We start from the raw sequence: 230686 nt of genomic DNA, 5'->3' as shown, positions 1-230686 counted from the left end.
GATCGTCGCGAACACGCTGGCACTGGCCGAGCGCGACAGCTGGGACGGGCACATCGTCAGCGGCGTCCCCTCGGTACTGAGCGAACTCGTCCCCCACCTCGGCAAAGCGCCCGACATCCGCACGGTCGTCCTCGCCGGCGACGTGCTCCCGGGCCGGCTGGTGCGCCAGCTGCGCGAGGCCCTGCCCGACGCCCGCATCATCAACTCCTACGGCCAGAGCGAGAGCTTCTACGCCACCACCTTCTCCCTCGCACCGTCCAAGGAGTGGTCCGACAGCGACGTCGCCCCCATCGGCACCCCGCTGGGCAACATGCGCGCCTACGTCCTCGGCCCGGGCCTCGCCCCGGTGCCCCAGGGCGTCATCGGCGAGCTGTACGTCGTCGGCACCTGCCTGGGCCGCGGCTACCACGGCCGCGCCGCCCTGACCGCCGAACGCTACGTGGCCAACCCCTACGGCCGGGCCGGCGAACGGATGTACCGCACCGGCGACCTCGCCCGTTGGAACGCCCAGGGACAGCTGGAGTGCGTGGGCCGCGGCGACGGCCAGGTCAAGGTGCGCGGCTTCCGCATCGAGACCGCCGAGGTCGAGGCGGCGATCACCCAGCACCCCGGGATCAGCGAGGCGGTGGTCATCAGCCGGGAGGTGCCCGCGGGCGGCAAACGGCTCGTCGCCTACGTGGTGCACACCGGTGAGGGAGCCGTCGGCGACGACGGCGCCGGCGGCATCGGCGACGTGGACGTCCTCGCCGGAGCCTCCTCCGCCGAGCTGCGCAAGTTCGTCGCCGCACGGCTGCCCGACTACATGGTCCCGGCCGCCTTCGTGGCCCTGGGCCGCCTCCCGCTGGGTGCGACCGGAAAACTGGACCGCTCGGCCCTGCCCGAACCGGAGTTCCTCGGCGAGGCCTACCGCGCGCCCCGCACCGAGGCCGAGACCATCATCACCGCCGCCTACGCGGACGTCCTGGGCGTGGAACGCGTCGGCGCCGACGACGACTTCTTCGCGGTCGGAGGCGACAGCCTCCGCTCCATCCAGGTGGTGGCCAGGGCCAGGGCCCGCGGCCTGGAGCTGTCCACCCGGGAGATCTTCGAGTGCCGCACCGCGGCCCGCCTCGCCGAGGTCGCCTCCGCCCGCCAGGGACAAACACCCGTCCTGGAGGAGGACGAGGAAGGCGGCATCGGCCCGATGCCGCTGCAGCCGGTGGCCCGGCACGTGTTCGAACACGGCGGCGGCACGGACCGGTTCGCCATGTCGATGGTCCTCGAACTGCCCGCGGGCATCGACGCGGACGGCCTCACCGCGACCCTGGACGCCGTCCTTAACCGGCACGACCTGCTGCGCGCCCACCTGGTGCGCGGCGACGAGCCCACCCTCGTCGCCCGCCCGGCGGGCACCGTGCGGGCCGCGGACCTCATCCGCCGGGTCGACTGCCAGGGCCGCTGGGAGGAGCCGTCCGCGCTGGCCGCGGCCAAGGCGGAACTGCACGACGCGGTCGGCCGCCTGGACCCGCAGGCCGGAACCATGGCCGACTTCGTCTGGTTCGCCGCCGCATCGGGCCGGGGCAGGCTGCTGGTGGTCCTGCACCACCTGGTGGTGGACGGCGTCTCCTGGCGCATCCTCATGTCGGACTTCGCCGAGGCATGGCAGCAGGTCCGCACCGGCACCGCACCCGAACTGCCCCCGGTCGGCACCTCCGCCCGCCGCTGGGCGGCCGCCCTGGCCGACGAGGCCCTCTCCGAGCGGCGGGAAGCGGAACTGCCGTACTGGCGCGACCTCCTCGAATCCCCCAACCCCCCACTGGGCACCCGGGCGTTCGACCCGGCACTCGACGTGTGGTCCACCGTCGAGACCGTGCGGGTCCAGCTGCCCGCCGACGTCACCGACGCCGTCCTGACCACCCTGCCCGCCGCGTTCAAGGGCACCGGCACCGACGTACTGCTCGCCGCCCTCGCCCTGGCCCTCGACCACTGGCGCACCACGGACGGCCCGACACTGGTCCGTCTCGAAGGACACGGCCGCGAGGAGGACGCCGTCCCCGGCGCCGACCTCTCCCGCACCGTCGGCTGGTTCACCACCATGTACCCCGCCCGCGTCGACGTGACGGCGGTGGACCTGGACGACGTGCTGGCCGGCGGCCCCGCCGCCGCCACGGCGATCAAACGGGTCAAGGAGCAGCTGCGCGAGGTCCCCGGCAAGGGCCTGGGCTACGGACTGCTGCGCCACCTCAACCCCGAGACCGCCGAACAGCTCGCCGGCCTCCCGGTCCCGCAGATCGGGTTCAACTACCTCGGCCGGATCTCCGACACCGACGTGCCCGAACACCTGCGCACCGACGGGTGGGGACCGGCGTCCTGGTCCGCCGAACTGATCGCGCAGCCCGACCCGGACCTGCCCGCCCTGTCCGCCCTGGAGGTCAACTCCGTCGCCACGGACACCGCCGAGGGCACCCGACTGCAGGCCGCCTTCATGTTCCCCACCGGAGTGCTCTCCCGCGAACGGACCGCCGAACTGGCCGAACTGTGGGTCAAGGTGCTGCACGGCATGGCCGCCTACGCCGCCACCGGCGACATCGGCGGACTCACCCCCGCCGACGCCCCGCTGGTCACCGTCGGCCAGCGCGACATCGAGACCTGGGAGGAGCGCTACGGCCGGCTGGCCCAGGTGTGGCCGCAGGCCCCGGGACAGTCCGGTATCCAGTTCCAGGCCGCGCTCGCCGACGGCGCCTTCGATGTCTACCACATGCAGTTCGTGCTGCACCTGTCCGGACACGTCGACCCCGACCGCATGCGCGCCGCCGGACAGGCACTGCTCGAGCGCTACCCCAACCTGCGCTCCGCGTTCCTGACCACCGCCGACGGCGAGCCGGTGCAGGTCGTGGCCGAGCACGTCGACCTGCCCTGGCAGCACCTGGACCTGACCGGATACAGCGAGGCCGAGCAGAACGCGGCACTGGACGCGGCGCTGGCCGCCGACCGCGCGAACCAACTCGACCCCACCCGGCCGCCGTTGCTGCGCCTGGCCCTGCTCACCTGCGGGCCGCAGCGGGCCAAGGTCGTCCTCACCGCCCACCACACCCTGTTCGACGGCTGGTCCTCACCGCTGGTGATCACGGACCTGGTGAGGCTGTACGCCGGGACCACCGCCCTCGCCCCGGTCCGCTCCTACGGCGACTACCTGGCCTGGCTGACCCGGCAGGACAAGGACGCCTCCGCCGCCCGGTGGAAGGCCGAACTCGACGGATTCGACGAGCCGACCCACGTCGCCGCGGGCCTCACCTCCCAGGGCCAGGCATCCTCCCTGGGACGCGTCGAGGTGCCGCTGTCCATCGACAAGGGCCGCGAACTGGCCCGGCGCGCCGCACAGCTCGGCGTCACGCTCAACACGCTGCTGCAGGGCGCGTGGGCGGTGCTGATCTCGAAACTGACCGGACAGCACGACGTGGTGTTCGGCGCCGCCGTCAACGGCCGCCCCGCCGACCTGACCGGCAGCGACGAGATGGTCGGCCTGTTCATCAACTCCCTGCCGACCAGGGCCCTGTGCCGGCCCGAAGCCGGCCTCGGCGAGGTCATCACCGACCTGCAGAACCGGCAGATCACCCTGCTCGACCACCACTACTACGGCCTGGCCGACATCCAGCGCGGCACCGGCCTGCCCTCCCTGTTCGACACGATCGTGGTGTTCGAGAACTACCCGGTGGACCGCGAGGGCATCGTCGACGCGAACACCTCCGCGGGCTTCACGATCGACGCCATCCGCCCGTTCGCGGGCTCCCACTACCCCCTCACCCTCAACTCCTCCGACCCCTACCTGCGCCTGTCCCTCGACTACCAGAAGAACCTCTACGACCACCAGGCGGCCGAGGCCATCGCCGCCCGACTCGTCCGCGTCCTGGAGCAGGTCCTCCAGGACCCCACGGTGCCGGTCGCCGCCGTGGAGGTCCTGGGGGAGGAGGAACGCGACCGGCTGGTGCGGCAGATCAACGACACCGCGCACCCGCTCACCCCCGACACCCTGCCCGGCGCGTTCGAGGCCCAGGCCGCCCGCACCCCCGACCGCCTCGCGGTCATCGGCGAGCACGAGCGGCTGACCTACACCGAGTTCAACAAGCGCGCCAACCAGCTCGCGCACTGGCTCATCGAACAGGGCGCGGGCCCCGAAAAACTGGTCGCGGTGAAGATCCCCCGCTCGGTGGACCTGATGGTGGCGATCTACGCCGTGGTCAAGGCCGGCGCCGCCTACGTGCCCATCGACACCGAACTGCCCGAGGACCGGGTGCGGCACGTCCTGGCCGGCGCCCGGCCGCTGCTGGTGCTCGACCAGAGCCTCCCGGACGTCTCCGGCCACCCGCAGAGCGACCCCGAGCGCACCCTGTCGCCGGACAACGCCGCCTACGCCATCTTCACCTCCGGCTCCACCGGCGGCCCCAAGGGCGTGCCGGTGGCACACCGGGCGATCATGAACCGGCTCCAGTGGGGACTCGCGCACTTCGACGTCACGCCCGAGGACCGGGTGCTGCTGAGCACGACGGCCAGCTTCGACGTGTCGGTGCCGGAACTGTTCGCGCCCCTTCAGGCCGGCGCCGCGGTCGTCATCGCCCGCCCCGACGGCCGCCGCGACCCCGCCTACCTGGCGGAACTGATACGGCGCGAACAGGTCACCGGCGCCGACTTCGTGCCCTCCCTGCTGGAGGCGTTCGTCGCCGAACCCTCGGCCAAGGACTGCACCAGCCTGCGCTGGATCGAGGTCGCCGGCGAGGCGTTCCCGCCCGCGCTGGCCGACCGGTTCACCCAGCTGCTGCCGAACTGCACCGCCAACAACCTCTACGGGCCCACCGAGGCGGCCGTCGAGGTCACCGCCCACCAGTACGTGCCCGGCGCGGACCGCCTGCCGATCGGCACACCGGTGTGGAACACCCAGGTGTACGTCCTGGACGCGGCCCTGCGCCCGGTCCCGGCCGGGGTCACCGGAGAGCTGTACCTCGCCGGCGACCAGCTCGCCCGGGGCTACCTCGGACAGATGGGACTGACCGCGGACCGCTTCGTGGCCTGCCCCTTCGGAGCACCCGGCAGCCGCATGTACCGCACCGGGGACGTCGTGCGCTGGAGCGGGGACGGCCAGGTGGAGTACATCGGCCGCTCCGACTTCCAGGTCAAGATCCGCGGCTTCCGCATCGAGCTCGGCGAGATCGAACAGGCCCTCGCCGCGCACCCCGACGTCGACAGCGCGGTGGCCCTGGTGCGCGAGGACCGCCCCGGCGACCAGCGCCTGGTCGCCTACCTCGTGCCGGCCGCCACCACGGACCCGGCCGGCCTGGACCTCGCCGCCCTGACCGGCCTGGCCCGCGAACGGCTGCCGGAGTACATGGTCCCCACCGCGCTCGTGCCGCTCGCCGAACTCCCCAAGACACCCAGCGGGAAACTCGACCGGGGCGCCCTGCCCGCACCCGACCGCGCCGAGACCGCCACCGGACGAGGACCGCGCAACCACAACGAGGAAGTCCTGTGCCGGCTGTTCGCCGAACTCCTCGGAGCGGACGAGGTCGGTGTCGACGTCGACTTCTTCGACAACGGCGGGCATTCGCTGCTGGCCACCCGGCTGGTCGGCCGCATCCGCAACGAACTCGGCGTCGACGTGAAGGTCACGACCGTGTTCCGCAGCCCCACCGTCGCCGAACTGGCGGCCCGGATCGAGAAGTCGGCCAAGTCGAACCGCCTCCAGCTGCGACAGATGAACGTTTAGGAGTAGCACGATGATCCCGTTGTCCTTCGCCCAGCGCAGGCTGTGGTTCCTCCACCGTCTGCAGGGGCCGTCCGCGACGTACAACATCCCGTTCGTGCTGCGCCTGGACGGGCCGCTGGACACCAAGGCCCTGGCCGCGGCGGTGACCGACGTCGCCACCCGGCACGAGAGCCTGCGCACCCTGCTCGTCGAGAGGCCGGACGGCACCCCGGAGCAGCGCATCCTGGACCCCCAGGAGGCCGACCTCGCCTTCCGGGTGGTCGACGTGGCCGCGGACGCGGTGGACGAGGCGATGCGCCGCTTCGTGGGCGAAGGCTTCGAACTGGACACGGACCTGCCGCTGCGCACCCGCGTCTTCCGCCTCTCCGCGCACGAGCACGTGCTGGTGTTCGTCTTCCACCACGTCGCCGCGGACGGCGCGTCGATGGCCCCGTTCCTGCGCGACCTGCTGGCCGCCTACGCCGCCCGCGGGCGCGGCCAGGCCCCCGACTGGCAGCCGCTCACGGTGCAGTACAAGGACTACACCGTGTGGCAGCGGCAGATGCTGGGCGACGAGGACGACCCCGACAGCGTCGCCTTCGAGCAACTCGACTACTGGCGCCGCGAGCTGTCCGCAGTGCCGCAGCCGGTGCAGCTGCCGCTGGACCGCCCGCGGCCCACCTCGGCCGGCCACCGCGGCGGCCATGTCGACCTCGAACTCGAACCCGACGTGGTCACCGGGATCGGCCGCCTGGCCGCCGAGCACGGCGCCACCGCGCCGATGGTCGCCCAGGCCGCGCTCGCGGTGCTGCTGCACCACCTCGGCGCCGGCAACGACCTCACCATCGGCAGCCCCATCGAAGGGCGCCCCGACGAGCAGCTGGAAGACCTGATCGGGTTCTTCGCCAACACCTGGGTGCTGCGCGTCGACCTCTCCCGCAACCCGTCGTTCGGCGATCTGCTGGACCAGGTCCGCGACCGGGCGCTGGGCGCCTACGACAACCAGGACGTCCCCTTCGAGCACCTGGTGGAACTCCTCGACCCGGAGCGCACCACCGCCTACCAGCCCCTGTTCCAGGTGATGCTGGCCTGGCAGTTCGCCTGGTCCCCCCTCGAGGTGCCCGGCCTCAAGGTCACCCCCGTCCCGCTGGGCACCGACACCGCCAAGTTCGACCTGTTCTTCAACATCGTCCCCGACCCCTCGGGCCGCGCCTACGGGCGCCTGGAGTACGCGACGGAACTGTTCGACCACGCCACCGCCCAGAGTCTGGTCGACCGCTACGTCCGCGTGCTGCGCCAGGTCGTCGCCGACCCCGGCACCCGCCTGGGCCGGGTGGAGATCCTCACCACGGCCGAACAGGACCGGCTGACCCGGCTGAACGACACCACGGCGCCCGTGCCGGACACGACGATGGCCGACCTGGTCGCCGCCCAGGCGGCACGGACACCGGACGCGACCGCGGTGGTCTGCGGGCCGGCGCAACTGTCCTACCGCGAACTGGAGACCCGCGCCGGCCGGCTGGCCGCCGTGCTGCGCGAACACGGCGTCGGGCCGGACGTCCTGGTCGCCGTGGCACTGCCCCGCTCCGCGGACCTGGCCGTAGCCCTCCTCGCCGTCCTCAAGGCCGGCGGCGCCTACCTGCCCGTCGACCCGAACTACCCGGCCGCGCGCGTCGACCTGCTGCTCACCACCGCCGATCCGGCCCTGGTGATCAGCGACCACGCGACGGCGCCCACCGTCGCCAACGCCGCACGGCGCGTCCTGCACCTCGACGACCTGAGCCTGGACGGGCCCGCCGTCCAGGCACCGGACGCCGGCACCGGCCCGGACCACCTCGCCTACGTGATGTTCACGTCCGGCTCGACCGGCACCCCCAAGGGCGTCGCCGTCACCCACGCCGCCGTGGTCAACGGCGTACGGGACCTGGCCCGGCGCACCCACGTCGAGGCCGGCTCACGGATGCTCGCCGCGACCTCGGTGAACTTCGACGTCTCCGTGTTCGAGATCTTCACCGCGCTGACCTGCGGCGCGAGCGTCGAGATCGTCCGCGACGTCCTCGAACTCGCCGAACGCGACGCCTGGTCGGGCACCACCATCAGCGCCGTGCCGACCGTGTTCGCCGCACTGCTCGATCAGGTCGCCACCGACGGCGGCCCCGGACTGCGCCTCGACGTCGAAACCGTGATCTTCGCCGGTGAGGCGCTCTCCGCGGACATGGTCCGCACGGTGCGCCGGATCCTGCCCGGCACCCGCGTCATCAACGCCTACGGCCAGACCGAGAGCTTCTACGCCTCCACCCACACCGTCCCGCGGCAGGGGAGCGACACCGGCGCGATACCGGTCGGCACACCACTGGCCAACATGCGCGCCCACGTCCTGGGACCCGAACTGGCCCCGGCCCCGCCGGGCGTGATCGGCGAACTGTACGTCGCCGGCCCGGTCGCCCGCGGCTACCACCACAACAGTGCCGCCACCGCGGAACGCTTCGTGGCCTGCCCCTTCGGCCCGCCCGGCACGCGGATGTACCGCACCGGCGACCTGGCCCGGTGGGACGCCGAGGGCCGGCTCAGGTACGCCGGACGCGCCGACGACCAGGTCAAGGTGAACGGCATCCGCGTCGAACCCACCGAGATCGAGACCGTCCTGGCCCAGCACCCCGCCGTCGCCCGGGCCGTCGTCACCGTGTGCGAGGACCCCTCCGGCACCAAGCGGCTCGTCGGCTACGTGGCCCGAGCCGGTGCCACAGGCGGCGACGCGGACATCAACGCCGGTGTCTCGGTGGCCGATCTGCGCCGGTTCGCGGCCAAGCGGCTGCCCGACTACATGGTGCCCGCCCAGCTGATGGTCCTGGAGAGGCTGCCGCTGACCGCCAACGGCAAACTGGACCGGGCAGCCCTGCCCGAGCCGCAGTTCACCGGCACCCAGTACCGCGCGCCGCGCACCGAGGCCGAGCGGGTGCTGGCCGAGGTCTACGCCGACGTCCTGGGCGCCGGGCAGGTGGGCGTCGACGACGACTTCTTCACCGGCGGCGGCGACAGCATCCGCTCCATCCAGGTCGTGGCACGCGCCAAGACCCGCGGCGTCGTCGTCACCACACGGGAGATCTTCGAGCACCGCACCGTCGCCCGGCTCGCCGAGCTGGTCGAGGGCCGGGCCGACGAGGAGCGCGTGACCCTGGCCGAGCTGCCGGGCGGCGGCGTGGGCTGGGCCCCGCTGCCGCCGACCGCGGCCCACGTCCTCGCCCTGGGCGGCCCCGTCGGCCGGTTCTGCATGTCCGCGCTGCTGACCCTGCCCGAGGACATCGACCAGGCCGGCCTCACCGCGACCCTGCAGGCCCTCCTGGACCGGCACGACGTGCTGCGCTCCCACCTGGACCGGGCCGAGAAGGGCCTGCGCATGCGCGAGGCGGGCACCGTGGACGCCGCCACGCTGGTGCGCGAGGTCCCCTACGACGCCGCCACCGTGCAGGCCGAACTGGACGCGGCCGCCGGCCGCCTGGACCCGGACGCCGGCGTGATGGCCCAGTTCGTGCGGTTCACCTGCGCCACCGGGGCCGACCGGCTGCTGATCGTGCTGCACCACCTGGTCGTCGACGGGGTGTCCTGGCGGATCCTGCTGCCCGACCTGGTGGCCGCCTGGCAGCAGGTCAAGGGCGGCCTCGAACCCCTGCCGGCACCCGCGGGCACCTCACTGCGGCGCTGGACGCACGCGCTCGCCGAGCAGGCCGCCACCGCCGGGCGCATCGCCGAACTGCCGCTGTGGCAGGACGTCCTCGCCGGTGACGAACCGGTCCTGGGCGCCCGCCCGCTGGACCCCGCACGCGATGTCACCTCCACCGTCGACACCGTCCGCGTCCAGCTGCCGGCCGATGTCACCGCCACCCTCCTCGACACCGTGCCCGCCCTCTTCCGCGGCGGCGTCGACGACGGCCTGCTCACCGGCCTCGCCCTGGCCCTGGCCCGCTGGCGCCGCACCCGCGGCGTGCCCGCCACCCCGGCCCTCGTCCGGCTCGAGGGCCACGGCCGCGAGGACCACCTCGTACCCGGCGCCGACCTGTCCGCCACCGTCGGCTGGTTCACCGCCATGTACCCGGTCGCCCTGGACGTGACCGGCATCGACCTGGCCGACGCGTTCGCCGGCGGCCCCGCCGCCGGCCGGGCCGTCAAGGCCGTCAAGGAACAGCTGCGGGCCGTCCCCGACCACGGCATGGGATACGGCCTGCTGCGCCACCTCAACGCGAAGACCGCGCCCGCGCTGGCCCGCCTGCGCCGCCCGCAGATCGGCTTCAACTACCTCGGCAAGGCCTCCGGCGCGGACATCCCCGAGGAACTGCGGGGCCTGGGCTGGGCACCCGACACCACCCACCGCGACCTGATCGCCGCACCGGACGCGGACATGCCGGTCCTGTCCGCGCTGGAGATCAACGCGGTGGCCACCGACACCGGCGACGGCGACGAACTGACCGCCTACTTCGGCTTCCCCACCGGCGTCCTGTCCCGCGAGGACGTCACCGAACTGGCCGCACTGTGGACCCAGGCGCTGACCGCGCTGGCCCGCCACGCCACCACCCCCGACGCGGGCGGCCTCACCCCCGGCGACGCACCCCTGGTCACGGTGGGCCAGGCGGAGATCGACGCCTGGGAGGCCCGCTTCGGCAGGCTCGCCAGGATCTGGCCGGCGACCCCCGCCCAGTCCGGGATCCTCTTCCAGGCCAAGCTCGCCGGGGCGTCGTTCGACCCGTACCACATCCAGCTGGTGTTCCACCTGTCCGGCAGGGTCGACCCGCAGCGGATGCACCGCGCAGGGCAGGCACTCCTGGACCGCCACCCCGTCCTGCGCGCCGCGTTCGTCGACCGGGCCGACGGCGACCTCGTCCAGGTGATCCCGGAGTCGGTGACGCTGCCCTGGCGACACCTCGACCTGACCGCCCTCGACCAGCCGCAACGCGACGAGACGTTCGAGCGGTTCCTCACCGAGGACCAGAAGGCCTACTTCGACGCGGACACCCCGCCGCTGATGCGCCTGGCCCTGGCCGTCCTCGACCCCGACCGGCCCGAACTCGTCCTGACCGCCCACCACGCCCTCTACGACGGCTGGTCCACACCGCTGCTGATGCAGGACCTGCTGCTGCTCTACGCCGCCGACGGCGACGCCTCCGCACTGCCCGCCACCCGCGACTACGGCGACTTCCTGTCCTGGCTCACCCGCCAGGACCCCGAAGAGGCGGCGCGGGCGTGGGCGGGCGAACTCGACGGGCTCGGCGAGCCGGCCCTGCTCGCCCCCGACTCCGCCGACACGGACGACGGCGTCCGCGACCAGGTCGAGGTCGCACTGCCCGTCGAGGAGGCACACGAACTCGTACGCCGCTCCTCCGAGCTGGGCATCACCGTCAACACCCTGGTGCAGGGCGCCTGGGCGCTGCTGCTGGGCCAGCTCACCGGCCGCCAGGACGTGGTGTTCGGCGCGACCGTCTCCGGGCGCCCGCCCGCGGTGACGGACGTGGAGTCGATGGTCGGCATGTTCATCAACACCCTTCCCGTACGGGTGACCCACGCGCCCGGCGACACCGTCGGCGAGGTCCTGGACCGCCTCCAGCGCCGCCAGGCCGGCCTGGCGGAGCACCACCACCACGGGCTCGCGGAGATCCAGAAGTCCGCCGGAGTACGGTCCCTGTTCGACACGCTGGTCGTCTTCGAGTCCTACCCGGTCGACCGGGAGGGCCTGGAGGACGCCAGCGACGCCGCGGACGGGATCACCTTCACCGGCCTGCGCCCGTCCGCCGGCAACCACTACGCGCTGTGCCTGACGGCGGCGGCCGACCCGCATCTGCAGCTCGTCATCCAGTACGCGCCGGGCGTCTTCGACCGGGACACGGTGGAGACGTACGCGGCCCGCCTGGTGCGCTTCTTGCGGCAGCTGGCGGCCGACCCCGCGCTGAGGATCGCGCAGATCGACGCGCTCCAGGAGGGCGAACGCGAGCGGATGCTGGCCCCCTTCGACGACGAAGCCGCCCGCGCCCGCCACGTCACGCTCACCGAACTGGTCGAGGCGCAGACGGCCCGGATCCCGGACAAGGTCGCCGTGGCCGCCCGGGGCGAGTCGCTGACGTACGCCCAGCTGGACGCCCGCGCCGAGGCGCTCGCGGCCGAACTGGCTCGGCACGGAGTGGGCCCGGAGACCGTGGTCGGCGTGGTCCTGCCGCGCACCGTGAACATGGTCGTGGCCCTGCTGGGCGTGCTCAAGGCGGGCGGCGCGTATCTGCCCGTCGACCCCGCCTACGCCGCCGCCCGGCTCCCGCACGTCCTGCCCACCGCCCGGCCCCACCTGGTCCTGACCGACACCGGCACCCGCGACCTCGTCCCCGCCACCGACATCCCCGTCCTCCTCCTCGACGACATCGACCTCTTGGCCCCGCCCGCGGACGCCCCGCGGGCCGGGGCGCGGCCGAAGGCCGGTCCGGACAGCCTCGCCTACGTCATCTACACCTCCGGCTCCACCGGCGTGCCCAAGGGCGTGGGCGTCACCCAGTCCACCGTCGTCAACGCCGTGGACACGATGGTCGCGCAGGCCGGGGCCGAGGCCGGACGGCGCATCCTGGTCGCCGCCTCCTTCGGCTTCGACGTCGCCACCTTCGAGACCTTCGCCGCCCTCACCCGGGGCGGCACCGCCGAGATCGTGCGCGACGTGCTGGAACTGGCCGAACGCGACAGCTGGGACGTCGACGTCATCTGCTCGGTGCCCTCCGCCTTCGCCGAGCTCGTCGACCAGCTCGCCGACCGCATCGACCCCACGGCACTGAACATCTCCGGGGAGGTGCTGACCCCGGTCCTGGCGGAGCGGGTGCGCACCCGCTGGCCCAAGGCCCGCGTCATCAACAGCTACGGCCCCAGCGAGACGTTCTACGCCACCGGCTTCCTCCTGGACCCCGACGAGCCGTACACGCAGGGTGTGCCCATCGGGCGTCCCTTCCCCGGCGTACGGGCCTACATCCTCAGTCCCGGACTTGGCCTGCTGCCCGCGGGCACCCCGGGCGAGCTGTACCTGGCGGGCGCCGGCCGCGGCTACCACCGCCAGGCGGCCCTGACCGCGGACCGCTTCGTCCCCGACCCCTACGGGCCCGCCGGCTCGCGGATGTACCGCACCGGCGACCTGGCCCGCTTCACCCCGGGCGGCGAGCTGCAGCACCTGGGCCGCATCGACACCCAGGTCAAGATCCGCGGCTACCGGGTGGAACCCGCCGAGGTCGAGGCCGCCCTGACCACCCATCCGCGCATCGCCCAGGTCGCCGTCGTGACCCAGCAGCCCGGCGACACCACCCCCTACCTGGCCGCCTACCTCGTCCCCGTGGACGGCGCGAGCGTGCCGGACGCGGCCGAGATCCAGGAGCATCTGGCCGACCGGCTGCCCGAGTACATGGTGCCCGCCGCCTACGTGCCGCTGGAGAGGCTGCCCCTGTCGCCCAACGGCAAGCTCGACCTCAAGGCCCTGCCCGCACCCGACCTCACCTCCCACACCCCCTTCAGGGCGCCCACCACCCCGCGCGAGGAGGCGCTGGCCAGGCTGTTCGCCGAGGTGCTCGGACTGGAGAAGGTCGGTGTCGACGACGGCTTCTTCGAACTCGGCGGGCACTCCCTGCTCGCCACCCGGCTGATCACCCGGGCCCGCTCAGAGATCGGGATGGAGATACCCATCCGGAAGATCTTCGACCTGCCGACGGTCGCGGCGCTCGCCGCATGGTCGGAGGAATCGGCCGTACCCCTTCGCCCCGCTCTGCGCAGGATGATCCCAGAGGAGTAGAACCCGTGATTCCGCTTTCGTTTGCACAGCGCCGCATGTGGCTCACGCACCAGCTGGAGGGCGGGGCGGAGACCTACAACATCTCCCCGGCCTTCCGGCTGAAGGGGCCACTGGACGAGACCGCCCTCGTCGCGGCGATCCAGGACGTGGTCGCCCGCCACGAGACGCTGCGCACCACCTACGTGCTGGACGACAACGACGAACCCCACCAGCGGATCCTGCCCGCGGCCCAGGCACCGGTGGAGGTGCCGGTCATCGAGGTGGCACCCGACGGCCTGGACGCCGCGGTCGACGCGTTCATCGCGCACCGCTTCGACCTGATGGCCGACATCCCCTTCCAGGTGCGCCTGTTCCGCTGCTCGCCCGAGGAACACGTCCTGGTCCTGCTCATCCACCACATCGCCTCCGACGGCGTCTCCGGCGGCCCCCTGGCCCGCGACCTGACCACCGCCTACACCGCCCGCCTGGCCGGCCGGGCACCCCGGTACGAGCCCCTGGCCGTGACCTACAAGGACTACGCGCTGTGGCAGCGCGAACTCCTCGGCGACGTCGCCGACCCCGGCTCACTGGCCGCGGCCCAGGCCAACCACTGGCGCAAGGAACTGGCCGGAGTGCCCCAGCCGCTCAGCCTGCCGCTGGACCGCCCGCGGCCCGCCACCCGGGACTCCAAGGGCGACTCGTTCCCGCTCGTGGTGCGGCCGCAGGCCGCGGCCAAACTGCAGAAGCTCGCCGACGAGCGCGGCATGACCATGTCGATGGTCGTCCAGGCCGCGCTCGGCGTGCTGCTGGGCAAGCTCAGCGGCGGCGAGGACGTCACCATCGGCAACCCGATCGCCGGACGCACCGACGAGGGCCTGGCCGATCTGGTCGGCCTGTTCGTCAACACCCAGGTGCTGCGCGTCGACCTCTCGGGCAACCCCTCCTTCACCGACCTGCTCCCACAGGTGCGCGACAAGGCGCTGGCCGCCTACGAGCACCAGGACGTCCCCTTCGAGACCCTGGTCGAACTGCTCAACCCCGAGCGCTCCACCTCCTACCAGCCCCTGTTCCAGGTGATGTTCGCCTGGCAGAGCTTCGAGAAGGCCGACTTCGAACTGCCCGGACTCAAGGTCGAGTTCGAGCAGTACCTCACCAACACCTCCCTGGCCGACCTGTTCTTCAGCCTGGCCTACGACACCACCGGCGCACTGCGCGGCGACCTCATGTACGCCACCCAGCTCTTCGACCGCGACACCGCCGAGGCCCTCGCCGACCGGTTCGTGCGGGTCCTCGAGCAGGTGGCCGCCGCGCCCGGGGCGCCGCTCAGCTCGATCGAGGTGCTGGGCGAGGACGAACGCGACCGCCTGGTACGGCAGGTCAACGACACCGTCCACCCGGTGACCGGTACCACCCTGCCCGACGCGTTCGAGGCCCAGGTCGCCCGCACTCCCGACCGTGTCGCGGTGATCGGCGAGCACGAGAGCCTGACCTACGCCGAGTTCAACCGGCGCGCCAACCAGCTCGCGCACTGGCTCATCGAACAGGGCGCCGGCCCCGAACAACTCGTCGCCGTGAAGATCCCGCGCTCGGTGGACCTGCTCGTCGCCGTGTACGGGGTGGTCAAGGCCGGCGCCGCCTACGTGCCGCTGGACACCGAACTGCCCGCCGAACGCGTACGCCACGTCCTGGCGAGCGCCAAGCCACTGCTGCTGCTCGAAGACACCCTGCCGGACGTGTCGGGGTATCCCGAGACGGACCCCGTGCGGGACCTGTCGCCGGACAACGCCGCCTACGTCATCTTCACCTCCGGCTCCACCGGCGGCCCCAAGGGCGTGCCCGTGGCGCACCGTTCGATCACGAACCGGATCGAGTGGGGCCTGGAACACTTCCGGGTCACGGTCGAGGACCGGATGCTGATGAGCACCTCGGCCAGCTTCGACGCCTCGGTGCCGGAGATGTTCTCCAACCTGCAGATGGGCGCATCCGTCGTCGTGGCCAGCGCCGAGGGCCGCCGCGACCCCGCCTACCTCGCCGAACTGATCCAGCGCGAACAGGTGACCGCCGCGTTCTTCGTGCCCTCCCTGCTCTCCGCGTTCGTCACCGAACCCGCCGCCGCCCACTGCACCAGCCTGCGCTGGATCGAGGTCGCCGCCGAAGCCTTCCCGCCCGCCCTCGCCAACCGCTTCACCGACCTGCTCCCCGGCTGCACCGCCAACAACCTCTACGGCCCCACCGAGGCCACCGTCGAGATCACCGGCTGGCAGCACGTCCCCGGCGCCGACCGCGTCCCGATCGGCACCCCCATCTGGAACAACCAGGTCTACATCCTGGACGCGGCCCTGCGCCCCGTCGCCCCCGGCGTCGCCGGCGAGCTCTACCTCGCCGGGACCTGCCTGGCCCGCGGCTACCTCGGCCAGAGCGCCCTGACCTCCGAGCGGTTCGTGGCCTGCCCCTTCGGACCGGCCGGCGCACGCATGTACCGCTCCGGGGACCTGGTGAAGTGGAACAAGGACGGCCAGGTCGAATACCTGGGCCGCACCGACTCCCAGGTCAAGGTCCGCGGCTTCCGCATCGAACTCGGCGAGATCGACCACGTCCTGAGCGGACACCCCTTCGTCGCACAGGCCGCCGTCGTGGTCCGCGAGGACCAGAAGGGCGACCAGCGCCTGGTCGCCTACATCGAACCCGACCCCGACGCCGCCGTCGCCGACACCACCGCCCAGGTCGAGGAATGGCGCCAGATCCACGACGACGCCCACGCCGACTTCGCGGACGAGGCCTGGGGCGAGGACTTCCAGCCCTGGAAGAACGTCTACGGCGGCGAGCCGATCCCCGCGGAACAACTGAGCCAGTGGCAGGACGCCGCGGCCGCCCACATCCTGCGCTACGCGCCACGCCGGGTCCTGGAGATCGGCGCCGGCTCCGGCCTGCTCCTCGCCAGGATCGCCGGCGAGGTCGACGCGTACTGGGGCACCGACCTCTGTGCCGCCGCGATCGACCGGCTCCGCCACCAGGCCGAGGCGGCCGGCCACGGCGACCGCGTCCACCTCCGCGTCCAGGCCGCCGACGACCTCTCCCAGCTGCCCCAGGGCAGCTTCGACACCGTCGTCCTCGACTCCGTCATCCAGTACTTCCCGAGCGCCGAATACCTTGACCAGGTACTCACCCAGGCCCTCGGCCTGCTCGCACCCGGCGGCCGGATCATCGTCGGCGACATCCGCAACGCCGCCACCCAGCGGATCCTGGCGACGGCGGAGCAGCGCGCCCAACAGCCCTACGCCTCCCACGAGGAGATCCGGGCGGCGGTGGAACAGGCACTGCTCGCCGAGCGGGAACTGCTCGTCGCCCCCGAATGGTTCGCCGAGTGGGCGGCGCGGCACGCCGTCGGCGCCGACATCCGGCTCAAGGCCGGGCAGGCGCACAACGCGCTGACCCGCCACCGCTACGAGGCCGTCCTGCACAAGGAGAGGGCCGACGCCCTCGACCTGACCGGTGTGCCCGCGCTGGTGTGGGGCGGCGAGGTGTCCGGCCTGGACGGACTGGCCGCACAGGTGGAGCGGGCGGGCGGCCCGCTGCGGGTGACCGGCATACCCAACGCGCGACTGGTGGAGGAGGCAGCCGCGGCCACCTTCGCCGGTGTCGTCGCCGAGGACGCCCCCACCGGCAGGCCGCTCGACCCCGAGGACCTGGCCGCCTGGGCGCGCCGGCAGGGCCTGGACGCCGTGCTCACCTGGTCGGGCGAGGCCGTCCACAGCTTCGACGCGGTGCTGCTGCCCCGGCCGCGGACCGTCACCGGAGGGTTCGTGCCCAGCGCGGTGGCCGGAGGCATCCGCGCCAACGCACCCGCGCTGGCCAAGGCGATCGGCCCGCTGCTGGCCGAACTGCCCGCCTACCTGGGCGCGCGGCTGCCGGACTACATGGTCCCGGCCGCGATGGTGCCGCTGTCACGGCTTCCGCTGAACCCGGCCGGCAAGATCGACCGGGGGGCGCTGCCCGCGGAGCACACCACCACCGTGAGCAAGGGCGAGCCGCGCAACTCCCACGAGCAGGACCTGTGCTCCTTCTTCAGCGAACTGCTCAAACTGGAACGGGTCGGCATCGACGACGACTTCTTCGCCCTCGGCGGGCACTCCCTGCTCGCCACCCGCCTCAGCGCCCGCATCCGCAAGCGGTTCGGCGTCGACATGCCCCTGCGGACGATCATCCAGTACCCGACCGTGGCCGAACTCGCGGCGCTGCTGCTCATCGGCGGCATCCCCGGCGACCACGACGACTCCTTCAACGTCGTGCTGCCGCTGAACCGGGACCCCGGCACGGGCAAGGAGCCGGTGTGGTTCTTCCACGGCGGCGGCGGCCTGGGCTGGGCGTTCTTCACCTTCGCGCCCCACGTGCCCGACCGGCCGGCCTACTCCCTGCAGTCCCGCGGCTCCAACGGCAAGGAACCGATGGCCGATTCGGTGCAGGAGATGGTCGAGGACTACCTGGACCAGATCCTCGCCGTCCAGCAGGAAGGCCCCTACTACCTGATCGGCTGGTCCTTCGGCGGTCCCATCGCGCACGCCGTCGCCGAGGCGATGGACCGGCGCGGCCTCGAGGTCGGCCTCATCGCCGTCCTGGACTCCCAGCCGGCCAACTCCGCCACGAACAACGGCTTCCGCGAGGTCGCCGGCCGGACCAAGGAGCTCTACCGCGCCGATATCGAGGAAGTCTTCGGCAAGTTCATGAACACCGTCAACATGGACGCCTTCCTCGACACCATGTCGCAGGTGGGCGCCAACAACCTGCAGAAGATGGGCGTCTTCGAGTCGCCGGTCTACCGCGGCGACGTGCTCTATTTCAACGCCAGGCTGGACAAGGTCGACGGAGTGACCTCCTACGGCCCCGACTGGCGGCCGCACGTCCTTGGAACCATCGAGGAGTACGACGTGGACGCCACCCACCACGACCTGCACATGCCCAAGCCCGCGGGCCAGATCATGCGGGTCATCGCCCGCAAGCTGGCCGAGCGGTGACCGGAAAGAACCGACCCGGTGACGAGCGAGAGGAGTTGGTCGGGGTGACAGGACCCGGCATGTCAGAACGACCGGGGGAGCGGACCACGCTGCTGTGCGTGCCGTTCGCCGGAGCGGGCCCCTCCTTCTTCCACCCGTGGCAGGACCTGGCCGCCGACCGGTGGCGGGTGACCTCGGTCGAACTGCCCGGCAGGGAGCGGCGAATCCTGGACGAGCCGTACCGCAACGTCGTCGAGGCGGCCAAGAACGAGATCGACGCCGTCGTCGCCGACCTCGGCGAGGGCAGCCGGGCCGTGCTGTTCGGGCACAGCCTGGGCGCGGTCCTCGCCTACGAGCTGGTGCACCTGCTCGGCGCCCGCGGCGTGCACGTCGAACGGCTGGTCGTCAGTGGCTCGCCGGGGCCCTGGACACAGCGCGAGCGCCGCGCGGCAGGCCTCCAGGGCGAGGAGTTCCTCGCCCGGATCGAGGAGTTCGCCGGGTTCCGGCACGAGGCCCTGGACCACCCCGAGATGCGGGAGCTGATCCTGCCCACCCTCCAGGCCGACTGCGAGATGCACGAGGCCTACGTCCCCAGCACCGACGCCCCCGTGCCGGTGCCGATCACCTCGCTGCGCGGCGGCCACGACGGCCTGGTCACCGCCGAGGAGGGCCGCCAGTGGCGCGACGCCACCACGGCCGCGTTCCGCTACGCCGAGTTCCCGGGCGACCACATGTACCTGGTCGACCAGGGCCGGGAGATCCTGGACGTGATCGAGGCGGAGTGCGCCCGGGACCGCTGACGCGGTGACGGCATCGACCCGGCCCGGCCTGCGGCCACGGTGTGCACGAAGGGCGTCCGCTCCGGCGGGCGCCCTTCGCACGTCCGCGCCCGCCCGGATTCCGCTTCCGGGACGGGAACCCGTGCCGTCGAGGAGGACTCCAGGGCCGTGAAAGGGGTGTGACAGGGCCTTGTCGGCCCCCGGCCCGACAGTGGAGGCATGAAGAGTTCCGCTATCGCAGTTTCAGGGCTGCGCAAGGCATATGGCGACAAGGTCGTGCTCGACGGCATCGACCTCGAAGTCGCCGCGGGATCGGTTTTCTCCCTGCTCGGTCCCAACGGAGCGGGCAAGACGACCACGGTGAACGTCCTCACGACGCTGCTCACCGCCGACGCCGGAACGGTGCACGTCGCCGGGCACGACGTGGCGACCGCGACCAAGGAGGTACGCGCCGCCATCGGCGTGACCGGCCAGTTCGCCGCAGTGGACGACCTGCTGTCGGGCCGCGAGAACCTGCAACTGATGGCGGACCTCAAGCGCGTGCGCTCCGGCGGCCAGGTGGTCGACCGGCTGCTGGAGCGGTTCGACCTGGGGGAGTCGGCGGACAAGCTGGCGTCGGCCTACTCCGGCGGTATGCGCCGCAAGCTGGACCTGGCGATGACCCTGGTCGGCAGCCCGCAGATCATCTTCCTCGACGAGCCGACCACGGGTCTCGACCCGCGCAGCCGGCGCACCCTGTGGGGGATCGTCCGCGAGCTGGTGGCCGAGGGCACCACCATCTTCCTCACCACCCAGTACCTCGAGGAGGCCGACCAGCTCGCCGACCGGATCGCGGTCCTCAACCAGGGCCGCCTGGTCGCCCAGGGCACGGCCGACGAACTCAAGCGCCAGATCCCCGGCACCCACGTACGGCTCCGGTTCGCCGACGTCTTCCAGCTCGACGCCGCCGCGGGGATCTTCGCCGACTCCACGCGGGACGAGGAGGAGCTGATCCTGCGGGTGCCCAGCGACGGCCAGTCGAGGTCGCTGCGGGCCCTGCTGGACCGCCTGGACGAACACACCCTCAACGCACAGGAATTCTCCGTGCACACCCCGGACCTCGACGACGTCTTCCTCGCCCTGACCGAGCACACCGGCCAGGACAGCGAGAACGCCGAGGACACGAGCCAGAAGAAGGAGGCGATCGCGCGATGAGCACGGTCGCGACGGCGTTCGCCGACTCGAGCATCATGTTGCGCCGCAACGTGAAGCACACCCTGCGCAACCCCACCACGATGTTCAACGCGGTCCTGTTCCCGATCGTCATCATGCTGATGTTCGTCAAGGTGTTCGGCGGCGCCTTCAGCGTCGGCGAGCACTACATCGACTACGCGACACCGGGCCTGCTCGTGATGGCCGTCAGCTACGGCCTCGGGGCCACCGCGACGGCCGTGAACGACGACATGACCAAGGGCATCATCAACCGGTTCAAGACCATGGACGTCTCCCGCGGAGCCATGCTCACCGGACACGTCGTCGTCACCACGGTGCGCTGCCTGGTGGCCTGCGCCGCCATCGTCGGCGTGGCCTTCGCCATGGGGTTCGACCCCGAGGCGAGCGCTCTGGACTGGCTCGGCGTGCTCGGCCTGTTCGTGCTCCTGGCCGTCGGCGCCAGCTGGCTCACCGTCGCCATGGGCCTGGCCGCGAAGACCACCGAGTCGGCCGGCCTGGCCACCGTGCCGCTGATCATGCTGCCGTTCCTCAGCAGCGCGTTCGTGCCCGCGGACACGATGGGCGCCGGCGTGAAGCAGTTCGCCGAGTACCAGCCCTTCACTCCGATCATCGAGACGCTGCGCGGACTGCTGGCCGGCCATGTGTCGAACGGCGACGCGATCGCCGCCGTCGCCTGGTGCGTCGGCTTCGCCGTCCTCGGCTACGTGTGGGCGCTGTCCACGTTCAAGAAGCGCGCCTGACCCCCACCGGCCGGCGCCCACCGGCTGGCCCCCACCCCGAGCCGCCCCGGCGCACCCACGTCACCGGGGCGGCTTCGCGCTGCCGCACCTCCGTACCCGCGGGGCTTGCCGCCCCGCCTACGATCGTGGGTGCTTCAACTCAGACGGCGGCCCATGGACGGGTGAGGTTGAGATGACCGCACAAGCACTGGCGCTCCTGCGCGCGGCCGGAGCGGAAAGGATCGAACACCCCGGCGGGACACTGCTGGCGCACCTGGAGCGAGTCGGTGCCCTTCTCGCCTCGTGGGGTGCTCGCCCGGCGCTTGCGTCGGCCGGGCTGTGTCACGCGTTCTACGGCACCGACGGCTTCCCGGTCGCGCTCCTGGATCTGGGGCACCGGGCGGAACTGGTCGAGGCGATCGGCGCCGAGGCCGAAGCACTCGTCTACTTCTACGCCTCCTGCGACCGCGCCTCCTCCTACCGGGGACTGACCGACGTCCGGGGCGCGTTCGTGGACCGGTTCACCGGCACCCGGATGCACCCGGGTCCCGACGCGCGTCGGGACTTCGCCGAACTCACCGCCGCCAACGAGCTCGACATCGCCGCGATCAGCCCCGATGTCCGCATGCGTCACGGGGCGGACCTGCTCGAACTCTTCACCCGATGGCGGCCGCTGCTGTCCGAGCAGGCCTGGGCACACTGCCGCGACGTGCTGGACGGAGCCGGCCGCCGACCGCCCGGCACCTGCAACCCCGGGGACATGCGCAGGAATTGAGCATGGCGCAGCCGCTGCTCTCTCCGATCGTGCGAGCCCTCTTCCCAGGATCCTTCGACCCGGTCACTCAAGGGCACCAGGACGTACTCCGGCGCGCTGCCCTCCTGTTCGACGAGGTCGTCGTGTGCGTGATGTCCAATGCGAACAAGACCGGCCGTTTCCCCGTCGAGGAACGGCTGGACCGGCTCCGCGCGGCAGCAGCGGAGTTGAGCAGCGTCACGGTCGACTCCCATACCGGCGGCCTGCTGGTCGACTACTGCCGCCGGGCCGCAATCGACGTCGTCGTCCGCGGAGTCCGCGGCGTCCGCGACCTGGACCACGAAATGCCGATGGCCCGCATGAACCGCGAACTGGCCGGAGTCGAGACGTTCTTCATCGCTGCGGACCCAGCCCTGGCCCACATCTCCTCCACCCTCGTCACCGCGACGGGCCGCAAGGACCCGGTCTGAGCATCACGGCTTCCGGGGTCAGGCGCTCTGCGGCTCCAGCAGCCGGCCGGACCGTGTGTGCCGGGCGCCGGGCACGTGCCGGGCGCGCTGGTCCCGGACGAGTTCGCCCAGCCGCTCGACGCCCAGGGCGATCTGCTCGGGGGTGAGCACGCTGAAGGAGAGCCGGGCCTGGTGGAACCCGGACGTGCCGCCGTAGAAGTGGTCCATGGGCGTCCACAGGACGCCGAACCGGGAGGCCGAGTACTCGAGCATGGCGTCGTCCGCCCGGAACGGCAGCGTGAGGACGACGAACATGCCGCCCTCGGGTGTGTTCCACGAGACGTCCTGCCCGGTGCCCGGCACCGGGGCGAAGACGGAGTGCAGACTCTCCAGCATGGTCGCGAGGTTGCGGCGGTAGACCTCGGCCTCGCGGGCGGTGGCACGCTTGAGACTGCAGCCGTTCTGCAGGAGGTATCCGCCGATCACCGCCTGCGCGACGGTCGAGGTGTTGAGGGTGACCATGCTCTTCAGCTTGGCGAGATGGTCGGCGAGCAGCACCGGCTCCTCGTGCGAGGCACCCGTCGCCGTCACGGGCTGGTCGGCGATGACGTAGCCGACGCGGGCACCGGCGAAGGCGGACTTCGCGAACGACCCGAGGTGGACCACCTGGTGCCGCTCGTCCAGGGCCTTGAGCGTGGGCAGCGGGGAACCGGCCGCGCGGAAGAGGGAGTAGGGGTTGTCCTCGATGACCAGGATCTCCTCCCGCCCCGCCAGTTCCAGCAGGGCGATCCGGTCCGCCAGACACATGCTCGCGCCACTGGGGTTGGCGAAGTCGGGGACGACGTAACAGGCACGCGGCCGCAGGCCCTCGCGCCGCGCCGCCCGTATCTGCCGCTCCAGGTCCTCCAGGTCGATGCCCCCCTCGTGTTCCCGTACGGAACGCAGCGGCGCGCCGGCCACCCGGGCCGCGCCGATGAACCCGACGTAGTTGGGGGTGGCCGCCAGGACGACGTCGCGCGTGTCCCGGACGAGCGTGCGCAGCAGCAGCACCATCGCCTCCTGGCAGCCGGTGGTCACCACGATGCTCTCCGGGTCGACCCTCAGGTTCTCGTCGACCTCCAGCTGGCGCGCTATGAGTTCGTGGATGAGCCCTTTCGTGCGCCCGTACTGGAAGAACGTGCGCCGCACCTGCTCCGCGGACAGGCCTTTGTCGACCTCCAGATGATTTTGGAACGTCCTGAGGTGACGGGAGAGGTCGTCGACGTCGTAGAAGCCCTCGAACGGGCGGCCCGCGGAGAACGACACCGCTTCCGGATACCTTCCGGCGAGCTCGTTGAGCAGCGTCATGGAAGTGAGCGCGGGATCGTCGACCGACGCGTGCAGGTCGGTGACACTCAGCCGGATCGGCCCTGCTTGTCTGGACATAGTCACGTCATCCTCGTCCGCCGGACAATCCAGCCCTGAGCTGGTGTCGGTTGAATGCCGCCTCGTCGGGGTTCTCAAGAACATATGTGGCTTCCCTCGAACCGTGAAAGACGATGACTGGAGGAACGGTCGACTCCCGCTGTTCCGCCGTTTCGGAAAAGCGATTTCCGTGCACCCTGTCCCGTCAGCGGGACAGAGCGGATCGGGATCCGGACCGGCCGGGCGCGCAATACCGGAAACGCGGGTGTGCTATCGGCAAAGCCCTGAGTTCCTCGAGACGTTGACACCCTCTTGGGCGGCCGAGAGAGTAGGGAACTGCTGGGCGAACCGCGAGAAGGCCCGGGGACCGCCGCCGCGACCGGCCGGCGTCACCCGGTGAAATCGCCGGGCTGCGAACCGGGTCGCGGGCCGTCCGCCCGGCCGATGAGCGGCCGCATATCAGGGCGATGCCGCGTCGACCCTCCCATTCGACCACCTGCACACGGTCCGCGCCGAATCGACGGAGCCCGCGGACGGTACGCCGAGGCGGCTTTCCGCATTCTCCCGCGCGGCAAGCGGTACCTGACACCCGAGAAGGAGTTGACGCATGACCACACTTGACGAAGGCGTACTGGAGAAGGCAGCCAAGGAATACGCCGAGCAGGGCTTCTCCATCATCCGCAATGTCATTCCCCGGGAGCTCCTCGAGGAGGCGGCCGCCCACGTCGACTGGCTCACCCGGAAGTACCCGGATCTGCGCCCCGAGCACTTCCACCACCCGCTGATCCGCAACGACGCCTTCTGGGCACGTCTGGTCTCCGACCCCCGTCTGGTCGACATCGCGGAGTTCTTCCTCGGCCCCGACCTGGGGTGCTTCACCGCCCACTACATCTGCAAGCCCCCCTACAACGGGCAGCCCGTGCTGTGGCACCAGGACGGCGCGTACTGGACGCTGAGCCCGATGGAGGCGCTGACGGTGTGGCTGGCCGTCGACGAGAGCAGCACGGAGAACGGCTGCCTGCGGATGATCCCCGGCAGCCACGAACTGCCGCTGCACAAGCCGTCGTCGCGCACGGACACGGACAACATGCTGTACTCCGCCTCCGACGAGGACATCGTCCAGGAGTGGATCGACAAGCGCGGTGTCGTGGACATCGAGCTCCAGCCGGGCGACGTCTCCGTCCACCACCCCCACCTGCTGCACTACTCGGAGGCGAACACCTCCGCCAAGCGGCGGTGCGGTCTGGACATCGGCTACATCGCGACGACCACGCGCATCCACAGCGAGGGGATCTACCTCGACCCGCTGCTGGTGCGCGGAACCGACGCGGCCGGCCTGAACAACTACCGTCCGTTCCCCACCTACCAGGAGGGCGAGACGATCCCCTTCGCCGGCCAGGAGGACTGGAACGACAAGGTGGCCAAGCTCAACGCGGCGCTGCCCGCGCGTACCCGGGACCTGCCCGAGGAGAGCCCCATCGAGACGACCCGGCACATGATCGAGCGGCTGCGCGCGGGCACCACGAAGGGGTGATCCATCCGGTCGCACGGGCCGATGGTGCGCCGCCCCCGTGCGGCGGACCGTCGGCCGGCCGCCGGCACGCAACAGGGGCCTGCGGGGCGCCGTCCCATCGACGGGACGATGCCCCCAGGCCCCTGCGGTGTGCCGGCGGCCGACCCGACGGGTGCGTCACGCCGGGGGAGGGCCGGACCGCCGCGGCCGACGGCGGGCCGGGTCCCGGGGCGCTGCCCCGGCCCCCGGCCCGCCGTCGGCCGCGGCGCGCTCTCACCAGTCGAACGCCTCGCCGTCGCCCCGCTTCTCGATGCAGTACGTGCGGAAGGCCTGGGCCCTGGCGACGATGTCCTCGTCGCCGGTGCGCCGCGCGGCCTCCACGTACCAGTCGAAGGCCGCGGTGGCGTGCGCGTGCCGCTCGAAGTGCAGCTCGGCGAACGGGCGGAAGCTTGGCCGCATGGTCTCGAGTGTCAGGCCGGCGGCGGAGGCGATGAGTTCCTCGATCTCGGCCTCGGTCGGCTCGGGGCGCTCGACGACGCGGATCGGCTCGGTCGCGGGGACGGCGCCGCGGATCGCGACGGGCTCCTCGGCGTCCGCGAAGTCGAGGCAGAGCGAGAGCCGGGCGGTGCCGGACGTGCTGCGCGCGGAGTGCGGGTCGGTCGAGTGGATCTTCCACACCTCGCCACGGCGGATGTGGTAGACGATGTCGTTCTCGGAGTGCAGCGCCTCCTCGCTGGTGCGCAGCGGAATCTGCACCCGCGTGCCCGGCTTCGCCCACTCCAGGAAGTCCACGTGCGGGGCGATGATCCCCTCACGCAGGGCGAAGACACGCACCCACTGCAGCCGGTCCAGGGGGAAGTGCCCGGCCACCAGGGACATGATGTTCGGCAGCTTCTTTCCCAGCTCGGTCAGGGAAAGGCTGCCTTCGTGGGGGCGGAAAGCGACGTCGGAATCGGCGCCGCTGCCGTTGGCCAGCACATGGGACGACCATGACCCGAAGGTGAAGGTGTCGTATTCGCCGCCGTACTCGTGCTCGTCCACGATGGACAATTCCGGGCCCAGGTCGTACGCATCGATGGGCAGTACCGCGAGCCGTTCCGATTTCAGCAAGGAAATCCCCTCCAGCACATGATTGTTTGACGCGCCCGGAAACCGCTGGGCGTTCCGCCCGATCGTCACCATAATTCTTCCGAGTTGTACAAGGCAACGACGCTGTGGCGCACGGGACTTGAGCCGTCCTGCCGGTCCGGCCGGCGCCCGTCCCATGTTCCGGGCAGTCCGGCAGCGGCACTGTTCCGTCCTGTCGGCAGGACACCAGACGCCTGCCGGGTTGTCCGCACTGTCATCCCTTGCCTGGCGTTTCTCCGGCCATCTACCGTGGCAGCGCGGTGACTTCGGGCACGCCTGTCGCACAGGCGATCCATCACTTTCGGGTCTGTCGGGTCGCTGCGTCGACCTTCCGGCAGCGGCATGGACGGGCATTCCCGTTCGACAGAGGAAGGAAATTGCTGGAAATGGAATCTTCGCCGAAGGTGATCAACCAGCGGGACGGACAGGACGGGACGCCAGAAACCGAGGCCGCGTCCAGCGGGGTGCCGGAATCGCTCGTGAGGGAAGTCTCGGCACTGTGGGCGGCACACTTCGGCGACCGTGAAGTCGGCCCCGAGGACGACTTCTTCGTGCTCGGCGGGAATTCGCTCACCGGAATCAAAATCATCGAGCAGGTGGCGCGGGACTACGGCGTCCAGCTGTCCGTGCGCGACTTCTACCTGGCACAGACCCCCACCCGGGTCGCCGAACTGATCGAGCAGGGGAGGACCAGGACGTGAGGCTGACGCCCGGTCCCGCACGCGACGTCGACCTCGACACCCTCGACCTGTTCGACCTGGACCTGTACACAACGGGCGATCCGCACCCGGTCTGGGACGTGATGCGGGCGAAGGCACCGCTGCACCACCAAGTCCTGCCCGACGGGCGGGAGTTCTGGTCGGTGACCCGCCACGAGGACGTCTGCCGCGTGCTCGGCGACCACCGCGAGTTCACCTCCGAACGCGGCACCACACCCACCCACGTCGGGATCGACGACCCCGCGGCGGGCAGGCTGCTGACCTCCACCGACCCGCCCCGGCACACCGAGGTCCGCCGGCCCCTCGGCTCCAAGCTCACCGCCCGGGCGGTGAAGTCCTGGGAGGACTCGATCCGCGGGACGATCCGGCGCTTCCTCCAGCCGGCCCTCGACGGTGACACCTTCGACCTCGCCGAAGCGGCGCTGCTCCTCCCCGCGATGGTCACCGGCCCGCTCCTCGGCATCCCCGCCAAGGACTGGGAGGAACTCGTCCAGCTCACCGCGATGGTGACCGCTCCCTCGGACCCGCACTTCATGGTCGGCCACGAGGCCGCCACGCTGGCCATCTCCCACCACGAACTGGTCAACTACGTCACCGAGTGGGTCAAGCGGCGCCGCGCGGCCGGCGGCGAGGACGACACCCTGCTCGCCCACCTCATGAGCGTCAGCGCGGGCGGCGCACCGCTGAGCGACGAGGAGATCGCCCTCGACGGCTACAGCATCCTGCTGGGCGCCAACGTCACCACACCGCACACCGTCTCGGGCACCGTGCAGGCCCTCATCGAGCGGCCCGAGCAGTTCGAGAAGGCGCAGGCGGACCCGACGCTGATCCCGAACCTGGTCGAGGAAGGGCTGCGCTGGACATCGGCCGCCTGCAACTTCATGCGCTACGCGGTGGACGACATCCCCATCGCGGGCGGCACGATCCCGGCCCGCGCGGCGGTCGTCGCGTGGATCGGCTCGGCCAACCGCGACGCGTCCCTGTTCCCCGACCCGCACACCTTCGACATCACCCGCCCCAACGCCAAACGCCACGTCGCGTTCGGGTTCGGACCGCACTTCTGCATCGGCGCACCGCTGGCCCGGCTGACCCTGCGGATCTTCTTCGAGGAGCTGCTGCAGCGGTGCGGACCGATCGAGCTCGCCGGCGAACCGCAGCACCTGCGGTCGTACTTCATCGCCGGGATGACCCACCTCCCCGTCGTCGCGCAGAAACGAAAGACGCCATGACAACCGGCTCCGCCGTCGCCCTGTCGCCGTGGTTCGTCCGGCCGCCCACCGACCACCCGGCCCGGCTCTTCTGCTTCCCCTTCTCCGGATCGGGCGCCTCCGCCTTCAGCGCCTGGCCGGCCGCGCTCGAGGACATCGAGGTCTGCCCGGTGCAGTTCCCCGGCCGCGAGAACCGGCTCGGCCACCCCCACTACGGCACCTACGAGAACCTCGCCGCCGGCCTGATCGAACCCCTGACACCGCTGCTCGACCGGCCGTTCGCGTTCTTCGCGCACTGCGCGGGCGCACTGCCCGCCTACGAGACCGTGCTCAGGCTCGCCGAAGCCCAACTGCCCACACCGGACTGCCTGTTCGTCTCCGGCCAGCCGGCCCCGCACGACGCCTCACGCGACCGGATGCTCACCATGACCGAGTCCGAACTGCGCGACGAGGTCGAGGCGTTCGTCCGCGGCCGGGGCATCGAGCCGCGCCCCGACATGCTCGACCTGGGCCTCATGGTCCTGGCGCGCGACCACGCCGCCGCCAAGAAATACCGGCGCGAGACGCCCACCACGGTGGACTGCCCCATCGTCGTCGTGCACTGGCGCGACGACCAGGACATGACCCTGGCCGATCTCCAGGGCTGGCGCCGCTACGCCGACTCCGTCGAGTTCCGGGTGGTCGGCGGCGGCCACTACGACTTCATGAACGCGCCGGACGAGCTGTCGAAGCTGCTGACCCGTTGGCTGTGAGCGCCGTGCAGCCGCTCGTGGCCGTGAGCGCCCCGGCGCCGCGCGTGCCCGCCGTACACCGAAGGAACCGGAAGGAACACTCATGAGTGGCGCAGCCACCGATATTGCCGTGATCGGGATGTCGTGCCGCTTCCCCGGTGTGCACGGCGTGGACCAGTTCTGGGACCTGCTGCACCAGGGACGGTCGACCATCGGCACCTTCCCCGCGCAGCGGGCCGCCGACGCACAGTCCACCTACCGGTCCCACCCGGACGCCGCCACCTTGGACTCGGGCTCGTTCCTCGAGACCGTCGACGGCTTCGACGCCGCCTTCTTCGACATCTCGCCCGGGGAAGCCGCAGCCATGGACCCCGTGCAGCGGCTGGGCCTCGAACTCGCCTGGGAGGCCGTCGAGGACGCCCGCCTCCCGGCCGCGGCCCTGGCCGGCCGCGAGGTCGACGTCGTGGTCGGCGCCGGGCCCTCCGGCTACGAACTGCTGCGCAAGCTGTCCGGCAGCGACAGGGACGACCGCTACGCCGCGCTCGGCTCCAGCGGCGCGCTGATCGCCAACCGGATCTCGCACCTGTTCGACGTCCGCGGCATGAGCCTGTGCGCGGACTCGGGCCAGTCCTCCTCCCTGGTGTCGCTGGCGCTGACCTGCGAGCGGATCGGCGGCGGCGCGGTGGACATGGCGATCGCCGGAGGCGTGCACCTGATCGTCGACCCCGAGGCCGGAGCAGGCCTGGCGAACCTGGGCGCGCTCTCGCCCGACGGCCGCTGCTTCCCCTTCGACGCACGGGCCAACGGCTTCACCCGCGGCGAGGGCGGCGCGTTCGTCGTCCTGAAACGGCTCGACCTCGCCGTCGCCGACGGCGACCCCATCCACGCGGTGGTGCGCGGCTGGGGCGTGAACAGCGGCGGCGCCTCCTCCCGGATACCGGACCCCAGCCCCGCCGGGCAGGCCTCGGCCGTGCTGTCCGCCGTGCGCCGCGCGGGCGTCGCGTTCGAGGACGTCGACTACGTCGAGGCCCACGGCACCGGTACCCGGCTCGGCGACCCGGCCGAACTGTCGGGCCTGCGGGAGGTGTTCCGCGCGAGCGGCCGCAGCCGCCGGCTCGCCGTCGGCTCGGTGAAGGCCAACGTCGGCCACCTGGAGCCGGCCGCGGGCATCGTCGGCTTCGTGAAGGCCGCGCTGTGCGTGGAGCGCGCCCACCTGGTCCCCACCCCGAACTTCACCACCCCCAACCCCGCCGTCCCCGGCTTCCACGACGACTTCGAGGTGCTGCGCGCCGCGCGGCCCTGGCCGGGCGAACCCGGCCGGCCGCGCCGGGCAGGGGTGTCCTCGATCGGCATGGGCGGCACCAACGCCCACGTCATCCTCGAACAGGCCCCCGCCCCTCGGGCCGGACAGCCCGCCGCCGGCGGGAACGGGACCGCGGCGATCGTCACCGAGACGGTGCCCTGGGTGCTGTCGGCCCGCTCGGAGCAGGCCCTGCGGCAGCAGGCCGCGCGGCTGCACGACCTCGTGAGCGCCGACGCGTCGCTGCCGGCGGCCCGGATCGGGCACTCCCTGATCGCGACCCGGTCGCTCTTCGAGCACCGCGCCGTCGTCCTGGCCGACGACCGCGACGAGGCCCTGGCCGGCCTCGACCTGGTGGCGGCCGGCAGCGCCGGGACCCGGGCCGTGCGCGGCACCGCCGGCCTGCCCGCGGGCCCGGTCGTGTTCGTCTTCCCCGGCCAGGGCTCGCAGTGGCTGGGCATGGGCCGGCAGCTCTACGCCGAGTCCGAGGTGTTCGCCCGCTCCATCGACGCCTGCGCCGCGGCGCTGGAGCCGTGGCTCGACTGGTCCCTGCTGGACCTGGTCACCGAGACGGAGTCGGCACCGTCACTGGAGCGCGGGGACGCCGTCGTCCAGCCCGCACTCTTCGCGATGATGGTCTCCCTCGCCGCACTGTGGCGCTCCCTGGGAGTGACCCCCGACGTGGTGGTGGGGCACTCGCAGGGAGAGATCGCCGCGGCCTGCGCGGCCGGCGCGCTCTCCCTGAAGGACGCGGCGCGCGTCGTCGCCCTGCGCAGCCAGGCACTGACCGCGCTGGCCGGCCTGGGCGGCCTGCACGCCGTCGCCGCACCCCTGGCCCGGGTCGAGGAGCGGGTGCGGCGATGGCCCGGGCGGCTGTCGGTGGCCGCCGTCAACGGACCGGCCTCCGTGGTGATCGCCGGAGACCTCCCGGCCCTTGAGGAGTTCACCGCGCAGGCCACCGAGGACGGCGTCCGGGTCCGCCCCATCAAGGTCAAGTACGCCTCCCACTCCCACCACGTCGAACGCATCCGCGACCAGGTCCTCGAGGCCGCCGCCGGGATCACCCCGCAGGAGACGGAGGTGGAGTTCCACTCCACCGTCACCGCCGCACCCCTCGACACCCGCAGGCTCGACGCCTCGTACTGGTACGACAACCTGCGCTCGACCGTGCGCTTCGGCGAGGTCGTCGAGAACCTGATGCGCGAACGCGGCGGCGTGTACGTGGAGATCAGCCCGCACCCCGTGCTCCAGGTGGCGATGGAGGAGGCCGCCGACGCACTGGCCGCCCCGCCCCCGGTGGTGGGCACTCTCAGCAGGCACGACGGGAGCGCGGCCAAGGTCCTGGCGTCGCTGGCCGAACTGCACGTGCGCGGCGTGCCGGTGGACTGGACGGCGGTGTTCGCCCCCGGCAGGCCGCACCGGATCGGCCTGCCGGCCTACCCCTTCCAGCGCCGGCGCCACTGGCTGACCGCCTCCGACGGCACCGACACCCCCGCCGCACCGGCGGACAGCCGGGGCACACGCCCGGCGGGCCCGGACTCGCCGTCGGCTGCCCGCGCCCTCGTGTGCGCCCAGACGGCCCACCTCCTCGCCGCCAAGGGCGTGGAGCTGACGCCCGCCGATCTCGAGGCGCGGGCGGCAGAGACCTTCAAGGCCCTGGGCTTCGACTCCTCGATGGCGGTGGAGCTGCGCAACCGGCTCAACGCGGCGGCCGCGGTGCGGCTCCCGGCCACCGCCGCGTTCAGCCACCCCACCCCGCAAGCGCTCGCCGACCACCTCTTCTCCCTCCTGGAGCCGCCGGCCCCCGAGGCCGCGGAGCCGGTGGCCGCCCGGCCGGTGGAGGAACAAGCCCCGGACGGCCGCAGTGACGACGATCTCTACGCCCTGATCGACCGCGGATACCTGTAGCCGCACCCGTTCTTCCAATCAACCGTTGAGGGAGGCCCCTGGTGGAGGAAGTCGACAAACTCCGCTCCTACTTGCGACGTGCCGTCGGTGACGCGCAGGAACTGCGCGAGCGGGTGCGCGAGCTGGAGGAGTCCGCGCGCGAGCCCATCGCCGTCGTGGGTGTGGGGTGTCGCTTCCCGGGCGGGGTGACCTCCCCCGAGGAACTGTGGGGAGTCGTCTCCGGCGAAGTGGACGCCATGGGCGACTTCCCCCAGGACCGCGGCTGGGACCTGGAGGCCCTCTACGACCCCGACCCCCAGGCGCACGGCAGGACGTACACCCGCACCGGCGGCTTCCTGCCCCGACTCGCGGACTTCGACGCGGAGTTCTTCGGCATCAGCCCGCGCGAGGCGCTGGCGATGGACCCCCAGCAGCGGCTGATGCTGGAGACCTCGTGGGAGGCCCTGGAGCGGGCGGGCATCGACCCGGCGGCGCTGCGGGGCTCGGCGACCGGCGTGTTCACCGGCCTCTACGGCGTCGACTACGGCCCCAGGATCGGCGGCGGCGCGGCCGGCGAGGTGGAGGGCTTCCAGATCACCGGCACCTACCTCAGCGTGGCCTCGGGCCGCGTGGCCTACGTGCTGGGCCTCCAGGGCCCGGCGGTGTCGACCGACACCGCCTGCTCCGCCTCGCTCGTCGCCGTCCACCAGGCCGTACGGTCCCTGCGCTCGGGGGAGTGCACGCTGGCGCTGGCCGGCGGGGTCTCGACGCTGCCGACCCCGGGGATGTTCGTGGAACTCGCCCGGCAGCGGGGCCTGTCGGCGGACGGCCGGTGCAAGGCGTTCGCCGACGCGGCCGACGGCACCGGCTTCTCCGAGGGCGCGGGCGTCCTGGTCCTGGAGCGGCTCTGCGACGCGCGCCGCAACGGCCGCCGGATCTGGGCGGTGATCCGCGGCTCGGCGATCAACCAGGACGGCGCGTCCAACGGCCTGACCGCACCGAACACACTGGCCCAGCGGCGGGTCATCCGGGCCGCCCTGGCCGATGCCGGGCTGTCGTCCGGCGACGTGGACGCGGTGGAGGCGCACGGCACCGGCACCCGGCTCGGCGACCCCATGGAGGCAGAAGCCCTGCTGGCCACCTACGGCCAGGACCGTGACGCCCGACAGCCTTTGTGGCTGGGGTCGTTGAAGTCGAACATCGGACACACCCAGGCGGCCGCCGGCATCGGCGGCACCATCAAGATGATCATGGCGATGCGGCACGGGCTGCTGCCCCGGACGCTGCACGTGGACCGCCCCTCGACACACGTCGACTGGTCGCAGGGCGCGGTGGAGCTGCTGACCGAGGCCCGGGAATGGACCACGGCAAAGGACCGGCCCCGGCGCGCGGGCATCTCGTCCTTCGGCATCAGCGGCACCAACGCCCACCTGATCCTCGAACAGGCCCCCACCGAAGCCGAGTTGCCCCCGACTCCGGCAGATGACGCCGCACGGCCCGCCACCGGCGCGCCGCAGGCGGTGCCGTGGGTGCTGTCGGCGCGGTCGGAGCAGGCGCTGCGCGCGCAGGCGGCGCGGCTGCGCGACAGCGTCGCCGCGGACGCCGGCGCGACGGCCGCGGGCGTGGGACAGGCGCTGGTGACGACCCGGTCGCTGTTCGAGCACCGCCAGGTCGTCATCGGCGCCGGCCGGGACGAACTCCTCGCCCGCCTCGCCGCCGTCGCCGCGGGGGAGGAGCCCGCCTGCGGCGCGGTGTCCGCGGTGGCGAGGCCGGTCGGCAAGACGGTCTTCGTCTTCCCCGGCCAGGGCGCCCAGTGGATCGCGATGGGCCGCGAACTCATGGAGACCTCCCCGGTCTTCGCCGACGAACTGCGCGCCTGCGCCAAGGCGCTGGAGCCATGGGTGTCCTGGTCACTGATCGACACCGTGTGCGGCGGACCGGACTCGGCGGACCTGGAGGACATCGACGTCGTCCAGCCGGTGCTCTTCGCGGTGATGGTCGCGCTCGCGCAGGTGTGGCGCTCGCTGGGGGTGAGCCCCGACGTGGTCATCGGCCACTCCCAGGGCGAGATCGCCGCCGCCCATGTCGCCGGCGCCCTGACCCTGCAGGACGCCGCCAAGATCGTCGCCCTGCGCTCCCGCCTCCTGGCCACCGTCACCGGACAGGGCAGCATGGCCGGCATCCTGCTGCCCCAGGAGCGCGTGCACGAACTCCTCGCGGGCCAGGAGTCCCGCATCGGCATCGCCGCCGTGAACGGACCGAGCTCCACGACGGTCTCCGGCGAGAGCGAGGCGGTCGAGAAACTGGTCGCCGCCTGCCAGGCCGACGGCGTCCGCGCCCGGCTGATCAAGTCCAGCGTCCCCGGCCACTCACCGCTCATGGACCGCTTCGACGGCCGCCTCCAGCAGGAACTGGGCACCGTCACCCCCAGGACCACACCGGTGGCGATCTACTCCACCGTCACCGGCGACCTCATCGACCCCCTCCGGCTCGACACCGGCTACTGGTACCAGAACCTGCGCCGACCGGTGCAGTTCGCCACCGCCATGGGCCGCCTGGTCGAGCGGGAACGCAACAGCGCCGTCATCGAACTCAGCCCGCACCCGCTGCTCGTGATGACCATTCAGGAGATGTTCGACACCACCCCCGGCGCCACCGGGTTCGTGGTGGGCTCGCTGCGCCGCGACGAGGGCGGCCTCGCCCGGCTCTACCGGTCGGCCGCCGAAGCCTTCGTCCTTGGCCTCGCCGTGTCGTGGGAGACGGCCTTCGACGGCGCGGACGGCCCGGGGACCGAACTGCCCACGTACGCCTTCCAGCGCCGGCGCTACTGGCTGAACACCCCCGCCGAGACCACCGCCGCGAGCACCTGCGACCACCCGCTGCTCGACGCCGTGATCGACCTGCCCGACGACACCGGCCGCGGGGCAGTGGCGGGCAGCGGACGCCTGTCACTGGAGCGCCACCCCTGGCTCGCCGACCACCTCGTCCACGGCGCCGTCCTGGTGCCCTGGGCCGCACTGGCGGAACTGGCCGTGTGGGCGGCGCACCGCACGGGCCGCGACACCGTCGACGAACTCACCCTGCACACCCCGCTGGTGCTCTCCCGCACGGCCGAACGCGAGATCCGCGTCGTCGTCGACGGCAAGGGCGCCATCGGCGTGCACTCACGCGCCGACGGCGAGAACACGTGGACCCGCAACGCCACCGGGACCCTCGGATCCGGCACCGCACCCGCCCAGGAGAGCCTCACCGCATGGCCGCCCCCGGGCGCGACCGCCGTCCCCTTCGACGACGCATACACCAGGCTGGCCGCCCTCGGCTTCGGCCCCCTGCTGCGCGGCACCCGCGCGGTGTGGCGCACGGGCGACACCCTGTTCGCCGAGGTCGAACTGCCCGCGGCCGACGGCGCGGAGCAGGGCCGCTTCCGCATCCACCCGGCACTGCTGACCGCCGCGCTGCTCCCGGCCGGCCTGGACCCCTTCACCGACACCTCCCGGCCCGAGGGCCGACTGCCCTTCCACTGCACCGGACTGCGCCTCGACGCCGGCCGGCCCGCCACCCTGCGCGTGCGGCTCTCCCCCGCGGGGGAGAACACGCTGTCCGTGACCCTCGCGGACGGCAGCGGGACACCGCTCGGCTCCGTCGCCTCGCTGAGCCTGCGCCCGGTGGACGCCGAGGAGCTGACCGCGCTGAGCTTCGACCACCAGGACGCGCTGTTCCAGGTGGACTGGGCCCCCCTCGCCGTTCCCCCCGGGCAGCCGGCGGACCGGTACCCGGTGCTGGGAGCCGCCCCCGGCACGCAGGCAACGGACGGGCCCGCCTTCACCGGCCCCGCCGAACTCGCCGCGTCCGGCGCGGAGATACCCCCCCTCGTCATCGCCCGCCTCGACGATGACGGCACCGCCGGCGGAGACACCCCCGCCCTGGCCGAACAGCGCCTGCACCGGGTACTGCGCTGGACCAAGGACTGGCTCGCCGACGAACGGTTCTCCGCCTCCCGCCTGGTCCTCGTGACACAAGACGCCTTCCACGACGACCACGTCGCCCACCCCGATCCCGCGGCGGCCGCCGTCTGGGGCTTCGTACGCACCGCGCAGACCGAGAACCCGCAGCGCTTCACGCTCGTGGACACCGACGGCCGGCCCGAGTCCTTCGCCCTGGTGGCGGCGGCCGCCGCCACCGGCGAAGCCCAGCTCAAGATCCGGGCCGGCCACGCGAGCACCCCCCACCTGGCCCACGCGGCCCCCGCACCCCGCGACGCAGCACCACGAGCGGCTCCGCTCGGCTCCGGTACGGTGCTGATCACCGGCGGCACCAGCGGCCTCGGCGCGATCCTGGCCCGGCACCTGGTCGAGCGGCACGGCGTGCGCCGGCTGGTGCTGACCAGCAGGCGCGGCCCGGCGGCCCCCGCGGCGGCGGCCCTGAGCGAGGAACTGACCGCGGCCGGCGCCCACGTCCAGATCGCGGCCTGCGACGTCACCAGCCGCGACGCCGTCGCCGAACTGATCGCCGCCGTGCCCACCGAGCACCCGCTGACGGCGGTGATCCACTGCGCCGGCGTCCTGGACGACGGCGTCGTCCAGACCCTGACCGAGGACCGCCTCGATGCGGTCCTCGCGCCGAAGGTGCGCGGCGCCTGGCACCTGCACGAACTGACCGAGCACCTGGACCTGTCCGCGTTCGTGCTGTTCTCCTCGATCGCCGGCGTGCTCGGCACACCCGGACAGGCCAACTACGCGGCGGCCAACGCCTTCCTCGACGGCCTCGCCGAGGCCCGCCGCAGCCGCGAACTGGCCGCCGGCGCACTGTGCTGGGGCTTCTGGGCCGAACGCAGCGACATGAGCGCCGACATCAGCGAAGCCGACGTCCGGCGCCTGCAGCGCCGCGGCGTGCGCCCGCTGTCCTCGCAGGAGGGACTCGCGCTCTTCGACGCAGCCCTGGCGGCCGACGCACCGGTACTCGTGCCGGCACTGCTGAACCTGCAGGCGAGCGGCAGCGCGCAGACGGCCTCCCCGCTGCTGCGCACCCTCGCCCGGACCTCCACCGGACCCGGCGGATCCGCGGGCCCGGAGACCACCGACGTGCCCCTCGAACAGCAACTGAGGTCGCTGCCGGCAGACGAGGCACAGACCCTCCTGCTGGACGCCGTACGGACGCAGACCGCGCTCGTCCTCGGTCACGCCGACACCGGGCGGGTCGCTCCCGCGGTGACGTTCAAGACGCTGGGGATCGATTCGCTCACGGCACTGGAGCTGCGCAACAAGCTGGCGGCGGTGACCGGCCTGAAGCTGCCCGCCACCCTCGTGTTCGACCACCCGACCCCCACCGCCGTCGCCCACTTCCTGGGCACACGCATCACCCCGGACCCCGGCGCCGGGCAGCAGTCCCCGGCCGATCACCTGGCCCAGGAGATCGAGCACCTGGGCGCCCGGCTCGAGGACGCGTTCCGCACGCTCGCGGAGCAGGACCGGGCCACGATTTCCACTCTGCTCGGCGAGCTGCAGGGCCGAGTCCGTTCGATGGCGGGCGACGACGGGTCACCGCTCGCCATCGTCGACCAGATCGGTGCGGCCTCGGCGGGAGAACTCCTCGCGCTGCTGGACAAAGAGCTCGGCTAGGGGAAAGCGATGACAAACGACAACAACGCCGAGGTTCTCGACTACCTCAAACGGACGTCGATCGAGCTGATCGAGACGCGCAGGCGCCTTCAGGAGCTGACGGACGCCGCCGCCGAACCCATCGCGATCGTGGGCGTCGCCTGCCGCTACCCGGGCGGGGTGGCGTCCCCCGAGGAACTGTGGGAGCTGGTGCGACAGGGCGCGGACGTCGTGGACGACTTCCCCGACGACCGCAACTGGGACCTGGAGAACTTCTACGACCCGGACCCGGACCACCCCGGCACCTGCTACACCCGCAAGGGCGGATTCCTCCACGACGCCGGTGACTTCGACGCCGACTTCTTCGGGATCAACCCGCGCGAGGCCCTGTCCGCCGACCCGCAGCAGCGCCTGCTGCTGGAAGCATCGTGGGAGTGCGTGGAGCGGGCCGGCATCGACCCCGAGTCCCTGCGCGGCAGCGACACCGGAGTGTTCGCCGGACTCGCCTACTTCGGCTACGGCAACCACTTCGCCACCCCGGAAGCCATCTCGGGCTACGCGCAGCTCGGTTCCCTGCTGAGCGTGGCGTCCGGGCGGGTGTCGTACGCGCTGGGCCTGGAGGGCCCGGCCATCTCCACGGACACCGCGTGCTCGTCCTCGCTGGTCGCGGTGCACCAGGCGGTGCAGTCGCTGCGGCAGGGCGAGTGCACACTGGCCCTGGCCGGCGGGGTCACCGTCGTCGGGATGCCTCAGGTGTTCCGGGAGATGTCCAGGCAGCGGGGCCTGTCGGTGGACGGCCGGTGCAAGGCGTTCGCGGACGCGGCGGACGGCACCGGCTTCTCCGAGGGCGTCGGCATGCTCGCCCTGGAGCGGCTCTGCGACGCGCGCCGCAACGGGCACCGGATCTGGGCGGTGATCCGCGGCTCGGCCATCAACCAGGACGGTGCGTCCAACGGCCTGACCGCGCCCAGCGGTCCCGCGCAGCAGCGCGTCATCCGGGCCGCGCTGGCCAACGCCCGGCTCCAGGCCGGCGACATCGACGCGATCGAGGCGCACGGCACCGGCACCACGCTCGGCGACCCCATCGAGGCGGGCGCCCTGCTCGCCACCTACGGCCAGGACCGCGATGCCCAGGACCCGCTGTGGCTGGGGTCGCTGAAGTCGAACATCGGGCACACCCAGGCCGCCGCCGGCGTCGGCGGCATCATCAAGATGATCATGGCGATGCGGCACGGGCTGCTGCCCCGGACGCTGCACGTCGACCGCCCCTCGACACACATCGACTGGTCGGCCGGAGCCGTGGAGCTGCTGACCGAGGCCCGCCGGTGGACCACGGCGGACGGCCGGCCCCGGCGGGCGGGCGTCTCCGCGTTCGGGGCCAGCGGCACCAACGCGCACGTGATCCTGGAGCAGGCGCCCGAGGAGGAAGAGGACGACCAGGACCCCCTGCCCCACTGCACGAGCGACCCGGTGCCCTGGGTGCTGTCGGCGCGCTCCGAGCAGGCCCTGCGCGAACAGGCCGCGCGGCTGCGCGACTTCGCCGCCGCCGACGCGGACCTGGACCTCCTGGACGCCGGCTGGTCGCTGGTGTCGAGCCGCACCCGCTTCGAGCACCGCGCGGTGGTCCTCGGCCACGACCGGGACGAACTGCTGAGCGCGCTCGACGCACTGAGCCAGGGCAAGGACTCGGCCGCCCTCGTGCGCGGCACGGCCGGCGAACCCGGCAGCCCGGTCTACCTGTTCCCCGGACAGGGCTCCCCGTGGGCAGGCACCGCAAGGCAGCTGTACGACACCTACCCCGCCTTCGCGCAGAGCCTCGACGAGATCTGCGCGCGCTTCGACGCTCACCTGCCCTACCAGCTCAAACCCGTACTGCTGGCCGACGAGCCCGCCGGCCGCGAACGCACGGACATCGCCCAGCCCGCCCTGTTCACCCTCCAGGTCAGCCTCTACCGGCTCCTGGCCCGGTACGCCCCGCGGCCCGCCCGGCTCATCGGCCACTCCGTCGGCGAGATCGCCGCCGCCCATGTCTCCGGCGTCCTCGACCTGGACACCGCGACCCGGCTCGTCGCCGCCCGCGGACGCACCATGCAGACCGTCACCGAACCCGGCGCCATGCTCGCCGTCCGCGCCTCACCCACACGTGAACACCCTCCTGGACGCCTACGACCGCGTCGGCGTCGCCGCGGTCAACGGCCCCGAGTCCGTGGTCGTCTCCGGCCTGCGCGAGCAGGTCCACGCCCTGCGCGACCGGCTCGCCGCCGACGGCGTCTCGGCGAAACTCCTCCCGGTCGACCACGCCTTCCACTCCCCGCTGATGGACCCGGTCCTCGACGAGTTCGCGGCGGCGCTCGGCGAACTCCTCCCCGGCGAGATGACGATCCCCATCGTCTCCACCCGGCTGGGCCGCGAGGCCACGCTCCAGGAACTGACGTCCGCCCGCTACTGGGTCGACCACGTCCGCGACCCCGTGCGCTTCTGGGACGCGGTGCAGTGCGCCCGCGCCGCCGGCGCGGGCGCCTTCGTGGAGGTGGGACCGGGAGCGACGCTCACGAGCATCACCAAGGAGGCCCTCGCCGGCGAGGGCGTGCACGACGTACTGGTCGTACCGGCGTCGCGGCGCGACCGCACCGCCCCGCAGGCACTGCTCGGCGCACTGGCCCACCTGCACGTCGCCGGTGCCCCGGTGGACTTCGGCGCCCTGTTCGGCCCGCGCCGCAGGGTGGACCTGCCGACCTACGCCTTCCAACGGCAGCGCTACTGGCTGGACTTCCTCGCCGGAACGCAGACCACCGACGTCACCTCCGCTGGCCTCCTGGCCCCCGGACACCCCCTGCTCGGCGCCGTGGTGGAGCACCCCGGCACCGGCGAGAGGGTCTTCACCGACCTGTGGTCCCAGCGCACCCACGGCTGGCTGGGCGACCACACCGTGTTCGGCGCCGTCGTCGTCCCCGCGACGGCCTACCTGGACCTGGCACTGTCGGCCGGCGGCCACGTCGGATGCGGCACCGTCGAGGAACTCACCCTGGCCGTCCCCCTGATCCTGCCCGACTCCGGCGACGTGCGCATACGCGTCGTCCTCGGCGCGGCCGACGACAGCGGACGCCGCTCCCTGGACGTGTACGCGCAACCCGGCCAGGACACCCCGGACCAAGGCGGCTGGACCCGCCACGCGAGCGGGAACCTGGCACCGGGCACCGCACCCGCGGCCACGGCGCAGCTCACCGCATGGCCACCGGCCGGGGCCAGGCAGCTCGACATCAGCAACCTCTACGACCGGTTCACGGACGCGGGATTCGACTACGGCCCCCTGTTCCGCGGCCTGCGGGAGGTCTGGCGGCACGGCGAGGACCTCTACGCCCTCGCCACCCTCCCCGACACCGCCGACCCCACGGCCGGCGGCGCCTTCGCCCTGCACCCGGCCCTGCTCGACACCGTCCTGCACGCGTCCGTCGCCGGCGGCGTCATCGAGGTCACCGGCGAACAGGGCCGCATGCCCTTCGCCTGGTCAGGCGTGGACCTGACCGGGCCCTGCACACCGACCGTCAGGGTCCGCCTGTCCCCGGCCGGCGAGGACACCGTGTCGCTGGCGATCGCCGACGAGCACGGCCGCCCGGTCGCCTCCGTCGCGGCACTGGCCTTCCGCCCCGCCAACGCCGGACAGGTCCGCTCCGCACCCGGCGGACAGGAACGGCCGCTGTACGAACTGCGGTGGCGCCCGCTCAAGGACAGCAGGCGCGAGACCCACCAAGAACGATGGGCCCTCCTGGGCACACCCGGCGCTCTCGCCGCCCGGCTCACCGGCACGAGCGAGCGCCGTCCCGCCTTCCACGCGTCGGTGGACGAGGTCCTCGCCGGGGAGGCACCCCGCCACGTCGTCCTGGCCCTGGACGACGTCCTCACCCACGGCCCCGGACTGCTCGACACCGTCGCCGACGCGAACAAGCGGGTCCTGGAACAGGTCCAGCGCTTCCTCGGCGAACAAGCCCTCGCCGCCTCCACCCTGGTGGTCCTCACCCGCCTGGCCCTGGACACCCAAAACGGCGAGCGCCTCGAAAGCCTGCCCGGCGCGTCCGTATGGGGCCTGATCCGCTCCGCCCTCACCGAACACCCCGGCAGATTCCGGCTGGTGGACATCGACGACGCGGACACCTCCTGGGCCCGCCTGCCCGACGTACTCGCCCTGGACGAGGACCAACTGGCCCTGCGCGAGGGGACCTTGCTGATCCCGCGGCTGGCAGCGGCCGAGCCCGCCGGCCACCGCATCGAACCCGCGCCGGCCGGAGCCCACCGTCTGGGCATCGAGACCAGGGGCACGCTGGAGAACCTGACCTGGATCCCCTGCCCCGAGGCGGAAGCACCCCTGGCACAGGGCCAGGTCCGCATCGCCGTGAAGGCCGCCGGCCTCAACTTCCGCGACGTCACCATCGCCCTGGGCCTGGTGGACCGCACCGCCATCGACGCCGGACTCGGCAGCGAGGGCGCCGGCACCGTCCTCGAAGTCGCCGACGACGTCACCGAGTTCACGCCCGGCGACCGCGTGACGGGCATCTTCGGCGGGGCCTTCGGCCGCACCGCCGTGGCCGACCACCGCATGCTCGCGCCCGTCCCCGACGGCTGGAGCTTCGCCCAGGCCGCATCCGTGCCGTGCACCTTCCTCACCGCCTACCACGGCCTCTTCCGCGTGGCGAACCTCCAGAAGGGACAGCGCGTCCTCATCCACGCCGCGGCCGGCGGCGTCGGCATGGCCGCCGTCCAGCTGGCCCGCCACGCAGGCGCCGAGATCTACGCCACCGCCGCCCCCGCCAAATGGCCCGCCCTGCGCGCCCTCGGAGTGGACGAGAGCCACCTGGCATCCTCCCGCGACCTGGACTTCGCCGAGAAGTTCCACCGCACCTCCGGCGGCCGCGGCGTGGACGTCGTCCTCAACTCCCTCGCCCACACCTTCGTCGACGCCTCACTGACCCTGCTCCCGCACGGCGGGCACTTCGTCGAGATGGGCAAGACCGACATCCGCGACCCCCGGCAGATCACGGCCGCCCACCCCGGAGTCGACTACCGGCCCTTCGACCTCTACGAGACGGGCCCCGAGGCGATCCAGGAGATGTTCCGGACCGTCCTGGACCTGTTCGCCGACGGGCACATAGACCTGCCCCCGCTCTCCCTGCGCGACATCCACGACGCACGCCAGGTGTTCCGCGAGATGAGCCAGGGCCGCCACATCGGCAAACTGGTCCTGGAAGTGGGCGACGGCCTCGGCGGCGGCACCGTGCTGCTCACCGGCGGCACCGGGGGAGTGGGCTCGCTCCTGGCCCGCCACCTCGTCGCCGAACACGGCGTACGGAGCCTGCTCCTGGCCAGCCGCAGCGGCCCCGCCGCCGACGGCGTCGCCGAACTGGTCGCCGACCTCGAAGGCGCCGGAGCGGCCGTACAGGTCGCGGCCCTGGACATCGCGGACCGGACCGCCGTCGCGGACCTGCTCACGCGCCTGCCCGGCCGCTACCCGCTGACCGCGGTCGTGCACGCGGCGGGAGCCCTCGCCGACGGCACCGTCGAGTCACTGACCGCACAGAGCGTCGATGACGTGCTGCGCGCCAAGGCCGGCGGCGCGATCAACCTCGACGAGCTGACCCGCGAGCACCCCCTGTCGGCGTTCATCGCGTTCTCCGCCCTCGCGGGCACGCTCGGCAACGCGGGACAGGCCAACTACGCCGCCGCCAACGCCTTCCTGGACGGCCTCGCGGCCCGGCGCAAGGCCTCCGGCCTGCCCGGCACCTCACTGGCCTGGGGCTGGTGGGAGCACAGCAGCGGCATGACCGGCGAGCTCGACGCCGCCGACCTCGCCCGGCTGCGCCGCACCGGCATCACCGCCATGCCGACCCCCGAGGCCCTGGCCCTGTTCGACACGGCCCGCGCCGACGGCAAGCCGGCCCTCGTCCCGGCCCACCTGGACCTCCCCGTACTGCGCGGCAAGAACGCCGAGGAGGTACCGCCGCTGCTGCGCGACCTCGTCGAGAACGGTCGCCCGCGCCGCACCAGGACCGGCACCGGCACCAGCCAGGAGAGCGGCCCGGCCCACCTGCCCGCCCGGCTGGCCGGCCTGCCGGGCGACCAGGCACGGGCAACGGTCCTGGAATGGGTCCGCGAACAGGTCGCCGTCGTCTTCGGACACACCTCCGGCGCGAGCGTCGACGTCGACGAGGCCTTCACCCGGCTCGGCTCCGACTCCCTGATCGCCGTCGAACTCTGCAACCGCCTGAACGCCTCCACCGGTCTTCGACTGCCGTCCACCATCGTCTTCAGCTACCCGACACCACGCGAACTGAGCGACCACATCAGCGACCTGCTGCGCCCGCCGGCGGACACCGGCATCCCCGAGGCCACCGAAGACGCGGCGATCCGGGAAGTGCTGCGGACCGTCTCCATCGACAGCCTGCGCAGCGCGGGCGTCCTCGACCTGGTCCTGGCCTGCGCCGAGACCCCCGGCGCGGGCGGCGCCGCCCTGGCCGCGGACGAGAGCACCGGCACGGACGAACTGTCGGACCTGGATCTCGAAGCACTGGTCGACCTGGCCCTGGATGACAAGAGGTGAATGGCATGACCGACTCCGCGGAACGCACGGCGGACGGCGCGGACCGGGTCCAGCGGGCACTGCGCACGCTCCTGGAGGAACGCGACCGCCTCCGGCAGGAGAACGACGCCCTCAAGGCCGGCCGCGGCGAGCCGATCGCCGTGGTGGCCATGGCCTGCCGCTACCCGGGAGGCGTCTCGACACCGGAGGAACTGTGGGACGTGGTCCGCGAGGGCCGCGACGTCATCGGCGACTTCCCGCAGGACCGCGGGTGGCGCGACGTGTACGACCCGGACCCCGACGCCACCGGCCACGCCTACACCGACCAGGGAGGGTTCCTGGACGACGTCGCCGGCTGGGACGCCGACTTCTTCGGCACCAGCCCGCGTGAGGCGCTGGCCGTCGACCCGCACCACCGCCTGCTGCTGGAGACCTCCTGGGAGGCCTTCGAACGGGCCGGCATCGTCCCCGCCGACATCCGCGGCTCCGAGGTCGGCGTCTTCTCCGGGGTCAGCTCCTCCGAGTACGGATGGCGCTTCCTGGAGGGCGGCCAGAAGGACCTGGAGGGCTACCTGCTGTACGGCAGCGCCCTGAGCGTCGCCTCCGGCCGCGTCGCCTACGAGCTCGGCCTGACCGGGCCCGCGGTGTCGGTGGACACGGCGTGCTCCTCCTCGCTGGTGGCCCTCCACATGGCGGTGCAGTCCCTGCGCTCGGGGGAGTGCTCCCTGGCGCTGGCCGGCGGGGCGCTGGTGATGGCGACGCCCGCGATGTTCGTGGAGTTCTCCCGGCAGGCCGCCCTCTCGCCCGACGGCCGCTGCAAGGCCTTCGCGGACGGCGCCGACGGGACCGGCTGGGCCGAGGGCGTGGGCGTGCTGCTCCTGGAGCGGCTGTCCGACGCCCGGCGCAACAACCACCCGGTGCTGGCCGTCGTGCGCGGCAGCGCGGTCAACCAGGACGGCGCCAGCAACGGCCTGACCGCCCCCAACGGCCGCGCCCAGGAGAAGGTGATGCGCAAGGCCCTGGCGAACGCGGGCGTCACCCCCGCCGAGGTGGACCTCGTCGAGGCCCACGGCACCGGAACCGTGCTCGGCGACCCCATCGAGGCCGGCGCGCTGCTGGCCACCTACGGCCGGGGCCGCGACCAGGACAGGCCGCTGTGGCTGGGCTCCCTGAAGTCGAACCTGGGGCACGCCCAGGCCGCCGCCGGGGTCGGCGGGGTCATCAAGACCGTGATGGCCCTGCGCCACGGCCACCTGCCCAAGACCCTGCACGTGAGTGAACCCTCGCACCACGTGGACTGGTCCGCCGGCGCGGTTCGGATCCTCACCGAGGGACGCGCGTGGACGAAGACGGACGGTCCGCGCCGGGCCGGGGTGTCCTCGTTCGGCGTCAGCGGCACCAACGCGCACATCGTCCTGGAGCAGGCCCCGCCCCAGGACCAGGACCAGGAGCAGGAGCGGCACGACGGGCGAGGCGCGGACGCGGGTGTCGTCGGCGGCCTGGTGCCGTGGACGGTGTCGGCCAAGACCGCCAAGGCCCTGCGGCAGCAGGCGGCCAAGCTGCGCGACTTCGCCGCCGCCGACCCCGGCCTGGACCTCGCCGGCGCCGGCTGGTCGCTGGCATCGGGCCGCTCACGGTTCGAGCACCGCGCGGTGGTGCTGGGCCGCACCAAGGACGAACTCCTCGGCGCGCTGACGGCGCTGAGCGAGGACACGGAGTCCGCCGCGGTGGTCCGCGGCACGGCCGGGGACCTCGGCGGCGTCGCCTTCATGTTCCCCGGGCAGGGCTCCCAGTGGGCCGGCATGGGACGGGAGCTGTACGCCGCCTTCCCGGTCTTCGCGCGGAGCCTGGACGCCTGCGCGGCCGCACTGGCCGAGTGGACCGACTGGTCGCTGCTCGACGTCATCCGAGGCGTTCAGGGCGCGCCGGGCCTGGACCGGGTGGACGTGGTGCAGCCGGCCCTGTTCTCGGTGATGGTGTCCATGGCCGCCCTGTGGCGGTCCTGGGGCGTCCAGCCGTCCGCGGTGGTGGGCCACAGCCAGGGCGAGATCGCCGCCGCCCATGTGTGCGGCGCGCTGTCCCTGCGGGACGCCACCAAGATCGTGGCACTGCGCAGCAAGGCCCTGGTGGAGCTGATCGGACACGGCGGGATGGCGTTCGTCGCGGAGTCCGAAGCGGTGGTGCAGCAGCACCTGGCGCCGTGGAGCGAGCGGATCAGTGTCGCCGTGGTCAACGGACCCCGCGCGGTCGTCGTGTCCGGGGAACCGGACGCGCTCGACGAATTCATCGAGAAGATGAAGGCCGACGGCTGCCAGGCCCAGCGCATCAAGGTCGATTACGCCTCGCATTCGCACCAGGTGACCCGGGTACGGGACGAGGTGATCGGCGCGCTGTCCGACGTGAGCCCGAAATCGTCGGAACTGCCTTTCTATTCGACCCTGTACGGCGAAATCATCGACACCGCGCGGCTGGACGCCGACTATTGGTACAACAACCTGCGCGAGAAGGTCCGCTTCGAATCGTCCGTACGGCAGCTGGCCGCGGACGGGTTCCGGGTGTTCGTCGAGATGAGCCCGCACCCCGTGCTGACCGTCCCCGTGCAGGAGATGACCGAGGACCTGGACGACGCGCTGGTGCTGTCGTCGTCGCGGCGCGGCCGGGGCGAGGTGGAGGCCGTCCTCTCCTCGCTGGCCGCGCTCCACGTCCGGGGCGGGAGCGTGGACTGGTCCGCCCTGTTCGCCACCCGCCGAAGGGTCGATCTGCCGACCTACGCCTTCCAGCGGCAGCGGTACTGGCTGAGCTCCTCGCCCGCCTCGGCCGTGGTGGCAGAGGCCTCCCCGCAGGAGCCGCCGCAGGTGGCCGACGACCGGCAGGTTCCGCTGCCGGAGCGGATCGTGGCGCTCGTCCCCGACGACGCGCAGGCCCTCGTCCTGGACCATGTCCTGGAGCGGGTCGCCGTCGTGCTGGGGCATCCCTCCGGCGAATCGGTCGATCCCGACGGGGAGTTCACGAAGATCGGCTTCGACTCGATGCTGTCGGCGGACCTGAGCAAACGCCTGACTGCCTCGACCGGCCTGAAACTGCGGCCGAACGTGGTGCTGCGCCACCCCTCCCCGCGGCTGATCGCCCGGCACATCGTGTCCTCGCTGGCCAAGTCGGCCGGCTGAACCGACCGTGCTCGGGGCGCGCTTGCACCCGCTCCGGGACGCAGGCGCGCCCTGCGGAAAATGTCCCGCCAGGGGAATGCCCCGCCGGTGGAATGTCCCGCCGGCGGGACACCGCAAGCCCGTGAACGGCTTGTCCCGCCCCCGTACCAAGTTGTCTTGACCGGCTGATTCACCTTCCGTGAAGGTGGGGTGATCTGCGAATTCCTCCGATTCCCGGACCTGTTCTCCAAGGGGTTGATCCGTGTGCGTGCATTCGCTGCTTCGTCCGCGCATAAAGGACTGTGGCTGGCGGAGGAAATGTCTGCCGACACGCTGAACCATGCGCTGACCATGTGGGACGTGGACGGTGAACTGGACGCGGCCGTCATGGAGTCCGCGTTCCTGCACGTGCTGGACGAGGCCGAGGTCCTGCGCGTCACCTTCGCCGACGACGGCGACGGGCTGCGCCTGACACCGCGCGAACTGGGGGACTGGCGGCCCTTCCTCCTGGACCTGTCCGCCGAGGCCGACCCCGAGCAGGCGGCGCGCGACGCACTGGCCGACCTGATCCGCAAACCGTTCGACCTCGCACGGGACCTGCTGTTCCGGATGGGCGTCATCACCCTCGCACCGGCCCGCTCGCTCGTGGTGATCGCCTACCACCACCTCGTCTCGGACGGGTTCGGCACCGGCGGCCTGCTCTCCAAGCGTCTCGCCGAGGTCTACACGGCCCTGTCACGCGGCGAGCAGGTCCCCGCTCCGCCGCACCCCTGGGACGCCGAGTCGTTCGCGGCCGAGGCGGCCGGCTACCTCGCCTCGAAAGAGTTCACCGAGGACAGCGGGTTCTGGCGCGACTACCTCGCCGACGCGCCCGCCCCCGCACAGATCCCGCGCGTCACCCTGTCCGAGCCCGCGCGCGCCGCGCTCGCCGAACCGATGAGCAGCGCCGACCGCTGGGGCGAACTGACCGAGCCCATCGGCATGGTCAGCCGCACCCTGACCGTCCCGCGCGCCGAGGCCGACGCGTGGACCGAGGCGGCGAAATCCATGGGCGTGTGGACGTCCACGATGCTGACCACCGCCGCAGCCGTGTTCTTCCGCCACCGCTGCGACCGCCCCGAGTTCCTGCTCTCCCTCGCCGTCGGCAACCGGACCGGCGTCGCGAGCAGGACACCCGGCCTCGCGGTGAACGTCGTCCCCGTACGCGTGAAGGTCCCCCTGAACGCGACCTTCACCGACCTCGCCGACGCGATCGTCGACGAGACGTACGAGATCTCCGGCCACACCGCCTGCCACTACTCGGACATCCAGCGCGCGAGCCGGACCGCCCTGAGCGACCGCGGCAGCTTCGGCGCCGTCATGAACGTCGTCGAGTTCGTCGAGCAGCTCCGCTTCGGCGACCACCTGGCGCGCTACCTCGGCGGAACCACCGGCTCCTTCGACGAACTGTCGATCGGCGTCTACACCGACGGCAGCGCCGACAGCGACCTGTTCATCCGCCTCGACGCCCCCGCACGCCTCTACCACCGCGCCGAACTGCGCTTCATCGGCGAAGAGCTGATCGCCCACATCCGCGCCGTGGTGGCCGACGGGGAACAGAGCGTCGGCGCGCTGGACGCGCTCACCGGCGCCGGGCGGGAGCGGGTGCTGACGGCACCGAACGACACGCACGCACCCCTTCCCGCACTCACCGTTCCTCAGCTGTTCGCCCGCCAGGTGACATCGGCCCCCGACGCCGTCGCGCTGATCAGCGGCGACCTCACCCTCTCCTACCGGGAACTCGACGAGCGCTCCGGCCGCCTGGCCGACGCCCTGCGCGGCCACGGCGTCGGCCCCGACACGGTCGTGGCGGTGGCACTGGAGAGGTCGGTGGACCTGGCCGTCGCCCTGCTCGGCGTGGCCAAGGCCGGCGGAGCCTACCTGCCCCTCGACCCGGCACCGCCCGCGGCACAGGCCAAGCTCGTGGCCGGCGACGCCGCCGCACACGCCCTGCTCACCGACGCGGCGACCGCCCAGGCACTCTCCGCCGGCCTGCGGATCCCCGCGCTCGTCCTCACCGACCTCACCGGCACCGCCACCACCGAGGCCGCACCGGCCGCCCCGCTCCCGCACCCGGACAACCTCCTGGCCGTGACACCCGCCTCGTCCACGGCCGGCGCCGCCGCGGTCGGCATCACCCACCGCAACATGGCGCGCTTCGCCCTGGACCGCACCTGGCGCGACACCGCCCGCGCCGCCGTGCTGTGGCACACCCCGGCGACCTCCGACACCCTCGCCCTCGAACTGTGGGCACCCCTGCTGAACGGCGGCCGCGTGATCGTCGCTCCCCCCGGGGAACCCGGCACCGACGCACTCACCCAGGCGCCCACGGCCCACGGCATCCCCGCCGTGTGGCTGCCCGCCGACCGGTTCGCGCAGATCGCGGCCCACGACCCCGCCTCCCTGGCCGGGCTGCGCGAGGTGTTCACCGGCGGCGACCGCGTCCCCGCGGCCGCACTGCGCCGCGTCCGCCAGGCCTGCCCCGACCTGACCGTCGTGACCGGCCACGGCCCCACGGAAGCCACCGTGTTCGCCGCGGCCGACCGCCTGACCGCCCACGAACCACAGCACCGCGCGGGCACCCTCGGCCGCCCGGCCGACAACACCGCCCTCTACGTCCTGGGCCCGGGCCTGGCGCCCGTCCCCGCCGGCGTCACCGGCGAGCTGTACGTGGCCGGGTCCGGTGTGGCACGCGGATACCTCGGACGGACCGCACGCACCGCGGAACGCTTCGTGCCCTGCCCGTTCGGTCCGGCCGGCGCACGCATGTACCGCACCGGCGACCGGGTGCGCTGGGGCGCCGACGGCCGGATCGAGCACGTGGCCGACGCGGGCACCCAGGCCGGCGTACGCGGTCTCGGCGTCGAGCCGGCCGAGGTCGAGGAGGCGCTGGCCGAGCATCCCGCCCTCGCCCGCGCGGTCGTCGCCGTCAAGCAGGACAGCACCGGGCAGCAGCGCCTGGTGGCCTATGTCGTCCCGGCAAACGGATCGGCCGTCCCGGCGGGCGACGAACTGCGCCGCTTCGCCGCGGGACGACTCCCGGAGTCCGTCGTCCCGGCACTGTTCACCGTGCTGGAACGCCTGCCGCTGACGGCGGGCGGCAGGCTCGACCGGGCCGCACTGCCCGAGCCCGAGACCGAGCCCGACACCTACCGCGCACCGCGCAACGACACCGAACGGATCCTGGCCAAGGCGTTCGCCGAGGTCCTCGAAGTGGACCGGATCGGCATCGACGAGGACTTCTTCGACCTCGGCGGCAACTCGCTGCGCGCGATCCGGCTGGTCGGCCTGATCCGGGCCGAGCTGAAGCAGGAGGTGTCCATCCGCCGCCTGTTCGCGGCACGCACCATCACCGGCCTGTCGGACATGTGGAAGGACCTCGGCCAGTCCAGCAGGCCGAGTCTGCGCAGGCGGACGAAGGAGGGCGCGGTCCTCTGAGACCGCGCGGCCCGGTCAGCAGCGGTTCGGCACGGCAAAGGCGAAGGAAGCCATGGATTCTTTGACACAGGCCCTGCTGTCCGGGGCCGGCCCGGACGAACTCGGGCGACACGAACTCCCCTCCCACTACGAGGCGGCGCACCTCCTGGCCGCGGACCTCGGCATGTTCGACGGCGTGGCGGACAACGACGTCCGCAAGTCGCTGCACGTCGGGCAGGTCCCCATGCCGGACATCGCGCCGGACGAGGTGGTCGTCGCCGTCATGGCGAGCTCCATCAACTACAACACCGTGTGGTCGGCGACGTTCGAGCCGGTCCCCACGTTCGAGTTCCTCAAGCGCGGCGCCCGCCAGGGCGGCTGGGCCGCCCGGCACGACCTGCCCTACCACCAGGTCGGCTCGGACGCCTCCGGCGTCGTCGTACGCGTCGGGGCCGGGGTACGGCACTGGAAGCCGGGCGACCACGTCGTCGTCAGCTGCGTCCAGGTCGACGAGCAGGAACCGGCGACACACGCCGACGCCATGCTCGGGGCGGGGCAGAAGATCTGGGGCTACGAGACGAACTTCGGCGGCCTCGCCCACTACTCGGTGGTCCGCGCCAGCCAGCTCCTGCCCAAGCCGGCACACCTGACCTGGGAGGAGTCGGCGGGCGTCCTGCTGACCGCGGCGACCTCCTACCGGATGCTGGTCGGCGACAACGGCGCACGGATCAAACAGGGCGACATCGTCCTCGTCTGGGGCGCCACCGGCGGTCTCGGCGCGTTCGCGGTGCAGATGGTCAAGAACGCCGGCGGTATCGCCATCGGCGTCGTCGGCTCCGAACAAAAAGCCGAGGTGCTGCGCCGCCTGGGCTGCGACGTGGTGATCAACCGCAACGACATCGGCATGGGCGGCGACGACGCGCTCACCCCCGAGCGGACCATCGAGCTGGGCAAACGCCTCGGACGGGAGATCCGCCGGCAGGTCGGCGAGGACCCGCACGTCGTGTTCGACCACGTCGGAAGGGCGACGTTCGGGATCTCGGTGTTCGTCGTGCGCAAGGGCGGAACCGTCGTCACCTGCGGCTCCAGCACCGGCTACGACCACCACTTCGACAACCGCTACCTCTGGATGAACCTCAAGAAGATCGTGGGCAGTCACGCCGCGAACCTCCAGGAGCAGGCGGAGTGCAACCGGCTCTTCCAGCTCGGGCACCTCTCACCCGTCCTGTCCGAGGTCTTCCCACTGGCGGACGTCGGCGAGGCCGCCCGGCTGGTCCAGAACAACCGGCACACCGGAAAGGTCGGCGTCCTGTGCCTCGCCCCGGAGGAAGGGCTCGGCGTCACCGACCCCGCACTGCGCGAGAAGATCGGCACCCAGCGCCTCAACCCGCTGCGCCGCCCCGGCGCGCCCGATCCCCAAGAGGCGTCCTGACATGGGCATCGGCATACTCTCCACCGGCTCCTACCTGCCCAAGCACGAGGTCGGCAACGAAGAGGTCGCCGAGCGCGTCGGCGTCAGCGCGGAGTGGATCGAGCGCAAGACGCAGATCAAGTCCCGGCGCTACGCCGCCGAACACGAGGCGACCTCCGACCTGGCGGTCAAGGCCGCCGGACGCGCGCTGGAGCAGGCCGGGCTGGGCCCGGAGCAGATCGACCACATCATCGTCTCCACCTCCACCGGCGACTTCCCGCAGCCGCCCACCTCCTACCTGGTGCAGCACGGCCTGGGCGCCTACGGCGCGGCCTGCCTCGACATCAACGTCGTGTGCAGCGGCTTCGTCTACGCCCTGGCGCTGGCCCACAGCCTGGTGACCGTGAACCCGGCCGCCCGGGTACTGGTGATCGGCGCGGACGTCTACTCCCGGATCCTGGACTTCACCGACCGCCGCACGGCCATCCTGTTCGCCGACGGCGCCGGCGCCGCGGTCGTCGGCGCGGTCCCCGACCCGTACGGGATCATCGCCACCGATCTGTCCAGCCGCGGCGACGCCCACCATCTGATCCGCGTCGAGGCCGGCGGCAGCCGCAGACCGGCGTCCGCAGCGACCGTCGCCGAGGGCGGCCACTACTTCAAGATGGACGGCCGCGGGGTACGGGACTTCGTCGCCGAACACGTCCCGCCCGCCCTCCTCGCCCTCACCCGCAGGGCCGGCGTCGACATCGGCGCGGTCGACCACTTCGTACCGCACCAGGCCAACGGCGTGATGCTCGGCGAGGTCGTCGAGCGCACCGGACTGGGCGCCGCACAGACCCACCGCACGCTGATCCGGTACGGCAACGTCGGCAGCGCCTCCGTCCCCGTCGCCCTCGACGAGGCGAGCCGCACCGGCGCGCTCAAGCAGGGGGACCTGGTCCTGCTCGCCGGATTCGGCGGCGGCATGTCGATCGGAGCGACACTTCTGAACTGGGGGACCCCCGCATGACCACGTCCACACACAGCGCCACCACCGCCATCGAGCGGGTGGGTGTCGCCGGCAGCGGCATCATGGGCACCGGCATCGCCGAACTGTGCGCCAAGAACGGCCTGAACGTGAAAGTCGCGGTGTTCTCCGAGGCATCCCTGCAGACGGCGCCGCAGCGGCTGGCCGCATCACTGGAGCGCGGCGTGGCCAAGGGCAAACTGACCGCGCGGGAACGCGACGCGGCCCTGGGCCGGGTGTCCTTCACCCGCGACCTCGCCGACCTCGCGGACCGCCAGCTGGTCATCGAGGCGGTCAAGGAGGACGAGCAGGTCAAACGGGACCTGTTCGCCACCCTCGACAAGACCGTCGAGGACCCGGACGCCATCCTGGCGACCAACACCTCCTCCCTCCCCGTCGTCCGGCTCGCCGCCGCGACCCGCCGCCCCGGCCAGGTCCTGGGCATCCACTTCTTCAACCCGGTGCCCGCACTGCCCCTCGTCGAGCTCGTCCCCTCCGTCCTGACGCACCAGACGGTCAGCGAACGCGCCCTGGCCTTCGTCCGCGACACCCTCGGCAAGAAACCGATCGCCTCCCCGGACCGGGCGGGCTTCCTCGTCAACGCCCTGCTGTTCCCCTACCTGCTGTCCGCGATCCGCATGGTCGAGTCGGGACTGGCGAGCGCCGAGGTCGTCGACCAGGGCATGGTCCAGGGCTGCGCGCATCCGATGGGCCCGCTGCGCCTGGCCGACCTCATCGGCCTGGACACCACCGTCTCCATCGCCCAGGCCATGTACGAGGAGTTCAAGGAGCCCCTGTACGCGCCGCCGCCGCTGCTGCTGCGCATGGTCGAGGGCGGCCTGCTGGGCAAGAAGTCCGGCCAGGGCTTTCACACTTATGCCTGAGCGGGCCTCTTCGATCTTCCGTTCATGACCGGCGGACAGGCCCTAGAGTGGTGCGCGGGCCGTGACTGGCGCTGAGGTGGAGCACCACCGGGGAGCGGTCTGACGAATCGGTCGATGCCGTGCGCCTGGGCGAGTGGTCAGCGACGCCTGGAGGCGACCATGTCCCAGACCCAGACAGCCCGACTCATGGACGGCACCGGCCTTGCCCGGCGCATCGTCGAGGAGACATCGGGCAGGGCGGCAGAGCTTGCGCGGCGCGTGGGCGTGACGCCCTGCCTGGCAACGGTGCTGGTGGGTGAGGATCCGGCTTCGGTGACGTACGTCCGCATGAAGCGGGCCCGCTGCGCGAAGGCGGGTATCGAGTCCCGGCTCGTCGCTCTGCCGGCCACCACGACGACCGCCGAGCTGGTGGAGACCCTCCGCTCCCTCTCGCAGGACACCGGCGTGCACGGCATCCTGCTGCAGCACCCTGTGGGCCCGCACATCGACGAGCGGGCGGCGTTCGAGGCCATCGCGCCGCAGAAGGACGTCGACGGGGTCACGATGAGCTCGTTCGGGGCGATGAGCTTCGGACTGCCTGGTTTCGCATCGTGCACCCCGGGCGGGATCATGCGGCTCCTGGACGAGTACGACGTCGAGCTCGCGGGCCGGCATGCCGTTGTCGTGGGCCGCAGCGCGATCCTCGGCAAGCCCGTCGGAATGCTCCTGCTCGCCCGGGACGCCACCGTCACCTACTGCCACTCCCGTACGACCGATCTGGCCGCGGCCGTGCGGGAAGCGGACGTTGTCGTGGCGGCCGTGGGACGGCCCCGGCTCATCCGCGGCGAGGACGTCAAGCCGGGGGCCGTCGTGATCGACGCCGGATACAACCCCGGCAACGTCGGTGACGTCGACTTCGACACGGCCCGCACGCGTGCCCGCCTGATCACGCCGGTTCCCGGTGGGGTCGGGCCCATGACCATCGCCGTCCTGCTGGCGCAGACGGTCGACGCGGCATCCGACCAGCTCACCCGCTGAGCGCGCCACGGCCAGGAGGCGAAGCGCGGATCGACCCGCGCTCCGCCTCCTGGCCGTGGCACCCGTGCGATGCCGCCCCTTCAGGAAGCGGCGGCCCGCGTGAGAAGGCCCTCGGTGACGGCGGCGGCGACCTGGCCGAGCTGGTCGAAGAGGTAGAAGTGCCCGCCGGGGAACACCTCCACCGTGAAGTCGCCGGTGGTGTGCTCCCGCCAGGTGTGGGCGTCCTCGACCGTCGCGATCGGGTCGCTGTCCCCGATCAGGGCGGTCACCGGGGCCGTGAGCGGCCCGCCGACGGGCCCGCGATAGGTGCCCAGGACGCGGTAGTCGGCCCGCAGCGCCGGCAGCACCAGCTCCAGGATGTCGGGGTCCTCCAGCATCGACTGGTCGGTGCCGCCCAGCCGGCGCACCTCGGCCAGCATGTCGGCGTCGTCGTAGAGGTCGTAGGCACTGTCGCGCAGGTCGGGACCGCCCCGGCCGGAGAAGAACACCCGCTGCGGGGCGGGCAGTTGACGCCGGGCCAGCAGCCGGGCCGTCTCGAACGCCACCAGCGCTCCCATGCTGTGCCCGAACAGGGCGTACGGCCGCCCGTCCGAGACCAGTTCACGGGCCAGCTCCTCCGTCACCGCCTCCGCGAGCGGCGCGAGAGCCGTGAACGGCTCCTCGCGGTAGCGGTCCTGGCGGCCCGGGTACTGCACGGACACCACGTCGACGTCCGGGTGCAGCGTGCGCGCCAGGTCCTTGAACGCCGTCGCGGAGCCCCCCGCGTGCGGGAAGCACACGAGCCGCGGTCCCTTTGAGGCAGTCGTGGTGAAGCGTCGCAACCACGTGCTGTTCACTGTCGGTGTGTTCCCTTCGTAGGGTCGTCACGGCCGGGCCCCGCCGGTGGGCGGACCGGCCGGCCGTTCGTTTCGGGCACGGGCCGCTCAGCCCTGAAGGGCCGGGCCGAACCAGGCTTCGAGGGCGGCCCGCAGCGCGGCGGCATCGGGCGGGGTGCCGGCCGCCACCGCCCAGGCGACATGGCCGTCGGGGCGGACAAGGAGCGCGTCCGGTGCGGGGATCTCGCCGAGGGCCGGGACGATCCAGTGCTCGTCCTCGCTGCGCGCCTCGACCACGTCCACGCGGTCGGCCCAGCCCCGGGCGGCCGCGGCCGCCCCGGGGCTGCCGGCCAGGTCGAGCAGGACCGGGCGGGCGGCGTGCAGCAGCTCGTGGACCCGGGTGGCGCCGTCGGACGCCTTCAGATCGGCGTCCGGGACCCGGCGCCCCACCAGCGGGTGGTCGCCGTCGACGGGATAGCGGATGTCCAGCGCCGTCAGCAGATGACGCAGGTACTGGTTGACCTCGTCGAAGACCATCAGGGAGCCGAACACCTCACGCAACGCGTCCGTCTGCGGTCCGGGGCGCACCAGCGCCGACTGCGCCCGGGTGTTGTGCAGCACCCGCTCCCCGACCGGGTGCCGCTCGGCGTGGTAGGTGTCCAGCAGGCTCTCCGGCGCCCGGCCGCGCACCACCGCGGCGAGCTTCCAGCCGAGGTTGACCGCGTCCTGCACGCCCATGTTCAGCCCCTGCCCGCCGGCCGGGAAGTGGATGTGCGCCGCGTCGCCCGCGAGCAGCACCCGCCCCGTGCGGTACCGGTCGGCCTGCCGCGCCGCGTCGTTGAACCGGGAGACCCACCGGGGGTTGCGCATGCCGAAGTCGGTGCCCGCCACCCTGACCAGGGACTCCCGCAGCCGCTCGAACGTCACCTCCTCGTCGCGGTCCGCGCCCCGGTCGAACTCCGAGGTGATCACCCGGTGCCAGCCCGGCTCGAACGCGATCGCCGAGTAGTCGCCGCCCGCGGTGCGCCGCACCCAGACGTAGTCCTCGCCCAGACCGGGCAGCTCGACGTCGCCGATCAGCGCCGTCATCGTCGCCTCGGTGCCGGGGAAGCCGATGCCCGCCAGCCTGCGCACCGTGCTGCGCCCGCCGTCGCAGCCCACCAGGTAGCGGGCGCGCAGCGTCACGGGCACATCCCGCTCCCCGCCGACCTCGACGCTCACACCGCCCTCGTCCTGGCGAAGCCCGCTCACCTCGCATCCGCGGCGCACCCGCACACCGAGCTGCACGGCCCACTCCTCCAGGAGCCGCTCGATGGCGGACTGCAGGATCATCAGCGGGTAGGGGTGGCGCGACTCCGACTCGTCGAAGTCGAGGTAGAGGCCGGAGAAGTGGCCCACCGGCTGCAGCTGTCCCTCCGCCAGGAAGCGTTCCAGGACGCCGCGCTGGTCGAGGATCTCCAGGGTGCGGGAGTGGATCCCGCCGGCCCGTGACTCGCCCGAGCGCTGCGCGAGCCGCTCGACCACGATCACGTCGGCGCCCGCCAGCCGCAGTTCGCAGGCGAGCATCAGGCCCGTGGGCCCGGCGCCCGCGATCACCACATCCGTGTCCGTGCCGGTGTGTCCCACGTGTGCCCCCTCTTTCCGCTGCGCCTGTCACGGCATTGGATGACCTCCACGCTCACGCACGCGACGCAGCGGTTCAAGACAACCCGGCGCCGGCAGGCGGCTGTTCGCGGGCGGGCTTGCCACGTCCCGCCGGCCGGCCCTCGTGTCCCGCCGGCGGGACACGAGACGGTGCGCGAAGACGGCAGGCTCCGCCGGAGCGTTCTCCGGCGGAGCCAGGTGGTGAAGCGGCGGAGCCAGGGGTGAAGCGGGGGAGCGGTGCCGAAGGCGTACCGGTACCGGGCCGGTGTGTCAGGCGGCGTCCAGAGCGGCGGTGATCTTGCCGGCGGTCGCGGTGAGGGTGGGGCCGGGCTCGCCCTTGGAGGTGCGGGCGGACGCTTCGACGGCGACGAGGACGGTGCTGCGGAAGTTGTCGGCCTCCTCGGGGGCCTGCTTCTTCAGCAGCTGCACGGCGGCGGTCAGGGCGGGCAGGACGCGGTCGGCGATCTCGGCCGCGGACTTGCCGCTCAGGTCCCCGACCGGGGACTTCTCCGCCAGCACGTGGCCGACCAGACCGGTGCCGGTGGTCAGGGCGATGCTGCCCTGGGTGGCCACCTTGTGCGGGGAGTCGGCGCCGGCGGCCGCGGCCATCAGCGTCACGGCGCCGTAGGCGGCGGTGCGCAGGGTCAGCTTGTCCTGGTCGCTGAGGGTGACGGACATGGTGGGGGGCTCCTTCGTGTCGTACGCCGTGCCCGGCGTCGCTCCGTTTCCGTGGCTCCACTGTGGCACATGTATGGCATCACTGTGAGCCATTAATGGCGCCGATATGCGCCATGAGATGACCTGCGCTCATGAAGCCACAGCTCACACGGCATGACCGCGCATGACCGCAGACGCCAAGACGACCGAATCCCGACGACGCCACCGCCGGAACCGAGCGCTTCGGCCACACCGACCGCTTCGGCCGCACCGGCCTCTTCCGGCGGCGGACGGGCAGGAAGCCCGCCGGCGTCCTCGGGGGATGGTGGGGACACCGGCGGGCCCTTCGGTGCTCCAAGAAGGCTCTTGACCGTCCGCATCGGAGCTCACGACCTTGAGCGTCGCACGCCGCACTCGACACGGCCTCGAGCGCCGCTGGAGCGCCCGGCGTGTCCGTAGCGATCGTCGTCCGGCGCTCCAACCGGCTTCAAGTGATCTGACGGACGCTGGCGTTCGGCCCATCAGACGGATGGCTGATCACGACGGCCGGAAGGAATTCGATGACCGCCCTGGACGGCACACCGGTCGGGCTGCGGCGCGGCACGGTCGCCGAACTCGAGGCCGTACGCGCCGACATGCGCCGAGGACCCAGCGACAAAGCCACCGAGACACAGCACGCCAAGGGCAAGCTCACCGCCCGCGAGCGCCTCCAACTCCTCTTCGACGACGGCCGGTTCACCGAAGTCGAAGGACTGCGCAGACACCGGGCCGGCGGCTTCGGCCTGGAGGACAAGCGCCCCTGGACCGACGGCGTCGTCACCGCCTGGGGCCGGGTCTTCGGCCGGGTCGTCTTCGCCTACGCCCACGACTTCCGCATCTTCGGAGGCTCCCTCGGCGAGGCCCACGCCGAGAAGATCCACAAGATCATGGACATGGCCGCCACCGCGGGCGCCCCGATCGTGGGACTGTGCGACGGCGCCGGAGCACGCATCCAGGAAGGGGTGACCGCGCTCGCCGGCTACGGCGGCATCTTCCAGCGCAACGTCCGCAACTCCGGTGTCATCCCGCAGATCAGCGTGATGATGGGCCCCTGCGCGGGCGGCGCGGCCTACTCCCCGGCCCTGACCGACTTCGTGTTCATGGTGCGCGGCACCTCGCAGATGTTCATCACCGGACCCGACGTCGTACAGACCGTCACCGGCGAACGGATCAGCCACGACGAACTCGGCGGCGCCGACGCCCACACCACCCTCTCCGGAGTCGCCCACTTCGCCTACGACGACGAGGAGAGCTGCCTCGCCGACGTCCGCTACCTGCTCTCCTTCCTGCCCGCCAACAACCGTGAACAGCCACCGTCCGAGCCCGGCGCCGACCGGCCCGACCGGCTCACCCCCGCCCTGCGCGACCTGGTGCCCTCCGACGAGAAACGCGCCTACGACATGCGCGAGGTCATCGAGGAGTTCGTCGACGACGGCGACTTCTTCGAGGTGCACGAGGCATGGGCACCCAACGTCGTGTGCGCCCTGGCCCGGCTGGACGGCCAAGTCGCCGGCATCGTCGCCAACCAGCCCGCGGCCCTCGCCGGAGTCCTCGACATCAAGGGCAGCGAGAAAGCGGCCCGCTTCGTGCAGATGTGCGACTCCTTCAACATCCCGCTCGTGACGCTGGTCGACGTGCCCGGCTTCCTGCCCGGCGTCGGCCAGGAACACGGCGGCATCATCCGGCACGGCGCGAAACTCCTCTACGCCTACTGCAACGCGACCGTCCCCCGCGTCCAGGTGATCCTGCGCAAGGCCTACGGCGGCGCCTACATCGTCATGGACTCCCGCTCCATCGGCTCGGACCTCTCACTGGCGTGGCCCGGCAACGAGATCGCGGTGATGGGCGCGGAGGGCGCCGCCAACATCGTCTTCCGGCGCGAGATCGCTGCCGCGGACGACCCCGAGGCCGCCCGCGGACAGCACATCAAGGAGTACCGGGAACAGCTCATGCACCCCTACTACGCCGCCGAACGCGGCCTGGTTGACGATGTCATCGACCCCGCGGAGACCCGCGCCAGACTCATCGACGCACTCGCCGTGCTGCGCACCAAGTACGTGGCACAGCCCTCCCGCAAACACGGCAACCAGCCCCAATGACACACCGGGCCGGCCGGCCCGCCTCGTCACCCTTCAGTCAGGCGGCCCCTGCCGAAGTCCCTGCCGAAGCCCACGGCGCAGCAGCCGCAGCCGATGCCGGGAACAGCGCCGCACCAGCTCGGCGATCGCAACGCAGGCCCCGGCTTTCCCGCCCGCGACGGACGCGACGACGGACACGACGAGGGACGCGACGACGGGCTCCGGGGCGACGGCACGAGGGGACATGACTCTCCGGACGGTTGCCGCCCGCCGCCTCAGGGGCGGGCGGCACCACGGGTGTCGGGGGCCACGATGGACGGCCGTGAACGAGAAACGCTCGAAGAGCGGCAGAGAAGCCTTGACCCCGACGCGCACCGCCCTCCTGCCGGCCCGCCTCTGTGCCCATCCTCGACCGGGAAGCGAGCGCGAGGGGCCATAGATGGACGGTGCAGCCGGTCATCCCGGTGGACCGAGATCCCGAACAGGAGATGGTCGGCATGAGTATCAGCGCGAGCGAACGCACCGGGAACACCACCGGTGGACTCGACGATCTCTTCCACGTCTTCGACACGACGCTGCGCGACGGCGCGCAGCGCGAGGGCATCAACCTCACCGTGGCGGACAAGCTGGCCATCGCGCGGCACCTGGACGACTTCGGGGTGGGCTTCATCGAGGGCGGCTGGCCCGGCGCCAACCCCCGCGACACCGAGTTCTTCGCCCGCGCGCAGAGCGAACTCGACCTGCGGCACGCGCAGCTCGTGGCCTTCGGGGCGACCCGCAGGGCCGGCGCCAAGGCGAGCGAGGACCTCCAGGTCAAGGCACTCCTGGCCTCCGGCGCCCCGGTGATCACGCTGGTGGCCAAGGCGCACGACCGGCATGTGGAGCTGGCGCTGCGCACCACGCTGGAGGAGAACCTGGAGATGGTCCGCGACACCGTCTCCCACCTGGTCGCACAGGGACGGCGAGTGTTCGTGGACTGCGAGCACTTCTTCGACGGCTACCGGGCGAACCCCGCCTACGCGAAGTCCGTCGTCCGGGCCGCGCACGAGGCCGGCGCCGACGTGGTGGTGCTGTGCGACACCAACGGCGGCATGCTCCCCGCCCAGGTCCAGGCGATCGTGCAGACGGTCCTGGCGGACACCGGCGCCCGGCTGGGCATCCACGCCCAGGACGACACCGGCTGCGCGGTCGCCAACACGCTGGCCGCCGTCGACGCGGGCGCCACCCACGTCCAGTGCACCGCCAACGGCTACGGCGAGCGGGTCGGCAACGCCAACCTCTTCCCCGTCGTCGCCGCGCTGGAGCTCAAGTACGCCATGAAGGTCCTGCCCGCGGGCAAGCTCCGCGAGACCACCCGCATCTCCCACGCCATCGCCGAGGTCGTCAACCTCACCCCCTCCACCCACCAGCCCTACGTCGGGGTCTCCGCCTTCGCCCACAAGGCCGGCCTGCACGCCTCCGCCATCAAGGTCGACCCCGACCTCTACCAGCACATCGACCCCGAGCAGGTCGGCAACACCATGCGGATGCTGGTCTCCGACATGGCCGGCCGCGCCTCCATCGAGCTCAAGGGCAAGGAGCTCGGCGTCGACCTCGGCGGCGACCGCGAACTGGTCGGCCGGGTCGTGGAGCGGGTCAAGGAACGCGAACTCAAGGGCTACACCTACGAAGCAGCCGACGCGAGCTTCGAACTCCTGCTGCGCGAGGAGGTCGAGGGCAGACCGCTGCGCTACTTCCAGGTCGAGTCCTGGCGGGCCATCCTGGAGGACCGCCCCGACGGCAGCCACGTCAACGAGGTCACGGTCAAGCTGTGGGCCAAGGGCGAGCGCATCGTCGCCGCCGCCGAGGGCAACGGCCCGGTCAACGCCCTGGACCGCGCCCTGCGCGTCGGCCTGGAACAGATCTACCCGCAGCTCGCCCGCCTCGGGGTGGTCGACTACAAAGGCCGCATCCTGGAGGCCAGACACGGCACCGAGTCCACGACCCGCGTCCTGATCTCCACGTCCGACGGCACGGGGGAGTGGTCCACGGTCGGCGTGGCGGACAACGTCATCGCCGCGTCCTGGCAGGCACTGGAGGACGCGTACACCTACGGCCTGCTGCGAGCGGGCGTCGAACCCGTCGACTGAGAAACTGTGTCACCCCTTTCGCCCACCCCGGCCTGCGACACCAGCGTCACCCGGTCGCCCCCCAGCCGGACGAGGAAGCCGGCGCCTGCAGACGGCTGAGCCCTCGGCAATCCGGGGGACGGGCGTAGGCGTGACGGCAATGCCGGCAGGGCAGCCGGCCCGCGCTAGCCGGGTCCGCCTGGCAGGCCCCGCGCTTCGTGGGTGCGCTTTGCGAGCCAGCCCGCCATCGCCCGCACGCCGACGCCGATGGCGCGCTCGTCCGGAAAGAAGTCCGGGTAGTGCGGATAGCTCGCTGTAATGGGTGTGCCAGGGGTATGGACACCGAGGAAGGTGTACGTACCGGGGAGCCGGTCCAGGAAGAGGGCGAAGTCCTCGCCGCTGAAGGGCGGGAAGGCGGCCCAGAGCTCGATGACCTTGTCCTGGCCGGCGGTGCGGCGCAGGTGGCGGGCGAGCAGGCGGGCGTCGCGTTCCGGGCAGACCATGGCCGGGAACGGCTCAGCGGGGAAGCGCACCCCGGCCCCCGCATAGGGCATGGCCGCTCGCCGAATGCTTTCGCGCACCTCCGCATATCGCTCCTGGGGCCAGCAGCGATAGGACACGCTCACCTTGGCCTCCTGCGCCGAGGCCCGGAGGGCTACGAACCGGGCCAGCGGCCCGTCGGGCATCTGGGCGGCAGCGATGATCCGCTCCAGGTCCGCCGGGGTCCGTGGCAGAGCCACGGTTGCGAGCGCGCCGATATCGACAGCCAGGCGCCGCGCGGCATCGAGTGCGTCCGGCCCGCAGAGGGTCACTTCCGCCTTGTCCTGGCCCGGCATCCCATAGCCCGGAGTCACGGCGAACCGGCCGACCGGGAACGGCCCGCAGTGCAGCGCATGGATTTCCTCGACGCCCTCGCGCTCCAGCACACCTGAGTCGATCAGCGCGCGGGCTCCGGACAGCGTCTCCTCGGCAGGCTGGAAGAGGAAAACCACCGTTCCGCTCAATTGCTGACGCAGCCGCGCCAGGACCCGCGCGACGCCGATACCCACCGTGGTGTGGACGTCGTGTCCGCAGAGATGGGCCGGCGCGGGACCTCCTCCGACGATGTCCTGGGGCGGAACCGCGTCCATGTCCGCCCGGTAGGCAACGGTCCGGCCCGCACGCGAGCCCCGCAGGACCCCGACGACTCCGTGGCCGCCCACTCCGGTGGCGACGTCCAGCCCCGCCGCCCGCAGCTCCCGGGCCACCACAGCGGCCGTGCGCTGTTCGTGCCCCGGTGCCTCAGGGTGCCGATGGAAGTCCCGCCGCAGCTGAATCAGCACGCGGTCCAGACGCGCCGCCTCGGCGGCCACCGCCGCCTGCTTCACCGGCCCTCTCCATCCACCCGCGACGGCCTTCCCCCTGCCTCCCCACACCATTCCCGCACCGGCTGCCGCTGTGCCGGCCAATAACGCGCGGCGCGCGAGAGCGTGCTCTACGGGACGATCCACTGCTGCCCCCTTTGACTCAAGTCGTCTTCTGGGACACACGATCGCCGCGCACCGATGCCATTGCCCATCCGGTGGGCCACCCCTTGGCGGTGGGGATAACCACACCGAGGGACATCGCCGCGATGAGGCCGATGCTCCTCGGACGATGCGCCCCCGCGCCCCCGCGCCCTTCGCGGAGTGATCCGGCAGCGGGCGGACGGCGGGGCGACAGCCCGCCGCCCCGCCCGCCCGGGAGCGAAAGCGGTTCAGGAGTCCAGGCGCCGCCCCGCGAGCCAGGTGACGATCTTCGGGTCGTGGTGGTCGAAGAACAGCGAGGCGCCGGTGTCGAGCGTGGCGATCCGTGCCATCTGCTCGTCGGTGAGCCGGAAGTCGAAGACGTCGAAGTTCTCCGCCATGCGCTCGGCGCGCACCGACTTGGGGATGGCGGCGACGCCGCGCTGGGTCAGCCAGCGCAGCACGACCTGCGCGGCCGACTTGCCGTACTCCTTGCCGATTCCGGTCAGCAGCGGGTTGGTGAACAGGTCGTTGCGGCCCTCGGCGAAACCGCCCCAGGACTGGATCTGCACCCCGTGCTCGCGCATCAGGTCCTGGTAGTCGGCGCGCTGGAAGAACGGGTGGGTCTCGACCTGGTTGACCGCGGGCACGATCTCGTTGTTGACGATCAGGTCGAGCAGCCGGTCGGGGTAGAAGTTGGCGACACCGATCGCCTTGGCGCCGCCCTCGCGATTCAGGGCTTCCATGGCCCGCCACTGGCCGTAGACGTCGCCGAAGGGCTGGTGCATCAGGTACAGGTCGAGGTGGTCGAGGCCCAGCCTGTTCAGCGACGTCTCGAACGCGCGGCGGGTGTTGTCCTCGGCCGGGGCGTCCTGGACCCACAGCTTGGTGGTGACGAACAGGTCCTGGCGGGCGATGCCACTGGACTTGACGGCACGGCCGACGGCTTCCTCGTTGCCGTAGGCGGCGGCGGTGTCCAGCAGGCGGTAGCCGGCCGCGAGGGCGTCGAAGACGGCGCGCTCGGTGTCCTCGGCGGGGATCTGGTAGACGCCGAAACCCAGGAGCGGCATCGTGACGCCGTTGTTCAAGGTCACGTCCTGCATGAGTGGTGTCCTTCGCGGTGCGGGGAGGGGAGTGGGGGTCAGGGGCGTACGAGGGCCTTGAGCACCCGGCGGTCGGCCATGGCCCGGTAGGCGTCCGGCGTCCGGTCGAGGCTGAAGGTCTGGTCGAAGACGCGGCCGGGGGTGATCGTGCCGTCCAGGACGTCGGGCAGCAGCTGCCCGATGTAGGCGCGGGCGGGGCTGGCACCGCCGGTCAGGGTGATGTTGCGCATGAACTCCACCGGTCCGATCGGCCCCTGCTCGTACTGCGGCACACCGAGACGGCTGATGGTGCCGCCGTCCAGGACCGCACCGAGCGCGGTGTCCAGGGCCTGACGGGTGCCGACGGCCTCGATCACCTTGTCCACGCCGCCGGTCAGCTCACGGATGCGGGCGATGCCCTCCTCGCCGCGCTCGGCGACGACGTCGGTGGCGCCGAAGTCGCGGCCCAGGCCGGTACGCGCCGTGTGGCGGCCGGCGAGCACGATCCGCTCGGCGCCGAGCCGCCTGGCGGCGATCACCGCGCACAGGCCGACCGCGCCGTCCCCGACGACCAGCACCGCATCACCGCGGCCGACACCGGCGGTGACCGCGCCGTGGTGGCCGGTGGTCATCACGTCCGACAGTGCCAGCAAAGAGGGCAGCAGCGCGGAGTCGGCGGCCACCGGCAGCCTCACCAGGGTGCCGTCCGCGTACGGGACGCGGACGGCTTCGCCCTGGCCCCCGTCGACGCCGTCGAAGCCGTACCGGCCGCCGTTGCGGCACGAGATGTGCAGGCCCTTGGCGCAGTAGTCGCAGGTGTTGTCGCTGTAGGTGAACGGGGCGACGACCAGGTCCCCCGCCTTCAGGCCGGTGACGTCCGCGCCGGTCTCCTCGACGACGCCGAGGAACTCGTGCCCCATGGGGCGTCCGGTGCCGGTGGCGGGCATCGACCGGTAGGGCCACAGGTCGCTGCCGCACACGCACGCGGCCACCGTGCGGACCACCGCGTCGCTGGGGTTCACGATCTTCGGGTCGGGCCGGTCCTCGACGCGGACGTCTCCGGCTCCGTACATCACTGCTGCGCGCATGAGGGGTGCTGCTCCAAACGGGGGTCGTGCCCAGGGGCGCGGACGGTCAGCGTCCGAACATCCGCGCCCGGGTCTCGGTGTGGTGGGTGTCGCCGGCGGCGGGCGGCAGGCCGCCGATCCGGCCGGGCTGCTCGCCGGTCGGTGTGATGGCGCCGGCGGAGGTGTTCTCCTCGACGCCGGGCCAGGCGCTTGGTGAACCTCCGGGTCACGCAGCTTGCTGTGGCCCATCTCGCCCTCTTCGCGTCGTGGCGTCGCCCGGCACCCCCACGCTCACCCGGCCCGGCAGGACCTGCCCCGCGGTGGCCGGCGCGAGGGGCCGGCGTCCTGCCCCTTCACCTTCGCCCCGATCACGCCGGTGTGGCAGGGCGGGCTCTTCGGGGGTAACGACAGGGCCCCCCTGCCGCCCGTACGGCGGGTACCGAGCGGGTGAGACTGGAGACATGGCATCCGAGAGCGCGCACAGCGAGGGCGCCGAGCTGGGCCGCTACCTGCGCGCCCGCCGCACCCAGACCAGCCCCGCACACGTCGGCCTCACCGTCGGCACCGGCATCCGCCGCACCCCCGGCCTGCGCCGCGAGGAACTGGCCACCCTCGCCGGCATCAGCATCGACTACTACGTACGCCTTGAGCGCGGCAAGGAGACCCGCCCCAGCCCCGCCGTCCTCGACTCCCTCGCCCGCGCCCTGCACATGGACGACCAGGAACACCAGCACCTGCGCGAGCTCGCCGCCCGGGCCGCCCGCTACGCCCCCGAACCCCCGCCCGCCCCCAGCCGCACCGTGCGCCCCCACCTCAAGCTGCTGCTCGAATCCCTGCGCCCCAACCCGGCCTACGTCATCAGCCGCAGCATGGACCTGCTCGCCTGGAACCCCGGCGGCCTCGCCCTCTACCCGGGCCTGGACGACTGGCCCGCCAAGCACCGCAACCTCGCCCGCTACCTGTTCCTGCACCCGGTGGCCCGCGGCCTCTTTCCCGACTGGGACCGGCAGATCACCGCCTGCGTCGCCCGCCTGCGCGCGATCGCCGGCACCGCCCCCGACGCCCCCGACCTGACCAACCTCGTCGGCGAACTCCTCCTCAAGAGCCCCGACTTCGCCGGCCTGTGGGAACGCTACGAGGTGACCGGACGCAAACCCGCCCACAAGACGTTCCGGCACCCCCAGGTCGGCACGCTCACCCTCACCTTCCAGTCCCTGCACGTGGAAGGCACCCCCGGCCAGCGCATCGGCGTCTACACCGCCGAACCCGGCAGCCCCGACCACGACGCCCTGCTCCTGCTCGACATGACCGCGCCGCAGCCGGCGGATCGCCTCGCACACTCCCCGGACACCACCGGCCGGCGACCGTAAGCCGTCACCCGCACACGACCCGCGCCCCCGCGGCATCTCTCAGCGGCTGTCTCGCGGGCCGGGAGACCCGGTCGGCCCCCGCAGGGCGGCGGTCCGGCGGGTACCGGCCGGCAGTGTTCCCGCGGGAGCCGGCTGCCTGCGCCGGGCGAGAGACTCCTCGGCGGCCTCGCGGGGGTGACGGCGCTGCCAGTACGGATTGTCGTGCGGCAGCTTGCTCGACACCCGCCCGTACATGCCGAACGTCAGGATCACCAGCCCCATGACGAAGCTGAAGACGACGTTCGTCATGCCGAAATCGAGGAGGTTGGCGGGCCGGTCGAGGATGAAGATGTGGACGAATCCGCTGAGCAGGAACAGGGTTCCCACCGTCATGTTGAGCGTGGAGGCGACGTTCCCGCCGATGACGCCGCCGGTGATCAGGGCCAGGCCGACCAGCACGGAGATCAGGCTGAGGGCGCCGTTGGTCGACATGCCCGCGATGCTCTGCCCGGCGGTGTCGAAGGGACTGAGCGCGTCGGCGAAGCCGAGAACGCCGAAGACGAGCAGGACCACGCCGCAGAAGGCGGCGCCCCATCGGTACACGGCGCCCAGTTGATGGTCGACGGGCAGTTCGTCCTGGAGCTTCATCGCTCGTCCCTTCGCATACCGGTACGGGCAGGGAGCCCGCGACAGCGGCCCCTTTTCCAACGTTTCACCCCCTTGTTCCACCGAAAGACGCCGGACGGTTGCACCCCCTGCCCGCAGTGACGGGATCAGCCCGTCGAGCCCCCGCCGGAGCCGAAGTGACTGCCCACCGCTTGCGGCATCCGGCGGGCCACCCCATCCCCCAGGCGCTCGAACTCCCCGCGCAGGAACGGAGAGGCCAGCCGGGCCAGGCCGTGGAAGTCGATACGCGCCCGATAGGTGAGAAGGGTGGCGCCGTTCTCCTCGCGGAAGGTCAGGTCGTCCGTGGAGGTGGCGGTGCGATTGCGTCCGACGAAGGTCAGGCGCAGGTCCTCGAGCCGAACCAGTCGGTAGCGGAGTTCGGTGCGCCGTCCGCGGAACGTCGAGACGTTGAGCCATTCGGCGCCCTTGGCGACGGGGGCGCCGGCTCTGGCCGGACGGCAGCTCACCGTGCCCGGGTCCCATTCCTGCGCGTGTGAGAAGTCGGCCAGGTAGGCCACCACGTCCGGCAGAGGGTGGTGCAGGGTGAGCGTGCGTTCGACTTCGACCATGGAACGTGCCTTTCACGGAGCCGCAGCGGCTGACGTCAGGAATGCGGGGGACCCACCCGGATTCCCGATGGGAACGCGGAGCGGATGCAGCGGATGGGTCGCGCGACGCAGCGGCGGGCTTTTCCGGGGGCGGTTGGACAGCGATACGCCGCTCGACGAAGGGGTGCGTCCGGCTTCATGCATCGTCAGCGCACCGCAGGCACCTCTGGGGGCGAACCTGACCGTCGGCACGGCGGCGCCCTCAACCGGCAGTGGCGCGTTCGCGTGTCACGGCGCGTCCCGCTCCGCCGGCGCGAAGGCGTGCTTTCGCGCGAGTGTGATCACGGTCAGGCTGAGGGCTCCGAGCCCTGCCGCGGCGACGGCGTCGGCGGTGACGCCGACCCGCTGCAGGAGCAGGCCGCCGATGACGCCGCCGAGTGCCATGGCCGCGTTCCACAAGGTCACGAGGATGGCCTGCGCGGTGTCGGCGACGGCCGGACCGCGCCGTATCCCGGCATGACCGGCCGCGGTCTGAAGGAGCGTGGGCGCGGCGCCCCATCCCAGCCCCCACACGACGGCCGCGACCCAGACGACGGCCTGCGCCGTGGTGGCGGCGAAGGCGGCCGTGGCGAGGGTGAACAGCGTCGCGGCGGTCAGCGCGAGCCCGCGAGGACGACGGTCGATGTGGCGGCCGGTGTACCAGATGCCGGCCAGGCAGGCGATGCCGAAGGCCAGCAGGATCGCGTCCGCCGCGGTGCCGAGGCCGGCATGCCACAGGTACGGCGCGATGTACGCGTAGATGACGGTGTGGCCGAGGACGAAGGTCACGACGACGACCATGACGGCACCGACCCCGGGGACCCGGAGCGTCTGCCGGGTGGTCGGCTTCGGCCTGTCGGCTGTGGTCGCCGCCTGGCTGATGGCGGGAACGCTGAACGTGATCCACCCGAGGACGGCGAGAGTGAGCACCGAGACGGCGGCGAAGGACACGCGCCATCCGATCTGCTGCCCGATCAGCGTCCCGGCGGGAACACCCAGCGACAGCGCCAGGGGGATCCCGGTCATCGCGATCGCGATGGCCCGCCCTTCCTGGCCGGGAGGCGCGATGCGCCGCGCGTATCCGGCGAGGAGTGCCCACGCGAGTCCGGCGGCGACGCCGGCGAGGAACCGTGAGAGGAGCAGGACCGCGTAGCCGGGCGCGGCGGCGGTGAGCGTGTTCGCGACCAGGAAGACGGCCATGGCGCCCAGCAGCAACGGCTTGCGCCGGATTCCCGCCGTGGCGGCGGCCAGCGGTATGGCGGTGAGGGCGGTACCGGTGGCGTACACGGTGACGCTCTGGCCCGCCGCACCGGAGCTGACGCCGAGAGCGGAGGACATCTGCGGGAGGACGCCCGCCGGGAGGGTCTCGGTCAGGCTGGTGATGAACACCGCGGTGCCCAGTGCCAGCAGCGCGGACCAGGGCAGGACATCACGTCTTGTCGCGGAGACTGTTGTGGTCGTCATGCACCGATCGTGAAACCCTCACACTCATGTGATGGTCAAGCCCGGACCCGGGCGGCTAGTCTCCGGCGTGTGCGGATCGGTGAACTGTCCCGTGTGACGGGGGTGTCCCGGCGCCTGCTGCGCTATTACGAGGAGCAGGGCCTGATCGTGCCGGACCGGTCGACCAACGGATACCGTGACTACGACGAGCGGTACGCGGACCGGGTGAAGCAGATACGCGGGCTGCTGGCCGCAGGATTGTCGACCCGGCTCATCAAGCAGATCCTGCCGTGCCTGGACAAGCCCAGATCCATCCACTTCCCGGACGCGACCCCGGAGATGCTGGCGCTGCTGACCTCGGAGCGGGACAAGCTCACCGACCGGATCGAGGTGCTCACCCGCAACCGGAACGCGATGACCGAGTACCTGGCCGAGGTGGAACGCCACCGCGCCCCGGCCGCACCCGGTCAGATGGGCAGCGCCTGATCAGCTGCGCGGCGCCTGATCAACCGTGCTGTGCCTGAAAGAGTGCTTTGTCCTGGCGATGGTGTTTGGTTCGAAGTCAGGTGTCGCGCCGGTTCGGGGTGGATTCACGGGCGAGGCGTCTGCTTATGACGTCGGTCATCGCGAGGCGCATCAGGCTCACTTCGCGGGTTCGCGGAGGGTGCGGCCGGTCAGTCCAGCCGCGGTCTGGGTGAGGTGCCGGGTCAGTACCTCGGCCGCGGTGTCGGCGTCGCGGGCCAGCGCCGCCTCCTCCAGCCGGCGGTGCTCGCCGGCGTGGTCCCGGTCGGGGACGCGGTGCGCCGACCAGCGGCGAGCCAGTTCGCTGGCGGTCCACGTCCGGTCGAAGGTCTCCAGCAGGACGGGGTTGCCGCAGCCCTCCAGCAGGGTGCGGTGGAAGACCCGGTGGGCTTCGGACCATGCGCCGCTGTAGTACTCGCCCTCCTCCGGCTCGTACGCCGGGGTGCGGGCCAGGCGGTGGTGGGCGGCTCGTACGCGGGACTCCCAGTCGACGTCGCCGCGCTCGATGGACATGCGCAGCACCACCGGTTCGATGGTCCGGCGGGCCTCCGCGATCTCCTGCCAGCGGCGGTCGGAGCAGTCCGGGACGGCGAAGCCGCGGTTGGGCAGCCGGTCGGCGAGGCCCTCGCCGACCAGTCGCACGAGCGCCTCGCGCACGACGGCCAGGCTCACGCCCTGTTCCTTGGCGAGGTCCTGCGGTTTGAGGGCGTCACGGGGGGCGTAGGCGCCGCGCATGATCGCGTCCCGCAGGTGTGCGTAGACCTGCTCGGAGAGCATCTGCTTCCCCGGTGAGGTCGAGGTGTGGGCCGTCTGAGTCATGCCTCCAGCATAGATGATCCAGTGAATAATCGATTATTAGTGTTATGGTCGATCCAGCGGCCGGTGAAAGGCGGTGGCGGTGCCTCTACACGACGCCGTGGGCCCCGCCGGCCGCATCACCGCCACCCACGGCACGGCCTGAAAGGAACGACGCGATGAGCGCCAACGACCCCTTCGCCCGCCTCCCCGAGGCGGCCTCCTTCACCGTCACCAGCACCACCGTCACCGACGGCGCCGCATGGTCACCCGAGCAGCACTCCTCCGGCGTCCCCGGCGGGAAGGACGTCTCCCCCCAACTGTCCTGGAGCGGCGCCCCGGAAGGCACCAAGAGCTACGCCGTCACCGTCTACGACCCCGACGCCCCCACCGGGTCAGGGTTCTGGCACTGGGCGGTCGCCGACGTCCCCGCCACCGTCACCGAGCTGCCCGAGGGCGCCGGCGACGACGCCGGCTCGGGCCTGCCCGAGGGCGCCTTCCAACTGCCCAACGACGCCCGTGCGGCCCGCTTCATCGGCGCCGCCCCGCCGGCCGGGCACGGCCCGCACCGCTACTTCACCGTGGTGCACGCCCTCGACGTAGCCTCCATCGGCGTCCCGGCCGAGACCACCCCCGCCGTCCTCGGCTTCACCATGGCCGGCCACATCCTCGGCCGCGCGGTCCTGACCGCCACTGCCGAAACCCCCGCCTGACGAACAGCATGTCCCCACTCATCGACACCACTCAGATGTATCTCCGCACGATCCTGGAGCTCGAGGAAGAAAGTGTGGTCCCCCTGCGCGCCCGCATCGCCGAGCGCCTGGACCAGAGCGGCCCCACCGTCAGCCAGACCGTCGCCCGCATGGAGCGCAAGGGTCTGCTGCACGTCGCCGACGACCGGCACCTGGAGCTGACCGGGGAGGGCCGGCGGATCGCCACGCGCGTGATGCGCAAGCACCGGCTCGCGGAGTGCCTGCTCGTCGACATGATCGGGCTGGAGTGGGAGCGGGCCCACGCCGAAGCCTGTCGCTGGGAGCACGTGATGAGCGAGGCCGTCGAACGCCGCGTCTTTGAGCTGCTGCGGCACCCGACCAAGTCGCCCTACGGCAACCCGATCCCGGGCCTGGAGGAACTCGGCGGGAAGAGCACCGTGGATCCGTTCCCCGGCGAGAGCATGGTCAGCCTCAGCGACCTTGAGCCCGGTCCGAACGGCACGAGCGCGACCGTACGGTGCATCAGGGAGCTGATCCAGACCAACCCTCGGCTGATGTACACCCTGCGGCACGCCGGGGTGCAGCCCGGCGTGGTCGTGAGCGTGACGTCCTCGCCCGGCGGCGTGATGGTCGGCAGCGACGGGGAGACTGCGGAACTCCCCACGCAGGCCGCCGCGCATGTCTTCGTGGCCAAGCGCTGAGCCCAGCCGGGCGCCGGCCAGGCCGTAAGGCCCTTGCGCGCAAGCGGACGGCCCTCGACCACGATCGTGGTCCAGGGCCGTCCACCTGATTCAGCGGAACGCGTGCACGAGCCTGCTCCGCACGTGACGGCTGGCCAGTTCTCCCAGGACTGCCGGGACCTCGTCGGGGGCGAGAGCGTTCTGGACAGCAAATGCACTCACAAGCAGGACCCGTGATCACTCGACGCACCGGGTTGGAAAGCACCCACTGAGGCAGGTTCCTCACCGGACGAGCTCCCGGACGATCCTGTCGCCGTCGTCCGAGAGCACCGCGGGGCGCAGCCGGACCCCGCGCAGGCCGAACTGTTCGCGCCAGCGGGCGAGTTCCCGGCCGAGGTGGTCCGTGGTTCCGACGAACACGTGCGTGTCCGGTGCCCAGGCGAAACCGGCGGCTTCGTCCAGCCGGGCCAGCCTGGCCTTCGCGTGCTCGTCGGTGTCGCCCAGGACCACCGCCACGTCCGCGTACACCTCGGTTTCGCCGGCGTCCGGCGTCAGCCTCTCGATCTCCCGGAACGCCGTCAGGAGCGAGGAGACAGGGTGCTCCTGAGAGGGAGTCACGAAGACCCGGTCCGCGACGGCGGCGGCGAGCCGGTACGGCTCCAGGGCATGGTGGGCGAGCACCGCGACCTTCGGGGTGCTCAGCGCCGGGACGGTCAGCGGGCCGGCCGCCGGGTACCTTTCCGTCCCGGTGAGCCGCAGCGGGGCGACCATGTCCCGGTGCAGGAACGTGTCCCCGGAGCCCAGGCTCTCGGCGGGAAACGTCCGCCACAGCTCGCGCACCGTTCGCACGTAGTCCTCGGCGTCACGAAACAGATCCCGGAGCCGGCGCGCGATGCGGGTCGGGACGTACACGTCCTCGGGCCGCAGCCGGGGCGTCGCCGAGCCCCCGACCACCGCGGCATCGCGCGCGTCGGCGGAGACCTGCGGCCGCCACGTCACCCGGCCCGGCCCGATGGCCGCCAAGGACGCCATCTGGGCGGCGACGTGGAACGGGTTGGTGTGCGTCACGTTGCGCGAGACCACCACCTCGCCGATGTCCGTCGTCGCCAGCAGGAGTGCCGCGGTGACGACGGGATCGAGTCTGCCGCGCACCCGGTCACGGGCCTGGTCGGCGGTGCCGAACCGGTCGGTCTGCAGGCTCAGGCCGTCCTCGAGCGTGACGAAGTCGATGCCGCCCGACGCGGCCGCGCGCCCCCAGTCCGTCCAGTAGCCGCCGCTGAAGACCTCTTCGGCATCCGTCACCGACGAGAGAAGCCACGAGGCGGGGTGCCAGCCCGTGCCCTCCAGGGCCAGGCCGAGCCGAAACGATCCGGGGCCCGTCGAGTCCCTGTCCAAGTCCCTCTCCATGACTCGATTGCACAACCATCACACCGATGCGAAGGTCAACCCTCGACACCTGCTGACCCGCACCACCGCGGCTGACGATCGTGGGATGTTCCACCTCGTTTCCTTGCAGAGTGCCCCAGCCTTCAGGCCGGGGGTGAATCGCCTCACGGCGGCGGGTCGGTCAGTCCGGTCGCTTCTGCTGCGCGATGTAGTCCTTGACCACTTGCAGCGGGGCTCCACCGCATGAGCCGGCGAAGTATGAGGGCGACCAGAAACGGCCGTGCATGACGGCGCGGTTCACCCGCCCCGTGTACTCGGCGCGCAGCCGCCGGGAGCTGACGCCCTTGAGGGAGTTCACCAGGCCGGACAGAGCGACCTTCGGCGGATAGTGCACGAGCAGGTGTACGTGGTCGGTTTCGCCGTTGAACTCCTTCAGTTCCGCGCCGAAGTCCTCGCAGACTTTACGCATGGCTTCCTCGCAGGTGCGGAGCATTGCGTCGTCCATGACCTTCCGCCGGTATCTGGTGACGAACACCAAATGGGCGTGCAGGTTGTAGACGACTGTTCGACCCCGGCGGATATCAGGATCAGGTTCCCATCGCGGTGACATAGACCAACGGTAGGGTTCGGTCATGCAGCTCCGGTACAACTTCCGCATCAGCCCGACGCCAGGTCAGCGCACCGCGCTGGCCCAGGCGTTCGGCTGTGTGCGGGTGGTGTACAACGACGCCCTGCGAATCCGCGAGGACGCCCGCAAGGCCGGACTACCGTTCGTGACCTCGGCCGAACTGTCCAAGCGGCTCACCGCCTCGAAGAAGACCGAGCCCCGGGCCTGGCTCGGCGAGGTGTCCTCGGTGGTCCTCCAGCAGTCCCTCCGGGACCTGGATATCGCGTACAAGAACTTCTTCGACGGCCTCAAGGGCAAGCGCCCTCGCATGGGCGCACCCCGCTTCAAGTCCAGGCGCGACAACCGGCAGACGATCCGCTTCACCGCCAACGCCGGCTGGAAGATCACACCAGGTGGCCGTCTGCGCCTGCCCAAGATCGGCGACATCCCGGTCACATGGTCCCGGTCTCTGCCCTCCACGCCGTCCACGGTGACCGTGACCAAGGACGCGGCGGGCCGGTACTTCGCGAGCTTCGTCGTGGAGACCGACCCGGCCGCCGACCTGGACCGCATGCCGACGACCGCCGACGAGGTGGGCATCGACCTCGGCCTCACCCACTTCGCGGTCCTCTCCGACGGCCGGAAGGTGAGCGCGCCGAAGTTCTTCCGCCGCGCCGAGCGCAAGCTGAGGAAGGCGCAGCAGAACCTCGCCCGCAAAACGAAGGGCTCGAACAACCGCAGGAAAGCCGTCGTCAAGATCGCCCGCGCTCACGCGCACGCGGCGAACGCACGCAGGGACTTCCACCACAAGCTGTCCACGACGATCGTCCGCGAGAACCAAGCGGTGTACGTCGAGGACCTCGCGGTGAAGGGTCTCGCCCGCACGCGCCTGGCCAAGTCGGTGCACGACGCCGGATGGTCGGCGTTCGTGAGCATGCTGGAGTACAAGACGGCACGGTACGGGCGGGTCTTCGCCCGCGTGGACCGGTTCTTCCCGTCCTCCCGGCTCTGCTCCGCCTGCGGCTTCAAGGACGGCCCCAAGCCGCTGAACGTCCGCGAGTGGACGTGCCAGGGCTGCGGGACCGTCCACGACCGCGACGTGAACGCCGCGATCAACATCAAGACCGAAGGACGCAAGGTCGCCGCCGGACAGGCGGAGACCGTAAACGGCCGTGGAGCGCAGGTAAGCCCGGGATCCGTCCCGGCACCGCGCGATGAAGCAGCAACCCGCCGAGACGGTCAGCCGACCGCAGTAGGAATCCTGGCCCTTTAGGACCGGGAGGATGTCAATTCAGGTGCCGGTCCAGGAACCGGCACCCGTCCTCCAGCTCGAACCACGGGGTGCCGGTGTGCCCGCCCAGATTGGCGTGCAGCGTCTTCTCCTTGCTGCCGAAGGCGTCGAACAGGTCCAGGGCCCGCTGCCGGGGATTGCCCTGGTCGTCCCACTGCAGCAGGAACAGCAGCGGAATGGTGACCTGCCGGGCCTCCTCGCGCTGGGCGCGGGGCACGTACCCCCCGGCGAAGAAGCCCGCGGCCGCGATGCGCGGCTCGGCCACCGCGAGGCGGATCCCGAGGGCGGTCCACCCCCCGGAGTAGCCGACCGGGCCGCCGATCTCGGGCAGCTCAAGAAGGGCGTCCAGAGTGGTCCGCCATTCCGGGACCGCGTTTTCGACCAGCGGGCCGATGAAGGACTCGAAGATCTCGTCGACCGGCTCGCCGGCCTGCATCGCCCGCCGGAGGTCGGCACGGGCCTGCTCGGCGGCGGCGGAACGGGGACGGTCACCGCACCCGACGGCGTCGATGGTGGCCACCGCGTAGCCGCGCGCCGCGGTGTACCGGGCCCGGGCCACCAGCCGGGGTTCCGCCTTGGGCAGGCCGTTGTTGTGGGCCATCAGGACCAGCGGGGCCGGAACGGCGGACTCAGGTGTCCACAGGGTGCCGGGGATGTCGCCGAGGGTGAATTCGCGCTCGAGGACGCCGTCGTCGAGGCGCTGTTCGGAAATGAAGTGCACGGTCGTGCCTTTCGGGAGGGCTCAAAGCGGCGCTCCCGGACGACCTATCGCCCGACCGTGGCCCCGGAGGGGAGCACCCATGTCGATACTGCGTTCACGGGTACCACCTCCTCGTTCTCTCGCACGGCCTCCCGGAGAGTAGCAACGGTCGCCGTGGTTCGCCAACGGGATTTTGTCGAGGCTCCGTGGCCGGATGCCGTCGCCGCGCGGACACGACAAGCACGGCGGGTCCGGGCAAAGGGGCCAGGGCCGGTCCGCCGGCTGCCGGCGCCGGGCGGCGGCCCCGTACTCGCGGCGGACGGAACCGGCACCCGGGGGAGTATCCGGTATGCGAACGCACGTGACCGAATACCACTCTTGACGGTGAGTCAGTCCCACCTTCACCATCCAGGCACCCCATTCACCGTGGAATCCCCGGACACCTCACGCACCCCTCGTGAGAACTCCGCCGGGATTTCCTGGAATTCGGAGCCCCCCACATGAAGCTCTCCATTCCTGGGCGTGCCTCGGCGACCGCTGTCGTCTCGGCCGCCGTGCTGCTCACCGGCGGTTCCATAGCCGGGGCGGCCCCCGCCCCCACGGCAGCGGCCGCCGCGCCCGACCTCCCCGTGGCCAACGTCAAGGCCCACCTCACCCAGCTCCAGTCCATCGCCACCGCCAACGGCGGCAACCGCGCGCACGGCCGCACCGGCTACAAGGCCTCCCTCGACTACGTCAAGGCCAAGCTGGACGCGGCTGGGTTCACCACGACCGTCCAGCAGTTCACCTCCAGCGGCAGCACCGGCTACAACCTGATCGCCGACTGGCCCGGCGGCGACACCGGCAAGGTCGTCATGGCCGGCTCCCACCTGGACAGCGTGACCGCGGGCCCCGGCATCAACGACAACGGCTCCGGTTCGGCGGCCGTGCTGGAGACGGCACTCGCCGTGGCCCGGGCCGGCTACCAGCCCACCAAGCACCTCCGGTTCGCCTGGTGGGGCGCGGAGGAACTGGGCATGGTGGGTTCGCGCTACTACGTCAACAGCCTCACCACCGCGAACCGTTCGAAGATCAGCGGCTACCTGAACTTCGACATGATCGGCTCGCCGAACCCGGGCTACTTCGTCTACGACGACGACGCGACCATCGAGAAGACCTTCAAGACGTACTTCACCGGGATCGGCGTCGCCACGGAGATCGAGACCGAGGGCGACGGACGCTCGGACCACGCGCCCTTCAAGAACGCGGGCATCCCTGTCGGCGGCCTGTTCAGCGGCGCCGACTACATCAAGACCTCCGCCCAGGCCGCCAAGTGGGGCGGCACCGCGGGCAAGGCCTTCGACGCCTGCTACCACTCCTCGTGCGACAAGTCGTCGAACATCAACGACACGGCGCTGGACCGGAACGCGGACGCGCTCGCGTACGCGGTGTGGGGGCTGTCGGCCTAGACCCGCTGTGACCGCAGGTCATCCGTGCGGGGGCCGACGGCCCCCGCACGGATGACCTGCGAGCGTTGTCCCGCGAGCGCGGGCAGAGGCCGCCGGCCCCTGCCCGCGCTCTGCCGGCTCGCGCGGCAGTGCCCAGCCACGGCCCCGGACTTCGGCGGGCACGGGTGACGGGCGACAGTACGATCAACGCCGCGGCCCCCCGCACGGGCATGAGCCGCTCCCCGCACGGCGGTGCGGCTCCCCGCACAGCCCGACAGGCGGCCACCGGACGGAAGGCGACAAGTTCGTGAAGGCCCTGCGACTGCTGACCATGAACACCCTCTTCACCGGCGATGTCCCGGCCCGGCTGCGCGCCCTCGGCGCGGCACTCGACCGTTCCGACTACGACATCGTCTGCCTGCAGGAGGTCATGTTCCGCCGCAACGCCCGGCTGATCCGCCGTGCCGCTCCCGCGTACCGGCACGTCGCCTGCTCGGGCACGGTCCTGCTCAAGGGTGGCCTGGTGCTGCTGTCCCGGTGGCCGATCAGCCGATGGCGGTTCGTGCCGTACCCGATGACGGGCCCGGTGCGCGGCGAATTCTTCATGCGCAAGGGCGCCCTGCTGGCGTCCGTCACCACCCCGGACGGCGAACTGGTGGTCGTGAACACCCACCTGTCGGCCAACCGCGACGACGACTGGTCCCCCGCGAACCGCTACACGCGGATCGCGGCTGCCGAACTGGCCCGGCTCACCGAGCTGATCGCGACCGTCGGCCCGTCCCTGCCCGTCGCCGTGGTCGGTGACCTGAACGTCCCGCGCGACGCGGCGCCACTCGCCGACTTCGTCGCCGCAGCGGGGCTGCGCGACATCCTCGCCGGCGACACGCGTCCGACCTATCGGCCCACACCTCGATGGCCGTCGCCGCCGGCCCTGGACCACGTACTGGTCCGCGCCGCGGCCGGGGAGACACTGACCGGCGACGCCGACCTCGTGTTCCAGGACAAGGCGACACTGGCCGACGGCCGCCAGGCCTACCTGTCCGACCACTACGGCGTGCGGGCACAGCTGATCCGCTCGAAGTGACATGGGGGCGGAAAACGGCAGGACGCCGCACTGAACCGACGATCCCGCGCGCACGTAGAGAAAACACGTAGAGGAAAACACGTAGAGGAAAAAGGGGACGGGTTCTCGCACAAGCCCGGCCCCTCATGCCACCCGGGTACGCACCCGACCGATCCAAGGAGTACGCACCCATGAGCGCCCCACGCCTGAGCGACCGGCTGTCGAGCCACCAGCCTCTCGTCCTCGGTCTGTTCCGTATCGTCCTCGGCCTGCTCTTCGCCAGCGAGGGCGCTGCCACGCTCTTCGGGATACTGGGGCGGGAAAGCAGCCCCGTGGGCGATTGGCCGTTCTGGTACGCCGGGGTCATCGAACTGCTCTGCGGTGTTCTCGTACTCCTGGGAGCCGCGACGCGCAGCGCCGCGTTCCTCAGCTCGGGGGCCATGGCCTTCGCCTACTTCACCGAGCACCAGAAGGACGGCCTCTTCCCCCTGCAGAACGGCGGCCTGTCGCCCGTGCTGTTCTGCTGGGCGTTCCTGCTCCTGGTCTTCTTCGGACCCGGCGCCCTGTCCCTGTCCGCTCTGGCCCAGCGCAAGGGAACCGTCCGGGACACAGCCGGCCTCGACGCGGTCTGAGCGGCCCGGCGGGCCGGTGACGGAAAGCGGCCCTCGCACCGATCGCGGGGGGCACCGGCCTTCGCCGCGAGAAGGTCGCCCTGCTCGCGGGCATGAGCTTGGACGAAGGGCGGCTGCTCGTCCTCAGGTTGACATCCTCCCCCTCTTAAAAGAGGGGGATTCCAACCCGGCTGGGTTGGGGTTCACGGACGCTCGACCGCTGTTCGGGCGGTGTCGTCCCTCCGGCACCGGCTGAGCGCCGGGGGCGGGGGATCCCGCCCTGTCCTGCCGCGACGTTGACTGCTGCGTTGGTGTCGGCGTTGCAGGTGAAGCCGCAGGAGGAGCAGACGAACTCGGCTTGGCTCTTGCGCGAGTTCTTGTCGATCCAACCGCAGGCACTGCAGCGCAGACTGGTGTAGGGGGCGGGGACGTCTTCGACCCGGCCGGGTGCCTTGTGCCCGGTGCGCTGTCGGAGCAGGCCCCAGCCCTGGGCCAGGATCGCCCGGTTCAGGCCGGCCTTCTGCCTGACCTGCTTGCCGGGCTGCTCGGCGGTTCCCCTGGCCGAGCGGGTCATGTTCTTGATGTTCAGCTTCTCGAACCGCACCAGGCCATAGGTGCGGGCCAGCATCGTGCTGGTCTTCTCGCACCAGTCCTTGCGCCGGTCGGCTTCACGCGCTTTGAGCCTGGCCGCCTTGGCGTACTCGGCACTCTTGTGCTCGCTTGCCTTCGGGGCGCGAGCGGCACGCCGCTGGTGTTTACGGACCTGCGCACGTTCCTTCACCGTGAGCTGCGGACAGTTCAGCTTCCGCCCATCGGAGAGGGCGGCGGTGATGTTCACGCCCCGGTCGATACCGATGACCTCGCCCGTGCCGGGCGCTTCGACCGGTGCGGGGATGACCGCGAAGGCGATGTGCCACCGGCCGTTGCGCAAGGTGACGCGGAACGTCTTCGCGGCGGGCAGTGCGGTCCGGGTGAGGCGGAAGCGGACCCAGCCGCAGCCGGGCACCTTGACCCGAGCCCACCGGCGGTTCAGTTTCTGTACGACGACCGAGCGGGCCATGACCTGCTTGCCGGTCTTCGCGTTCAGCTTCGGTGAACCGTCCGCCTCGAACTCCGGGACGCGGTCGGTGCCGATGACCCGGAAGCCCTCGTGCACGAACTTCTTGCGCCAGGTCGGCTCACCGAACCCGGACGTAAAGCGGGCGTTCCTGGCCTGGGCGAAGTCCTTCAGGGCCTGCTGCTGAACGTCCGCGTTCCCGGCCGCCAGCCACTCATTGTCGCGCCGGGCCTCGGTGAGTTGTCGGCACTGCTCGGCAAAACCGGGCGCGGCTCTGCGCCACCTGCGCCAGTGCGCATGCTGTTCGACCGCCAGGTTCCACACGTACCGGGCATGCGCACAGTGCAGCAACATCTGCCGCTCCTGCGCGCACGTGGGGTACATACGGAACTTCACTATGCCGCCACGGTAATAGCGTAATAACGCGATAACAGCGGAATGCTCACATTCACGCCTCGCATCCCTAAAGAACTCCACGCCCGGCTCACCGCTCAGCTCAACCGGTCGCCGACCGGCGGCCCCTCGACGCCGAGATCCCGCACCCGCTCGAGATCGCCCTCGACACCGTCAAAGCGACGAGGAATCGCCCTGACGGCGATTCCTCTGCCCCTGCCCTGCTCCGCAGGGGCTCGCATTCACCCCCGGCCTGAAGGCCGGGGCACCCTGCAAGGAAACGAGGTGGCAGACGATGTCACCGCAACGGCGTTGTCCCGACGTGCTGATGCTGTCGCGTGCCACGGGCCGCGAAGGTGGGGCAGGCGTGTTCCCCGGACGCTGCTGCAAGCCGACGGCGCCGACCCTCACGCGAACTCGGCCTGTTCGGCGGGCGTCACCAGGGCTGCCGGGTCGACATGCGGGAGGTTCGGCTCCAACTCCCGGGCGAGCCCTACGTCGGTGGCACCAGACGGCCCGCAAGAAGACTTCCGCTGACGAGGGCTCTGGTCCTATCGTCTGAGCCCGTGATCAGAAACGGCGTTCCGCTGCCCCCGACGGTCTATCCGCTCGCCAAGAGACGTGTGTGGGCCATGCTGGCCGGCTCTCTGGTCTTCGTCGCTCTGGGCGTTGGTTTCCTGGTCGCCCACAGCACCATGAAGATGACCGTGGCGGGGGCGCTGGCCGTGCCCTTCTTCGGTTTCTGCTCGGTGGTCATCATCCAGCGCCTGCTCCGCGGCCGACCGGAGCTGGTGCTGGACGACGCGGGAGTGGACCACGTGAGGCTGGGCCGGTTCGGCTGGGACGAGATAGCCGCCGTGCGGATACGCGAGCAGCGGGTACGTAACACCTCGCAGTGGTTCATCGAGTTGGTGCTGCACGATCCGGACGCCTATCTGGCTCGAGCACCCAAGCTCGTCCGCAGCACCGCGTCCATGAACGCACGCCTCGGCTTCGGCCCCGCCAACATGGCCACCAACACCTTGCCGGTGCCGCCCGAGGCGGTCTTGGACGCGATGCGGCGTCACCGCCCCGGACTCGCGGTACAGCACTGAGCGCACCCGCCGGCACACCGCCGCCCGCGGACCGGATGGCATCAGCGGCAGGACCCGGTCCGCCCGCAACCCGCACATCAAGACCACCGCGAAGGTCGCCGGCAACCACGACGCGATCCCACCCGCCCCGCGCACACGACCGTGACTGCGACCGCGACCACGGTCCGCACCACCACCGCACCAGCCGACCCGGTGGCACTCTGCCGCAGGTTTCCGCAGGTCTGGAGCCCGGCGCGTCGCACTGCTATTATTGATCTTGAGCTGAACGGCGGAAGTCGCACCGGTCGGTGATGCGTTGGTGGTCCAAGGAAAGACGCCCCGCTTCCTGCGGGGAAATGCAGGTGCAAGGCCTGCCCGGCGCTCTGTGAAGACCCTGTCCCGCGTTGTCCGGGACAGGGTCTTTTTCGATGCCAGAGCCACAGCCGGGCCGGCCGAAGAGACAGAACCCGGACCGACGGCCACGGCGGTTGCCGCCAGGTCGGCAGCCGATCCAGCCCTGCCGGCCACCGGCCACCCACCGCTCCGACCGGACCGCCCGCCGCGTTCGCATGCTCAACCGGTTCCGCCTCGTGCGCATGCCCGGGAACGGCGGTACGCATCGGTCGATCAGCGCGCGGGGCCCGGCAACCGCCCTCGTCTCCGTGCTGGCAGCAGCCCCCAGTCGCTGGCAGGAGACCACACCCCCGAGCTCGTCAGGGATTCATGTGGCGGCGACTTCGGAGTCGCGTCACTCACCCCTGGCATGATCGACAGAGTCAGTTCCGATGTCAGGCAGGAGCCGCCGATGGACGTGACCGGGCCGGCGCATGCCGCGCGAGTTTCCGCTTACGCGACCGTGGGAGCACGGCTGTCCCTGCTCAGCGACCGTCGGCTCGAGGACGCGGTGGCTGCCGCGCGAAGTCTCGGCTCCGGCATCGGCGGTAGGTCGGCGGAGATGGAAGTCGAGGGGATACGCGTCTTCGTCAAGCGGGTCCCGCTGACGGACCTCGAACTGCAGCCGGAGAACGCAAGGTCGACCGCCAACGTGTTCGGGCTTCCTCTCTTCTACCAGTACGGGGCGGGGTCGGCGGGGTTCGGTGCCTGGCGTGAGCTGGCCGCGCACCTCATGACGACGGGCTGGGCACTGAAGAACGAGTACGCCGGTTTCCCGCTGCTGCATCACTGGCGTGTTCTGCCCGACCGTCCCCCGGCCGGCTTCGTCGACGAGCTCGGGGGCGTTGAAGGAGCCGTAGCGCGTTGGGAGGGCTCGCCGGCCGTGCGCCGTCGGCTGGAAGCCATCGGAAGGTCCTCCTTCAGCCTGGTCCTCTTCCTGGAACATGTGCCACAGACGCTCGCCGAGTGGCTCGGCAAGAACCGTGATGCGGCCCTGTCCGAGCCGGCAGGCGAGTCGCCCTACCGGTGGGTCGAGAACGCGCTGCTGCAGGGGACGGAGTTCATGAGCGCGCGCGGACTGGTCCACTTCGACACGCACTTCGCCAATCTGCTCACGGACGGCCGACGGGTGTACTTCGCGGACTTCGGGCTCGCGGTGAGCCGCGACTTCGAACTCTCGGCCGAGGAGCGGGCCTTCCTCGCCGATCACCTCGTGTACGACCGCTCCTACGCACCGAACCACCTGCTTCGCCACCACCTGCCGGACGACGTGCGTGGTGACACCGAACACGGGACCTTCCTGCGCGAATGGGTCGATGGCCATCGGCCCGACGGCGTCCCGGCCGACATCGGCGCGATCATCGACCGTCACGCCTCGCACGCGATCGTCCTGGACGACTTTCATCATCGACTGCTCACGCAGAGCAAGCACACTCCCTTCCCCGCGGCCGCAGTCCGGCGGGCCCTGGCCGACGCGTCAAGGCCAGGGGAATGAGAGCCTGTTGCTCAGCGGAGAGCGGAGCGGGTGACGGCCTGGACTCGGCTCGGGTGGAGAACGGCCGGGCGCCGGCCCGTGATCGCGATCCGGCGGCATGTGCGGGAGACTGCGGGGTGTCTGCTTCCCGATCGTTTGCGGCCTCCGACGAGATACGTGCGTATCTCGCCGATCAGTTGAATCTCGCCCTGCGCCGTCCCGGAATGTTCGGGACGGATTCGGAACCGGCCTTGCGCATGCTGATGGATCACTTGCTGATCGTGGAGTGCCTGCCCGAGGCTTTGGCCGAGCAGCAGCACGTCCGGGACGAGCGCGGCGCACGGTCCCTGCCGAAAGGCCGGCAGGAACGGGCGCCCGGTGCCCGGGAGGATCCGGCGGCCTCAGCGGGCCCGGGCGGCATCGGCCCGGTGCCCGGTGGCCGTGGCCGGCACCGACGCCGGCAGGAACGCCGCCGAGGCGATGACCGCCGCCGTGTGCAGCCCGCCGGGCAGCCACCGCACCACGCCGGCCCCCGGGAAGCACTCCCACCGGCCCGGGCAGAGGAGAACACCGACGTGGCGATCCGGTGAGTGCCGTGCCCGCCGCGGTCACAGCGTGCGGGTCAGCACCTGCGGCCGCCCCGCAGCTCCAGCCGCTCTCCCGAAAAGCGCTCGCGGAAGCCGCGGTCGTGCGAGACGGCGACCACCGCTCCCGGATACGCCGTGAGCGCCGCCTGAATGTCCTCGACCAGGTCGAGCGCGACGTGATTGGTCGGCTCGTCGAGCACGAGAAGGTCCACGGGGCGCGTCACCAGCCGGGCGATCTGCAGCCGCCGCCGCTGGCCTGCGGACAGCTCCGCCACCGGGACGTCCAGGTCCTGCTCGCGGAACAGCCCCAGCGCCAGCAGCCTTTCGGCGTACTCCTGCGGCAGCCCGGGCTGCCCGGCCGCGAAGGCGGCGAGCAGTGGGAGCCGTGTGGAGCGCGCGGGCAGTTCCTGGGCCAGGTACCCGATCCGTCCTGGACGGCACACCGTGCCCGCGTCCGGTTCCAGGTCGCCCGCCAGGACGCGCAGCAGCGTCGTTTTGCCCGCTCCGTTCTCGCCCGTGACCAGCAGCCGCTGCCCGGGCGTGATCGTCAGCGTCCCCTTCAGACGGAGCCGCTCGCCGACGCGTATCTCGTCGAGCTCGACGAGCCGGTGGCCGACGCGAAGTGTGCCGCCCACCGCCGGCAGGGCCGCCGTGAACCGCAGCGGCTGGGGTGGCGCCGCCACCGGGTTGCGCTGCAGGTGAGCCAGCCGTTCCCGAACAGAACGCACTTGTCCGCCGAGTTTCGCTTCGTGCGAGCGACGGTGCTTGCCGAAGCCCTGCCTCGGATCCTTGCCGGTGACGGCCAGCCGCCTGCCCGAGGCTTCGAGTAATTCCTCGGTACGGGCCAGCTCATCGGCCCATTGCGCGTACTCCTGCTCCGCACGGCGCCGGGCGGCCGCCTTCGCGGCGCGGTATCCGAAGAGGCCGTCGCCGTACCGGCGCACCGTGCGGGCATCGCGGTCGACCTCGAGGATCGTGGTGGCGATGTTCTCCAGGAAGCCGTGGTCGTGGGTGACTGCGACGACGGTGCCGCGGTGCGCGCGCAGATGCTCCTCCAGCCAGCGCACGGCCGCCGCGTCGAGGTGGTTGGTCGGCTCGTCGAGGAGCAGTAGCTCGGGGGAGGCCGCCAGCACACAGGAGAGCGTGAGCCGCGACTGCTCGCCGCCCGAGAGCGAGCCGAGCACCCGCTCCCGGGTGATGCCGGCGAGCCCGAGCCCGTGCATGGCGGCATCCACGCGGGCGTTTGCCTCGTATCCGCCGCGCTCCTCGTATGCGATCAACAGCTCGCCGTACGCGGTGAGTTCGTCCTTCGACGCCTGGCCGAGCCGCCCCTCCGCCTCGCGCAGCCGGCTCTCCATGGCGCGCAGTTCGGCCAGCGCGAGATCGACCACGTCCTGCACCGTGCGGTCCAAGTCCAGGTCGAGGGTCTGGGCGAGGTGACCGGTGTCGCCGCTGAAACGGACAGTGATCTCCCCGGCGTCCGGCACCTCGGCCGCGGCCAGCAGCCGCAGCAGGGTGGACTTGCCGGAGCCGTTCTCACCGATGACAGCGGCCTTCTCGCCCGGGCGGACGGTGAAGCACACCTGATCGAGGACGGTCCGGGTGCCGTAGGACTTGGTGACGTCCTTGACGGACAGCTGCGCCACGGAGGCGGGCACAGCGGTATGGGCGCGTTCGCGCATGAGACTTTCCCTGGGAATGCGAAGGGTCCGCGGGCAGCAGAAACGGCGGTGTCAGCCGTGCCCGGACTCAGAGAAAGTAGAAAAAGCGCATATGGGTACCGTACAGGACGATCCGTGCCCCCCTCAAGGAGATTGCCTGCCAGTGAGTCACCGGCCCATGGTGGCCGAGCCGGCTCGACCGCCTCCTGGACGACGCTCCTGTCGCAGCCCCTGTCCGGGAGTTGCCCAGGACAGGGGCGGGCGGTCGACCTCTGCCGTGCGGCACGTTGTGGTGGACTGCTGATGGACCGGCTCGCCAGGGCCTGACGCCCCGCCCCGCCCCGCTGGGCTGGGCGGGGCGTTTGCCAGAGCATGCCCATGGCCGCGGCGATCGCGCGAGCGTGCCGGGGTGGCAGCCGCCCGCGGACGGGGTCAGTGCCAGTTGCTGATCCGCACGTCGTGCGGGTGCGGTGCACCGGTGCCCGTCTCCACCAGGGATTTCAGGCTCATCAGGAACAGTGCCCACTTGGTGGTGCAGTGGTTCATGAACTCCACCTGCTCGCGCCACCCTTCGTGCGCGAACAGGATGATCGTCCACTCGCCTTCCTGTTTGAGGTCGAAGGTCACCGTGGTGCCGACCCACTCCTCGGGACCGCTGACGACCTCCCACCGCACCCGGGTGTCCGGCTGCAGTTCGAGGACCTTCATGTCGAAGCCGCCGACGTCGCCGAAGCGGAACTGCAGCACGTCGTCGCCGCTGCCCTCGGTGTCGGTCGTCCACCATGCGGCCAGACCCTCGACCGTGGTGAGTGCCTGATAGACCGTCTCCCGGGCCGCCGTGGTGCCGACCCGGTGCAGGATGTCCGCCATCTCGATCTCCTCACTTCTTCGCGTTCTCGGCTTGCTACTTCTTCTCGTTCTTGGCTCGTTGGATCGCCTCGGCGATGTTCTTGACGCGCTGCAGCCGGGCGTCCCACAGCGCGCCCACCGCCTGCAACTGGGCCACGGCGCGCGCCAGTTGTGCCTCGTCGACGTGGTAGCGCCGCTCCCGGCCGGCCGCCGTGGACCGGACGAGTCCGGCCCGGTCGAGCACGGTCAGATGCTTGGTCACGGCCTGCCTGGTGACGGGCAGACGGGCGCTGAGGGTCGTCGCGGTGCCGTGCCCCTCGGCCAGCAGCAGGTCGATCATGCGGCGCCGTGTCGGGTCGCCGATCGCCGACCACAGACCGTCGTCGACGCCGGTGTTCATCGCGCGCCCGCCGCCTGCTTGGCGGCCGCCGCCAGGCGGGGCAGATAGAAGTCCCAGCCCTGCCGGTGGTCGTTGTAGTGCGCCTCGAGCACGGCGGCCTCCCAGCCGCGTTCGCGGTACCCGCTCTCGCGGAAGCGGAGTGTGGTCCCCTCGCCGGCCGGGACGAGTACGAAGGTCACCAGCAGCGAGTTGCCGGGGGCCGCGGTCTCCCCTTCCTCGTAGGTCCACCGGAACGACAGTGTGCGCGGCGGATCGGACTCGACGACCGTGAACGGCACGGACTTGCGGACGCCGCTGCCCTCGTCCGTCCATGTGAGACTGCCCGGCCTGCCGGGGACCGCCTCGAAGTCGGTCTCCGCGCTCCACCAGTCCCGGATGTGCTCGGGCTCGGTGAGCACGTCGAACACCACCTGGGGCGGGGCGTCGACGTACAGCTCGCGCTCGATGCTCCCGTACTCCATGTCCGCAGCCACCTTTCGCAACCTTAGGTTGCACATCACGATAGGCGACGCCGGCGCCTTACGCAACCGAAGGTTGCTCATTGGTTCGTCGCAGCACTTGTACGGGCCTACGCCGACGGGGCCAGGGCCGGCACGCGTTCCAGCAGGCGTACAACGTCGCCTTCGGATGGGGGCGACGGGTTCTGAGCACCAAGGCCAAGCCAGAGGGGGCGGTTCGACGAGCGATGTCGACCCGGTGGGGAGCGGTCCGCAGTACGCCGATGAGCTGGCTGCCGACGTTGTGTGGGAAATCGGCGGCTGCCTGCTGCCTGCTGCCTGCTTCCTCGACCGGAGCGAGCGGCTGGTGCTCACCCATCAGACAGCGAGGAGAGCGCCACGGCTTCGGCACGCGCTGAAGCAGTAGCCACGTTGGCTCTCAGCTCGGAGTGGAGCCGGGGGCCGTCCGGGGCCGGGTGCACCAGTGGCTCGGCCACCGCGCGTAACTGGGGGCGGCGACGGCGGTGGCGTCGTCCTCGAGGCCCAGGCGGACCGCGTCCGGGACTGCAGTCCACGACGATGGGCCCGGGGACAGGGCGGCGACCAGGGGAATAGGGCCGGCCCGGGATGATCTGGGGAGGGGCTGCGGGAGCGGCCGTGGACGTGGCAGAACAGCCGCTCCAAAGGGCAGGCCGCATCACTGCGCAACCACGGGGATACGTCCACGATCCGCCCGGCTGCAGCATGGCGGCGCCGGTTTCCGGCGCCGCCACGCTGCAGGCGTCAGCCCGCCCCTATCCGCTTGTCTCCCGCACCGCGAACTACCGACACCACCACGCCCACGTCAGGATGCCCAGCAAAATCACCCTGAGGAGCCGGGACCGGTGACACCCGCGCAGGCTCAGAAGTCGTCCGCGCCGTTGCGGAGTTCGGGAGTCCAGTAGCCGGTGAGGGCCTTCGCCGGGTCGACGGCGATGCCCTCGCTGCCGGGCGCGGCGACGGTGATGACCGTGGAGTCGCCCTCCAGCATGACGGCGAACGCCGACACGGGTTCGTTGTTCTCGTCGACCCCGCCGTCCGACAGCTTCACCAGGGCGTAGGCCGGGGCACCGGCCGTCAGCACGACCGGTGCGGCCGGCTTGCTCTTGGCGACGGCCGCAACGTCCTGCTTGTGGCTCTCCACGAACTGGATGTGCGGGAAGCCCGTCAGCCGGCAGGAGTGCCGGGTGGTGTTCTTCGCGGTCAGGACGATATGGGTGTAGGGCGGACCGTCCTGCCTGGCGGCGGTGACGCGTACGTCTGCTGCCGTGCACACCGGCGTGGAGGCGGCCGCCTGCTTGCCGGTCGTGCCGGAAGAACCCGCGGAGGTGTCGGTGGAGCCCGCCGATGCCTTCGATCCCGCCGATCCTGCCGAGCCGGTCGCATCCGTCGCGTCGGACGTGCCGGTGGCCGCCGGGGACGACGCCGCCGGGGCCGAAGGGGTCGCCGCGGATGACGACTTGGTGCCCGATCCGTCCTGGCAGGCGGTGAGGGACAGGGCCAGAGCCGTGCCCGTGACGGCGAGCAGCATGGAGCGGTGACGCGAGGCGTTCATGAAAGGTTCCCCCGTGAGTGGTGCGGGGCCGCGGCTCGGTGCCGTCGGCCGGTGTCGGTCGGTCTGCCGGTTCTTCTCGATGGTCAGTTGCCCTTGCCCGGCCGGTAGTCGGAGGGCAGGGTGTGGACGAACTCGCGCGGATCGGCGTGTGCGGCCTCCAGCAGTTCCGGGACGCTGTGATAGCCCAGCGCGTACAGGTTCCGGCCCGGGTCCCAGGTGTTGTAGGCGTACATCGCGTTGCGCTTGATCGTCATGTGGGAGCCGGGGATGGTCAGCACGTAGGCCGCGCCGTCCGCACGGTCCTGCTGGGGACGTTCGTAGGCGTAGACGTGGTTGAAGCGCACGTCGGAGATCGTGCCGTCGTTCATCAGGCGGTAGGCCACGTCGCTGCCCGCCTTGTGCGTCTCGGTGTGCTCGAGCCAGCCGGCGGTGAACTTGTGCGAGGCTCCGGGATACTGAGCGGCGAGCGCCCTGACCTTCGCTTCGATCCGGTCGACCAGCCGGTTGTAGGCGGAGGTGCTGGAGAACCCGTCGTCCACCACCTTGAAGTTGATGACCTTGTCCACGCCCAGCGCCTTCGCGGAGGCCATGAACTCGGCGGTCCGGGCGGCGACGACCTTGGTGGTCCCGTCGGTCGGCCAGGACAGGTTGTGCCGGCCGCCCGCGGCGCACGGATGCGGGCTGGACCACTGGGTCAGGGGGCACGGGTCGGTGTTCATGCGCACGGCCAGATCGGGATTGCGGCCGTCGCTCACCAGGACGAGGTAGACGGGCCGGCCCGCCGCCTTGTGTTCCAGGATCGACCCGGCCAGGCCGATCGCGTCGTCGTCCTGGTGCGGGGCGTAGAAGATGGCGGGCTTGGCGGCGGCCGACGCCGTGGGAGCACGGCCCGCCTGGTACGCCACAGCGGCCGCGGTCAGCGCGCCGGCGGTCAGGACGCTCCGCCTGGACAACCCTGCGGTGCGCCCATCGCTGCTGTTCATGTTGAGAGGTCCCCGTTCGGTCTGCTGCATGTGTGCGACGCTCTGTCGAGAGGCGGGTGGTCGGCGCCGCTCCCGCACCGGCTCCGTCCCCGGCGACCGTCCGCCGAGGGGGGCGTCGACCGGAGTGCGTATGCCTGGAGGGCGTCCCGCGTCTGTCTTCAGTCGATCATCTGAGGTGCTCCATGCCCAGGCGGTTCTCCCGGCAGAAGCACCGTCGGCCCTACTTCTGCCGGGGGCTCGCATCCGAAGGAGTTGCGATGACCGGGGACGTCGGCGGTGCGCGACGGTACGCCTTCCACGGGGCGCCTCGGGCAGCAGCAGCGGAACCTTCGGGTCGGTTCCCGGCTGAGCCAGGAGGCGCCGGCGTATGCGGCCGGGTGAGTGTCAGGGCGCCGGCCGGCACGGAATGCGGGCGCACCCGGGGGTGCCCCTAGATGAATGAGTCCAAGGGCTCGTAGCCGTAGGCCGCCGGCGAGTGGTGTCGCATGTCGCTGCCATCGCCCGCCCAGCACGTGCAAGGCGTGCCCGTTTCATTTTGGAGCTCAGCGGAGACGCGACGCATGCTTCAGCGACTCGGTGGACGTCTGGGTCGGGGCCCGGCTGGGGGATGGCCTTGAGTCTCCAGCGACTGGAGACAGCAGAGTGGGGGACATGGACGTTACGACCCTCTACTCGATCGGGGAGCTTTCCCGGCGGACCGGCTTGTCTGTGAGGACCATCCGGTTCTACGCCGATTCGGGGGTGGTAGCGCCGACCACCCGTAGTCCCGCCGGTTACCGGCTCTACGACCTCGACGCAATGCTTCGTCTGGAACTCCTGCGCACACTGCGCGAGTTGGGCATGGACCTGGCTACGATTCAACGGGTACTGGACCGTGAGCTCTCGGTGGCGGAAGTCGCCGCGGCGCACGCCGACGCCTTGGACGTCCAGATCCGGATGCTGCGACTGCGTCGGAGCGTTCTGCGAGTCGTGGCCAGCCGCGGGTCCAGTCCCGAGGAGACCAAGCTCATGCACAGGCTCACGCAGTTGTCCGGCGAGGAACGCCGACGTTTGATCGACGATTTCGTGGATGGCACCTTCGGCACAGTGGATGCCGACCCGGCCGCGGTGGCCATGGTTCGCGCTGCCACTCCCGACCTCCCCGATGATCCGACCGGCGAGCAGGTCGCCGCGTGGGTGGAGCTCGCCGAGCTGGTCGGCGACGAGGATTTCCGTGCCCGGATGCGCCGGACGGCCGTACGTCAGGCGGCCGGGCGCCCGCTCGACATCGAATGCGATGCCGGCGAGGAACTGATGGAGTTCACCCGTCAGAAGGTGGCCGAGGCCATGGAATCGAGCATCGACCCGCTCGGCGACAGGGGCGCACCCATCATCGACGACCTCGTGCACCGCTTCGCCGAGGTGTTCGCGCGCACCCCTGACGCGGAATTCCGGGACTGGATGGCCCAGCAGTTCGAAGAGGCGCACGATCCCCGGGTAGACCGATACTGGCGGCTGGTGTGGATCGTCAACGGCTGGCAGGTGGTACCGAGCCTGATCCCGGTGTACCCCTGGCTCACCCAGGCCCTGCGAAATAACCGTGATGCATAGTCACCGCAGTGGGCACGCCCCGGATCCCTGAATGAGTCCAGAGGATCGCCTGCGTACATGAGACGAGGGCGTCCAACGTCGATGTGTGACTAACGGCCTGGATACCCTCGCAACGGCACTCTATGCCCGGATTGACGACGAGTTGAAGGCTTCACCGTGGCTGGCGCCGCGGCGGCCTGCCGTCGGAATCACGGCCACGCTCAGTGACGCCGAGCTGATCACGCTCGCGGTCATGTCGGCGCTGCTCGGATACACCTCTGAGCGGCGCTGGCTTCGCCGCGTCGGGCGGGACTTCGGCCATCTGTTTCCCTACGTGCCGCAGCAGTCCGGCTACAACAAGCGGCTGCGCGCCGCGTTCTCACTGCTCACCAGCATGATCCGGATCGTGGCCCGCGATACCTCACTGTGGAGCGACGATGTGTGGCTGGTCGACTCCACACCGGTCGGCTGCGGTTGCTCCCGTGAGACGGCCAAACGCTCGGACCTGGCAGGCTGGGCCCAGTACGGCTACTGCGCATCACACTCGCGATACTTCTGGGGGCTGCGTCTGCACCTGGTGTGCACGCTCGGCGGACTGCCGGTCCTGTTCGCACTCACCGGGGCCAAGGCGGACGAGCGCGAAACGCTGCGCGACATGCTCGATACCGCGCCAGACGTCCTCGCCGTTCACCCCGGGCAGACGATCATCGGGGACAAGAACTACTTCGGCCGCGAGTTCGAGCACGGCCTTGCCGAGCGTCACCTGAAGTTGCTGCGGCCAGCCCGCAAGGGGGAAGCCGAGCCGGCCGGGTCACACCTGTTCAAACCGCTGCGGCAGGTCATCGAGTCGATCAATCAGACCTTCAAGGGGCAGCTCAACCTGGAACGACACGGCGGCAAGAGCCCTGCAGGGGTGTCAGCCCGGGTCTTGTGCCGGATCCTCGCACTCACAGCGGCGATCTGGCACAACGACCAAACTGGACAGCCCATCAAGCGATCACTCACGGCCTACGATCACTGACCGCAACGACACCCCTTGGACTCATTCATCTAGGCCATCGGACGGTCCTGGCAGGGGTATTTGGGATGTGGTCGGTCAGCTGCGGTTCGGACCTGCGTCGAGTCGGCGTGAGGCAGCTCTGACAGGATGACCCAATGTTCGATTTCGGCCTCGTGGGCTACCAGCCGATGTGGTTGAACCATCGCAGTGACGTTGTGCGGGAGCACGCGCAGCGCCTGCGCGGTCTTGCCGGCCGGACTCTGACGAGAGTCTGGATGGTCTGGGACCTTCAGGATGACGAGTGGTTCTGTGACTGCCCGGTCCTGTTCGACTTCGAGGGAGAGCAGGTCGAGATCAATCATGACAAGTTCGACGATCTCTCCCTCACATGGAACACGATCGACCCCGGTCGTCCGGTTCGGTGGCCCGGCTTCGACCTGCGGTGGCGTGCCGAGCCTCTTCCCGGACTGCGCGCTCTGCGGGGCCAGTCCCTCGAAGGGGTCGAACTGCTCGAGTGGACAGGCAGGGATCTGGCTCAGGGAAACATCGACGTCAGCTTCGTCTTCGGGACGAGCCGGGTGACCGTCTTCAACGCTCTGGACGAGAACGGGCTGAGCTTCGACCTGCCTGACGGGCGTCAAAGGTCCCACCCGCTCTACTGATGCCACGGGAAGTTCAGCAGTCCGTTGAGGACCTGCTGGTGTACCCGGTGCCGGCCGGGCGGCCGGGCTACGTGTGAGGGCCCGAGACCGGACAGCGGCTGCGCGAGCGGACCCGCTCCCTGTCGGGGGCGGGTCGCCCTGGGTGGCGTCCACATCCGTGACGGCCGTCAACTTGAACGCTGGGCTTATGGAGACGTGCTCGGTGATCCGGGATTTTGCCGCGGTTCGGGCAACAGTCGCCTGAAGGCGGCCGATTCGGAAAATTGGCCGCCGATTCCGGATGCCTTTCTCCCGTCGGGGTGAAGCTCGGAATAACCCGTTCCCATTCTGCGGAATTCGGTGCGGCGAGGGGACTCGAGCCGGTAACTGGAGTCCCCTCTTCCACCCGCGTGATGCACTGCCGCGCCCGGGAAGGGAAGGGCGGTGATTTCGAGTGCGGGGGTTCCGCTTGTTCAGCTCACCATCATCGGGCCCCCGCAGCAAGATCTTCCGGCGTTCGGAATCGTTCCGAACGGTGAAGGTACAGGTCACGGGCGTATCGGGCGGTCTTGAGTCTGCTTCGGGCGGCTGTGGTGCGGCTGGCTTCGGGGAGCGGCGTGATGGATTTCCGGGCTGGCGGGAGGCCGTCCGAATACTGGTGAAGGGGTTCTGAATCGAGCGGAAAACGGAAGTGGCGGCTCGTTGGATGTCGGCAAATGCTTCGGAAGTTTCCGGTCATGATCAGAGGGTTGCCCTGTCTGGATTACAGCAGTGAAACTCGTTGAGCGATCACCCCGTCACGGCCGGTAACCGGATGGGGTGGCGAATCGCTGCGGCGGGACCCCGCCGTGCCCGGGAAGGGGAGGACGACCATGTCGGTAGGTATTACGCGGTGGCAGAGCCAGCAGGTGACGTCACCGGATCATGTTCTGTGCGAGGCGTCGCTGACGTTCCGCCACCGGATCACCATTTTCTCGGTGATCTTCGTGGTGGTGGTCGTGCTCGTGTACAGCGGGCACTCCGTCAGTGACGCCCTGGGGCTGGTCATGGCGGTTGGAGCGGCGGCCGCGCAGGTCGGTCTGTGGCTGAGCGGGCAGAGCCAGACCGCCGGCTCCGCCCGGGGGGCGTGATGACGCAGCCACCGAACGGGCAGGACGGCAACGACAACTGGCCTCGTCTGGAGGACGTCGGGACGCAGAAGGAGTTCCGCGAGGCGCTGAACAAGCTGCGCGAGAGGAAGAACCTCACCTACAAGCAAGTGGCGGAAGCCAGTGACGACGGCTCCGGCAGGAAGCTGACCACGACCACGATCCACACGGCGCTGGCCAAGGACGCACTGCCCACCAGGGACTTCGTGATCAAGTTTCTGTGCGGTTGTGGCCTGCGCAGTGAGGCGGAACAGAATCCCTGGCTCAGGCGCTGGGAGGTGCTGCGGGACAAGCCGACGCCCGTAGAGCCGGACCTGTCTGACGACCCGGCTCCAGCCCAGGTGCCGCAAGCTGTCAAGCCCACGGACGCAGGAGCGACAGCGACAAAGGACGAGCTGAAAGACGCGGTGCCACCCGATGGCGAAAAGCCCTCGCCGCCCAAGAAGCCTGAAGAGCGCTGGAGGCCTTCGGCCAGGCTCTTGAAGCTGCTCGCGGCCGTGACAGTCTGCGCGGTGGTGGCTGCTCTCACCGGCTGGGGATGGCATTACAAGACGGTGGACGACGAACGGCACCGGCACGAGAAGCAGGTGCAGGAACAAGAACGGAAGTTCAGGGAGAAGCACTGCGGCACCCTCAACCCGAGCCTGGTCACCGGGACCGACGGGGAGTGCACGGGCATCACCGACGGCAGTGACGGCGCAGCGGTCTTCGGAGACGACCTGAAGCCGGTGATGACCGCCATCGGGGCCGAGAACCGCGACGTGATCAAGGGCGGCGACTACGTGACGGTCGCGTTCCTGGCACCGCTGGCCTCAAAGAGTGCGAACAGCCTGACCTTCGGTCAGTACGTCGCCGAACTCGAGGGCGCCTACACCGCCATCGAGGAGCAGAACGACAAGAACAGCCGCCCCAAGATCCGGCTGGCCGTGGCCAACATGGGCAGCAGCGAAAAACAATGGGCCCAAACGGTCGGCCGGCTCATCGCCATGAAGAAGGACAGCCGCCTGGTGGCGGTCGCCGGCCTGGGGCTCAGCCAAGAGGAATCGGTACTGGCCGCCCGGGCTCTGAGCAAGGCATCTCTGCCCATGGTCGGTGACCTGATCACCGCCGACGGCTTCGACTCCACCGGCGAAGTCGACGGCAAGGGAGCGATCAACGGACTGGCCCGCGTCGCCCTGCCCAACTGGGACCAGCTCACCGCCATCAGCGAGGAACTCGGCCCCATCCGGCGCACCGCAGCCCTGGTCAGGACGGGCCTGACGCCCAACGGGAGCAAGGACCTCTACACCGAATCCCTCAACCACGGCTTCCGCGGCATCGAAGGTCTCGAGAAACACCTCGACGAAGCTTCCGATTTCCACTTCGACCCCCGCGGCGGCCCCGGCACCAGCATGTCCAGCATCAGCGAGGACCTCTGCCACACCGGCAAGAAGATCGACACCGTCTACTACGCCGGCCGCGTCAAGTACCTGCCCGACTTCCTCGACGCCCTGGCCGGCAGAAGCTGCCACACCCAGCCCATCACCGTCATCACCGGATCCGACACGGCAGGCTTCGACCCCAGGACGAAATCTCTCCACGTCAGCGACGCGCCGATCACGGTCCTGTACGCGTCCTTCCGCAGCGCGGCGCAACTCCGCGGCCCGGCCAACCCCGCCCGCAACCTCTACGAGGCCTTCGCACGCGACTTCACCGCACGCCACCACGGACAGCAATTCGATGCGGACCACCTCACCGACACCTACTGGTCCCTCGTCGCCCACGACGCCGTCCTCACCGCCGCGACCGCCCTGCACCGAGCCGCAGCAAACGGCGACAGCCCGACCAGCCTGCCCAACCGCTACGCCGTCGGGAACGAACTCTTCGCCCTGCGCAACGACGCCGTAGCCGGCGCAACCGGTCACTTCGGCATCGACAAGAACGGAAACCGCACCGACACCAGCAGCGTCGTCACCGTCCACCAACTCGGCCGCCCTCTGCCCACGGCAACCCAGAACAACAGCTAGATCGCACTTGATCCCATGGTGGGGGCAGACCGACCCAGGTCTGCCCCCACCGTCGTGCCCCGGCAACTGCTCCACGGAACCCGGCACCCGCCGGCCGGGGCCGAGTTCGTGAGCCGCCCCCTGCCGGCCCGCGTAAGGGGGGCGGGACAGCTACGGGTTACCGAACCGAGGCAGTCGTCGGCGGTGCACGATGCGGGCCGCTGAACGGGGTGACGGTCAGAGTCGCGTGCACCGTCTTGCCGCCGAGCGCGGGAACTGTCGTGATCCTTCCTCCGAGGCCCTCGATGAGGGGGAGCCCGAATCCACCGTGCTCGCCCGGAGTGCTGGACGTCTCCGGCAGCGTCTCGCCGTGGTCGGCGACGGCGACGTCCAGACGGCTTCCGTGCAACGTGAGCTTGAGGGTGCAGGGCTCGCGTGTGTGCCGGATGGCATTGGTGACCAGTTCGGAGACGATGAGCACCACATTGCACATGCGCGAAGCCGGAGCCACGTACGCGGCCAGCCATCGGGCGGTGATCTGCCGCGCCACCTGCGGGGTGCGTAGCCCGTAGGGCAGGGCGACGGTCAGCTGATGGTCGGCAACGGGGCTGGGGCTGCGGGTTGGATCAGTTAGGGGTGCCGGAGCCGCTGTGGTGACGGGCATGGCCGGTGCCTCCTCTCCGGAGGGGCGTGTTGTGGCTCTGTCAGTGATCCGGAGCCGTAGCCGTCCTGGATGGCGCGAGAAACGACGCTGTTGGGCCAGAGCGGCTGAAAGCAGCCCGGGCCGCCACTGTGCAGGGCACATCGGTTCCCGCGAGGACCGCCGTGCACTTCGACGATCACGTCAAAACTGCCATGCACTTAGAGGAACCGCCGCACCCTCCGGTGCCCGTCAGCGCGAGGCGGCCGCCCGCAACGCCCACTCGTGTGCCGCCGCGGTACGAAGAGCCGTCTCCAGGTGACGGACCTCGTCCGACAGAGGATCATCACTGCCGAAGACACGGTCGGCGAGCCCGGTGAGCGTGTCACCGTCGTCGGATGTCGGGGTGAACAGCACGCTGTACAGCGCGTCGCAGCTCTCGGGCTGGGCCTCGTCCGCCCCTACACCGGTCCAGACATCCGCGCACCGAAGCTGCAGCAGCGTGATGAACGACCGCAGGACCTCCCACTGGACGTCCGGGTCCGCGCTGGCGTGCAACCGTGCCCGCAGGTCGGCATACAACTGCGGCAGGCCCAGGCCCAGCACGCGTGTACCCGCGTACGTCCACAGCGCCGATCCGGTGCCGGAGCCGCAGGCCTCCCAGCGGGCGTCCCACAGCAGACGAGCAAAAGCGGCGCGCGCCTGGCCGCCGTGCAGGGAGATCCCCAGGATCAGACCGCCGTTGCAGTCGACCGAGGCGTGGTTCTCGCCCCACGTGACGAGCCGCTCCAGCCACGCCGGGTCATCGGTCTTCGGGGCGAGGACGGGCAGGAACTCGGGGAACAGCGCGGCCCCTTCGTACTTCTCCAGCGACTCGGCGATTACGCCCCGCAGCTCCTCGCACGGCAGATGCAGCAGGCCAAGGCACGCGTCCTTCGACACGTCGTACGAGCCGTCGACGTGCTCCCACAGCAGGGACGTGGCCGAGGCGTACCCCAGACGGCCCACGGCGTGAAGCACGCCGGACGGCACACTCTCACGCAGCCGGCCCCCGACGACCGTCGCCTCCAGCAGGCGCGCGGCCAGCCGCCGGTCGCCGTGACGGGCAAAGACCGGCACCAGCGCACTGTGCGCGGCGGGCGCCGACAAAAACAGCGGCAGGAGCGCCTCCGCATCGGCTGAGCCGCCGTGCCGGAGCACGGCCTCGGCGGCCATGGACTCCCACTGCCACGCCACCCCCGGGGCGTCATCGCTGGCGCATCGGTCGAGTATGGCCTGCGTGGCCGGGAACAGCGTCAACGTGGCAACCGCCTCTGTGTGAACAACACCGCCGCACATCATGGCCGAGGCCGTTCACGCGATGCCACGCAGTTTCCGCACCTTGCCGACTTGGCTCGCCCGCCTTGCTGCTTCCGACGCCGAAGCCGGACGAAACCCCGGGCGCTGGGCACCGCGCCGATCGGCATCCAGGGCAAGTTGACATCCTCCCCCTCTTAAAAGAGGGGGATTCCAACCCGGCTGGGTTGAGGTTCACGGACGCTCGACCGCTGTTCGGGCGGTGTCGTCCCTCCGGCACCGGCTGAGCGCCGGGGGCGGGGGATCCCGCCCTGTCCTGCCGCGACGTTGACTGCTGCGTTGGTGTCGGCGTTGCAGGTGAAACCGCAGGAGGAGCAGACGAACTCGGCTTGGCTCTTGCGCGAGTTCTTGTCGATCCAACCGCAGGCACTGCAGCGCAGACTGGTGTAGGGGGCGGGGACGTCCTCGACCCGGCCCGGGGCCTTGTGCCCGGTGCGCCGGCGGAGCAGGCCCCAGCCCTGGGCCAGGATGACCCGGTTCAGCCCGGCCTTCTGCCTGACCTGCTTGCCGGGCTGCTCGGCGGTTCCCCTGGCCGAGCGGGTCATGTTCTTGATGTTCAGCTTCTCGAACCGCACCAGGCCATAGGTACGGGCCAGCATCGTGCTGGTCTTCTCGCACCAGTCCTTGCGCCGGTCGGCCTCACGCGCTTTGAGCCTGGCCACCTTGGCGTACTCGGCACTCTTGTGCTCGCTTGCCTTCGGGGCGCGAGCGGCGCGCCGCTGGTGTTTACGGACCTGCGCTCGTTCCTTCACGGTGAGCTGCGGGCAGTTCAGCTTCCGCCCATCGGAGAGGGCGGCCGTAATATTCACGCCCCGGTCGATACCGATGACCTCGCCCGTGCCAGGCGCGGCGACCGGTGCGGGGATGACCGCGAAGGCGATGTGCCACCGGCCGTTGCGGTAGGTGACGCGGAACGTCTTCGCGGCGGGCAGTGCGGTCCGGGTGAGGCGGAAGCGGACCCAGCCGCAGCCGGGCACCTTGACCCGAGCCCACCGGCGGTTGAGCCTGTGCACCACCACGGAACGGGCCATGACCTGCCTGCCGGTCTTCGCGTTCAGCTTCGGCGAACCGTCCTCGGTCAGCTCCGGGACGCGGTCGGTGCCGATGACACGAAAGCCCTCATGCACGAACTTCTTGCGCCAGGTCGGCTCACCGAACCCGGACGTGAAGCGGGCGTTCCTGGCCTGGGCGAAGTCCTTCAGCTTGTTCTTTATCTACCAAGATCTTCCAGGTTTGCCGATGGCCTTGAGAGTCTCGGGACGTTTGGCGGTTTTGCCGACGTCGTAGCGGGTGGCGGGCCGCCGGTTCTTCGAGCCGGGAGGGCGTCCGGGTCCGGTTCCGGTTGGTTGAGGAACATGGGCGGGGCAGTGCAGGTGTGCGCGGATGTTCCTGAACCCCCGGCGGACCCGGGCTGGGGTGAGGTGTTCGGGCTTGGCCGGTTTTTCCCAGGGCCGGCGGAGTTCGATGGCGAGAGGTCGGGCGAGGCGGAGCTGGGTGTGGGCGACGACCAGGAGCCAGGTCCAGCGGTCCGCGGCTTGGGGAGTACGGACCTTCGGGGTGGTCCATCCGAGTGTCTGCTTTCCGAACCTGAAGGTGTGCTCCAGATCGAATCTCCTGAGGAACACCTGCCACCACAGGTCCACGTCCTCCGGGACGGCGCCGGTCTTCGAGGACCACAACCACACCGGCGGAGCCTGGCGGTCCTTGGATAGGTGCTCGACCTTGAGGCGGACCAAGGTGCCCTCAACGACGGGGAGTTCACCGTCGTGCTCCAGCCAGGCCGAACGGTGAGTCAGCCGTGGGTGGACCCGATCCCAGGCCTGGGCCTCTGCCTTGCCGTAGTTGATGGTGTCGGTGGCCGTCACGACGGCCGGTTCGGGCCAGGTCTCGGGCTGGGTGAAGCGGAACTCGGGCCCGTGCTTGGGCGGGCGCCCGCCCCTCGGGGCATAGACACGGGGCGGTTTCGGCAGGCGCATCACCCGGTCACTGCGGATCCGGCCGACCAGCTCGACGGGCAGGTCCCGCAGCACCCAGGCCAGACGGGTGACGTCGTAGCCGGCGTCCATGACGATCGTGATGTCCGGGTCTCCGGTCTGCCACTGGCCTGCCGCGACGAGCCGCTCGACCACGGCTTTCAACTGGGCGGCGGTGACTGCGGTCGCATCATCGGCGGGGCCGAGCCGGACCACGTCCAGGATCGCGGTCCATGACGTGGCCCCGGGTTCCAGGACGGCGACGAAGGAGTACGGCCAGCCCGGGATGAACTGTGACGCCGACTTCGCCCGCCCATAGACGTGACAGAACAGCCTGTCCGCCGAGCATGGCGCATCCGACCGCAGCCAGGGCGACACATCAACCGCCAGCACCAGACGCCTCGCTTCGAACCGGGGCAACCGCAGCCCGGCCAGCACAGTTCGCAGCCGCTCAACATCGATGCGGCCGCGGTTGAGGGCTCCGTACATCGCTCCGTGCCCACGGCGATGCTCGGGCACCAGCGTCAGGTCCACCGGCGAGACAACCGGCCCATCGACACACAGCACCGCGTCGGTCAGTTCGAACAGTTCATCGCCCCGCGCGGTCAAACACTCGTAGAAGTCGGCCCGGAAGCATGACGCTTCCACGAACGCTTCCCGCCGGACACGGCGATGCAGCACACTCATGACAACAGCCTTCGGTTGATCCCGTATCTCTGTGACGGAGCACAGGATCAAGCGAAGGCTGTTGTCATGTCTGGCAAATGCCCAGGTGAACAGCCTAGTTCGAGGCGCATTTCGACACCGCTAGATAAAGAACAAGTTCAGCGCCTGTTGCTGAACGTCCGCGTTCCCACTGCCGAGCCACTCGTTGTCGCGCCGGGCCTCGGTGAGCTGACGGCACTGCTCGGCAAAACCGGGCGCCGACCTACGCCACCTGCGCCAATGCGCATGCTGCTCGACCGCCAGGTTCCACACGTACCGGGCATGCGCACAGTGCAGCAACATCTGCCGCTCCTGCGCGCACGTGGGGTACATACGGAACTTCGCCACGCCGTCACTGTAACGGCGCAATAACGCCATAACAGCGGAATGCTCACATTCACGCTCCGCATTCCCGAAGAACCCCACACCCGGCCCACCGCTCAGCTCAACCGGTCGCCGACCGGCCGCCCCTCGACGCCGAGATCCTGCACCCGCTCGAGATCGCCCTCGACACCGTCAAAGCGACGACGAATCGCCCTGACGGCGATTCCTCTGCCCATGCCCTGCTCCGCAGGGGCTCGCATTCACCCCCGGCCCGAAGACCGGGGCACCCTGCAAGGAGACGAGGTGGCAGATAGAGACAGCTGAACGCCGACGGCCCTGTTCGTCGCGAACGTCCGTCACCTCTGGGGCGTGACGCGCGCCACAGGAACTTCGGGCGAGCCACGGAGAGTACCGAGTGTGAGTCAAAAAGAACCAGCGGAGTCCATGCGCACACGCATACGGGCGGGGGACCGGGCGGCGTTCGCCGAGCTCTACGACCAGTACGCGCGGGCGGTCTACAACCAAGCCCTGCGGCTGACCGGCAACTGGTCACAGGCCGAGGAGGTCATGTCCGAGACGTTCCTTGCCGCCTGGCGCGGCCGGGAGCGGGTCGAGCCGGAGGGCGAATCGCTGGGGCCCTGGCTGCTCGGTATCGCCACCCACAAGGCGCGCAACGCCAACCGGAGCCTGCGCCGGCGGCTCGCCTTCCTCGCGCGCAGCCCGCAGCCGCGTCCCGTGGAGGACTTCGCGGAGGAGACGGCGGGGAGGATCGACGACGCCCGCCGGCTCGCGCTGGTCCACCAGGCGCTGGGCCGGCTGCGCCGCCAGGAGCGTGAGGTGTTCGCGCTGTGCGTGTCGGCCGGGCTCGACTACCGGCAGGCCGCGCAGACGCTCGGTGTCCCCGTCGGCACCGTACGGTCGAGGCTCTCGCGAGCCCGGGCCCGGCTCGCCCGGCTCAGTTCCGGGCAGGACAGCGCGAGGACGGAACCCCCCGGCCCCCGTGGAGAGATGGAGAGTGAGGCCGCGTTCGCGGCCCTGTTCCTGCAGGAGGAGACCCGATGAACGCCGACGGTCGACGGACCGAGGACGCGCTGGAGTTGCTGTCCGCGCCAGCCGAATGGGACCTCCCGCCGGAGCGGCACCTCCACTACAAGGACGTCCTGATGCAGCAGATCGACCAAGACCTCGGCCACACTCCCGCCGCCGCTCCCGTTCCCGCCGCGGTCCCGTCCCCGCGCCGCCGGCTGACGCGTCCGGCCATCCTGGTGCCCCTCGCCTCGGCGGTGCTGGCCGGAGCGCTGGTCCTCACCCTCAGCGGCACAGGCGGCCCCGTCCCCGCGCCGACGGACCGGGCAGCCACCGGCAGCGCCCGCGCCCAGAGCGCCTCGCTCACCCTGAACCGGATCGCCGTCGCCGCCATGGCCAGTGACGCCACGCGGGTCAGGGACGACCAGTTCGTGTACGTCAGGAGCCTGACCGTGTCGAACAAGGGAACGTTCGAAGGGCCCGTGGAACTCGGCGCCCCGCACACGGTGGAGACATGGACCTCGCAGGACCCCCGGCCCCTCAAGACCACCGGCTGGATACGCGAGTCCGGCAAGGACGCCGTGATGCCCGACGAGACGATCCCCATCGAGTCCACCGACGCTGTCCCGGCAGGCATCGACCACCCCACCTACACCTGGCTGTCCTCGCTGCCGACAGACCCCGACGCCCTGCTCACCCGGCTGCGCCGCGACGTCCGCGTGTCCGACGGAGAGTCCAGGGAACAGGCCGTCTTCTCCCTGATCGGCGACCTGCTGAGCCAGACGCTCATGCCACCGCGGAACACCGCCGCGCTGTACAAGGCGGCCGCGAGGATACCGGGCGTCGAGCAGATCCCGGACGCCGTCGACGTGGCCGGGCGGCACGGGATCGCCATCACACGCGAGGACGCCTCCTCCGCCACGCGTGACGAATGGATCTTCGACAAGCGCAGTCTCGCGTTCCTCGGCGCGCGCGGCTTCATCACCCACGACCAGCAGAAGGGCATCACGACCGACACGCTGATGGGCAGCACAGCCGTGCTGCGGCGCGCCGTCGTCGACCGGCACGGCGAGGAGTCCGCGGGGGCCGACAGCTGATCAACAGGGGGCGAACTTGCGGGCCCTGCCGGCCCCCGAGTTCGCCCCCGGCTTGCCGGGGTTCGCGAGGGGCGAGCAGGCCGCCGGCCGGTTTGCCGGGATGCTCGTGCAGTCTTGCCTGGCTTCGCTCGGGAAAACGGGGTCAGGCGCAATTCCGCGAGGACGCCTGTCGGGAAGGCGAGGGATCAGACTCGCTTCCACGGCCCGGCAGTTGCCCCGGAGCGGCCTCTTGCCGGTGGGGAGCACGCCGTCTCTCAGCCGCACCTCGGCGGTGACGTGGATTACAAGGCGGTCTGTTCCCACTCCCAGGGCCTGGCGTGGATCTCCTGCAGCAACTCGGCGAAGGTATCGCCGTCGAAGAGCAGGCCGTTGTACTCCGTCGGGATCCGCCTGTCGTTGATCACGGCGGTGGGCGTCCCCGGCCCGTCGGGATCCTTTGCACCCCCGGCCCGCTCGTACGCCTTCTCGGAGGCGGTGACGAAGGAGCGGTATTTCATGCTCTTGACGGCCGCGTTGAACTCCGGGCCGCGCAACCCCTCTACCTGACCGGCCAGTTCCAGTAGACGGGCATCGGTGTACCCGTCGACGCTCTCCTCGGGCTGGTTGGCGTAGAGCACTTCGTGGTACTCCGCGAATTTGCCCTCCTCCAGTGCGGCCCGCAGTGCGTTGACCGCCTTCTTCGAGCCGCTGCCGCCGAGCCGGTCGTCCAGGAAGGAGGCCAGGGTGTACTCGGTGACTGTCCGGCGGTCGAGCGTCGCTTCCCGCAGCTGCGGGGAACCGCCGGTGGTTTCGAACTCCTCACAGACCGGGCAGCGCGGATCCTCGTACAGGTGCACGGTCACCTTCGCGTCCGGATCGCCCACCAGGATGGTGGTGCCGTCCTTTGCGAGCTTCTCCGGCAGCTTCTCCGCGCTCTCGAACGCGGGTTTGTCTTCGGCCCATCGGTGCCCGCACCCTGTCAGTGTCAGCACTGTGGCCGCGCACAGCACAGCCCACCGCCCCCCACGCACCATGCGCCATCCCCTCCCCGAAGATCAGCGCGACCTTAGATCATCTGTGCGACATGCGCACAGTTCATTTCGTCCGGGGGACCGCGTTGAGGCGTGTCTCTCGCCGAGCGGTCCCTGGGCAGGACCGCGTTCGTGGTGCCGGCTTGTGCGCGTCCGGTGCTGCGACCGCACAGCTTCGCCGGGTTGCGTCCAGGCCACCCGGTGACTCGCAGCCTGGAGGGCCACTCCCGAGGCGGCATCGAGCGATAAGTTGCGACACGAAGAGAGGTCTTCTTGGGCGGCGGCCAAGTTCGATGACCGGTGAGGAGGCTCCAGCGTGAGCGACATCGTGGTCCAGAAGATCGTCCGGCCTGAGCGCGCAGTATCGGGCTCGTGGCTGGAGGTGATCGCCTCGAATCTCGATTACCACCGGGCGACCTTCCTGTGGAAGTGCGAGGGCCTCTCGGATGAACAGCTGCGGCTGCGTCCTGTGCGGTCGTCGGCGTTGAGCCTGCTGGGGCTCATGCGCCATCTGCAGGGGGTTGAGCGTGCCTGGTTCCAGCGGACGTTGGCCGGCACGTCGCCGCGCTTCTTTCCCTATCGGACCTACGTCACCGCTGATGGCGGCGAGTGGTACGACGAGTCGGACGCTACGCCGGCCAGGGACGTCTACGAGGACTACCTCAAGGCGTGCGAGGAGTCGCGGCAGATATTCGCGAAGGTGACCGCCGACATCGCGCGCATCGTGCCGAACCCTGAATTCGGAGACACCGATGTGCGGTTCGTCCTTGAGCACGTGATCGAGGAGTACGCCCGCCACGTCGGCCATGCGGATCTCCTCCGTGAGGGCATCGACGGCGCCACCGGCGAGTAGCCGACCGCCCAGCGGATGCGGGCGCGTTCCTTAGCGCTCGGCGGCCGGCAGGTCCGCGGCCGAGGGACACCTGGCACTACGTCATCCTCACCCATGGACGCCAGACCCCCGCCGAAGCCCAGCGCGCTCCGCGGACCGGCTTGGTCCCGGACCGCCTGCAACAGCCGAACATCCAGACGGACACGCAGGCAGGTGCCGCTACTTCGACAGCTGTTCCGTCAGGTCCTTGACGAGACGCCAGTCGCCACCCTCCCGCTCGAAGACGAACCGGTGGTCACCCATATAAGGCGGAGTCGCCTCCAGCCCACCGCCATGCGTGTCGGACAGATACGGAGTGGTGGTCTCAGTGACGTCCACCGTGAATTGCGCGCCCTTCCTCTCCACCTCGGTCACCTGGGCTCGGGCGTCGGCCTGGTTCCAGACCTTGCCCCGGGGCGGGGCGTACTTCCGCCAGAAGGCATCGGGCGCATCCGCGCTCCGCTGGAAGACCTCCTCGGCGGCCTGCTCGAGAGACTTCCGCTCGGCGGCCGCGGCTTGGTGCTTCACCACCAGCCCGCCGGGCACCGCCACGAGAATCACCGCAGCGGCGGCCGGCCCCACCCTGTACTTCTTCCGCACCTTGCCCCCAGCTCAAGACGCATCGACATATCGATGCGACGATCTGCCGGAGACTAACAACGATCAAACCCCCGCTTCGACGAATCCGCAGGCAGAAGGCTTGATCGCGCATGCGTGGACCGGACGGACGGGGCCCTGCCGGCTTCGCCGGTGCCATGATCTACCCTTCGCTCACTGGCCACACACGCCCCACAGTTCCCGCACATCTCCGGGCGCGTCGGCATTCTCATTCGTTCCGGGGAGTTCGAACCAGCCGTGCGTATGCGCACCCTCACGGCCGCCACCACACTGGCGGTCCTTTTCAGTTCGGCGGTCCTCACCGCCACGCCCGCGACCGCGGACACCACCGCGAGCCTGCCGGTGAAGCAGCCCGTCGACATCGTGGTGGACGGCGTCCACCAGCGGGTCTTCGTCAGCGACCCGAGCAACGGCAAGATCGTCGTCACCGACTACGCGGGGACGGTGGTCCGTCAGCTGACGAACCTGCCGGGCGTCGTGGGCCTGGAACTGTCCGCCGACTCCGGCACGCTGTATGCGGCCGTGCGGGACGCCGGCGCGATCGTCGCGTTCGACACCGCGACCGGCACCGAGACCGCCCGCTACACGGTGGGCGACAGCCCGCTGAGCGTCGCCCTGGCGGGCGGCAAACTGTGGTTCGGCTACGGCGCGTCCGGCGAGGGCAACATCGGCTCGGTCGACTTCTCCGGCGAGCAGCCCGTGGTCACCCTCGCCCAGGAGGGCGTCCTCTGGTACTTCGCCCCGATGCTGGACGCCGCACCCGGCTCCAGCACCCTGATCGCGGGCGCGATCGGGCAGAGCCCGGTGAGCCTGGCGTCCTATGACGTCTCCTCGGGCACGCTCACCCGCACCGCGTACACCAGCGGCACCGGCAGCAGCCTCGGGGACCTCCAGGTCACCCCGGACGGCCAGGACGTCGTCGTGGCCAGCGGCGCGCCCTACCGCCACCAGGTGTTCCGGACGTCCGACCTCACCGCGGACGGCTCCTACGCCAGCGACGCCTACCCCAACGCGGTCGCCATCGCCCCGGACGGCGCGGTCGCGGCAGGCATCTCCGGGGCGCACGAGCCCGACGTGTACGTTTACCGGCCGGGCGGCACCGCATCCGTCCGGGAGTACGACTTCCCGGACACCGACCCCAGCGTCACCGGCGCCGACGAACTCGCCGCCGCGGGCCTGGCCTGGGCGCCGGACGGCTCCCGGCTGTTCGCGGTGACCTCCAACGACTCCGGGGTGTACTCCCTGCGGGTCCTGGAGGCGCCCACCACGCCGACCACCTCGATCACCGTGGACGCCCCGGCCACCGCGACCCGCGCCAAGCAGCTCACCGTCAAGGGCAAGGTCTCCTCCAAGGTCGCGCTGCCCGCCGGCATCAAGCTGACGGCGACCCGCACCGACCTGGAGTCGCCGAGCGGCAAGGCGCTGACCCCGGTGACCGTCAAGGCGGACGGCACCTACTCCTTCGCGGACACCCCGCCCGCGGGCGGCAAGGTCACGTACACGCTGAAGTACGCGGGCGACACCGGCCACACTTCCGGCCACACCTCCGACACCGTCGAGGTCTCGCGCGCCACGACGGCCCTGACGCTGAACAACAACGGCAAGGTCTACGCGTACGGCGCCGACGCGACGTTCACCGCGCACCTCGGCACCACGTACAAGAACCGCAAGGTGGAGATCTGGGCCGACCCGTTCGGCTCGGACAAGCCGAACACGCTGGTGAAGTCCGGCACGGTCAACTCCAGCGGGAACCTGTCCGCCGTGCTGGACCTGAAGCGGGACACCAAGGTCACGGCGAAGTTCCTGGGCGACGCCCGCTACGCGCCCAAGACGGTGACCAGCACGGTCGGTGCCCAGGTCAAGGTGTCGACGTCGGTGAGCGGCCACTACAAGACGTCATACACGTGGGGCCACACCTACTACTACTTCAAGAAGACCAAGAACCCGCTGTTCACCAACACGATGACGGCCTACCCGGGCCGCAAGCAGCGCCTCCAGTTCCAGATCTACTACAACGGCACCTGGTACGACAACGGTTCGAAGTACTTCACGCTGAGCTCCGCGGGCGTGTCCAAGGTGGAGCTGACCGGCGCGCACGACACGGGCTGGCGCACGCGCGTCCGCTCCTCGTACGTCAACTCCTCGTCGGGCGACACCGTGAACTCGACGACGTACGGCGCGTGGAAGTACTTCACCTTCACGAGCTGAGCGGAATGCGGCGCGAGCCGCAGCGTCTGCAACCGGCCAGATGCCGGCGCACATGACCCAGGGCACCCCGGTGCCCCGGTGTGCCCTGGTGTCCATGCCCGCAGTCCGGCGGGCGCGGGTGCCGGGGTCCGGTGGGATGATCACCAACGTGTGCCTCTGCTCGGTCGACACGCACGGCCGCCGCGGGGTCGTCTTCCGGTCCATGGACGTCTCGCGGCTCGTGCCGGTGCTCCTGGGACACCTCGGCTTCCGGCTCCCGTACCGGTTGGTCCCGCGGAGCCGCATCGTCGTCAGAGGTCGGCCGACCGTCCCGGAGCCGGCAGAGCCGGAGTATTTCCTCTCGGCCCGCTAGGCGTGCACAACGCCTTCTCCGGAACCGAAGGAGCCCTGACCCCGGCCGGACCACGGGCGCCTCGGGGTGGGGGAGAGGCTTCCGGACCGTCAGGAGCAGGCGTAGCTGAACGTCGCCTCCGCCTCGGCCGGCCCGGGCTGGTGCACGATCCGCAGGCGGGCCGTTCCTCGGAAGCTGCCGGGGCCGCGGACCGTCCAGCGCAGGTGCACGGTGACTCTGCGCTCGCCCCGGCGGGCCGTGCGGACCAGCTCGCCGGAGTCGTGGCCGTCGCTGCGCAGCCAGTGGTAGGTCACCGGGCCGCCACGGCCGTTTGTGGTCACGACGCCGACCAGATCGGCGGTCTGTCCGCAGTGCAACCGCCCGACGGGCGCCCGGACTTCGACGGCGGTGACCGTCGGAGCGGGGGAGGGGCGCAGCAGCAGCCACAGGAGGACGGCCGCGGCGGTCAGGAAGGCCGTCGTGGCGATCCAGGCCCGCCGTCTGCGACGGCGGGGGCGACGGTCAGGCGGTACGGGCGCGGTACGCCACTGGGCGCGCAGGACGTCCTGGTCCTCCAGGGGGATGCCGGGGCCGAAGCGCAGGAGGATCTCGCCGTCGTCTTCGCCTTCGCCGGTCGGGGGTGGCGTCGTTGCCTCGGCGGGTGCTGCTGCCAGGGGCCCGGCGGGTGTCGCTGTGGGGGTTCCGGCGGGGGTGCGGTTGCGTTTGCCGAGGAGGGTGGCCTGGTCGTCAGAGGCGGCGGTGGAGCGGGGCTGATGCGGGGCCGAGCGGGTGCGGCCGGGCAGAGTGAGCCGCTCGTCCGGCACGGTGTGCCTGGACCTGTCCCCTTCCAGGACCATGCTCTGGGCCCCGGGGCCCATATCTTCGGCACTCGTGCTTCCGGCACCTGCGTCCCGGGCATCCGCACCTCCGGACCTTGCGCTCTTGGACTCCGCGCCCTCGGACCCCGCGGCTTCAAGGCCGACAACGTCGGAACCGGCGGCTCGGGAACCGGCGACGTCGGAACCGGGGACTTCGCTTCCCCCCTCCCAGGGGCGCACGCGCTGGACGCCCACCCCCGTCCCATCCGCCGCCGTCGCTGCCGCGGTGCCCCCCGAAGCCGCCGCGGCCACCGCCGCACGCAGCTCCGTACGCCGCAGAAAACCCTCCGGAAGCGCCGCGCGCCCGGCGACCAGTGCCGCCCGGGCCGCCGCAAGCCCCTCGGAACCGGCGGCGGCGCAACAGCGCGCGAACACAGCGGCCGCGGGGGTGCCGGGAGCCACCCACGCCTCGCCGAGGGTGCGGGCCAGACCTGCCCAGGCCGCGACGTCCGCCGCACGGCGCGCGGAATCCGCCACGCCGCCCAGCGTGTCGCCCAGCACGGTGCCCAGCGCGGCCTCGGCGAGCAGGGCGACGCCGTCCGGGGCAAGGACGACGGTGTCCGCGTCCAGCGTCCCGTGGACGAGACCGGCCGCATGCAGGGCGAGCAGAGTCTGCGCGGTCTCGTTCAGGACACTGGCCGCGCTGCCCGCGTCGGGGCCCGCCCCGCCGGTCAGCAGGTCCGCAAGGGTGGGAGCCGGTGGCCGGGCGGTGATCAGCCACACCTCCCCGGACTCCGCGACGAGGTCGACCGTGCCGAGCACCCCGGGCAACCGGAGCCTGCCCACAGCGAGTACGGCCGCCGCGAGCCGCTCGCGCGTGCCCTGCGGCGCGAGCAGGGCACGGTCGATACGCAGCGCGCCGAGCACCGGCCCACCGGACTCGACCGGGAGCAGCGCGTGCCAGGTGCCGTGGCGGGCGTCGCGCGACCAGCCCGACAGGGTCCGCCCGGCGACGGTGGTGGCTGTCGTCATCTCGATCCGTTCTCGTTCTCGCCCGGTACGGCGCTCAGCACGGCGGCGCGTCCAGGGTGGCCGTCTGCGGTCCGTTCGCGGCCGCCGGAGTGCTGGTGAGCGTGACCGTCCAGGTGCCCCGGCACGGGTGGTTGGCGAAGTCGGCCACGAAGGTCACGGGGTAGTGCGTGCTGCCGGACAGCTCCTGGGTCTGATGGCCGTAGGGATCGGCGGGCGTGTCCACGTAGTAGTCGGCCGTGACGCTCACGGGCCCGGTGCCCATCGTGTCGACGGTGACGGCGGCGACCAGCGTGCCGGGGGTCTGCCCCCGCTGCCAGGAGCCGATGCTGATCGTGACCGTGCCAGGTGCGGGAGCGGCCGGGCTCGCGGCCGTCGGCGTGGGGGACTTCGCCGGCGGGGCGGCGCTCACCGTGGGGGCGGGGGAGAGCGCCGGGCTGCCCGAGGGGGTGGTGGTCGGGGTGGTGTCGGCCGTGGGGGAGGCGCCGGTCGCGGACACGGACGGTGAAGAGGCTTTCAGAGTGGGCGAGTTGACGCCCGAGGGAACCGAACTGGCCACCGTCGTCGACGTGTCGTGCGGACGGGCCGCCACGGACGTCACCCCGCCCGCCACGAACGCCAGCGCGGCCGCCCCGACGGCGGCCTTCCATCCGCTCCGCTTCACCCGGCCGAGCAGCGTCAGGGCCTGAGCCGGAGCTTCGAGGCTCGCCGTCGCGGTGAACGGGAACAACAGGGCCAGCAGCGCGGTGAGTTCGGCGAGCCGGCGGCGCCCGCGCTCCTCCCAGCCGGCGCCGTACCCCTCGACGGCGGACCGCTCCAGATCGGCCAGAAAGGCCTCGATGCCCGGACGCTGGGCCGGCTCCTTGGACAGCCCCCGGCGCAGCAGACCGCGTACGGGAGCGGGTACGTCCTCCAGCGGGACGGGGGCCCGCAGGTGCTGCAGACGCAGCGCGGCCACGTCGTCGCCGGTGAACGGGCGGCGCCCGGTCAGGCACTCGTGGAACACCGCCGCCGCGGCGTACACATCGCCGGCCGGTCCCGCCGGTTCGCCCTGCCACTGCTCGGGCGCCATGTAGGCGGGCGTGCCGACGGCCTCGGTCGCGCGTCCCGTGCGTACGGCGATCCCGAAGTCGGCGAGCGCACTCGTGCCGTCGGCGCGGACCAGCACGTTCTCCGGCTTGTAGTCGCGGTGGACCACCCCGGCAGCGTGGGCCGCGCCGAGGCCCAGCAGCGAGCCCTTGAGCAGGACCAGGGCGGCCTCGGGGCCGGTCGCCCCGTGCCGGCGCAGCAGTTGGCGCAGGCTGACGCCGTCCACCACCTCCATCACGATCGCGGCACCGCCGCGCGCCTCGACGTACTCGTACAGCCGCACCACGCACGGGTGCCGCAGCTCGCCCAGCAGCCGGGCCTCCGCGCGAAAGCGGGCGAGGAACTCCCGGTCGCCGCGCAGGCGTTCACCGAGGTACTTGACCGCCACCGGCACCCCGGTCGCGGTGTGCCGGGCCAGGACGACCCGCCCGCCGGCCCCCTCGCCGAGCGTACGCACCTCTTCGTAACCGGACACGGCCCACGGGCCGGGTCCGCCGGTGTCCTCGCTCACGCCGTTCCCTCCATGGCCGCGCCCATCGCCGGGGCCGGTGCCGCACCCCGTGCGTCACGCCGGCGCCGCACCCGGCGGGCCAGCCACCGCACCGGCGCGGACCACACCGGGAAGGCCACCAAAGCGACCACGACGACCTCGACGACCGTGGTCCACGCCGGGGACAGCCACCCCTCCAGCAGGCCGCCGATCCGGGAGCGCCAGGCCAGCAGGGCCAGGACGAGGAAGCCGTACGTGCCGACGACGACCGCGAGGCCGTACGCGGCCATACCCGCCTGCCGCGGGCCGGGCCGGCTGCCCGCGCGCAGGTCCTGCCACAGGCCCGTGCGGAAGTACGCGCTCGCCTCCTCACGCAGCCGCGGCACCCGCAGCGCGTCGGTCAGGGCCTGGTAACCGTCCAGCGGCATCAGGGGGTTGAAGTTGTAGAGCGTGTTCAGGTAGAGCCCGAAGGCGAGTTGGAACAGGACGGCCGAGGCCGCTCCTGCGGGCAGGAAGGCCGCGCCGGCCGCACACCAGCCCGCCAGCGCCGCCGTCGACAGCGGCCCGGACAGCGCGACGACCACGCGCGACCAGCGGGTGCCGAACCACATGTCGCTGGTGTCCACGAACGCGAACGGCATGCCCATCATGAGCAGGAACCCGCCGCGCCGGACCTTGCGGCCGTACGACGCCACGGCCAGCGCGTGTGTCAGCTCGTGGACGACCAGGGCGGACACGTAGCCGGCGGCCAGGAGCACCGGGCCCCACACACCCGCCCCGCCGAAGTCCAGCAGATGCTGTCGGCCCTGCGCGGCGAAGAAGGCGACCGGCCCGCCGGCCACCGACAGCCAGACCAGCGTCACGCCGGTCCGGGTGAACAGCCGCCAGCCGAAGGCCTGGTAGAGGCGGGTGACGGCCCGGTCGAGGCCGGGGACGGAGATCTCCAGCTTCAGCAGCGCCCGGTACACGGCGTGTCCCGCGCGCCGCCAGCCCGTCCGCTCCGTTTCCTCGGGACGGCCGGGCAGGCCGCGCAGCAGTCCCGCGTCCGCGAACGCGGCGAGCGCCGCCTCGATGCGCGGGAGGGCGAGTTCGCCGTAGCGGTCGGCGTAGGCGAACAGCAGGTCCCGTACGGTGTTCTCGCCGTCGACGGCGTTCCAGAGGAAGACCTCGCGCTCGTCCAGCTCCAAGTACCTGCCGGTGCGGGTGTTGTTCAGCACCCAGCGGGCCTCGCCGCGGTCGGCGGGCAGCTGCTTGAGCGCCCAGCCGGAGCGGCGGCGCGGGCGCGCGGTGAGCGGGCCGTTCGCCTCTGGTGCCGCCTCCTCCTGCGCGGCGGTGGGGAGTTGGGTGAACTGGGTGCCGACGACCTGGGTGCGCTGGCCGATGTGGGCCTCGCGGGGCTGTTCGAACACCAGACGTACGTCGCCGACGGACAGCTCGGTGCCGTCGGCGAGGTGGGCGGCACCGCCGTGCAGGTCGACGCCCGCGACGGCCGTGCCGTTGAACGAGTCCAGGTCCTCGATGCGGAAGCCCGACTCAGCGCGGACGATCCGGGCGTGGCGGCGCGACACGCTGGCGTCGGCCAGAACGACATCGCTGTCCGCGCCCCGGCCCAGCGTGGTGACCGGGCCGGTGAGCGGGACGAGCAGGGCGGGGTCGTCGAGACCCCGCAGGTGCGGCGCGGCGTACGACGTCGGTGCCGTGCCGCGGCGCAGGGTGCCGCAGTGCAGGCAGTACGGGAAGTCGCGCCGCACGTGGACGCGGCAGGCGTGGCAGAGCATGCGCCGGCTCAGCCCGCGGAGCCGCTGAGCGACGTTCCGCCGGAGAAGCCGCCGTCGGTGTCGGGCGCGGAGGGCGAGAGGCGGGTGGAGATGCCGTCGAGGCCGGGGGCGCTCACACCGCCGCGTACGCGCTCGGCACCACCGAGGATGCCCGCGCGGCCCCCGCCGCCTTCGCCGCCCCCGCCGGGTTCCCCGCCGCCACCGGGCCGGCGCCCGGTGTTCTCCTGACTGCCGCCACCACTGCCGTCACCGCCACCGGGTTCTCCACCACCGCCACCGGGCCGCCGACCGGTGTTCTCCTGGTCGCCACCGCCACCCCCGCTGCCGCCCTCGCCGCCGCCTTCGCCGCCCCCGCCGCCACCACCGGAACCCCCGTGACCGGAGCCACCGTCACCGGTTCCGCCGCCGCCTTCGCCGCCGCCACTGCCGCCGCCTTCGCCGCCGCCACTGCCGCCGCCTTCGCCGCCGCCACTGCCGCCGCCTTCGCCGCCGCCACTGCCGCCGCCTTCGCCGCCGCCTGGCCGACGTCCGGTGTTCTCCTGGTCGCCACCGCCACTGCCGCCGCTGTCTCCGCCGCCGCCCTCGCCGCTGTCTCCGCCGCCGCTGCCGCCGTCTCCGCCGTCTCCGCGGTCGTAGATGCCGCCGTGCCCGAAGTGGCCAGCGTCGCTGCCACCCTCACCACCGAAGCCACCCCCGTGACCCCCGAAGTCACCGAACCCGCCGCCGCCTCCGAAGCCGCCGTCACCGAATCCGCCGTCGGCACCGCCGCCTCCGAAGCCGCCGTCACCGAATCCGCCGTCGGCACCGCCGCCTCCGAAGCCGCCGTCACCGAATCCGCCGTCGGCACCGCCGCCTCCGAAGCCGCCGTCACCGAATCCGCCGTCGGCACCGCCGCCTCCGAAGCCGCCGTCACCGAATCCGCCGTCGGCACCACCGCCCCCGAACCCGCCGCCGCCGAATCCGCCGGTACCGCCGTCACCGAACCCGCCACCGGCACCGCCAGTACCGAATCCGCCGAAGTCACCCATGCCGCCATCGGAACCCCCACCGACATGCCCCCCGAGCCCGCCGAGGTCCGTCCCGGCCTCGTTCTCGAACCCTCCGCGGTCACCGAACTCACCGAACCCGACGCCCACATCGACCGGCGACTCCTGGCCGAGCCCCCCGCCGAGCAGGCTCTGGGCGCCGGTGGCAGAGACGTCGAAGCCGCCGGCGCCCTCGTGGCCGTCGACGGAAAGGGACAGGTCGGGCGTGTGGTCGACGGAGGCAGGATCCCCCGACACATGGTCGGTGGGAACATCCGGAACGTCGTGGTGTGCCAACGCGTGTGCCGCGCTCCCGAAGAACAGGGACGACTTGGACAGGCGCGGGTCGAGTGAGGCCGGTCCTCCGGCGGTGCCGGACTCGACGCGCAGGGCGCGGAGTTCGCCGACCTGCGCGGGTGTCAGGCCCAGTCTTCGGGCCACCTCCTCGGTGTCACCGTCGAGCTCGGCCCTGAAGGCCGGGTCGACGGCAAGGCGGGTCATGGCATCGCGAAAGGCGTTGTCGGTCATGTCCTCGGGTCTCCGTGGGTCTGCGTACGCTGCTGATGATCCCGGCGGAGTCGAGGATCCCCCTGGCCGAAGGCACCTGCTATTTCCGGCCATCCCCACCGATGCCTGTACGGACGGTTATAAGGGGCATGGCATGGCCCGCGCAAGGCTGGGAGCAGTGCACCCCGCCGAATATGCCTCCGGAAAGAGGCGGTCACTTCGGACCGAGCACCGATCGAATACAGCCACCTGTGAGGCCGCCTGAACTGCCCTGCTTCCCTGCCTCCACGTTGCGGCAGGACGGGGCGGGATTCCCCGCTCCCGGCGATCAGCCGGTGCCGGAGGGGCGACACCGCCCGAACAGCGGTCGAGCGTCCGTGAACCCCAACCCAGCCGGGTTGGAATCCCCCTCTTTAAGAGGGGGAGGATGTCAAGTACAAGAACTGCAAGGTGGAGATCCGGGCCGATTCGTCCGGCTCGGACAAGCCGAACACGCTCGACGACGCACGACGCACTTCACCTCACGAGCAGAGCCGAACCGCAGCATCCCGCCGCCCGCCGGGTGAGGGTGGGATGATCCTGTCCTCTCCGGTACGCATGGCGACGCCACGTCCGCCGGATCGCCGGTGACCGACGAGGAAGACGAAGGACCGATGACGCTGAACGTGGGCCAACGGGTGCGGCTGGCGGCGGACCTCCGGCTGGCCGGGCCGGTGACCCCGGCCGGGGAGCCCCCGGAGGAGACGGGTGCCTTCGCCGCCTCGCTGGCCCTGGCAGCAGGCATCGAAGGCACTGTCGAGCGTGTGGACGAGCACCACCGGCAGCAGAGCCACGAGGTCCGTGAGTACCTGCGTCTCAAGTCGCTCCTCGACGACTTCGGCCACCAGATGCCGCCGGTGAGCAGAAAGCAGCTGGAGGAGCAGGTGGGGGCCCTGGAAGAGCAGTGGGCCGCCTACCAGCGGCAGATGCTCCGCGTCACGGTCCGCGTCCGGCTCGACAACGGATTCGTCCTCGACGACGTCCCCGAGGAGGCTTTCGCCTCCGCCTGACCAGGCATCGGGCCGCTCGCTTTCCGTTTCCGTCTGGTCGTGAGGGCTCGACCGCTGGTTCCGGTGGCGCCCAGGCAGATGAGGCCGCCGTCGATCGGACAGCCCCGGTCGGCAGACAGGACCTGGCTCCTGTGGCACGGGCTGGGACACCTGCTCGCCCCGGCAGGACTCGGTGAGTCTGCCGGAGCGAGCCGGGCCGAGTGCGTTCCCGCGCGGTGACCGGGCTGCGGGGTGCCTGCCCGATCACCGCCGGCCCTCCGTACCCGGGTCAGGGGAGAGGGCGGCGCTGGAGCGTGGCGGCCGGGAGGAGTGGCGGGTCAGCGGGTGAAGGTGACCCGGTGCTCCTTGAAGGCGGCGCAGTTGGAGCCGGTCACCTGGACGTACACGTTGTTGATCTGGCCGCCCCAGTCGACGCAGTGGCCCTTGCCGTACACATAGGCCGGCCCCGCGTACGAGGTGTACCGCCCGTAGTCCTGGGCGCCCTCGTCGGTGTCGGGGACGTAGATCCATGTCGACATGTCCACGGCGGTGCCCGGGTTCTGACGGATGGTCGCGACGCAGTTCTTGCCGTTCGACGCGTTGTACGTCAGGTAGACAGTGCCCAGGGAGCCGACGGGAGCGGAGTTCACGGTCTTGTAGGCGCTTCCGCAGACCTTCTGCGGCGTGGTGTTGGGTGCGGCCGAGGCGGGCGCCGCCAGAGCGGTCGTGGCCCCCAGCGCCAGGGTGGCGAAAGCGGCCGCCGTCAGAACGGAACGGTTGAATCGCATATTTCCCCCTTGTGATCTTTGGAGATGTTTGCTCCTGCCTTATGCGACTCGCGGGACGCCGGAACGGTTGTGCATCGGCCGCAAACTCCCGGTCCGCCGAACGAAGTTCCCGGTCCCTCCGACCGAACCACCGGCTCCGGGACCGTACTTACCGCCCCCGCCCCCGCTTGCCGGGCCGAACGCGCCTGCCCTGCCCGGCGACGGGTGCCTCACACCCGCCCCACGATGCCTGAGCTGCCTGTTTTCGGCGCAGTCGAATCTCGTGGACGGTGGCCGTGTTCACACGCACGCTTACTTTCATCACGACCACCCCGGCGACAACAGCAGTGCGGTCAAGCAGGTGCAGTGCCTCATCGACTTCTACAGCAAGTACGCGGACTGGCTCGACGTCGATGGGGACTACGGCCAGGCGACCCTGCGGGGCGTCTACTGGGTGCAGACATGCAACGGCACCACCGGCGGCATCGTGGGCCCCAGCACATGGTCCCGCCTCTACACCCCCAAGCCCGCCTGCGCCCTGTAGAAGCGACCTCCCGTTCCACCGCCCGCCTCCGTCTTCCGAGGCGGGGGCGGGCCGGCCGCGAACACCGCACAGGAGGATCACGCGATGACGGACACGGACCCGCATTCCGCAGGCCCCCGAGGTCAGACCCCATGCCGTCCCCAGTACCCCGACGCGTGATCCTCGGCGCGCTCGGAGCCGCCGCGTTGAGCGTGGTGCCCCACCCGCCCTCAGCGGCGGCCTCGGCCGTGGCCGTGTACACGCTGCTGTCCCGAGCCGCGTGGGGCGCGGACGGGACACTCCGGTACGCGGACGGTACGGAGATCTGGCCGCCCGAGTACTACCCGGTCCAGACCCTCACCGTGCACCACACCGACGACGGGAGCAGCGATCCCGACCCGGCCGCGGTGGTCCAGGCGATCTACCGCAACGACACGGTCGGCAAGGGCTACGGCGACATCGGCTACCACGGTCCTGCGCGACTCGGGACTCACCGCCAGCCACCGGCACGCGAACACCGTCCTGCCCACCCTGACCCCGGTCGGTGCGGCGCTCCTGCGCCTCCCCGACCAGGACCGCTGCAGCCCCCTGCAGAACAGCTGACGGCCCAGCGGCACCGGTACGGGGCGCCGGCCAGTGCCTGGCGTCACCTCCGGCCGTGACCTCAGTCAGTGAGACGGTGTCGGCGACGATCACCGTCCACGACCGTCGAAGCGCAAGAAGCACAAGGTCCAGGTGGGCTCCGCGGGCTGTCACCGTACGGCAGTGGCCCGGGGATTGACCTCACAGCGATCGATCTCGTCCACGGGTGCACTGACAACGGCCACCCGGAGCTTCGCTTTGCCCTTCGCAGGCACCAGCACCTGGTCGTAGGTCTCGCTCATGGTGAAGCCGTGTGCGTCCTTGTAGCCGATTTTCACGCCGAAGAGGCCCTCGCGCCCGTTCGGATTCCTGACCTCGACGATCGCGTCCGGGTCGTCCGTGTCCGCGCAGTGTGTGAGCACGACGGCGCCGTCCTTCAGAGGCCGGGGGGCAGCGACGGAGGGGGACGCTGTGGGGGTGGAACTCCCGGTCGGCCGCGAACGCTGCGTGCCGCCGCTCTCACCGGTACTCGGCCCGGAGTCGGCACTGGGTGCGTCAGTCACGCTGCCGGACCTTGCCGTTGTGCCGGGCTGCGGAGCGGACTTCGCTGTGCCCGACTTCGTGGCACCGCATCCGGACAACGCTATGACTGCCGCCAAAACCACTCCGGCGGTCATGTGCACCCGCTTGATCACGTCACTCTTTCGAAGAACGGAGCCGCAGGATCGATTCCAGGACGGCCGCGCTGGTCAGCGCGTGCAGAGGCTACCAGCGGGCGGAGATCCGGAACCGGCCGCCGTGAGGTGACAACGTGATCATCACGGCCTCGGCCGAGTCCTACGGAACTGCCCGTACGGAACTGCCCATGCAGCCTGTCGTCGTTATGCTGCTCAGGACATTTGTAGGGCTCCTTGTGCGACACCCGTACTGCGGTATGTGTGCCTCTTGCCCCTGCACCACGCCTGTCGACCTTCGTAGCCTTGCGTCATGTTCACATCTCACAAACCAGGACCGGACGACGCCTGGAAGGCATCGTCGAGGACAAGTCGCGGGGCATGCTCGACGGCGCGAACATGTACCACTTCATCGAGGTGAGGCGTACGGACGGCCAGTCCATGAAGGTACGCATCGACCGCCGGCTGTGGAAGTCGATCGAGGTCGGCGATCGCATCGTCAAGGAGTCGAGTGATGAGCTTTGATCTCGCGTTCTGGTACTCAGTGGATCCGGTCGATGGTACGAGTGCGCTTGGAACTTACCGGGCGATTCTCGACGAGGTCCCTGAGGCTGCAGCGCCGAATGTGGCGGTCAGCGATTTTTTGGCTGACGTCGTAAAGGTCTTCCCGGATCTGACCGAGGAGAACATGGATGGCTCTCCTTGGATGAGTCCGCTCTATTTCAGTGACGCTTTCGTTGTGGCGAGTATTTCTTGGTCTAGGCAGCAGGTGATGGCGCGAGCTCTTGCTGCTCTGGCGCGTAAGCACGGTCTTGTTTGCTTCGACCCACAGGCGGAGTCCATCATTTCTTGACCGAGAGGTCTGGAAGCGGATAGAGGCCCCGGCGTAATGGCATTCCGCCGGGGCCTCCGTGGTGTCTGACGGCAGTAGTTGACGGCAACGTCAGCGGACAGGCGCTGTACAGAGCGGTGGGTCGTCGCCGTCCTCGGTCTCGGACGCAGGCGCGAGAAGTTACCGAGGGCATGGCCGAGGAGGTCGATGGCCTGGCACTGAAGGCGGAGGCGGAGGCGGACATGGGCATACACGGTGGCGGTGACGCCGATGTGGGCGTGGCCCAACAGTTCCTTGATGACGACGAGTTCAACGCCTTGTTCCAGGAGGAGGGTTGCCGTTGAGTGGCGGAGGTCGTGGAACCGGATCGGTCGTAGGTGGGCGTTGCGGAGCAGTGCGTTGAACTGCTTGGTGAGGGTGGCGGGTTCGATCAGGTGTCCGTCAGGTCGTGTGCAGACTTGACATCCTCTCCGCCCTAAAGGACGGAGAGGATGTCAAAGCAGCCCCAACGGACAGCACCCGCACGGCAGTTCGCCCGACGGCCTGGGCCGGCTCATGTCCGAGGCGGCTGATAGGGATGGGGCATGACGATCCGCGATCTCCAGGACACGCTGGCGCAGTTCGCCCGCGAGCGCGACTGGGACCAGTTCCACACCCCGAAGAACCTCGCCATGGCCCTCTCCGGCGAGGCCGGTGAAGTCCTGGAACTCTTCCAGTGGCTCACCCCCGAACAGTCCAACGCCCTCACCAGCCGGCCCGACGAGGCCAAGGCTCTGCGCCAGGAGCTGGCCGACGTCTTCGCCTACCTGCTGCGCCTGGCGGACGTGACCGGCATCGACCTCGAGGAGGCGCTGGCCGAGAAGATCGAGCTGAACCGACACCGCTACCCCGTCGAACTGGCCTACGGGCGCGCCGAGAAGTACACGAAGCTGGGGGAGTAGCGGATCATGCGGATCTTCATGCAGCCCGCCCGGCGTTCGGATCGCACCGTCGAGCGGCACTACCAGGACACCATCGTGCGCCCGGTCGTCTTCGACGACCACGCCGACCTCCTGGACCCCGCCACTCTGCAGGAACTGCGGCGACTCTTTCCCGGCGGCAGCGCAGCGATGTGGGGCGTGATGCCGGGCAAGAACGGCGCCAATCTTCCCGAGATCCGCAAGATGGAACCCGGAGCCTGGGTGTTCTTCAGCGGCGACAAGCGCCTGTACCTGGGCGCCACCATCGCCGCGACCTGGCGCAGCCCGCAACTCGCCGAACGGCTCTGGGGCACCGATCCCGACAGCGGCACGTGGGAGTACATGTACGCGCTGGCCGGCCTGCGCGACTTCGACACTCCCGTCGAGGAGCTGCGCGACCTGCTGGGCTGGAAGGCGAACCGCAACATCATGCGCTTCCAGGCCTTCAACTCCATCGAGGCTGACCTGCTGGAGCGGCACTTCTCCCTGGAGCCCTATGCCCCGCAGCCGTTGGTCGGGGACGGCCTTGTCGTGCAGCCGCCGGTGTTGGCGGGCGTGCACAGCGACACCGCCAGCGGCGAGGACCTCCTGAGCAACGAGGCGGACGTGGAGATGCTCGCGCAACTGGCGGCCGCCACCGTCACCGCCCCGCCCCTGGCGGTCGCGCTGCTGGGCGAATGGGGAGCCGGCAAGTCGAGCTTCATTCGTCAGATGAGCAGCCGAGTCGATCAACTCGCCACGCTCGCCGCCGAGGACCCCGCCCACAGTGCATTCACCGCTACCGTCCGCCAAGTCCACTTCAATGCCTGGCACTACAGCGACGAGCAGGTGTGGTCGGGCCTGGTCGACCATCTCTTCCGTGCCCTGGCACCCACCCCCGAACCGCAGACGCCGACCCTCTCCGCCGAAGCGACTGCCGAGGAACGCCGGCGGCGAGCCGCACACCTGGCACGGCTGGAGCACGACCAGCAGCAACTCGACACCCGGCTCACCCGCACCGCTCAGGACCGGCCGATCGGATTCTTGTCCTTCGCGGGCTCCGCTCTGGAGGGGCCCCGGCTGCTGTGCACGGCCGGCCGGCTCGTGCTGCGCGACCTCCGGTACGGCTGGCTGGTCCTGGCTGTCTGGTTGGCAGTCCTCGCGGGAACCTGCGCGGTCGGGCTGTGGCTGTCCAGCTGGCTGCCCCTGCTCCTCGGCGCCGTCGCCGGTATTGCCACCCCGGTGCTGGCCCTGCTGCGGGCCCTGAGGGCCTCGCACACGCAGCACACGTCCCTCACCGGCAGACTTCGCGTCCTGCTGGAGAAGCACCAGCGCGCCCTGGCCGAGAATGTCAGCGCGGCGCGTGCCCGGCTGGCCGAGGCGGATGCCGCCGTCCGGCTGGCCGACTTCCTCACCGAACGCAGTGCTCCCGAGACCTACCAGCACTACCGGGGACTGCTGGGCACGGTCCACCACGACCTGGTCCAGCTCGACGAGCGACTGCGCGAGGCCCGCGCCGAATGGGCCGGCGCCCACTCCCGGCAGCCGCCGCCCCTGGAACGCATCGTCCTCTACATCGACGACCTCGACCGGTGCCCGCCCGCACGCGTGGTGGAAGTGCTGGCCGCCGTGCACCTGATGCTCGCGCTGCCGCTGTTCGTCGTGGTCGTGGCGGTCGACCCGCGCTGGCTTCTCACATCCCTCGAGCACCACTACCGGGATCTGTTCGCCTCGCACGACAGCACGCCCGGCTGGGCCGACGCACAGGACAGCGCCACCCCGCTCGACTACCTGGACAAGATCTTCCAGATCCCCTTCGCGGTCCCGCCGACCACCCAGGAGAAGGCCGCACGCCTTATCCGCGCTCTGCTGACCACCCCCGACGCTCCCGGCCCCGAAGGCTCGGTGCAGCCCGCGGACTCCGGGGGCCTGCCGGATGAGGAAGAGCCAGAAGGACCGGCACCGTCGACTGCCTCTGCCTCTGCACCCGAACCGGAGCCGACCGTCGATCTGACGCCAGGCCCGGACCCCACCCCCGTCCAACTGCAGCTCAAGGAGGCGGAGATCGCGTTCTTGTCCCAGATGGGTGGCCTGACTCGCACCCCCAGGGCGGCCAAGAAGCTGGTCAACCTCTACCGGCTGGCACGCATCGGGGTCGATCCGGGGGACCTGGCAGCCTTCGTGGGAACGGAAGCGACCCCAGGAGAGCACCAGGCTGTGCAGATTCTGCTGGCCCTGCTCGTGGGCAGCCCGGACCAGGCCGCCACCGTCTTCCGGCACATCCTGGAGGCACCCTCCACCAGCAAGATCACCGAAGCGTTGCGCGATCTTTCCGCCGATGTTCCTGCAGGAGCCCAAGCGGCCGACCTGATCGAGCAGATGACCACCAGCCGGCCCGTGATCATGGATACCGCCGTGTACCAGCAGTGGTGCCCCAAACTGGCTCGCTTCTCCTTCTACACGCGCAACCTCACCGGCTGACCCGGCAGCCGCGCCCCAGCCCCGGGACGCTCGGCGACCTGCAGTCGTCCTCGGTGGCTGGGCCAGGCGCAGCATGCTCGCAGACGTGCTCGAGGGCCCCGGGGCCACAAGTTCGGCCCGGTCACGTTCGGTCCATGCGTATCCGATCGACACGTCCGCGCTCTGCTGGGCACCGGAATCCGTCTGGAGCGTGGCGTTCGAGTGAGGCCCGCGAAGATCGAGTCGGGCCATGGCGAGCCTGGCCAGTCCCACCGGTCCGACGTCGCGTTCGCCGACGCCATGACCGATGGGACATCGCGTACCCCGCAGGCAGTGTCCGTCCGGGAGCACACCGTGTTGGGACAGCTCAAGCGAAATAGCCGGGGAAGTTTCTGGAAGGTGTTCCGACGAGGTGCGCACGATCGAGGAATGTGTTGTTCATTTCGCAGCTTGTCTCGGGCAGCAGGAGGCATGCGTGGCAGGCGGCCATGTTGAGTCCACCGACACCGTTGGCGTCGGCCTCCATGCACAGAGGGTCGCAGGAGCACCAGGTGGCACGTTCCACGGCGAACGACAGGCTCCTCGACAGCTCCGTGACCTCTCCTCGCGCGACGATGCCGCCCAGGCTTCCTGCGGAGTCGCTGGTCGCGGTGTAGAGGAGGACCCCGCACATGTCGTCGTCGACGTAGAGCCGTTCCCGCAGGGACGCCGCGGGGTAGCCGCAGTCCAGGCTCCATTCGTTGATCAGTGCGTGCGCCAGGGTGTGCAGGAGGACGAAGCGTGACGTCAGCGGCGAGCGCGGATTCTCCCACTCCTGTTCCCGGAGCAGGTCCGCGTGCGCGGCTCGCATGCGGTCGGTCCGGTTGGAGTCGATACCGCGCACCGCCGACTCCCACCGGCGGAGTCGCTCCTGGTTCAGGGTGAGGAAGACTCCCTCGCCGACGACGTCGACGGCCGGGAGCCAGCCGAGGTCCGTGTTCCGGCTCAGGCGACCGATGCGATCACGATCGGCCTTCGAGCCTTGCGGAGGGCGGATGCGGGTGAAGCCGGTGAGGACCCGAACCTCGCGGAGACGTTTGACCAACATCACCCGGTCGACGCCCGGGACATCGGATCGCTGCGCGTCCTTCGGTGGCTCGCACACGAAGTGCTTGTTCTCGGGGGTGTCCTCGGTGACCTTGGAAAGCTGCTCGTACTCCTCCCGCCGGAGGGGCTCGCCGGCGGCGAACCGGATCTCGTCCTCGTCGTCCTCCGTGGGCTCGGGATGGACTGCGTTCTCCAGGGTGCGGACGGTGCGCAGTACCTGGGAGGCGGAGTAGCCGCCGGGTGTCAGCCAGCCTTCGTCCTGTGCGAACTCCGCGATGCGCTCGTCGCTCTTGCCGACGAGGTGTCTGCGGTGCGCCTCGACGAGTTCCATCAGTTCCGTGTGCCACGGCGGGATCGACAGGGCGGAGCGCAGGTCGGCGAACCAGGCTGCCGAGGAACCGCGTTGGAGGGTCTGCAAGGGACGCTTGCATCCGCGCTCCGTGGCGCCGCGGCCCAGCCACGGGCGGGTGCCTTGGCACATTAGGCCCAGGCGGCGCAGAGCCGCCTTGCCGAAGGCACCCTCCATCGAGGCCTTCTCCCCGCAGCTGCAGCTGATGACGATGCTGCGGAGACTGGCGGTGCGACCGTCGGTCTCCAACGTCAGCTCACTGGCGGCCTGCGAGCACGTACGGGGGTGGGCGTCCTTGTGTTCCGGGTCGGCGTGGACCCAGGCCTCGTAGGGGAACTCGTCGAGATGCCCGTCCTCGCAGGCCACCATGAAGCGAGACGGCGTCAGCAGGGCCGCGCAGTGCGCGCAACGGTTGTCGCCCTCTGCCGCGCTCAGGTCGCGGAACGCCTTGAGCGCCTTGCATTGGGGGCACGCGTAGGTGTCGGGGAAACGACGCACGCGCACGCCACGCCCGGTGGCGACGCGCGCCGCGGGCGGCCTTCTGAATCCGTTGACGTGCAGCATCGGTTCCAGGCGCTGGTCTCGCAGGTCGGGTTCGCCCGTGACGTCCCAGGTGTCCAGGCCGCTGACGATGTAGGACTGGTCGGCCACGGCGAGCAGGCCACCCACGCCGTACGTCGTGATCTGTTGGGCCCGCCGGACAGAGCCCACGGAGGGGCGCTTGCGCTCGTCGTCGGGGGGAGTGGTGCCGGGGGTGCTTCTGCGAGGCATGTCAGCTCTCCAGGTACAGGTGGGACTCGACATCGACGTCGCGCAGGCTCCACAGGGTGGGACGGGCCTTGGTGAGGTCGTGGTCCTCGTGGGTGCGCAGCAGGGCGAGGTCCGGCCGGCGGCGGGGGTTGGCCTTGAACGTGAAGGCGGCCTCGTACTCCAGCTTTTCGTTGGTCTCCACGAGTTGACGCCACTGGTCGACGAAGACGCGGATCTCCGCATCCGCGTGGTCGGCCTCGGCAGGCGAGACGCGGCGGATGCGCTTGACCAACTGCTCTCGGGTCGAGTCCAGTTGGGAGGCGAATTCGTTCACATCTTTGGCGTCCGTGTTGTCCCGGATCTTCGGATGCAGGAGGCGGGCGAGTCCGAGGAAGGCGGCATGCAGGGCCTTGTCGCGGGCGCGGGCGGCGAACGGCGTCACGCTGGTCGACTCGACCTGCCGGTAGAGGGCCGAGTGGTAGCTGACGAAGTTCTCGTAGTGGGAGAGGTCCCTGGATCGTGCCGCGTTGAACAGGGTGACGACGAGACCGGGGTGGGCACGACCGACACGACTGGTGGCCTGGATGTACTCGGCCGTGGTCTGCGGCTGCCCCGTCACGGCCATCAGGCCCAGGCGGTCGAAGTCGACACCGACGGAGATGATGTTGGTCGCCAGCGGCACGTCCAACGCCGACCCGGTTCGCAGGGATCGCCCCAGGGCGCCGAGCAGTGTGGGAAGGTCGCTGGAGGGAACGCGGCTGGTGATCTCGGTCGGCAGGACCTCCCGGGGCTCCACCCCGTCACGTGCGGCGAGCGTCCGCAGCCGTTCGTTGACGTCGGCGTTGACCTGCAGCTCGGCGGCGCCGAGCAGGCGCAGGCTGTTGAAGTACCCCACCAGCGTCCAGTAGGCGTCTCGTACCTCCTCGTCCGGGCACGGCAGGTGCCGGGCGTTGTGGAGCAGGGATGCGTAGGCGCGGATGAGGAGGGTCGCCTGGGAGAGCCCGGGCGCGAGAAGGCCGACGTAGAGGCGTGAGGGCCTGCTCGCCGCGGGTGCCTGGACGGCGAACCACGAATCGCGGGCGTCCAGGCCGGACGGCGGGAACTGCGCCACGCCTCTGCCGAAAAGGGCCTGTCCTTGTTCCTGGGCGCGGCGGATCGTCGCGGTGGAGGCGATGATCTTCGGTTGGGCGCACGCGATGTCCACGGCCGCCTCGTAGAGACCGGCAAGGGTTCCCAGCGGGCCGGAGATCAGGTGCAGTTCGTCCTGGATGACGAGCTCGGGCGGGGGAGTCTTCAGCCAGAGCCGGTCCTCGTCCCGGTTGAAGAGGGCCGCGACATCCTCGCGCCAGGCGATGCGGGCGAACTTGTCGGCAGTGGCGATCACGAGCGTGGGCCGCACCCGGTAGAGCTCCGTGTCCACGACGTGCACCGGCAGCCCGGCGGAGAAGTCGCATGCCCGATCGTCGCACTGGATGACCATGCGCTTTGCGGCCAGGTCGACCCTATGGTTGCGGACCAGCAAAGGAGTGCCGCACCAGGGGCAGTTCTTGAGCTGGACGGGGTTCTCCTCCTGGAGCTTCCCGCCTCCCGCCAGCTTCTTCAGCGCCTTGTCGGCGTTCTTGAGCCTGTTGGGCGTTGCGGCCTTGCCCACCCACATGCCGATGGAGATCTGCTCCTGCCCCAGCCGCTCGGGTTGCTGGGCCCGCACGCGCTCCATCGCGCAGATCAGCAGGGCCGCACGTTCGAACTGCTGCAGGGTCAGCAGACGCAGGGTGTAGCGCATGAGCACACTCACCCCTGCCCCGGCCGCGCCGTGGCGCAGACGGCGATGGAAGACCGTGAAGGCGATCAACCCGAGGTAGGCCTCCGTCTTGCCACCACCGGTGGGGAACCACAGCAGGTCGGCGACGTCCCGGTCGGGGTGGGCCGCGTCCACGGTGCCGTTCAGGCACAGCAGCACGAACCCGAGCTGGAACGGCCTCCACGCGCCTTCGGGCGAGGGCACACCGGCCCGCTCCCGTTTGATCCACTGGCCCCTGCCGCGCTGCACCGCCATGACACGGTTGGCCAGCCGAAACGCCTCCAACGCATCGGTATCGCGTTCCAGGAGGTCGACTCCCGCGCTCATGCGCCGCTGTGCGGTGCGGCAGTGCTCCAGCTGCTCCTCCGCAAGGCGCAGGTAGGCGGGATCGCCGTAGATCCCCTCGCGCAGAAGGTCCGCGTCCGCGCTCCGCTCCTCGATCCACTCCCCGTACAGGGCGACGAAGCTGCGAAGAGAACCGATCAACTCGTGCTTCGGTGCCTCGGCGAGGTGCTGCATCCCCAGCAGTTCCACGGGGACGGAGGAGTTCGAGTCGGACAGAAGGACCTCGCTCACGGGGACGTGCTCCGTCCACACGCAGGCCACTCCCGCGGGCGCGGTGTGCCGCTCGGGCCGATCGACCGGTGAGGGGGACCAGGACCAGTCCGCGGCACAGCCGTGACCGACGGCGAAGGTCGGTGCATGACGATGCAGGAGCAGCGAGAGCCGGCTCTCGTCGTCGAGATCGCGGACCGCGGGCCGCTCGACGAGAGCCGGGACCCCGTCCGGGACCGTGATCCGCAGCCCCACCTGGAAGAAGCACCAGGGGTCCTTGATCTCCTGCTGCTCCACGGTGTGGGTGTTCATCAAGGTGGCGGTCACGGAGATCGTGCCGTGGGGTCCGCGAGGGGGACGGACCCGCAGATGCAGGAACAGGCCCTTGGCGAGTTCCACAGCCTTGCCGGGCGGGTCCAAGACATCCACCGGCGTGACGGTGAGCTGCAGGGGACGGCGGCGCCAGCGCACGTCGGGCTGCCGGGTGCTGCGCTGTTCGGCTCGCTCGGGCACGGCCGGTTCGCCCGCGGCGTCCACCGGGTCGTACACGGCGGCGAACGCGTGCACCAGGACGTGAGGGCTGCGCGCGGGGTCGACGGCGAAGGTGAGACCGGTCGCCGAGGGGCGGGCGACCCTTGCGAGCACGATGCCCCCGTCGGGGGTCTCGTCCACCGTCACGGTGGAGTCGGCGTCGTCGAGGTCCTGCACCGCGGCGTCCGGATCCGGTTCGGGGTGCTCCTGCTGCGCCGGGTCCACGACACGGGGAAACAGAACCCCCGTGGAGTAGGTGGTGACGGGCCAGTCGTCGAGGATCTCGACGTCCTGTTGGTGCTCGCCGTGGGGGCCCAGCAGGTCCGACTTCAGTTGCTGGGTCAACTGACCACGCAGCCGGTAGTGCTGCGTGTGATCGTCCGTCATGCGTCGTCGTCCTTGCGGTCGTAGTGGAACCGGCCGATTCCCATCGGCCGCGGCGCGAGCCAGAGCCCGCAGGGGCCCAGACCGGCGCGGACGGCCGCCGCGTCCTCGCCGGCGACGGTCTCGACGAGGTCGATCCGCGTTCCGGTGATGCGGCCGGGCCAGGCCGTCGGCCGATGCGCGGGCCATTGCTGCATGAAGCGGTAGAGGTCGCGGCGAAAGGCTTCGGAGGCGACAGCGACGATCTGCTCGTCGTGCACAAGGGCGTAACCGGGCGCCGTTCGGTTCTCGTGGGCAGCGGGCACGTCGTCCAGCCGCGTCCAGACCACCTCGTCACCAGGAAGGACCTCGGCCGCCAGGTACTCCTGAATCCGCCGCGGGTCGCAGGCGAGCTGTTCGAGTCCTGCGGGATGGCCACGATGGACGTCCCCACCCAGCAACGAGAGCCCCAATCGCCGGCTCGGCTTGTAGCCGTAGCGTCCCCATCGCTGCGTGCCCTTGACCTTGCGTACCAGCCGGAAACCGCGACGACGGGCGAGGTGCTCCTCGGGCGGCTGCAGGCGATACAGCTCGTGGCGGGCACGGGTCATCGCGACGTAGAGGGCCCGGGCGGCGTCGCAGCGGTCGGCGTCCACCCGCTCGTGCTCGTCCTCCAACGGGCCCGGGTCGACGACGAGCACCCGATCGAACTCCAGCCCCTTGGCCCGATGGAACGTGGAGACGACCAGCCCGCCCTCGCGCGGTGCCACCAGGGCGTCCGGCAGATTCCCGCGGGCGACGGCTTCACGCAGCCGCCCCGGCTCCACGACCCGCCCGTTGCGGTCGCCCGCCGCCCGCAGGAGCAGCTGCCACGCGCTGCGGCCCTGGTCGGGATCGGGCGCGTGCGCCAGAGACTGCCACGCTTCGACGAACCGGTCCTGAGAGATCGAAACGGTATCGGGCAGGTGGGACACGACCTGGGCCACCCACCCGGGCACGGCATGATCCTCTGCACCTCTGCGGACACGGTGATCGATGCCCAGATCCGCCAACCATCGCGAGATCAGCAGCGCGTCGCCGTTGGTGGCGCACAGGACGCCGGTGCTGACCTCTGCCTCGCACAGCGAGGCGCGCAGGTAGGGAACCTGCAGGTCGCCGAAGTCCAGCCTCGAGGCCAACTCCGTGCGCAGCTGCTCGTGCACCGCGTCGGCCTGCGCACGCGTGGAGCAGGTACGCACCGCGGCCTCGTAGGGGCGGGCACAGGCGGCCTCGTCGGAAGCGGCTCGGAAATTCTCCTCGAGAGTGCATTCCACGAGTTCGCCCGCGAACCGCCCGCGCAGCCAGGAGAAGAACCTGCCCGTCTCGCCCGCCCGTTCCTCGGGATCCTTGACCTGGAATCCGTAGATGGCCTGGGCGGGGTCGCCGACCACGGTGAATCCGCACTCGTAGGCCTCCAGGAAGGCCTGCACGAGTCGTCGTCGATCACCGACCAGGTCCTGGACCTCGTCGACGACGACGTGCCGGACCGTGTCGAGCGACTGCGGTGCGCGGCTCTCGTCCTCGACGAGTTCGATGGCTGCATGGATGCGGTCGTCGAAGGAGCGGGCGTGCCAGTTCTCGTCGTGCGCGGCCTCACGCAGCAGACTCAGAGCCCAGGCGTCGAACGTCGACACGCGCACGTGCCGGGACCTGCCGCCCAACAGGTGCAGGCGATCGCGGACCTCGGCCGAGGCGGCGCGCGAGAAGGTCAGCACGAGGAGGTCCCCACCCGCGAGACCTTCCGAGACCAGGTGCTCGATCCGCCTGACCAGCGTGAAGGTCTTGCCGGTTCCGGCGCCCGCGGTGACCAGCGCCTTGCAGTGCGCAGGCTCCTGGACGACGTGACGCTGAGCGTCGGTGAGTTCCACCCTGTCGGTCATGGATCCGGTCACCGGTCCGCCCTACGCCACAGGTGCTCCATGCGGGTGTAGGCAAGTCCACGACCGAAGTTCTCGATGTTGTCGGCCACGTTGAGGATCCGGCAGGACTCCTTGCCCCCGTTGAGCTCGCCGCGCAGCCCCCGGCCGATCATCTGGATGTAGGTGTTGGGGCTGAACGTGGGGCGGGCGACCACGACGGCCCGCACGGCAGGGGCGTCGAACCCCTGCGTCAGCACCCGGTAGTTGGTCAGGACCCTGATCCTCTTGTCCTTGAACGCGGCGATGCGGCGCCGCCTGATGCTCGGCGGCGTCCCCCCGTCGATCGAGGCCGCCGTGATGCCGCGATCCTGCAGCAGTGCGGCAAGAACCTGGGCGTGCTCCACCGAGGTGGCGAAGACCAGGATCGGCCAGTCGGGGGGCAGTTCCCCGATCCTGTCGACGATGCGCCGGGTGCGTTCGACGTCCTGGGCGAGGCGGGTGACGACCTCGGCCGGCAGCGTCATCGCGTTCGTGCTGCGCGTCTCGGCCACCTGCTGGGCCGTCAGCGTGTAGGAGCCGCCGAGGAGTTCCTCGTGCTCGACCTTGGCCAGGACCTTCAAGGCTTGCAGGTGTCCGTAGGCGTCGTCGTTGTCGAACACCCCGTAGTCCAGGCGCTTGCGGCCGAAACGGGAGACCAGCGTCCGTGTCTCGTCGTCGTTGTCCCCGCGAAAGGCGGTGGCCGTCAGACCGATCAGGTGGCGCGAGGTCCGGTACTGGTCGATGCCCAGGGCGTCCAGGATCCGTGTGTAGGTCTTCGGCACGGCGAAGTGAGCCTCGTCGACGATGACGAGGGCGCACTCACGCAGCCAGGCGTAGTCCTCCTTGGGGAGCCGCTTGACGGCCGTGTCGTCGATGGCGACGACCACCTGCGGCCCGTCGACGACGGGAACGGCGTCCGGGATGCCGCCCCACAGACGGGTGATGCGCAGCGGCTGGTCCGTTCCCACGGTCTGCCAGACGTAGGCCCAGGTCTCGATGGCCTGCTCGGCCAGCTCCTGGCTCTGGGAGATCCACAGGATCGGGCCGTCGAGCAGGCCCTCGCGCAGCGCGCGGACACCGGCCTCGGCGGCGATCCGGGTCTTGCCCGACCCGGTGGGGATCTGCAGCATGGCCCGCTTCTCCTCGCCCTGGGCGAGGTGCTCGTACATGCGCTGCACGAGCGCTTCCTGGTACGGGTGCAGCTTCAGCGGCTTGCGCGGGCCCGGGACCGTCTCGTACGGCTCGGGGCTGCTGGGGGTCTGCGGGTCGCCGGCCCACGCCTGCGGGAAGCCGTAGGTGCGCACGAAACGTTGTGCCGCCGAACCGCTCCTCCAGATCCGCGGCACATCGAAGCCCACGTCGGCGAGCGCAGGTGCCAGGAAACGCAGGATGTCATCCCCGTGAGCGGCGATCAGCAGCTCGGCCGCTCGCAGACCGTCGACCGGAATCCCGCGCAGTTGCGCGTCCGCCGACGCCAGTCCTGGCGGCAGCTCGGCCGTCAGCCGGTCCTCGCCGATGGCCAGCAACAGCTTTCTGATCGGATCGGTCTCCTGGCGGACCATCACCAACTTCTTGTCGTCCCGGTCCCGCGCCTGCTGGCGCAGGAGATCCCGACACCCCTCGGCTCCCAACCGCAGTCCCAGGAGGCGATCGACGGCCCCCAGGGTCGACTCGTCGTCACGCTCGCCGCACAGCAGCACCGTGTATCCGTCGAGCGTCTCGGTCAGCGCGTGCTCCCGTCTGCCCTCGGGGCCACGGACGATCCTGACCAGCTCGGAGCAGTGCGCCAGTTTCCAGGCCGTTCCTCGAGGAAGCACCTGACGCAGCCGAGGAAAGGCGTCCGTCAGGGACACCGGTTCGGTGAGCGGCACCCAGTGGATCTCCTCCACCAGAAGATCGGACGGGTTGCGGAAACGGAACCGGTCGATGAGAAGTTGGGCGTCGGCCTCGCCGGGGACGAGGAGCGCCGGTACACGCTCACGCAGCAGCACCTCGAACTGGTCCTGCTCGAAGGTGACGGCGATGCTCTCGCGCGGCTTCGATGCCCAGTCCTCGCCCACCTTGCACCGGAACAGGCGTGTCTCGTCCCCGAGGTTGTCCAAGGGGCCCGAACCCGCGAGAAACGCGTAGGCGCTTCCGACGAATCCGATGTCGGTGCCCGCATCCGCGCGCAGAGCCAGTTCGCTCCACAAGGCGGCGGGCACGTTCTGGACCGTGGAGGGCAGCCGCAGCGCACGTGCGTGGGCGACGGCGACCTCGGCGACGGGCAGAAGCGTGGCGTCCACGTCCAGCTCGGGACTCACCGCGGCATTCGGCCGCCTCACGCCCAACGAGGTGGCCAGCATGCCCTGCTCGCGGAGCATCCAGATCAGAGGCGACTCGACGCGCAGTTCGCCGCCCTGACCGGTGGTTCGCGAGCATCGCCAATCGGGCACGAGCCCGGGGTCGGGCAGCTCGCGCACGAAGGCGGCCTTGCCTTCCGCGGACAGCTCCGTCAGGAGGTGCAGGGGACCGGCGGGGTCTTGACCCATCAGGCTCACGGAGGACGGCCGAGGACGGGAACCGTGGGGCGGAAGAGCAGCGCAGAACTGGTTGTACATGACCGCGCTGTAGTCGTCGAACCAGGAATCCGAGCGAGGGTTCATCCGGGGTACCGGACGATCCACCGCGCCGAGCGCCTCGAGCACGTCCGTGTCGGGCGCGTGGAAGGCCGGGTCGATCAGAACCGCGGCATCGCGCATTCCGTCCTCGGGCACGACGGGTCCCGGCAGGATGCAGTCGCGCACGAAGCGGAACTGGCCGGCGGCGGTGCGCACCTTGAGCACCCCCTGCGGTGCCGGGTGGCGCTTCTTGACGACCTCGACCACCTCGTCGCGCTCGACGGCGCGTGTCAGCGTCCAGAAGTCCTCCCAGTCGTTGTTCCGGTACCGGTCGAAGCCCGCTGTGACGGCAGCCCGCAGACGTCCGGCCGCGTTGGCCTCCTCCACCCCCAGGATCCGCAACGCGTTGACCGTCTCGGGGTCCTGCCCGACGGCGTCGTGCAGGTACTGCGTCGTCTCGTGGGCGAGCCGCACGTCGTCGTGCCGACGAAACACCGTGCCCTCGGACGGGGAACGAAAGACGCCGCCCTCGGTGAGCAGGATCTTCGCGCTTCGCGCCTCGGTCGCCTGAGCCGCATTGCCGGTCTTGACGATGGAGGCCGCCAGCGTCAGCGCGCACCTGACGCCTTCCACACTGCGATCCGAGACCAGTGCCTCCAGCCAGTTGCGCAGCGGGGACGCGACGACGCCGCCCTGGTCGAGGATGTCCCTGGCCCTCGATCGTCGGTCGCGCCCCTCCACACTGTGATGGCACCAGTTCTTGGGACGCCCCGGGTGGGATGCCCATCGTTCGAGCCATGCCGGCGCGAGATTCTCCGGATGCAGCCGCAGCTTTTCCGGGAGCCGCAGAATCCCGTCCTGGTCCGGCAGGGAGGGGCGACGGGCGGCCGCCCGCAGCACCTTTTGGCTGAGCATCTCGTCGCCCCACTGGGAGGCTTCACGACCACGCGCCGTGAGCAGGGTCAAGAAGGCCCCCGGGTCCTTCTCCTCGTACAGATCGGGGATCGAGTCGACCACGAGCTGCGCGGCCCTGGTCACCAACTCCTCGTTGAAATCGCTCTTGGTCAGATTCTGGCGATCCTCGGGGGTCTTCCACGGCGCGTTGAGAAGGCCGGTCAAAGTCGTGTCGTAGTTGGTCGGGAAGTAGGCCCAGAACGTCCCGCGCTTCGCGCGCTGCGGGACACCCTTGTCGGGGACCGCCCACGAGATGGTGACGACAGGCCGATCGTGCAGCTCTCCCGCCGTCCGTGCGGCGCTCGCACTGGGTTCGTGGTCGATGCTGAAGACGAACCAGCGCTCGTTGCTGCGTGGAGCACCGTCGCGCTGCTCCACGACACGGTGCTCCACCCCCTGCGTCTCCTGTGTGATCTCCCGGCACACCTCGTGGCCGCCGCGAGCGTCCTCCAGGACCAGGCGGTCCACGTGGGGCGAGAAAAGCATGAAATGCGCGGGGAAGTTGACGATGTCCCGCCCCAACCGGTCCGCGGCCCCCTCGTGCAGCGGAAGCACCACCGTCGTCGACGCCCACGTCATCAGCTCGTCGAGCCGCTCGTCACGCCGACGCTCCGCATCCAGGTCCAGCGGCTGCGCCATTCGCAGCACCGGGGTGGGATCCAGCCCGGAGAGGTCGGGGACCGTCTCCCGGATGACACGGGCCGACCAGTCCTTGTCGAAGCCGAACGAGCCGGACGCACTGTAGAAGCGAGGGGTGTCCGACACGCTCAGCACCGACTTGACGCCGACCCCGAAGCGTCCGATCTTCCCGGTCCGCTTCCGCGACACGGCCATGCGCAGGATCGTGTCGGCGCCGCCCGGGGTCATCGGTGTGCCGGTGTTGGCGCAGTACAGGTGTGTGGCGGTGAGAAGGACATGGATCGTGCCCACGACGCCGGGCTGGCGCTCCATGTTCTCGTCCGCGCCGTTCTGGACGAGCTCGTAGATCTGGCGTTCGCCGTAGCCGCCCTGGGTGATGCGCCGCTCGTTGTTCGCGTGCTCCAGGACGTGGCCGGGATCGGCCCGGTAGACGTTGAGAACCCGTTGCGACAGTTCCTCGACGACCTTGACGACGCCGTCCGCCTCGGGCTCGAAATCAGACATGAAAGAAAATACCCCGATCGCATGGGAAAGACAGCCTTCGATGCCGGACGTGATAACCCGTCGGAAGGCTCGACTCGAAAGGCGTTCCCTATCGCTGACACGGCGACAGAAAAGCGCAGCGCGGCTCTATGTGTGCGACGGCCCCCCCGGGCTTACGGAACCGGCCGTGAAGTGGCTGGTTTCCCATCGGAGCACACCCTAACCATGCGATTCGATCCGAGCAAGGACCCTTGACAACGGTCATCGACGTCAGACGGGACCTTTGGAAGGGGTTCAATCGACCCTGATGGGCGGCCTTGTGACGGACAGTCAGTATTGGCCCGCAGTTGAGTACTATTTCCCGTTGATGGAGAACTCGGGCGATGTGCGGATATCGCGAAGTTCGTACACTTTTGCCTTCACCGGGATGCACTCGCTCACGTCGACGCGGACCTCTCCGACCGGTCGCAAATTTGCATATCGAGACGGACTTCGTAACCGCGATCACAAAATTCGAAGTTCACCGAGCATTCTTGGAATCCCTTGAACTGCGGTGCCAGGAAGGTGGATTGACGGGATCCGGAAGAAGCCGACCGAAGAGTTCTCCGATCGCCGACAGATCCGACCGGGCATGCTGCAATTCATCCGGGGTCGGCGCCGAATGTGTTCGAGCGGGTCGGACGGAGCCCGCGACGTGAGCGGCTGCGCACCTGCCGAACTGCGGGCGACCGCTCCCCGGTGCCTGGCGCTGCACCCGCAGGCACCGCGAGATCCGGAGGCCGACACCCTCACGCGCTCCCCGACCGGACGACGAATCGGGCCAGGAGGCCCGGACCGAGTCGCGATTCGGTGTCCCCGACGGCGCCGTCGGCAACACCCACACGCCAAATACCCCCATCCGGGAACCATCGGCCGGGGACAGGTGTCGGCAAGACCCGACGACCACGCGGGCGCCTCTCGACGCCGGATGACATCCTTGATCGGATACGCCGTCATGTACCGGAGGTTCGCGTGCCGCTCGTTGTCATCCAGCCGTCCTACGGCAACCCTGCAGCCCGCCGGCACTGGCGCGACACGCTCGACCACGTCGTCGACTTCACCCACACCGTGCGCGCACCTCTTCTGACCCCCTCGCAGCGCGAGCAACTGCAGGGGTTCCACCCCGGTGGATCCGCCCGGTTCTGGGGGGCGACGGGCCGTCAGGACCGGAAGATGGAGCGCCTGAGCCCGGGAGACGTCGTCCTGTTCACCGGCCTGAACCATGTGCGCGGCATCGGCGAGATCGGCGCGCTCTTTCGCAACGCGGCCTTCGCGGACAGCATGTGGGGCGCCGACGAGGACAACGGCAGCTGGCACAACGTCTACAGCCTTCTGTCGTTCACCCCTGTCGAGATCCCCTACACCGAGATCTGGGCACTCCCCGGATTCAACGCCGGCGACAACTTCATGGGCCTTCGCATCCTGGACCCCGAGAAGGCCGCCACCGTCCTGGACGGCCTGGGCATCGAGACACAGACCGAGGCCCGCGACGACGACAGCCGTCAAGAACCCGTCGCCCGCGCCCTGCGCACCCACACCGACATCGTCGACGGCGAGGTCCTGCGCACCCCGAGCACCCGCTACCGCCTCGAGGAGCGCGAGCTGATCGTCCACCGCACGGAGGCGTTCCTGGTACAGGAGTACGTCGGCTTTCTGGGCGTCGACCGGCCGCAGCGACTGCGCACCCCCGCCGGGATCACCGACCTGCATCTGGCCCTGCCGGACGGCAGCGAGGTCGTGGAGGCCAAACGCGCCAGCAGCCGCCGGTTCGTCCGGGAAGCCCTGGCACAGCTGTTGGACTACGCCCCCCACACCCCCCAACCGGCGATACGGCTGTCGGCGCTCTTCCCGGAGCGCCCCGCCGACCGTGATCTGGAACTGCTGCACCGCTACGGCGTCGACTGCGTCCACCGCACGGACCCGATGACCTTCGAACGCATGCCGGCACCGCAGGAGACGCGGGCGAGCATGATGCCGCTGTGGCAGCAACGCCAGCACGACTGATGTCCGCCCCAAGTGCGGGGCGGACATCAGGTTTCGCCCCGCCCCGCACGACCAGGCGCGAGTCAAGGAACGGCACGCGGAGACCAGGTGGGACGCCTGCCGTCCATCGGTGAGGAGCCGAGCAGGGGCATCATCCGATGGACCGGACAGCGACGCCGGATGGCCGAAAGCCCGGCGACTCTGATCCCTTTCAGTCCCTGGAAGGCGGGGACGGTGGGGCGCGCAGGCCTGAGGGGGCTCGATCTGAACGCTCCTGTGCCGATGGGGTGAGGCGTCGAACGCCTCCCTCAGCGGGACGAAGCCTCGTGCGTTGCGGCCCTCGCCTCATCACACCGGCGTCACCCGATCGGTGCCGACGTGGAAGCGCTCAGTGACGGGCCGTTGTACCTCTGCGGGTCAGCCGGTGCGATGGCGCCTGCGGGTGCTGTTCTGGTGCATGCCGGGCTCGTATTTCTCGTCATGCTCTCGCTTGTCCTCGAGCGGCAGCCACTCGGGCCGGAAGTCGGGGTGGTCGGCGTATGCCGCAACGAGTTTGTAGATCACCGGCCTGCGGAGATACAGCGGGATGCTGGCGACCAAGTCCGCAGCCACGCTCTGCCAGATGGTGAGGTTTCCGCCCTCTTCTTTCCAAGCCTTCCAGTCATGCCCCTCAACCCAGTGCATGATCTGGCGTTTCGTGGCAACGTCGGCGAGGACCCGGGCCTGCAACCGTGCCGTGCCCTCGTCCTTGCCGGGCTTCACTGCGTGAGCAGTATTTTCATCGTCGCGAAGACGGGCCCGGAAGAACTCCATCATGACCGCGAAGTCGTCTGGTCTCATCGCCTTTCCCCCTTGTCGGCAACCGCTTTGGGGCCATCATTCACCACGGATGGAAGGAGTCCGCCCTCCTGCGTGGCGGTGACGGGATCTCTGTGGAATCTCGGGATCAGCCGGTCACGGATGTGCCAAGATGCCCCTCCATCGCGCGAATGCCTCGGGCTGGGACTGTCCTGTCCGCGAGCAGTCCACGTCCGCGATCTCCGAGCGGGTGGAGGGGCGGCCAGTTGGGTCACCGTGGGCTCCTGGCGCGGTGACGGGCGGAGACGCCGAGCGGCTCAGTGGACTGCCCTGCGTTACGACGTCCGCCCGGCGCCCTGCGGGCAGGCTTCCTACCGGACAGGCCCGGCACGGCCGACGCTCTGCTCGATCTCCTTCGTCTTCGTGCGCGGTCGAGGCGCATCGAAGAATTAGAACTGAAGTTCCCATTCTCGTGGATGCTGAAATTAATGGCTTGTTCAGAAGCCCTTCATGGGTTCTGAACCCGCGTCCGAGGGACCTGTTCCTTCCTGGGTCGGAGACCTCACTAGGGGTGCCGGATCTGCCGATCCGTGAAAATTCCCAGGTCATCACATTGAAGCTGCGGTCGTGTTGAAGCGTCAACGCATCCTGTGGGTCTCTGGGGGCTCCCACCGGTCGTGACGGGAAGAACGCATTGCATTCAGACAGGCGACGGGTCTTCAAGAGGCTCTGCGTGCGTCAGGTTCCGGTGCCGTTGTCAGTGGCAGTGGATAACTTCAAATGCATTGTTGTCCGAGCTCCAGTCGACGAAATGAGCGCCGGAGTTCGCACTTGGGGGAGACCCCGCCCGCGGGCGGGTGTCGGCGTGAGGGGGTAGGCGTGTCGAGGCCGCGGATGTGGTGGCAGGAGGTCGTACCGGGGGACTGGTACGTGTTCGGGATGCCCGATGACCTGGTGCGCGAGCGCTATCTCGCGCTGCTGGCCGCTTTGGAGGAGTTGTCCACCCGTGGGCCGATGTCGACGCTGTCCGACATCGCCGCGCAGGTCAAGACCGTCGGCTACCACGACCCGCTGCCCGAGCCCGAGTTGCGCAACTCGCTGGACCAACTGGCCAAGTGGGGTTTTGCCGAGCCGTTTCGTGACTACGCGGCTCCGGTGCGCAGCTTCCAGGGACTGGTCGTGCGGCAGGAGGCGTGGGCGCTGACGCGCCGGGGGCGGGGGGTCGTTGCTGCGGTGCGTGCAGCGGTGGTCGATGTGGTGCGCGCACTTCAGCTGCCCAGCCGTCTGCTCGACGGGGTGGGGCGCACGCTGCGCGACATCCTCGAGCACCTGGACGGTGATCACGGTCTGCTGCCCGGTGATCTCGAGGACGTCCGCACCCGCATCGACGAACTGCAGCGGGTCACCGCCGACTTCTACGCGGCGCTGGCGAGGATGGTGCAGTCCGACGTCACCGACAACGAGGTGTTCGGCGAGAACCGGGACCGGGTCGTCGAGGCGCTGCGCCAGTTTCCCCGCGAATACGGTCGGGGCCTGCCGCGGGTGGAGACTGCACTGGCCGAGCTGCGTGAGGCCGGCTTCTCCCGTGCGGTGGAGGCGGCGTCCGAGCACGCCGGGCTGGTGGATGCCGCCGATCAGCAGCACTGGATCGACGAGCGGGTCCGCCGGCTGGCCGACCTGGAGGCCTGGTTCAAGGCGGACGGCACCGTGCACCGGCTGATCAGCTCGGCCAGCGGCGCGGTCCACACACTGCTGGTCGCCATCGACCGCCGCTACATGGCCCGCCGGCGCGGCAGCGACCTGGGAGTCGATTTCCGGGCGCTGGCCTACAGCCTGCACCGCCAGCCGGACGACACGGCCGCGCGCCGGGTGTACGCGGCGGCGTTCGGGGACTGGCCTGCCTGGCACGCCGTCATCCGCGCGGGTGAGGAGGACGTCGCTCACGGCACGGCGGCCCGGGCGGGCACCAGCCGCCATCACGTCGAGGTGACTTTGCGCGAACACGAACGGCACGGACCTTCCACGGGCCGACCCCGCAAGGTGCCCGACACCACCGTCAGTCGGGCCGCCGCCCAGGCCGAGGCACAATCCGCCGCAAGGCGCCGCCGTCATCTGACCGGGCTGCTGGCCACCGACGGCGAGGTCGATCTCGGACACTTCGCCGCTCTGCCCTCGGATGCGGCCGTCGTCCTGCTCAATGCCGTCGAGGTCGCGCTGAGCCAGTACGACCCCAAGGCCGGCTGCGGGCGGGCCGAGGTCGACGACGCAGGCCTGCAGGTGACCGTGCGGCCCGGGCGGCCGCAGACCACCGTCACGGTCGCTCTCGCCGAAGGCCGGCTGTCCGGACCCGACCTGAGGATCTCCGTCACCCCGCTGGGCCAGAGCACCGCCGTGCACACCGTGCCCGCGGCCCGGACCGCGCAGACCTGGAGCGTGGCATGAACGAGGCGCTTCTGCTCCCGGCCGACCTGCGCGAGAGCGCCCGCCGGCTCATCGCGACCGGGCGTCTGAGGGAGGAGAGCGATCCCGAGGAATACCGGGCGGCGCTCAAGGGCCACCAGGCACTGGCGGAGTTCTTCCGCACCGAACTGAACTGGGTCCTGGAGGTCCACGAGGTTGCAGGTCTTGTCCGACTCCACAAGCGCCGCAGCGACGTTCCCGCCGACCGCGGCCCGCTGCTGTCCCGCGAGCGGCGTCCGCTGGCCTCCGCCACCGTGATGATCCTGGTCTGTCTGGCGTGCGAGCAGCTGTGGCGTCGCCCGCGCATGAGCCTGCGCGAACTCCTGCAAGCCATCGCCCAGGTCTGCGCCACCGAGGCCTTGCAGGGGCGGCTGCCCCGTTTTCCCGTCGTGGCCTCGCAGGAGGTGAGCAAGAAGGAGGCCCGCGAGCACCGGCAGAGCCTGGCCGATGCCCTCAAACTCCTCGTCGCCGAAGGCACCGTCAGCGTCGACGCCGATCTGGACCGCGCCCTGGCAGACGACGACGGCGACCTCGTCGTCACCGCCTCCCGCGACCGCCTCGCCGCCAAGTTCTCCTCCCTGTCACCCACCCTGCTGGAACTGAACGACCTGCCGCCCCAACAGCACGCCGCAGCGCTGTCCGCCGAATCCCTCATGGACCACACCCTCGAAGGAACGGACGCACCACCCACGCTGGAACAGCGGCGCCTGAAGGTCATCCGCCGGCTGGTCGACGACCCGGCCACCGACCCGCTCGACGACCACACCGACACCACCACCTACCTGCACACCCTGACCGGACGCGAACGCGCCCTCAACGTCAGTGCCGCCCTGGGCCTTGCCACCACCGTGCGCCGCGACTGGTGGCAGACCACCGATCCCACCGGCCAGGCCAGCGGCATCGACTTCCCCAACGGCCGCCGCATGGAACGCCAGGCAGCTCTGGCCCTGCTGGCCACCCTCCCCGACCGCGACGATCCCACCGCTGCACTGACGCTCACCGAAGTCACCGATCTGTTCACCCGTGTGCGCGACAACCAGCCCCGCTGGGCCGCCTCCTACGACCGCATGCCCGCACTGGCCCGCGCCGCGGCCGCCGAACTGGTCGGCGTCGCCCTGCTCATCCCCGACCCCGAGATCCCCGACCGGTGGCAACCCACCCCCGGCGTGCACCTGTGGCGCGTCCGCGTCCACCAGAGCCTCCCGGCCGCGATCCGTCCCCACGCATCGCCCGCCACCCCTCCGCGGTTCGAGCAACAGCTCCTGGCCGAACCCGCAGCAGAGGCAGACCGTGCGCCCGCCGACCGGCAAGGAGACGAAGGATGAGCATCACGGAACATCCCGCCCGGCACCTGGGCCCGGCCGCCGCCAGCGAACTGGCACTGGGCCTGCCCGGAGCGGACGACCGCTGGCAGCCCACCCGCGCCGGCATCGTCAACTCATGGGCCTGGGCCGACGAGCAACTCTGGTTCTCCGACGGCTGGCTCGCCCTGGTCGGCCCCAACGGATCCGGAAAGTCCCTCACCGCCTCCATGCTGGTCACTGTCCTGCTGGACGCCGACACCTCCCAGACCGCCCTGTCGGTGTCCGGGAAGGCCGCAGGAACCCTCACCAGCCGACACACCGACTGGAACGACCGGGAAGACCGCACCGGCATCTGGTGGCTCGAGTACGGGCTGCGCGACGCAGCCGCCGGACACACCCAGTTCCTGACCACCGGACTGTGGCTGAGGGCCACCGGAGGGCACCTGCACCGGGCGTTCTTCATCGCACCCGGACGGGTGGGAAGCGAACTCACCCTGGAAAGGGACCGCGAACCCGTACGCCTGGAAGCTCTTGCCGGGCAGCTGGCCGACTGCCACGGCGAGCTGTTCGCCGACTCCAGGGCCCTGCGCGGCCTGCCCACCCGGCTCACCCTCCAGGACGAGCGCTCCTACCGACAGGCCATCCGCACCCGCCTGTTCACCCCGCTCAACGAGGTCCAGTTCGAAGCACTGCTCGCCGTCCTGCGCAGCCTGCGCAGTCTGCGCACCGCCGAAGCCATTTCCCCCACCCGCATGCGCCAGGTCCTCACCGACGCCCTGCCCGCTCTCGACACCGAGAACCTCACCCTGATCGCCGAGGCGATGGAGCGAATCGCCGAACTCGAGAGCAAACTGCAGCGCACCCGCCAGGAAGCCAAACTCCTGGAGGACACCGACCGCAACTACCACCGCTACCTGCGCACCGTCGCCCAGGTCGAGGCCGCCGCCCTGACCGCAGCCAACACCGACTTCGACAACCAGGCCCGCCGCACCAAGAAGGCCACCGACGACCTCGAGGCCGCCGAGAAGACCTATGGGGACGCCGAACGACAGCAGGCGCAGACCCGGACCGAGATCTCCGAGCTCAAAGGCCGCCTGGACGGGGACGAGCTGCTGCTGCGCGACCATGCCGGTGCTGAATTGCCCCACAAGGAGGAACGCGCCCGCGACCTTGCGACCGTGGCCGCGGCCGCCACCGACCGGGCCGAGACGGCCGACGCCGACGCCGACGAAGCCCTCCAGAAGGCCGACCACAGCTCCGACGCCGCCCGGGCCGCGCAGCAGCACCTCACAGGGCTCGCAAGCGACCTGCGCGCCGGCGTCACCGACCTGGGAGCCGAAGCCGCCTTCGAGCACCTCCTCGCCGCCTCCGCAGTCCTGACCGCGGCCCGCTCCGGCGCCGAGACGGCCCTGGACACCCAGCGGCTGTGCAGCCATCCCCTGTCCTGGACGGACGACCGCATCCGCCAGATCCAGTCCGTCGACCGCGCCCTGGTCAAGCACCAGCACACGCAGAGCGCGGAGAGCGATGCGGCAGCCGAGCGGCGCAGTGCGCAGGACCAGGAAGACATCCGTCGTGAAGCGGCGCGCGGGGCGAGCGCCCGCCGGCGCCAGACCGAGGAAGACCTGGCCGCTCGCCTCGAGGCCTGGCAGCAGGACGCGCCCCAGATCGGCCCCGTGGCGGCCGATCTGATCACCCTCGGCGAAGACGCGACGGACCGTATGGACACCGGCAGGCTCACCGACTGGCTGGCCTGCGCAGCTGCCGCAACCCGGTCCCGGATCGACCTGGCCGGGCATCAGCTGACCGCGGCCACCGACGCCGCTCTGGCCCGGTCCGAGGCCCGTCGGGCCGAAGAGGCCCACGCGGATCACACCGCCGCACAGCACGCCACGGCCGAGGCCGCCGACGCGCACGAAACCGCTCAGCAGCGGGCGGACGACGAGAGCGCAGCAGACGAACGCCGGCGCGCGGACGCCCACCACGCTCACCAACAGACCCAAAACGATGCCCGGGCCGAGCTCGATGCGCTCGACCGTGCCCGAAACGACGCCGAATCCGCAGCTGCCCGAGAGGCGGCCGACTGGGTCGGTGAGATCCACTCCTGGCGCAGCCGACTGACGCACCTGGCCGCCACCGACATTCCCCTGCCCGCCTCGTCGACGCCGGCCGCGCAGCTCGAAACCCTGCAGCCCGCCGACCTCGAACTCACCGCTGCCCGCGCGCACACCCGGGCCACCGTGCGTCTGCAACGCCGGGCGGATGCCGCCGGCCGACAGGTGGAGGCCGCGACCGAGCAGGTCGCCGCCGTCGAGAGCGACCTGGAACAAAGCCGTCAGGCCGCACCGACGCCTCCGGCACCCGCCTGGCGCACGCGCAGCCCCCAGGACGGCGTCCCCCTGTGGGCCCTGGTCGACTTCATCCCCGGCCTGCCCACCCGTGAAGCGGACCGTCTCGAGGGTGCCCTTCTCGTGGCCGGTCTCCTCGACGCTCTGGTCACCTCCGACGGACGCCTCGTCGGTGGAGACCTCACCTTCACCGCCGCCGCGCCTGCGCCGGGGCGCACGCTGGCCGATCTGCTGGTCGTCGAAACAGATCCCGCCCTCGACGCCGACCGGGTCCGCGACGTCCTCGCCGCCATCGCCATAGACACCCCGGGCCGCGACCTGGCCGCGGGACAGCTGGCCCACGGGGTCCTCACCGCCGGCGCCCCCGACGGCTACCAGGCGGCCTTCATCGGCCGCACCACCCGGGAACGGGTCCGCCGACAACAAGTGGCTCGCCTCGAACAAGACCTGGCAGCAGCACTCGACCTCCAGAGCGACGCACAGGACGAACTGACCCGTCGCCGCCAGGACATCGCCGACGCGGACGTCGAGCGCGACAGCTTCCCGCCCGCCACCCGACTCCTCGACGCCCGCGCCGACCTCGCCCGCCGGCGACGGGCCGCCGACGACGCCGAGCGCCGCACCGCACAACTCCTGGCCGACGCCCGCCTCACCCTTCACCGCACCCTGGCCGTCCTGGACACTGCAGCGGCCGAACGCACCACGCGTGTGGCGGTCGCCGCACGCGAACACCAGCACGCCCAGGAGACCGAGAACCAGGCCGCCACCGCAGCCAAGGACGCACAGGATCTCGCCACGCGACAGACCGCCACCGCCCGACACAGCGAACAGATACGAGCGCAGGCCGCCGCCGCCCAAAAAGAGGCCGACGCCGAACAAGCAGACTTCCCCCACCAGACAATTCACACGGTCAACACTGCCCAGCACGACGAGGACGGTGCCGAAGGGGAACTGACCCAGGCCCGCTCGGACGCCCTCAAAGCCACCCATCGCCACCAGGAAGCCGGCAAAGCCGTCAGCGACGCACTGCGCGCGCTCAACCGGGCAGCAACCCTGCCCGATGGCAGCCTTCTGCCCACCGAGCCGCAACGCCTGCAGACGCACCAGGCGGCCGTCAACCAGCTGACCGGGCACATCCAGGCATGGGACCACGCGGCGGGCCGTGTCACCGACCTCTTCACACGGGCCGACACCGACAGGCAACAGGCCCACACCCTCCACCAACGTCGCACCCTGGCCCGACAAGAGGCCGACAAAGCATTGCAGTCCGCGCGCGAGGAAGCCGCCTCCGTCGCCGAGATGCGCACCCTGTACGGAGCCGAGTACCAAGAACTCCGCGCACACCGGGACACCACCGCCCAGGCACTCCAGGAGGCCGAAGCACACGCCGAGGTCCTGCACAACCGACAGCAGACCGCCGGCCAAGCAGCCAGCGCCGCCCGCGCCACCCTGGAAGCCATCACCCCGCTGCGCCAGGACGCCGAGAACACACGCGATGCCCACCTGCGCAGGCTCGGCCGACTGGTCGACGAACACCTGGCCACCGTGCCCGACGACGTGCCCACCGACCCCGCCGGCCGCCCCGCCCATCTCACCGCCGGACTCACCTGGGCCAGGCGCCTGCTCGCCGACGCCGCCGGCGGCCCCGACCGCCTCGCCGCCCTGACCCGACTGCGCGACCGCCACCTCACCGCACTGGAAACCAGCGCCCGCACCGCCAGCACCGCCCTGGCCCGCTTCGACCGGCAGGTCACCCTCGTCAGCATCGAAGACACCGCTTGGCGGCGCGCAGTCGTCGCCGACCCCGCCGCCGTACGAGGCGAAGACGTCCACACCACCGTCCACGCCCTCAACGCCACCGCCGCCCAGCTCGAGGACGACCTGCGCGCCGACGTCAAACAGACCCTCAAAACAAGCCTGTTCACCCGCCTGCAGCGCGACATCCAACTACGTCGGGAAGCAGCCTGGGACCTCGTCGCCAAGATCCGCACCACCCTCGACGACGTCCGCACCGGCGTCGCCGACGTCGGAGTCCAGGTCCAATGGGGCGTCCGCGACGACCCCGACGCCCAGCGCATGGTGCATCTCATCGAACAGCCGCCCTCCGACGACACCTTCGAGCAGATGTATGACGTGCTGCGCCAACGCATGAACGAAAAGGCCGGCGAACCGTGGCCCGACCGCGTCGCCCACACCTTCGACTACCGCGCCTGGCACACCTGGAAGATCTCCGTCACCCACGCCTCCTTCGAAGCCGCAGGCAAAGAGAAATTCCGCGAAGTCACCGCCCGCTCCAACCCGCTGGAAGCCCTCTCCACCGGCGAACGACGCCTGGCCACCATGCTCCCGCTGCTCGCCGCCGCCTGGTCGATGTACTCGGCCGACCACTACCGAGGCCCCCGCCTGCTGTCCATCGACGAGATCGACGCAGCCTTCGACGACCCCAACCTCCGCCAGATCCTCGCCCTGCTGCGCTCCTGGAACTTCGACGTCCTGGCCACCGCACCCTTCATGACCCCCCTGATCAAGAAGGAGACCCGGCGCGCCATGATCCACCAGGTCGTCACCACCGGACGCCACCGCGTCACCGTGCCCTGGCTCTGGCAGGGCCACGGCGAACCCCAGCCCCTCAGCCTCGACCTGACCACCACCCAGCCCCAGGACACACCCTGATGGCCGATCTGGACGTCATCGCCACCGACCCCGACCTCGCCCCGCTGTGGCAGGCCGTCCACGACCGCCTCAGCACCGGCAAGACCCCGTCCGACATCGCCACCATCACCGTGCCCGCCCTCTCCCCGAGCGCAGTGGCCGCCCTACGATCCTGGCTCGACACCCCTGCCCAGCGCCGCCGCGGCCGCACCTCGGTCCCGCACACCCCCCACGGCCACAAGGTGCCGCTACACCCCCTCCTTACCGCCCTCCACCTGACGGCGGAACAACTACAACCCCTCGTCGAACGCGCCATCGGCCGCAAGGTCGTCAACCGCAAGAACGACCGGCTCGAATCCGCCCTGCTGCGCCAGGAACTTTGGGACCACGCCGCAACCCGACTTCCGCACCTGCCCCTGCTGCTGGCCCGCCTCAAGGCCACCGGAATCGAGAACGACGCCGCCCCACAGATACGCCGACTCGTCGACGCCCTGTACGCCCTGACCCGCGAACTGCCCCACCAACGCCCCCGCACCCTGGCCAAACTCGCCCACGACCACGCAGGCGACCCGCACTACTTCGACCTCGCCACCTTGCCAGGACAACGCTTGGTCTCCGCAGTGGCCGAACTCGCCGGACGACCCGAACCCACCCGCCCCGACCACATCCGCGCCCTGCTCGCCGAATCCGGCATCATCGCCGACCGACTCTCCGCCACCGTCCTGCTCCACCAGGTCCGCCCCACCGGCGACGGCCCCATCGACCGGCGCCTTCGCGAAGCGACCGCCCCCGTGGCCCTGACCCTCCTCGACCTCACCCTCTCGCCACCGAGCCTGGCACCCACACCCCTCACGGTGGTGGAAAACCCCTCGATCCTGGAAGAAGCCCTCGCCCGCGCCAGCACCCTGCCCCTGGCCTGCACCAGCGGCCAGTTACGCGCCGTCGACCACGCCCTCCTCCAACTCGCCGTGGACCAAGGGGTCCCCCTGCGCTACGCAGGCGACCTCGACACCGCAGGCCTCCAGATCGCCGCCACAGTGCACCAGCTCTACGGCGCCGAACTCGTGGCCATGGACGCCACCATCGTCCACACGACGCGAAGCACACCCTCAGCCGTCCCCATCGGCGCACTTCCACCTGCCCACAGCAGCACAGAGCTGGGCCAAGCCCTGCAAGCAGATGGCCGCATCGTCTACCAGGAACACGACGCAGTCCTCGACCGCCTCCTCGCCACGCAGGACGCGAGCGTCACGACCTCGAAGGCACATGCTCCGGCGCACGACGCAGACCGTTGATCGAGGGCGAGGAGCACACCACACCTCGCGCCAGCGGATCGAACTCCCCGCGAAAGGAACCAGGATTGACCCTCATCTACGGGGCACCCGAACGCCCCGACGCGACCGTGCGCCTGACCACCGACGGCCCCAGCGAACAAGCCGTCACAGTGGACCTGACCCCTCTTCCCGACGCCGTCCGCAAAATCGTCGTCGCCGCCGCCATCGACGGACCCGCGACGTTCGCCCACGCCGGGGCCATCGAGATCACCGTCGCCCGAGGAACCGGCACCCGAGCCGTGGCCCAGGCCACCCTGGACGCCGCGACCACCGAACGAACGCTGCTGCTCGCCGAGATCTACCGGCGTGGCCCGGGATGGCGCGTCCGCGCGGTCGGCCAGGGATACGACCACCAACTGGCCGCCTTGGCCCGCGGCTTCGGCGTCGACATCGTCGACTGACCCTCCCACCCACCCTCCGCCGAACAGAGCCCTGCACGACATCGGGCCCACCGTGCCGAGATCCCGCGGGACAACCGGGCCTCGGCATCGATCCCCGCCACGCCCTGCTCACTACTCGCGAGCATTCAGCGCGTCCGCCCTTCCCGACACACCGACCGCGCCGCGGTCCGCGGCGCCCTCGACACGGTTGCGGCCCTCGCCCTTCCACTGCGCCGCCGCGACCGGGCGGCGCCCGCGACTTGCCCCTGCCCCTGCGTTCGCCGGAGGCACGAACCGGGAGAAGCCCCGGGCCTATCGGCTGCCCGGCGGCTTCGGCCAGGGTGCTCTCGTGACAGCCGCGTCCAGGAGGTCACCCAGGCGCAGCCAGGCACCGGGTCCGGAGTTGGTCGCCGGGCAGGTCGCGAACCGGTTCCACGCATCCTGGTCGGTACCCAGGGCCTCGCGTACCGCGGCGACCACCGACGGATGCGCGCTCCCGTAGCGATCCCCCCGGGCGCGCAGCGCCGACCAGGCCGGCAGAGCGCGTACGAGGGCCTGCTGGGTTTCCGTCCTGGCCAGGACCAGGCGGGTCCAGGCTTCGCGCCATGTCGGTGCGCCGCCGAGGTTCTGGCGCAGGCTCTCGGTGAGAGGGAGCAGCACGGTGTCCGGACATGCGTGACGTCGCAGCACCTTCTCGAAGTCGTCCTTGGACCTGTGTCCGCTCGCGGCGCAGGCGAGGAGAGCCTTTTCCACGAGGGAGTCGTTGCCGGTGTGCCGGTCCAGGTAGTTGCTCAGTGCTTGTGCCGGGACGCCTGCCAGTTCGCGCACGGTCACCTTGTCCGGGGCGCCGAGAGCGGCACTGCGGCGATCTCCACCGACGGACGGCGGAGGACCGGCGAGGACCCGCTCGATCGTGTCGAGGATCTCCTCGAGTTCACGCCGGTGATCCTGACGCGGTGGGAAGGCTGGATGGTGATGGCGCAGCCGCCCGCGCGCGTCATGGACGATCGGGCGGATTCCGGCTTTCACGTCGTCGGTGACCGTCGGGAGGTGTACCACGAGCTCGCGCACCCAGGCCACCTCGCTCGGGTTGATGGTCGAGTAGCGTTGCTTGGGCTCCCAGAAGGGAAGGGCGCGTGCGGCGGTCTCGGCGAACATGGTCGCGAGGCTGGAGAGTTCGGCTGCAGGAGCACGCCAGTGGGCCTGCTGGTAGCCGTCCTTGGCCTGTGTCGGGTTGAGCAGGTGACGCCAGGTTTCCGAAGCGGCGCGTTGCACCCAGGTCACCGGGGCGTGACACCGCCGGTTGAGCAGTGTGGTGCTGCTCCGGCCCAGGGCGACAGAGAGGTCGATCTGCTCCTCGTCCGTCAGGGCGGACAACTCCTTGGCAAAGTGAGCAAGGACCTGTTGTTCGTCCGATCCGGCGCGGCGCATACGGCAGGCCTCGGCCACCAGGATCTCGCGCGGGAACCGCTCGAGATCTGCTGCGGCGAGCTCGGCCAGCAATCCCGGCTCAACCGCCCAGGGCAGGCTGCCGAGCAACTCGTTGCGGACCGTCCATTTGGCGTCGGTGCCATCGGCCCACCGGACGAGTTCCCGATGCCGCTCTGGATGCCGTTCGAGGATCTGGCGCCACATGTTCTCCCATGCCGCGCGTGCGCCTTTGTATCGCCTCAGCCATTCCTTCGTGTCGCCGTCTGCGTCCAGCTCGTCGGGGTCCGGTGCGGCAGGAAGGGTGTCGCGGGCGGCCGCGAAGACCAGGTCGTGCAGTGGGCCTCGCCGCAGCACGACCTGGGCGGGTGTCGGTATCTCGAGCAGCTGGGGCGTCATGGGTGGGGTCGCAGCCCCGCGAATACGCAACTCCTCGGCGATCGCACCGGCGAGCTGTTCACTGGCTCGCGGGCTTCCGAGCACAGCCAACTGCTTGAGAGTGCACCGCTTCAGCGTCGTCTCCTGCAGCGATGCCGGACACGACGGATGTCCGAGCGCGAGCGCGACAAGGGGTATGCCGTCCTCGAGGTGGTACGTCTCCTTCTCGGCCTCCAGATCCGCCACGGCCGCCTCCAGAAGCCACTGCGGCGCCTGCCGTGCATGAGGCCCGGACAAAAGGGCCTCAGCGAGTGCCGAGCGTTCACGGTGAGATTGAGCGGTCCGAACCTGTCGCGCCGCCAACTGCACCACGGGGTCGTCCGAGCCGCTGCCGGCCATCGCTGTGAGGAGGAAGTCGCAGGGAAGCACAGCGGCGGGGTCCTGGCCGGTCACGAATGGTTCTCCATCAAGGCTTGTCGGGCTGCTTGCCCGGCATGATGCCGTACGGCACTGACATCGACTCCGCACGCACCCGCGCAGTGAACCCGGCCGGGGAATGGGCACTCGGCCGACGTCGGCGATGACCTCGAGGACGCTGCCGTACTCGGCCCGATGGACGGCGGGCCTTGTGGGCTGCTGTGCCTTGTCGGGCATCGTTTCCCACACGCGGGCGATACGTGCTCAGGGTGATCTGGAATCTGCGGACAGGCCTCGTCCCCTGACCCGCCGTCGAATCCTGTTCTCGTCCGGTGCGGGCTGGTTGGAACCGCCGTGGTCCCAGCCGGGGGCGGGGAAATCTGCGGTTCGAGGCGACGGGAGCCAGGTCGTGCGAGTTCTCCGGAGCCACAGGAGCAGGTCTTCGGTTGCTCCGGGAACGCGTCACTGCGGTCTCCTCAAGAGATGCGGTCGGAAGATTTCTGTTTGAGCCCGCCTCGGCAGGTCGTGATGCAGCGCCACGATCGCGCGGGGAACGGCGTACCGCACCGAGGCATGCTGGGCCTCGTCGTCCGGGCCCGGCGCAGACTCGGAGGCAGACTTCCGATTCGAATGAGCCGTTTCCGCAGCCGCCAGTGGCTTGGCCAGCCTGCTCGTTGCTGTCGGATGCGTCAGAGTGGCAAGGCCTGTTGGGCTTGGACTTTGGCGGCTGCCTTCTGCGCGGCGAGGAAGTCTTTGACGGCGGGCTGGCCCAACAGCAGGGTCACGGTGCGCGGTTTGGGCCGGTGCCCACCGGTCAGTTCGGTGAGGAAGTCCGTGGTGACGATCCGGCGTGCTGGAGCATCGTGGACGTCGTCCAGGACGCCTTGGCCGATCAGACGGGTGGCGGTGTCGTCGAGGGTGTTCTCGATGGTGCGGTAGAGGTCGGCCGCGTCCTGTGCGATGGCCTGCTGGGCAAGGGCGAGGGCCTGTTGGATCAGGCGGTGGTGGCACCAGTCGTCGTCGCCGTTCGGGGCGGGGAACGCCTCGGTGGCAGCGTCACGTCGCTGGCTGTGGGTGCCGGCCGAGATGACGGCTGGCATCTTCTGGAGGAGGCCGGCGATGCGCTCGACGTCGAGGGGATCGGGCTCATCCGCCTCGGGACGCTCGAAACGTGCCTCCTGCAGATCGTCCATGAGCACTTCGCGCTGGGCGTCGAGGGCGTCGGCCCAAGCCGCGGACATCTCCCACTCATGCACCACGCCCTCCACGACAAAGGTGATCCGCACGGCGTCCAGCGCACCCGCACGACGCCGCGCGGCGGTCAGCAGCCTGTCCGCCCTCTCGCGCAGTGCAGCAGGTACGCCGCCGTCTGCCCCATCACCCATCAGCAGCGCCAGCTCGTCCTCGTCCTCGTCGTCGGCGGGAAGGACGTCGAACTCATCGGCGTCGAAGTGGTCGAGGTCCCCGTACAGGACGCGGGCCCCGCAGGCGGCAGCCAACTGTGCGACGGCTTCGGTGTCGTATCGGTCCGGGCTGAGAACGGCCCGCAGCCCGGCATCCCCGCCGACCGATGCCGAGATCAGCTGCAGCCCGTGCCGAGAAGCCGCTCCAGGCAGCGCATCGGCCACCTTGCGCAGGTCACAAGCCATCACAACCTCCGTACCTCCGAGATCACCGGGTGCTGAAGTTAGGGGGCGTCGCTGTCGGTGAGGGCGAGCTCTGGACAACCTCGTTCGCAAGGGGGCCGCAGGAGGGACAATGCGATGCAGCTCCCACGTGCTGAAACGATCCGCTGTCATCACCCCCGAGAGCCCGGGCTGCGTCCGACCGGGCGTCCGCTCCGGGTGGATCGCGCCGTGTCGGCGGCTGCGGGGCCGGTCCGTGCAGGGGCGTAGTCGGCGTGGGTCGCGTGTTCGTCCGGGAGGGCGGAACCGGCGCGTCCTGCAGCGCTGTCGCCAGGCTCGGTGATCCGGGACCAGGCCGGGCGAACGGTCGTGGGAGGACCTGGCGCGACACCTCGAATATTCCATGAAAGGGTTAAAGAAAAGGGTTAAATGGGGGAGTGGGGCTTGGTAAGGTCCCGAGCGGAGGTAGCGACCTGTGGCATCCGAGGAAGAGCTGTTCGCGTCGGTCGACGCACTGCTGGAGGCGGAGCCGCAGCTCCCTCATCCCGCAGAGCGCGCCCGACTGCGTGAGGCCGCCGGTATCACCCAGGCCCGACTGGCGACCGCACTGAAGACCACAACTCAGTCCGTCAAGAACTGGGAGAACGGCCGGAGCGAACCGAAGTCGCCCCGCCTGGAGGCATATCAGCGCCTGCTGAACGGCTGGGCCGCGAAATACCCCGCACACGGCACGCCCGTGACGGTGCCAGCCCCGCTTCCTGCCTCGTCCCAACAGCGGACGGCGTCCCCGGCGTTCACGGCCCCCGCACCCGCGCTCCACGAAGCGGACGCCACCGCGCCGGTACAGCACCCCGACACCCCGGCACCCCAAGGACACCCGCCGCTCCGCCCCACCGCCCCGCCGCACCCGCCGGCCAGGAACCGGGCTGCCCAACCCCTCGACGCCGACCTGCGCTTTCCCCACGGCCCCCTCGCCGTCCTGGACGGCGACGGCTCCGCCTACGCGGCAGCTGGCACCGTGCTCGACTGCCCCGCCGCCACCATCCCGGAACTCGTGGAATGGACGCTCAAGGAATCCGGCCTCGGCGCAGCCAAACTGCACCGCAACGGCAAGGACGCCGATCCCCTGATCATCCTCACCGCAAGCGCCGCGATGAAACTCGGCCTCCCCGAGCACCTCGAGGGCCACGAGCAACGCCGCTCCCTGCGCCTGCCCGCCGACCACCCGGTGGTCAAGCAGGTGGCGAAGGCGAAATGGAACCTCACCCAGCGCGGCTTCGGCCCATGGGCGCGCATCTACCGTCCCGCACAGTCGGGCCGACGCCAGTGCGTCCAGCTCGCCGTCCTGTCCTGGGACGCCCTCGACGAGCGTTCCTGGCCGGGCGTCGCACAGATGGAGCCCGCCGACATCGCCCGCGTCCTGGGCATCTACGCGACGCGGGTCATCACCCCGCGCGGCAGCACGGCCGTCTGCGGACTGGAGCTGATGACCGCGCTGCGTCCGCCCACCCGGGCCCTGCAGGACAAGGAGACCGGGAACTGGGTGTCCGGCCACAACCCGGGTTCCCTGGGCACCGAACCGATGGATCCGGCGCCGCCGGAGGCCACTGCCGAGCATCCCGTGGTCGTGAACTCCGGCTGGAGCGGCGGCTTCCTGGACGAAGAGGCCTACCAGTGGGTCCGCGACGTGGACCTGCTCACGGGCGAGGAAGCGTCCCTGCCGTGGGCGGTGGGCCTGGACCTGAACACCGCGTTCCTCGCGGCCTCGGCCCGCCTCACCGTGGGCCTGTCCGCCCCGGACCACTTCCACACCCCCACGTTCAACCCGAAGATCCCCGGCTCCTGGCTGGTCGACCTCAGCCGCATCGAGACGGACCCGCGCCTGCCCTCGCCGTTCACCCCGTCCGGGAGCCGCCCCCAGGGCCCGGCCTGGTACCAGACACACACCGTCGCCTACGCCCAGGAACTCGGCCACAACGTCGCTCCGATCGAGGCGTATCTGCGCCGCGAGACGGGCGCCTATCTGGACCCGTGGCACGACCGGCTCAAGACCGCCTATGTCGACACCCTCGCCGACCTCGGCGTCACCAAAGACCTCACCGACACCGAATTCCTCGCGGCGATGGAGCGGCACAAGGACGCCGACCCGGCTCTGGCCGCGGTTCTCGCCGCGATCAAGGCAACCGTCAAGGGCGGCGTCGGCAAGCTCCGCGAGCGTCCGCAGGGCCGCCACTACCGGCAGGGCGAACGATGGCCCGCGCTGGAGCGCCCGACCTGGCGCCCCGACATCCGCGCCGCGGTCATCTCCAAGGCGCGTGTGAACATGCACCGCAAGCTGAACAACATGGTCAAGATGACGGGCGTGTACCCGCTTGCGGTGCTGTCCGACTGCGTCGTGTACCCCTCACCCGGCCGCAGCCCGCTGGACTTCCTGCCCTACAGTGCCTCCGGCAAGCCCCAGCCCGGCGGCTTCCGCCTCGGCCCCACCCCCGGCCTGGCCAAACTCGAAGGCGTCCAGGACCTGGCCTGGGCCGTCGACCTGATGGAACAGGGCCTCAACCCCGCCCGCCACATCAAGGGCGGCGACGCCGTCCTGGACGACGGAGAGTAGAAACGTGGGAGAGATCGACGAGGCGATCGAACGCGCCGACCGGGAAGCGTTCACCCGCGAACCGCCCAAGACCCTCCCGGCCCGCATCAACTACCTGCTCAAACAGCTGGGAAGCGCGAAGGCCGTCGCAGCGGAACTGGGCGTCACCGCCGACTCGGTGAACCGCTACCGGCGTGGAGCCAGGAAACACCCGCCCAAGGACATCACCACGAAGATCGACGCCGCGGTGCGATCCCGCTGGCAACCGCGGATCCGCAAACGCCGACGCACGCAGGCCGCCTCCGCAGGCGGCATCACTGTGGAGACCCGAGCCCGCTTCGGCTACACCGCACCCATCGGCACCACCGACGACGGCCGCTTCCGCCGCCTCACCGTCCACCTCCCCGCGACCTACGCACAACGCCTGTTCGACGCCCGCGACGCCGGCGCCGACGACCAGGAACTGCGCCAGATCATCGCCGAAGGATTCAAAGACATCTACTTCCAGGACGGCGGAAGCCGCGCCACGGGAATTTCGGACGTGGCCATCAACGACATCGACTACCTCGACCTGGATTTCTGAGCAGATCGCGAGAATGCCGGGCGCTCGGCCATGATCTGGGACATCTGGCGTAGCCCTCTGGACGAGTTCGCCAGGCATGACGTTCTGCTCGGTCCTGACCGCTCCTTGCCCCGAGCACCTCACAACAGCCCCTCACTCCCCATCCGTTGCCCAGCGGCCGCAACTCCCGGAAACGGCTGGATCCGCGGGGGCGCCTCCGGTCTGACGACCCGCACCGCCACGGCAGAGCCCCGGCCGCATCTCGCATGCCTGCGCCGCAGGTGAATCAGCCTTCCGAGGCAGACCGCAGCCGCTCACCGGCTGGGACCGCCTGCTTCTCCTGCCCCGGGAAGAACACGGCGAAGAACGCACGAGCGAATACCTCATGTCCTGAACTAGCCCTCAAAACACGGTAGTTGTACCTCATCAGGTGATCCACTGTCAGTGCCTCCCGCCAGCATGACCGTGACGCAGCCGAGCCACGATCACCTGGGGGACCCATGCCTTTCGTCCGTCCGTACATGCGCTCCGACGGAACGCCGGTACGCGGACACTCCCGCTGGGCGCCCGGCGCCCGCCGGGAGATGACCGTCTTCGCAGTCTTCGGCCCGGCCGTACTCGGCTTCGGACACACCTCGGCCACAGAGAGACCCGGCAGTGTGTCGCCCACACCGTCGGTGACCTACCCGATCCGCTTCGATGACATCCCCCACAACGCCCCGCGGGTGGCCGTCCCGCACCCGACGGTGTCGTATCCGATCACGTTCGACACCCCCGCACCGCGCAAGGCGGCGCCCGCACCCAGCGTGTCGTACCCGATCGACCTCGCAGCCCTGGGAGGCGGGCGATGACCCGGCGTCCGCCCGCCAGGCGGCGGACCACCGGTCGGCGCCCCAGCCGCCGGGGCAGCCGACACGACACATCCGTCACCGCGCCGGCCGTGGCCGCCGTCGCAGCGGCCGCTCTCGTCGTCATGGTGGTCAACTGGCTGCTCGCACACTGGTGGTTCCTGCTCATCGCAGGTGTCCTCGCCGCCCTGGGCGGCTTCGGATGGTGGCAGCAGCGGAGGCAGCGCATGCAGTGGGAGCAGGCCCGCTCACGCGCTCTGCGCTACGGACTGGCCCAGCTGGATGGGCTCTCCCACCAACAGTTCGAGTACGCGGTGCGCGACCTGATGCACCGGGACGGCTGCACCGACGCCGTCCAGGTCGGAGGGCAGGGCGATCTCGGAGCGGACGTGAAGGCCACCGATCCGCTGGGACGCCGCTGGGTGATCCAGTGCAAGCACCGCCGGCACGGTGAACGCGGCGCCGCGGTGGGCACCCCGGAACTGCAGGTTCTCAACGGAACGGGCCGACCGGTCCACAAGGGGGATGTCGTGGTGATGGTGACCAACGGCAGGATCACCCAGCCCGGCCGCATCTTCGCCCGCCAGCAGCGACTGCACCTCGTCGACCGCCACCTGCTCGGCTCCTGGGCCGCCGGATCCCGGCCCTTGTGGGAACTCCTGCCCGCGCTCCCCACACTCCGCAGGCCCTCACCGCTCTCCCAGGACACAGGCGCGCCCGGCCGACCCGAGCGCGCCTGACGAGATCACGGGAAAGCGAGGAGGCAGCAGGCGCACACGTTCCATGATCGTCAGTCGGGTCTGGGCTCTGTCGACCTCGCAATAGTCCGGTGGCTGACTCGTCATCTCGGGGGAGCGGGATCGTGGCCGTAGAGGGGTGCCTTCCTTTCCTGCAGCACGTTTCGCAGGCACTCGGAGTCGGTGTCGGCAAGCCTGAGAATCTGGCCGATGTGTACGTGTTTTGTTGCCATCCACCAGCATTTGCCGCGTCCAGGGCCGTCTGTGCTCGCTACATCTGTACGAGGTGCATTTCATTGGAGGGGGCTTACGGTGCTGACGATCAATGTGGCGGTGCTCCTGGCGATCGTCATTGTCGTGCGGCTCCAGCGCCGTACGGAGGCGCGGAAGCGGTCCGATGAGCAGTTGACGGTGCTCATCGTGCTGGTGTTCGGGGTGCTGGTCGCCCCGACGGCCTTCGGTCACGGGGTCGTCGACGTGGTCGGGCAGGTCGCTGAAGGGATCACTCAGTCAGGCCGCTGACACTCTTCATTGCTACAACACCCGGCGGCATCCCTCCCGACTCGGAGAACGCAGTCCCATCGCCTACGAGAAGGCACCCGCCGCAACATCAACTAGCCTGGCCCCAGCCGCATAGCCCGTGGCCAAGATTCCGGGTGAAGGCCCACTCAGAAACCGTGAACAGCACGCCAGGCATCAAGGGCTCCGACGGTCTGCTGCCCGACGACAATTGCTGCGACGCCCGGTTTGAGACGGGTCATGGCGTGCACGACATCGATGAAAGGCGAGTCCAGCAGGGCCTGCGTCACCTGGTCGGCCTCAGGGTCGGCATCCTGGTGCAGCCTGTGCCAGTCACGCAGGTTGGATCGTGCCCGAACGAAGGCGTCCAGCCGTCCTTTGACGAGGTCAGGACGGTTGAGACCGAATACCTTGATCGTCTCTTCCCCCTTGGCGGACAACGGATCGTAGGTGCCGGCGGTTAGCAGCAGCACCAGGTGCGCGGCAGGATCCTCTGCCGTGGGGTCCACCAGCAGGCAGACACCGTCTGCATCCACTGGGTACTGGTCCCTCTTCACATTGCTGTTGCAGTGGGAACAGGCCAGAAGATGGTTGACCCACACGAAAACCCGCAGCGGCGCCTTTGCCAGAGGCTGGAAGTGATCGATGTCCGTGGCGCGGCTGTCATCGCAGTACATACACCGGACAGCGCCATGCGCCACGGTCTCCAGCGCCGCGCGCACATGCTTCTTCGGAGCTGTCGCATCACCCCAGAGCTCGCGCGCGGCCTCAACGGTTCCTGCAGCGGCCTCGACCTTCTTCGTCCACCGCGTCAGCAAGCCTTGCCCGTGCGAGGAGAGAGCGACGCGTTGAAGCGGGATCACCGTTCGTGCTCCAGCCGGGCCGACACCTCGGCGACCCTGCTCTCCAGAGAGCTCGTCAGCAAGTTGCCCAGCTCCTGATACTCGGCAACTTCTTCGGCAGTGGCCCTCTCGGCATACACCTTGCGCTCAAGTGCCACAAGACGCTGACGATGCTGCTCGGCGCGACCGGAGTAGGGCGTCTCCAGTCCGAAGAGCTCCGACAACACGGCATCGTCCCCGCTGCCGTAGACGACCCGCCGGTAGAGATCCTCGGCCACCACCTCCGGGGCCTGCTGCTCATCGATTCCGGGAAGCCGGATCAGCCCGCCCTCATCCGCGGCCTGGCAGATGTAGGGACTATGACTGGAGACGATGAACTGAATGTTGGGGAAGTGCTCCTGCAGCCAGCCGCCGATCTTGCGCTGCCACGTCACGTGCAGATGCGCGTCCACCTCGTCGATCAGCACCACACCCGGCTGCATGACCGCCACGCCACCGCTGGCAGCCCGAGCGATATCCAGGCGCCCGTAGACGCCGTGGATCTGCCGGACGATGTCCAGCACCAGAGCAGCCACCGTCCGATAGCCGTCGCTCATCTCCTTCAGCGGAAACCCCGGCCCCTTGAGCCCGTCCTCCACCACCCACAGACCGTCCGCCGTCACTCTCTTGATCTGATACCGGTCAGGCAACAGCCCATCCTGCAACAGCGCCAGAACCGTGCTCAGCAAGGGGCCAGCTACGCCACGCTGCGTATCCTCCTCGAACGATCGCAGTCGCAGATCGACCAGCCACGCCACGCCCTCGGCCAGCGACGCGTCCTCATGGAAGAGAGTGGCCAGGCGACCACTCGGCCCCTGGTTCACCATGAGGCGTTGGGCCTCACTGGATCCACCGGTCAGCCGCCGGAATGGGCCGTAACCTGCGCAGAACCAGCCGATCGGGTTCTCGGTCCACGGACCGCGGGGGCCGCTCTTGCCCTTGCCGGCCAGCGCGTCCATGACCGGCCGCTGGACATGGTCCTGCTCGGACGGGCGCGTCCACTGCAGCCCCAGGGAGATCTCATCCTGCGGTGTGTTCCCCGGGCCCACAAAGCCGTCAAGCCCGGCCTGGCCGGTGACGCGGACCTCCACATCACCTTTCCTGGCACCGTGGGTGATCCAGCCGGTGAAGTCCGCCACCAACGCGCGCGCGACAGCCGGCCCGCCCAACGCCAGTGCGATCGCCTGGAGCACGGTCGACTTCCCGGAACTGTTGCGTCCGGCAAGCACCGTCCAGCCGCTACGCCCGGGCAGAGACAGGTCGACCGCGCGCCTGCCGCTGAAACCCTTGATATTTCTAAGCTGGACCCTCTTGACGTACACCTGCGCCCCGTCTTCTCTCCGACCGTCGTACTGCCCTCGACACGAGCAAACATCGCTACGGGCACCGCGCCTTAGCGTCTCACGGCCCTCGCAAGTCAATCCCCCGCAATGGCATGAGCGCCCACCTGCGTCGTCTCGGTCAGATTGCCCGCAGCCTGTCTGTTCGAGCTGAGACGGCAGCCTCAACTACTGAAATCGGCGATGCCCTCGCGGGCGACGACGATGCACGCCTGCCGGTGACGGGAAGCGAGCACGCACAGCCGCCCGGCCTCCAGATGGAAGGCGGTGGCATCCCGGCGGCCGGACAGCGGGTGCACGACGATGACGACTTCGAACTCGCGGCCCTGCAGCCGGTTCGCGGTGCCCACCGCCACACCTGGCGCGCCGGGTCTGCCCGTCCGGGCGAGGGCCGTCCGTACCAGGTCGGCCTGGTCGCGGTGGGCGACGCCGATGGCGATGTCGCCGGGTTCCAGGGGCCGGCCGCCCTGGTGGCGCTCGCATGTGGCGACCGCTCCGCGGTGCAGCAGCCGGCCGGCGAGGTCGGCGGCGGTCTGGAGGGTCTCGGTGTCGGTACGCGGGACGTGGCGGCGTGGCAGTTCGTGCAGGGCCCAGCCGGTGGTGAACGCCTTTGCGAGTGTCTCGTCCAGGTAGGTGTTGCCGAACCCGGCGGTGCGGAAACGCACGCCTTCGCCGATTCCGGCGGTGAAAGCGGGTGAACGGTAGAACGCCTGGGCGATGGTCGGTGCGGCCGATGACGGCAGACGCCAGGACACCGGCAGCCGGTGCACGGGGATCCCCTGGTTGTGCTCCAGCATCACGCTGACCCCGTTTTGCGTCGGGTCGTGCGGCAGTCCGATCCAGCGCTCGGTGCCGACGATCGTGAACGGGTCCAGCTGGCCCGGGTCGCCGACGAACAGGCCTCGGTCGAAGCGTTCGACGATCTGCAGCAGCATGTCCGAACGCATCTGGTAGGACTCGTCCAGGATCGCCCAGCCGGACGTGCCGTCGCGTACGGTGGCCCACTTGGCGGCGGTGCCGACGATGATCCGGCAGCCGGCGAGGTCGGCCGGGGTGCGGCCGACGGTTGTGTTCGTCAGAGCGCTGACGTCCGGTGGTGGACGGGGTCGTGGGCGGGCGGCACTTGCCTGAGAAATTCCTAGGCGCGGCCGGTTCGCACTCGGGACAATGTGGTCATGCCTCTGACAGGACCTGAGCACCAGCGGCTCACGCAGGCCACGCCGACGCGCGACAACGAGACCGACGGCCGGTGGATTGCTTGTGACGAGTCGGGCTACGACGGCGAGGACCTGTTGAGCGACGGCCGTTACCTGATGCTCGCCGGAGTCGCCGTTGACGACGCGGAGGCCGAGCTCATCGTGAGTGAGCTGCGTAGAAAGACCTGCATTCAGCCGACCGTGCGTGACCTGAAGTTCAGACACTTCCAGCGCGGAGACCGACTGGATAGGCTCAGCCGGCTATGGCAGCCCGGCGGTGCGCTGCACGGCCGCTGTTCGGTGTACGTGGTCGACAAGCGGTACGGGCTCATGAGCAAGATCATCGATCTTTTGGTCGAGGAAGAGGCGTACAAGCGTGGTGTCGACCTGCACGTGAACGGGCGGGCCAGGAAGTTGGCCCGAGCCCTCGCCTGCGATGGCCGGCGCGCGCTGAAGGACGACCGGTACGAGCGGTTGGAGAGGGCCTTCGTTGCCTTCGCACGTCGCAGGGACCCTGGTGACCGGCAGGCAGTCATCCAGACGTTTTACGACGAAGTAGAAGACGCCTGGACGGCATCGAGTCGTCGCAACGTCACTGAGGCCCTGGGACTGCTTCGGGCCACGCGCGCACACGCTGACGCGCTCCACGACGGCGCTGGGCGTCAGCATCCTCCGCACCTAGAACTGCTGGATACAGCGCTAGCAACCCTTACCAGGGCTTGGAGCGAGCGACTTGGAGCGATCAGTGTCCTGGCGGACGAGCATCGAGAGCTGACGGATTCCCGACTCGAAACGACCGCGAAAATTCTACAGATCGGAGCAGGGGCCACTCCCTCTGTCATGCATCGGCGTCTTCGCATCCGTCGCATGGCCCGCGGGAGCTCCCACGACCATGCATCGATCCAACTTGCCGATCTGCTCGCCGGGGCTGCGGGAGCCACGGCGAAGCACAGCGCCGACAACCCCAACGAGACCGGCGCGATGCTGCGTCCGATCATCCTGCCGCTGATCGAACCGACGTCGCTCCTGCCCACTGACGATCCGGATCCCTTCCTCAGCGACACCAGCAGGAAGTGATCGTCACATCACCCGCTCCAGGCCGAGAACCGCCAATACGGCGAGCTTGTCGGTTGGCAACGACGGGTGCCCCATCCTGTACGTGATCGCTGGCACGGACCGCTTCGTCGTCCAGGGTGACCGCGTCACCGGCGCTGGTGAATTTGGCCAGCTGAACAATCTCACCGTGGACGAAGGCACGGCGGCCGTGCCGCGCGAGCTGCTCGCGAACTTCGGTTCGAAGAAACCTATGCACGTGCCTGAGTTCATCGGCCTTGAGAGGCCCGGAGGACCTCGCCGTCCTCCTCGTGGATGTCAAACACCCCGTGTGAACCCGTTCGTACGCCCGAGGTGGCACCTGTACCGGGAGACCGCCGCGTCGGCGTCGGCGGCGCGCCCTCATGGTCGCAGTGCGTACCCGACCGCTGGTCAAACCCGACTCCTACGACCTGGCGTGCAATGAAGCAGTTGCGCGGCTCGGGCTCAGCGCATGCAGGCTGGATCAAGGTCCTGTGCAAACAGCTGTAGGTGGATCCGCATGCCAGTGTTCACCTCAGCCGCGCTTTTCCGGTCCATTTGAGGAATCGAGATCGATGGACCAAGGAACAGATGGAAAGGACGTACAGGGTCGTGGTGGAATCCGTGATGTGCTTTGATCCGTCGGTTCCAGGCCGGGCCGTTGTCCGGAACACGAGAGGACGGCCTGGCGAATTCCAGGGATCGGCGCCATGTGAGATCACATCGCTGAAAGGGAAGAGTAGCTCCTTAAGGTTCCGATCATGATTTGCCGCTCTGGAGGGAACGCGTTCGGGCTGGGTGAAGTGAGCGCAGGAATCGCATCATCGGGCGAGATCGCGGGGGTTTCGGTCTCGGGACTTTCTCGGGACCGATGGAAGGCCAGCCCGCCGCTTGCCGTGCGCCGAGGGGTGTTCCTCTCCTCGGTGAGGTGTACCTCGACGGGTGATCGGGTGAACTGGTGGGCGTCGAGCCCCTGTCCCTATTCCGGAGAGATGTCGTGCTCCCTGATTGCGGAGATCGACGCCCCGCACGGACCGTCGGGCTGGAGCCGATCGTCCCCGGCGGCGCGACGGTGACCATCGGGACGAAGGGCTTGCCCGCGGGCGTCGACGGTCCGAACCCGGTGGCGAAGATGCCCGCCGGGACGGTCGGTGGGGAGAGTCGTCGACGGCGCCGGGTGACCTCCTCGGCAGCGTCGAGGAGGTCACCCGGCACTGTGAACGCGGCGGGCGTGACGACCGGTTCCGTCTGTGGTGAGCGCGGCCCCGCAGGAGGAGATGTCCGGCCACCGCGACTGCTTCTGGCCCCGCCGCGGTACCTGCCCGGGCCCATGGAGAGCGGCGGTACGGCGGCTGCGGAGCCCGCGATGACGCTCGCCTCGTCGCCGGCCGGCCCTCCTTTCTGTCCGGCATGCCGTACGTCGCGGGGGACGACTGCCTGGACGATGCGCCGCACATTCCCCTCCCGGAGGACAAACCCCGCACGCCAGCAGTCTGCGCGGCGGTACCGCTCCACCGGCCGCACCGGCTCTGAACAGGTCCTGAGGCGCGACCGGTCGAGCGCGGCGGAGCACAACACCGCTTTCGGGCCGAGGCCTTGAACACGGGCGAACGGCAGGGCCGGCGCTGCGTCCTCACCGGCGAACGGACCAGGGGTGTGCAGATCAAGAGGCTCGTCGAGACCGGCCGGCGTGCCCGGCGCACCGTCAACTGATGGTTCCTCGCGCCCGGATCCCGGGGGCGACGCGCGGTCGCATGGTGGGATCCGGTGCCCGGAGGGGCAGTTGGCGGGACGGACAGGTGGGTGGGGGCCCAGAGGCCGGGCACGGCCGGCACGGTTGACGTCCGAGGGGAAGTCAGACCAGGTGAAACTACTGAGAGTTCACGATCGGTCCGTACGGTAATCGATATAGAACCCCTGCGTTCTGAACGCCACCCAGGTGTGGTGTACGGTGTCGATCGTGAACAATCCCTGGCGTGTCGTGATCCAGCGCGAGGCTGAAGTCTGGCTCGAGCAGGCCGACACTTCCGACCCCCGGGCGGCGCACTGGGCCCGCGTGGCCATCGAAACACTCGCCCGGTACGGCGAGGAGGCGCTCCTGCTGGAGAGCCCCCCCAGCGGCCTCGTCGTCGAGGCGGACCCGCGGTCATCCGACTTGGAGCCGCGGGTTCTTCGTTTCGAATACACGATCGACGTCGGCGCGGGCGAGACGGAGCAGACGCCGCCGGACGTGGAGCCGCGGATCCTGCGGATGGACTGCGCGGTCGCCACCTCCAGCAGAACCGCCTGGGTGCAGCGGCTCAGCGCCACGGGCGCGTCGGTCCACAAGATCGAACACATCGACTACCAGGTCACCATGACGGACCGACAGGCCCCTGAGAACACGGAGAAGCGCACCTCGGTCCTGGCCCACAAGCTCCTGTCCCTGGCCGTCGCCCCGATCCCCTCCGAGGAGCGCGCGCGGTACGCGGAGGAGTTCGCCGCCGAACTGCTCGATCTCGCCGACGAAGGTCTCTCACGCCGACGTCAGTGGAGCTACGCGGCCGCACTGATCCTCAACGGCATCGCGCTGAGCCTGATCCTCAGGCGCCGCGCCCGCATCAGCGGAGACAACTGGTGAACATCTGCAGGTCAGATGACGAGACCAAGAACGTGGTGGCCGCTGATTTCGCACAGTGGGCCTGCAGGACAACCTGCGACTGCCGGTCGCTGCCCCTGCTCTCCCTGCAGCGCCTGCGCCAGATCTTCGACGACCGGATCGTTCCCCTGTACCTGGGGGGCACCGCCGTCTCCCAGGAACGTCCCGTCGCCCTCTACATCATGGGGCAGCCCGGCGCGGGCAAGACCACGATCACCCAGCGGATCGTGCAGGCGCAGGAGGTGAACGAGGCCGTGCGGATCTGTGCGGACGACCTCAAGCAGTTCCACCGCTTCCATGAGCCGCTGATGTGGCACAACTCCCGGACGGCCGGCTTCCGCCTGCGCAAGGACCTCAAGGTGTGGATGCGGCAGATCATGCGCTTCGCGGTCCACCACCGTGCGCATGTCGTGATCGAGATCTCGCCCGACAGGCCCGAGGAGTTTCTCCGCAGCGCCGGTGCGCTGAGTCGCCAGGGCTACCAGATCAAGTTGATCACCCTCGCCGTCCGTGCGGCCGACAGCTTCCAGAGCGTCGCCTATCGCTATGCCACCACCCGGACGCCCGACATGCCGGCACGGTTCACCACCCGCAGTGGTCACCACACGTGCTTCCGGGCGAGCGAGGACACCCTGCGGCAGGCCGAGGACGCCGAGTCGGTCGACAGGATCATGCTCGTGGACCGCCAGGGGAAGCCCCTGTGGAGCTCCAGGCGTCCGAACGGGCTCAGTGCCTCGCAGGTGCTCGCCGAGCAGCGCAACCGGCCCTACGAGCTCGAGGAAGCCGTCTGTTTCATGCGGACTCAGGAATGGCTGTGGGACCAGCTCCCCGCCCACCGGGACGAGGTCGAGGAGATCGACAGGCTGGCCGCCCCCCTGTTGCCGCAGGTCATGAAGCCGAGCATCTGAACACCGGGGCGCCAGGTCACCGACTGCGCAGTTCTCGGTACAAGGCCGCGTAGTCCGCAGCGATCCGTGCCACCTCGGCCGGGTCCGCCGACGGAAGTACCCGCTGATCGGCTAAACACCGGCGCAGCCCGTCCAGGAGCTCCTCGAGGAGTTCCTGGTCCGGCAGAGGCGCACCGTGTTCCTGCTCGATCCGGCCCGTGTACCAGGACGCCACCATCTGCACCCGCTCCAGCGCATGCACGTACCCCGCATGGCGCGGCGGTGAGTCCGCACCATGCATCGAGAGATGAGCGTCTGGCGAGTGTGAGGTATTGGGCACCGGGACCTCCTTCGGAGCTGCGTCGCGAGCGCGTGCTGGTGCACGCGGCCTACAACAACGGCCCCGCACACGAGAGCATAGGGTCACAACTGTTTACCGGCACCGCGTATGCCGCAGTGTGTGGTAATCCACCAAGGCCAGGGGGAGGCCGAATGGTTCGAGATCTTCGCACGGTGTTCGGGTCGAACGACGCAGGCCTGGCCGCTGCCGAGGCCTTCACCAACCGGCAGGACCAATGGCAGGCCGTTATGAACGCTCTGGCAGAGCATCTCCAAGAGATATCTGCCGCGAGTTTCGATCCGGAAAACGTCGAGTGTCCCCGGCGCAACGTACTGATGTTTCACGGTGTGGGCGGCATCGGGAAAACAACCCTTTCCCGAAAAATCGAAGCAACCCTGACCGACCACAGCCGCCGTCCCGCACAATGGCAGCCTTTCCCCGCCTCGACACGCGTCATTCCCGTACGCATCGACCTCGCACGCTCTGTCGGAACAGACTTCGAAAAGATCGTGCTGTCCATACGGCTCGCCGTCGCCGCTCTCGGTCGCCCCATGCCGGCCTTCGACCTCGCCCTGAGCCGCTATTGGGAACACAACCATCCCGGCCAGACTCTCGAAGAACACTTACGCCGGACCGGATCCGCCTTCGTCCGCTTCAGCAATTCGGCCGCCCTGCCCGAACAAGTACAGTCGGCACTCGGCGACATCGCACAGGCACTGCTCCTGCCCGGAACCGTGGGTGGGGTCGCAGGACAGATCACCGGCGCAGTCGTCACCGCCCTGCGCGAACGGCGCAGTTCGCTACGGGCCCTGGCCGACTGCGCACGCCTGGCCGATGTGCTGGAGGCGGAACCCGACACCGAAATGCTGTCCTTCACCCCCCATCTTCTGGCGTGGGACCTGGCCCGGATGCCCCGGAAGAAGAAGGCCCTCCTGGTCGTCCTGCTGGACACGTTCGAAGACGTCGGCGACCGCACACACCGCGACCTCGAGCGCCTGATCCAACGCGTCGTATGGCTGATGCCCAACGCCTTGTTCGTCATCACCGGCCGCAACCGACTCCAATGGGCGGATGCCGGTCTGCAAGGACAACTGGACTGGACAGGCCAGAGCGCATGGCCCCGACTGGGCAATCCCCACATCGGATCCCGGCAGATACTCGTGGGCGACTTCTCCGCACAGGACTGCGAGGACTACCTCGTCCACCGCCTCCGTTCCAACGGACAGCCACTGATCGACCAAGCGATCCGGCACACCATCGCAGCACGCTCGCACGGACTGCCCCTCCACCTCGACCTGGCAGCCGGCCGCTACCTGGAACTGAGGCGCCAGGGCAGGGATCCGCGCCCCGCAGACTTCGAGCAGGACTTTCCCGCACTCATCGCCCGCACCCTGCGCGACCTCACCCCACCCGAACGCCAGGCACTGCGCGCGGTCAGCCTCCTGGACGCCTGGTCGATACCTCTGGCCATGCAGGCAGCAGGCCAGCAGCACCAAGCCCCTCTCACGCGCCTGCTGGACAGACCCTTCATCCAGTACGAGCCGGCCGCCTCCTGGCCCTACCACCTGCACCAAGTCATCCGATCCAGCATCCGCAGCGCCGACGACAGCAGTGACGACCGCTGGTCATCCCAGGACTGGCAGCAGGCAGGCCAACGCGCCTTCGACGCGGTCGGCAACCACCTGGCCACCAGTCCCCGACGAGACCGGGCCACCGTGGTCGCCTGCCTCCGTCAAGGCCTCTCGCTCGCGCGAGACTTCCGTCTCGAACTGGACTGGCTCGCCCGGGCCGCCTTCGACTACGTGTCCGACTCGGTCTGGGAACCGGTCGCACCCCCGAGCAGCGCACCGGCGACCCCGCCCACCACCGCGGCCGAAGCGCTCGCGGAAACCCTCAGCACACTGGCCCGACGTCAGCACGAGCACCGACAGCGCACGGCCGAACGACTCACCGCCGTCATCCGCTCCGACCTCCTGACGCCCGAGTTGCGCGACCTGGCCGTCTACTACCTCGCCAAAGCCCATCGGGACCTGGGCCTGAGCGACCTCTCGCGCCAGGGCATGAGCGAAGTCGTAGCCGGGGGAGGCCGCTTCGCCTTCCCCGCCAGACGGGGTCTGGCCCATCTGTCACGCCTGGCGGGCGACTTCCCCACGACGCTCGACACCGCACGCGGCCTGGGATGGCGCGGCCGGCACCATCGAGTTCTCGGAGACCTGTGGTGGCCGCACGGGCGAGCCGAGTTCGCCGCGGAGAACTACAAGAACGCCCGCACCGAGGCCGAGGAACACGCCGTCCTGGGCGAAGCGGCAACCTCACAGTCCATGCGGTGCTTTGCACTCGCCTTCACCGATCCCGAGATCGCCGACGACGAGATCGAACTTGCCCGCTGCCTGCTGCGCCCGCTCGACCTGCGCGCCTCGCGTATCAACGTCGAACTCGCCTCGCTGCTGCGTGACGCCGGCACGTCGGCAGACATCGCAGGCCGCGTCCAGGCGCTGCGAGAGGACCTGAACAGAGCAGGCTTCGTCTCCATGCAGGCGTCTCTCTGCCTCGTTGTGTCCTTCCACCGGGCCGTCCTGCGAGATCAAGCGGGTGTGGACAGTGAGATCGCCCGACTGCGTGAACTCACCACAACCGGCGGATACGCCTACTACGTCGACATCGCCCACTTCATGGCGGGACGTCGGACGGCTCCGGGAGAAGCGTCCGGTGCGCGGTGGATCGGCGGTGCACCGGACGTGCACGCACGCTGGCGAGGTCTGGTCGCCCAGCGTCAACTTTGGCTTGGACTGGAGTGATTAGGGAAGATCGGTTTCTAACTCTACCTAGGGCTTGGTAGAGTTACGCCATGGTGACGACGACCGAGGGGCCACCTCCCTGCCCTTTTAGGATGACGCTCCCGACCTGCCGGGTCCTGGAGATCTTCCTGAAAACACCGGAGGAAGAGATCTACGGACTCCAGATCACCAGAGAACTGGAACTGAAGTCCGGGACCGTGCACCCGATCCTCACGCGCCTGGAACAAGCAGGATGGGTCGAATCCCGCTGGGAGGACGTCGACCCCCGCTACGAAGGACGACCGCGTCGCCGCTACTACCGCCTCAGCTCCGACGGTGCTGTGCAGGCCCCGCGGGCCATCACCCGCATGGTCTCCAGGCGAGGGGCCCTCTCGTACGTGCTGCGGCCCGATCTCAACGGAGGAGCCAGCACATGAACCACGTTCCCATCGCCCTTGCCATCGGCCAACTCTTCATCTGCCTCACGCTTTTGGCTGCTGCACTCATCCCTCTGTGGTGGACGAGCACCGGCAGGCATCACTCATTCGTCCACAAAGCCACACATCGCCGACCGCTCAGCAGCCACCTGCACCCAGGCCCGGCTTGGCGCACAGCAACCGGGGATCTGAAATGACTGCAGAGCCGAAGGGCCAGCACCGGCCGCTGCGAGTGGTCAGCGTGTACTGCGAATCCGAAAACGGAATCAGCGGGCGAAACTGGGAAGACGTCAGAGAAGACCTCCCCGCCGCCGACGAGGCCATGTCCGACGACATGCAACTCCTGATGGCAGCACTGCGCATGGAACGCAAACGCCGCGGGCTCACACAGCAAGCCGTCGCCAAGCGGATGAATGTCTCCCAGTCGCGCGTGTCTGCCATCGAAACCGGAACCCTCGAAGCGACCGAGGTCGGCACACTCGCCAGATACCTACGCGCGCTGGGCGCTCGCCTGCGACTCAAAGCCGAGTTTGAGGTATAGCCGCTTCTCCCGACGGCCGGCTCAGCAACCGCGCACCAAGTCACCGACGCAGCCCACGAGGAAAGCTGGCCCGAAGGGGCAAGCCCCTTGCCTGGTCGGGGTTTGAGTGGTCGGTTGGTCGGGTGGCCGTGTCCATGCTGTAAAGCCGATGGGCACGCCCTCGGGGGGATGCCCGAGCATTCCGTGGTCGTGTCGGATCTGGCGCCACTGTCGGCAGACAGGTTCCGGCTGGCCTCGGACCTGGCGTCGTCCGGTCGGATCAGCGTTTGTGGGGAGTCGTGCTTCGCAGTGCGCAGGTGACGTTGCGTCGTGAACAGGATTTGACCCTGCAGTGTGCAGCCCCTTCCGGTTGGAACACTGCACAAAGAAGCTGCACAGTGTTCCAACCGTCAGGAGAGCTGCGTCGTCGTTCGCTGAGGCTGTTTCCCCAATTGCGCCGGGATCCGTTCTGCTCGAGTCCGTCCTGGCCGTGGGTCGGCGGCGTGAGCGGAGCTGCGCAGTCAAGCCTGCTCGGTCACGTGCACGGTGTGGAACCGGCACGGCCTGCGCAGCTGGCCGTGCCGGAGCAACAGATCCGGCGCATGATCCGCCTGGCGAGGACTGACCGTGGCGGGAATCGGCGCTGGAGAGGGGATTGCGCAGCAAGGGATCGGTGGCCTACCGCCTCCGCGATGCGGAGAGGTGTGGTGCCTGGTTCGCGACGGATGGAACCGGCGCACCTGCCGGCGTATCCCTGCTCGTCCGTGATCGGGCCTGCACCATATGGCGCCCGCGGCAGCCACGGCCTGCCTGGGCAGTGGCTGTAGGAAGGAGGATGGCGGGGGCCCCGCCGCTCGTAGTGTGAGGTCGGGAAGAGCTCGCTGTGGGCGGGGTCTGACACGGTTCACCCTTGTCGTCGGGCAGGTTGTCGAGGTTGCCGTTTCCGGGCCCTCCGCCCAGTCGCCCGGGGCGAGGGCCTGCTTTCGTCCGACAGGCAGATTTGCGTGATTTTCCGGGCGTGCCGCGATCCACAAAAGATCTAGCAACCATGTTGTAGAAAAAGTTGCGATCACGGGTGCTGGGCTGAGATCCTGTCCAAAGAAGTTCAATCGAGTTGCCCACGAGAGGAGGCGCGATGGGAGACCGACTGACCGGTGTCGAAGCCCTGGGACCACTGCTGCCCGTCGATTCTGCAGCCGCAGATGCTGCTGCAGACCCTGCCGATGTCGGGCGGCGGGTCGGTCAGGCGCGTCAGCGTCGGGCATTGACCGGAGAGGCACTCGGAAGCCTCGTGGGCCTGGGCAAGGATCAAATCTCGAAGATCGAGAACGGGCGGCGCAGGGTCAGCGTTCGTGAGCTGCCGAAGTTCGCACACGCGCTGGGCGTGACGGTCGCTTCTCTGCTCGGCCAGCCCTCCCGGCCGACTCTGGCAATGGCCCACCGTCTGGCAGGCGACGGCGGGCCGGGAGAGGACAACAACGCCAAACGCCGCGCGCTGGAACTGCTGGAGGTCGAGGACATCCTGGCCCAGCGCGCGCAGACGTGGCCGTCTGTCGTGACCCGGTCCGGGCGGTGTGTGCTCGATTTCGCGCGCAATGAGCTGTCGACTCCCCGCAACCGGTCCGAGGCGCAACGCCAGGGCAAGCGGCTGGCTGAATTCACGCGTAACGAACTGGGCCTGGGATCGTACGAACTGGGCGACCTACCGGGTTTGATCGAGCGGCATTTCGGAGTTGACGTAGCCCTGTCCCCACTGGGCGACAGGGCGGACGGGCTGTGCGTGCACGACGACGACGTGGCGCTCATCGTCGCATCGACCGACTTCTCCCAAGGCCACGTGCGCTTCACGCTGACCCATGAGCTCGGGCATCACTTGTTGAAGGATCCCCGAGACGTCATCGACGAAGGCGAACACGACATGTACGCCGACGACCTGACGGAGAGACGGGTCAACGCGTTCGCCGGTCATCTGCTGATGCCGGAAGACGGCATCCGCGAAACCCTGGCATGGCTGAGTGCCAGCCGCGTCACCGAACGGAGTCTGGTGGCGCTCATGGAACAGTTCGGTGTGTCCTTCTCGGCACTCCTGATCCAACTGCGCGACATCGGCCTGATCACCCCCGACCAGAGCGGGCAACTGAAAAAGCTGGCGGTGCAACAGCTCGTGGAGCGCCACGTCTCGGTAGCGCCCACCGGCGCAGGGATCAGCGCACTGAAAACGGTGCGCGCCCCTGAACGGCTCCTGGGCGCCGCAGTGGAAGCCGCCCGAAACGAACGCATCGGTCTGGCCGTGGTTGCTACGCTCCTGCAGCGTGAAGATGATGAAGCGCTGTGGGAGGACGTAATGCAGCCCGAATCAGAGGTGCTCGTCTGAGCGCGGCCGAGGTGGGAAAGGAAAAGCCTGCCGTCTGGTTCGTCGACACCTCCTCGCTGATCTCCCTGGCAGCGGACGACGGCCTGCGCAAGGCAGTTCAGGACGAAATCCAAACTCAGCATCGCGTGCTCTTGGACGTGGTGTGCGACGAGTTGGAACGTCTGGCCGACGAAGGACGACCGAACATCAAGAGCCTGGCGGGTGCTGCACTGGGCCAGCTCGACTGGCTCGGCACACCTGTGGACACCAGCGACAAGGTCGACTCCTTGCGCGTACTGGAAATCCAGGACGTGCTACGCAGCGGCCGCGCCTTGCAGCATCCCTTCGAGCACTGGGCCGAGTCGGTGATCATGTGTATGGCGGACAGGCTGCAGCAGACAACCCCGTACCTGCTCTCTGAGGACTACAACGCCCGCGTCGAATCCCGCCACCACGGTTGCAATCCGTTCAGCGTCCACAAGCTCTTGTCCCGCATGGTTCGTGCTCGTACCCTCCTCCCCGAGCGCGCGGCCGCATTCGCAGATGCCCTCATGGCTTCCGACCGTGGCAAGGACTACACCGCCGAAGAGTTCACCTCTGGCTGGCTGGGACGCGTCGGACATCCCTGAGACGTAACGCCCGTCGTCCCTGCAGGCTTCGCCGGTCCACGGCGGATGGAGCCGGCGCACGTGCTGGCCTACCCGCCGGTGATCGGGTCCTGCACCTGGTGGCGCGCTGGAGAGAGGGCACGGCCGTCCGTGGATCAGATGTATTGCTGGAGAAAGGCAACCGGCGGGAGGTACACGGTCGTCTTTCGGGTATGTTCCTGCCGATGACTGAACCGTCTCGGTCTCTGCTGGCCTGGCCGCACTGTGGCAACGGCGCGACCCCACAGGATTCGGTTGGCTGCCGCGGCGTTCAACTTCCCGGTCACACCGTATGTCTGGCCCACTTGGCCAGCACCGACCGCGACATCTACTTCAGCGGCTTGGCCCCCGGCGTCGACGTGGACCACCGCGGCACTTCCTTCACCGAACCCTGCTCCAGGCGCTTCTCACCGCACTCCGAGATCTTGTTACCGGGCACGCCCGCTTCGAGATCGCCGCGTTCGTACTCGTCAACGGAAACCAGGTCGCGGAGGACGCCTTTGGCACCCCGACGGACGCCACCGTGCGCATAGCCTTGTTGCGCGGTGTCGATGCCGCTCACCTGGTTCTGGCAGACGTCGATCTGTCGGAATGCCTGTTCACCGGGGGCCGTTTCGAGAAGGCGCTGAACATCACGTTGAACTCGGTCGTGTTCTGCTCGGCCGAGCAGGATCTGACAACTGCCGGCACCTACATCGAGATGGGATCCCGGGTGACCGAGCCCGTCCTTTTGGGTCTTGCCGTCCTGGCTGTTCGCAACCGCGTCAAGCACTGAACACCATTCCCCCGGATCTGGCGCCGAAGACGTGTAGAGCGGACTGCTACCGGGATTCACTGCGATGCCGCCCCTGCCAGCGGCCGTGACTGCTGAGCTTGCCAGGAGCGCATCCGAGACGGGCCGGGCGGGGCACCGCACGCGGTAGCTTGCCCGCCACAGCCGCTATTCGACGTTGACGCCGTGGGCTCGGGCGAGTCCGTCGAGTCCCTCTGCCCAGCCCTGGCCAATGGCGCGGAGTTTCCACACGAGCTCGCCGTTGATGTTGTGCCGGTACAGCTCGGCGATGACCATGGCCCGGATGTCCGGGTCCGCAGGTGGGCTGAAGCTCCATCCGGTGCCGTTCACGCATTCCATGGACAGGGCCGCGTGGGTGAGTGATCCGCAGGTCAGGCCGGTGTCGACGTCCATGTTGATGGCGACGGCGACACGCCGCACCCGGTCGGGCAGGGCGGACAGATGGACGACGGCGCGTTCGACGCTGTGCGTGCCTTGCACGTGCTTGCCCAGGAGTCGTGCGGCGCCGTCGGCGGTGGAGGGCTGGTTGTAGAAGACGAAGTCCTCGTCACCGGCCACCCTGCCGTCGGTGCCGGTGAGGAAGAGGGTGAGGTCCGCGTCCGCACCGGCGAAGGTGAAGGTGATGTTCAGCCCCTGCCAGGCTTCTTCGGGCAGAGCGAGCGTCTGCCCGGCCACGAGGGGAGACACCGCGGCGGGCGGCAGCGGGGGAGCGGGCGGCGGCTCGGCCAGGTGGCTGTGCTTCCATTCGGCAAACGGCCTGATCCGGTACGGGTCGGCGGTCACTGCCCGGTCGTCGGGTGGGGTGTTGCCGCTCAGAGTGCTGTCGAGGCCGGCGAGGGAGGGCTCGCCGGACTCCGGTTCGTCGTGCGCGTGGTCCAGGAGTTCTTGCAGGCCCGGGACGCGGGCGGTGTCCAGTGGCTTGAACGTGCTGGAGAGGTTGCCGGAGGCGGTGGTGGTGACCGAGCAGGCGACGTCCTGTCCGATGTCCAGGAAACGCAGCGCGTCCTCGGGCTCGCGCCATGGGGTGGTCTCGATCGCCTCGCGGGTCCACCGGCCGTAGGCGACGAATCCGAGCCGCTGGGTGTCGGGCAGGCGGGTCAACACGGCCAGGTCGATGGCGGTGATACCAGGTGCGGTGGCGAAGCCCTCCTTGAGGGTGGCGACCACGTTGGAACCCAGGGCGGTCAACCACCACAGAAGCCGGTCGCGTTTCGTCAAATTCTTCAGAGTCGGGCGACCACTCGAGGTGAGCCCGGGGGTCTGCGTCGGCATCGAGTCCAAGTCCTGGTGACGCATCAGAACGGACAGGACCGAACCGTCCACTCCGAGCGCACAACCGGCCGCAGGGTTGTCCGAGAACGCGGCATTCACCGCTTCGCAAACGGTGTCCTCGTCGTTGGCGAGCAGCGCCTGCCACCAGTGCCCGGCGTCACCTGTCAACTGTTCACGCACCATGCTCAGGCGTGCCGACTCGGCCGCCAGATACGCGGGAGCATCGAGCTCCGCCCGCTGTTTGGCGCTGGCCCGCTCCGCACGGGCCAACCACCCCACACCCTGCAAGTGAAACGCCTGCGCCTCGGCCAGCGCCCAGGGCAGACCCAGCTGCGGAGCATCCCCGATCACCGGCGGATGCGCGCGGGGAAAGGACTGCAGATGGACGCCGGTCATCTGCCGCCTCAACTCCCGCAACTGCGCGATGGCCGCATCCCGATCAGCCTCCTGCTGCGCCCTCTCTGCCTGCCGGCGAGCGCGCTCCAGCTGCGCGGCGGAAGGGGCGACTGACCGGGACTGCGTGGTCCGGCGGGTGCTGGTCGTGGTCCGCCGGCTGCCTCGGAGGGAACTCGAGGCGTAGAAGGGGCCGAGTCCCGTCGACATCCGGGCACCGCCGCTGCCCACACTGATCCTCGCCGCCCGCGGCCCGACGGAGGTCCTTACCCCACGTGTCGAGACACGCACGCTCATGCCCGGAACACCAACACGAAACCCGAATCCCACGGCCCACCCCTCTCGCTTGGGGACACAGTGTGGCACCGGCCCGGGCAGCGAGTGGCCATCCCTCTCATCGCGGCCCCTGCCGGTGCTGCTGCCCGTCGTCCAGGAGGACATTCCGGGCGTTCCCCGAGCAGCCGAAGCCGCGTTGCGCAGACCTGCCACGAGAAGCGCGAATGCCCTCGCCTCGGCCGATGGCGCGGGTCAAAGCCGACCACCCCTTGCTCAGGCGTGACCTCGCGCGGGCTCAGTGGATCTCCCCGACCATTCGGCACCTGACCTGCTGACGAACCCGCAGGGGGAGGGTCGCCGACAGCCGACCCATTGCAGGAGCGGGACGGACTGTCCAGGGTGGCCAAGCGAGAGGGCCCAAACGAAGGCCTCACCGAGGCATCTCGGGGCGCGGGACGGCCGAAGTCGTCGCCAGGGTATTCGTTTCCGAGCGGCGACTTTACGGGAGAGAAGATCAGTAAGTGTGCGACCTGCCATGGTGAGTTGTGCGAGCGTGTACGGCGTTGAACGAGGGGGGTCGGTGAGCGATCAGGCGCAGCGGAGAGAGCGGATACGCCTGGCACGCCGGCGAGCCGCGATCCACGGGATCCGGGCGCGAGTTCCAGCGCCCTGTGCGCCTGATCCTGAGCCCGATCCTGCTCCGGAAGCATCCCGGTTGCGGAGACTCGGGAATCGCCTACGTCGGGTGAAGTGGGCGCACGTGGTCACAGTGGGTGGCACAGCGCTTGCGGCGGTTGCGGCGATCGGAGGGCTGTGGGCTCAGGCCGTTGCTACGTACTGGAGTCAGGAGACGGCGAAGGACCAGCTCAGCCAGTCACGCGACGACGCGGAGCATGAAGTTCAGGAACAGGCACGGCTTGTGTCATCTTGGACGGAACAAGGTGAGGCCCATGGGAAACGGCGCCTGCACATCATGAACCGGTCTCGGGACCCTGTGTACTCGGTGATATTCGAAACGCGGCTCGTGGTGGTGGACAAGGTTACTTCCCCGGTCATGTGGGCTGTCACGATGGACGGAGACCTCGGCCCCTGCACAGAACTCGTCTACGACGAAGCCAAGTTCCATGCGCTGAACGGCGACCCGTTGCCCGACTACAACTCCACGCCGGCCACTGCCCTGTTCGTTGAGAAGCTCTCGTTCACCGACCGGGCCGGCATCAGATGGCAGCGCGTTGATGGGGGGCTGTCGGTCCAAAAACAGATGAAGGTGACACGCCTCAAGGGCGTCCCCATGGTGGACCTGGGAGAACCTGCAGTCCGGAAACTGTCTGGCTGCGAACCGGCGTGAACGACCACGGAACTCCGCTAGGACTGCCCCCGTTGCGCGAAGGAGCTTCGCCCGCCCGGTGCCGCCGCGGAGCGGTTCGGACCGTCACGGTCGCGGCGTGGTGGCACCCCTAACGAGAGACCCTGCCCTCGGGGGTGCTGGTGGCGCGCTCCGAGCTCCGGCAGCTTGCCCGGCGGGCCGTCCAGGTCGTGTCCTCGCCATGCCGGTTCAAGTCAGACATGATCCATGATCAGCAGACCGCCAGCTGGCATCCAGATGGCTTCGGGAACGCTTCGGAGCCTTGGCAGTCTCGGTGTACTTTCCGATGGACCGTCGGCGACAGTCGGTTCATGAGGGGGTGTCGGCGTTCCTATCGCCAGCCGTCGAGGGAGACTTCCGGACCACCTGCCAGGTATCGGTGGAGGGCACTGGCGGTGGTGTCCACGAACTCCGTGGGGATGGCGTCGGCATCGACCCAGCGGACCTGGGCGTGCTTGCGCGGTTCGCGGTTTTCGGGTTCGCCGGTCCACTTGTCGGCGGTGAAGACGACGGTGAGGAAGCCGTTGGGGGCCTCCACGCCCCAGGCGCCGTGGATGATGTGGGCGACCTTGAGTGACTCCGGCTTCACGGTCAGGCCGGTCTCCTCGTACAGCTCGCGTACGGCGGTGTCGGTGATGGGCTCGCCGGGCTCGCTTTTGCCGACCGGCAGGTCCCACATGCCCTGGGCGAACTTGGCGTTCTGGCTGCGCTGGAGGAGGACGATCCGGTTGGCGGCCTTGTCGTGGACGATGACGGCGGTGACCAGCAGAGTCATGGATGCGAGGGCAGGCGGCAGGGCTTTGGCTGGTCGTCGGTCTGCGGCTGAGCCACGTCCATCGTGTCGCTTTCCATGGCAGAGGTCACCGTGTCAGGTGACGAAGGTTACTCCGGATGGCCTGAGGGGCCGCCCCACGCGCGTCGGGAGGGAGGAGCTGGGGGCGGCCGGTCTTGCCGTCAGCTCAGTGCTTGAGCGACGCGCTGCCTCAACTTCTCATCGTGAAGAGCGCCGACCGTTCGCCAGGCAGCGTCGGAGACCTCTTCGGTCTGCAGTTCGCCGATGTCGGCGATGGTGCGGAACAGGAAGCGGAAGTCGAAGTGCTGGTGGGCCGGTTCGCCCTTGGCAGGGTTGGCGTCGATGGGGTGGATGTCGATGTGCAGCGGGGTCTCGCCGTGCGGGGTGACGACGTGGAGTGGGATACCGGTCTCCTCGGCGAGTTCGCGGCTGGCGGCCTGCAGGAGCGTGTTGTCTGAGGGCTCCAGGTGTCCCCCAGGCAAGAGCCACTTCTGGGTCACGTTGTGGAGAATGTGTAGGACGCGGCCGTCGTGGCCGACGAGGATCGCGCCGGCGGTGACGTGGCCGGGCAGGGTTTTGCGGCCGGTGAGGTCGTCGCCGTCGTCGATCAGGCCGAGGACGACGCCGAGTTCGCGCTTGTCCTCGGGGTACTGGTCGAGGTAGGCGGCGATGGTGGTGCGGATGTGGCCTGCCGTGATGGGCATGGTGATCACCTGTTGAAGTAGGAGAGCCAGGTTGTCGCGATGGCTTCGCGGTTGGGTACGGGGACCTCATGGATGCCGGGGGCGAGGTCGCCGCGGGTGAGCATCCTGATCGCGGCGAGGATCTCGGCCTGGACCAGGAAGATGAACGGCCCAACGCTGGCGCCGTGGATGAAGTTGACGGCGTTGCCGCCGTTCACCAGATAGAAGTAGTGGCCGGTCGTCCGGTAGCGGGTGACGTGGTCGCCGACGACGGTGCGGGTGTAGACGTCCGGGAGTCCGGCGAGGTCGAGTTCGTCCTCGCTGGAGGTGACGGTGGCGACGTAGGCGCCGTTGCGCAGGTGGGAGAAGTCCTCGCCGCGCAGGGATATCGCGCCGGTCGCACAGAGCACCAGCCCGGCGCCGGTCAGGGCGGTCTCGCGGTCACGGGCGACGGTGAAGCCCTGGGACAGGGCCTGGGTGCGGCGGACGGGGTCGAGGTCGAAGACGGTTACCTGGACTCCCTTGGCCTGCAGGAGGCGGGCGATGGAGGAGCCGAGCTTGCCGAAGCCGATCACGAGGGCGGGGCGGCCGTGGAGGATGTCGCCGCGGCCGCGCATGACAGCCTCGGTGGAGAAGACCACGGACTGGCCGACGAGGAAGTCCTCGGGGTCTTTCAGCGGGGACCGGGCGACGGAGATGACGGGGCAGGGCAGTTTGTCGAGGTCTTCGTAACGGCGGTGCCCGTTCTCGGTGTCCTCGATCACCCCGGCGATCCGTCCGGTGAACCGGCTGTGGACCTCGGCGAGGGTGTGGGCGAAGTAGCCGCCGACGTCAAGGAGACAGATCGTCTCGCCTGCGGCCCGGGATTCGAGGTAGTCCAGGGCGTCGTCGGCCTCGGTGAACAGGTCGCGGGTAAGGGTGTCGACGGGGACGGTCTGCTCGACCTCGCGCTTCGCGTCCGGGTGGATGGACTTCGGCTTGGGCAGCACCGCAGTGAGACGGGTCATCGCGGCGACGGCCTGGACGAACGCGGGTCGCTCCGGCAGCAGGTGCGTGATCAGGAACGAGGCGGTCTGCTCATCCGGGGTGAACTGGGTGGCGATCCGGGCGAAGTAGGCTTCCAGCCGGGCGCGTTCGAAGGTTTCCATGGCAGTTCCCTCTCATCCGTTCCGTCCGGGGCCGTGCGGGAAGTTCCCAGGGGTCAGCGGGTGCGGGCGCGTCCGAACAGCAGTCGCTCGGCTGCGAGCGCGGCGTTCAGGTAGGCGTCGACGCGGGCGGTGTCGGCGGTCTGCGGCAGCGGGTCCAGGCCGAGCAGGTTGCGGGCGACCAGCTTGGTCCAGGACCTCTGGGTGGGCAGCCGCCGCTTGCGGGAGGCGCCGGGGAAGTGCACCAGCACCTGGTCGTCGACGATCTGCAGACACCGGTTGAGCTCCGGGACGACCTCCCGGGGGCCGGCCAGGGAACCGAGGCTGTCCGACAGCCGCCTCAGGCGGGCCTCGACGGTGTCGCCGGTCAGGGCCTGGGCGTGGGTGATCAGGATGTGCGCGACCTCGCGGCCGTTCGGGCCGGTGCCCGGCCAGGTCCAGGACGCGAGCGAGGCCAGCAGTCGCAGTTCCGGCGCCGGTGGGGTGAGGATGACGGTCATGACGCCGTCCCTCCCGTGACCTTGAAGCAGGACCAGACGATCTTTCCGAACGGGGTGCGGTCCTGAACTCCCCAGCCGTCGGCGAGCACGCTCACCAGCGTCAGGCCGCGTCCGGAGATGTCCGTGTCGGCGGCCTGGCGGGCCTCGGGTTGCCGGCGGCGGCTGTCGTGCACTTCCAGGCGTACGACTTCTTTATTGGCATCCAGCTTGACCAGGAAGCCGTGGTCGGCGACGGTGCCGTGGACCAGGGCATTGGTGGCGAGCTCGGAGACACAGAGCCGGATGTCCTCGGCGCGGGCCTGAAAGCCCCACGCGGCCAGGGCGTCCGTGGTGAACTTCCGTGCCTGGCCGATGGATTCGAGCCGGGCGTCGAAGAACCGCTGGATCGTTTCGGTCATCGTCGCCCTCATGATTCGGCGTCCAGGACGCGGGTGGTTCCCGGGCTGCGGCGGCGGACGGGGCCGCTGTGGGAGATGGGCGGGTGTGCGGTGCGGGGTCGGCGGACCAGCAGCAGCCGGGAGCCGGCCGCCTCGATCCGGCGCCCGCGCTCAGCGGCTATGGCCTTCGGCCCTATATGCGACATGGCCGGGGCGATCACGCCATAGATGTTCGGCAGGGCCAGCACGTTCAGCAGCCCGGTGAACGCCGCGGAGTCGGGTCCGGGACTCACGTCACGGTCGGTGAAGACGCCGGACAGCTGCAGTTCGTGGCTGCGGCAGTACTCGGCGAGCGAGACGGTCAGTGCCGCCTGCCGGGCCGTAGGCACCTTCACCAGCCGCAGGAATCCGTAAACAACCGGGCCGCTGACCGGGCGATGCTCCGTGAGGGGTTCCATGCTCAAGACCGTCCAAAAAGGCTCGACAAGTGATGACCCCTTGAGCGTGGCCGCTGCCCAACTCCCGCCCAATCACCGCCTGTTCTACTTCCGTTCCACTTCCGTCCCGCCGACTGCACGGACCGTGCTTCGATGACCGGTGGAAGGGAGAGACGCGTGGCGACCGTGCACCACTGGACCGGCCTGGAGGCCAAGGCCCTGCGGTTTGTCCTGCGACTGAGCGTGCGGGCCTTCGCCCAGGACCTCGGCCTGGCGGTCGCGACCGTCTCCAAGTGGGAGTCCAAGCTCGCCGACACCGAGCCCAGACCCGACACCGCGCTCGGCCGCGCGGACGCCGCCGTCCACCTGCGCTTCGAGACGCTCCTGTCCGAGATGACCAGCGCCGCGTCCATCGCCCGGCGCCGCGTCACCACCTCCGGGCCCCGAGCGTCCCGGGCAGTCGGGCCCGCACTCGTACACCTCGATGCTCAGGTCGTGGGCGCCACTCATCCCGGCGGCGCGACCGGCTGACCGGGCGCCGCGCGTGAGCCGGGTGTTGCACCAGCAGCAGGCGTGTCCCGAGTACTGAGCCGCGTTCAATCCGCGCGCGGGTGGCGGCTTCGGCGTCCAGATCATGGCCGGTCGGTGAACGGAACCAGACCACGCTGTTCCCGGCAGGGCGCGCACGCGTACAGGGCGATGGGCGGGGCGCTGTTGCGCTCGATCGCGTCCACCAGGATCGCGGTCTCCGACGGGCCTTTGTGCCAATGGCACCAGCGGTGATGCTGCGGACTGTCGGTGGTGCTCGCGGTGTGCGTAGGCTGCGGCATGTCGACTCCAACCAGTCGGCCGTCCCCGGGACCGTTCGCGCGGTCGCTGGGCGTTGTTGTGCCTCCTGACGCTAGAGACGTGATGTGTACCGCTGCCAGGCTTGTGCACCGTTGTGCGCCTGAATGATCAGCCAGGGGATAAGGCTGGTTTGCGGCCTTGACCCAGCGGCTCGCACGGGTGACGTTGGTGCACATCAGTGCACGCACCATCAGGGGAGGAAAGCAATGGCCTTACTGTTCATCGGCATCGACCCGGAGACGGGACAGAGCGGGTCGCCCACCGCGTGGGTCGACACCGAGACCGCCGACGTCGTGCTCCAGAGCTACACCGCGGATGCCAAGACCCGAGACCTGTGCCAGGAGAACACCGCGCCCGGACACGACAAGGGCATCCCCGACCATGAGACCGTCATCCGAATCCCCGTCCACCTCGTCCCGCTGCTGAGGGAGGCCTGCGATGCCGCAGAACGAGCTGCGCTTTAACGATCTCCTCGAAGCCGCCCAACACTCCGCCGTGCACCTGGAGATGCGCGACTCCTACGGTGTCGGCGACGAGGCGGACGACTACCAGCAGTGGAAGGAGACAGGCCGGCGCGACGCCGACCCCGGCTCCGCCTACTGGGCGCCGTGGGTTGACCTGATCCAGCAAGCCACCGCCCGCGGCGTCACCGTCCGGCGCGCCCGTGTCGTCTCCGAACCGGTCACCGACTACATCCGGTACGAGCACGCAGGCGCCGGCGTCAACGCGCACGCGGGCGAACAGGTCCGCTGGCTGCCCCGCCGCCAGGCCGTCGACCTGCTGCTGCCAGGCTGCGACCTGTGGATCTTCGACGGAGCCCGCGTGCTGTTCAACCACTTCACCGGCGACGGCGACTGGGCTGATCCCCCGCTCGAACTCCGCACCGAGCCCGGCATCGTCAAGCAGTGCACCGACGCCTTCGATGCCGTATGGGAACGCGCCACCCCGCACGACCAGTACGAGATCCACTGACAGCAAGCAACAGACAGGCCGGCTCATGCCCCTCTCACCGTCGTCCTCGGCCCAGGCCGCGCGCGAAAGCGTAGCCGCCCAGCTGCGCGCCATCCGCAAGGACGCCGACCTGACGGTCGCAGAGCTGGCCAGCCTGTGCGGCTGGCACCATGCCAAAACGTCGCGCATCGAGAATGCCAAGACCCCGCCGTCACCGACCGACATCCGCCGCTGGTGCGCGACCTGCCGAGCCGAGACACGCGCCGACGACCTGGTGGCCGCGTCCCTCAACGCAGAGTCCCTGTACACCGAATGGCGACGGCGCACCCGCATGGGCCTGCGGCAGCTCCAGGACAGCTACATGCAACTGTTCCGCTCCACCGCACTGTTCAGGATCTACTCGCCGACCCTCGTGCCGGGACTCCTTCAGACGGAGGGCTACAGCCGCGTCGTGCTCAGCAGCAACGCCCGCCTGCTCGACATCCCAGACGACGCCGAGAGCGCCGCAGCCGCACGCGTCGAGCGGTCAAAGGTCATCCACGAGCCAGGGCACCGGTTCGTCCTCGTCATCGAAGAGGGCGTACTGCGCTACCAGCTCGGGGATCAGGACACGATGGCGGCCCAGCTCGGCTACCTGCTCACGGCTGGTGCGCTCCCATCGGTGTCGCTCGGCATCATCCCCGACGCCACCCCGCAGCGGATCCTGTGGCCGCAGGAGCTGTTCCACGTCTACGACGACACTCTCGTCTCCGTCGAGTTGCTGTCCGCGCAGGTCAACATCACGCAACCCGGTGAGATCGCCTTGTACCTGGCCGCGTTCGAAGAGCTGCGCAGCATGGCCGTTTACGGGGCCGAAGCGCGCGCCCTGGTCGTGAAAGCCATCGAAGCTCTGCGCTGACCCGGACATGCCGATGTGTTTACCCCTCCGCGTGGAGAGACGGGCCAACGTGCCCGCTGACAGGCTTTTCAGACGTCCTCTATTCGACGTTTACGCCGTCGGCTCGGGCGAGTCCGTCGAGTCCCTCTGCCCATCCCTGACCGATGGTGCGGAGTTTCCACACGGGCTCGCCGTTGACGTTGTGCCGGTACAGCTCGGCGATGACCATGGCGCGGATCTCCGGGTCTGCGGGTGGGCTGAAGGTCTTCAGATTTCCTGAACCCCCGGAAGATCGGCATCGAGACAACCTCGGCGGCCAGAAGTACGGGGGCGAGGCGTTCGGTGACGGCATGCCGCCCGGTGTCCCGGTCACGGAAGGTGATGTTGTGCTGCTGCCAGTGGTCGGGGTGCATCAGGAAGTCCTTGGGTCGGGTTCAGGCGGTGAGCAGGCAGGCGTCCCAGGCGGTGCGGGGTGGCTCCGCGCTGTCCCGGTGAGCAGTCCCAGCGCGGTTCCGGCGGCTCCGTCGAGGAGTCCGGCGCCCGCCGCGTCCTCCAAGAGCCGGGCGGCGGCGTCGTCAGGGGCGACGCCGGGCGGACCAGCACGGTGAGAAGGGCGCGGAGCTGTCCGGCGGAGGCCGGGGCGGCGGCGCGCGCGGTGATGTGGACGAGCCCGGCGAAGCCGTGCAACAGGCCGTTGTCGGTGGCGGCGCGAAGTTGCGCCGGATCGGTGAGCGCGTCCAGCAGGGCGGCCTCGGCCTGGGCTTGGATAGTGCAGGCAACCCTTCCCCAAGGCCGGGGTTACCCATGCGTTTCGCACGGTCAGTTGCTGACGTGTGTGACTATTGGCGCCCCTTCGCCGGATGACACCGTTCTTCCTGTCAGGCCGACACGGAGCCGGTACCGCGGACCGAGGGAGTGGACGTGATCAAGGGCTACGCCGCCTTCTGTGACGCGGACCCGCACTTCTATGACGCTCCGCACCGGTTGAACACCGGTCCGACCGGCGGAGCCGACCGCAGGGGAGAGCAGTACGCCGTGGCCCTCGCACCGGTCCCTGAGGGCTGGCAGCGTCACCGCGTCGGCGACTGGCTGGCCTTGCGGCCGGCAGACTGCCAACTCCCCGAGCAGGGATGGAAGATCCATGTGTCCGCGTGCCTCGGCAACGCCGAGTCCGTACTCGCGCGGGTCTCCACCTACTGCCAAGAGCAGCGTCTCGCCTACAAGTTCGTGCCCAGCCGCTATCTGCTGCACCATCGCAACGCCAAGTACGCGGATCGGGCTGCGAGCGGCAAATTCATCACTGTGTACCCGTCCGACGACGGGCGGTGCCACCGCGTCGCCGAAGACCTCGCCGTTCTCCTCGACGGCGAGCCTGCGCCCTACATTCTCAGCGACCTACGCTGGGGATCCGGACCGGTTCACCTCCGCTACGGCAGCTTCACCCGCCGCCATTGTTACGACGAGGAGGGGGAACTACGGCCCGCGGTTCGGCGCCCCGACGGACGCCTCGTCCCCGATCTGCGCGGGCCCGCCTTCCGGATACCCGACTGGATCGAGCCGCCGGCCTTCCTCGTGCCGCACATCGAAGCCCGGGCCGCGCTCACCGTCGGCGAACTTCCCTACGCCATCGAGAGCGCCCTGCACTTCTCCAACGGAGGCGGGGTCTACGTCGGCCGCGACCGTGCCACCGGTGAGAAGGTCGTCCTGAAAGAGGCCCGGCCGCACGCAGGACTGGCCGCCGACGGCGCCGACGCAGTTGCCCGACTGCGCCGCGAACAAGAAGCCCTGGAGCGGCTCTCCGGACTCGGCTGCACCCCGGAGGTACGGGGGACGTTCTCCGTCGGAGACCACCAGTTCCTGGCGATGGAGTTCGTGGAGGGCAAACCGCTCAACACCTTCTTCGCGCGCCGTCACCCCCTCATCGAGTCCGGCCCCGGCCCCGAGGCGCTCGCCGAATACACCGCCTGGGCCCTGCGTATCCACCGGCTGGTCGAGGACGCGGTGCACGCGGTGCACGCTCGCGGAGTCGTTTTCAACGACCTTCATCTCTTCAACATCATGGTCTCCGAGGACGAACAGTCCGTGACACTCATCGACTTCGAGGCCGCAGCCCACATCGACGAGGGCCGACGCCAGACCGTTGCCAACCCCGGCTTCGTCGCCCCCGCCGACCGGCGAGGACACGACGTGGACCGGTACGCCCTGGCCTGCCTGCAGCTCGCCCTGTTCCTGCCGCTCACCAGTCTGCTTCCCCTCGACAGGGCCAAAGCCCGACACCTGGCGGACATCGCCGCCGAGCAGTTCCCCGTCGACAGAAGCTTCCTGGACGAGGCGGTCGAGGAGATCACCCGCGGCACCAAGCGACCCGCTGCCGGACCCTACCTGCCCGTCGAGCCAGGCGACTGGCCACGCAGCCGCAACTCGATGGTCCGCGCCGTACTGGCCTCCGCCACCCCCGAGCGCGACGACCGATTCTTCCCCGGCGACATCGCCCAGTTCGCCACCACCGGCGGCGGAGCGACCTTCGGGTACGGCACTGCCGGTGTCCTGTACGCCCTCGCCGAGACCGGCTCGGACCCCCACACCGAGGCGGAGGAGTGGCTTCTGCGCCACACCAAGGTACCGGAGTCCGGCACACCGATCGGTTTCTACGACGGACTGACCGGCATCGCCTGGACACTGGACCGCCTCGGCCACCCCGAACGGGCCCTGGAACTCGTCGAGTCGGCGCAAGCTCGGCCCTGGGAGGGCATCGCCCCCGATCTCCACGGGGGCCTCGCCGGCGCCGGACTCGCCCTGGACTCCCTCGCGACCACGACCGGAACACCGGCCCTGCACGACGCGGCTTGGCGCTGCGCCGAACTGGTCGCCGAGGCCGTTCCGGGCATCACCCGCGCCGGGCTCCTGTACGGGGCGTCCGGACCGGCCCTGCTCTTCGTCCGACTCTACGAACGCACCGGTGATACCACGCTGCTCGACCGGGCAGGCGACGCACTCCGGCAAGACCTCGCCCGGTGTGTCCGCAGCGCCTCTGGAACGCTCCAGGTCGACGAGGGCTGGCGGACCATGCCGTACCTGGGCGCCGGCAGCGTCGGCATCGGCATGGTGCTCGACGACTACCTCGCCCACCGGGCTGACGAGGACCTCGAAGGAGCGCGTCGCGAGATCGTACAGGCCGCACAGGCCACCTTCTACGCCCAACCTGGACTGTTCCGTGGCGCCGCCGGCATGGTGCTGCACCTCAGCCGGACCACCGCGCCCGGCCCCGGCACCGCGCCGGGGGACGTCCGCCGACAGATCGACGCCCTGACCCGGCACGCCGTCCCCTACAAAGGCCATCTGGCCTTCCCCGGCGAGCAGATGATGCGGCTGTCCATGGACCTCGCCACCGGCACCGCCGGTTGCCTCCTCGCCCTCGGCAGCGCCGCCTCCGGCGGAGACGTGCATCTGCCCTTCCTCTCGCCGCCCCGGCGGAACCCACAAGCCGGTCCCGTACAGGGATCGTGAAGTGCACCACCCGCAGGACGTACGAACCGCTCACAGTTCCCGATTGAAAGGAAAGACGATGACGCTTCTCGACCTGCAGTCGATGGAGACCCCGAAGGAAGAGGCCACCGGCGACGTCGCCACCGGCAGCCGCGCGAGCCTGTTGCTCTGCGGCGACAGCAGCTTGTCCGTCACGACCTGCAACTGACACACCGGCCGGTCACCGGCCCGACGACGCTCACGCCGAGGTGTTAGCCCGACGAAGACAGCTCATCGACCGGAGTGCGACGCCGGCCCTCCACACCACGCATTTCAGCCGTTCCCGGGGAGGAGACCTCCGCCATGACATCCGGCCCGGGCCTCCCGGTCGCTTTGTCCGTCGCCGGGAGCGACGCTGAGGAAGACTCGGAAGTCCGTGCCGTCAGTGACGGCGTACTGCGCCAGGCACTCCGGCACAGCAGCGGACACAGCCTCGCGATCCTCTTCTGCTCCGTCACCTCCGTGCTCGTCTCGCTGGCTGAACCCGCGGTCCTCGGGCACGCTCTGGACCTGCTCCTCTCCCAGTCGCCGGGCGCCACCCCATGGACCCTCGCGTGCGCCGCGCTCGTCGTTGCGGAGATCTTGCTCGACTCCGTGGACGCCCTGCTCGTCGGAACCGTCAACGCCCGCTCCACCGCCTGGCTGCGTACCCGGACACTCGACCGGCTCCTGCGCGCGGAGCCGGACCGCGCCACCGCCTCCTTCGCGCCCGGGGATCTGGCCACCCGGCTCACCGCCAACGCCACCGAGGCGGGCACCGTTCCGGCCGCTTCGGCGGGAGTGTTGGCGGCTCTGCTCCCGCCTCTCGGTGCCCTTGTCGCGCTGGCCGTCATCGACGTGTGGACCGCCGCGGCCTTTCTGCTGGGGGTCCCTTTGCTGGTGCTGCTCCTTCGGACGTTCGCCCGCTCCTCGTCCGTGGCGGTCGGCCGGTATCAGCGGGTCCAGGCGGAGATCGCCGATCGGCTCGCCGAGGTGCTGGGCGGAGCCCAGACCGTCGTCGCCGCAGGCACCGCACGCCGGGAACGACGCCGCGTGCTCGCGGACCTGCCACGCCTCGGCACCGAAGGCCGTGCCATGTGGCGGGTCTACGGGCGTGCCGTCGCGCACAGCGCAGTGCTGATGCCGCTGCTCGTCTGTCTCGTTCTCGGTGTGGGAGGCCTGCGGCTCGCCGCCGGACACCTGAGCGTCGGTGACCTGGTCGCCGCCTCCCGGTACGCGGCGCTGGCAGCGGGCGCCGGGGCAGTGGCCGGGGTGGTCGGTTCCCTCGTGAAGGGAAGGGCGGCCGCTCGACGCACGGTCGAACCGGCACTCCTGTCCCCGGTCGCGCACGGTCCGTCGGCTCTGCCGGCAGGCGGACCGGGGACGTTGGAGCTGCGCGGTGTCGGTGTCGTGCGCGATGGCGCCCACGTCCTCCACGACGTCACCGTCACCGTGCCCGGCGGGACCACGGTGGCCGTCGTGGGCCGCTCCGGTTCGGGCAAGTCCGCCCTCGCCGCGGTGGCGGGCCGACTGACCGACCCCGAGGAGGGCTGCGTGCGTCTGGACGGCGTCCCGCTTGACCGGCTCACCGAAGAGGACCTGCGCACGGAGGTGGTTCACGCCTTCGCACAGCCCGCCCTCTTCGGAACCACGGTCGCCGACGCCATCGCGTTCGGCGCCGTCGCACCGCCCCCCGCGGCCGTACGCGCCGCCGCCCGTGCAGCTGGAGCGGACACCTTCGTGACGCGTCTTCCGCAGGGATACGACACCCCGCTCACGTACGCACCGTTGTCCGGAGGTGAGCGCCAGCGCCTGGGGCTGGCCCGGGCGTTCGCGCACGCCGGACGACTGCTCGTGCTGGACGACGCGATGTCCGGCCTGGACACCGTCACCCAGCGGGAGGTGGAGCGCGCGCTCGCCCATGACGTCCGTGCCGGCACCCGACTGCTGGTCGCCCATCGACTGTCGACCGCGGCCGGCGCCGATCTGGTCCTCTGGCTGGAGAAGGGCCGCATCCGCGGGGTGGGCCCGCACGACGTGCTGTGGCGGATGCCGGACTACCGCGCCGTCTTCACCGCCACGGACGCCGGACCCGACCGTCCAAGCAACTCTCGAACGGCCCCCGACATCGGTTCGCCGCCCGGTGCCATCTCCGGACACCAGGCAGCGGGGGAGAAGGCCTGATGAACGACGCCCGCCTCGCTGCAGCCACCGACGGCTCCTCGCCCTGGCACAAGGCCGGACCTTCGACACGGCGAGCCCCGGATGACCCGAGATGGATCAGGAACGATGAACGTGGCTCCCTGAGAGGGGTGTTGCCAGACGGTCGACGGTTCCTGCGCCGACACCGACCTGTCCTGATCGCACTGTCCGGATGGTCCCTCCTGGAGAGCGGCCAGACATTCCTCGGCGGCTACGGCGTCGCCCGCTCGCTCGATGACGGCTTCCTCGCCGGCCGTACCAGCACCGGCCTGCTCTGGCTCTGCGTCGCGGCCGGCGCCACGTTGCTCGGCGGCTTTGCCGTCCGCCAGGTCTTCAGAGGACTGGCCGACCTGGTCGAACCGTTCCGCGACGGTCTGATGCGCCGGGCGGTGGACCAGGCGCTCCGCGCCGCGCTCGCCGAGCCGGCACGAGCCGACCCGACCGCGGCCGTGTCCCGACTCACGCATCAGACCGAGATCGCCCGCGACAGCTTCGCCGGCCTGGTCCTGACCGCCCGCTCGTTCGTCTTCACCACGGCAGGCGCGCTGCTCGGCATGGCCTCGCTCGACCCGGCGCTGCTGATCGTCGTCCTGCCGCCGCTGCTGGTCGGACTCATCCTCTTCCTGTCCACCTTTCCTTCCATGGCGGCGGCACAGCGTGCCTATTTGGACGCCGACGAGGCATTGTCCGCGCTGTCCGGGCAGGTGGCCGCCGGCCTGCGCGACGTGGCGGCGTGCGGAGCCAGAACCCGGATCGCTGCCGAGGTCGGCAGACTGATCGCAGTCGAGGCACGGCTGTCGCGGAGGCTGGCCCGCTGGGCGGCCGTACGATCGTTCGCGCTCGGCGTCGCCGGCCGACTTCCCCTGGTGGCACTTCTCGCCGCGACCCCCCTTCTCCTCAAGGGCGGACTGACCGCGGGCGCCCTGCTGGGAGCGCTGACCTACCTGGTCCAGGCACTCCTGCCCGCTCTGCACGCCCTGATGACCGCCGCCGGAACGGCCGGCACCCGCCTCCTGGTCGTGCTGGAGCGGTTCACCGGCCAACCCGACTACCCTGCCCCGGCAATCCCGACTGCCCAGCCTCTGGTCGAATCTCCTGCGCATACGTCCGGACGGATACCTGCCGATGACCCCCGACCTGCGCGGCCCGCGAGGTCAGGCCGCTCCGGACGGATACCCGCGGCCGAGCTTCGAGGCGTGACCTTCGCGTACGGCACTGGAGCTCGCCCTGTGCTGCGGGAGCTGGACCTGACCCTTGAGGACGGCGAGCACCTCGTGGTCGTAGGGCCGAGCGGCATCGGCAAGTCCACCCTCACATCTCTGCTCGCCGGGATGCTCACGCCGGATGCCGGTTCGGTGCGGGTGGCGGGAGCCGCGGCAGGTCCCGACGGACCGGCGCATCCGCAGCTGCGCCGAGCACTCCTGCCGCAGCGGGCGTATGTTTTCAGCGGGACGGTTGGTGAGAACCTCGCGTACTTTCGGCCCGACGCCTCCCGTGCCGACCTCGAACGTGCCACGCGCCTCCTCCGTTTGGAAGACCTGATGCGGCGGCTCGGCGGCCTGCACGGGAGGGTCGACCCGCGTCGCCTCTCGTTGGGGGAGTGCCAGCAACTGGCCCTCGGGCGCGCCTATGTGTCCCCGGCCCCTCTGTTGTTGCTGGACGAGGCCACCTGTCACCTCGACCCGGAGACCGAGGAGCGGACCGAGCGTGTCCTCGCCGCGCGCCCCGGCACTCTCGTGCTCGTCGCCCACCGGATCAGCTCCGCTCTGCGGGCCGACCGAGTCCTGGTCCTGGACGGCGACCGAGCCCTTTGTGCACCGCACGACGCCCTTCTGGCCGAGTCGGAGCTCTACCGCGACCTGGTTGGCCGTTGGTACCACGACTCCGAATCCGCTGGGCAGGAGCGTGATCGACAAGCGCATCGGAGCGCCGCGCGCACGGAGGAGTCGGAGGGCCGCGGTGTGAGGGCACCCCTGCCCAGGCTTCGTGATGAGGACCCCACGGCGTCGAAGGGTGCGGTCACAGCGGTCGGCCCGGCCTGCGACCGCGACGTCAGACCCAGCCGGCGCCCTGCGTGATGCGGATGGCGTCGATGCGGTTGCGGGCGCCGACCTTGCGGGTCGCCGCGGCCATGTAGTTCCGTACCGTTCCGCTGGTCAGATGGAGTCGACGGGCGATCTCCGCCACCGTCTCACCTTCGGCGGCCCGCGCCAGCACGCTCAGTTCCCGTCTGGTCAGCGGCATTTGGGAAGCCTCGAGGAACCCACAAGCCAGTGACGCGTCCACGAACCGCTGACCCGCGGCCACTTCCGTGATGCCCTTGATCAACCGTTGTGCGGAGCTGTGTTTGTCCACGAATCCCAGTGCTTGGGCATCGAACGCTCTGCGCAGCGCTCCGGGTCGTCCAGCCGACGCCAAGACGACGAGCCCGGCGCGCGGCACCGGCACCCGCTCGGCCGTGTTCCCGGCGCCGCCCTCTAATAAGGAGGTCGCGCCGGGACAGTCGAGGTCGACCAGGCACACATCGGGGTGCAGCGCGCTTGCGTTCTCACGGGCGGATATCCAGCCCGCCGCATCCACGTCGAACGTGGGTTCAGTCTGAAGGAGTGCCGTCAGCGCGGAGCGCATCAGGCTGACGCTGTGCAGTACGAGCACCGTGGTCATGGTTGGCGCCTCTCGATCCTTCACCCGGCATGCACACACCAGGCATCCGTCTTGTCGTCCCTCCGGCTTCCCGAGAGGCCGGGACGGAACCCCGAATGGTTTTCGACGGTGGCTCACTTCCATGCCGTGTCGCGCGCCCTGATCCTTCCGGATATCAGCCGGACAGTCGCCCGTCGATCGCGTCCGGACGCATACGCCCTCATGACGGGGCGGCGCTGTCCGCGGCAGCGACCGTCCGTCGGCCGCGGGCGGACCGTGACGGTCGTGTTGTCCGCCAGGGCAGGCGGCCAAGAAAGGCGTGATCCATGCAGGTTCGGCGTCCACGCCGACCGACGGAGGATGAGGGCTTCGGCACTCGGCCGAGGTTCGCGTGCTCTGCCGGGCGGAGGCAGTCGGACGAAGCTTCGACCGATGAGGCAGCTAGGGTCCGTCTTCAAAGATCATCGAGTGATCTTCGGAGCTGACGGACACGACCTCGGCCGGCTTCCCGCCTTGGAGCCACTCATCGTGTCCCTTCAGGGTCCCCCACGCCTTGCGCCTACTGCCCGGTGCGGGCGTCGTGCTTGTGCTCTGGACCTAGCCCGCCAACCCTTCCGGCGGGTCCTTCACCGTTCCTGTTCGGGACCGACTTGTTCCTCGCAGGGGGCACGAAAATCTGTGTTGGCTGGAGTAGACATTGGGTGATCGTCTGGCTATGGTTTCTCTTGTAGTCGAGATCAGCAGGGCCCGGCAGACACGAACTGCCAGGTAGCAGTACATGTAGTTGGAATGTGCAGGACGGTGCGGTGGTGGAGTTCCGAAGCCAGGGTTGTTGCAGGTCGGCGACGGGGCTGACGATCGGACCGGGTGGCTCGCAGTGATCAGGGGCCGCCGTGAGCAGGACCGCAGTTGAAGTTGCAGTACCCGTTAGTGCAGTTAGCGGTATCCAGCAGTGAAGGTATGTGAGTGGTTCCTCGGTGAAGGCGTCGGCTGCGGGCGCGCGCACCGGGAGGTTCGGCAGTGGGGTTCTAAGCCAGAGCAGACGCAGGACGGGCGACGGGGCTGGCTGCCGAAGAGTGACGCTTCCTCAGGTCACCAAGCAGTTCGCATCACCCGTAGTACAGAGCAGTGCGCAGTACCAGCAATAGACAGCGCCCCTCGAAGGCGCTGGATCAAGAGGGAAAGAACGGAGGAGCGAGGCGCCATCAGGATCGCCCGGGCGGAATGGCTGAGCCCGGGTACCGCAGGACATCGATAGTGAGGTGGTCTCCGGTCGAGCAACCGCGATCCCCGCACACGCTCTCACCCCCCGTGAGCTCGTGCGGAAACAGTAGGCCGGTGCAGTATCAGGGCCGGCAGATGGTGTAGCAGTTCCTTCGGGGCCCTGGCACACATGGTGCCAGGGCCCCTCCACGCGTTCCACGAGAGAGGTGCAATGACAGCAGACGACTCCTACGGCCGGCTCGACGACGACGACTACCCCGCCTACACGATGGGCCGGGCCGCCGAGATACTCGGCACCACCCAGGGCTTCCTCCGCGCGATCGGCGAAGCCCGCCTGATCACCCCGCTGCGCTCCGCGGGCGGCCATCGGCGCTACTCCCGCTACCAGCTGCGCATCGCAGCCCGCGCCCGCGAACTTGTCGACCAGGGCATGCCGATCGAGGCCGCGTGCCGCATCGTCATCCTCGAGGACCAGCTCGAAGAGGCCCAGCAGCTGAACGCCGCATACCGACGCGAGACCGAAACGGCAGACTCGACGACCGCTGTTTAAGGAGCGGTCTGCGGCTAGCTGGAGGCGTCAGCCCTCTGCTGCTCGTGGTGGTGCTTGAGCGCGTTACGGGCCGCGAGGACGTCGGCCCGTGCGAGGCTGTTCCAGTACGCGTGCGTGACGACCGGCGTGGCGAGTTCGACTTCCCGCGCCCGTAGCGGGGTGATCTCCGCCGCGTCCTGGGCGTCCCGGCCGGGGAAGGAGGGCCGGGACGACACCTGCTTAACGATTTCCATCGCCTGCGGACACGCACTGGGTGTGGTTTCGGCCGCCGCGGTCGGCGTGTGGCAGCACGGCCAATCCCCCTACCGCTCGCCCTACCGGTTTTTCTACCAGGTCCCCTACCGCCAGCCCTGACGGCACGTTCAGGGTTTGTGTGCAATTCAGGCCCCTTGAACAGCTCCGACCCGCGGTGCCGACAACCCTTTTCCCTCTCCTTCGTTCCTGGCTAGGCCCTTGGCCGTGGTGGGTGATGGTGGGGCGCAGACACGAGAAGCACGGTGGGTTCGGGAAAGAGCTCGGGCCCGGCCTGGTGGCTGTCGGGCGTCGGGCGGCGGCCCTCCCCGCTCGCCCCGGCCACGAGCCCGGCGCGAGGAAGGACCGGACGTGGGGCACGGGAGGCGGGGTCGGAGCGGCAAGCGCGGTCCACGGCGGGCTGCTCGTGTGCCGCACCCGCGGTACCCGTTCGGCTCACGCGGACTTCCGGGCGCGTCTCGTTGTTCATGGCATGACGATGCAGGACGTATCGAACAGCCGTGACGACAGCGGAGCCCACGCCCCCCTCAGGGTCTGCCTGTCGCCGTACAACAGCCTTCAAGCCCGGCTTGCGTTGCGAGGCCTGCTGGACGACACCCTCGCCGGCTTGCTGCTCCTGCACCCGCTCACGGGCGAGTACCCGAGATCGCCCCGGTCCTGGACATGATGCGGTGCACGGCTGTGGTTCGGGAAAGTCGTGGGGCGGCCCGGCCGCGAAGGGTGAGTCGGCACCGGGCCGCCGCAACCTCACCCTGCAACAGCAGGAGAACCGGCGCCACGCGGGCACCGCACAGGGATGAGGGCCCGAAGCGGATCTCTTGGGCTTCGGGCCCTCGGTCGGCGCGCAGTCTCAAGAGCGCTGATATCCCGCGCACCGATCGGCTTAACGACATCCTGCCGGGAGCGACACGGCACAGCATCTCCTTCCGCAGGCGGACGAGTGAGTTTCGTCGAGCACGGCCGGCGACGGGCGAGTCGTCGCCTCGAGGGCAGAGGGCAGCAGGATGATCTGGGTGTCACGTCACCTCTCACCCCCACGTGAGGCGATGCTCTGCCGCTGTGGTCAGCTCCGGCAGGACCGGGCGGTCGTCCCCTTGCCGAGGCGACCGCCCGGGAAACCATGTCCAACCGCAATAGGCGCCTGCTCTGGTGCTACTCGTCTCGGCGGTAGCCGCACACCCCGGAGGAAGCAGACCGGGGTCAGCGCCGAGTGACGATGAGTCCGACGGCCGTCAGGAGCACCGCTGCGACGCCCGCGGCCACACTCAGCGGCTGCGCGAGGGCGGGGTGCTGATAGGTCACGTACATTGCGATGCCGCTGATTAGGGCAGTCCGGGGGTGTCAGGCAGCTGACCCTGGAGGCGTTCAACTCCCGGGAACCGACCGCCTCCAGGAGGTGCCCGCCCTATACTCCGTTCACTGGGTGTGCTCAGCGCAGGCACACTGCAGGTTCGTCAGGCCGCACGCTGACTCCCTCTCCAGCAGGGCCGGGGCCCTTAAAAAAAAGCCCCTCAGTTTGTGGCTAGGTAGACGCGAATGTCGGATTTGACCGTCGTGTCATCGTGCACCGCCCTGAGGGGTCTTTCCCAATCGTTGTGGGGCCTGTAGCAGGCCCCGGGAACCTCTGAGGGCTTCGGTGAACCTGTACATCTCTCCGGTGAACGGTCTGATCTTCGTAGTCGGCTGCCTCGTCGGCTATGCCATCTACCGCCATTCCAAGAACAGCCAGCCTGGGCTGGAGACGAAGGGCGACCCGGTCGCGGCAATCGGGACCGTGCTCGTTGTTGTCACGCTGCTGGCGTTCCTGTTCGGGGCAGGAAACGGTCCGTCGGCGCCGGAGAACGGAAGTGAGCCTTCCGCGCCTCCCGCTTCGTCGGCCCCTGCGTCCCGATGACCGACACGAACCCGGGCCTCGAACTCCCGCCTAGTACTCGAGCGTCCTTCGGTTCGCCCCTGGGGGCCTCCCGTTCGGCACCGGCGCACCGGACGCGGTCGCCGCCCGAGTGATCTCCGCCGGCCCCGACCTCGCCGGGATCTCCGACGACCTCCTGACCCTGGTGACGTCCGCACTGGCCAAATCCCCGGAAGAGCGGCCCACGGCCGCCGCACTGGCCGGACTGGCTTTATCGGTGAGTCCTGGGTTCTGGCACACATTCCGTGAGGACGATCACCGGGGTTCTGCCACGGTGACGTACCGTCATCTGAGACCGTGGTGCGGTGTGATGACCTCATAGCGGTGCTGTTTCCGCACTTCAAAGCGGTTCTGGTGGAGCGGGTGTTCACGGAGTGCGGTGTGGTGCACATCGTTGTGAGAACCCTCGATGGCGCTGCTCCGTGCCCGGACTGTGAACTTCCGTCGAATCGTGTGCACAGCTGCTACGAGCGTCGCCTGGCCGATAGTCCGATCGGCGACCAGCCGGTGCTGATCGAGTTGACCGTGCGGCGCTTGTACTGCGGCAACGGCCTGTGCGGGCGTCGTACGTTCGTCGAGCAGGTCGCGGGGCTGACCTTCCGGTACGGGAGACGGACGCCTGCTTCGCGCCGGGTTCTGGAGGCCCTGGCCGTCGCGCTCGCAGGCCGCGCTGGCGCCCGGCTGGCCGTAACACTGCACAGTGCGGTCAGCCGGACGACGCTGCTGCGGCTGCTGATGGCCCTTCCTGATCCCTACTGGGAAGCGCCCAAGGTGCTCGGGGTCGATAATTTTGCCACCCGCCGTGGGCAGCACTACGGGACCGTGCTCATCGACTGCGAGACCCGCAAACCGCTCGCCCTGCTGCCAGGACGGGACGCGGGGACGCTGGCCACGTGGCTGCGTGAGCATCCTGGGATCGAGGTGATCTGCCGGGATCGTGCCGGCTCCTACGCTGAGGGCGCCCGCGTTGGGGCCCCACAGGCAGTCCAGGTCGTTGACCGCTTTCACCTGTGGCAGAACCTTGGCACCGCGGTGGAACAATGCGTGCGCCGGCACACCGTCTGCCTGCGGTCACCCGGCTCCGGCCTGGGTGAACTGCCGGATATTGAACCGCCGTCGGCAAGGGAGATGTCGCCGATCGAAGCCCGTATCCGTGAACGTCACGCCATCGTCCACGCGCTCCTCCACCAGGGCCATGGCATTCGAGAGATCGCTCGCGAGTTACACATGGGTGGAAACACGGTCCGCCGATGCGCCCGCGCGGCAACTCCTGAGGAGTTACTCGGCGGCCGACAGCAACCTCGGCCAAGCCAGCTCGACCCCTACAAGTCCCACCTGGACAAACGCTGGGCAGAAGGGGGCATCAACGCGATCCAGCTCCACTCCGAGCTCCAGGACCTCGGCTACCGCGGCAGCTACCAGATCATCAGCGACTATCTACGGCCACGACGCCGACGCCGTATCCGCGTCGTCGGGCCCGCGCCACCAGGACTCCGACAAGTCACTGGGTGGATCATGCGTCACCCCGACCGGCTCTCGGAGAGTGAGGGAAAACAGCTGACCGAAGTCCTTACCCGTTGCCCGGAGCTCGCGGCGGCCCACCGCCTTGTCCGCAGCTTCGCTGCCATCCTCACCACTCGCACCGGCCAGCATCTGAAGGAATGGGTCGTCAGCGCGCGAGCCGAGGAGCTTCCGGGCCTCCACTCTTTCGCCACCGGCCTGGAGAAGGACTGGGGCGCCGTCGTCCAGGGCCTGACGAGTCACTGGAACTCCGGTCCCGTCGAAGGCCGGGTCAACCACATCAAGATGGTCAAGCGCCAGATGTTCGGCCGCGCCAAGCTCCCGCTCCTCCGTAAACGGGTACTTCTCACCGCCGCCGCCCGATGACTGCCCTGGTCAGGCAGGACGAAGCCGTCGGAGTACGTACTCCGACGGCCAGCAGAGGGCTCGAACAACCATGTTGGTGACGACGAAGTACCCCGGGCTCACCCAACCGTCCTCTTTGCTCATAAGGCCCGAACCGTCCTCGCGGTAGTAGCGACGCAACATGCGGCGGCGCAACAGAGTCCCAGCCACAAACAGGACTGGAGCGGCAATGACTGCACCGACCGTCACGGCGAGCCTGACTGCCTGGATCCTGGCGACGCTCTCTATCCGCATCGCTCCAGTCTGCCGATCAGAAGAGACTCGTCCACCGCTCTCACGGAATGTGTGCCAGAACCCCGCTCTCAGTTACGAAGCCACCCGTGCTGGCCGCGGACATCAACACAGTCGTCGAGAACACAGCATCGATGCGCAGACCTACCCGGGCGCGTATGAGGGGGTGAAGCTGAGCTACGTCGCGTTCTCGGCGACGGGCAACAGCGACGAGGCCACAGGCCGCGACGCGTTCCTCACGACGGCCACAGCGGTCGGCAAGACCGGTGCGCATCGCAGCCGCTCCGAGGTTCTCCAGCAGCTCCGTGCCGGAGTCGAGGTCCCAGAGAGCACCGTCCAAGACCAAGTGCTCACCGTGTCCAGCCGGACGTTCACGGTGGCCGACTGGAATCGTGACATGGCGGCACGTGACCTGTGGATCTGTGACGCCCCGTCCAAGCCGGGGGGCAAAAAGGAATGCCATACGCCATCAAGACCTCCGTGGCCGTCGCCATGAGTCGGTGCCAGCGCGAACGCCACCCCAACGCAACCCCACGAGTACGCTCATGAGCGGCACAGGCCCCGCCCAGCGCAGTAGCTCCGGCGCCACCTGACCGGGCGGACCGGGCAAGCATCGCGCGCCGCCGATGGGTGCGTGGCTGGCGCGGGGTGTGGCGGTCATGTACAACCGCCGGTCGGCGGCACCTTCGGGCCGTCCGCGTCCCGGGCCACCACCTCGTACCCGGCACTGCGAGCAGCGGAACAGGTCAGTGGTGAACACGTATTGCTGTGCGCCGTCCCAGGTCCGGCTATAGCGGCCAGCGCGGCCCGGTGTTGAGCCGGGCCGCGCCATGGCAGTCACAGCTTCAGGAAGAACGCCAGGGCCATGAACGCGGCCACAGCGAGTCCGAGCGCCGGCACGAGGCTCGGGTAGAGCACGGCGACCAGACCGACGAACGCCCGGTCCCTCAACACGCGATTCTCGGTGTCCGTGCAGGCATTCCTCCACGGCTGCCGCCCGGAGGCATCCGGAGCACGAACCTCATGCCGCACACGACCGACAAGCGGACTGGTGCTTGTGCCTGAAGTGCAGGTCAGGGGCCTGCACTTGCAGGCTGTCTGGTTGTGGACAAGATCACAGCCTCTTGGGGCAACCCATGATCGAATCCTCTTTTCACACCTGATTCACAAGAACTACTGTCCCGGTTCACTGATCAAATTCCGGGCCACGCCGAGCCCACCGTGCTGATGGGCGTATTCGGCATGTCCGGAGGGCGGCAGAGGATTCATTGGACTGCCCTTGCACGAGCTGCAGGTGGCATGTGTGAGGGGGGTCGGGTGGCCGTAAGGCGCTCGCGTTTCCTATCGGTTGGGCTAGCCGGCGCTGTGATGGCTGGCTTGCTGTCGACGATGTCGGTGGTGTCGCCGGGCCAGGCGGCGGCTGCGGAGGATGCGATACCAGTCGTGCCGTCACAGTCGCTGGGCACGGTGCCAGACCAGCAGGCGGAAGAGGTCGGCAAGGCTCTGCCGAAGCCGGACTGGCCGACGGCGGCCGAGGCGACAGTGGATCTGTCGCAGGCGGACCCCGGCGATCCTGGCACAGTGACACCGAGTCCGTCCGCCTCGCCGTCGCAGGGCCAGGACGCGACCGAGGTCGCGGACGTCGTCGAGGTGGCACCCGTGCCCGAGGAGGAAGGGCCGGCCTCCCAGCTGGGCTCGGCACGCCTCACGGACGATGACGCCTCACCGTCCACGGACCCCGTCCCCTCGGACAGCCCCGAAGAGGCCAGCACGTCACCCGTGCCGGAAGCGAGCGTGACCTCCGAACCCGAGCCCTCCGACTCCGCATCGGACTCAGTCTCTCCTTCGGTTTCTGCTTCGACCGAGCCTGCCGACGACCCCGTGTCTCCCGAGCAGGTCGACGTGCGGGTACTGGACCGCGAGGACATCGCGCCGGCCGGAGGTGTTGGACTCGGTCTCCAGGTCACCCGCTCCGACGGAGTGGCTGAGCCCGGGCACGTACAGGTCAGGATCGACTACTCCGGCTTCAAGTACGCCTACGGTGGCGACTTCGCCTCCCGGCTGCGGCTGGTGAAGCTGCCAGCCTGCGCGTTGGAGACCCCCGACGCCGACGGCTGCACCAGCCGCGAATTCGTCCCCGTCGACAACGACACCGCCAAGGGCACGCTGACCGCGACCGTGGTCGCAGAGCCCGACAGCAGCGGCCTGTCCTCGCAGCTGGGGAGCGGTTCGGCCAGCGTGTACGCGGTCACCAGCAGCTCGTCTTCGGATGCGGGCGACTACCGGGCCTCGACGTTGTCGCCGACCGGCTCCTGGGATGTTTCGACTGGGTCGGGTGCCTTCGCCTACAGCCTGCCGGTGGACCTGCCCAAGCCGGTCATGGGGTCGGCGCCGTCGCTGGCGATGACGTACAACTCGCAGTCGGTGGACGGCCGCACCTCGGCCACCAACAACCAGGCCTCCTGGGTTGGTATGGGCTGGGACCTGAGCGTCGGGTTCATCGAGCGCCGCTACCGCAACTGCAGCCAGGACGGCACGGGCATCGGCGACCTGTGCTGGGACTCGCCGAACACCGCGACAGAGCCGGACGGCGCCGTCTACGTCATCAACCTCAACGGCGTCTCTTCCAAGCTCATCCAGGACGGCACCGGCACCGGCTCCTACCACGTGCAAGACGACCCGGGCTGGCGGGTGCAGCACCTGACCGGCGGGCACGGTGCGGACGACGAGTACTGGGTGATCTCCCCCCAGACCGGTCAGCGCTACTACTTCGGCTGGGGCCGCTCCGAGCGCACCGGCAGCGCGACAGCCTCGGTCTTCACCGTTCCGGTGGTGGGCAACAACACCGGCGAGCCCTGCCGTGACAAGTTCCCGGTGCCGTGCACGCAGGCCTGGCGGTGGAACCTGGACCGTGTCGTAGACGCCAACGAGGTCGAGGCCGTCTACTTCTACGACAAGGAAACCAACTACTACCGGTCCATCGCCGAACAGACCGACAAAGCCCGCTCCTACACCGCCGGCGGCTACCTGCGCGACATCCAGTACGGGTGGGCGACCCAGATCCCCGGCTCCAAGCCGACCGGCCGGGTCGAACTGACCCATGTGGGCCGCTGCGTGGAGCGGATGGCGGATGCGGACCCGCTGCGCAGCGAGCCGAAGCCCTGTCCGTCGATCTCTGGAAATCCATCGTCGTATCCGGACGTGCCCATCGATCTGATGTGCGATGGAAGCTCGACGGACTACTACTGCGCGGGCAAGACGTACTTCCCCACGTTCTTCACCAAGGACATGCTGTGGGACATCAAGACCTCTGTCCTGAACACGTCTGCCAACGGCTGGGATGTGGTGCAGCAGTACCAGACCAAGCACGGCCTGCCCAACCCGAGCGGCTCGATCGGCAAGACGCTGTGGCTGGACTACGTACAGCGCAAGGCGTACGGCACCGGCACGAACATCGTTCTGCCGGTCATCAACTTCAACGGCATCGACCTCGACAACCAGGTCGGCACCAAGGAGCTGAACTTCCGCCGTATCGAGTCGATCCACGGCGACCTCGGCGCGACCACCACCGTCACCTACGGCTCGCCCAACGCGTGCAGTTCCGACGCCTATCCCACGCAGTCGTCTAACGCCCAGGACTGCTACTGGCAGAAGTGGACCCCCGAGGGCGCCACTGATTCCACCACCGGCTGGTTCAAGAAGTTCCTGGTCACCAAGGTCACCGTCGACCCGACGGTGACCAGCAACCAGGACGGCGACCCGGAGATGACGACCACCTACGACTACCAGGGCGGGGCCGGCTGGCGCTTCACCAACGACCCTCTCACCAAGGACAGCGACGAGACCTGGTCGGACTGGCGCGGCTACCAGAAGGTCGAAGTCACCACTGGCACCGGCACCGTCAAGCACTCCACCTTCCACTGGCTCTACCGCGGCCTGGACGGCGACCGCACCGACAAGGACGACTCCTCCAAAACCCGCTCGGTCAGCGTCACCGACGGTGAAGGCACCTCCTACACCGACTCGCCCTGGCTGCAGGGCAACACGATCGAGACGTCGCAGCGGGACGACACTGGCAGCTCCCACGAGCGGGTGTTCCACAAGTACTGGGTCCACACCACCGCGACCTACGTCGGGTTGCCCGACGCCCGTTTCGTCCGGGAGACGGAAACCACCACGTCGACCAAGATCTCCACCGGCTGGCGTGATCACGTCGTCCAGAACGAGTTCGACGACGTCGCCACTGCCAACACGTACGGCCTGCCCTCTCGCGTCGACGACCAGGGCGAAAAGGGCGTCTCGGACAACCGCTGCACCACCTTCGGCCGCGCCTACAACGACGATCTCTTCGACGGCTCCAGCATCCAGCGCTGGCTGGTCGTCGTCGACGAGACCAGGCACTACAACACCGCCGGCTCCGGGTGCGATGGACGAGTCGCAGCCGGCAACACAGGCGCCAACCAGGACGGCTTCACCGAAACCTTCTACGACAGCGCCACCTCCGTCGCCGCCAACAACCCCGTCGACGGCAACCCGACCGAGACCCACACCTTTGCCTCGTCAGGATCGACCGACTTCCTGCAGACGAAGGCCCGCTACGACAGCGGCGGCCGGGTGGTGTGGAGCGAGGACGGCAGGGAGAACCGCACCACCACCACCTACAGCCCGAACGACAACTGGCCGGTCAACGGGATCATCACCACCACACCCGACCCCGACGGCCCGACCTTCCCGCTCGTTCCGCTGACCACCAAGGTCTACCTTTCCCGCTTCTGGGGTGTGCCGACGAAAACCGAGGATGTCAACGGGAAGATCACCACATACACGCTGGATGCCGCGGGACGCACCCTCGAGGTGTGGAAGCCCACCGAGACCGGCAGTTCACCGTCGCTGAAGTTCAGCTACAGCATCCCGACCTCCACGATTAGCGGGGTTCCGGACTCCGTTGACGGCTATTCGGGTGTGAGCGCCCAGACCCTTCAGTCCGGGAGCAGCTACCTGCCCACGTACTCCTACGTCGATGGCCTGGGCCGCGCCCTGGAGTCACAAGCGCCGGTGCCTGACGAGCACGACACCGGCCACCGCCAGGTGGCCGTCACCCGCTACGACACAGCTGGCAACGTCACCGGCACCTCCGCGGTCTTCCTCAACGGCGGGGTTCTGAGCTTCGGCGTCGGCGGTGGGCCCGCCAACCCTGCGGTGAAGGACCTGCCGTCCTATACGGACGTCACCATCGACTGGGCCGGGCGCACCACCGCCTCCAGAATCATGGTAGGCAACGGCACCGACTCCGTTGAATCGATGTACGGGTCGAGCACAGCCGCTTATTACGGCGACTACAACACCTTCATCCCTTCGGTCGGCGGTCCCACGGACACCTACACCAACGTGGACGGGCAGACCTCGAAGGTCGTCGAGCACAACGGAACTTCCGCGTTCACCACGCAGTACACCTACACCGACACCGGTCAGCTGAAGCAGATCAGCGACCCGCTCGGCAACAACACCATTTACACCTACGACTGGGCCGGCCAGCGCATCAAAACCGACGACCCAGACGCTGGCGTATCCACCGCCGAGTACAACAAAGCCGGGCAGATCACCAAAACAAGCAGCAACTACCCGACAGCCGACAGCGGCGGCACTCTCGGCACCCCGAAGACGGTTCTCACCTACGACTACGACACCCTGGGCCGCAAGATGTCTGTGACCAGCGGGGCCGATGAACTGGCCGCGTGGAGCTGGGACGGGCCGACCATCCCCGGCGGCAAGGGGCAGATCACCTCGGCCGTCAGCCGCGATACAAGCGGCAACACCTACACCACCAAGATCAACAACTTCGACGGCCGCGGCCGCCCGACCAGCACGACCGTCACCATCCCGGCCAACGTCACCGGGCTCGCCGGCGACTACACAACCGCCCTCACCTACGACGCCGCAGACCACGTCACCTCGGTGAAATACCCCGAGGGCCCCGCAGCCAGCGGGATGGACGCGGAGACCGTCACCACCAGCTACAACTCCTACGGACAGCCCGACAGCCTCACCTCCAGCCAGCAGACCTACGTCAGCGCCACCGCCTACGACCCGTACAGCCGCCTGCTCGACCGCTTCTACGGCAAGCCGACCAACCCCATCGATGGCCCCGGTGACGCTGTCACCACCAAGCGCTCGTACAGCTACCAGGACACCACCGGCACCCGCTGGCTGCAGGGCATCTCCACCACCACCACTGCCAACCAGCTCGTCACCGAATCACAGAAGGACACCTACGGCTACGACCGCAGCGGCAAGATCACAAGTCTGAAGGAAGAAGCCGACGGACAGCCCGTCCAGTCCCAGTGCTTCAACTATGACGATCAGGCCCGTCTCACCGACGCCTACACTCGCGCCGGCAGCTGCATATGGCCGTCGTACTCGGACTTCACCGGAACGTCCCCGTACCAGACCGCGTACAGCTACGACCGCCTTGGGAACCTGCAGTCCGTCAAGGACACCGACCACAGCGGCACGGACACCACCCGCGACTACCTCTACCCCGGATACAACGACTCCGGTACCTGGACCACCGCCAACGCCGACCAGCCCCACGGCATTCGCAAGATCAACCACATCACCACCAGCAACGACGTCAGCACCACCACCGGCACCGACACCCTCACCTACGACTACGACGGCACGATGCTCAAGCGCATCGAACCGAACGTCACCACCGACTACACCTGGACCAAGCTGGGCCAGCTCTCCACCGTCAAGGCAACCCCCACGACCGGCGGCAGCACCCTGACCCGCTACGTCTACGACGCCACCGGTGACCTCGCCGTCCGCACCACCCCCACAGAAACCGTCGCCTACATCGGCGGCATGGAACTGCGCAACGACGGCTCCCAGGTCAGCGCCACCCGGTACTACAGCATCGACGGAGCCACCGTCGCCATGCGCACCACCACCGGCAACACGAGCGCCGACGGCAAAGTCACCTACCTGATGGCCGACAACCAGGCCTCCACCCAACTCACGGTCGACGCCATCAGCGGCACTGCAACCCGCCGCCGTTACACCCCCTTCGGCGACGAACGCAGCGGCAGCCTGCCCACTGGCACCAGCAACGGCTTCCTGGGCAAAACCGAAGACACCAGCACCGGCCTGTCCCTCCTCGGAGCCCGCGCCTACGACCCCAACCTGGGACGCTTCCTCAGCCCAGACCCCCTCAGCGTCCCGTATGACCCGCAAAACCTTTCCGCTTACAGCTACAGCAACAACGACCCCATCAACTACTCCGACCCCAGCGGACTCAAGCCAGTCGGCCAATGCGGAACCGCCGGCCTCTGTTCGGACGGCACCAGGGAGAATTTCACCCAGAACGACGACGGCACCTGGAACGCGTATGAGGAAAAAAGAGATCCCATAGGTGATGACGGGTCGACCGTCACCACAATCACTATCTCGTCGGGTTCGACGCAAATGGTTTTCAAAGAAACCATGCTGGAAGGCGGGGCCACATTCCTAGGGGTCCTTCCGCAGGGAGAGAACCGCAGATTCAAGCAGGGTAAGGAACTCTTCAATTTCTTCGTCTTTGACTTCAGTCAGGCGGGACAGTGCGCCAAAGATCTGACCTGGAGCTGCACTGCCCAGATCACGATGAACCTCCCGGTTCTGAAGGTGCTACGACTGGCGAAGCTGTCGAAGATGGGGAAGCTCGCCCTTTCGGACTGCAAGTGCTTCCTGGCTGGCACAGACGTCCTCATGGCAGGCGGAAAAACAAAGGACATCGAGGATGTCAAGGTAGGCGATGAAGTAGTCGCGACCGACCCCGAGTCGGGTAAAACGGGCCGCCGCAAGGTGACCCAACTGATCGTCACCGACGATGACAAGAGCTTCAACGAGTTGTCTATCGCCACAGCCGACGGCGTTGAGAAACTTACGGCAACGTCCGGACACCCGTTCTGGTCCCCATCCGAAGGGAAATGGACCCCGGCTGGCAAGCTCAAATCGGGGATGACCCTGCTCACCGACGACGGCGACACGGTCATCATCACCGGTAACCGCAGCTACATCGGGCAAGCTCGTACCTACAACCTCACGGTCGACGGCCTTCACACGTACTATGTGCTGGCGGGCAAGACACCGGTCCTCGTTCACAATTCTGGTGGATGCCCCGACTTGGATGCTCTTTCGCAGAGCGGGATGCGTCCGGCTAAGGGGAATATGACTCATGCGGGACGCGAATATCAGAAGCATATGAACCGTGGGGATCTCCCCGTGGTTCCAGGTAAGCAGCTAAAATCCGCTGGCCAGGATCTGTTGGACGATATTCTGACCAACCCGAAGACCGCTAAGTCTCCTGTTAATTCTGGAAACTTCGCTGGCGGGACGCGGTACATCATGCCGGACCCCGCTGGTGGGCGCGGGATCGGCGCGACCTTCGATGCAAATGGGCAGTTCCAATACTTCGGGCGGTATTAGGCATGGCAGTGATCAATCCGTGGGCCGCCCTGGCTCATGGCGGTGCGGGGCTTGCTGAACTCCGGGAGGCTGTCGTGGGCGAGGCCGTGAGAACGGTTCGCTACGTGGCGTTGCGGGGGGAAGGATGGCCCGAAGGGCACAGGGAAGATCGCGCTCACGAAGTCGATGTGGCCGTTGAGCTGGGCATGGAAAGCGGATCTGCGCTTGTTCTGTCCTGGGCGATGGATGGGGTCAACGAAGGGATGGCAATCGAACTCAGGAATCCCGGAGATACGAGCGCAAGCCTGCCCGGGGATCCCGTCGACGTGAGCGACCACGTCGATTGGGAGGGTTTCTTGGGTGTATCGATCGCGGGCATCGGTATTGCTTGGCACATCCCTAACGACGGATGCCCAGAGATGCCTTGGGCCTACAACTTCAGATTCGCCAATGAGTCGAACGTGGTAATTGCACTCGGTGAGGCTGATGGTGCGGGATTCACGTATATGCCTGACGCTCTGCTCGTGATCTTCGATAAGGCCCTTGCGGCTGCATACAAGATTCCAGCGAGCGCCACATCTTCGTGCGGATAGATCGAATCGTGGTACCTCATTCGATGCATCCAGGCTTCACGTGTTCGCCTCTATCAATTCCTGGTCGGTGCAATTTCTAGGGAATGAAGGCGAATGGACAGGGGCCCCACCGGAGTGATCTCCGGTGGGGCCCCTGTCGCCGTTTGACGGCAACGTCAGCGGACGGCGGCAGCGGCGGGCGGGTCGTCGGGGGGGGGGGGGGGGGGGGGGGGGGGGGGGGCGGTCGGGTTGAGGGCGTTGCCGAGGGTGTCGATGGCCTGGCGCTGGAGGCGGAGGCGTACGTGAGCGTAGACGCCGATGTGGGCGTGGCCGAGGAGTTCCTTGATGACGACGAGGTCGACGCCCTGTTCCAGGAGCAGGGTGGCGGTGGAGTGGCTGAGATCGTGGAAGCGGATGGTCCGGAGTCCGGCGCTTGTGGCGTAGCTGACGCGTTTGCTTATTGATCTTGGTTGTGGCCTGGCGTTGTTCAGTTGTGCTGAGCGGTGGGTCTGTTCCGTCCGGTGGGGTTTACGTGGAGTCGCGTGTCCGGCGCCGGGGGATTCGTGGGCTGAGCTGGCTGTTTGGTGTTGCGCAGTGAGCTGGGTGGGGCGGCGGTTGTTGCTCAGTGTGGTTGGCGCGCCTGTAGGTACCGGTGCCGGCCGGTTGTGTGAGGGTCGGGGCGGCAAGGGGTGTGGGCCGTTCAGCGGGCGGTGAGGCGTTGGTGGAGCAGGTCGTGGTCGGCGGGTGCGAGGCGGGGCAGTTGGAGGCGGCTGGCGAGGTCGTGGAGGAAGGCGGTCTGCTGGGTGGGTGTCAGGGGGTGTGGGGGCAGGCGGTCGAGGGCTGTGGCGAGGGTGAGGGTTTCGGGGTAGATGATCAGGTTCCGGCAGGTCAGGGCGGGTGAGGCCGGGCCTGGGGCGAGGTGGGGGTTGGTGGTGGTGAGCCGGTGCAGGCGGGTGTGCCAGCGCTGGTGGAGGTGTTGGTGGTGGTCGTACCAGCGTGTGGTGATCGTCGATGCCCAGCTCAGGGAGGCCGCCGTGGGCGGGCGGCGGGTGGTGAGTCGGGCACGGGTGAGTTCGGGGACAGCACGGATCTTGAGGGGGGTGCGCTGTCTGGGGTCGCTTGAGGCTTGCTGGTGGCGGGTGCAGATGAGAGCCCGGGGCAGGCCCGGTGCCGGGTGGATCCATGCGGGGACGGCTTTGTGCGGGCTGCGGTGAGCGGTGCAGGCGGTGCACGCAGGCAGCGGCTGCATCGCGGGCTGGGCGGGCTGCCAGCGGGCGGTGGCGGCGCGGGCCGTGCCGATGGCGGCGGGCGGGGGCCGGCGGGCCAGGGCGCGGGCGAGGTGTGCGGGCGGGATGCGGGTGAAGCCGGACAGGCGGCGGGCGGCTTCGTTGCTGAGGTGGATTTCGGTGGCGGGCGGGGCGGCGGGGGTGCCGGTGGTGGTGATGTGCAGGCCGTCCAGGAGCTGGGCGGCACTGAGGTGGTAGGCGGCTGCGAGGCGGGTGAGGTAGGAGGCGGTGGCCTCGCGGGGCAGCGGTCTCACGCGCAGTGCGCCGGGCGGGGTGGGCCACATGGTTGCGGCTCGCACGGCGGGGCGGGGCGCGGTGGGGGTGGTCACCGGTCGGTGGGCCGGGCGCGGCGGGCGGGGGTGCGGGGCCGGTAGTGCTCCTCGGCGAGGTGGTCCAGCGCAATGGAGTCCAGCAGTGTTCTGGTGATGTGCTCGCTGCCGGCCAGGATGGCTTCGATGGCGGCCTGGCGGATCAGGGGGGCCAGGCTGCCGATCCGTCCGGCGGTCCGCTCGTGCAGGTAGGGAGCCAGCCTGGGCAGGCTGCCCGGCCGGTGCGCGCTCAGGTCAAGGGCAGCTTCCAGAGCGGCGATCAGCTCGCGGAACGGTTCGCGCTCGCCGGCCCGCGCGGGCAGCGCCCCGCAGTCGATCAGGGAGGCCCGCCCAGCCAGTTGCGCCCCGCGCACCCCGGAGAATACTGCGCTGGCGGTGACGTCGATGCCCGCGTAGACGAACGTGGCGGGGACGCGTTCGGTGAGGTCTTTGAGCCAGTCGGCGGCCTCGGCGCCGGTGGAGGTGCGCGGGTTGAGGCGGTGGATCTCGTCGATCAGCACGAGCTTGACCCCGGCCGCGGTGTAGGTGTGGCAGACGGCTGTGGTGATCTGCGCGGTGGTCATGCGCGTGGTGACGGGGATGCCGAGGTAGCGGGCGAACTCCCCGGCCAGTGTCTTGGCGGTGGCGCCGGGCGGCACCAGCACATAGGCCACCGGCACACTGTCGTCGCCCGGGGCGGCACGGCGGGTGTGGGCGAGGTGGCAGGTCCGGCCGACCTGCAGCAGCGCGGTGGTCTTGCCGGTGGTGGCCGGCCCGGTGACGATCAGTGATGGCCGGGCGGTGATGTGCTGGTGCCGTCCGAGGATCATCAGTGTGCGTACCTGGCGTGCCAGGGTCTCGATGGCCGGGGTGCGCACGGTGACGAACCGCGAGTGGTAGGCCAGGCGTTCCTCCAGCGAGCGCGGTGTCTGGCCGGGCTGCGGCGGCGCGGGCGGGGCGGCGTGGGCGAAGCGGGCGAAGGCATCGAAGGTGGTGACTGCCTGCGCGGATGTTTCCTCGACGGGGGGCGTGGTGTCGGGGCTGGTCACCAGTGCTCGGCCTCCTCGAAGGCGTCGTACAGCGCGAATCGGGCCGGCGCCGGGGGCTCATCGCCGCCGGTTTGGCTGTCGTCATCGACATGGGTGCGGGCGTCGACGGCGTCGAGACTGTCCTCGGCGTCCTCCCTGCCCCCGGTCTGTGCGTCGTCACCTGCTGTCTGCGGGCCCGCCCCGCCTGCCGCCGGCACCTGGCGGCCGGTTGCTGCGGCGGGTGCGCCGGGGCCGGGCAGGGGACGGGCGCGGCGCAGGACCTGGTCGGCGGCCTCCGCGAGGGCCACTTCGTGCTTCTCGCGGTCTGTGCGCCGGCCGAGGGCGGCGCGGATGTGGCGCCAGGCGGTCTCGCCCATGGGGGCGTGGACGTGGTCGCGGTGGATCCACGGGATCTCGTGCAGGTGCCCGTCGGGCAGCCGGATGTAGATCTGCCGTACGTCGTGCGGGTTGAGGTGGATCTCCCACCTGCCGCCGGGGGAGGCGGGGCAGGGCCGTCCGCGGTGCTCGTTGAGCACGGCGTGGTCGTAGGTGCGGTGGTTGATGCGGATGCCGCGGCCGGTGACGGGATGGAAGCGCACCGGCAGCAGTTCCAGGTAGTCGGTGCCGCCCAGCGGCCACGGCACGTACCCGCACGCGCCCAGCAGCGCGCCCCACATCTCGTTGGGGGCCAGCGCCTTCTTCGGCAGCAGGGGGTGGCGCAGCCCGTCGTGCGGGCGGTGCTGCCAGCACGCGGTGATCCATTCGTCCAGCAGCTCCTGCAACTGCGCCACCGTGAACCGGGCTTCGTCCTGCACCGCCTCGCCGCGCGCCAGGACGTGGGGGCCGGTGTAGCCGGCAACGTGCTGCGCGAACAACGAGTTGATGCTTTTGAACGTCCTTTCCACCGCGCCCTTGGCGGCCGGGGAGCGCGGCGGCGCGGGCTGCACGCTCACCCCCAGGGTCTCGCAGGCGGCCAGGAACGCGGCGGAGACGAAGATGGCCCCGCGGTCGATGACGATCGTCTCCGGCACCACCACCGGCCGCGCCGCCGCCGACTGAAGCCGTCCATCCAGGGCGAGGAGCCGGTCGTAGGGGACGGCGGCGTGCGCCAGGCGCAGCTGCTCGCCCCAGCCGGGCCGCACCGGGTGCGGTACGGCCATCTCCGCCAGCAGCAGGGCGGCGTCCACGGCCTTGGTGCCCTCCTCGCGCAGCACGGCCGCCACCACCGACCTGGTCGCCACGTCGAGAGCGATCGTGAGTTCCGGGCGCACCGCACGGCCGTCCTCGCCGATGGCCATCACATCGAGGCGGGTGGTGTCGATCTGCACCAGCTCGCCCGGCCGCAGCGCCACCGTCGGCGTGAAGGGCCGCACCGGCGCGGCCGTTGCGGTGCGGGCCGGCCGTCCGGGATGCTCCAGCGGGTCGGCCAGTACCCGCGCCAGCCGGTTGAACGTCGACGGCGCGGGCAGTGCCACCGTGCCCGGCCCGTGGGTGTCGGCCAGGATGTGCCCGGTCAGCTCCCGCAGCCCCTTCAGCGTGCCCTTGGAGCGGCCGCGCTGGCGGCGCAGTGCCTCCAGCACCGCGGCCACCACCCGCTCATCGGCCTGCCCGGTCGCACTGGAGGGTTTGCGGCGCGGGATCAGACCCCACAACCCCTGGCCGTGGTAGCGGGCGCGCATGCGGCGCACGGTGGCCCGGCTGACCCGCGGCCAGCCCAGTCTGGTGAGTTCGTCGGCCTTGGCCTGCTCCCGCTCGGCCATCGATGTGCGCTGCGGGTCGTACTCGGGCCGCGGCATCCCGGCACTGCCCAGGCCGTCGGGCAGCCCGGTCTCGATCTCGCGGATGTGCCGCTGCCAGGCCAGAGCCCGCTCCCGCTCCCGGGCGGGCACCGACTCCAACAGCCCCCACTGCCGCACTCCCGCACTGGGGGAGCCCACCACGGTGAAACCCGGGTCGGCGAACAGCAGCGAGGCCAGCACCGACGCCGTCTGCCCGTCCTCGCCGACCAGCGTCACCGACGCACCGGCCACCGCGGCCACCTGCCAGGTACAGCCCTGGAACGTCACATACGCGCCCAGCTTCACCTGCCGGCCGCTCGCAGCGGCCACGCGGCGCCCCCGACGGGCGTGTGCGCTCACCACTGCTCGGCCTCCGCCCACGCGTCCCACACTCCGAAGGCACCCGCAGGCCCGGGCCCGTCCGGGACCGGTGCCACGGCGCCCCCGCCCGGTGCCGGCTTGTCCACCACGCCCTGGCCGGGCACCGGCACACCGGCCTTTTGCCCCGGCCCCTCGCCCGCTGGTGCCCGCTGCCCGGGCGGGCCATTGCGGTCGGCGAGGATCTGCCCGGTGCGGCGCCAAACGGCGTCGTCGAACGGGCGAAGCGCGTACGCGCGATCGGTCCAGGGGATCTCGTGCAGGCGCCCGTCGGGCAGCCGGATGTAGATGTGCCGTACGTCGTAGGGGTGGTGGTGCACTTCCCACCGGCCGTCGTCCGTGGTGGGCCGGGCCCGGCCGCGGTGCTCATCCAGGCACTGATGGTCGTAGCGGCGCCTGCCCAGGCGGATCCCGGACTCGGTGACCGCATGGTGCTGCACCGGCAGCAACTCGGCGAAGTCCTGCCCGCTCAGCGGCACCGGCAGCGACCCGGTGACGCCCAGCAGCACCCGCCACATCTCCTGCGGACTCAGGGCCGCCTTGGGCAGCAGCGGTTGCCGCAGAGCCTGTTGGGGGCGGGTGTGCCAGCGGGCGGTGATCCACTCGTCCAGCACATCGTGCAGGTGCGGCAGACCGAAGAACGCCTCCGCCTGCCGTCCCGCGCTGTCCGGCGGGTGCACAGCACCCAGCGCGGTGGCCAGGTCGGCGGCGTGCCGGGTGAACACCGCGGCGAGCGTCTTCACCGTGTCCCCGGCGACACTGTGCAGGCCGCAGCGCCGTGCGGGGACGGCTTCCAGGCTCACGCCGAGGCTCTCGCACACGGTCAGGAACCAGGGCGTGACGGCGGCCGCCGCCGGGTCGAAGACCAGCGTCTGGGGCAGGGCGGCCGGACGCGCCACGATCGCCTCAAGACGCGCGTCCAGGGGCATCAGCCGCTCGGGCAACCCCTCGTGGGCTGCCTGCAGCATCTCCCGCCACCCGGGCCGCGCCGTGCGGGGGACTGCCATCTCGGCCAGCAGCACGGACAGTTCGACCGGCGCGGCCTGCTGCGGGTGCAGCACGGCGGCCAGCACACAGCCCGTGGCCCCGTCCAGCGCGCAGGTGACCGACACCGCCACCACACGGCCGTCCTCGCCCACCGCCTCGATGCCCAGGCGGGCGGTGGCGACATGGACCCGCTCGGCGGGCCGCAGCGCAGGCGGCCCGCCGCCTGCCCCGTCCGGACCGGTGGCGGTGCGCGCCGGGCTGCCCACCGGCTCGGCCGGGTCCGCCAGCATCCTCACCAGCCGGTACAGCGACGACCTGGCCGGCAGCGTCACCCGGCCCTTCCCGTGGGTCTGCGCCACGATCTGTTCGGCCAGGTCGATGACCTGCTTGACGGTGGTCGCCCTGCGGCCGCGACGTATGCGCAGCGCCTCCAGCACGGCGGCCACCACCCGCTCGTCCGTACGCCCGGTGGGGGAGGAGGCGCGCAGGGACCTCTTGTCCACCAGCCCCAGCAGCCCCTGGCGCTGGTAGGCCAGCCGCATCCGCTGCACCGTGGGCCGGCTGACCTTCGTCCATCCCAGCCCCGCAAGCTCCTTCGCCTTGGCGTGCTCCCGCTCGGCGAGTGTGAAGGCGTGCGGGTTGTACTCAGGCCTCGGCACCCCGCCGCTGCCGGGGCCGCCGGGCAACCCGGTCTCGACCTCCCGGATGTGCCGCAGCCAGGCCATCGCCCGCTCCCGGGCAGGCAACGGCACATCCGCCCACGCGGCGGCGGCCGGAATCTGCGGGGCGCCCTGGCCGAGGACCTCGAAGCCGTCGGCGGCCACCAGGCGAGCGGCCAGCACGCACCCGGTGGCCCCGTCCTCGGCGGCCAGATACACCCGCCCGTCGACCACGCCGGTCACCTGCCACGTGCGGTCCTCGAACGTGACCTGAGCGCCCACTCCAACACACCGCCCGCCGGGGGCGGTTACCTCGTGCCTGCTCACCTGCCGTGCTGCTCCTGCTCCCCGTCGCCTGCGGCCGGGCCGGGCGCCACAAGGGTGTGCTCGCCCAGCGGCCGCTCCAGGTCCGCCACCAGCCGCCCGCGCCACAGCGCGTGGTAGAGCACCGGGAGCGCCGAGAGGGTCTCGCCCGCCGCCGCGGCCCCGGCCATCAACGGCCGCGCGGTGGTGAACGCCTGAAGCACCGCCTGCTCAAGCCCGCCGGCGTCGCGGTGGCGGGGATGGCGGTAGCCGGCCAGCCAGCGCACGTTCGCCGCCACCACCGCATCCGGCGGCATCAGGCGCCGGTAGGTGAACCCCACCGCCGCACACGCCGCCTGAAGCACGGCGGCCGCGCGCGGCCCGGCGCGCAGCCGGTTCTGCGGTGGCGGGGCAGTCGGCGAGCAGGGCGCTTTTGTCGCCGTAGCGGGCGAACAGCTGGGGCACCCAGCTCAGCGTCCGCCTGCTGTCCGGGTCCCGCCAGATCAGCCGCACCGGCCGCGCCGCCAGCGCCACCACGCACGGATCGCGGTCCAGCAGCATCAGCTGCATACACATCGCCTGCGAACCGTGCGTCACATGCCGGCCGGTGGTGGCCGACCACCACCAGCCCGGCGCCCACCGCCGCCCCGGCACCACCGGGAACGCCGCCACCGGCGCCAGCCGCTCGAAGGGCTCCGCGACCGCAGCCTCCACCCAGCGGCGCTGCACCAGCCGGCCGTCCGCCCCGGCGAACTCCGCCTCCACCGCGGCGCCTTCCGGCACCCGCCAGGCGCCGTCCGCGCGGGCGGGTAAGCCGTCCTGCGGGCCGCCCTGACTGCTTTCAGTGATCACATACTCCACATAACGCCCTACCGGTCACGCCGCGCAGGCGAACCGGCCGGTAACCCCAACTACGCTGCACCGCAGGTCCATCGGGGTTTGCGCGGGGTCAGAATGACACCCGCACGCGCCGCTGTCAGTGCACACCCCTGCACTTTCCCGTCCTCGGGCCGCGGGGTGTGTGGGCAGGTGGGATCGCCGCTATCCCAGAGACGACAGCACCCATCCCGAGTCGTCCTCGTCCGAACCGAGCCGGATCAGGGCGCCAGACGGCATCGCCGCACCGCGCGCGAGCGTGTCGAGGCGTGCGGCCCGCGAGCTCGACGTCGTACTCGTCCAGGAGCCGCATGATGCCGCCCGGGGTGCCGAGCACGTCAGCCGTGGTCCTCGCCCGCGGCCACGATCTCCGCCAGTTCGTGGGCGGGCAGGCGGGCCCACGCGGCGACCTCCTCCAGTGTCACCCCGGCGGTGACGGCCGCGACGGCCGTGTGCGCCAGAGCCTCCTCGACCAGCTCGGCGCTGCGACCGAGGTGCTCCAGCAGAGTGCGGGCCACCTCGGCGGTGGTGCCGCTGTGCACGCCGCGCAGCTCCACCAGCTGCTCGCCGGCCTCCTTGACCAACTGGGTGATGTGGAAGCGGTGTTCGGCGGACACGGTGGCCCCCCACCGGGTGCCGGAGCCGCCCGAGCGCTGCTCGGCCGCCAGGACGCGCAGCTGCCCGGCCAGGGTCGCGGGCTGCTGCTTCCTCCTCACATGCCACGGATCGTCCCGCTGTCCCGGCGCACTGCTCCAACGGCGGGCGCGTACGACCGCGCCCGTCCAGTCGTGCAGCGCACTGCCGTGATCGGTCGCGAGCAGCGGCCCCAGCCAGGCCCGGCCCACCCGCTCGCCCAGCCGCCGGCAGAACGGATCGTCCTCACGCCGCGCCCGGGGCCGCGTCCCCCCGCTCGACTTCCAGAGCAGGTCGGCCGACGCCGGATCCAGCAGCAACCCCGCAACCGCCACGGCTTCGGGGAAGATCGCCGCGTCCCGGCCCACGATCCGCCACCACGCCAGCTCCGCCGCCGCGTCGCCGCCCGCCAGCCGGTGCAGACGGCGCGGCCAGATCTCCTCCCGATCCCAGGACAGGGCCTGCTCCCACCACTGGGCCACCACCGCATGCGACAGAGCGAAAACCTGCTCCGGCTCCACCCCGGCCCGCAACCCACGTCTGGCCACCCGCGCCCACCGCCGCTGCGCGACCGCCACCTCCGCAACGCCGCGCACATCCAGGTGTTCCAGCGGCTGGTCGGCGTCCGCGTCCAGCAGCCAGCGCCCGTGCCGGATGCAGACCCGCTGCCAGGGCGGCACGAACCGCACCGCCCGCACCGCCTGCCCGGTGCGCCGCGCGGTGCACAAACGGCACCCGAACGCGGCCGGTCCCGCCACCGCGGACGCCGCCCGCCACCGCGCCTGCGCCTGGACAGCGCTGCCGGTCCCGGGGTCGTCCATGGTGAACGTCGGCAACGCGCGCGCCAGCACCGCCGGCTCAACCCCGCACAGCCCGGCGAGCACACGCCGCCCGGCCTCGTTGAGTACCAGCTCGGCATCGGCCCGCACACCGCCGCCCTCGTGCCGTGCGGGGGAGTTGCGGCACGACCACAGCCGCACCACGTCGGCGGCCGCCAGACCGTAGCGGGCCGCGGCCCGGGCGATCAGCGACGAGGTCAGCTCCCCAGCCAGCGGCACGGTCCGCAACGCCCCTGCTTCCACAGCCCTCACCGACACCCCTCGTCCGCTCCCCGACCAGAGCAATGTGGCACGCCCGGCGAGGCCGGCACGCCCGATCGCCAGGAACTCACCCGCACGTCGGGCAGGGCACCTGGTCTCCTCCCGGTCTCCGTCCGTCTACACCGGACTGCCTTGCCTACAGCTCGAACCGGAGGTCGACGAGGTCGGTGAGTTTCACTTCGAGGCCGTGGGCGCGGCGGCCGCCGTCGCGGAAGTAGACCTCGCCGAGGGCTTCGGCGGCGATCTGGCGCAGGTCGTCCTCGTCGACGCCGTCCTGCTGGGCCTGGAGGAGGCGGGCGGCGTGGTGGGGCGGAAGGGGGAGGGTGAGGTGGCGGACCCGGGACTGGTCGGTGCTGCCGCCGGCGGCGGTGTAGCCGAACCGGCCCTGGACGTCGATCATGATGCCGCCGCTGGTGGCAGCGGCCTGCTTGGCCCGGGCCCTGATCTGCGGCTGCCAGCGGGCGAGTGTCTCGCGGTGCAGCCGGTCGGCGAGCTGCGGGCGCGGCTTTTTGATCTGGTTGTTCACGTACCGCTCGACGGTGCGCTGGCTGATGCCGAGGAGTTCGGCCACCTGCCGGGTGCTGTGCTGGTGCTGTCGGACCAGGTAACGCATCTGCGCCCCGGCGGACTTGGGCAGCGGCCGTGTGAACGCGCCCTGCACAGCCCGCTCGAGTTCTTCCGCGACGGTGACCACGCTGTCCCCCTCTATTTCCCGGTGTCCGGGCCGTCGGCCCGGCCGGTCTTGATGTAGCGGGCGAGGTTGGCGACGTGGCCGTCGCCGCCGAGCTCCTCGTACTTCTCCGCCCCCCACAGCACGCTCTGGGTGCCCTCGTGCTTGACCATCCCCGGGGACACGCCGAGCCGGAAGCTGCCCGCCACGGTCTTGCCGTCGGCTCCGTAGGGCAGTACGTCCAGCGGGCTGGGTCCGTCGGCGGCGTACACGGCGCAGTCGGAGAGGACCGCGATGGGGTAGCGGCCGGTGGCCGCGGCGAGGTTGAGCATCTTGCGGTGCATGTTGATCCGGGCGCGGGAGATGACGGCGGCGCGGATGTCGGGGCGCCAGGTCGGGCGGGCCAGCGCGGGCCAGGCGTGGCCCGGCTTCCAGCCTTGGCCGCGCGCCTTCTCCTGCAGCTTGCCGATGCCGCCCTTGATGGTCATTTTGACGGCGTCCAGGACGATTGCCAGTTCCGCATCGCGCTGCTTGTAGCCGTCCATCGCATCGAGGAACTCGCGCGGGCCCAGTTTCTCGCCCACGCCGAGATCGGCCATGGTGGCGACGTAGGCGTCGCGCAGCCGCTTGTACCAACTGTCCAGGTACCGGCCGCTGTCGTGGCGCAGCCAGCCCTCGAGAGGGGCGACTTCATAACCGAGTTCGACGGCGTAGGCCACCGTCGGGGTGGCGTACCAGGCCGGACCGGTGGGTCGTTCCCCGGTGGGCGTGAACGCGCTGGGCAGCAGGTCGCCGTCGAGGTCGCGCCACTGCTTGCCGATCTTCACCCGGGACGGGTCGACGTGGGAGAGGTCGACCAGCCAGGAGCCGGGCACCGCCGCATCGAACGTCGGACGCACGACGTGCACCGGGGGAGTGGACAGGCCGACGACCGCGCCGTTGGCGGCCGCGCCGAACGCCAGGTTCACATCGATGCCCACCAGGTGGCGCTGCATGCACTCGGCGTCCGTCATCTCCCGCGCCCAGTCGTACGCCTCCTCCATCAGCTTCTCCTCGGGCCCGCGCACGTGGAAGCGGGGCAGGTCCGCGAGCACGGGGTGGCCGTCGGTCGCCTCGCACGGCGCCGGATCCAAAGCTTCGGTTCCCAGCGATCCGGGCCGCAGCTCGCGGTGCCGCCTGCCGTCCTGGTCCGGCTCGCTCGCGCGGGTCGGCGGGTTGAGCGCCGTCATCAGGTGAAGCCCCGTCACCGCGGTGGTGCCCACCGGGGTGACGACCCGCTGCGCGTACACGCCCAGCACCCGGGCAAGCTCCGCCGGAGCAAGGCATGCGGCATGTCCCCAGGCACGGTCGTCCAGGGCGTGCCAGGAGGGGATGCACAGCTGCACGCAACTGCGCCGGCCTCCCTGCGCGGGGCGGTAGATCCGCGCCCATGGCCCGAATCCCCGCTTCGTGAGCTGCCACTCGGCACGCTCGAGCTGGCCCAGCACCTTGTGCCCCTCCGGGAGCCGCCCGGCGAGCCTGGCCTCCTCCGGCAGCTGGGCGGGCAGACCGTAGCGCTCACACGCCGCCCCGGTCAGCACCAGCAGCGGATCGGCGTCCTTGCCCGAACCGTGCAGCCGCTCCGCCCCCAACTGTGCCTCGCTCAGCGCCCACTCGACCAGAGCGGGCAGGGACTTGGCGGGCACGTCCAGGAGCAGACCGCCGACGCCGTAGCCGGTCACCTGCCCGTCCGCGTCGGCGTCCAGGACGAGCAGCGGACCGTGTCCGTGCTGCCCGTGCGCGGGCCCGGCATCGGCCGTACGGACAGCGGCCTTCGGCGCGCCCGGACGGCGCGAGGACGGGCGGGGCGGCGCGGCAGCAGGCGTCGGATGCGGCGCCCGAGCGGCGGCACCGGCCTCGGAGGCCGGAACGGGCGAGAGAGCGGGGGAGGGGGCGGGCGTGCTCGCCGCCTTCGCGGGCCGCGGTTCCGCCGCGCCCGATGCCTCCGGTGCTGGAGCCTCGGGCTGCGGGGCTGCGGCGGTCTCCATGGCCGGGTAGAGGAGAGCGAGTTGGGCGAGCAGGCGCGCGTACGCCTCCCTCTGCGGAGGTCTCGGCTCGGCCTTGCCCGACTCCCAGCCGCCGATCGTCGCCCGCCGGACGTCGAGGGCCGCGGCCACCTCGTCCAGGGTCAGGGCGTGCGCTTGGCGCAGTCGCCTGCGTTCGGCCGGCGGCGGCAGCGGGGACCGGGACGCGATCAGCGCGTCGACCGCGTCGAAGAGCTCGGACATGGGACACCTCCAGTACCGACCCTATCCCATGGATCGCACATTGCGCGTACGGATACCGTACTTTTCGCGTACGAATGATGTGCGGGCTGGTAGGGTGCTCGGTTGGTGGGGCTTCAATGGGGTCTCGCCGCCCTCCCCGACCGTGGTAGCCCTGTGGCTGCCGCCCCGTTCTCGGATTGAGGAAGCTCGCATGACCGTGGCCGCTGTGTTCACTCCAGACCAGCCGAAGGAGCGGCGGCTGTTCGCCGACCAGGCCGAGGCCCTCTCGCGGTTGGCGCGTCATCTGCGGCGGCCCGGGACGCGCGCCCTGTACGTGTCGGCGACGGGTACAGGCAAGACGCTGGTGTCGATCCGGCTGGCGGACGAACTCGACGCGCGGCTCGTCCTGTTCGTCGTGCCCACCCTGGACCTGGCCGCGCAGACGGCGCTGGCGTGGCGGCGCGACGGTCACCTCGAGCACATGGTGATCGTCTCCTCGATGGACGTGGAGGGCCGTAGCGACCTGGTGGCCGCGCACGTCATGTCGGCGACCGACCCGCGCACCCTGGCCGCGCTGATGTCCGTGGTCGGCGACGAGGAGGACCAGATCCCGGCGCTGACGGTGATCTGTACCTACGACTCCCTGGACAAGATCGAGAAGACCCGTAAGACCCGGTACGCGGTTCCGGCGTTCGATCTCGCGGTCATGGACGAGGCCCACCGCATCGCCGGGCGCGCGGACAAGAAGTGGGCCATCGTCAACGACGCGAAGCGCATCCATGCGGACCGCCGCCTCTACATGACCGCCACCCCCCGGATCTTCGCCGCTCCGGAACTGGCCGAGTCCGCCGACGTCACCCGCCCGCGCCGCCGCGCCCCCGCACCCGCTCCCGACGTCGACGTGTCCGCCAACTCGATGGAAAACGAGCAGGTCTACGGCAAGAAAATTTTCGAATATCCGCTCGCACAGGCGGTGGAGGACGGGCGCGCCGCGGACTACCGCATCGTGGTGCCCACGCTGACCGACGCCGACCTGCGCCGCCGCCTGAACATGCCCGCCCCGGGCACCGTGGGCACGGCCCCGGACTCTGCCGGCGGCCGCGATTCCGGCGAGGAGGATGACGGTGCGCTGCGCACCACCGCCCTGCACCTGTCCGTCCTGCGCGCGATGACCGAGCACGGTCTGAAGAAGGTGCTGGTCTACTTCAACCTGGTCGCCGACGCCCGCCGCTTCGCCCGCGAACTCCCGCACACCCTGCGCCTGCTGGCCAGAACCGACCCGAGCCTCGTCCCCGCCATCACCCCGCAGATGTTCTTCGCGCACGGGGATAACACTCCCGCCGAGCGGGGCGACAGCTTCACCGGCTTCGCTACCGCCGACTGTGCGATCCTGGCGAACTCCCGCCTGATCGCCGAGGGCGTCGACATCCCCAGCGTGGACGCGATCGTCTTCGCCGACCCCACCCGCAGCGTCGTCCGCTGCGTCCAGGCTCTGGGTCGCGCCCTGCGCCTGGACGTCTCCGGCAAGACCGCTTCCCTGATCGTCCCCGTCTACATCCCGCCCGGCGCCGACAGCGAGAACATCCTGGGCACCGCCTACGAGCCGGTGTGGGCGATCGCCACCGCGCTGGCCGGCCACGACCACCGCATCATGGAGCGCCTGCCGGACAAGGCCAACCGCCTGCCCCGCGAGACCAGCCAGGTCATCGCGCGCCGCTGGAGTTTCGACTTCACCGTCCACCCCGAGCGCATCGCCCAGGCGATGGACCTGGTCTCCTTCGACCCCCGCGACCAGCCCGTCTCCCGCAGCCGCCGCCTCGGCCTCGCGGCCGCCCAGAACTACCGCGCCGAGATGGGCCACCTCGACGTCCCCGCCGACTACACCGACCCCACCGGCTACACCCTCGGCACCTTCATCACCACCATGCGCGACGCCCGGACAGCCGGCCGCCTCGAAGCCGACTGGACCGCCGAACTCGACGCGCTCGGCATGATCTGGGACAAGCACCACGCCGCCTGGCGCGCCCGCCTCACCGCGGCCGCCGACCACCTGCGCGCCCACGGCCACCTCGCCGCCCCCGCCACCACCCCCGTCGGCGCCTGGCTCGCCGAACAACGCCACCTCGCCGCCCACGACCGGCTCGACGCGGCCCGCGCGCAGGATCTGACCACCCTCGCCCCCGACTGGCGCCTGCCCCACGGCGCGGACTGGCACCGCAAATACCACCTGCTGCGCACCCACCTCGCCACCGGCGCCGACCCGGCCACCCTCACCCCGGACACGGTCCTGGCGGGGGTGAAGATCGGCTCCTGGCTGAACCGTCAGCTCACCACCTGGCCCACCCTCACCCCCGGCCAGCAGCAGATGATGACTGCCCTCGGCCTCACCCCCGACACCAACCCGCTCACCCCCGCCCGCCGCACCCGCCGCACCTTTGAACAGACGGTCCAGCTCCTGGAACTCTTCCTCCACCGCGAGGGCCGCGCCCCCGCCTCCCGGGAAGAGATCGTCGTCGACGGTGACACCGTCAAGCTCGGCGCCTGGCTCGCCAAAGCCCGCACCAAACACCGCGACGGCCGGCTCCCCGAGGCTCACGCCCGCCTGGTCGCCACGCTCTTCGACGGCGACTGGACGACCGAGGGCGCCGTCCCGGCCGCCGTGGCGTAGACAGCCCTTGTCGCCCGACAGACCCCCTTCCCCGCCTGCTAGCAAATCGCTAACATCGCTGTCATGGGAATCGCACAGCTCAACACTCGCGTCGACCAGGAGCTGGCCGACAAGGTGCGCGCCTCGGCGCAGCGCGCCGGAATGTCCCTCAACGACTACGTCACCGGCGTCCTCGAAGCCGACCAGGCCGCCGCGGACGGCCCCGACGACCTGCGGGAAGCCCGCGCGCGCATGCACGCCCGCGTCGCCTACCAGAAGTGGATCGCCAGCGGCCGGCCCGAAACCGGCTCCATGACCATGGACGAGGTCTTCGGCGCGTGACGGCAATCCCCGCCCGGTTCGCCGCGCACATCGGCGAGACCATCAAAAACCTGCCCGGCCCGGCCAAGGAAGAGCTCCACGACGCGGTGATCCGCGCCTGCGCCGACCCCTGGTCCTGGCCGCAGGCCGACAAGCACGACATGGATGAGGCGGTACGCGTCATCACGACCCGCACCGTCATCGTCCACTACGTGATCATCCCCGGCCCGAACCCCCACCTGTGGGTCTTCGCCATCACGGTCTGACTTCGTACACCGGTGCGCCAAGCGAGGGCTCGCGAAGCACCTCAGGAACTCGTTCCCCTCGTCAGGTCCGGGCGGCGGGAGCAGGCCGCCTGCCGCAAGGCGCGGTGGAAGACCCCTTTGCACTGACATGCCCGGCCCGCAGGCCGGGGCGTACTCCGGAGGAACCGTGCAGTTCACCGTCCTGCCCGTTCGCGCGCGGCCCGTCTCCCCGCTCCCGGGGCAGGCGTTCCTGGTCCGGGACAACTGGGACGACTACCACTTCAAGACCACCTTCGAACTGCTCTGTGCCGATGACCGCGGAGAGGTCAGGAGCATCGGGCAGGTCAAGATCGGACAGTTCGGCATGACGGCACCGGCCCAGACATCCGTGCCGGACGCCTTCGAGACCCTGGACGGGGCCTCCTTCTCACTCGGACAGAACGACGCCTACTACGAACGGCTTGCCGAACTGGGCCCCGATGTGCAGCGCACCGTGCTGCAGGCTCTGAACGACGTCGCCTTCGACCTGGACCTCTTCTCCCGCGCCCGCGACCAGAGCGTGATGGGCACCTCCCTGCTGCGGTCCGTAGCCCCTGGCACCGTCACCGGCCGGTTCCGGAGCACTGTCATACCCGCAGGGCCGTCGGCGGCCATCACCGATGTCACCCGCCGACATCTGTTCGACGCGCTGCGCACCAGCGGGGCGGGTTGGTCGGGCAGTCTCGACGAGGTCACCTTCCTGCGCAGGCTCTACGACCTGGACCGCCTGGAAAGCTTCGATCCGCGGTTCGCGACCGTCGAGGGCGACATCATCCAGCACCGCTACAACAACCCCGGTGACTGGGACGAGGACTGGGTCTTCGGCGATTCCCGCTTCGGTCTTGCCAGCGGCCCCGACGAGGTCCTGCTCCGCTTCCTGGCCGAGATGGTCCACCCCGCCGTCCGGACGGACACCAGTGAGACCGAGCAGCTGCTGGCTCTGATCAACGGCGCGCTCGCCCCCGACGGCTATCGCCTCGTCCCGGCCTCCACCGTCAACGGCTACCCGGTCTACGAGGCCCGCCAGATCCCGGCAGCCCTGGCTCCTGCGCCCGCTCTCCACACGGCTGCCGCGCAGCCGGCACCGTCCGGCCACAGCGCCTACGAGATGGTCCGCCGCGCCGCGCGCGGCGAGCGCAAGGACTACAACTGCCCGCCCAAGCCCGTCCCCGGCGGTCAGGCGGACGTCTTCAGGGCGACGCACAAGCCCACCGGCATGATCGTCGCCCTGAAGAAGCTGCATCAGAAGTACCCGGCCGAACGCCCGGTGGCACGGATGCGGCGCGAGATCGAGGTCGGCCAGTTCCTGAACGGCCATGCCCACGCGATGCCGGTCCTGGATTTCGGCGCCGAGCACACCTGGTTCGTCATGCCCTGGGCCGAGGCGACCGCCGAAGAGAGCCGGGAGCAGCTGCAGCAGCCCGGCCAGCTGCGCGTCCTGGTGACCGCCCTGGCATCGGTGCTCGCCCCCGCTCACGCCGAGGGGTGGCTGCACCGCGACATCAAGCCGTCGAACATCCTCTGCCTCGACGGCTGCTGGACCCTGGCCGACTGGGGCATCGTGCGCCGGCCGCGGGGCCAGACCACCAAGGCCGGCCGGACCGGCCTCTACATCGGCACCGAGGGCTTCGCTGCCCCGGAGCTGTTCCAGGCACCCCACGAGGCGACCGCGTCCAGTGACATCTACAGCATCGGCAGAGTCATCGCCTGGGCCCTCACCGGCGACCTGCCCAAGACCAACCTGCCGCTGCTGCCTCCTCCGGGCCCCTGGCGCAGCATCGTCCGTGCCACCACCCACCCGGACCCGCAACGCCGGCCCCAGAGCGTCGCCGACCTGCTTGCCCTGATCGACCGAGAGCACGTGGACTACCCCGAAGACCCCCTCCAGGCAGCCCGCCTGCATCTCGAGGCCGCCAACACCGGCGACCCGGCCGCAGCCGACGCGCTGCTGGCCCTGGCCGGCGACCACCCCCAGGACTACGAACTGCTCGTCGGCGTCCTCCCGGACCTGGCCGCCGTGCACGCGGGACCGGCCCTGCAACGGGATCTGGCGCAGGCACAAGCCCTCCTGCACGCCTTGGCCGAGCACGTGGGCGGGGACGACACCCACATCGTGCAGTTCGCCGAGGCCGCGGTGATCGTGACCTGGCTCCAGGGCGTCTGCGCCCACGCCGCCCACCGATCCGACTGGGATCTGCTGGAGGAGGCGGCTCTCACGATGTGCATCTGGGACGGCGCCTGGGACCAGTGGGACGCCCGGGACAGGATCCGGCCCTGGCTGGTGTCCCTGACGGGGGATGCCGCAGCCGTCATGGCCTCCGTCCTGCGCGACCACCCGGAATCCGCACAGCACTTCAGCAATCTGGCCGACGACCGCACCGCCGATCCGCGCATCCGCGCATCCGTCCGCTCGAGCACCGCACCGTAAAGCCGCGCGCCCTTGGCTCCCTGCAGCGCTGCGCTCGCGGGGGCCGCTGAACCGGCCCGCCCCTCGGCATGCCTGCCAGCAACCCGACCACGCTCTTTGGAGTCACCGCACCATGAGCACACCCGCACCGCCCCCCTGGCCACACTGCCGGCACGGCGCGGACCCGGACACCGACCCGATCGGCTGCCGCGGCATCCACGTGCCCGGCCACACCGCGTGCCTGGCCCACCTCACGGACACCGCCCGCACCGCCTACCTGGCCGGCCTCGCACCCGGCGCCGACATCGACCACCGCGGCACCGCCTTCACCAACGACTCACTGCGCCAGCTCCTCACTGCGCTCCACGATCCCGCCACCGGAACACCTCAGATAGGCCAGGCCCTGTTCAACGAGGCGAGGTTCACCGGCAACGCCCGGTTCGACGGGACCCGGTTCACCGGCAATGCCAGTTTCGACAGGGCCCAGTTCACCGATGACGCCTCGTTCCATAGGGCGCACTTCACTGGCGACACCGGGTTCGGTGAAGCCCAGTTCACCGGCCACGCCGTGTTCGGTGAAGCCCAGTTCTCCAACATCGCCGGGTTCACTGGGGCGCGGTTCGCCCGCGACGCTGGATTCGCGAACGCGCGGTTCACTGGCACCGTCGTGTTCAGAAAGGCGCAGTTCAACGGTACGGTCTCATTTTTCGATGCCCAGTTCGCCGACGGCGCCGGGTTCGGTGGGGCGCAGTTCGACCGCTACGCCGCCTTCGGTGGTGCACAGTTCTTTGGCACGGCCGGGTTCGGCGGGGCGCAGTTCGCCCGTGACGCCGGATTTGACGCGGCCCAGTTCACCGGCGACGCAAGGTTCGGTGAGGCGCAGTTCTCCGGCAATGCCCGGTTCGACGGGACCCGGTTCGCCAGTGACGTCCGGTTCGACGGGGCCCGGTTCGAGGTGGCCTCCGAACTGGGGCCCTTCGTGTGCGCGGGAGCGGTGGTGTTGTCCGGTGCGGTGTTCGAGGTACCGGTGACGCTGGAGATCGCGGCGCGTGAAGTGCGCTGTGTAAGGACGCGGTGGGAGTCGACTGCCACCATACGGGTGCGGTACGCCGCGGTGGACCTCAGCCACGCGGTCCTGACCGCCCCCGCAGCGGTCATCACCCACCCCGCCCGCTTCACCCACGGCGTCGACACGGTCGAGGAGGATCTGCTGACCGGCCCCGGCCCGCAGCAGCGCAACCCCGAACGGGCGCGCATCGTCTCGGTGCAGGGCGTGGACGCCGCGCACCTGGTGCTCACCGACACCGACCTGAGCGACTGCCTGTTCTCCGGAGCCTTCCACCTCGACCAGATCCGCCTGGAAGGCCGCACCACCTTCGCCTCCGCCCCCACAGGCTGGCACCGCCGATACATCTGGCCGGTGTACTTCACCCGCCGCCGTGTCCTCGCAGAGGAACACCACTGGCGCGCTCGCTCTGCCGACCAGCTCGGCCCTGCCGTGAGCGAGGCCCCTGACCCCCACCGGTGGAGGCGTCCCGGACCGCATCACCCCGACATCGCCCGCACCCCGGGCCCGGCCCCGGAAAGCGTCGCCGCGCTGTACCGGCAGCTGCGCAAAGCGTTCGAGGACGGCAAGAACGAACCCGGCGCCGCCGACTTCTACTACGGCGAATGCGAGATGCGCCGCCACGACCGGACCGGCACCCCCAAGGGCGAACGCCGTCTGCTGTGGGGATACTGGCTGCTGTCCGGCTACGGCCTGCGCGCCTCCCGCGCCTTCACCTGGCTGCTCGCCGCCATGTCTCTTACCGTGCTGCTCCTGATAGGCATCGGCCTGCCCACCCACGATCCGGACCCTGCCACCACCGGCACCCTGAACGGCAGCCGAATCAGCCTGAACACCTCCACCCCCGACCCGGCACTACACGGCGGATGGCCGCAGCGCATGACCTGGGCCCGTGCGGAGAAGGCCACCCGCGTTGCCATCAACTCGGTGGTCTTCCGCTCTTCCGGGCAGAACCTCACCACGGCCGGCACCTACATCGAGATGATCTCCCGTCTCCTCGAACCCACCCTTCTGGCCCTCGGTGTCCTCGCGGTCCGCGGGCGCATCAAACGCTGACTGGCCCGGCCGCCGCCAGACCTGTGACAAATCCGCTAAGGATCACTGCGTGATCGATGCGCTGAGCTGTTGGTCTAGTGATCGTTGCAGGATTTCTGGTTGTTGTGATGTGTCGACCTGAGCTGGGGTTTCGGCAGAGGTTGAGGAGCCAGAGAGGCTCCTGAAGTGCGAGTTCAGTGATCGCTTCGGAATGTGGTGATCGTCGCAGGATTTCCTGTTGCCGGGCACCAGTAGGGTGCGCGGGATGAAGGTATGCGTTGAAGCCTCGTTCGATGCGGCTGTGCCGGGCAGTCGTGGGGCATCGCTGGTCCGGTGGTTTCGTGCCGTCCGCACCGGGCTGTACAGCGGCCTGGTGGAGGCGGAGGCCGGGAGCGGGGGAGGGGTCGTCTCCGAGGCGCAGATCGTCCCGGACATCGACGACTTGGTGCGCCGCTTCCCCCGTATCGGGAAGACGTGGCCGCAGTTCGAGGAGGAGCTCGCCGCGTTCCCTTGGGGAGCCCAACTCGTGTTTCTCACGGAGGGCGGGGAACTGGACGACCTGGGACGGGCGAGCTCCTACCACGTCCTGAGTGACGGTTCCATCTGGCGGGCATCGGCTTTGGCCAAGGTCAATTCCCCAGATGACGCCGCATCCTGCACTGCGGTGGTGGACTTCCTGTACGCCGCGCTGGATGGGAGCAGCCCCCTCTACGGCCACATCGAGTGGGACAACTTCGACGAACTCACCAACCTCGATACCGTGCTGCGCCGCAGGCGGCGCACGTCCCTGCGCGAAGGCCGGCAGTTCCTGCGCGGCTACGCCTGGGTGACGGTCTGCCCGGCGGAACTTGTGACGCGGCTGGGCGGCGCCGCGGTGCTGGAGGACTCGGGCGCGTTTCACCGGGTGTTTCCGCTGCGGGCGGGGGGTGTGCTGCTCCAGGCATCGGCCACGATGGACGGGTACACGGACCAGGTGATGGAGCGGGTGTTCGAGGCGCTGGCTCCCGTGCTGCCGCCGGGCGAGCCTCGCCCTGACCCCGCCCACCCTTACACGCGGTTCGTCCCGCGAGACGCCGCCACGGTGCGCTGAGCCGGGCGGGGGCGGCGGAGCAGTTCCATCCCCAGGACGAGCAGGAGCTGCTTCCCGGTCTGGTCGAACTGCTCCTGGAGGGTGGGCTCGCGAAAGAGGCCGGCCAGCTCTCCGGCACCGGCGGCGAGGTCACCGCGCTGGGCGAGGTAGTCGGCCATGGAGACACGGTGGATGGCGCGGGCCCGCTCCAGCAGCGCACCGTCCACCGCCTGGTCCAGGGTGCGGCCCAGCGCGGCGCTGAGGGCCTCGACGTGGCTCACGACCGCCTCGACGGTCATCGGTGTCTGCACGGGGCCGAGCGCGCGGACGAGGCCGCTGGCGGCGAACACCGACTCCGGCTCCATCACATCCCGCACGGCGTCCAGCAGCTCGGCTCGCCCGCGCACCGTCAGGGCCTTGCCGTTGCCCAGTGCGGTGATGGTCCGCACGAACCGGGCCCGCGCGGTCCCGCCGGCCAATGGATGCCCGACCTGCTCCAGCAGACCCACAGCACCCTCGCGCGCCACCTCCTGGCTGCGCCTACCGCGCCCCACCCAGGTCACCCATGCCCGCTGCGCCTGCCGGGTGGAGACGTAGCCGTCCCACCACAGCCACATCGCCAGCGGCACCTGCGCCAGCGCACTCAGGTGCGCTACCTGCTGCCGCTTGTCGAGCAGGAGCAGCAGCAGCCGGCGCTGGTTGACGCTGTGCTCGGCCTTGTCCGAACCGCGGTGCCGGGTACGCAGCTGCGGCTGGTCCAGCAACCCCTTGGCGATCCAGTCGTGGACCCGCCGCACGGTCATGTCCGGATGACCGGCCGCATGCGCGTCCGCGACGAGGTCCTCGATGCTGCCGGGCCCGGTGATGCTCTCCCACGTGTACACGGGGTGGAAATTACATCGTTCTCCCGCCAACCAGACCCCTGTTGAGGATGCAGCGCCCACCACCCGGCTGCCACGATCAGTTCAGCAGCACAACAACCCTGCCGACCCCCGGCGGACCGCCTCGCTGCACTACCCACACCCCGCAAGGGCGCGCGGCCGCGCCCTGCCCGAACGAAGGACACCCGTCATGCCGAAGAAGAACCGCACCCCCTCCACCACCGCGCACCAGGACCACGCAGCCACCGCCTCCTGGCGGCGCCTCGTCTCCGCAGCACTCCTCACCGGAGCCGCCCGCCACATCGGCGGCCTTCTGGCCGGCCTCGCAGTCACCTGGTGGCAGCACGACTGACACTCCACCACACCTCGCCTGACACACGCCTGCTGAGGTGATGTCAGGACAGCCCGGCTACACACCCATTGAGTCCTCCGCGCTCCCACCTCAGCGAGACACACCGCCGAGCACCGCCCGCAACTCCAACTCAGGGGCACCCACCCCGAACCCGGATTCACCAAAAGTTCTACAGCAAAGGAAACAGCTCACCGACCACCCGCCCCGTGCCTCCGTAGCCAGCCGCCCGCGGAACGCGGGCCGGGTCCGGGAGCGCAGCGGACGGACCCCCAGGCTCCTCCAGGAGCGCAGCGACGAGGAGCCGCCGGCTCGGAGCGTAAGCGGAGAGCCGGAAGGGCACCAGCCCAACCTCCGGATTCACCGAAACTTCTGACGGAAGGAAACACTGGCTCGAAGCGCAGCGCAGAGCCCAACTCCTCGCACCGCGAGGAGTTCGCTCCGTCACCCGCGCGCAGCGCGGGGCTCCGCTTCAACTCCCGCGCGCAGCGCGGGAGTTCCCTTGGAACCTGCGAAGCAGGTTCTTG

At 70.1% G+C, this 230686-nt stretch carries 157 protein-coding genes, 9 pseudogenes and 1 riboswitch (1 of these 167 cut by a window edge); of the genes and pseudogenes, 95 read left to right on the top strand and 71 right to left on the bottom strand.

Translation table 11 applies throughout. The annotated features are described in order from the left end of the window. The 8 genes from OG780_RS00830 to coaD all read left to right on the top strand — a co-directional run. Positions 1 to 5737, top strand: partial view of a non-ribosomal peptide synthetase gene (locus OG780_RS00830; protein WP_328443611.1) — the 3' portion only. The gene continues 2030 nt to the left of window position 1, outside the view; 5737 of the gene's 7767 nt are visible here — the last part of the coding sequence; its start codon lies beyond the left edge, outside the window; the stop codon is at positions 5735 to 5737. 10 nt (positions 5738 to 5747) lie between these two features. Beyond that, on the top strand, positions 5748 to 13514 hold the full coding sequence (locus OG780_RS00825; RefSeq protein WP_328443609.1) for a non-ribosomal peptide synthetase: 7767 nt from the start codon (positions 5748 to 5750) through the stop codon (positions 13512 to 13514). A 5-nt stretch (positions 13515 to 13519) separates the two neighbouring features. Further along, the gene (locus tag OG780_RS00820; RefSeq protein WP_328443607.1) at positions 13520 to 18505 is read left to right on the top strand and encodes a non-ribosomal peptide synthetase; all 4986 of its coding nucleotides are present in this window, start codon (positions 13520 to 13522) and stop codon (positions 18503 to 18505) included. Positions 18506 to 18564: 59 nt separating this feature from the next. Then, positions 18565 to 19284: a thioesterase II family protein gene (locus tag OG780_RS00815; protein ID WP_328443605.1), complete on the top strand. Its 720-nt coding sequence runs from the start codon at positions 18565 to 18567 to the stop codon at positions 19282 to 19284. A 198-nt stretch (positions 19285 to 19482) separates the two neighbouring features. After that, positions 19483 to 20457, top strand: a complete 975-nt coding sequence (locus OG780_RS00810; protein WP_328443603.1) for an ATP-binding cassette domain-containing protein — start codon at positions 19483 to 19485, stop codon at positions 20455 to 20457. Further along, positions 20454 to 21215 carry an ABC transporter permease gene (locus tag OG780_RS00805; RefSeq protein WP_328443601.1) on the top strand — a complete coding sequence of 254 codons (762 nt, stop codon included), beginning with the start codon at positions 20454 to 20456 and terminating at the stop codon, positions 21213 to 21215. Before OG780_RS00810 ends, OG780_RS00805 begins: the two co-directional genes overlap by 4 nt. Positions 21216 to 21387: 172 nt before the next feature. Next, on the top strand, positions 21388 to 21969 hold the full coding sequence (locus OG780_RS00800; RefSeq protein ID WP_328443600.1) for a DUF6817 domain-containing protein: 582 nt from the start codon (positions 21388 to 21390) through the stop codon (positions 21967 to 21969). A gap of 2 nt (positions 21970 to 21971) precedes the next feature. Next, positions 21972 to 22418: a pantetheine-phosphate adenylyltransferase gene (gene coaD / locus OG780_RS00795; RefSeq protein ID WP_328443598.1), complete on the top strand. Its 447-nt coding sequence runs from the start codon at positions 21972 to 21974 to the stop codon at positions 22416 to 22418. 18 nt (positions 22419 to 22436) lie between these two features. Here the strand turns inward: coaD and OG780_RS00790 are convergent, their stop codons facing one another. Continuing rightward, positions 22437 to 23822 (bottom strand): aminotransferase-like domain-containing protein, encoded by a 1386-nt coding sequence (locus OG780_RS00790; RefSeq protein WP_328443596.1) that lies wholly within the window; start codon positions 23820 to 23822, stop codon positions 22437 to 22439. Positions 23823 to 24408: 586 nt separating this feature from the next. Between OG780_RS00790 and OG780_RS00785 the strand changes: the two genes are divergently transcribed. Continuing rightward, the gene (locus tag OG780_RS00785; RefSeq protein ID WP_328443594.1) at positions 24409 to 25335 is read left to right on the top strand and encodes a phytanoyl-CoA dioxygenase family protein; all 927 of its coding nucleotides are present in this window, start codon (positions 24409 to 24411) and stop codon (positions 25333 to 25335) included. Between the two features lie 252 nt (positions 25336 to 25587). Here OG780_RS00785 and OG780_RS00780 read toward each other — a convergent pair whose 3' ends face one another. Further along, positions 25588 to 26424 (bottom strand): putative nonproteinogenic amino acid hydroxylase, encoded by an 837-nt coding sequence (locus OG780_RS00780; protein ID WP_328443592.1) that lies wholly within the window; start codon positions 26422 to 26424, stop codon positions 25588 to 25590. Positions 26425 to 26828: 404 nt separating this feature from the next. On the opposite strand from OG780_RS00780, the gene OG780_RS00775 reads away from it, so the two are divergent. From OG780_RS00775 to OG780_RS00715, 13 genes and pseudogenes are all read left to right on the top strand, one after another. Next, positions 26829 to 27143, top strand: a complete 315-nt coding sequence (locus OG780_RS00775; RefSeq protein WP_328443590.1) for a phosphopantetheine-binding protein — start codon at positions 26829 to 26831, stop codon at positions 27141 to 27143. Continuing rightward, on the top strand, positions 27140 to 28390 hold the full coding sequence (locus OG780_RS00770) for a cytochrome P450 (protein WP_328443589.1): 1251 nt from the start codon (positions 27140 to 27142) through the stop codon (positions 28388 to 28390). The genes OG780_RS00775 and OG780_RS00770 overlap by 4 nt, the downstream gene beginning before the upstream one ends. Next, entirely contained in the window at positions 28387 to 29121 is a 735-nt protein-coding gene (locus tag OG780_RS00765) for a thioesterase II family protein (protein WP_328443588.1), read from the top strand. The genes OG780_RS00770 and OG780_RS00765 overlap by 4 nt, the downstream gene beginning before the upstream one ends. Positions 29122 to 29203: 82 nt before the next feature. Beyond that, positions 29204 to 32308, top strand: coding sequence for a type I polyketide synthase (locus tag OG780_RS00760; protein WP_328443587.1), 3105 nt, complete (start codon positions 29204 to 29206; stop codon positions 32306 to 32308). Positions 32309 to 32373: 65 nt separating this feature from the next. Further along, positions 32374 to 37905, top strand: a pseudogene (locus OG780_RS00755) (SDR family NAD(P)-dependent oxidoreductase); the annotation flags it as partial. A 60-nt stretch (positions 37906 to 37965) separates the two neighbouring features. Beyond that, positions 37966 to 43063 (top strand): annotated as a pseudogene (locus OG780_RS44475) (beta-ketoacyl synthase N-terminal-like domain-containing protein); the annotation flags it as partial. 24 nt (positions 43064 to 43087) lie between these two features. Then, complete coding sequence (locus OG780_RS44470; protein WP_443062288.1) at positions 43088 to 44476, top strand: type I polyketide synthase; 1389 nt, start codon at positions 43088 to 43090, stop codon at positions 44474 to 44476. A gap of 5 nt (positions 44477 to 44481) precedes the next feature. Next, entirely contained in the window at positions 44482 to 47622 is a 3141-nt protein-coding gene (locus tag OG780_RS00740) for a type I polyketide synthase (protein ID WP_328443584.1), read from the top strand. A gap of 189 nt (positions 47623 to 47811) precedes the next feature. Beyond that, complete coding sequence (locus OG780_RS00735; protein WP_328443582.1) at positions 47812 to 51078, top strand: non-ribosomal peptide synthetase; 3267 nt, start codon at positions 47812 to 47814, stop codon at positions 51076 to 51078. Positions 51079 to 51130: 52 nt separating this feature from the next. Continuing rightward, entirely contained in the window at positions 51131 to 52489 is a 1359-nt protein-coding gene (ccrA, locus tag OG780_RS00730; RefSeq protein WP_328443580.1) for a crotonyl-CoA carboxylase/reductase, read from the top strand. A gap of 1 nt (position 52490) precedes the next feature. Next, entirely contained in the window at positions 52491 to 53480 is a 990-nt protein-coding gene (locus OG780_RS00725; RefSeq protein ID WP_328443578.1) for a 3-oxoacyl-ACP synthase III family protein, read from the top strand. Further along, positions 53477 to 54361: a 3-hydroxybutyryl-CoA dehydrogenase gene (locus tag OG780_RS00720; protein WP_328443576.1), complete on the top strand. Its 885-nt coding sequence runs from the start codon at positions 53477 to 53479 to the stop codon at positions 54359 to 54361. Before OG780_RS00725 ends, OG780_RS00720 begins: the two co-directional genes overlap by 4 nt. A gap of 51 nt (positions 54362 to 54412) precedes the next feature. Next, a riboswitch (ZMP/ZTP riboswitch) is annotated at positions 54413 to 54499 on the top strand. A 21-nt stretch (positions 54500 to 54520) separates the two neighbouring features. Next, positions 54521 to 55378, top strand: coding sequence for a bifunctional 5,10-methylenetetrahydrofolate dehydrogenase/5,10-methenyltetrahydrofolate cyclohydrolase (locus tag OG780_RS00715; RefSeq protein WP_328443574.1), 858 nt, complete (start codon positions 54521 to 54523; stop codon positions 55376 to 55378). A gap of 80 nt (positions 55379 to 55458) precedes the next feature. Here OG780_RS00715 and OG780_RS00710 read toward each other — a convergent pair whose 3' ends face one another. The 3 genes from OG780_RS00710 to OG780_RS00700 all read right to left on the bottom strand — a co-directional run bounded on the left by OG780_RS00710 (position 55459) and on the right by OG780_RS00700 (position 58515). Then, positions 55459 to 56157: a thioesterase II family protein gene (locus OG780_RS00710; RefSeq protein WP_328443571.1), complete on the bottom strand. Its 699-nt coding sequence runs from the start codon at positions 56155 to 56157 to the stop codon at positions 55459 to 55461. A 144-nt stretch (positions 56158 to 56301) separates the two neighbouring features. Next, on the bottom strand, positions 56302 to 57819 hold the full coding sequence (locus tag OG780_RS00705; protein WP_328443569.1) for an FAD-dependent monooxygenase: 1518 nt from the start codon (positions 57817 to 57819) through the stop codon (positions 56302 to 56304). 288 nt (positions 57820 to 58107) lie between these two features. After that, positions 58108 to 58515, bottom strand: a complete 408-nt coding sequence (locus OG780_RS00700; protein ID WP_328443567.1) for a hypothetical protein — start codon at positions 58513 to 58515, stop codon at positions 58108 to 58110. A 539-nt stretch (positions 58516 to 59054) separates the two neighbouring features. Between OG780_RS00700 and OG780_RS00695 the strand changes: the two genes are divergently transcribed. Together OG780_RS00695 and cimA are read left to right on the top strand one after the other, a co-directional pair. Further along, positions 59055 to 60632, top strand: a complete 1578-nt coding sequence (locus tag OG780_RS00695; protein WP_328443565.1) for an acyl-CoA carboxylase subunit beta — start codon at positions 59055 to 59057, stop codon at positions 60630 to 60632. Between the two features lie 476 nt (positions 60633 to 61108). Then, positions 61109 to 62740, top strand: a complete 1632-nt coding sequence (cimA, locus tag OG780_RS00690; RefSeq protein ID WP_328443563.1) for a citramalate synthase — start codon at positions 61109 to 61111, stop codon at positions 62738 to 62740. Positions 62741 to 62904: 164 nt separating this feature from the next. Here the strand turns inward: cimA and OG780_RS00685 are convergent, their stop codons facing one another. The 3 genes from OG780_RS00685 to OG780_RS00675 form a co-directional block, all read right to left on the bottom strand. Further along, positions 62905 to 64137: a M20 metallopeptidase family protein gene (locus tag OG780_RS00685; RefSeq protein ID WP_328457810.1), complete on the bottom strand. Its 1233-nt coding sequence runs from the start codon at positions 64135 to 64137 to the stop codon at positions 62905 to 62907. A 317-nt stretch (positions 64138 to 64454) separates the two neighbouring features. Further along, a complete protein-coding gene (locus tag OG780_RS00680) occupies positions 64455 to 65306 on the bottom strand; it encodes an aldo/keto reductase (RefSeq protein ID WP_328443561.1) in 852 nt (283 codons plus the stop codon). Between the two features lie 38 nt (positions 65307 to 65344). Next, on the bottom strand, positions 65345 to 66373 hold the full coding sequence (locus OG780_RS00675) for an alcohol dehydrogenase catalytic domain-containing protein (RefSeq protein ID WP_328443559.1): 1029 nt from the start codon (positions 66371 to 66373) through the stop codon (positions 65345 to 65347). A gap of 440 nt (positions 66374 to 66813) precedes the next feature. On the opposite strand from OG780_RS00675, the gene OG780_RS00670 reads away from it, so the two are divergent. Beyond that, positions 66814 to 67722, top strand: coding sequence for a helix-turn-helix transcriptional regulator (locus OG780_RS00670; RefSeq protein WP_328443557.1), 909 nt, complete (start codon positions 66814 to 66816; stop codon positions 67720 to 67722). A 39-nt stretch (positions 67723 to 67761) separates the two neighbouring features. Here OG780_RS00670 and OG780_RS00665 read toward each other — a convergent pair whose 3' ends face one another. From OG780_RS00665 to OG780_RS00655, 3 genes are all read right to left on the bottom strand, one after another. Continuing rightward, positions 67762 to 68349, bottom strand: coding sequence for a DUF4383 domain-containing protein (locus tag OG780_RS00665; RefSeq protein ID WP_328443555.1), 588 nt, complete (start codon positions 68347 to 68349; stop codon positions 67762 to 67764). 125 nt (positions 68350 to 68474) lie between these two features. After that, entirely contained in the window at positions 68475 to 68936 is a 462-nt protein-coding gene (locus OG780_RS00660; protein WP_328443553.1) for an SRPBCC family protein, read from the bottom strand. Between the two features lie 267 nt (positions 68937 to 69203). Beyond that, positions 69204 to 70418, bottom strand: coding sequence for an MFS transporter (locus OG780_RS00655; protein WP_328443551.1), 1215 nt, complete (start codon positions 70416 to 70418; stop codon positions 69204 to 69206). A gap of 69 nt (positions 70419 to 70487) precedes the next feature. On the opposite strand from OG780_RS00655, the gene OG780_RS00650 reads away from it, so the two are divergent. Then, the gene (locus OG780_RS00650) at positions 70488 to 70883 is read left to right on the top strand and encodes a MerR family transcriptional regulator (protein WP_328443549.1); all 396 of its coding nucleotides are present in this window, start codon (positions 70488 to 70490) and stop codon (positions 70881 to 70883) included. A 156-nt stretch (positions 70884 to 71039) separates the two neighbouring features. Here the strand turns inward: OG780_RS00650 and OG780_RS00645 are convergent, their stop codons facing one another. Then, the gene (locus OG780_RS00645) at positions 71040 to 71738 is read right to left on the bottom strand and encodes a GntR family transcriptional regulator (RefSeq protein WP_328443547.1); all 699 of its coding nucleotides are present in this window, start codon (positions 71736 to 71738) and stop codon (positions 71040 to 71042) included. A gap of 155 nt (positions 71739 to 71893) precedes the next feature. Between OG780_RS00645 and OG780_RS00640 the strand changes: the two genes are divergently transcribed. Beyond that, positions 71894 to 72427: a YbhB/YbcL family Raf kinase inhibitor-like protein gene (locus OG780_RS00640; protein WP_328443545.1), complete on the top strand. Its 534-nt coding sequence runs from the start codon at positions 71894 to 71896 to the stop codon at positions 72425 to 72427. Positions 72428 to 72435: 8 nt separating this feature from the next. Next, a complete protein-coding gene (locus OG780_RS00635) occupies positions 72436 to 73128 on the top strand; it encodes a metal-dependent transcriptional regulator (RefSeq protein ID WP_328443543.1) in 693 nt (230 codons plus the stop codon). A gap of 261 nt (positions 73129 to 73389) precedes the next feature. Here the strand turns inward: OG780_RS00635 and OG780_RS00630 are convergent, their stop codons facing one another. Continuing rightward, positions 73390 to 74514, bottom strand: a complete 1125-nt coding sequence (locus tag OG780_RS00630; RefSeq protein WP_328443541.1) for an LLM class flavin-dependent oxidoreductase — start codon at positions 74512 to 74514, stop codon at positions 73390 to 73392. Positions 74515 to 74674: 160 nt separating this feature from the next. After that, positions 74675 to 75103: an IS200/IS605 family transposase gene (gene tnpA, locus OG780_RS00625; protein ID WP_328457808.1), complete on the bottom strand. Its 429-nt coding sequence runs from the start codon at positions 75101 to 75103 to the stop codon at positions 74675 to 74677. A gap of 22 nt (positions 75104 to 75125) precedes the next feature. Here tnpA and OG780_RS00620 point away from each other — a divergent pair, with 22 nt between their 5' ends. Next, complete coding sequence (locus OG780_RS00620) at positions 75126 to 76373, top strand: RNA-guided endonuclease InsQ/TnpB family protein (RefSeq protein ID WP_328443540.1); 1248 nt, start codon at positions 75126 to 75128, stop codon at positions 76371 to 76373. Between the two features lie 13 nt (positions 76374 to 76386). Here the strand turns inward: OG780_RS00620 and OG780_RS00615 are convergent, their stop codons facing one another. After that, positions 76387 to 77112, bottom strand: a complete 726-nt coding sequence (locus OG780_RS00615) for a dienelactone hydrolase family protein (protein ID WP_328443539.1) — start codon at positions 77110 to 77112, stop codon at positions 76387 to 76389. Between the two features lie 479 nt (positions 77113 to 77591). On the opposite strand from OG780_RS00615, the gene OG780_RS00610 reads away from it, so the two are divergent. The 3 genes from OG780_RS00610 to OG780_RS00600 all read left to right on the top strand — a co-directional run bounded on the left by OG780_RS00610 (position 77592) and on the right by OG780_RS00600 (position 80213). Continuing rightward, positions 77592 to 78539, top strand: coding sequence for a M28 family metallopeptidase (locus OG780_RS00610; protein ID WP_328443538.1), 948 nt, complete (start codon positions 77592 to 77594; stop codon positions 78537 to 78539). A 286-nt stretch (positions 78540 to 78825) separates the two neighbouring features. Beyond that, complete coding sequence (locus OG780_RS00605) at positions 78826 to 79602, top strand: endonuclease/exonuclease/phosphatase family protein (RefSeq protein WP_328443537.1); 777 nt, start codon at positions 78826 to 78828, stop codon at positions 79600 to 79602. A 170-nt stretch (positions 79603 to 79772) separates the two neighbouring features. Further along, positions 79773 to 80213 (top strand): DoxX family protein, encoded by a 441-nt coding sequence (locus OG780_RS00600; protein ID WP_328443536.1) that lies wholly within the window; start codon positions 79773 to 79775, stop codon positions 80211 to 80213. Between the two features lie 145 nt (positions 80214 to 80358). Here OG780_RS00600 and OG780_RS00595 read toward each other — a convergent pair whose 3' ends face one another. Then, positions 80359 to 81603 carry an RNA-guided endonuclease InsQ/TnpB family protein gene (locus OG780_RS00595; protein WP_328443535.1) on the bottom strand — a complete coding sequence of 415 codons (1245 nt, stop codon included), beginning with the start codon at positions 81601 to 81603 and terminating at the stop codon, positions 80359 to 80361. 605 nt (positions 81604 to 82208) lie between these two features. Between OG780_RS00595 and OG780_RS00590 the strand changes: the two genes are divergently transcribed. Together OG780_RS00590 and OG780_RS00585 are read left to right on the top strand one after the other, a co-directional pair. Next, positions 82209 to 82736: an STM3941 family protein gene (locus OG780_RS00590; RefSeq protein WP_328443534.1), complete on the top strand. Its 528-nt coding sequence runs from the start codon at positions 82209 to 82211 to the stop codon at positions 82734 to 82736. Between the two features lie 784 nt (positions 82737 to 83520). Beyond that, complete coding sequence (locus OG780_RS00585; protein ID WP_328443532.1) at positions 83521 to 84603, top strand: protein kinase family protein; 1083 nt, start codon at positions 83521 to 83523, stop codon at positions 84601 to 84603. 380 nt (positions 84604 to 84983) lie between these two features. Here OG780_RS00585 and OG780_RS00580 read toward each other — a convergent pair whose 3' ends face one another. The 8 genes and pseudogenes from OG780_RS00580 to OG780_RS00545 form a co-directional block, all read right to left on the bottom strand. Then, complete coding sequence (locus OG780_RS00580) at positions 84984 to 85106, bottom strand: hypothetical protein (RefSeq protein ID WP_328443530.1); 123 nt, start codon at positions 85104 to 85106, stop codon at positions 84984 to 84986. A gap of 98 nt (positions 85107 to 85204) precedes the next feature. Then, entirely contained in the window at positions 85205 to 86851 is a 1647-nt protein-coding gene (abc-f, locus tag OG780_RS00575; RefSeq protein WP_328443528.1) for a ribosomal protection-like ABC-F family protein, read from the bottom strand. A gap of 411 nt (positions 86852 to 87262) precedes the next feature. Continuing rightward, entirely contained in the window at positions 87263 to 87700 is a 438-nt protein-coding gene (locus OG780_RS00570; RefSeq protein WP_328443526.1) for an SRPBCC family protein, read from the bottom strand. Between the two features lie 34 nt (positions 87701 to 87734). Continuing rightward, positions 87735 to 88079: an ArsR/SmtB family transcription factor gene (locus tag OG780_RS00565; protein ID WP_328443524.1), complete on the bottom strand. Its 345-nt coding sequence runs from the start codon at positions 88077 to 88079 to the stop codon at positions 87735 to 87737. Continuing rightward, complete coding sequence (locus tag OG780_RS00560; protein WP_328443522.1) at positions 88076 to 88540, bottom strand: SRPBCC domain-containing protein; 465 nt, start codon at positions 88538 to 88540, stop codon at positions 88076 to 88078. Before OG780_RS00560 ends, OG780_RS00565 begins: the two co-directional genes overlap by 4 nt. A 455-nt stretch (positions 88541 to 88995) precedes the next feature. After that, a pseudogene (locus OG780_RS00555) lies at positions 88996 to 89242 on the bottom strand (transposase); the annotation flags it as partial. Positions 89243 to 89417: 175 nt separating this feature from the next. After that, entirely contained in the window at positions 89418 to 90110 is a 693-nt protein-coding gene (locus OG780_RS00550; protein ID WP_328443520.1) for a DUF4232 domain-containing protein, read from the bottom strand. A gap of 83 nt (positions 90111 to 90193) precedes the next feature. Continuing rightward, positions 90194 to 91093 carry a PIG-L deacetylase family protein gene (locus OG780_RS00545; protein ID WP_328443518.1) on the bottom strand — a complete coding sequence of 300 codons (900 nt, stop codon included), beginning with the start codon at positions 91091 to 91093 and terminating at the stop codon, positions 90194 to 90196. A gap of 651 nt (positions 91094 to 91744) precedes the next feature. On the opposite strand from OG780_RS00545, the gene OG780_RS00540 reads away from it, so the two are divergent. From OG780_RS00540 to OG780_RS00520, 5 genes are all read left to right on the top strand, one after another. Further along, positions 91745 to 92683 (top strand): helix-turn-helix domain-containing protein, encoded by a 939-nt coding sequence (locus tag OG780_RS00540; RefSeq protein ID WP_328443516.1) that lies wholly within the window; start codon positions 91745 to 91747, stop codon positions 92681 to 92683. Positions 92684 to 92768: 85 nt separating this feature from the next. After that, on the top strand, positions 92769 to 93683 hold the full coding sequence (locus tag OG780_RS00535; protein ID WP_328443514.1) for an IS982 family transposase: 915 nt from the start codon (positions 92769 to 92771) through the stop codon (positions 93681 to 93683). 134 nt (positions 93684 to 93817) lie between these two features. Continuing rightward, entirely contained in the window at positions 93818 to 94324 is a 507-nt protein-coding gene (locus OG780_RS00530) for a hypothetical protein (protein WP_328443512.1), read from the top strand. Positions 94325 to 95175: 851 nt separating this feature from the next. Then, complete coding sequence (locus OG780_RS00525; protein ID WP_328443510.1) at positions 95176 to 95433, top strand: hypothetical protein; 258 nt, start codon at positions 95176 to 95178, stop codon at positions 95431 to 95433. Further along, the gene (locus tag OG780_RS00520) at positions 95433 to 97457 is read left to right on the top strand and encodes a hypothetical protein (RefSeq protein ID WP_328443508.1); all 2025 of its coding nucleotides are present in this window, start codon (positions 95433 to 95435) and stop codon (positions 97455 to 97457) included. Before OG780_RS00525 ends, OG780_RS00520 begins: the two co-directional genes overlap by 1 nt. A 157-nt stretch (positions 97458 to 97614) precedes the next feature. On the opposite strand, the gene OG780_RS00515 is transcribed toward OG780_RS00520, so the two are convergent. The 5 genes from OG780_RS00515 to OG780_RS00495 all read right to left on the bottom strand — a co-directional run bounded on the left by OG780_RS00515 (position 97615) and on the right by OG780_RS00495 (position 102458). After that, positions 97615 to 98100, bottom strand: coding sequence for an ATP-binding protein (locus tag OG780_RS00515; protein ID WP_328443506.1), 486 nt, complete (start codon positions 98098 to 98100; stop codon positions 97615 to 97617). Between the two features lie 228 nt (positions 98101 to 98328). Continuing rightward, positions 98329 to 99375 (bottom strand): hypothetical protein, encoded by a 1047-nt coding sequence (locus OG780_RS00510; protein ID WP_328443504.1) that lies wholly within the window; start codon positions 99373 to 99375, stop codon positions 98329 to 98331. 194 nt (positions 99376 to 99569) lie between these two features. Then, positions 99570 to 100559 carry an RNA-guided endonuclease InsQ/TnpB family protein gene (locus tag OG780_RS00505; RefSeq protein WP_328443502.1) on the bottom strand — a complete coding sequence of 330 codons (990 nt, stop codon included), beginning with the start codon at positions 100557 to 100559 and terminating at the stop codon, positions 99570 to 99572. 87 nt (positions 100560 to 100646) lie between these two features. Continuing rightward, on the bottom strand, positions 100647 to 102092 hold the full coding sequence (locus OG780_RS00500) for an NF041680 family putative transposase (RefSeq protein WP_328443500.1): 1446 nt from the start codon (positions 102090 to 102092) through the stop codon (positions 100647 to 100649). Positions 102093 to 102212: 120 nt separating this feature from the next. Continuing rightward, the gene (locus OG780_RS00495; RefSeq protein ID WP_328443498.1) at positions 102213 to 102458 is read right to left on the bottom strand and encodes a helix-turn-helix domain-containing protein; all 246 of its coding nucleotides are present in this window, start codon (positions 102456 to 102458) and stop codon (positions 102213 to 102215) included. Positions 102459 to 102878: 420 nt separating this feature from the next. Here OG780_RS00495 and OG780_RS00490 point away from each other — a divergent pair, with 420 nt between their 5' ends. Further along, positions 102879 to 103496, top strand: coding sequence for an RNA polymerase sigma factor (locus tag OG780_RS00490; protein WP_328443496.1), 618 nt, complete (start codon positions 102879 to 102881; stop codon positions 103494 to 103496). Next, a complete protein-coding gene (locus OG780_RS00485; protein WP_328443494.1) occupies positions 103493 to 104557 on the top strand; it encodes a CU044_5270 family protein in 1065 nt (354 codons plus the stop codon). Before OG780_RS00490 ends, OG780_RS00485 begins: the two co-directional genes overlap by 4 nt. A 281-nt stretch (positions 104558 to 104838) precedes the next feature. Here the strand turns inward: OG780_RS00485 and OG780_RS00480 are convergent, their stop codons facing one another. Beyond that, entirely contained in the window at positions 104839 to 105570 is a 732-nt protein-coding gene (locus OG780_RS00480) for a DsbA family protein (RefSeq protein ID WP_328443492.1), read from the bottom strand. A gap of 337 nt (positions 105571 to 105907) precedes the next feature. Here OG780_RS00480 and OG780_RS00475 point away from each other — a divergent pair, with 337 nt between their 5' ends. After that, a complete protein-coding gene (locus OG780_RS00475) occupies positions 105908 to 106420 on the top strand; it encodes a DinB family protein (protein WP_443062287.1) in 513 nt (170 codons plus the stop codon). Between the two features lie 198 nt (positions 106421 to 106618). On the opposite strand, the gene OG780_RS00470 is transcribed toward OG780_RS00475, so the two are convergent. Beyond that, entirely contained in the window at positions 106619 to 107020 is a 402-nt protein-coding gene (locus OG780_RS00470) for a hypothetical protein (RefSeq protein WP_328443488.1), read from the bottom strand. Between the two features lie 273 nt (positions 107021 to 107293). Between OG780_RS00470 and OG780_RS00465 the strand changes: the two genes are divergently transcribed. Then, positions 107294 to 109264, top strand: coding sequence for an Ig-like domain repeat protein (locus OG780_RS00465; protein ID WP_328443486.1), 1971 nt, complete (start codon positions 107294 to 107296; stop codon positions 109262 to 109264). A 136-nt stretch (positions 109265 to 109400) separates the two neighbouring features. Beyond that, positions 109401 to 109616, top strand: a complete 216-nt coding sequence (locus OG780_RS44465; protein ID WP_443062085.1) for a DUF2071 domain-containing protein — start codon at positions 109401 to 109403, stop codon at positions 109614 to 109616. Between the two features lie 89 nt (positions 109617 to 109705). Here OG780_RS44465 and OG780_RS00455 read toward each other — a convergent pair whose 3' ends face one another. The 4 genes from OG780_RS00455 to OG780_RS00440 all read right to left on the bottom strand — a co-directional run bounded on the left by OG780_RS00455 (position 109706) and on the right by OG780_RS00440 (position 115187). After that, a complete protein-coding gene (locus OG780_RS00455) occupies positions 109706 to 111445 on the bottom strand; it encodes a hypothetical protein (protein WP_328443484.1) in 1740 nt (579 codons plus the stop codon). A gap of 34 nt (positions 111446 to 111479) precedes the next feature. Continuing rightward, positions 111480 to 113042: a serine/threonine-protein kinase gene (locus OG780_RS00450; protein WP_328443482.1), complete on the bottom strand. Its 1563-nt coding sequence runs from the start codon at positions 113040 to 113042 to the stop codon at positions 111480 to 111482. Then, complete coding sequence (locus OG780_RS00445) at positions 113039 to 114799, bottom strand: PqqD family peptide modification chaperone (protein WP_328443479.1); 1761 nt, start codon at positions 114797 to 114799, stop codon at positions 113039 to 113041. Before OG780_RS00445 ends, OG780_RS00450 begins: the two co-directional genes overlap by 4 nt. Positions 114800 to 114911: 112 nt before the next feature. Then, entirely contained in the window at positions 114912 to 115187 is a 276-nt protein-coding gene (locus tag OG780_RS00440) for a hypothetical protein (RefSeq protein ID WP_328443477.1), read from the bottom strand. Between OG780_RS00440 and OG780_RS00435 the strand changes: the two genes are divergently transcribed. Both OG780_RS00435 and OG780_RS00430 read left to right on the top strand, forming a co-directional pair. Next, on the top strand, positions 115174 to 116178 hold the full coding sequence (locus tag OG780_RS00435; protein ID WP_328443475.1) for a hypothetical protein: 1005 nt from the start codon (positions 115174 to 115176) through the stop codon (positions 116176 to 116178). The genes OG780_RS00440 and OG780_RS00435 overlap by 14 nt on opposite strands. Positions 116179 to 116957: 779 nt before the next feature. Then, positions 116958 to 117380: a hypothetical protein gene (locus OG780_RS00430; RefSeq protein WP_328443473.1), complete on the top strand. Its 423-nt coding sequence runs from the start codon at positions 116958 to 116960 to the stop codon at positions 117378 to 117380. A 317-nt stretch (positions 117381 to 117697) separates the two neighbouring features. On the opposite strand, the gene OG780_RS00425 is transcribed toward OG780_RS00430, so the two are convergent. Beyond that, positions 117698 to 118147: a spore-associated protein gene (locus tag OG780_RS00425; protein WP_328443471.1), complete on the bottom strand. Its 450-nt coding sequence runs from the start codon at positions 118145 to 118147 to the stop codon at positions 117698 to 117700. A gap of 340 nt (positions 118148 to 118487) precedes the next feature. Here OG780_RS00425 and OG780_RS00420 point away from each other — a divergent pair, with 340 nt between their 5' ends. After that, positions 118488 to 118670, top strand: a complete 183-nt coding sequence (locus tag OG780_RS00420; protein ID WP_328443469.1) for a peptidoglycan-binding domain-containing protein — start codon at positions 118488 to 118490, stop codon at positions 118668 to 118670. Between the two features lie 131 nt (positions 118671 to 118801). Beyond that, positions 118802 to 119311, top strand: coding sequence for a hypothetical protein (locus OG780_RS44460; protein WP_443062084.1), 510 nt, complete (start codon positions 118802 to 118804; stop codon positions 119309 to 119311). 90 nt (positions 119312 to 119401) lie between these two features. On the opposite strand, the gene OG780_RS00410 is transcribed toward OG780_RS44460, so the two are convergent. Further along, positions 119402 to 119653: a hypothetical protein gene (locus tag OG780_RS00410; protein WP_328443467.1), complete on the bottom strand. Its 252-nt coding sequence runs from the start codon at positions 119651 to 119653 to the stop codon at positions 119402 to 119404. A gap of 558 nt (positions 119654 to 120211) precedes the next feature. Between OG780_RS00410 and OG780_RS00405 the strand changes: the two genes are divergently transcribed. Both OG780_RS00405 and OG780_RS00400 read left to right on the top strand, forming a co-directional pair. Continuing rightward, entirely contained in the window at positions 120212 to 120430 is a 219-nt protein-coding gene (locus OG780_RS00405; RefSeq protein ID WP_328443465.1) for a DUF7489 domain-containing protein, read from the top strand. Beyond that, positions 120420 to 120758: a hypothetical protein gene (locus OG780_RS00400; RefSeq protein ID WP_328443463.1), complete on the top strand. Its 339-nt coding sequence runs from the start codon at positions 120420 to 120422 to the stop codon at positions 120756 to 120758. Before OG780_RS00405 ends, OG780_RS00400 begins: the two co-directional genes overlap by 11 nt. A 161-nt stretch (positions 120759 to 120919) precedes the next feature. On the opposite strand, the pseudogene OG780_RS00395 reads toward OG780_RS00400, so the two are convergent. Then, positions 120920 to 121195, bottom strand: a pseudogene (locus tag OG780_RS00395) (tyrosine-type recombinase/integrase); the annotation flags it as partial. Positions 121196 to 121321: 126 nt separating this feature from the next. On the opposite strand from OG780_RS00395, the gene OG780_RS00390 reads away from it, so the two are divergent. Together OG780_RS00390 and OG780_RS00385 are read left to right on the top strand one after the other, a co-directional pair. Then, on the top strand, positions 121322 to 121678 hold the full coding sequence (locus OG780_RS00390) for a nucleotide pyrophosphohydrolase (protein ID WP_328443461.1): 357 nt from the start codon (positions 121322 to 121324) through the stop codon (positions 121676 to 121678). Between the two features lie 6 nt (positions 121679 to 121684). Next, positions 121685 to 124156, top strand: coding sequence for a P-loop NTPase fold protein (locus tag OG780_RS00385; protein ID WP_328443459.1), 2472 nt, complete (start codon positions 121685 to 121687; stop codon positions 124154 to 124156). Between the two features lie 346 nt (positions 124157 to 124502). On the opposite strand, the gene OG780_RS00380 is transcribed toward OG780_RS00385, so the two are convergent. From OG780_RS00380 to OG780_RS00365, 4 genes are read right to left on the bottom strand one after another with little or no spacing between them, the layout of a single operon-like run. Further along, positions 124503 to 126341 (bottom strand): DUF1998 domain-containing protein, encoded by a 1839-nt coding sequence (locus OG780_RS00380; RefSeq protein ID WP_328443457.1) that lies wholly within the window; start codon positions 126339 to 126341, stop codon positions 124503 to 124505. 1 nt (position 126342) lies between these two features. Next, entirely contained in the window at positions 126343 to 129594 is a 3252-nt protein-coding gene (locus tag OG780_RS00375; RefSeq protein ID WP_328443455.1) for a DNA helicase, read from the bottom strand. Next, the gene (locus tag OG780_RS00370) at positions 129591 to 131489 is read right to left on the bottom strand and encodes an ATP-dependent helicase (RefSeq protein ID WP_328443453.1); all 1899 of its coding nucleotides are present in this window, start codon (positions 131487 to 131489) and stop codon (positions 129591 to 129593) included. Before OG780_RS00370 ends, OG780_RS00375 begins: the two co-directional genes overlap by 4 nt. An 8-nt stretch (positions 131490 to 131497) precedes the next feature. Further along, positions 131498 to 136204 carry a DEAD/DEAH box helicase gene (locus OG780_RS00365; RefSeq protein WP_328443451.1) on the bottom strand — a complete coding sequence of 1569 codons (4707 nt, stop codon included), beginning with the start codon at positions 136202 to 136204 and terminating at the stop codon, positions 131498 to 131500. A 990-nt stretch (positions 136205 to 137194) separates the two neighbouring features. On the opposite strand from OG780_RS00365, the gene OG780_RS00360 reads away from it, so the two are divergent. Continuing rightward, positions 137195 to 138226: a hypothetical protein gene (locus OG780_RS00360; protein ID WP_328443449.1), complete on the top strand. Its 1032-nt coding sequence runs from the start codon at positions 137195 to 137197 to the stop codon at positions 138224 to 138226. Positions 138227 to 138622: 396 nt separating this feature from the next. Here the strand turns inward: OG780_RS00360 and OG780_RS00355 are convergent, their stop codons facing one another. Beyond that, complete coding sequence (locus tag OG780_RS00355; RefSeq protein WP_328443447.1) at positions 138623 to 139045, bottom strand: DUF6221 family protein; 423 nt, start codon at positions 139043 to 139045, stop codon at positions 138623 to 138625. An 837-nt stretch (positions 139046 to 139882) separates the two neighbouring features. Here OG780_RS00355 and OG780_RS00350 point away from each other — a divergent pair. The 5 genes and pseudogenes from OG780_RS00350 to OG780_RS00330 all read left to right on the top strand — a co-directional run. Beyond that, positions 139883 to 141445, top strand: a complete 1563-nt coding sequence (locus OG780_RS00350; RefSeq protein WP_328443446.1) for a DUF2397 family protein — start codon at positions 139883 to 139885, stop codon at positions 141443 to 141445. After that, positions 141442 to 142788, top strand: coding sequence for a DUF2398 family protein (locus OG780_RS00345; RefSeq protein WP_328443444.1), 1347 nt, complete (start codon positions 141442 to 141444; stop codon positions 142786 to 142788). The genes OG780_RS00350 and OG780_RS00345 overlap by 4 nt, the downstream gene beginning before the upstream one ends. Further along, entirely contained in the window at positions 142785 to 147788 is a 5004-nt protein-coding gene (locus OG780_RS00340) for an SbcC/MukB-like Walker B domain-containing protein (RefSeq protein ID WP_328443442.1), read from the top strand. The genes OG780_RS00345 and OG780_RS00340 overlap by 4 nt, the downstream gene beginning before the upstream one ends. Further along, on the top strand, positions 147788 to 149062 hold the full coding sequence (locus tag OG780_RS00335) for a DUF2399 domain-containing protein (RefSeq protein ID WP_328443440.1): 1275 nt from the start codon (positions 147788 to 147790) through the stop codon (positions 149060 to 149062). Before OG780_RS00340 ends, OG780_RS00335 begins: the two co-directional genes overlap by 1 nt. Before the next feature lie 71 nt (positions 149063 to 149133). Continuing rightward, a pseudogene (locus OG780_RS00330) lies at positions 149134 to 149502 on the top strand (TerD family protein); the annotation flags it as partial. A 291-nt stretch (positions 149503 to 149793) separates the two neighbouring features. On the opposite strand, the gene OG780_RS00325 reads toward OG780_RS00330, so the two are convergent. Next, positions 149794 to 151533, bottom strand: a complete 1740-nt coding sequence (locus tag OG780_RS00325) for a hypothetical protein (RefSeq protein ID WP_328443438.1) — start codon at positions 151531 to 151533, stop codon at positions 149794 to 149796. Positions 151534 to 152393: 860 nt separating this feature from the next. After that, positions 152394 to 153332 (bottom strand): hypothetical protein, encoded by a 939-nt coding sequence (locus OG780_RS00320; protein ID WP_328443436.1) that lies wholly within the window; start codon positions 153330 to 153332, stop codon positions 152394 to 152396. Positions 153333 to 153804: 472 nt separating this feature from the next. Here OG780_RS00320 and tap (OG780_RS00315) point away from each other — a divergent pair, with 472 nt between their 5' ends. The 5 genes from tap (OG780_RS00315) (at position 153805) to OG780_RS00295 (ending at position 158588) form a co-directional block, all read left to right on the top strand. After that, positions 153805 to 155940, top strand: a complete 2136-nt coding sequence (tap, locus tag OG780_RS00315; RefSeq protein ID WP_328443435.1) for a telomere-associated protein Tap — start codon at positions 153805 to 153807, stop codon at positions 155938 to 155940. 4 nt (positions 155941 to 155944) lie between these two features. Beyond that, complete coding sequence (gene tpg, locus OG780_RS00310; RefSeq protein ID WP_328443434.1) at positions 155945 to 156502, top strand: telomere-protecting terminal protein Tpg; 558 nt, start codon at positions 155945 to 155947, stop codon at positions 156500 to 156502. 479 nt (positions 156503 to 156981) lie between these two features. After that, a complete protein-coding gene (locus OG780_RS00305) occupies positions 156982 to 157332 on the top strand; it encodes a hypothetical protein (RefSeq protein WP_328443433.1) in 351 nt (116 codons plus the stop codon). Then, entirely contained in the window at positions 157329 to 158069 is a 741-nt protein-coding gene (locus OG780_RS00300; protein ID WP_328443431.1) for a restriction endonuclease, read from the top strand. Before OG780_RS00305 ends, OG780_RS00300 begins: the two co-directional genes overlap by 4 nt. Before the next feature lie 309 nt (positions 158070 to 158378). Beyond that, positions 158379 to 158588 carry a hypothetical protein gene (locus OG780_RS00295; RefSeq protein ID WP_328443430.1) on the top strand — a complete coding sequence of 70 codons (210 nt, stop codon included), beginning with the start codon at positions 158379 to 158381 and terminating at the stop codon, positions 158586 to 158588. 146 nt (positions 158589 to 158734) lie between these two features. On the opposite strand, the gene OG780_RS00290 is transcribed toward OG780_RS00295, so the two are convergent. The 3 genes from OG780_RS00290 to OG780_RS00280 form a co-directional block, all read right to left on the bottom strand. After that, positions 158735 to 159448 (bottom strand): hypothetical protein, encoded by a 714-nt coding sequence (locus OG780_RS00290; RefSeq protein WP_328443428.1) that lies wholly within the window; start codon positions 159446 to 159448, stop codon positions 158735 to 158737. Beyond that, complete coding sequence (locus tag OG780_RS00285; RefSeq protein ID WP_328443426.1) at positions 159445 to 160788, bottom strand: AAA family ATPase; 1344 nt, start codon at positions 160786 to 160788, stop codon at positions 159445 to 159447. Before OG780_RS00285 ends, OG780_RS00290 begins: the two co-directional genes overlap by 4 nt. A gap of 182 nt (positions 160789 to 160970) precedes the next feature. Next, positions 160971 to 161753 carry an AAA domain-containing protein gene (locus OG780_RS00280; RefSeq protein WP_328443424.1) on the bottom strand — a complete coding sequence of 261 codons (783 nt, stop codon included), beginning with the start codon at positions 161751 to 161753 and terminating at the stop codon, positions 160971 to 160973. A gap of 228 nt (positions 161754 to 161981) precedes the next feature. On the opposite strand from OG780_RS00280, the gene OG780_RS00275 reads away from it, so the two are divergent. The 3 genes from OG780_RS00275 (at position 161982) to OG780_RS00265 (ending at position 166622) form a co-directional block, all read left to right on the top strand. Next, positions 161982 to 163079, top strand: coding sequence for a DUF3800 domain-containing protein (locus tag OG780_RS00275; RefSeq protein WP_328443422.1), 1098 nt, complete (start codon positions 161982 to 161984; stop codon positions 163077 to 163079). Positions 163080 to 165036: 1957 nt separating this feature from the next. Beyond that, positions 165037 to 165696, top strand: a complete 660-nt coding sequence (locus OG780_RS00270) for a hypothetical protein (protein WP_328443420.1) — start codon at positions 165037 to 165039, stop codon at positions 165694 to 165696. Beyond that, entirely contained in the window at positions 165693 to 166622 is a 930-nt protein-coding gene (locus tag OG780_RS00265; protein WP_328443418.1) for a zeta toxin family protein, read from the top strand. The genes OG780_RS00270 and OG780_RS00265 overlap by 4 nt, the downstream gene beginning before the upstream one ends. A 16-nt stretch (positions 166623 to 166638) precedes the next feature. Here the strand turns inward: OG780_RS00265 and OG780_RS00260 are convergent, their stop codons facing one another. Next, the gene (locus tag OG780_RS00260; protein WP_328443416.1) at positions 166639 to 166863 is read right to left on the bottom strand and encodes a hypothetical protein; all 225 of its coding nucleotides are present in this window, start codon (positions 166861 to 166863) and stop codon (positions 166639 to 166641) included. Positions 166864 to 167450: 587 nt separating this feature from the next. Here OG780_RS00260 and OG780_RS00255 point away from each other — a divergent pair. The 5 genes from OG780_RS00255 to OG780_RS00235 all read left to right on the top strand — a co-directional run bounded on the left by OG780_RS00255 (position 167451) and on the right by OG780_RS00235 (position 173657). Next, on the top strand, positions 167451 to 169739 hold the full coding sequence (locus tag OG780_RS00255) for an ATP/GTP-binding protein (protein WP_328443415.1): 2289 nt from the start codon (positions 167451 to 167453) through the stop codon (positions 169737 to 169739). Between the two features lie 92 nt (positions 169740 to 169831). After that, entirely contained in the window at positions 169832 to 170155 is a 324-nt protein-coding gene (locus tag OG780_RS00250; RefSeq protein ID WP_328443413.1) for a PadR family transcriptional regulator, read from the top strand. A gap of 193 nt (positions 170156 to 170348) precedes the next feature. After that, on the top strand, positions 170349 to 170696 hold the full coding sequence (locus tag OG780_RS00245) for a helix-turn-helix domain-containing protein (RefSeq protein WP_328443411.1): 348 nt from the start codon (positions 170349 to 170351) through the stop codon (positions 170694 to 170696). A 1114-nt stretch (positions 170697 to 171810) separates the two neighbouring features. Then, positions 171811 to 173049 carry a helix-turn-helix domain-containing protein gene (locus OG780_RS00240; RefSeq protein WP_328443409.1) on the top strand — a complete coding sequence of 413 codons (1239 nt, stop codon included), beginning with the start codon at positions 171811 to 171813 and terminating at the stop codon, positions 173047 to 173049. Between the two features lie 11 nt (positions 173050 to 173060). Further along, positions 173061 to 173657, top strand: a complete 597-nt coding sequence (locus tag OG780_RS00235; RefSeq protein WP_328443407.1) for a hypothetical protein — start codon at positions 173061 to 173063, stop codon at positions 173655 to 173657. 346 nt (positions 173658 to 174003) lie between these two features. On the opposite strand, the gene OG780_RS00230 is transcribed toward OG780_RS00235, so the two are convergent. Both OG780_RS00230 and OG780_RS00225 read right to left on the bottom strand, forming a co-directional pair. Continuing rightward, entirely contained in the window at positions 174004 to 174447 is a 444-nt protein-coding gene (locus OG780_RS00230) for a hypothetical protein (protein ID WP_328458770.1), read from the bottom strand. Between the two features lie 168 nt (positions 174448 to 174615). Next, positions 174616 to 176136 carry a TerD family protein gene (locus OG780_RS00225; protein WP_328443405.1) on the bottom strand — a complete coding sequence of 507 codons (1521 nt, stop codon included), beginning with the start codon at positions 176134 to 176136 and terminating at the stop codon, positions 174616 to 174618. Between OG780_RS00225 and OG780_RS00220 the strand changes: the two genes are divergently transcribed. Together OG780_RS00220 and OG780_RS00215 are read left to right on the top strand one after the other, a co-directional pair. Further along, on the top strand, positions 176122 to 176250 hold the full coding sequence (locus OG780_RS00220; RefSeq protein ID WP_328443403.1) for a hypothetical protein: 129 nt from the start codon (positions 176122 to 176124) through the stop codon (positions 176248 to 176250). The two genes, OG780_RS00225 and OG780_RS00220, sit on opposite strands and share 15 nt — an antisense overlap. A gap of 904 nt (positions 176251 to 177154) precedes the next feature. After that, the gene (locus tag OG780_RS00215; protein ID WP_328443402.1) at positions 177155 to 177757 is read left to right on the top strand and encodes a hypothetical protein; all 603 of its coding nucleotides are present in this window, start codon (positions 177155 to 177157) and stop codon (positions 177755 to 177757) included. Positions 177758 to 178106: 349 nt separating this feature from the next. Here OG780_RS00215 and OG780_RS00210 read toward each other — a convergent pair. The 6 genes and pseudogenes from OG780_RS00210 to OG780_RS00185 all read right to left on the bottom strand — a co-directional run bounded on the left by OG780_RS00210 (position 178107) and on the right by OG780_RS00185 (position 181731). Further along, positions 178107 to 178606, bottom strand: a pseudogene (locus tag OG780_RS00210) (NUDIX domain-containing protein). 123 nt (positions 178607 to 178729) lie between these two features. Then, positions 178730 to 179272, bottom strand: a complete 543-nt coding sequence (locus tag OG780_RS00205) for an NUDIX hydrolase (protein WP_328443399.1) — start codon at positions 179270 to 179272, stop codon at positions 178730 to 178732. 5 nt (positions 179273 to 179277) lie between these two features. Next, complete coding sequence (locus tag OG780_RS00200) at positions 179278 to 180399, bottom strand: adenosylhomocysteinase (RefSeq protein WP_328443397.1); 1122 nt, start codon at positions 180397 to 180399, stop codon at positions 179278 to 179280. Positions 180400 to 180452: 53 nt separating this feature from the next. Next, a complete protein-coding gene (locus OG780_RS00195) occupies positions 180453 to 180896 on the bottom strand; it encodes a hypothetical protein (protein WP_328443395.1) in 444 nt (147 codons plus the stop codon). Continuing rightward, positions 180893 to 181294 carry an ATP-binding protein gene (locus OG780_RS00190; RefSeq protein WP_328443393.1) on the bottom strand — a complete coding sequence of 134 codons (402 nt, stop codon included), beginning with the start codon at positions 181292 to 181294 and terminating at the stop codon, positions 180893 to 180895. The genes OG780_RS00195 and OG780_RS00190 overlap by 4 nt, the downstream gene beginning before the upstream one ends. Positions 181295 to 181302: 8 nt before the next feature. Beyond that, positions 181303 to 181731 carry a hypothetical protein gene (locus OG780_RS00185; RefSeq protein ID WP_328443391.1) on the bottom strand — a complete coding sequence of 143 codons (429 nt, stop codon included), beginning with the start codon at positions 181729 to 181731 and terminating at the stop codon, positions 181303 to 181305. Positions 181732 to 181887: 156 nt separating this feature from the next. Here OG780_RS00185 and OG780_RS00180 point away from each other — a divergent pair. After that, positions 181888 to 182160 (top strand): annotated as a pseudogene (locus OG780_RS00180) (hypothetical protein); the annotation flags it as partial. A 182-nt stretch (positions 182161 to 182342) separates the two neighbouring features. On the opposite strand, the gene OG780_RS00175 reads toward OG780_RS00180, so the two are convergent. After that, positions 182343 to 182540 (bottom strand): hypothetical protein, encoded by a 198-nt coding sequence (locus OG780_RS00175; protein ID WP_328443389.1) that lies wholly within the window; start codon positions 182538 to 182540, stop codon positions 182343 to 182345. A 225-nt stretch (positions 182541 to 182765) separates the two neighbouring features. Between OG780_RS00175 and OG780_RS00170 the strand changes: the two genes are divergently transcribed. From OG780_RS00170 to OG780_RS00160, 3 genes are read left to right on the top strand one after another with little or no spacing between them, the layout of a single operon-like run. Further along, positions 182766 to 183023, top strand: a complete 258-nt coding sequence (locus OG780_RS00170) for a hypothetical protein (protein WP_328443387.1) — start codon at positions 182766 to 182768, stop codon at positions 183021 to 183023. Then, complete coding sequence (locus tag OG780_RS00165) at positions 182998 to 183531, top strand: DUF6879 family protein (RefSeq protein ID WP_328443385.1); 534 nt, start codon at positions 182998 to 183000, stop codon at positions 183529 to 183531. Before OG780_RS00170 ends, OG780_RS00165 begins: the two co-directional genes overlap by 26 nt. Before the next feature lie 25 nt (positions 183532 to 183556). Then, a complete protein-coding gene (locus OG780_RS00160) occupies positions 183557 to 184408 on the top strand; it encodes a helix-turn-helix domain-containing protein (protein WP_328443384.1) in 852 nt (283 codons plus the stop codon). A 79-nt stretch (positions 184409 to 184487) separates the two neighbouring features. Here the strand turns inward: OG780_RS00160 and OG780_RS00155 are convergent, their stop codons facing one another. Beyond that, positions 184488 to 184616 (bottom strand): TerD family protein, encoded by a 129-nt coding sequence (locus OG780_RS00155; protein WP_328443383.1) that lies wholly within the window; start codon positions 184614 to 184616, stop codon positions 184488 to 184490. 692 nt (positions 184617 to 185308) lie between these two features. Here OG780_RS00155 and lanKC point away from each other — a divergent pair. The 4 genes from lanKC (at position 185309) to OG780_RS00135 (ending at position 192171) form a co-directional block, all read left to right on the top strand. Next, positions 185309 to 187894, top strand: coding sequence for a class III lanthionine synthetase LanKC (gene lanKC / locus OG780_RS00150; RefSeq protein ID WP_328443382.1), 2586 nt, complete (start codon positions 185309 to 185311; stop codon positions 187892 to 187894). Positions 187895 to 187952: 58 nt separating this feature from the next. Next, positions 187953 to 188081 (top strand): mycelium formation morphogenetic lantipeptide SapB, encoded by a 129-nt coding sequence (gene ramS / locus OG780_RS00145; protein WP_058940762.1) that lies wholly within the window; start codon positions 187953 to 187955, stop codon positions 188079 to 188081. Between the two features lie 134 nt (positions 188082 to 188215). Beyond that, complete coding sequence (locus OG780_RS00140; RefSeq protein WP_328443381.1) at positions 188216 to 190075, top strand: ABC transporter ATP-binding protein; 1860 nt, start codon at positions 188216 to 188218, stop codon at positions 190073 to 190075. 128 nt (positions 190076 to 190203) lie between these two features. After that, the gene (locus OG780_RS00135) at positions 190204 to 192171 is read left to right on the top strand and encodes an ABC transporter ATP-binding protein (protein ID WP_328443379.1); all 1968 of its coding nucleotides are present in this window, start codon (positions 190204 to 190206) and stop codon (positions 192169 to 192171) included. Here OG780_RS00135 and OG780_RS00130 read toward each other — a convergent pair. After that, on the bottom strand, positions 192146 to 192757 hold the full coding sequence (locus OG780_RS00130; RefSeq protein WP_328443377.1) for a response regulator transcription factor: 612 nt from the start codon (positions 192755 to 192757) through the stop codon (positions 192146 to 192148). The genes OG780_RS00135 and OG780_RS00130 overlap by 26 nt on opposite strands. A gap of 1414 nt (positions 192758 to 194171) precedes the next feature. Between OG780_RS00130 and OG780_RS00125 the strand changes: the two genes are divergently transcribed. Then, the gene (locus tag OG780_RS00125; protein WP_328443375.1) at positions 194172 to 194510 is read left to right on the top strand and encodes a MerR family transcriptional regulator; all 339 of its coding nucleotides are present in this window, start codon (positions 194172 to 194174) and stop codon (positions 194508 to 194510) included. 14 nt (positions 194511 to 194524) lie between these two features. Here OG780_RS00125 and OG780_RS00120 read toward each other — a convergent pair whose 3' ends face one another. Further along, the gene (locus tag OG780_RS00120) at positions 194525 to 194725 is read right to left on the bottom strand and encodes a hypothetical protein (protein ID WP_328443373.1); all 201 of its coding nucleotides are present in this window, start codon (positions 194723 to 194725) and stop codon (positions 194525 to 194527) included. A gap of 509 nt (positions 194726 to 195234) precedes the next feature. Here OG780_RS00120 and OG780_RS00115 point away from each other — a divergent pair. From OG780_RS00115 to OG780_RS00090, 6 genes are all read left to right on the top strand, one after another. Continuing rightward, on the top strand, positions 195235 to 195429 hold the full coding sequence (locus tag OG780_RS00115; protein WP_328443371.1) for a hypothetical protein: 195 nt from the start codon (positions 195235 to 195237) through the stop codon (positions 195427 to 195429). 990 nt (positions 195430 to 196419) lie between these two features. Then, positions 196420 to 196656 carry a hypothetical protein gene (locus OG780_RS00110; protein ID WP_328443369.1) on the top strand — a complete coding sequence of 79 codons (237 nt, stop codon included), beginning with the start codon at positions 196420 to 196422 and terminating at the stop codon, positions 196654 to 196656. 342 nt (positions 196657 to 196998) lie between these two features. Continuing rightward, entirely contained in the window at positions 196999 to 198561 is a 1563-nt protein-coding gene (locus tag OG780_RS00105; RefSeq protein ID WP_328443367.1) for an ISL3 family transposase, read from the top strand. Between the two features lie 208 nt (positions 198562 to 198769). Then, the gene (locus tag OG780_RS00100) at positions 198770 to 199327 is read left to right on the top strand and encodes a hypothetical protein (protein ID WP_328443365.1); all 558 of its coding nucleotides are present in this window, start codon (positions 198770 to 198772) and stop codon (positions 199325 to 199327) included. 872 nt (positions 199328 to 200199) lie between these two features. Beyond that, positions 200200 to 207297: an RHS repeat-associated core domain-containing protein gene (locus tag OG780_RS00095; protein WP_328443363.1), complete on the top strand. Its 7098-nt coding sequence runs from the start codon at positions 200200 to 200202 to the stop codon at positions 207295 to 207297. A 2-nt stretch (positions 207298 to 207299) separates the two neighbouring features. Further along, on the top strand, positions 207300 to 207869 hold the full coding sequence (locus OG780_RS00090) for a hypothetical protein (protein ID WP_328443361.1): 570 nt from the start codon (positions 207300 to 207302) through the stop codon (positions 207867 to 207869). A gap of 155 nt (positions 207870 to 208024) precedes the next feature. Here OG780_RS00090 and OG780_RS00085 read toward each other — a convergent pair. The 9 genes and pseudogenes from OG780_RS00085 to tap (OG780_RS00045) form a co-directional block, all read right to left on the bottom strand. Beyond that, a pseudogene (locus OG780_RS00085) lies at positions 208025 to 208279 on the bottom strand (tyrosine-type recombinase/integrase); the annotation flags it as partial. A 269-nt stretch (positions 208280 to 208548) separates the two neighbouring features. Then, positions 208549 to 209463, bottom strand: coding sequence for a TniQ family protein (locus OG780_RS00080; RefSeq protein WP_328443359.1), 915 nt, complete (start codon positions 209461 to 209463; stop codon positions 208549 to 208551). Next, positions 209460 to 210491, bottom strand: coding sequence for a TniB family NTP-binding protein (locus tag OG780_RS00075; protein WP_328443357.1), 1032 nt, complete (start codon positions 210489 to 210491; stop codon positions 209460 to 209462). Before OG780_RS00075 ends, OG780_RS00080 begins: the two co-directional genes overlap by 4 nt. Continuing rightward, positions 210488 to 212578, bottom strand: a complete 2091-nt coding sequence (locus tag OG780_RS00070) for a transposase (protein ID WP_328443355.1) — start codon at positions 212576 to 212578, stop codon at positions 210488 to 210490. Before OG780_RS00070 ends, OG780_RS00075 begins: the two co-directional genes overlap by 4 nt. Positions 212579 to 212604: 26 nt before the next feature. Further along, positions 212605 to 214554 (bottom strand): transposase, encoded by a 1950-nt coding sequence (locus tag OG780_RS00065; RefSeq protein WP_328443353.1) that lies wholly within the window; start codon positions 214552 to 214554, stop codon positions 212605 to 212607. Positions 214555 to 214595: 41 nt separating this feature from the next. Further along, positions 214596 to 215229, bottom strand: a pseudogene (locus tag OG780_RS00060) (TnsA-like heteromeric transposase endonuclease subunit). Positions 215230 to 215789: 560 nt separating this feature from the next. After that, positions 215790 to 217175: a TniQ family protein gene (locus OG780_RS00055; RefSeq protein ID WP_328443351.1), complete on the bottom strand. Its 1386-nt coding sequence runs from the start codon at positions 217173 to 217175 to the stop codon at positions 215790 to 215792. 145 nt (positions 217176 to 217320) lie between these two features. Then, positions 217321 to 217878: a telomere-protecting terminal protein Tpg gene (gene tpg, locus OG780_RS00050; RefSeq protein ID WP_328443349.1), complete on the bottom strand. Its 558-nt coding sequence runs from the start codon at positions 217876 to 217878 to the stop codon at positions 217321 to 217323. A gap of 11 nt (positions 217879 to 217889) precedes the next feature. Next, on the bottom strand, positions 217890 to 220121 hold the full coding sequence (tap, locus tag OG780_RS00045; protein ID WP_328443347.1) for a telomere-associated protein Tap: 2232 nt from the start codon (positions 220119 to 220121) through the stop codon (positions 217890 to 217892). Positions 220122 to 220311: 190 nt separating this feature from the next. Here tap (OG780_RS00045) and OG780_RS00040 point away from each other — a divergent pair, with 190 nt between their 5' ends. The 6 genes from OG780_RS00040 (at position 220312) to OG780_RS00015 (ending at position 228950) form a co-directional block, all read left to right on the top strand. Next, the gene (locus OG780_RS00040) at positions 220312 to 222768 is read left to right on the top strand and encodes a DEAD/DEAH box helicase (protein ID WP_328443345.1); all 2457 of its coding nucleotides are present in this window, start codon (positions 220312 to 220314) and stop codon (positions 222766 to 222768) included. Between the two features lie 63 nt (positions 222769 to 222831). After that, on the top strand, positions 222832 to 223089 hold the full coding sequence (locus tag OG780_RS00035) for a toxin-antitoxin system HicB family antitoxin (RefSeq protein ID WP_328443343.1): 258 nt from the start codon (positions 222832 to 222834) through the stop codon (positions 223087 to 223089). Continuing rightward, entirely contained in the window at positions 223086 to 223334 is a 249-nt protein-coding gene (locus OG780_RS00030) for a hypothetical protein (RefSeq protein WP_328443341.1), read from the top strand. The genes OG780_RS00035 and OG780_RS00030 overlap by 4 nt, the downstream gene beginning before the upstream one ends. Positions 223335 to 223500: 166 nt before the next feature. Then, positions 223501 to 225780, top strand: a complete 2280-nt coding sequence (locus OG780_RS00025) for a protein kinase domain-containing protein (protein ID WP_328443339.1) — start codon at positions 223501 to 223503, stop codon at positions 225778 to 225780. Between the two features lie 112 nt (positions 225781 to 225892). After that, positions 225893 to 227881, top strand: coding sequence for a pentapeptide repeat-containing protein (locus OG780_RS00020; RefSeq protein WP_328443337.1), 1989 nt, complete (start codon positions 225893 to 225895; stop codon positions 227879 to 227881). 280 nt (positions 227882 to 228161) lie between these two features. Then, on the top strand, positions 228162 to 228950 hold the full coding sequence (locus OG780_RS00015) for a hypothetical protein (RefSeq protein ID WP_328443335.1): 789 nt from the start codon (positions 228162 to 228164) through the stop codon (positions 228948 to 228950). Here OG780_RS00015 and OG780_RS00010 read toward each other — a convergent pair. After that, the gene (locus tag OG780_RS00010; protein ID WP_328443333.1) at positions 228908 to 229813 is read right to left on the bottom strand and encodes a hypothetical protein; all 906 of its coding nucleotides are present in this window, start codon (positions 229811 to 229813) and stop codon (positions 228908 to 228910) included. The genes OG780_RS00015 and OG780_RS00010 overlap by 43 nt on opposite strands. A 187-nt stretch (positions 229814 to 230000) precedes the next feature. Between OG780_RS00010 and OG780_RS00005 the strand changes: the two genes are divergently transcribed. Continuing rightward, positions 230001 to 230162 carry a hypothetical protein gene (locus tag OG780_RS00005; protein WP_328443331.1) on the top strand — a complete coding sequence of 54 codons (162 nt, stop codon included), beginning with the start codon at positions 230001 to 230003 and terminating at the stop codon, positions 230160 to 230162. The last annotated feature ends 524 nt before the right edge of the window (positions 230163 to 230686 follow it).

The sequence above is a fragment of the Streptomyces sp. NBC_00386 genome (assembly GCF_036063235.1).
Lineage (GTDB): Bacteria > Actinomycetota > Actinomycetes > Streptomycetales > Streptomycetaceae > Streptomyces.
Note: the sequence above shows the minus strand (reverse complement) of the source record. Positions and strands in the feature narration are given on the sequence as shown.

Bases quoted from the DNA above. Each gene is read 5' to 3' on its own strand.
- OG780_RS00635 (WP_328443543.1), top strand. From the start codon at position 72,436: ATGTCCCCACTCATCGACACCACTCAGATGTATCTCCGCACGATCCTG.
- OG780_RS00375 (WP_328443455.1), bottom strand. From the start codon at position 129,594: ATGACGGACGATCACACGCAGCACTACCGGCTGCGTGGTCAGTTGACC.
- OG780_RS00005 (WP_328443331.1), top strand. From the start codon at position 230,001: ATGCCGAAGAAGAACCGCACCCCCTCCACCACCGCGCACCAGGACCAC.
- OG780_RS00445 (WP_328443479.1), bottom strand. From the start codon at position 114,799: ATGCTCTGCCACGCCTGCCGCGTCCACGTGCGGCGCGACTTCCCGTAC.
- ccrA (WP_328443580.1), top strand. From the start codon at position 51,131: ATGGATTCTTTGACACAGGCCCTGCTGTCCGGGGCCGGCCCGGACGAA.
- OG780_RS00240 (WP_328443409.1), top strand. From the start codon at position 171,811: ATGGGAGACCGACTGACCGGTGTCGAAGCCCTGGGACCACTGCTGCCC.
- OG780_RS00225 (WP_328443405.1), bottom strand. From the start codon at position 176,136: ATGACCGGCGTCCATCTGCAGTCCTTTCCCCGCGCGCATCCGCCGGTG.
- OG780_RS00125 (WP_328443375.1), top strand. From the start codon at position 194,172: ATGACAGCAGACGACTCCTACGGCCGGCTCGACGACGACGACTACCCC.
- OG780_RS00385 (WP_328443459.1), top strand. From the start codon at position 121,685: ATGCGGATCTTCATGCAGCCCGCCCGGCGTTCGGATCGCACCGTCGAG.
- OG780_RS00600 (WP_328443536.1), top strand. From the start codon at position 79,773: ATGAGCGCCCCACGCCTGAGCGACCGGCTGTCGAGCCACCAGCCTCTC.
- OG780_RS00570 (WP_328443526.1), bottom strand. From the start codon at position 87,700: ATGGCGGACATCCTGCACCGGGTCGGCACCACGGCGGCCCGGGAGACG.
- OG780_RS00500 (WP_328443500.1), bottom strand. From the start codon at position 102,092: ATGAGTGTGCTGCATCGCCGTGTCCGGCGGGAAGCGTTCGTGGAAGCG.
- OG780_RS00400 (WP_328443463.1), top strand. From the start codon at position 120,420: ATGAGCTTTGATCTCGCGTTCTGGTACTCAGTGGATCCGGTCGATGGT.
- OG780_RS00485 (WP_328443494.1), top strand. From the start codon at position 103,493: ATGAACGCCGACGGTCGACGGACCGAGGACGCGCTGGAGTTGCTGTCC.
- OG780_RS00185 (WP_328443391.1), bottom strand. From the start codon at position 181,731: ATGGAACCCCTCACGGAGCATCGCCCGGTCAGCGGCCCGGTTGTTTAC.
- OG780_RS44465 (WP_443062085.1), top strand. From the start codon at position 109,401: ATGATCACCAACGTGTGCCTCTGCTCGGTCGACACGCACGGCCGCCGC.
- OG780_RS00585 (WP_328443532.1), top strand. From the start codon at position 83,521: ATGGACGTGACCGGGCCGGCGCATGCCGCGCGAGTTTCCGCTTACGCG.
- OG780_RS00530 (WP_328443512.1), top strand. From the start codon at position 93,818: ATGTTCGATTTCGGCCTCGTGGGCTACCAGCCGATGTGGTTGAACCAT.
- OG780_RS00520 (WP_328443508.1), top strand. From the start codon at position 95,433: ATGACGCAGCCACCGAACGGGCAGGACGGCAACGACAACTGGCCTCGT.
- OG780_RS00805 (WP_328443601.1), top strand. From the start codon at position 20,454: ATGAGCACGGTCGCGACGGCGTTCGCCGACTCGAGCATCATGTTGCGC.
- OG780_RS00365 (WP_328443451.1), bottom strand. From the start codon at position 136,204: ATGTCTGATTTCGAGCCCGAGGCGGACGGCGTCGTCAAGGTCGTCGAG.
- OG780_RS00425 (WP_328443471.1), bottom strand. From the start codon at position 118,147: ATGCGATTCAACCGTTCCGTTCTGACGGCGGCCGCTTTCGCCACCCTG.
- coaD (WP_328443598.1), top strand. From the start codon at position 21,972: ATGGCGCAGCCGCTGCTCTCTCCGATCGTGCGAGCCCTCTTCCCAGGA.
- OG780_RS00170 (WP_328443387.1), top strand. From the start codon at position 182,766: ATGGCCTTACTGTTCATCGGCATCGACCCGGAGACGGGACAGAGCGGG.
- OG780_RS00100 (WP_328443365.1), top strand. From the start codon at position 198,770: ATGACTGCACCGACCGTCACGGCGAGCCTGACTGCCTGGATCCTGGCG.
- OG780_RS00815 (WP_328443605.1), top strand. From the start codon at position 18,565: ATGTCAGAACGACCGGGGGAGCGGACCACGCTGCTGTGCGTGCCGTTC.
- OG780_RS00785 (WP_328443594.1), top strand. From the start codon at position 24,409: ATGACCACACTTGACGAAGGCGTACTGGAGAAGGCAGCCAAGGAATAC.
- OG780_RS00035 (WP_328443343.1), top strand. From the start codon at position 222,832: ATGGGAATCGCACAGCTCAACACTCGCGTCGACCAGGAGCTGGCCGAC.
- OG780_RS00660 (WP_328443553.1), bottom strand. From the start codon at position 68,936: ATGGTCGAAGTCGAACGCACGCTCACCCTGCACCACCCTCTGCCGGAC.
- OG780_RS00335 (WP_328443440.1), top strand. From the start codon at position 147,788: ATGGCCGATCTGGACGTCATCGCCACCGACCCCGACCTCGCCCCGCTG.
- OG780_RS00825 (WP_328443609.1), top strand. From the start codon at position 5,748: ATGATCCCGTTGTCCTTCGCCCAGCGCAGGCTGTGGTTCCTCCACCGT.
- OG780_RS00800 (WP_328443600.1), top strand. From the start codon at position 21,388: ATGACCGCACAAGCACTGGCGCTCCTGCGCGCGGCCGGAGCGGAAAGG.
- OG780_RS00675 (WP_328443559.1), bottom strand. From the start codon at position 66,373: ATGCGCGCAGCAGTGATGTACGGAGCCGGAGACGTCCGCGTCGAGGAC.
- OG780_RS00545 (WP_328443518.1), bottom strand. From the start codon at position 91,093: ATGAACAGCAGCGATGGGCGCACCGCAGGGTTGTCCAGGCGGAGCGTC.
- OG780_RS00370 (WP_328443453.1), bottom strand. From the start codon at position 131,489: ATGACCGACAGGGTGGAACTCACCGACGCTCAGCGTCACGTCGTCCAG.
- OG780_RS00760 (WP_328443587.1), top strand. From the start codon at position 29,204: ATGAGTGGCGCAGCCACCGATATTGCCGTGATCGGGATGTCGTGCCGC.
- OG780_RS00565 (WP_328443524.1), bottom strand. From the start codon at position 88,079: ATGAACACCGGCGTCGACGACGGTCTGTGGTCGGCGATCGGCGACCCG.
- OG780_RS00250 (WP_328443413.1), top strand. From the start codon at position 169,832: ATGACGCTCCCGACCTGCCGGGTCCTGGAGATCTTCCTGAAAACACCG.
- OG780_RS00515 (WP_328443506.1), bottom strand. From the start codon at position 98,100: ATGCCCGTCACCACAGCGGCTCCGGCACCCCTAACTGATCCAACCCGC.
- OG780_RS00095 (WP_328443363.1), top strand. From the start codon at position 200,200: ATGGCTGGCTTGCTGTCGACGATGTCGGTGGTGTCGCCGGGCCAGGCG.
- OG780_RS00390 (WP_328443461.1), top strand. From the start codon at position 121,322: ATGACGATCCGCGATCTCCAGGACACGCTGGCGCAGTTCGCCCGCGAG.
- OG780_RS00130 (WP_328443377.1), bottom strand. From the start codon at position 192,757: ATGACCACGGTGCTCGTACTGCACAGCGTCAGCCTGATGCGCTCCGCG.
- OG780_RS00020 (WP_328443337.1), top strand. From the start codon at position 225,893: ATGAGCACACCCGCACCGCCCCCCTGGCCACACTGCCGGCACGGCGCG.
- OG780_RS00380 (WP_328443457.1), bottom strand. From the start codon at position 126,341: ATGCCTCGCAGAAGCACCCCCGGCACCACTCCCCCCGACGACGAGCGC.
- tap (WP_328443347.1), bottom strand. From the start codon at position 220,121: ATGTCCGAGCTCTTCGACGCGGTCGACGCGCTGATCGCGTCCCGGTCC.
- OG780_RS00155 (WP_328443383.1), bottom strand. From the start codon at position 184,616: ATGGTCATCGCCGAGCTGTACCGGCACAACGTCAACGGCGAGCCCGTG.
- OG780_RS00200 (WP_328443397.1), bottom strand. From the start codon at position 180,399: ATGGAAACCTTCGAACGCGCCCGGCTGGAAGCCTACTTCGCCCGGATC.
- OG780_RS00700 (WP_328443567.1), bottom strand. From the start codon at position 58,515: ATGTCCGTCACCCTCAGCGACCAGGACAAGCTGACCCTGCGCACCGCC.
- OG780_RS00740 (WP_328443584.1), top strand. From the start codon at position 44,482: ATGACCGACTCCGCGGAACGCACGGCGGACGGCGCGGACCGGGTCCAG.
- OG780_RS00220 (WP_328443403.1), top strand. From the start codon at position 176,122: ATGGACGCCGGTCATCTGCCGCCTCAACTCCCGCAACTGCGCGATGGC.
- OG780_RS00655 (WP_328443551.1), bottom strand. From the start codon at position 70,418: ATGACGACCACAACAGTCTCCGCGACAAGACGTGATGTCCTGCCCTGG.
- OG780_RS00620 (WP_328443540.1), top strand. From the start codon at position 75,126: ATGCAGCTCCGGTACAACTTCCGCATCAGCCCGACGCCAGGTCAGCGC.
- OG780_RS00610 (WP_328443538.1), top strand. From the start codon at position 77,592: ATGAAGCTCTCCATTCCTGGGCGTGCCTCGGCGACCGCTGTCGTCTCG.
- OG780_RS00490 (WP_328443496.1), top strand. From the start codon at position 102,879: ATGCGCACACGCATACGGGCGGGGGACCGGGCGGCGTTCGCCGAGCTC.
- OG780_RS00725 (WP_328443578.1), top strand. From the start codon at position 52,491: ATGGGCATCGGCATACTCTCCACCGGCTCCTACCTGCCCAAGCACGAG.
- cimA (WP_328443563.1), top strand. From the start codon at position 61,109: ATGAGTATCAGCGCGAGCGAACGCACCGGGAACACCACCGGTGGACTC.
- OG780_RS00090 (WP_328443361.1), top strand. From the start codon at position 207,300: ATGGCAGTGATCAATCCGTGGGCCGCCCTGGCTCATGGCGGTGCGGGG.
- OG780_RS00280 (WP_328443424.1), bottom strand. From the start codon at position 161,753: ATGCGTTCGGACATGCTGCTGCAGATCGTCGAACGCTTCGACCGAGGC.
- OG780_RS00175 (WP_328443389.1), bottom strand. From the start codon at position 182,540: ATGCCGCAGCCTACGCACACCGCGAGCACCACCGACAGTCCGCAGCAT.
- OG780_RS00205 (WP_328443399.1), bottom strand. From the start codon at position 179,272: ATGCCCATCACGGCAGGCCACATCCGCACCACCATCGCCGCCTACCTC.
- OG780_RS00695 (WP_328443565.1), top strand. From the start codon at position 59,055: ATGACCGCCCTGGACGGCACACCGGTCGGGCTGCGGCGCGGCACGGTC.
- OG780_RS00300 (WP_328443431.1), top strand. From the start codon at position 157,329: ATGACCCGGCGTCCGCCCGCCAGGCGGCGGACCACCGGTCGGCGCCCC.
- OG780_RS00645 (WP_328443547.1), bottom strand. From the start codon at position 71,738: ATGACTCAGACGGCCCACACCTCGACCTCACCGGGGAAGCAGATGCTC.
- OG780_RS00790 (WP_328443596.1), bottom strand. From the start codon at position 23,822: ATGTCCAGACAAGCAGGGCCGATCCGGCTGAGTGTCACCGACCTGCAC.
- OG780_RS00305 (WP_328443433.1), top strand. From the start codon at position 156,982: ATGCCTTTCGTCCGTCCGTACATGCGCTCCGACGGAACGCCGGTACGC.
- OG780_RS00680 (WP_328443561.1), bottom strand. From the start codon at position 65,306: ATGCAGGACGTGACCTTGAACAACGGCGTCACGATGCCGCTCCTGGGT.
- OG780_RS00480 (WP_328443492.1), bottom strand. From the start codon at position 105,570: ATGGTGCGTGGGGGGCGGTGGGCTGTGCTGTGCGCGGCCACAGTGCTG.
- OG780_RS00810 (WP_328443603.1), top strand. From the start codon at position 19,483: ATGAAGAGTTCCGCTATCGCAGTTTCAGGGCTGCGCAAGGCATATGGC.
- OG780_RS00140 (WP_328443381.1), top strand. From the start codon at position 188,216: ATGACATCCGGCCCGGGCCTCCCGGTCGCTTTGTCCGTCGCCGGGAGC.
- OG780_RS00775 (WP_328443590.1), top strand. From the start codon at position 26,829: ATGGAATCTTCGCCGAAGGTGATCAACCAGCGGGACGGACAGGACGGG.
- OG780_RS00540 (WP_328443516.1), top strand. From the start codon at position 91,745: ATGGACGTTACGACCCTCTACTCGATCGGGGAGCTTTCCCGGCGGACC.
- OG780_RS00195 (WP_328443395.1), bottom strand. From the start codon at position 180,896: ATGACCGTCATCCTCACCCCACCGGCGCCGGAACTGCGACTGCTGGCC.
- OG780_RS00190 (WP_328443393.1), bottom strand. From the start codon at position 181,294: ATGACCGAAACGATCCAGCGGTTCTTCGACGCCCGGCTCGAATCCATC.
- OG780_RS00630 (WP_328443541.1), bottom strand. From the start codon at position 74,514: ATGGAGAGGGACTTGGACAGGGACTCGACGGGCCCCGGATCGTTTCGG.
- OG780_RS00340 (WP_328443442.1), top strand. From the start codon at position 142,785: ATGAGCATCACGGAACATCCCGCCCGGCACCTGGGCCCGGCCGCCGCC.
- OG780_RS00640 (WP_328443545.1), top strand. From the start codon at position 71,894: ATGAGCGCCAACGACCCCTTCGCCCGCCTCCCCGAGGCGGCCTCCTTC.
- OG780_RS00720 (WP_328443576.1), top strand. From the start codon at position 53,477: ATGACCACGTCCACACACAGCGCCACCACCGCCATCGAGCGGGTGGGT.
- OG780_RS00685 (WP_328457810.1), bottom strand. From the start codon at position 64,137: ATGGTGTGGGGAGGCAGGGGGAAGGCCGTCGCGGGTGGATGGAGAGGG.
- OG780_RS00245 (WP_328443411.1), top strand. From the start codon at position 170,349: ATGACTGCAGAGCCGAAGGGCCAGCACCGGCCGCTGCGAGTGGTCAGC.
- OG780_RS00670 (WP_328443557.1), top strand. From the start codon at position 66,814: ATGGCATCCGAGAGCGCGCACAGCGAGGGCGCCGAGCTGGGCCGCTAC.
- tnpA (WP_328457808.1), bottom strand. From the start codon at position 75,103: ATGTCACCGCGATGGGAACCTGATCCTGATATCCGCCGGGGTCGAACA.
- abc-f (WP_328443528.1), bottom strand. From the start codon at position 86,851: ATGCGCGAACGCGCCCATACCGCTGTGCCCGCCTCCGTGGCGCAGCTG.
- ramS (WP_058940762.1), top strand. From the start codon at position 187,953: ATGACGCTTCTCGACCTGCAGTCGATGGAGACCCCGAAGGAAGAGGCC.
- OG780_RS00040 (WP_328443345.1), top strand. From the start codon at position 220,312: ATGACCGTGGCCGCTGTGTTCACTCCAGACCAGCCGAAGGAGCGGCGG.
- OG780_RS00455 (WP_328443484.1), bottom strand. From the start codon at position 111,445: ATGACGACAGCCACCACCGTCGCCGGGCGGACCCTGTCGGGCTGGTCG.
- OG780_RS00595 (WP_328443535.1), bottom strand. From the start codon at position 81,603: ATGTTGCTGCACTGTGCGCATGCCCGGTACGTGTGGAACCTGGCGGTC.
- OG780_RS00550 (WP_328443520.1), bottom strand. From the start codon at position 90,110: ATGAACGCCTCGCGTCACCGCTCCATGCTGCTCGCCGTCACGGGCACG.
- OG780_RS00525 (WP_328443510.1), top strand. From the start codon at position 95,176: ATGTCGGTAGGTATTACGCGGTGGCAGAGCCAGCAGGTGACGTCACCG.
- OG780_RS00275 (WP_328443422.1), top strand. From the start codon at position 161,982: ATGCCTCTGACAGGACCTGAGCACCAGCGGCTCACGCAGGCCACGCCG.
- OG780_RS44460 (WP_443062084.1), top strand. From the start codon at position 118,802: ATGCCGTCCCCAGTACCCCGACGCGTGATCCTCGGCGCGCTCGGAGCC.
- OG780_RS00560 (WP_328443522.1), bottom strand. From the start codon at position 88,540: ATGGAGTACGGGAGCATCGAGCGCGAGCTGTACGTCGACGCCCCGCCC.
- OG780_RS00115 (WP_328443371.1), top strand. From the start codon at position 195,235: ATGACGATGCAGGACGTATCGAACAGCCGTGACGACAGCGGAGCCCAC.
- OG780_RS00345 (WP_328443444.1), top strand. From the start codon at position 141,442: ATGAACGAGGCGCTTCTGCTCCCGGCCGACCTGCGCGAGAGCGCCCGC.
- OG780_RS00715 (WP_328443574.1), top strand. From the start codon at position 54,521: ATGTCCCAGACCCAGACAGCCCGACTCATGGACGGCACCGGCCTTGCC.
- OG780_RS00355 (WP_328443447.1), bottom strand. From the start codon at position 139,045: ATGAGACCAGACGACTTCGCGGTCATGATGGAGTTCTTCCGGGCCCGT.
- OG780_RS44470 (WP_443062288.1), top strand. From the start codon at position 43,088: ATGAGCCAGGGCCGCCACATCGGCAAACTGGTCCTGGAAGTGGGCGAC.
- OG780_RS00160 (WP_328443384.1), top strand. From the start codon at position 183,557: ATGCCCCTCTCACCGTCGTCCTCGGCCCAGGCCGCGCGCGAAAGCGTA.
- OG780_RS00765 (WP_328443588.1), top strand. From the start codon at position 28,387: ATGACAACCGGCTCCGCCGTCGCCCTGTCGCCGTGGTTCGTCCGGCCG.
- OG780_RS00165 (WP_328443385.1), top strand. From the start codon at position 182,998: ATGCCGCAGAACGAGCTGCGCTTTAACGATCTCCTCGAAGCCGCCCAA.
- OG780_RS00665 (WP_328443555.1), bottom strand. From the start codon at position 68,349: ATGAAGCTCCAGGACGAACTGCCCGTCGACCATCAACTGGGCGCCGTG.